At 38.1% G+C, this 171,893-nt stretch carries 162 protein-coding genes and 1 tRNA gene (1 of these 163 only partly in view); 82 read left to right on the top strand and 81 right to left on the bottom strand.

All coding sequences use genetic code 11. From position 1 onward, the window contains the following. Positions 1 to 206 precede the first annotated feature (206 nt). Positions 207 to 341: a hypothetical protein gene (locus ACWICE_RS17005; RefSeq protein WP_262890970.1), complete on the bottom strand. Its 135-nt coding sequence runs from the start codon at positions 339 to 341 to the stop codon at positions 207 to 209. Between the two features lie 550 nt (positions 342 to 891). On the opposite strand from ACWICE_RS17005, the gene ACWICE_RS17000 reads away from it, so the two are divergent. Beyond that, a complete protein-coding gene (locus ACWICE_RS17000) occupies positions 892 to 1,785 on the top strand; it encodes an OmpA family protein (protein WP_185212183.1) in 894 nt (297 codons plus the stop codon). A gap of 199 nt (positions 1,786 to 1,984) precedes the next feature. Here ACWICE_RS17000 and ACWICE_RS16995 read toward each other — a convergent pair whose 3' ends face one another. The 5 genes from ACWICE_RS16995 to mazG all read right to left on the bottom strand — a co-directional run bounded on the left by ACWICE_RS16995 (position 1,985) and on the right by mazG (position 6,088). Then, positions 1,985 to 2,116 (bottom strand): hypothetical protein, encoded by a 132-nt coding sequence (locus ACWICE_RS16995; RefSeq protein WP_454298848.1) that lies wholly within the window; start codon positions 2,114 to 2,116, stop codon positions 1,985 to 1,987. A 458-nt stretch (positions 2,117 to 2,574) separates the two neighbouring features. Continuing rightward, positions 2,575 to 3,348 (bottom strand): sulfite exporter TauE/SafE family protein, encoded by a 774-nt coding sequence (locus tag ACWICE_RS16990; RefSeq protein ID WP_185216356.1) that lies wholly within the window; start codon positions 3,346 to 3,348, stop codon positions 2,575 to 2,577. Next, positions 3,338 to 4,006 (bottom strand): HAD family hydrolase, encoded by a 669-nt coding sequence (locus ACWICE_RS16985; RefSeq protein WP_254527213.1) that lies wholly within the window; start codon positions 4,004 to 4,006, stop codon positions 3,338 to 3,340. The genes ACWICE_RS16990 and ACWICE_RS16985 overlap by 11 nt, the downstream gene beginning before the upstream one ends. A gap of 59 nt (positions 4,007 to 4,065) precedes the next feature. Further along, positions 4,066 to 5,232, bottom strand: a complete 1,167-nt coding sequence (locus ACWICE_RS16980) for a serine hydrolase domain-containing protein (RefSeq protein ID WP_454298847.1) — start codon at positions 5,230 to 5,232, stop codon at positions 4,066 to 4,068. A 52-nt stretch (positions 5,233 to 5,284) separates the two neighbouring features. After that, positions 5,285 to 6,088 (bottom strand): nucleoside triphosphate pyrophosphohydrolase, encoded by an 804-nt coding sequence (mazG, locus tag ACWICE_RS16975; RefSeq protein WP_454298846.1) that lies wholly within the window; start codon positions 6,086 to 6,088, stop codon positions 5,285 to 5,287. Positions 6,089 to 6,198: 110 nt separating this feature from the next. Here mazG and ACWICE_RS16970 point away from each other — a divergent pair, with 110 nt between their 5' ends. Further along, positions 6,199 to 6,480: a hypothetical protein gene (locus ACWICE_RS16970; RefSeq protein WP_237235784.1), complete on the top strand. Its 282-nt coding sequence runs from the start codon at positions 6,199 to 6,201 to the stop codon at positions 6,478 to 6,480. A gap of 124 nt (positions 6,481 to 6,604) precedes the next feature. Next, positions 6,605 to 7,546: a hydrogen peroxide-inducible genes activator gene (locus ACWICE_RS16965; RefSeq protein WP_454291207.1), complete on the top strand. Its 942-nt coding sequence runs from the start codon at positions 6,605 to 6,607 to the stop codon at positions 7,544 to 7,546. Between the two features lie 14 nt (positions 7,547 to 7,560). Here ACWICE_RS16965 and ACWICE_RS16960 read toward each other — a convergent pair whose 3' ends face one another. From ACWICE_RS16960 to ACWICE_RS16945, 4 genes are all read right to left on the bottom strand, one after another. Then, positions 7,561 to 8,151, bottom strand: a complete 591-nt coding sequence (locus ACWICE_RS16960) for a riboflavin synthase (RefSeq protein WP_454298845.1) — start codon at positions 8,149 to 8,151, stop codon at positions 7,561 to 7,563. A gap of 547 nt (positions 8,152 to 8,698) precedes the next feature. Beyond that, on the bottom strand, positions 8,699 to 9,883 hold the full coding sequence (gene nhaA / locus ACWICE_RS16955) for a Na+/H+ antiporter NhaA (protein ID WP_185216353.1): 1,185 nt from the start codon (positions 9,881 to 9,883) through the stop codon (positions 8,699 to 8,701). Positions 9,884 to 9,992: 109 nt separating this feature from the next. Next, complete coding sequence (locus ACWICE_RS16950) at positions 9,993 to 11,309, bottom strand: ABC transporter permease (protein ID WP_454298844.1); 1,317 nt, start codon at positions 11,307 to 11,309, stop codon at positions 9,993 to 9,995. 14 nt (positions 11,310 to 11,323) lie between these two features. After that, a complete protein-coding gene (locus ACWICE_RS16945; RefSeq protein WP_454298843.1) occupies positions 11,324 to 12,229 on the bottom strand; it encodes an ABC transporter ATP-binding protein in 906 nt (301 codons plus the stop codon). A 104-nt stretch (positions 12,230 to 12,333) separates the two neighbouring features. Between ACWICE_RS16945 and yihA the strand changes: the two genes are divergently transcribed. The 5 genes from yihA to cmk all read left to right on the top strand — a co-directional run bounded on the left by yihA (position 12,334) and on the right by cmk (position 17,398). Beyond that, positions 12,334 to 12,945, top strand: a complete 612-nt coding sequence (yihA, locus tag ACWICE_RS16940; RefSeq protein ID WP_454298842.1) for a ribosome biogenesis GTP-binding protein YihA/YsxC — start codon at positions 12,334 to 12,336, stop codon at positions 12,943 to 12,945. 3 nt (positions 12,946 to 12,948) lie between these two features. Beyond that, positions 12,949 to 13,800 (top strand): UbiA-like polyprenyltransferase, encoded by an 852-nt coding sequence (locus tag ACWICE_RS16935; protein ID WP_313259289.1) that lies wholly within the window; start codon positions 12,949 to 12,951, stop codon positions 13,798 to 13,800. 95 nt (positions 13,801 to 13,895) lie between these two features. Further along, positions 13,896 to 16,289 carry a type I DNA topoisomerase gene (gene topA, locus ACWICE_RS16930; RefSeq protein WP_185212171.1) on the top strand — a complete coding sequence of 798 codons (2,394 nt, stop codon included), beginning with the start codon at positions 13,896 to 13,898 and terminating at the stop codon, positions 16,287 to 16,289. Positions 16,290 to 16,295: 6 nt separating this feature from the next. Further along, positions 16,296 to 16,709 (top strand): hypothetical protein, encoded by a 414-nt coding sequence (locus ACWICE_RS16925; protein ID WP_185216352.1) that lies wholly within the window; start codon positions 16,296 to 16,298, stop codon positions 16,707 to 16,709. After that, entirely contained in the window at positions 16,709 to 17,398 is a 690-nt protein-coding gene (gene cmk / locus ACWICE_RS16920; protein WP_185212169.1) for a (d)CMP kinase, read from the top strand. The genes ACWICE_RS16925 and cmk overlap by 1 nt, the downstream gene beginning before the upstream one ends. A gap of 47 nt (positions 17,399 to 17,445) precedes the next feature. Here the strand turns inward: cmk and ACWICE_RS16915 are convergent, their stop codons facing one another. From ACWICE_RS16915 to ACWICE_RS16900, 4 genes are all read right to left on the bottom strand, one after another. Then, positions 17,446 to 17,739: a hypothetical protein gene (locus ACWICE_RS16915; RefSeq protein ID WP_093096576.1), complete on the bottom strand. Its 294-nt coding sequence runs from the start codon at positions 17,737 to 17,739 to the stop codon at positions 17,446 to 17,448. A 189-nt stretch (positions 17,740 to 17,928) separates the two neighbouring features. After that, on the bottom strand, positions 17,929 to 19,128 hold the full coding sequence (locus ACWICE_RS16910; RefSeq protein ID WP_185212168.1) for a pyridoxal phosphate-dependent aminotransferase: 1,200 nt from the start codon (positions 19,126 to 19,128) through the stop codon (positions 17,929 to 17,931). 145 nt (positions 19,129 to 19,273) lie between these two features. Continuing rightward, on the bottom strand, positions 19,274 to 19,648 hold the full coding sequence (locus tag ACWICE_RS16905; RefSeq protein ID WP_093096571.1) for a DUF1573 domain-containing protein: 375 nt from the start codon (positions 19,646 to 19,648) through the stop codon (positions 19,274 to 19,276). Between the two features lie 112 nt (positions 19,649 to 19,760). Next, positions 19,761 to 20,726: a KpsF/GutQ family sugar-phosphate isomerase gene (locus ACWICE_RS16900; protein WP_185216350.1), complete on the bottom strand. Its 966-nt coding sequence runs from the start codon at positions 20,724 to 20,726 to the stop codon at positions 19,761 to 19,763. A 109-nt stretch (positions 20,727 to 20,835) separates the two neighbouring features. Between ACWICE_RS16900 and recQ the strand changes: the two genes are divergently transcribed. After that, positions 20,836 to 23,025: a DNA helicase RecQ gene (recQ, locus tag ACWICE_RS16895; protein WP_185212166.1), complete on the top strand. Its 2,190-nt coding sequence runs from the start codon at positions 20,836 to 20,838 to the stop codon at positions 23,023 to 23,025. 6 nt (positions 23,026 to 23,031) lie between these two features. Continuing rightward, a complete protein-coding gene (gene kdsA / locus ACWICE_RS16890; RefSeq protein ID WP_185212165.1) occupies positions 23,032 to 23,847 on the top strand; it encodes a 3-deoxy-8-phosphooctulonate synthase in 816 nt (271 codons plus the stop codon). A 135-nt stretch (positions 23,848 to 23,982) separates the two neighbouring features. Here kdsA and dnaJ read toward each other — a convergent pair whose 3' ends face one another. From dnaJ to ACWICE_RS16865, 5 genes are all read right to left on the bottom strand, one after another. After that, the gene (gene dnaJ, locus ACWICE_RS16885; protein ID WP_093096560.1) at positions 23,983 to 25,134 is read right to left on the bottom strand and encodes a molecular chaperone DnaJ; all 1,152 of its coding nucleotides are present in this window, start codon (positions 25,132 to 25,134) and stop codon (positions 23,983 to 23,985) included. A gap of 9 nt (positions 25,135 to 25,143) precedes the next feature. Further along, positions 25,144 to 25,665: a nucleotide exchange factor GrpE gene (locus ACWICE_RS16880; RefSeq protein WP_185212164.1), complete on the bottom strand. Its 522-nt coding sequence runs from the start codon at positions 25,663 to 25,665 to the stop codon at positions 25,144 to 25,146. A 134-nt stretch (positions 25,666 to 25,799) separates the two neighbouring features. Then, the gene (locus ACWICE_RS16875) at positions 25,800 to 26,483 is read right to left on the bottom strand and encodes a cell division ATP-binding protein FtsE (protein ID WP_185212163.1); all 684 of its coding nucleotides are present in this window, start codon (positions 26,481 to 26,483) and stop codon (positions 25,800 to 25,802) included. Between the two features lie 6 nt (positions 26,484 to 26,489). Continuing rightward, positions 26,490 to 26,693: a fructose-6-phosphate aldolase gene (locus tag ACWICE_RS16870; protein ID WP_185212162.1), complete on the bottom strand. Its 204-nt coding sequence runs from the start codon at positions 26,691 to 26,693 to the stop codon at positions 26,490 to 26,492. 60 nt (positions 26,694 to 26,753) lie between these two features. After that, a complete protein-coding gene (locus tag ACWICE_RS16865) occupies positions 26,754 to 27,770 on the bottom strand; it encodes an acyl-CoA reductase (protein ID WP_454298841.1) in 1,017 nt (338 codons plus the stop codon). A 160-nt stretch (positions 27,771 to 27,930) separates the two neighbouring features. On the opposite strand from ACWICE_RS16865, the gene ACWICE_RS16860 reads away from it, so the two are divergent. Further along, positions 27,931 to 28,281: a 4Fe-4S dicluster domain-containing protein gene (locus tag ACWICE_RS16860; RefSeq protein ID WP_093096554.1), complete on the top strand. Its 351-nt coding sequence runs from the start codon at positions 27,931 to 27,933 to the stop codon at positions 28,279 to 28,281. Positions 28,282 to 28,589: 308 nt separating this feature from the next. Then, entirely contained in the window at positions 28,590 to 30,086 is a 1,497-nt protein-coding gene (locus ACWICE_RS16855; RefSeq protein WP_254527198.1) for a dicarboxylate/amino acid:cation symporter, read from the top strand. 69 nt (positions 30,087 to 30,155) lie between these two features. Here the strand turns inward: ACWICE_RS16855 and ACWICE_RS16850 are convergent, their stop codons facing one another. Genes ACWICE_RS16850 through ACWICE_RS16835 form a run of 4 tightly spaced genes read right to left on the bottom strand, consistent with a single transcriptional unit; the run spans position 30,156 to position 33,649 of the window. Further along, positions 30,156 to 30,965, bottom strand: a complete 810-nt coding sequence (locus ACWICE_RS16850) for a phosphate ABC transporter ATP-binding protein (protein ID WP_454298840.1) — start codon at positions 30,963 to 30,965, stop codon at positions 30,156 to 30,158. After that, positions 30,920 to 31,774 (bottom strand): PstA family ABC transporter permease, encoded by an 855-nt coding sequence (locus ACWICE_RS16845; protein WP_454298839.1) that lies wholly within the window; start codon positions 31,772 to 31,774, stop codon positions 30,920 to 30,922. The genes ACWICE_RS16850 and ACWICE_RS16845 overlap by 46 nt, the downstream gene beginning before the upstream one ends. Continuing rightward, complete coding sequence (gene pstC / locus ACWICE_RS16840) at positions 31,771 to 32,661, bottom strand: phosphate ABC transporter permease subunit PstC (RefSeq protein WP_313259269.1); 891 nt, start codon at positions 32,659 to 32,661, stop codon at positions 31,771 to 31,773. Before pstC ends, ACWICE_RS16845 begins: the two co-directional genes overlap by 4 nt. Further along, positions 32,636 to 33,649: a PstS family phosphate ABC transporter substrate-binding protein gene (locus ACWICE_RS16835; protein ID WP_254527192.1), complete on the bottom strand. Its 1,014-nt coding sequence runs from the start codon at positions 33,647 to 33,649 to the stop codon at positions 32,636 to 32,638. The genes pstC and ACWICE_RS16835 overlap by 26 nt, the downstream gene beginning before the upstream one ends. Before the next feature lie 146 nt (positions 33,650 to 33,795). On the opposite strand from ACWICE_RS16835, the gene ACWICE_RS16830 reads away from it, so the two are divergent. From ACWICE_RS16830 to ACWICE_RS16805, 6 genes are read left to right on the top strand one after another with little or no spacing between them, the layout of a single operon-like run. Then, the gene (locus tag ACWICE_RS16830; RefSeq protein WP_454298838.1) at positions 33,796 to 35,901 is read left to right on the top strand and encodes a HEPN domain-containing protein; all 2,106 of its coding nucleotides are present in this window, start codon (positions 33,796 to 33,798) and stop codon (positions 35,899 to 35,901) included. Between the two features lie 13 nt (positions 35,902 to 35,914). Beyond that, positions 35,915 to 36,682, top strand: a complete 768-nt coding sequence (gene cobA / locus ACWICE_RS16825) for a uroporphyrinogen-III C-methyltransferase (protein ID WP_454298837.1) — start codon at positions 35,915 to 35,917, stop codon at positions 36,680 to 36,682. Then, positions 36,682 to 37,275 carry a precorrin-2 dehydrogenase/sirohydrochlorin ferrochelatase family protein gene (locus ACWICE_RS16820; RefSeq protein WP_254527186.1) on the top strand — a complete coding sequence of 198 codons (594 nt, stop codon included), beginning with the start codon at positions 36,682 to 36,684 and terminating at the stop codon, positions 37,273 to 37,275. The genes cobA and ACWICE_RS16820 overlap by 1 nt, the downstream gene beginning before the upstream one ends. Next, positions 37,253 to 37,957 (top strand): phosphoadenylyl-sulfate reductase, encoded by a 705-nt coding sequence (locus ACWICE_RS16815; protein WP_313259262.1) that lies wholly within the window; start codon positions 37,253 to 37,255, stop codon positions 37,955 to 37,957. Before ACWICE_RS16820 ends, ACWICE_RS16815 begins: the two co-directional genes overlap by 23 nt. 12 nt (positions 37,958 to 37,969) lie before the next feature. Continuing rightward, entirely contained in the window at positions 37,970 to 38,860 is an 891-nt protein-coding gene (cysD, locus tag ACWICE_RS16810) for a sulfate adenylyltransferase subunit CysD (RefSeq protein WP_454298836.1), read from the top strand. Positions 38,861 to 38,879: 19 nt separating this feature from the next. Next, positions 38,880 to 40,115 (top strand): sulfate adenylyltransferase subunit 1, encoded by a 1,236-nt coding sequence (locus tag ACWICE_RS16805; RefSeq protein WP_454298835.1) that lies wholly within the window; start codon positions 38,880 to 38,882, stop codon positions 40,113 to 40,115. A gap of 409 nt (positions 40,116 to 40,524) precedes the next feature. Here the strand turns inward: ACWICE_RS16805 and ACWICE_RS16800 are convergent, their stop codons facing one another. Together ACWICE_RS16800 and ACWICE_RS16795 are read right to left on the bottom strand one after the other, a co-directional pair. Continuing rightward, positions 40,525 to 41,292: a methyltransferase domain-containing protein gene (locus ACWICE_RS16800; RefSeq protein ID WP_454298834.1), complete on the bottom strand. Its 768-nt coding sequence runs from the start codon at positions 41,290 to 41,292 to the stop codon at positions 40,525 to 40,527. Positions 41,293 to 41,301: 9 nt separating this feature from the next. After that, complete coding sequence (locus tag ACWICE_RS16795) at positions 41,302 to 41,937, bottom strand: LysE family translocator (RefSeq protein WP_454298833.1); 636 nt, start codon at positions 41,935 to 41,937, stop codon at positions 41,302 to 41,304. Positions 41,938 to 42,072: 135 nt separating this feature from the next. Between ACWICE_RS16795 and ACWICE_RS16790 the strand changes: the two genes are divergently transcribed. Both ACWICE_RS16790 and ACWICE_RS16785 read left to right on the top strand, forming a co-directional pair. After that, the gene (locus tag ACWICE_RS16790; RefSeq protein ID WP_185216334.1) at positions 42,073 to 42,786 is read left to right on the top strand and encodes a DUF2711 family protein; all 714 of its coding nucleotides are present in this window, start codon (positions 42,073 to 42,075) and stop codon (positions 42,784 to 42,786) included. An 80-nt stretch (positions 42,787 to 42,866) separates the two neighbouring features. Then, positions 42,867 to 44,402, top strand: coding sequence for a SulP family inorganic anion transporter (locus ACWICE_RS16785; RefSeq protein WP_454298832.1), 1,536 nt, complete (start codon positions 42,867 to 42,869; stop codon positions 44,400 to 44,402). A gap of 68 nt (positions 44,403 to 44,470) precedes the next feature. On the opposite strand, the gene ACWICE_RS16780 is transcribed toward ACWICE_RS16785, so the two are convergent. After that, the gene (locus ACWICE_RS16780) at positions 44,471 to 46,075 is read right to left on the bottom strand and encodes a M60 family metallopeptidase (RefSeq protein WP_454298831.1); all 1,605 of its coding nucleotides are present in this window, start codon (positions 46,073 to 46,075) and stop codon (positions 44,471 to 44,473) included. A gap of 200 nt (positions 46,076 to 46,275) precedes the next feature. On the opposite strand from ACWICE_RS16780, the gene bla reads away from it, so the two are divergent. From bla to ACWICE_RS16765, 3 genes are all read left to right on the top strand, one after another. Next, entirely contained in the window at positions 46,276 to 47,175 is a 900-nt protein-coding gene (bla, locus tag ACWICE_RS16775) for a class A beta-lactamase, subclass A2 (protein WP_454298830.1), read from the top strand. Positions 47,176 to 47,457: 282 nt separating this feature from the next. Beyond that, positions 47,458 to 48,018 (top strand): DUF4256 domain-containing protein, encoded by a 561-nt coding sequence (locus ACWICE_RS16770; RefSeq protein ID WP_454298829.1) that lies wholly within the window; start codon positions 47,458 to 47,460, stop codon positions 48,016 to 48,018. A 293-nt stretch (positions 48,019 to 48,311) separates the two neighbouring features. Next, positions 48,312 to 48,806: a YfbM family protein gene (locus ACWICE_RS16765; protein ID WP_185212142.1), complete on the top strand. Its 495-nt coding sequence runs from the start codon at positions 48,312 to 48,314 to the stop codon at positions 48,804 to 48,806. Between the two features lie 27 nt (positions 48,807 to 48,833). Here the strand turns inward: ACWICE_RS16765 and ACWICE_RS16760 are convergent, their stop codons facing one another. Then, positions 48,834 to 49,736 (bottom strand): sugar phosphate isomerase/epimerase family protein, encoded by a 903-nt coding sequence (locus ACWICE_RS16760; RefSeq protein WP_454298828.1) that lies wholly within the window; start codon positions 49,734 to 49,736, stop codon positions 48,834 to 48,836. A 46-nt stretch (positions 49,737 to 49,782) separates the two neighbouring features. Next, a complete protein-coding gene (locus tag ACWICE_RS16755) occupies positions 49,783 to 50,802 on the bottom strand; it encodes a D-cysteine desulfhydrase family protein (RefSeq protein ID WP_454298827.1) in 1,020 nt (339 codons plus the stop codon). Positions 50,803 to 50,909: 107 nt separating this feature from the next. On the opposite strand from ACWICE_RS16755, the gene gdhA reads away from it, so the two are divergent. Both gdhA and ACWICE_RS16745 read left to right on the top strand, forming a co-directional pair. Then, a complete protein-coding gene (gene gdhA, locus ACWICE_RS16750; protein WP_185212139.1) occupies positions 50,910 to 52,244 on the top strand; it encodes an NADP-specific glutamate dehydrogenase in 1,335 nt (444 codons plus the stop codon). A gap of 78 nt (positions 52,245 to 52,322) precedes the next feature. Then, positions 52,323 to 52,568, top strand: coding sequence for a hypothetical protein (locus ACWICE_RS16745; RefSeq protein ID WP_185212138.1), 246 nt, complete (start codon positions 52,323 to 52,325; stop codon positions 52,566 to 52,568). 186 nt (positions 52,569 to 52,754) lie between these two features. On the opposite strand, the gene ACWICE_RS16740 is transcribed toward ACWICE_RS16745, so the two are convergent. Further along, positions 52,755 to 53,438, bottom strand: a complete 684-nt coding sequence (locus ACWICE_RS16740; RefSeq protein ID WP_185212137.1) for an SIR2 family NAD-dependent protein deacylase — start codon at positions 53,436 to 53,438, stop codon at positions 52,755 to 52,757. A 67-nt stretch (positions 53,439 to 53,505) separates the two neighbouring features. After that, positions 53,506 to 53,799, bottom strand: a complete 294-nt coding sequence (locus tag ACWICE_RS16735; RefSeq protein ID WP_185212136.1) for a YgaP family membrane protein — start codon at positions 53,797 to 53,799, stop codon at positions 53,506 to 53,508. A 118-nt stretch (positions 53,800 to 53,917) separates the two neighbouring features. On the opposite strand from ACWICE_RS16735, the gene ACWICE_RS16730 reads away from it, so the two are divergent. Further along, complete coding sequence (locus ACWICE_RS16730) at positions 53,918 to 54,760, top strand: ATP cone domain-containing protein (protein WP_185212135.1); 843 nt, start codon at positions 53,918 to 53,920, stop codon at positions 54,758 to 54,760. Next, the gene (locus tag ACWICE_RS16725; protein ID WP_254527152.1) at positions 54,753 to 55,487 is read left to right on the top strand and encodes an LOG family protein; all 735 of its coding nucleotides are present in this window, start codon (positions 54,753 to 54,755) and stop codon (positions 55,485 to 55,487) included. The genes ACWICE_RS16730 and ACWICE_RS16725 overlap by 8 nt, the downstream gene beginning before the upstream one ends. Positions 55,488 to 55,603: 116 nt before the next feature. Here the strand turns inward: ACWICE_RS16725 and ispE are convergent, their stop codons facing one another. Next, entirely contained in the window at positions 55,604 to 56,410 is an 807-nt protein-coding gene (gene ispE, locus ACWICE_RS16720) for a 4-(cytidine 5'-diphospho)-2-C-methyl-D-erythritol kinase (RefSeq protein ID WP_454298826.1), read from the bottom strand. Positions 56,411 to 56,496: 86 nt separating this feature from the next. Between ispE and ACWICE_RS16715 the strand changes: the two genes are divergently transcribed. From ACWICE_RS16715 to bglX, 6 genes are all read left to right on the top strand, one after another. Then, on the top strand, positions 56,497 to 59,355 hold the full coding sequence (locus tag ACWICE_RS16715; protein ID WP_454298825.1) for a triple tyrosine motif-containing protein: 2,859 nt from the start codon (positions 56,497 to 56,499) through the stop codon (positions 59,353 to 59,355). 406 nt (positions 59,356 to 59,761) lie between these two features. Beyond that, complete coding sequence (locus tag ACWICE_RS16710; protein ID WP_254527144.1) at positions 59,762 to 62,863, top strand: SusC/RagA family TonB-linked outer membrane protein; 3,102 nt, start codon at positions 59,762 to 59,764, stop codon at positions 62,861 to 62,863. Positions 62,864 to 62,881: 18 nt separating this feature from the next. Further along, complete coding sequence (locus tag ACWICE_RS16705) at positions 62,882 to 64,306, top strand: RagB/SusD family nutrient uptake outer membrane protein (protein ID WP_454298824.1); 1,425 nt, start codon at positions 62,882 to 62,884, stop codon at positions 64,304 to 64,306. A gap of 59 nt (positions 64,307 to 64,365) precedes the next feature. Beyond that, positions 64,366 to 66,003, top strand: coding sequence for a glucoamylase family protein (locus tag ACWICE_RS16700; RefSeq protein WP_454298823.1), 1,638 nt, complete (start codon positions 64,366 to 64,368; stop codon positions 66,001 to 66,003). Between the two features lie 6 nt (positions 66,004 to 66,009). Next, complete coding sequence (locus ACWICE_RS16695) at positions 66,010 to 67,383, top strand: glucoamylase family protein (protein ID WP_185212128.1); 1,374 nt, start codon at positions 66,010 to 66,012, stop codon at positions 67,381 to 67,383. Positions 67,384 to 67,444: 61 nt separating this feature from the next. Beyond that, a complete protein-coding gene (bglX, locus tag ACWICE_RS16690; RefSeq protein WP_454298822.1) occupies positions 67,445 to 69,727 on the top strand; it encodes a beta-glucosidase BglX in 2,283 nt (760 codons plus the stop codon). 62 nt (positions 69,728 to 69,789) lie between these two features. Here bglX and ACWICE_RS16685 read toward each other — a convergent pair whose 3' ends face one another. From ACWICE_RS16685 to ACWICE_RS16675, 3 genes are all read right to left on the bottom strand, one after another. Beyond that, positions 69,790 to 70,407: a hypothetical protein gene (locus ACWICE_RS16685; protein WP_185216319.1), complete on the bottom strand. Its 618-nt coding sequence runs from the start codon at positions 70,405 to 70,407 to the stop codon at positions 69,790 to 69,792. A gap of 71 nt (positions 70,408 to 70,478) precedes the next feature. After that, positions 70,479 to 71,009, bottom strand: coding sequence for a YfiT family bacillithiol transferase (locus ACWICE_RS16680; RefSeq protein ID WP_454291172.1), 531 nt, complete (start codon positions 71,007 to 71,009; stop codon positions 70,479 to 70,481). 24 nt (positions 71,010 to 71,033) lie between these two features. Beyond that, complete coding sequence (locus tag ACWICE_RS16675; protein ID WP_454298821.1) at positions 71,034 to 71,888, bottom strand: tetratricopeptide repeat protein; 855 nt, start codon at positions 71,886 to 71,888, stop codon at positions 71,034 to 71,036. 192 nt (positions 71,889 to 72,080) lie between these two features. Between ACWICE_RS16675 and ACWICE_RS16670 the strand changes: the two genes are divergently transcribed. Further along, positions 72,081 to 72,165 (top strand) — tRNA-Ser (locus ACWICE_RS16670). A 230-nt stretch (positions 72,166 to 72,395) separates the two neighbouring features. Then, positions 72,396 to 73,169: an alpha/beta fold hydrolase gene (locus ACWICE_RS16665; protein WP_454298820.1), complete on the top strand. Its 774-nt coding sequence runs from the start codon at positions 72,396 to 72,398 to the stop codon at positions 73,167 to 73,169. Positions 73,170 to 73,219: 50 nt separating this feature from the next. Here ACWICE_RS16665 and ACWICE_RS16660 read toward each other — a convergent pair whose 3' ends face one another. Next, on the bottom strand, positions 73,220 to 73,576 hold the full coding sequence (locus ACWICE_RS16660) for a hypothetical protein (protein WP_454298819.1): 357 nt from the start codon (positions 73,574 to 73,576) through the stop codon (positions 73,220 to 73,222). A gap of 161 nt (positions 73,577 to 73,737) precedes the next feature. On the opposite strand from ACWICE_RS16660, the gene ACWICE_RS16655 reads away from it, so the two are divergent. The 5 genes from ACWICE_RS16655 (at position 73,738) to ACWICE_RS16635 (ending at position 78,741) form a co-directional block, all read left to right on the top strand. Beyond that, positions 73,738 to 74,082, top strand: coding sequence for a DUF3129 domain-containing protein (locus ACWICE_RS16655; RefSeq protein WP_214648406.1), 345 nt, complete (start codon positions 73,738 to 73,740; stop codon positions 74,080 to 74,082). Between the two features lie 84 nt (positions 74,083 to 74,166). Next, entirely contained in the window at positions 74,167 to 74,928 is a 762-nt protein-coding gene (locus ACWICE_RS16650; protein WP_454298818.1) for a histidine kinase, read from the top strand. Then, positions 74,894 to 75,616 carry a LytR/AlgR family response regulator transcription factor gene (locus ACWICE_RS16645; protein WP_454298817.1) on the top strand — a complete coding sequence of 241 codons (723 nt, stop codon included), beginning with the start codon at positions 74,894 to 74,896 and terminating at the stop codon, positions 75,614 to 75,616. The genes ACWICE_RS16650 and ACWICE_RS16645 overlap by 35 nt, the downstream gene beginning before the upstream one ends. Positions 75,617 to 75,763: 147 nt before the next feature. Further along, positions 75,764 to 78,034 (top strand): cation:proton antiporter, encoded by a 2,271-nt coding sequence (locus ACWICE_RS16640; protein ID WP_454298816.1) that lies wholly within the window; start codon positions 75,764 to 75,766, stop codon positions 78,032 to 78,034. A gap of 89 nt (positions 78,035 to 78,123) precedes the next feature. Beyond that, positions 78,124 to 78,741 carry a hypothetical protein gene (locus ACWICE_RS16635; RefSeq protein WP_454298815.1) on the top strand — a complete coding sequence of 206 codons (618 nt, stop codon included), beginning with the start codon at positions 78,124 to 78,126 and terminating at the stop codon, positions 78,739 to 78,741. Positions 78,742 to 78,793: 52 nt separating this feature from the next. On the opposite strand, the gene ACWICE_RS16630 is transcribed toward ACWICE_RS16635, so the two are convergent. The 4 genes from ACWICE_RS16630 to ACWICE_RS16615 all read right to left on the bottom strand — a co-directional run bounded on the left by ACWICE_RS16630 (position 78,794) and on the right by ACWICE_RS16615 (position 84,461). Next, positions 78,794 to 80,083 (bottom strand): sugar porter family MFS transporter, encoded by a 1,290-nt coding sequence (locus ACWICE_RS16630; protein WP_254527126.1) that lies wholly within the window; start codon positions 80,081 to 80,083, stop codon positions 78,794 to 78,796. A 21-nt stretch (positions 80,084 to 80,104) separates the two neighbouring features. Then, entirely contained in the window at positions 80,105 to 81,268 is a 1,164-nt protein-coding gene (locus ACWICE_RS16625; RefSeq protein WP_454291166.1) for a glycoside hydrolase family 130 protein, read from the bottom strand. A gap of 105 nt (positions 81,269 to 81,373) precedes the next feature. After that, positions 81,374 to 82,024 carry a ligase-associated DNA damage response endonuclease PdeM gene (pdeM, locus tag ACWICE_RS16620; RefSeq protein ID WP_454298814.1) on the bottom strand — a complete coding sequence of 217 codons (651 nt, stop codon included), beginning with the start codon at positions 82,022 to 82,024 and terminating at the stop codon, positions 81,374 to 81,376. After that, positions 82,017 to 84,461 carry a ligase-associated DNA damage response DEXH box helicase gene (locus ACWICE_RS16615; RefSeq protein ID WP_454298813.1) on the bottom strand — a complete coding sequence of 815 codons (2,445 nt, stop codon included), beginning with the start codon at positions 84,459 to 84,461 and terminating at the stop codon, positions 82,017 to 82,019. The genes pdeM and ACWICE_RS16615 overlap by 8 nt, the downstream gene beginning before the upstream one ends. A gap of 83 nt (positions 84,462 to 84,544) precedes the next feature. On the opposite strand from ACWICE_RS16615, the gene ACWICE_RS16610 reads away from it, so the two are divergent. Next, the gene (locus ACWICE_RS16610) at positions 84,545 to 85,102 is read left to right on the top strand and encodes an NADPH-dependent FMN reductase (RefSeq protein ID WP_185216270.1); all 558 of its coding nucleotides are present in this window, start codon (positions 84,545 to 84,547) and stop codon (positions 85,100 to 85,102) included. 75 nt (positions 85,103 to 85,177) lie between these two features. Here ACWICE_RS16610 and ACWICE_RS16605 read toward each other — a convergent pair whose 3' ends face one another. Both ACWICE_RS16605 and ACWICE_RS16600 read right to left on the bottom strand, forming a co-directional pair. After that, on the bottom strand, positions 85,178 to 85,816 hold the full coding sequence (locus ACWICE_RS16605; RefSeq protein ID WP_185216269.1) for a carbohydrate-binding family 9-like protein: 639 nt from the start codon (positions 85,814 to 85,816) through the stop codon (positions 85,178 to 85,180). Between the two features lies 1 nt (position 85,817). Continuing rightward, positions 85,818 to 86,933, bottom strand: coding sequence for a phosphotransferase enzyme family protein (locus tag ACWICE_RS16600; RefSeq protein WP_313259196.1), 1,116 nt, complete (start codon positions 86,931 to 86,933; stop codon positions 85,818 to 85,820). 221 nt (positions 86,934 to 87,154) lie between these two features. Between ACWICE_RS16600 and ACWICE_RS16595 the strand changes: the two genes are divergently transcribed. Next, the gene (locus tag ACWICE_RS16595) at positions 87,155 to 88,474 is read left to right on the top strand and encodes a hemolysin family protein (RefSeq protein WP_185216267.1); all 1,320 of its coding nucleotides are present in this window, start codon (positions 87,155 to 87,157) and stop codon (positions 88,472 to 88,474) included. Between the two features lie 373 nt (positions 88,475 to 88,847). On the opposite strand, the gene trxA (ACWICE_RS16590) is transcribed toward ACWICE_RS16595, so the two are convergent. Then, positions 88,848 to 89,144 carry a thioredoxin gene (gene trxA / locus ACWICE_RS16590; RefSeq protein WP_093096417.1) on the bottom strand — a complete coding sequence of 99 codons (297 nt, stop codon included), beginning with the start codon at positions 89,142 to 89,144 and terminating at the stop codon, positions 88,848 to 88,850. Positions 89,145 to 89,243: 99 nt separating this feature from the next. After that, a complete protein-coding gene (locus ACWICE_RS16585) occupies positions 89,244 to 90,089 on the bottom strand; it encodes a glycoside hydrolase family 25 protein (protein WP_454298812.1) in 846 nt (281 codons plus the stop codon). 49 nt (positions 90,090 to 90,138) lie between these two features. On the opposite strand from ACWICE_RS16585, the gene ACWICE_RS16580 reads away from it, so the two are divergent. Beyond that, the gene (locus ACWICE_RS16580) at positions 90,139 to 91,023 is read left to right on the top strand and encodes a bestrophin family protein (RefSeq protein ID WP_454298811.1); all 885 of its coding nucleotides are present in this window, start codon (positions 90,139 to 90,141) and stop codon (positions 91,021 to 91,023) included. Positions 91,024 to 91,378: 355 nt separating this feature from the next. Here the strand turns inward: ACWICE_RS16580 and leuS are convergent, their stop codons facing one another. Beyond that, positions 91,379 to 94,162 (bottom strand): leucine--tRNA ligase, encoded by a 2,784-nt coding sequence (leuS, locus tag ACWICE_RS16575; RefSeq protein WP_454298810.1) that lies wholly within the window; start codon positions 94,160 to 94,162, stop codon positions 91,379 to 91,381. Positions 94,163 to 94,333: 171 nt separating this feature from the next. Between leuS and ACWICE_RS16570 the strand changes: the two genes are divergently transcribed. The 5 genes from ACWICE_RS16570 to ACWICE_RS16550 all read left to right on the top strand — a co-directional run bounded on the left by ACWICE_RS16570 (position 94,334) and on the right by ACWICE_RS16550 (position 98,275). Beyond that, the gene (locus ACWICE_RS16570) at positions 94,334 to 95,212 is read left to right on the top strand and encodes a cell division protein FtsX (RefSeq protein ID WP_093096407.1); all 879 of its coding nucleotides are present in this window, start codon (positions 94,334 to 94,336) and stop codon (positions 95,210 to 95,212) included. A 29-nt stretch (positions 95,213 to 95,241) separates the two neighbouring features. Beyond that, positions 95,242 to 95,496, top strand: coding sequence for a DUF3098 domain-containing protein (locus ACWICE_RS16565; protein ID WP_185214437.1), 255 nt, complete (start codon positions 95,242 to 95,244; stop codon positions 95,494 to 95,496). After that, complete coding sequence (locus tag ACWICE_RS16560; protein ID WP_185214436.1) at positions 95,496 to 96,314, top strand: undecaprenyl-diphosphate phosphatase; 819 nt, start codon at positions 95,496 to 95,498, stop codon at positions 96,312 to 96,314. The genes ACWICE_RS16565 and ACWICE_RS16560 overlap by 1 nt, the downstream gene beginning before the upstream one ends. A 231-nt stretch (positions 96,315 to 96,545) precedes the next feature. After that, a complete protein-coding gene (gene truB, locus ACWICE_RS16555; RefSeq protein WP_254527111.1) occupies positions 96,546 to 97,268 on the top strand; it encodes a tRNA pseudouridine(55) synthase TruB in 723 nt (240 codons plus the stop codon). 26 nt (positions 97,269 to 97,294) lie between these two features. After that, a complete protein-coding gene (locus tag ACWICE_RS16550) occupies positions 97,295 to 98,275 on the top strand; it encodes a bifunctional riboflavin kinase/FAD synthetase (RefSeq protein WP_185214434.1) in 981 nt (326 codons plus the stop codon). Positions 98,276 to 98,429: 154 nt separating this feature from the next. On the opposite strand, the gene bshB1 is transcribed toward ACWICE_RS16550, so the two are convergent. Genes bshB1 through ACWICE_RS16535 form a run of 3 tightly spaced genes read right to left on the bottom strand, consistent with a single transcriptional unit; the run spans position 98,430 to position 100,353 of the window. After that, positions 98,430 to 99,149 carry a bacillithiol biosynthesis deacetylase BshB1 gene (bshB1, locus tag ACWICE_RS16545; protein WP_254527109.1) on the bottom strand — a complete coding sequence of 240 codons (720 nt, stop codon included), beginning with the start codon at positions 99,147 to 99,149 and terminating at the stop codon, positions 98,430 to 98,432. 49 nt (positions 99,150 to 99,198) lie between these two features. Then, positions 99,199 to 99,696: a glutathione peroxidase gene (locus ACWICE_RS16540; protein WP_185214432.1), complete on the bottom strand. Its 498-nt coding sequence runs from the start codon at positions 99,694 to 99,696 to the stop codon at positions 99,199 to 99,201. 12 nt (positions 99,697 to 99,708) lie between these two features. Then, the gene (locus ACWICE_RS16535) at positions 99,709 to 100,353 is read right to left on the bottom strand and encodes a DUF4294 domain-containing protein (protein ID WP_237219462.1); all 645 of its coding nucleotides are present in this window, start codon (positions 100,351 to 100,353) and stop codon (positions 99,709 to 99,711) included. 137 nt (positions 100,354 to 100,490) lie between these two features. On the opposite strand from ACWICE_RS16535, the gene ACWICE_RS16530 reads away from it, so the two are divergent. The 6 genes from ACWICE_RS16530 (at position 100,491) to ACWICE_RS16505 (ending at position 108,565) form a co-directional block, all read left to right on the top strand. Then, a complete protein-coding gene (locus tag ACWICE_RS16530; RefSeq protein ID WP_185214431.1) occupies positions 100,491 to 102,695 on the top strand; it encodes a RelA/SpoT family protein in 2,205 nt (734 codons plus the stop codon). Positions 102,696 to 102,776: 81 nt separating this feature from the next. Continuing rightward, positions 102,777 to 103,271, top strand: a complete 495-nt coding sequence (locus ACWICE_RS16525) for a Fur family transcriptional regulator (protein WP_454298809.1) — start codon at positions 102,777 to 102,779, stop codon at positions 103,269 to 103,271. 126 nt (positions 103,272 to 103,397) lie between these two features. After that, positions 103,398 to 104,669 carry an adenylosuccinate synthase gene (locus ACWICE_RS16520; protein ID WP_185214429.1) on the top strand — a complete coding sequence of 424 codons (1,272 nt, stop codon included), beginning with the start codon at positions 103,398 to 103,400 and terminating at the stop codon, positions 104,667 to 104,669. 5 nt (positions 104,670 to 104,674) lie between these two features. Continuing rightward, positions 104,675 to 105,955, top strand: a complete 1,281-nt coding sequence (locus ACWICE_RS16515; RefSeq protein WP_454298808.1) for an anthranilate synthase component I family protein — start codon at positions 104,675 to 104,677, stop codon at positions 105,953 to 105,955. 143 nt (positions 105,956 to 106,098) lie between these two features. After that, positions 106,099 to 107,103: an aspartate--ammonia ligase gene (gene asnA / locus ACWICE_RS16510; protein WP_185214427.1), complete on the top strand. Its 1,005-nt coding sequence runs from the start codon at positions 106,099 to 106,101 to the stop codon at positions 107,101 to 107,103. A gap of 70 nt (positions 107,104 to 107,173) precedes the next feature. Beyond that, positions 107,174 to 108,565 (top strand): exonuclease domain-containing protein, encoded by a 1,392-nt coding sequence (locus ACWICE_RS16505; RefSeq protein WP_313259184.1) that lies wholly within the window; start codon positions 107,174 to 107,176, stop codon positions 108,563 to 108,565. Here the strand turns inward: ACWICE_RS16505 and dinB are convergent. Further along, on the bottom strand, positions 108,557 to 109,624 hold the full coding sequence (dinB, locus tag ACWICE_RS16500; RefSeq protein WP_313259183.1) for a DNA polymerase IV: 1,068 nt from the start codon (positions 109,622 to 109,624) through the stop codon (positions 108,557 to 108,559). The genes ACWICE_RS16505 and dinB overlap by 9 nt on opposite strands. 109 nt (positions 109,625 to 109,733) lie before the next feature. Between dinB and ACWICE_RS16495 the strand changes: the two genes are divergently transcribed. The 5 genes from ACWICE_RS16495 (at position 109,734) to ACWICE_RS16475 (ending at position 114,880) form a co-directional block, all read left to right on the top strand. After that, positions 109,734 to 110,609: a carbon-nitrogen hydrolase gene (locus ACWICE_RS16495; protein ID WP_313259180.1), complete on the top strand. Its 876-nt coding sequence runs from the start codon at positions 109,734 to 109,736 to the stop codon at positions 110,607 to 110,609. A 73-nt stretch (positions 110,610 to 110,682) separates the two neighbouring features. Then, positions 110,683 to 111,756: an agmatine deiminase family protein gene (locus ACWICE_RS16490; protein ID WP_454291157.1), complete on the top strand. Its 1,074-nt coding sequence runs from the start codon at positions 110,683 to 110,685 to the stop codon at positions 111,754 to 111,756. 1 nt (position 111,757) lies between these two features. Then, the gene (locus ACWICE_RS16485; RefSeq protein WP_254527103.1) at positions 111,758 to 112,960 is read left to right on the top strand and encodes a porin; all 1,203 of its coding nucleotides are present in this window, start codon (positions 111,758 to 111,760) and stop codon (positions 112,958 to 112,960) included. Positions 112,961 to 113,089: 129 nt separating this feature from the next. Continuing rightward, positions 113,090 to 114,208 (top strand): lipid-A-disaccharide synthase, encoded by a 1,119-nt coding sequence (gene lpxB, locus ACWICE_RS16480; RefSeq protein WP_313259176.1) that lies wholly within the window; start codon positions 113,090 to 113,092, stop codon positions 114,206 to 114,208. A gap of 45 nt (positions 114,209 to 114,253) precedes the next feature. Beyond that, the gene (locus tag ACWICE_RS16475; protein WP_185214420.1) at positions 114,254 to 114,880 is read left to right on the top strand and encodes a hypothetical protein; all 627 of its coding nucleotides are present in this window, start codon (positions 114,254 to 114,256) and stop codon (positions 114,878 to 114,880) included. Positions 114,881 to 115,119: 239 nt separating this feature from the next. On the opposite strand, the gene ACWICE_RS16470 is transcribed toward ACWICE_RS16475, so the two are convergent. From ACWICE_RS16470 to ACWICE_RS16455, 4 genes are all read right to left on the bottom strand, one after another. Next, positions 115,120 to 116,310, bottom strand: coding sequence for an ABC transporter permease (locus tag ACWICE_RS16470; RefSeq protein WP_454298807.1), 1,191 nt, complete (start codon positions 116,308 to 116,310; stop codon positions 115,120 to 115,122). A 5-nt stretch (positions 116,311 to 116,315) separates the two neighbouring features. Next, positions 116,316 to 117,281, bottom strand: a complete 966-nt coding sequence (locus ACWICE_RS16465) for an HlyD family secretion protein (RefSeq protein WP_185214418.1) — start codon at positions 117,279 to 117,281, stop codon at positions 116,316 to 116,318. A 2-nt stretch (positions 117,282 to 117,283) separates the two neighbouring features. After that, positions 117,284 to 118,675: a TolC family protein gene (locus ACWICE_RS16460; RefSeq protein WP_454298806.1), complete on the bottom strand. Its 1,392-nt coding sequence runs from the start codon at positions 118,673 to 118,675 to the stop codon at positions 117,284 to 117,286. Between the two features lie 179 nt (positions 118,676 to 118,854). Continuing rightward, entirely contained in the window at positions 118,855 to 119,415 is a 561-nt protein-coding gene (locus ACWICE_RS16455) for a Crp/Fnr family transcriptional regulator (protein ID WP_454291152.1), read from the bottom strand. A 179-nt stretch (positions 119,416 to 119,594) separates the two neighbouring features. On the opposite strand from ACWICE_RS16455, the gene ACWICE_RS16450 reads away from it, so the two are divergent. The 3 genes from ACWICE_RS16450 (at position 119,595) to ACWICE_RS16440 (ending at position 122,276) form a co-directional block, all read left to right on the top strand. After that, a complete protein-coding gene (locus ACWICE_RS16450) occupies positions 119,595 to 120,341 on the top strand; it encodes a head GIN domain-containing protein (protein WP_454291151.1) in 747 nt (248 codons plus the stop codon). A 1,058-nt stretch (positions 120,342 to 121,399) separates the two neighbouring features. Then, positions 121,400 to 121,738: a DMT family transporter gene (locus tag ACWICE_RS16445; protein WP_093096357.1), complete on the top strand. Its 339-nt coding sequence runs from the start codon at positions 121,400 to 121,402 to the stop codon at positions 121,736 to 121,738. Between the two features lie 10 nt (positions 121,739 to 121,748). Further along, entirely contained in the window at positions 121,749 to 122,276 is a 528-nt protein-coding gene (locus ACWICE_RS16440; RefSeq protein ID WP_454298805.1) for a DinB family protein, read from the top strand. Positions 122,277 to 122,344: 68 nt separating this feature from the next. Here the strand turns inward: ACWICE_RS16440 and ACWICE_RS16435 are convergent, their stop codons facing one another. The 5 genes from ACWICE_RS16435 to ACWICE_RS16415 all read right to left on the bottom strand — a co-directional run bounded on the left by ACWICE_RS16435 (position 122,345) and on the right by ACWICE_RS16415 (position 128,162). After that, positions 122,345 to 122,746 carry a helix-turn-helix domain-containing protein gene (locus ACWICE_RS16435; RefSeq protein WP_185214414.1) on the bottom strand — a complete coding sequence of 134 codons (402 nt, stop codon included), beginning with the start codon at positions 122,744 to 122,746 and terminating at the stop codon, positions 122,345 to 122,347. A gap of 60 nt (positions 122,747 to 122,806) precedes the next feature. Beyond that, complete coding sequence (locus ACWICE_RS16430) at positions 122,807 to 123,739, bottom strand: HEAT repeat domain-containing protein (RefSeq protein WP_454298804.1); 933 nt, start codon at positions 123,737 to 123,739, stop codon at positions 122,807 to 122,809. 855 nt (positions 123,740 to 124,594) lie between these two features. Beyond that, complete coding sequence (locus ACWICE_RS16425) at positions 124,595 to 126,127, bottom strand: hypothetical protein (protein ID WP_454298803.1); 1,533 nt, start codon at positions 126,125 to 126,127, stop codon at positions 124,595 to 124,597. Between the two features lies 1 nt (position 126,128). After that, positions 126,129 to 127,220, bottom strand: coding sequence for a helix-turn-helix domain-containing protein (locus ACWICE_RS16420; protein WP_454298802.1), 1,092 nt, complete (start codon positions 127,218 to 127,220; stop codon positions 126,129 to 126,131). A gap of 3 nt (positions 127,221 to 127,223) precedes the next feature. Beyond that, the gene (locus tag ACWICE_RS16415) at positions 127,224 to 128,162 is read right to left on the bottom strand and encodes a helix-turn-helix domain-containing protein (RefSeq protein WP_454298801.1); all 939 of its coding nucleotides are present in this window, start codon (positions 128,160 to 128,162) and stop codon (positions 127,224 to 127,226) included. A gap of 619 nt (positions 128,163 to 128,781) precedes the next feature. Between ACWICE_RS16415 and ACWICE_RS16410 the strand changes: the two genes are divergently transcribed. The 3 genes from ACWICE_RS16410 (at position 128,782) to ACWICE_RS16400 (ending at position 133,639) form a co-directional block, all read left to right on the top strand. Beyond that, the gene (locus ACWICE_RS16410; RefSeq protein WP_454298800.1) at positions 128,782 to 130,980 is read left to right on the top strand and encodes a bifunctional alpha,alpha-trehalose-phosphate synthase (UDP-forming)/trehalose-phosphatase; all 2,199 of its coding nucleotides are present in this window, start codon (positions 128,782 to 128,784) and stop codon (positions 130,978 to 130,980) included. 13 nt (positions 130,981 to 130,993) lie between these two features. Continuing rightward, on the top strand, positions 130,994 to 132,790 hold the full coding sequence (locus ACWICE_RS16405) for a glycoside hydrolase family 15 protein (RefSeq protein WP_454298799.1): 1,797 nt from the start codon (positions 130,994 to 130,996) through the stop codon (positions 132,788 to 132,790). A gap of 75 nt (positions 132,791 to 132,865) precedes the next feature. After that, a complete protein-coding gene (locus ACWICE_RS16400) occupies positions 132,866 to 133,639 on the top strand; it encodes a DUF4382 domain-containing protein (RefSeq protein WP_254527073.1) in 774 nt (257 codons plus the stop codon). A gap of 53 nt (positions 133,640 to 133,692) precedes the next feature. On the opposite strand, the gene ACWICE_RS16395 is transcribed toward ACWICE_RS16400, so the two are convergent. Beyond that, positions 133,693 to 134,460 carry a DUF3050 domain-containing protein gene (locus ACWICE_RS16395; protein ID WP_254527072.1) on the bottom strand — a complete coding sequence of 256 codons (768 nt, stop codon included), beginning with the start codon at positions 134,458 to 134,460 and terminating at the stop codon, positions 133,693 to 133,695. Between the two features lie 122 nt (positions 134,461 to 134,582). Between ACWICE_RS16395 and ACWICE_RS16390 the strand changes: the two genes are divergently transcribed. The 4 genes from ACWICE_RS16390 (at position 134,583) to ACWICE_RS16375 (ending at position 138,604) form a co-directional block, all read left to right on the top strand. Further along, positions 134,583 to 135,020 carry a MarR family winged helix-turn-helix transcriptional regulator gene (locus ACWICE_RS16390; protein ID WP_185214405.1) on the top strand — a complete coding sequence of 146 codons (438 nt, stop codon included), beginning with the start codon at positions 134,583 to 134,585 and terminating at the stop codon, positions 135,018 to 135,020. A 59-nt stretch (positions 135,021 to 135,079) separates the two neighbouring features. After that, positions 135,080 to 136,150, top strand: a complete 1,071-nt coding sequence (locus tag ACWICE_RS16385) for an HlyD family secretion protein (RefSeq protein ID WP_454298798.1) — start codon at positions 135,080 to 135,082, stop codon at positions 136,148 to 136,150. Beyond that, positions 136,151 to 137,686 (top strand): hypothetical protein, encoded by a 1,536-nt coding sequence (locus tag ACWICE_RS16380; protein WP_454298797.1) that lies wholly within the window; start codon positions 136,151 to 136,153, stop codon positions 137,684 to 137,686. A 105-nt stretch (positions 137,687 to 137,791) separates the two neighbouring features. After that, positions 137,792 to 138,604, top strand: coding sequence for a hypothetical protein (locus ACWICE_RS16375; protein ID WP_185216242.1), 813 nt, complete (start codon positions 137,792 to 137,794; stop codon positions 138,602 to 138,604). Between the two features lie 55 nt (positions 138,605 to 138,659). On the opposite strand, the gene ACWICE_RS16370 is transcribed toward ACWICE_RS16375, so the two are convergent. Next, positions 138,660 to 140,753: a heavy metal translocating P-type ATPase gene (locus tag ACWICE_RS16370; RefSeq protein WP_454298796.1), complete on the bottom strand. Its 2,094-nt coding sequence runs from the start codon at positions 140,751 to 140,753 to the stop codon at positions 138,660 to 138,662. Positions 140,754 to 140,938: 185 nt separating this feature from the next. Here ACWICE_RS16370 and ACWICE_RS16365 point away from each other — a divergent pair, with 185 nt between their 5' ends. Continuing rightward, on the top strand, positions 140,939 to 141,652 hold the full coding sequence (locus ACWICE_RS16365; protein WP_313259144.1) for a hypothetical protein: 714 nt from the start codon (positions 140,939 to 140,941) through the stop codon (positions 141,650 to 141,652). Positions 141,653 to 141,717: 65 nt separating this feature from the next. On the opposite strand, the gene ACWICE_RS16360 is transcribed toward ACWICE_RS16365, so the two are convergent. Further along, positions 141,718 to 142,152 (bottom strand): hypothetical protein, encoded by a 435-nt coding sequence (locus ACWICE_RS16360; protein ID WP_313259141.1) that lies wholly within the window; start codon positions 142,150 to 142,152, stop codon positions 141,718 to 141,720. A 390-nt stretch (positions 142,153 to 142,542) separates the two neighbouring features. On the opposite strand from ACWICE_RS16360, the gene ACWICE_RS16355 reads away from it, so the two are divergent. Next, positions 142,543 to 143,718, top strand: coding sequence for a basic secretory protein-like protein (locus tag ACWICE_RS16355; protein WP_454291139.1), 1,176 nt, complete (start codon positions 142,543 to 142,545; stop codon positions 143,716 to 143,718). 62 nt (positions 143,719 to 143,780) lie between these two features. Here the strand turns inward: ACWICE_RS16355 and ACWICE_RS16350 are convergent, their stop codons facing one another. Further along, complete coding sequence (locus ACWICE_RS16350; RefSeq protein ID WP_313259137.1) at positions 143,781 to 144,224, bottom strand: hypothetical protein; 444 nt, start codon at positions 144,222 to 144,224, stop codon at positions 143,781 to 143,783. A 139-nt stretch (positions 144,225 to 144,363) separates the two neighbouring features. Here ACWICE_RS16350 and ACWICE_RS16345 point away from each other — a divergent pair, with 139 nt between their 5' ends. From ACWICE_RS16345 to ACWICE_RS16330, 4 genes are all read left to right on the top strand, one after another. Further along, positions 144,364 to 145,038, top strand: a complete 675-nt coding sequence (locus ACWICE_RS16345; protein WP_454291138.1) for an Ig-like domain-containing protein — start codon at positions 144,364 to 144,366, stop codon at positions 145,036 to 145,038. A gap of 348 nt (positions 145,039 to 145,386) precedes the next feature. Beyond that, entirely contained in the window at positions 145,387 to 145,632 is a 246-nt protein-coding gene (locus tag ACWICE_RS16340) for a hypothetical protein (RefSeq protein ID WP_185214395.1), read from the top strand. A gap of 175 nt (positions 145,633 to 145,807) precedes the next feature. Beyond that, a complete protein-coding gene (locus ACWICE_RS16335) occupies positions 145,808 to 146,470 on the top strand; it encodes a YceH family protein (protein WP_454298795.1) in 663 nt (220 codons plus the stop codon). 1 nt (position 146,471) lies between these two features. Then, positions 146,472 to 147,479 (top strand): WD40/YVTN/BNR-like repeat-containing protein, encoded by a 1,008-nt coding sequence (locus tag ACWICE_RS16330; protein ID WP_313259129.1) that lies wholly within the window; start codon positions 146,472 to 146,474, stop codon positions 147,477 to 147,479. A 64-nt stretch (positions 147,480 to 147,543) separates the two neighbouring features. Here ACWICE_RS16330 and ACWICE_RS16325 read toward each other — a convergent pair whose 3' ends face one another. The 12 genes from ACWICE_RS16325 to ACWICE_RS16270 all read right to left on the bottom strand — a co-directional run bounded on the left by ACWICE_RS16325 (position 147,544) and on the right by ACWICE_RS16270 (position 159,946). Beyond that, positions 147,544 to 147,966: an SH3 domain-containing protein gene (locus tag ACWICE_RS16325; protein WP_185214392.1), complete on the bottom strand. Its 423-nt coding sequence runs from the start codon at positions 147,964 to 147,966 to the stop codon at positions 147,544 to 147,546. Positions 147,967 to 147,974: 8 nt separating this feature from the next. Then, positions 147,975 to 148,466, bottom strand: a complete 492-nt coding sequence (locus ACWICE_RS16320; protein ID WP_185214391.1) for a BON domain-containing protein — start codon at positions 148,464 to 148,466, stop codon at positions 147,975 to 147,977. A gap of 247 nt (positions 148,467 to 148,713) precedes the next feature. After that, positions 148,714 to 149,163 carry a GreA/GreB family elongation factor gene (locus tag ACWICE_RS16315; protein WP_313259127.1) on the bottom strand — a complete coding sequence of 150 codons (450 nt, stop codon included), beginning with the start codon at positions 149,161 to 149,163 and terminating at the stop codon, positions 148,714 to 148,716. A 137-nt stretch (positions 149,164 to 149,300) separates the two neighbouring features. Continuing rightward, a complete protein-coding gene (locus tag ACWICE_RS16310) occupies positions 149,301 to 149,807 on the bottom strand; it encodes a hypothetical protein (protein WP_185214389.1) in 507 nt (168 codons plus the stop codon). Between the two features lie 105 nt (positions 149,808 to 149,912). Next, complete coding sequence (locus tag ACWICE_RS16305) at positions 149,913 to 150,506, bottom strand: DUF1003 domain-containing protein (RefSeq protein ID WP_185214388.1); 594 nt, start codon at positions 150,504 to 150,506, stop codon at positions 149,913 to 149,915. 125 nt (positions 150,507 to 150,631) lie between these two features. After that, positions 150,632 to 151,519 (bottom strand): bifunctional 5,10-methylenetetrahydrofolate dehydrogenase/5,10-methenyltetrahydrofolate cyclohydrolase, encoded by an 888-nt coding sequence (locus tag ACWICE_RS16300; protein WP_185216231.1) that lies wholly within the window; start codon positions 151,517 to 151,519, stop codon positions 150,632 to 150,634. A gap of 24 nt (positions 151,520 to 151,543) precedes the next feature. Next, on the bottom strand, positions 151,544 to 153,334 hold the full coding sequence (gene lepA / locus ACWICE_RS16295) for a translation elongation factor 4 (protein ID WP_185214386.1): 1,791 nt from the start codon (positions 153,332 to 153,334) through the stop codon (positions 151,544 to 151,546). 153 nt (positions 153,335 to 153,487) lie between these two features. Next, entirely contained in the window at positions 153,488 to 155,707 is a 2,220-nt protein-coding gene (locus ACWICE_RS16290; protein WP_454298794.1) for an ATP-binding protein, read from the bottom strand. Between the two features lie 400 nt (positions 155,708 to 156,107). Further along, positions 156,108 to 157,307 carry an enoyl-ACP reductase FabV gene (gene fabV / locus ACWICE_RS16285; RefSeq protein WP_185214384.1) on the bottom strand — a complete coding sequence of 400 codons (1,200 nt, stop codon included), beginning with the start codon at positions 157,305 to 157,307 and terminating at the stop codon, positions 156,108 to 156,110. Positions 157,308 to 157,437: 130 nt separating this feature from the next. Then, complete coding sequence (locus ACWICE_RS16280) at positions 157,438 to 158,592, bottom strand: serine hydrolase domain-containing protein (protein ID WP_313259120.1); 1,155 nt, start codon at positions 158,590 to 158,592, stop codon at positions 157,438 to 157,440. Positions 158,593 to 158,598: 6 nt separating this feature from the next. Continuing rightward, positions 158,599 to 159,309 carry a DUF3307 domain-containing protein gene (locus ACWICE_RS16275; RefSeq protein WP_237219460.1) on the bottom strand — a complete coding sequence of 237 codons (711 nt, stop codon included), beginning with the start codon at positions 159,307 to 159,309 and terminating at the stop codon, positions 158,599 to 158,601. A gap of 10 nt (positions 159,310 to 159,319) precedes the next feature. After that, positions 159,320 to 159,946 (bottom strand): hypothetical protein, encoded by a 627-nt coding sequence (locus ACWICE_RS16270; RefSeq protein WP_185214382.1) that lies wholly within the window; start codon positions 159,944 to 159,946, stop codon positions 159,320 to 159,322. 197 nt (positions 159,947 to 160,143) lie between these two features. Between ACWICE_RS16270 and ACWICE_RS16265 the strand changes: the two genes are divergently transcribed. Further along, positions 160,144 to 161,019 (top strand): PPK2 family polyphosphate kinase, encoded by an 876-nt coding sequence (locus ACWICE_RS16265; RefSeq protein WP_185216226.1) that lies wholly within the window; start codon positions 160,144 to 160,146, stop codon positions 161,017 to 161,019. A gap of 15 nt (positions 161,020 to 161,034) precedes the next feature. Here the strand turns inward: ACWICE_RS16265 and ACWICE_RS16260 are convergent, their stop codons facing one another. Together ACWICE_RS16260 and ACWICE_RS16255 are read right to left on the bottom strand one after the other, a co-directional pair. After that, positions 161,035 to 161,823 carry an SDR family oxidoreductase gene (locus ACWICE_RS16260; protein WP_185216225.1) on the bottom strand — a complete coding sequence of 263 codons (789 nt, stop codon included), beginning with the start codon at positions 161,821 to 161,823 and terminating at the stop codon, positions 161,035 to 161,037. A 64-nt stretch (positions 161,824 to 161,887) separates the two neighbouring features. Next, positions 161,888 to 162,283 carry a hypothetical protein gene (locus tag ACWICE_RS16255; RefSeq protein ID WP_454298793.1) on the bottom strand — a complete coding sequence of 132 codons (396 nt, stop codon included), beginning with the start codon at positions 162,281 to 162,283 and terminating at the stop codon, positions 161,888 to 161,890. Between the two features lie 146 nt (positions 162,284 to 162,429). Between ACWICE_RS16255 and ACWICE_RS16250 the strand changes: the two genes are divergently transcribed. From ACWICE_RS16250 to kdsB, 4 genes are all read left to right on the top strand, one after another. Continuing rightward, positions 162,430 to 162,810, top strand: a complete 381-nt coding sequence (locus ACWICE_RS16250) for a hypothetical protein (protein ID WP_185214378.1) — start codon at positions 162,430 to 162,432, stop codon at positions 162,808 to 162,810. A gap of 102 nt (positions 162,811 to 162,912) precedes the next feature. After that, positions 162,913 to 163,911 carry a tryptophan--tRNA ligase gene (gene trpS / locus ACWICE_RS16245; RefSeq protein WP_454298792.1) on the top strand — a complete coding sequence of 333 codons (999 nt, stop codon included), beginning with the start codon at positions 162,913 to 162,915 and terminating at the stop codon, positions 163,909 to 163,911. Between the two features lie 3 nt (positions 163,912 to 163,914). Beyond that, positions 163,915 to 164,529, top strand: a complete 615-nt coding sequence (locus tag ACWICE_RS16240) for a deoxynucleoside kinase (RefSeq protein ID WP_094256336.1) — start codon at positions 163,915 to 163,917, stop codon at positions 164,527 to 164,529. A gap of 44 nt (positions 164,530 to 164,573) precedes the next feature. Further along, on the top strand, positions 164,574 to 165,317 hold the full coding sequence (gene kdsB, locus ACWICE_RS16235) for a 3-deoxy-manno-octulosonate cytidylyltransferase (protein WP_454298791.1): 744 nt from the start codon (positions 164,574 to 164,576) through the stop codon (positions 165,315 to 165,317). 90 nt (positions 165,318 to 165,407) lie between these two features. Here the strand turns inward: kdsB and ACWICE_RS16230 are convergent, their stop codons facing one another. Genes ACWICE_RS16230 through ACWICE_RS16220 form a run of 3 tightly spaced genes read right to left on the bottom strand, consistent with a single transcriptional unit; the run spans position 165,408 to position 167,951 of the window. Continuing rightward, a complete protein-coding gene (locus ACWICE_RS16230) occupies positions 165,408 to 166,304 on the bottom strand; it encodes an aldo/keto reductase (RefSeq protein WP_454291127.1) in 897 nt (298 codons plus the stop codon). Next, entirely contained in the window at positions 166,288 to 166,962 is a 675-nt protein-coding gene (locus ACWICE_RS16225; protein ID WP_454298790.1) for an FKBP-type peptidyl-prolyl cis-trans isomerase, read from the bottom strand. The genes ACWICE_RS16230 and ACWICE_RS16225 overlap by 17 nt, the downstream gene beginning before the upstream one ends. Continuing rightward, positions 166,962 to 167,951: a glycosyltransferase family protein gene (locus ACWICE_RS16220; protein WP_454298789.1), complete on the bottom strand. Its 990-nt coding sequence runs from the start codon at positions 167,949 to 167,951 to the stop codon at positions 166,962 to 166,964. The genes ACWICE_RS16225 and ACWICE_RS16220 overlap by 1 nt, the downstream gene beginning before the upstream one ends. Before the next feature lie 194 nt (positions 167,952 to 168,145). On the opposite strand from ACWICE_RS16220, the gene ACWICE_RS16215 reads away from it, so the two are divergent. After that, entirely contained in the window at positions 168,146 to 169,003 is an 858-nt protein-coding gene (locus tag ACWICE_RS16215) for a zinc dependent phospholipase C family protein (protein WP_313259844.1), read from the top strand. A gap of 52 nt (positions 169,004 to 169,055) precedes the next feature. Then, positions 169,056 to 170,924 carry a TonB-dependent receptor plug domain-containing protein gene (locus tag ACWICE_RS16210; RefSeq protein ID WP_454298788.1) on the top strand — a complete coding sequence of 623 codons (1,869 nt, stop codon included), beginning with the start codon at positions 169,056 to 169,058 and terminating at the stop codon, positions 170,922 to 170,924. Here ACWICE_RS16210 and ACWICE_RS16205 read toward each other — a convergent pair. The 3 genes from ACWICE_RS16205 to dnaE all read right to left on the bottom strand — a co-directional run. Continuing rightward, on the bottom strand, positions 170,919 to 171,092 hold the full coding sequence (locus tag ACWICE_RS16205; RefSeq protein ID WP_454298787.1) for a hypothetical protein: 174 nt from the start codon (positions 171,090 to 171,092) through the stop codon (positions 170,919 to 170,921). The two genes, ACWICE_RS16210 and ACWICE_RS16205, sit on opposite strands and share 6 nt — an antisense overlap. A gap of 167 nt (positions 171,093 to 171,259) precedes the next feature. Then, the gene (trxA, locus tag ACWICE_RS16200; RefSeq protein WP_093096263.1) at positions 171,260 to 171,577 is read right to left on the bottom strand and encodes a thioredoxin; all 318 of its coding nucleotides are present in this window, start codon (positions 171,575 to 171,577) and stop codon (positions 171,260 to 171,262) included. Positions 171,578 to 171,678: 101 nt separating this feature from the next. Beyond that, a protein-coding gene (gene dnaE, locus ACWICE_RS16195) for a DNA polymerase III subunit alpha (protein ID WP_454298786.1) crosses the window boundary here: on the bottom strand, positions 171,679 to 171,893 show its 3' end. Its footprint extends 4,207 nt past the window's final position; only the last 215 of its 4,422 coding nucleotides appear in the window; the start codon falls outside the window, past its right edge; the stop codon is at positions 171,679 to 171,681.

Genomic DNA, 171,893 nt, shown 5'->3' with positions numbered 1-171,893 from the left:
CAAAGTCTGGTGAGGTATACCGATTGGAAAAAGTCTTAGCAGAATAAAATTTGGAAAAAATTTAAAATAAATTTGGAATTAGACACAGTTCATCGTGAGTAGAGCGAACGAACTATTTTTCTTTCTTCGGGAAGATATTTGGAACAACATTTCGTTGAACAATCCGATTTTCTACAAAGATGTCACCCCTTCCAGGGGTTCTCAATTTATACAAACAACAATCCTTCCGCAGGAAGTCCTTTAGCAACCGGCTCATTTCCAGTGGCGGAGAGATGGAAAGAATGCCGATGCCCCGTGCGATGGGATTGGCCTTGGGATGCTTTCAAAAAATTCTCCATCAAAAGGGAGAATTTTGAAGGAAGATATCCCCGACAACAAGGCATTCTTGTCCATGTGCGGATGACCGTGCGAAAAGCCACCTTAAATGGGCCGAAGCGTTTTGGTTACTTTTGGGCTTCAAAAGTAACGGAGAATAAGTATTTTTTTCCTTAACTTAATGACATTGCCCGATGGGGTTCCTATCTCTAAATTTTCAATACCCATTTTCTTATTACTTACCTGCCTATGTCATCACATTCTAATAAAAATTACATGCCTTTGTTACTTGTCCATTACCAAAAAACAAATTGCTTTACAGCTTACCCTTGATGGAATTGAATAGGATGTAGTTTTTATTGTTTTGTAATAAAACTATAAGATTTTCTATTGGTTTATTTAAAGGAAAGAGCTTAAATTTAAAATAAAATATTTTTAAATATTCGCTGCTTATAGGGGTAAAACAGGGGATTATTTAGAAAATCTGTTTTGGCGGAATGCTAATTTTGCATAAAAGGCATTCCTTTTGCTTAACAGTAGCGTAACATTATAAGAATACAAATAAAATCAAGCGTTATGATTAAAAGAATTAGCGTACCATTACTGTTGATGTCAGCCTTGTTTATTACCTCATGTGGTGTAAGTAAGAAGACTCACCGAGCTTTGGAAGCTCAATATAAGGAACTGGGTGATAAATATAATCAGAGTCAGTTAGACCTTGCAGAAAGTAAAACCAGAGTGAAGAGCTTGGAGGAACAACTTGAGCAAGAACGCAAGAACAATGCGGGCTTAAGAGAGGCCTTAGCTAAACTTCAGGGAACATTGGATAACAGTATCAATCAAAATACCCAAGGAAATGTCAATATTTCCAAATTGGTCGATGAAATCAATGCTTCCAATAAATACATTCAGCACTTAGTAAACACCAAACAAAAAAGTGATTCACTTAATATGGTGTTGACAAACAACTTGACACGTTCATTAAGTCGTGAAGAAATGAACGATGTGGATGTTCAAGTATTAAAAGGTGTGGTTTATATTTCATTGTCTGATAATATGTTATATAAGTCAGGTAGTTATGAGATTTCAGACCGTGCAGGAGAGACCTTGTCGAAAATTGCCAAGATCATCCAAGATTACAAAGATTACGATGTGCTGATCGAAGGTAATACCGATACGGATCCGATCTCAAAGCCTAATATCCGCAACAACTGGGATTTAAGTACATTGAGAGCCTCATCAGTCGTTCAAGCATTGCAGAACACCTATGGAGTTGATCCTAAGCGTTTGACAGCCGGTGGACGTGGTGAATATAACCCTGTCGCCAGCAACGCCAGCGCAGATGGTAAATCTAAAAACCGTAGAACACAGATTATCATTACCCCTAAACTGGATCAGTTTATGGAGTTGATCGATAAAGCTCCTGAAACCGAAAATTCAGAAGTTCCGGTGGATACAACATCATTTTAATAAAAACCAAAAAGGGAGTCGTAGAAGACTCCCTTTTGGTTTTTAGACATAAGACAATAGACACAAGAAATTAGAACTTTCTTGTGTTTTTTTTTTGTTTGAACCAGGATGGAATGGATGAGAGGATGGACCAAGATCTGGATTTGAACCAGGATGGAAAGGATGAGAGGATGGGCCAAGATCTGGATTTGAACCAGGATTAAAGGATTAGAGGATAGACCAAGATCTGGATTTGAACCAGGATGGAAAGGATGAGAGGATGGACCAAGATCTGGATTTGAACCAGGATGGAAAGGATGTGAGGATAGACCAAGATCTGGATTTGAACCACAAATAAAGGGATTAGGGAAGTGTTTTTTGTTTACTCTTATTCTGAACGATCAGTGAGGAATCTGTACGGTTCTCCACCAAAATGTCCTGTCATTCTGGACCGAAGGTCCAGGACCTGTACGCCAATACAAACTATATTTTAGATTCAAATTAACTATAGTTCCGAGATGTTTTGTGCCTAAACATGACAGGCATGGAGACAATAAAAGGCATGGTTCCGAGATGTTTCGTACCTCAACATGACAGGCATGGAGACAATAAAAGGCATGGTTCCGAGATGTTTCGTACCTCAACATGACAGGTATGGGGACAATAAAAGGCATAGTTCCGAGATGTTTCGTGCCTCAACATGACTGGCGCAGGGAAAATAATAGGCATAGTTCCGAGATGTTTCGTGCCTCAATATTTCTGATGGTGAAAATGCTCTAATGTCTTATGTCTTGTGTCTTATGTCTAAAATCACCCAAACATCAACATCAGCGATGATATAATCACCAATGCCAGAATGACGATCTTAAATTCTTTTTCAGGAATAATCTTGACCAGTTTTATGCCGATGTAGCCTCCTAGCAGGATAAAAGGAATGGCGAGGCAATTTAGGATGATGCCTTCCCAGGTCAGGTTTTTCCAGACAAAAAGCTGGAGGGGTATCTTGGAGAAGTTGAGGATCATGATAAACCAAGCTCCGGTTGCGACCAAGGTTACTTTGTTGAGCTTGCGGGTCAGCAGGTAAATGGTGAGGGCTGGACCTGCGGCATTTCCGATCATCGTTGAGAACCCGACCAAGAGACCGAAGGAAGGAGAATACCACCAATTGTCGGTGAAATCCCTAGCGTCATGGTTTTTCTTGGCTTTGTTGGTTCCCCAGATCATCAACAGGACGGAGATGAAGATACAGGCCCCCATGATAAACTTAAAAGTGCCATCGTCAATATATTCTCCGACAAAGAGACCTATAAAAAGTCCGATCATTGAAAAGGGGAGCATGGATTTAATTTCGGACCAAATAAATTGTTTCCTATAATAGATCACCGCAAGGAGATCTGCCATGCAGAGGAGAATCAGAACGATCCCTGTAGAAAATTTGGCTCCAAAAAGAAGGGCAAACATTGGGATCGTAAAAGTTCCTACGTTCTGGATGCCGGTTTTAGAAACGCCAATGAGCATGGCACAGAAAAAGTAGAGTATCCATGCAGCTGGAGATGGGATCAGTTCTAATGCATTATCCCACATTCTCTTTGTAAAGTGATTTTAGCCTGTCGACATTCATGTATTTATAGTCGTCGATATATTCGAGACAAACAGGCAGATCTTCTTTCTTATGGGAACTTAGGACCCCAATGACATTCATATTGGCATTTAGACCAGCAGTAACACCGGAAAAAGAATCTTCAAACACAAAACAGTTTTGCGGATCCATATTCAGGTTATTTGCTGATTTCAGATAAACTTCAGGATGAGGTTTGTGCAGTTCCACATTTTCGGATCCGAGGGTTGACTTAAAGAAACTACGGATGTCCAGGGCGTCCAATATCAAGTCCATATTAGCACGTGGAGCAGAGGTCGCAACTCCCAGTTTAATATCGTTGTCTTTTAAGTTGCTCAGGAAATCTGGTAGGAAGGGGATTGGTTTCGCTTCCACTTTATATATTTCCCTGAACAGGCCTTCTTTTTCCATTTCAAGGTTTAAAAGTTCCTGTCCAGCAATGGGTCTTTTAAAGAAGTGGGTAAATATATAGCTGTTATGTTTGCCATACATATGTTTTTCAAATTCCTCATCGGAATAAGGGATTTGGTACTTGTCAAAAAATGCTTCAAAGGCTTTGGCGTGGTATGGATTAGTGTGGGCAATTACACCATCCATATCGAAGATGACGGCTAATTCTTTCATTGGGGCAAAAATACAAATATTATCTTTAAAACTGCTTTAATTCAGTAGTTTGGGTAATTTTATTTGATTCTGTCGCCAAGCATGATATAGGCTTGGTCAATGAAATTATAAAATGCGGAACCTGGATTGGATCTTGGCTTGCCACCGATGCCATGACCTAAACGAACAATGATCAAGTCATCCTGCGGGATCGAAATAACATATTGGCCAAGGTGGCCATCCATATAGAAATAATCTTTGTCCTTGTATTTACCAATCCACCAGCCATATCCATATTCCGGAGAGTCTGCAAAGGTATTGGTGACAGATTGTTTGATATAGGCAGAGTCCAAAAGCTGCTGACCATTCCAGTTTCCGTGGTCCATGTACAATTTGCCGAATCGGGCAAAGTCGCGGGCATTGGAGGCTACACAGCAATAGGCTTTTTCAATTCCGTATTTTTTGCTGTCAACCTGCCAAAGTGCAGTATGCTCAGCTCCCATTGGCTTCCAGAAATATTGGGAAAGCAATTCCGATAAGCTCTTTTTTGTAGCTCGTTGTAACGCTATTCCAAGTAATTGGGTATCTCCGCTTTTATAGATGAACTTTTGTCCCGGTTGGTTGTTGATGGGAAGCTGGTCTAAAGTTCCAACGATATCTTTATCAAAGTACAATCTTGTGATGGAAAAAGGGTCGTAATAGCTTTCGTCCCATTTCATGCCTGAGCTCATGGAAACGAGGTCAACCATTTTAAGGGAGTCTGCATAGGGACCGATCAGTTCTGGAACAAAATCCTTGACATTCTGTTGCAGGCTCTTTACCTGTCCGCTTTCAATTGTTTTTCCCAAGAGGGCGGCGACCATGCTTTTGGCCATGGAGAAAGAGTTGGATCGGGAGGAATCAGAATATCCTCCATAATACTCTTCAAACCAGATACTGTCTTTATGGATGATCATATAGGCCACAGATTTCCATCTGTCATGAATGCTCCTCAAGCTATCGGTTATTTTAACGCTATTATATTCTTTGGAGATGTTCCAGGGCTGCGGGGTTCCGGTTTCAATTTCATGGTTGTCGAAAAAGCGGTAATCATCGAGATAGGCCGTTTTATGGCCATGTAGGTAAGTGACATAGACCCCTTTGAGCAGGAAGTCTTTTCCGGTGGCATATAAATACACAACGGCGATGAGGAGAACCGACACAATGACGATTCCCAACCATTTAAGGAGCTTCAAAATAATTTGCATACGACAGGTTTTGTACCGTATTAAAGTTATCAAGAAAAAAACACAAGTACAATTATTTCAGCTTTTTAGCTTTGTTCCAGTACACATCCATTTCTTCCAGGGTCATGTCCTTTAATACCTGTCCGTTCTTGGCCGCTTGGGTTTCTAGATAGGTAAAACGATGGATAAATTTTTTATTGGTTTTTTCCAATGCATTTTCCGGATTGATACCGATATGTCGAGCATAATTGATCAAGGAGAATAGAAGGTCACCAAATTCCTCTTCCGCTTTTTCTGCATTGATAGTTCCGTTTTTAAGGTCAAATTCAGCTTTGAATTCCGCTAATTCTTCCTCGACTTTATTCCAGACTTCGGTTTTATCTTCCCAATCAAATCCTACACCACGAACCTTATCTTGTATCCGGTAAGCTTTAACCAGAGCTGGAAGGCTTTGCGGTACTCCCTGAAGGACGGATTTGTTTCCTTCTTTAAGTTTGATGGCTTCCCAGTTCTGCTTTACATCTTCATCATCCTTTACTTCCGTATCCGAATAGATGTGTGGATGTCGTATGATCAGTTTGTCACATACCGCGTTTAGGACATCTACGATGTTGAACCTGTTATCTTCCGCTGCAATTCGAGCATAGAATACCAAGTGCATCATTATATCACCCAACTCTTTTTTTATTTCTTCATAGTCTTTTTCAAGGATTGCATCCGTAAGTTCGTACAGCTCCTCAATGGTTAGGTGCCTTAAAGATTCCATAGTCTGTTTTTTGTCCCAGGGACATTCAATCCTTAATGTATTCAGGACTTCGAGTAATCTTTCAAAGGCTTCTGAAGCTGTATTTTTTGCTGGAGGAGGTGTGTGAGCCATAGTGAGGTAATAAATTATATGATCATTTTGAAACAATAGCCAAAGTTATGTGTTTTTAAAGAAACGTACATGAAGAATATAAAATGGATAAAACATTTAAATATGCAACAATGACAGAAGCTTTAGATAATCTGTCGAAGAATGGGTATTCAATTGATTATAATGTTGAGTTTGATAAACTTTCGGATGAGGCTGCAGTTTATGAAATTGATGTGCTTTATCGCTATGAAGGCGAGTCAGATCCGGCAGATGAATCATCGGTCTATGGTATCCGGAATACCAAGACAGGGGAGAAGGGCGTATTTGTTGCCGGAAACCTATCGTTGATCGAAGGTAAAAAGAGGGATATAATTTTAGATTTAGAAATGAAATACAAGCAGCATCATCATTAAAATGAGCTGTTGATTAACACAAAGCCTGGGGATTCCCGGGCTTTGTTTGTTTTATGTCCTTTTTAAGTTAGGATTCTAAATGGCATAATAACTTCATTACATTTGTATAGTTAAAATTTATAACATGACCCTAGTCCAATTAGAATACATAATTGCCGTCGATACCTATAGAAGCTTTGTGGCTGCTGCTGAGAAATGTTTTGTAACCCAACCCACTTTGAGCATGCAGATCCAAAAATTAGAAGAATCATTGGGTGTAAAGATTTTCGATAGAAGTCGGCAGCCCGTGGTACCCACTGAAATTGGGGAAAAGATCATCGATCAAGCGCGTACAGTCTTAACGGAGAGCAAAAAGATCTCTGAGATACTGCAAGCTGAAAGGGGCGAGTTAGCTGGAGATCTAAAGATAGGGGTAATCCCGACTGTTGCTCCTTATTTATTGCCGAACGTGATTTCGAATTTCATGAAGAAATACAACAAGTTGAAATTGCAGATCTGGGAATATACAACGGAGCAGATCATTCAGGAATTAAAGATAGGTACACTGGACTGTGGTATCCTTTCCACACCATTACATGATCCGGGTATCCAAGAAATCCCGTTGTTTTATGAAACTTTTGTAGCCTATGTATCGGATCGCAGTTCTGTTTATGAAAAGAAAATGATCAATGTGGAGGATATTTCCAGTGAAAAGCTATGGTTATTGAATGAAGGACATTGTATGCGGGGTCAGGTCTTGAATATCTGTAATTTCAAGCACAACCAATCCAAAGAAGGTACCTTTGATTATAATACGGGCAGTGTAGAAACGTTGAAGCGGATGGTAGATCTCAATGGCGGTCTGACGATCCTTCCAGAGATGAGTATTTCCAACTATGATGAAGACCAATTGGCGCATGTTCGCTATTTCCGGAATCCGGAGCCAGTGCGGGAGATCAGCTTGGTGACACCGCAGAATTACGTCAAGAAACATGCGATAAACATGTTGAAGAATGAAATCCTGAATATTGTACCGGAGAAATTTAAGACAAAACGCAAAAAAGAAGTAATGGGCTTTTCAATATAAAAGCCCATTTTTTTTTATTGTCTCATAGCGAGCAGTTTGCTTACATACTTACCAAGGATATCAAATTCCAGATTGACGGTGGAACCAATCTCGATGGTTTTGAGGTTGGTGTTATCCAGTGTATAGGGGATAATTGCTACGGAAAAGCTATTCTTGCCAGAATTCACTACTGTTAAGCTGATGCCATTTACGGTAATGGATCCTTTTTCTACAGTCAGGTTATTCAAAGCGGCATCATATTCAAAAGTATATACGACACTTCCTTCCTGAGGCTCAACGGCGGTACAGATGGCGGTTTGGTCCACGTGGCCTTGAACAATATGTCCATCCAATCGTCCATCCACTTTGACACATCTTTCAAGATTCACTATATCGCCAACTTTGAGTTTTCCTAGATTACTTTTTTCAAGTGTTTCATTAATTGCCGTAACCTGATGGGTATTTTCTTCAATACCGACCACTGTTAAACATACGCCGTTGTGGGAAACACTCTGGTCGATTTTAAGGTCAGGGGATATGGGCGATTCGATGAAGTAATGAATGTTGCTTTGTTCCAACTCAATTTTCTTAACCGTTCCTAAAGTTTCTATAATGCCTGTAAACATATTTCTGAATGTTTTTTTCAAATATAATATAAACAATTTTCTTCCTAAACGGGCAGGGTTGAAAAAATATTTTAAAAAAGATTTGCATATGTGTAAAATGTACACTATCTTTGTGGTATCATAATTTAGGTTTATAATTGGTTATTAAAGGTTTTCATTCTCCCCGTTTGAAAACCTTTATTTTTTTAATTTTATTCTCCTGATTTCCAACAAGTTAAATATTTTATATACAAGAATACGGTTTAAATCCTTCAATAAATTTGGAATTTATATAAGTAAATCTCTATCTTTGTCTTAGGTTTAGGTTGATTACCTCATAAAAGAGGTTATTTTTTAAAGCTTGAGCAGTCGCCCGATTGACTCAAGCTTTATTTTTTTTATGGCCTTTTTTCCTTATAAATTTCCAGATATCTGTAGCTTAATATTTCCCATAACGATAATCCGATTGAATATAATATTTATTAAAAGTAGAATGCGCGCATATTATTTTATATAAGCGCGCATTCTTTTAATATATATGCAAAAAGGACGTTGTAACGTCTATTTTTTAATCAACTTTAAATTTATCTTTTTTTGCCACAAAGGATAGGTATAAATACCCGCAAGTACCTGATATTAATGAACCTATGAGAACTGCGAATTTTGCTTCTTCTATAAATACAGGGTCTTTGAAGGAAAGCATGGAGATGAAGATAGACATGGTAAATCCAATACCACCCAACATACCTACGCCGATCATGTGTTTCCATCCGGCCATATCTGGGAGATTGGCCAATTTGGTTTTTACACAGATCCAGGTGGTCAGGTAGATTCCAATGGTCTTTCCGAAGAAGAGGCCTAGGATAATTCCTAACCCAAGTGGTGTATTGAGGCCGTGGACCATTTCACTATGGATGGTAATATTGGTGTTGACCAGGGCAAAAAGAGGAATAATGATAAAATTTACTGGATTTGCCAACGCATGTTCCAGTTTTTCCAATGGGGATTCTGTTGCATCCGGTGTTGTTGGCAAGGTCATGGCAACCAATACACCGGCAATGGTAGCGTGGATTCCAGAGTGATGGATAAAGTACCAAATGAAGAGTCCTGGGATAATATAGGCCCAAACGCTTTTTACACCGGTACGATTGAAAACTACCAATAATCCGGTAATACCTGCGGCGTATAGCAAATAGGTGTAATGCAGTTCCGTAGAATAAAAGATGGCAATGACCAAGATTGCCAAGAGGTCATCGACAATGGCCAAGGCAGCCAGGAATATTTTCAGGCTTGGTGGAACTCGTTTATCGAGTAGGGATATAATGGCCAGAGCAAAGGCAATATCAGTTGCCATTGGAATACCCCAACCGTGATGTGAAGCTTGGTCATGATTAAAAATGGTATAGATTACGGCCGGAACAATGGCACCACCAACAGCAGCCAAAATAGGCAATATTGCATTTTTAGGGGAGGAAAGTTCGCCTTCCACCAGTTCACGTTTTATTTCCAGGCCTACCAAAAGAAAGAAAATGGCCATCAAACCATCATCAATCCATTGCTTAAGACTGTAGCGTAGTTGGATGGTTTCGTTTTCGAAACCTAATTTAACTTGTAAAAGCTCATTGAATGCGGTTGAGGAGGAGGTGTTTGCAATGATCAGGGAGATCACAACACATAAAAAAAGTAGAATACCGCCGGATGTATTCGAGGAGAAGAACTTCTTGAATACCGACAGATTAATTTTATCAGTCATTTGAATTCTGTTTGTATTTAATTACAGCGATGGTAAAGGTATAAAAAATTTAAAAGCCCTTCCTAAAATTAACTTTCAGAAGGGCTTTTAAAATGTATCTTTTTGGTTGCTAACTTTTGTATCGGAACCATTTAATAAGTTCCTTAAAGCTGGCTTTCTTGCCGTACATCAGAATACCGATACGGTATATCCTTGCCGCAACCCAAGTCGTGAAAATAAATCCGGCGACGAGGAGGATAAAGGATACGATGATTTGCCAAGTTGGCACGCCAAAAGGAATCCTAACCAGCATAGCAATAGGGGAGGTCAGCGGGATAAAGCTCAACCAAGTCGCAATTGGACCATGCGGATTATTCACCAGTACGCCGAAAGATAGGATGTAGGCCAATAATAAAGGTGTTGTAATGGGCATCGTGAACTGATTGGCCTCTGTTTCATTATCTACAGCTGAACCCACTGCTGCAAACAGTGCGCTATAAAGCATATATCCTCCAATAAAGAACAGGAAGAACGTTATCAAAAGTTCTGGGATATTTACAGCGTCCATTGCAGTACTGATTTCAGTAATGATGGAATTATTGTCCATTTGGATTTCAGCACCTTGTGGCGCATTCTGCATCATTTCTTTTTGAAAGTCAGATTTATCGATCAAGGTATTGGAAGCAATGCTGATCAATCCAAAACTTAGGATAATCCAAAGGGCGAATTGGGTGATGCCTACCAAGCCGATCCCGATTATCTTTCCCATCATCAATTGGAAGGGCTTGACAGAAGAAATAATGACTTCAATGATCCGGTTTGATTTTTCTTCAATAATTCCCCGCATCACCTGGGCTCCATAAAGGAAAAGGGATAAATAGATCAATACGGAGAGCGCCATGGCAATTCCCATTGCAATCCTTGTATCACTGTCTTTGGCTTCACCTGAGGCTGTGATTTCTTTAGCAGCAGTCTTGATCTTGGTGTCGATGCTTTTGATCTTGGAGGCGTCTATATTGAGTTCCTTGTACTGATAATTTAGCAAGATATCCTCCAGTTGTGATTCTACTGCGGATTTGGTGCCAATATTCGGTTTTCCGGAAGAAAGGAATTCAATATGGTGGGTTTGATAAAAGTCATCAGGGATCATGAGGATATTGGTATTTCCATCAAGGTCCTTGATTTCCTGGATCTGCTGATTGAGTTCTTGGGTGGATTGGGTAAATGTAATCTGATCTGTATTCTTGAGTTGTTGACCGACTTCTTTAGTGTTGTCGACTACATATATCAATGCTTTGGAGTCTTCAAAACTCTTTTTGGTCAAAAAGAATACACCAACATACATCCCTATGAAAAATAGAGGCACCAGAAAAGTAGTGAGCAGGAAGGATTTTTTCTTGACCCTACTTAAATATTCTCTTTGTATGATTAATAATATCTTGTTCATATACTTTTCGGCTGTTATTTAGTTACTTTATCAATAAAGATATCGTGCATGGAAGGGATGATTTCAAAGATCTGTTGGATTTCGATCTGAGGAATCAAATGGGTCAATACATCATTTAAGGATTTGTCTTCAGGAACCTGGATAGTGAGGGCATTGCTGCCGTTGGATTCGTTTTCCATGATTTGCCATAAAGTTGGGTCGAGCTGAATGCGCTCGGTTTCTGGTTTCAAGCTGTATTCGATCTTATAGGTTTGATTTCTATAATTATTCTTGATTTCCTTAACGGAACCTTCTAGTATAACCTTTGATTTATTTAGGAGTGCTATGTTATCACATAGGGCTTCCACAGACTCCATGCGGTGGGTGGAATAAATAATGGTGGCTCCCTTTTTATTGAGTTCAAGGATTTCATCTTGTATAACCTGGGCATTTACGGGGTCAAATCCGGAGAAAGGTTCGTCTAGGATAATGAGATCAGGTTCATGCAGGACAGTTGCAACGAATTGTACTTTCTGCTGCATCCCTTTACTCAAATCCTCTACTTTTTTGTCCCACCAGCTTTCTATTTTCAATTTTTCAAACCAGTATTTGATCTTTTCTTTCGCTTCGTTTTTGCTAAGGCCTTTCAATTGGGCAAGATAGATCATTTGGTCACCGATGAGCATTTTTTTATAGAGACCACGTTCTTCCGGTAGGTAGCCGATTCTACCGATATGGGAAGAGTTCAATGGCTGGCCATCGAAGAGGATCTGTCCTGCATCGGGCGCTGTAATTTGATTGATTATTCGGATCAGCGATGTTTTTCCTGCGCCATTGGGGCCTAATAGGCCAAATATTTTTCCGGAAGGTACATGTATGGAAACATCGTCTAATGCTTTATGATTGGCATATTGCTTAACAATATTCTTAATTTCGAGCATATATATGGATTTGTTGATGAAATTATGAATTTTTCTTGAATTGAATGCGGTCTAGGTATTATTCTGATAAGAAATAAAAGCGTTTTTAATCGTACCTTTGCCTTATGAATATCAATCGAGCAGAATTCTTAACCAGTAATACAGATGTCAATAAGCTTCCTGAGGCGGATAAAGCGGAGTACGCCTTTATTGGTCGGTCGAATGTAGGGAAGTCTTCTTTGATCAATGCAATCACCCGTAGGAAGGGCTTGGCTAAAACTTCACAGAAACCTGGTAAGACCCAATTGATCAATCATTTTATCATTAATGATGAGTGGTATTTGGTCGATCTACCGGGTTATGGATTTGCTCAGACTTCCAAAAAGAACCGTGCGACCTGGGAGAAATTCATCCGTGAATATTTGACGAAGCGTGAAAATTTGCAATGTGTATTTGTTTTGATTGACAGTAGACATGAGCCACAGAAGATAGATTTGGATTTTTGTTATTGGTTAGGGGAGCAGGGGATACCATTCTTTTTGTTGTTCACGAAAGCCGATAAGCATTCGGGTGTCAAAGCGGATCAAAATATCGCCAAATTCAGAAAGGCATTGAAGGTTTGGTTTGAGGAAGTGCCTCCACATATCTTGACTTCTGCAGAGACAAAATTGGGTTGTGAGGATGTATTACAGACCATAGGTGAAATCAACAATAACTTTGTTTCTCCACTTAGCTAGTTTATGAAAAAATATATGTCCTTGGTGCTCTTTGCACATAGTATATTTGCTCTTCCTTTTGCTATCATCGGTTTTTTCTTGGCTATCCATACGACGGATTATCAATTTGAATGGAAATTGTTCCTTTTGATGTTGGTCTGTATGGTGACGGCAAGGAATGCGGCCATGGCATTTAATAGGTATTTGGATCGGGATATTGATGCTTTGAATCCACGAACGGCTGTTCGAGATATTCCCGCGGGGCGGATCAGTCCCAAGCAGGCCTTATTATTTACGGTAATAAACTGTATTGTTTTTATGGTTGCATGTTATTTCATCAATTTCATGTGCTTAGTGCTGTCACCAATAGCTTTGTTCGTGATTTTGTTCTACTCCTATATGAAAAGAATATCTCCTTTATGTCATATTGTTCTAGGGGTAGGATTAGGTTTGGCGCCGGTTGGTGCATATTTAGCCGTTACAGGGGAGTTTAATATCGTACCGATTTTTTATGGATTGGCCGTATTGACATGGGTCAGTGGCTTTGACATAATTTATGCTTTGCAGGATGAAGAATTTGACAAGGCGAATGGGTTGAATTCGATTCCGGCAAATTTTGGAGGAAAGACGGCATTAAGGATCTCTGAAGTGCTTCATGTCCTGTCCTTTATATTTGTGCTTTTACCTGTTTTATATATGCCGGTCGGCACCTTATATTATATAGGTGTTGCCTTTTATGCGGCATTATTAATTTATCAGCATCGAATCGTAAGTCCGACAGATTTAAGTAAGGTAGACCGAGCATTTATGACCACCAATGGCATTGCTTCCGTGGTTTTTGCAGTGTTTTATTTACTGGATATTTGGATTAAATGATAAATGATTGTACTCACTTTTTTGCCATTGGGGATAAAAAAGAATTTGCATTCCATTTTGAAATCGTTTTCTTTGCATCAAATCAAAGAATTTAAATGGCAAAAAATTTATTGATAGTCGAGTCACCCGCAAAGGCTAAAACAATAGAAGGATATTTAGGCAAAGATTTTTTAGTAAAATCCAGTTATGGTCACATCCGTGATTTGGTGAAAACCGATGACGCGATTGACACGGAAGATAATTTCAAACAGAAATATGAGGTTCCGTCGGATAAAAAAGCTTTGGTCAGTGAGTTAAAGAAGTTAGCGAAATCTGCAGAGACAGTATGGTTAGCGTCCGATGAGGACCGTGAGGGGGAAGCTATTTCCTGGCACTTATTTGAGACCTTGGGATTAAAGGATGATAAAACCAAACGTATCGTTTTCCATGAGATTACCAAGCCAGCCATTTTAAAAGCGATAGAATCACCAAGAAAGATAGATTTTAACTTAGTCAATGCACAGCAAGCACGCCGTGTATTGGATAGGTTAGTTGGTTTTGAGCTATCTCCGGTTTTATGGAGAAAGGTTAAGCCTTCACTTTCTGCGGGAAGGGTTCAATCCGTAGCGGTTCGATTGATTGTTGAGCGCGAAAGGGATATCAATAAATTTAATGCAGAAGCTGCATTCAAGATCGTTGCCATATTTAATACTGGCAATGCCAAGGATCGTTTCAAAGCAGAATTGCCACAAAGGTTTGCCACAGTAGAGGAAGCTAATCAGTTTCTGAACGATTGTGCCAATGCTGTGTTCCAGATCAAGAGTTTAGAGACAAAACCATCAAAGCGTACTCCATCTGCACCTTTTACCACTTCGACCTTACAACAAGAGGCGAGCAGGAAATTAGGATTTTCAGTTGCTAGAACCATGCAGGTCGCTCAGCGTTTATATGAGGCTGGACGTATTACCTATATGCGTACTGACTCGGTAAACTTATCTGACACGGCATTACAGGGCGCACAAGCTGAGATTATCAATGCCTATGGGGAAAAGTACCATAAGTTACGTCAATACCGTACGAAGAGTGCAGGGGCCCAAGAGGCTCACGAAGCAATTCGTCCGACTTACTTCAACGATCATACGATTGATGGGGATAATTCGGAGAAGCGATTATATGAACTGATCTGGAAGCGTTCGATTGCTTCGCAGATGAGTGAAGCAGAGTTTGAAAAAACGACTGCTAAGATTTCTATTTCCAGCAGAACTGAAGATCTAGTAGCAACAGGAGAAGTCATGAAATTTGATGGTTTCCTGAAGGTTTACTTTGAATCTTCCGATGATGATAACGATGAAATTGATTTGGACAATTCAGATAATGCCATCCTTCCACCGTTAAGTAAGGGACAGGATCTGAAATTAGAGATCATGCATGCCACTGAAAGGTTCTCTAGACCTCCGGCAAGATTTACGGAAGCTTCATTGGTTAAGAAATTGGAAGAATTAGGTATTGGTCGTCCTTCGACTTATGCACCTACCATTTCGACGATTCAAAACCGAGGCTATGTGGTAAAGGAAGACCGTGATGGGAAGGAAAGAGCCTACAGGATCCTTACCTTAAATGGCGGCCAGGTAAGTTCACAGACCAAAACTGAAATTACCGGGGCTGAGCGTAATAAGATGTTCCCAACGGATATTGGTGTTTTGGTGAACGATTTCTTGGTTCAACATTTCAAAGGAATCGTTGATTACCATTTTACGGCGAAAGTAGAGAAGGAATTTGATGAGATTGCACAAGGATTCAAGGAGTGGACCGATATGCTGTCCAATTTCTATGGTCCATTCCATTCGGAAGTACAGAATACATTAGATAATGCCGATCGTGCTACCCATGAACGTGAACTTGGTGTTGATCCCGTATCGGGCAAACCGATTTCGGTTCGTGTAGGACGTTTTGGACCATTGGTTCAGATTGGAACGGCGGACGATGAAGAAAAACCAGTTTTTGCTTCATTACGTAAAGGTCAAATGATCGAAACCATTACTTTAGAAGAAGCCTTGGAATTGTTCAAGCTTCCTAAAAAAGTGGGGGAATTTGAAGGGAAAGAAATGACAGTTGCTATTGGTCGTTTTGGGCCATATATCCGTCACAACAGCAGTTTCTATTCCTTGCCAAAAGGGTTGGACCCATTGGATGTAGAGCAAGATCAGGCAATCCAGATCATCGAGGAAAAACGTCAGAAAGATAAGGATAAAGTCATCAAGATTTTTGATGAAAACCCAGAGGCTAAGATAGAAAATGGACGCTGGGGACCATTCGTTCGTTTTGGTAAGCAGAACCTAAAAATCCCTAAAGGTACAGAAGTTGAGAAGATCACTTATGCGGACGTACTGAAATGGGCTGAGGAAGACAGTAAATCGCCATCGGCGAGAAAAGCTGCCAAAGCAACGAAAGCGACTAAAACAACAGCAAAAAAGACAACGACTAAGAAAGCTACTGCTAAAAAGAAATAGGATAAAATGAAGAAGGATCTACCTTTAAATAAAGTTGAAGATATCTCGGTTGCCGTTGTTCTGGAAACTGAGTCTCCGACTACAAAGGTTTGGAATGTTTATTTGATCAATGAAAAAAAAGCTGCCATCCAGAATGTACTTGTTTCCTCAAAAGGGTATGGTATAAAGGATGGAAAGGAAGTGAAAACGACCATTTTGAGACATTTCATTGGTGATATGGAAGCCAAGACTTCTCAAAAAATTGAAGCGATCGATCCTCAGGTTTTCGGTTTGACCAATGAATATTGGTTGAGTTATTATATAAACGGTACTATTTATGACAAGAAATATGTTTTCTTACCAGAAAGTATCGTTGATGAGAATCTGATCAAGATTCCTTTGGTAAATAAACCCGGTGTAATGATTGGAGGAACCAACTAATGGTTATGAAGAATTTTGTAATTGCTATTGATGGTTTCTCATCATGCGGAAAGAGTACAGTTGCAAAAGCATTGGCGAAAGAATTGAACTTTGTTTTTATCGACAGTGGTGCAATGTACAGGGCAGTAACCCTATATATTCAACAGAACCAAATCGATATCAATGATGAGGAGGCTGTGTCTACAGCTTTGGAAAACATCCATATAGATTTTATTCCGAATCCTGAAAAGACCCAAATCTTACTGAACGGTAATGACGTTTCAGACGCAATCAGAACGATGGAAGTTTCTGAATATGTTTCTGAAGTGAGTGCATTGAAGGCTGTTCGTAAGGCTATGGTCAAACAACAGCAGGATTTGGGAAAGAAAAGGAATATCGTGATGGACGGTAGGGATATCGGGACTACGGTATTTCCGCAGGCAGACCTAAAGATCTTTATGACGGCAAGCCCACAGGTTCGCGCGGAAAGAAGATTTGCGGAACTGTCAGCAAAAGGGGAGGTTTTGACGATGGAGGAGGTGAAAGAAAACCTTTCACATCGCGATCATATTGACAGTACCAGGGAAGAAAGTCCGTTAAGACAGGCTGAAGATGCCATCGTACTGGATAATTCGGAACTGAACCAGGTTGAGCAGTTGAATTTTGTGATTCAATTGGTAAAGGATAAAATAGAATTGCCCCAATCCTAGGGAAAAGATATATAAAGAAAAAGGCCTCAAATTGAGGCCTTTTTCTATTATTTCATATTATCGATTTCCTGTTGTTGTTTCAACTGATCGATATTATTTTTACTTCCAAAGTCATCTGTTTTTTCCTGGAAGGAATTGAGGATCTCCAGAATAGCTTCAGAGTTGTCTGCAGTTCGCTGATAGATATCAGGGATTTTGCTTTCGATAGTTTTATCACCTAACTCTATATTGTCAATTTCAACTTTTGCGATTTTTTCTAAAACAGCCTGCTGGCTATTTCTAATGTCCTCTAATTCTCTGGATATTTTCTCCATTAATTCGAATTTCTTTAATTTATCCATATATATTATTCATTAGTTTCTACTATTATAAACGCCAAAGATTGCAAATTGTTGTATATTTTTTATAAATAGCTGAAATGCAGTGTTTTAATAAGTGTTGTTTATGTAATTATTAAGATAAGTATGTGCGGAAAAATAAAAAGGTCGCTAGTTTAACTAGCGACCTTCGAAATTGATTTAGGTATAAACTTAAATTGTTCTACCCGGATATTCTTCTAGACCTTTTTCTAAGCAAACCAATGCTTTTTTAAGGTCATCTTGGTTTAAGACGTAAGCTAAGCGGACTTCATTCGATCCTGCTCCAGGAGTGGAGTAGAAACCAGTTGCCGGAGCCATCATTACTGTTTCATTGTTGTAAGAAAATTTCTCTAACATCCATTGACAGAATTTATCTGCATTATCGATTGGCAGTTTTGCAATGACATAGAACGCACCGCCTGGGTTAGGGCAGAAGACACCATCAATTTTATTAAGACCATTGACCAATGTATCTCTTCTTGCAGTGTATTCCTTGGATACCGCTTCAAAATAACTATCAGGAGTATCTACTGCAGCCTCTCCAGCGATCTGACCTTCCAATGAAGGACTAAGTCTAGCTTGAGCAAATTTCAATGCCGTTAAGTAAAGTTCTCTGTTTTTGGTGATGATACATCCGATCCTTGCTCCACAAGCGGAATAGCGTTTAGAAACGGTATCAAATACCACTACATTTTGTTCAAGACCTTCTAATTGCATTGGGGAAATGAATTCGCGGCCATCATAACAAAATTCCCTATAAGCTTCATCAGAGAATAGGTAAAGATCATGTTTCAGACATAATTCTTTTAATGCCTCCAGCTCTTCGCGTGAATACAGGTATCCAGTAGGGTTATTTGGATTACAGATTGCAATTGCTTTAGTTTTTTCTGTAATTACTTTTTCAAAATCTGCAATGGAAGGTAATGCGAAACCATTGTCTATGACAGACATGATTGGTTTTACGATAATGTCTGCTGAACATGCAAAGCCATTATAGTTGGCATAGAAAGGTTCAGGGATAATAACTTCTTCACCTGGGTTCAGACAAGCTTGCATCGCAATGGTAATTGCTTCCGATCCACCGTTGGTAACCAAAATGTCGTTAGGAGTGATGTTATAATGGATCTTATTATAATACTCAGCTAATTTAGTTCTGTATGAAAGAGTCCCTTCAGATGAAGTATAAGCCCAAACTTTAAAATCAATGTTTTTTAAAGCATTTAACATGACTTCAGGAGTTTCAATATCAGGTTGGCCTATGTTCAAATGGTAAATTTTCTTTCCATCTTTTTTTGCCTGATCGGCAAAAGGAGTTAGTTTTCTAATAGGCGATGCAGGCATATTGATGCCCTTATGAGAAATAGTTGGCATTATAATTTTATTATGTTTTCAATCTTTACAAAAATACAAATAAAACTGAGCTTGTCCTAAAAAATGAAAGCCGTCCTCTTGAGGTCGGCTTTCCATGATATTTTTATTTTTTCTCAGAATTGTTTCATTCTGAACGTCATTTTCCTTATTCTACGATACCTTTGATAGTAAGCGTTTTAACAGGTGTTTTGGTATTTGATTTTACAATAAATGATTTTGTAAAAGGACCTTTAGCAGCTGCATTGAAAGTTACTTTAATGGTTCCCGCTTCTCCTGGTTTAACAGGAGTTTTGGTAAATTCTGCTACAGAACATCCACAAGTTGGTTGTACATCTGAAATAATGATTGGTTCATCTCCCGAGTTGCTGAATTTATATTCATGAGAAACCGGTTTATTCAGAGGAATCTTTCCGAAGTCATGGGTTTCTTTGTCAAATTTAAACTCTGCAGCAAACATTCCCATCGCAGTCAAACTAATAAATGCAATCAATACTGCACATATACTTGTAATCTTTTTCATCGTTTCAATTTTTTCGTTGCTTTATTCAATCAAATCTAAGACCATTTTTATAAGAATACGATTCTTTAGTGAGATTTTGAAATAAACACACAAGAATTTTACAATCTTGATATTAGATAATACCTTCTTTTAAAATGTCTTGCAGGTGAATAATGCCTGCATATTTTCCTTCGTCAGTAACCACCAATTGGGAGATACTATTCTGGCGCATGAGGTGAAGAGCATTTGCTGCCAGTTCAGTTTTGTCTATGGTTTTAGGATTTAAAGACATGATATCCTTTGCCTGAAGGCCAGAAACATCCTCATATTTGCCTAACATCCGACGAATATCGCCATCGGTAATGATTCCAAGGATATTTTCGTTTTCAATGACCACGGTTGCTCCAAGTCTATATTCGGTAATACTGATCAATACGGAACGGATATTTGCATCTGCAGCTACCATTGGGACACCGTTATGATCAGAAAGGTCACTAACTTTTAGATATAGTTGTTTTCCCAAAGCGCCACCTGGATGGTATTTAGCGAAATCTTGATCGGTGAACTGTCTTTTGGTCTGCAGACAGACAGCAATGGCATCACCCATAGCAAGTTGAACTGTAGTACTGGTGGTTGGGGCTAAATTATTAGGGCAAGCTTCTCTCGTAATGCTGGTGTCCAGAATATAATCCGCTTGTTCAGCAAGGAAGGATTCATGGTTTCCAACCATGGCTACTAAGATGTTCCCTGTTTGTTTAAGATATGGGACCAGAACTTTGATTTCCGGTGTATTGCCACTTTTTGAAATCGCGATGATAAGGTCATCTTTTTGGATGATTCCAAGGTCACCGTGAATGGCATCTGCGGCATGCATAAAAATGGCAGGAGTGCCAGTGGAATTTAGGGTTGCGACAATTTTTTGAGCGATGATTGCGCTTTTTCCGATTCCGGTTAATATTACCCTACCTTTCAGCGTCAAAATCTTCTCAATTACCTCTACAAAATCGCTGTCGATTTTTTCAGATAGAGCCAATACGTTAGCCGCTTCAAGTTCAAATGTGCTCTGTGCCAACGATTTGATATCTATATTGTTTTTCACGTAATATTTCCTTAATTTTATATATAAATATGATGTGTTCGCTACAAAAATACATTATTTAACACGTATTATTCATACCGTTATTACATCTATTTATTTTGCATAGTCAATGGAAATAGAAAAATCACTTTTCGACAATCTTCAAGATTTTTTTGGGTTCGACACTTTTAAAGGCGATCAGGAAGCAATTATTACGAACGTTCTGAACAGGAAGGATACATTCGTCATAATGCCTACAGGTGGCGGGAAATCAATCTGTTATCAGTTGCCGGCTCTGATGAGCGAAGGGACTGCAATTGTAATCTCACCGCTTATTGCTTTGATGAAGAATCAGGTCGACCAGGTACGCGCTTTTGGAGGTAGAGATAGCATCGCGCACTTTTTGAATTCCTCCCTTACCAAAAATGAAATTCAACGCGTAAAACAGGACGTGCAAGAAGGGAAAACCAAGCTCTTGTATGTAGCACCTGAATCTTTGGCCAAAGAGGAAAATGTTAACTTTTTAAGGAGCATAACAGTTTCATTTGTGGCCGTTGATGAGGCGCACTGTATTTCAGAATGGGGACATGATTTCAGACCGGAATATCGTAAGATCCGTCAAGTCATCAATGAAATTGGTGAGGATATTCCAATTATCGCATTGACGGCCACCGCTACTCCAAAGGTTCAGTCTGATATCCGTAAGAACCTACAGATGAATGATGCAGCCTTGTTTAAGTCTTCCTTTAACCGTACGAACCTGTACTATGAAGTGAGGCCTAAAGAAGATGTTATTAAGCAGATCGTTCGTTTTATTAAAAACAATGCAGGAAAGGCCGGTATTGTGTACTGTCTGAGCCGTAAGAAGGTGGAGGAGATAGCTGAGGTATTGAACATCAACGGCATTAAAGCCCTTCCATATCATGCTGGTTTGGACGCAAAAACCCGTGCTGATACACAGGATAAGTTTTTGATGGAAGATATTGAAGTGATCGTAGCGACGATTGCTTTCGGAATGGGGATCGATAAACCCGATGTCCGATATGTTATCCATCATGACATCCCAAAATCAATGGAAGGATACTATCAGGAAACTGGTCGTGCTGGACGTGATGGCGGGGAAGGCTACTGTCTGGCTTTCTACTCTGAAAAAGATGTAGAGAAGCTGACCAAGTTCATGAAAGATAAGCCCGTTTCGGAAAAGGAAATCGGCACTCAGATTTTGAAGGAAGTGATTGATTATTCTGAATCGGCTGTTTGTCGAAGGAAGCAGATCCTCCATTATTTTGGGGAGAAGTTTGACGAAACTGGATGTAATTCCATGTGTGATAATTGTCGATCGGCAAAGACCTATTTCGATGCCGAGGAGCCTTTATTGACTGTACTGAATTTTATAAAAGAGCAGGGTGATAAATTTGATGATCAGCATATAATCAATGTGTTGATTGGACAGAACAATCAGCCTATTTCGAAATATAAACATGATACCCATGCCTTATTTGGTACTGGGAAGGAGCAAGGAGTGAATTTCTGGAATTCCTTGATCCGCCAGGCAGAATTAGCTGATTTTATCAAGAAGGATATTGATCACTATGGTCTATTGCAATTGACTTCAGGTGGTAATAAGTATATCAATAATCCGTATCCATTGAAGTTTATCTTAAATAAACCGATGGAAATGTCAAAATCAGACTCTTCAGAAGAAGGTTCTGCTCAGGCAGGTGCATTGGATGCCGAGTTGCTGAAAATGTTAAAGGATCTTAGAAAGAAGATCGCTAAACAGAAGTCGCTGCCACCATTTGTTATTTTCCAAGATCCTTCATTGGATGAAATGTGCACCCATTATCCGGTAAGCATTGATGAGTTGAAACAAATCCAAGGTGTTGGATCCGGGAAAGCCATGAAGTTTGGGGCTCCATTTGTAGAACTGATCAAAAAGTATGTGGAGGATAATGATATCGATAGGCCTCAGGATTTAGTGATCAAGAGCACGGCCAATAAATCTGCCTTAAAAGTTTCTATTATCCAGAATATCGATAGAAAGATCTCTTTGGAAGATATTGCCTCGTCAAAAGGAATCAGTTATGAAGATCTTTTGCGTGAGGTGGAGTCTATCGTAAATTCAGGAACCAAACTGAATATTGGTTATTTTGTAGATGAAATGATCGATCAGGACCGTCAAGATGAGGTCTATGATTATTTCAAAACTGCAGAGAATGATGCTATCGAAACTGCATTGGATGAATTGGGGGAGGAAGATTACTCCTTTGAGGATATCCAACTGATGCGCATCAAATTTATGTCGGAACTAGGTAATTAAAATTATATGATCAATACATATTTGCCAGAAATAAAAAATGGCAACTCTTCTTCTTTCTTTTTGATGGCAGGACCTTGTGCCATTGAAGGTGAAGAGATCGCTTTGCGTATAGCGGATAAAATCGTAAATATCACTGATAAACTGAACATCCCTTATATTTTTAAGGGATCTTATCGTAAAGCAAATCGTTCGAAAGGAAATTCCTTTACTGGAATCGGGGATGAAAAAGCATTGAAGGTGTTGGAGAAAGTAGGGAAGACCTTTGGCATACCTACCGTAACAGATATTCACGAAAGTCAGGAGGCTGCAATGGCCGCTGCGTACGTGGATGTGTTGCAGATTCCTGCATTTCTATGTAGACAGACTGACCTTTTGGTTGCTGCAGCAGAAACTGGAAAAGTCGTTAATATTAAGAAAGGACAGTTTTTATCAGCAGAATCGATGAAATTCGCTGTAGAAAAGGTTCAAGATGCTGGAAACCCTAAAGTTGTTCTTACCGACCGTGGGAATACTTTTGGTTATCAGGACTTGATCGTAGACTATAGAGGATTACCAGTTATGAAATCTTTTAATGTTCCTACGGTTATGGACTGCACGCATTCCTTGCAACAGCCAAACCAGAGTTCAGGAGTGACAGGCGGTAAACCGGAATTGATTGAGACAATTGCTAAAGCTGCCATTGCAGTCGGTGCTGATGGTCTATTTATTGAAACTCACCCTGATCCTGCAAATGCCAAATCTGATGGTGCAAATATGCTCCACCTGGATCTGTTAGAAGATCTGCTGGTGAAATTGCAAAGGATAAGGGAAGCGATTCTTTAAGACATAAAAAAAGCTGGTTTATTAAAACCAGCTTTTTTTATGTCTTAAATTTTAGATAGGAGATTTGAGTATAGCGATAGTAGAAATTCTATTCAAATTAATATCTCATGTCTCAGATCTCAAATCTCACATCTACTATTCAAAATACTCTTTAATTCTCTCAAAGAATGATTTTTCGCTTTTACCAGGTTGTGGTTTGAAGTTAGCAGAGTTCTTAAGTTTTTCTAGAAGTTCTTTTTCTTCTTTTGAAACTGTTTTTGGAGTCCACACATTCACATAAACCAATTGGTCACCTTTGTGGTAGGAATTTACTTCTGGAAGACCTTTGCCTTTTAGACGGAGGATCTTACCACCTTGAGTACCTGGTTCGATCTTGATCTTTGCCTTGCCATCAATGGTCGGAATTTCTACGCTCGTGCCTAAAGCAGCATCAGCAAAATTGATATAAAGATCATAGATGACATTGATGCCATCGCGTTTAAGCGTTTCGTGAGGGACTTCTTCAACCAGGATGATCAAATCACCAGGGATCCCACCACGTGGTGCAGCATTACCTTTTCCACTCATGGACAGTTGCATGCCTTCGCTTACACCTGCAGGAATATTGATTGAAATGGTCTCTTCACCACGAACTAAACCTTCGCCTTTACAAGAAGTACATTTGGCAGTGATTTCGACACCTTCACCATTACAGGTAGGACAGGTGCTTGTGGTTTGCATCTGACCAAGGATAGTATTGGTTACACGTCTTACAGAACCAGAACCACCACAGGTGTTACAGGTATGGTACGAGTTTTTGTCTTTGGCACCAGTACCATCACAGGTATTACATTTTACCTGTTTGTTTACTTTTACCTTTTTCTCAACTCCTTTTGCAATTTCTTCAAGGGTAAGTTTTACTTTGATCCGCAGGTTTGTTCCGCGTTGTACACGGCGTCCGCCACGAGTACCTCCGCCGCCGCCTCCGAAAAAGCTTTCAAACGGGTTGCCACCACCAAAGATATCTCCAAATTGACTGAAGATATCATCCATGTTCATGCCGCCACCACCATATCCAGAAGCAGAGTTGCCTGCATGTCCGAATTGGTCATAACGTCTTCTTTTTTCAGGGTTGCTCAGGACTTCATATGCCTCAGCAGCCTCTTTGAACTTGTCTTCAGCCTCTTTGTCTCCAGGGTTCTTATCTGGATGGTATTTGATGGCTAGCTTACGATATGATGTTTTTATTTCTGTTACTTCTGCCGTTCTGGTTACACCAAGGACATCGTAATAATCTCTTTTTGACATCTTTTATATTTATTGGCCTACTACTACTTTCGCAAATCTGATTACGTTGTCATTCAAAGTATAACCTTTTTCAATAACATCGATAACCTTATCTTTTAAATCTGGGGTAGGTGCAGGGATGAGGGTTATGGCTTCTTGGAATTCAGGATCAAAAGGTTGACCAATAACATCGATTTCCTTTACACCTAATTGTTCCATGGTTTTCTTAAGCTTATGATAAACCAAGTCAATGCCTTGTTTCATTGGGTCATCAGCAGGCACGTCTTTCATAAAGCTTAGGGAGCGATCGAAATCATCAACTACAGGTAATAATTTTAAGATTACATCCTTACCAGCTGATTGCATTAAATCAATCTTTTCTTTTGCAGTTCTCTTTTTGTAATTGTCAAACTCAGCAAACAATCTTGCATATTTATCGTTGGATTCGTTTAACTTATTGGTAAGTTCTTCGGTAGCTGCAGAACCTTGCTCTACATTTTCCTCCGAATTGTTCATTTCTGGGTCTTGAATATTCTCGTTCTCGTTTATCATCTCCTAATATCTAGTTTAAGTAACCTTAACATGGCATCCATCAATTTTTTTGCCAACAAAAAAAATCCGACATGCTGTCAGTGTTTACTGGTTTCGTTAGCAAAATTGTCGGATTTAAATGGTATTGTCAGCTATTAGATGCTGACATTGTCATGCAACGCACCATCTGCTGTTTTCAGGATGCGTGCAGGCATATTTCTAATAATTTGGTAATCGTGCGTTGCCATCAGGACAGCAGTTCCAGAGGAAGCGATGTCACGTAATAACAATACAATTTCTTCGGATGTAGCGGGGTCTAAATTCCCTGTTGGCTCATCGGCAAGGATGATTTCAGGGTTGTTCAGTAATGCACGGGCAATTACGACACGTTGCTGCTCACCACCAGAAAGTTCATGAGGCATTTTCTTCAGTTTCGAACGAAGTCCAACTTTTTCCAACACATCGATGATTCTGTTCTCGATCTGAGCCTTTTCCTTCCAACCTGTAGCTTTAAGGGCAAACTCTAGGTTTTTTTCAACTGTACGGTCGTTCAATAAATGGAAATCTTGAAAAACGATTCCCAATTTACGTCTTAGGTATGGGACATCATTTTCATGAAGTTTTTTCAGGTCGAATCCAGCAATCATCCCTTCGCCATTCGCGATGTACAGGTCTCCATAGATTATTTTCAATAAACTACTTTTTCCTGAACCAGATTGTCCAATAAGGTATAAAAATTCTCCTTGGGCAATGTCTAAGTTAACATCTGAAAGTACAAGGTGTTTTTGTTGATAGATATCTACATGTTTAAGTTTGATAACCGTATTTGTCTCTCTCATGGTAATTTATAAGTCGATTTTCTTTATTTGGCCAAATGGTAATTCACGAACAACATCCATAATGTATTCGGATTTATCAGCAAGACCGATTTTTTCCAATGATTTGTCGGGTCTATCCACGCGGAAATAAGCCAAAAGCGTAAATGCATCGTCCCTTAATTGAACATAATCTGGAATTTTTGCTACACCTTTAACCTTAATAACATACATAGTCAAACAAAATTATAATTTTTTACGAATTCACACTCATATAACGACAATAAAAGCTAATTATTGGTTTGCCAATAAAAAGTCTAATGTATTTACATTGTCTGCATAATCATCTAATGCCGGGTATTGGCTTGCACCAAATGGGAATACAGGAACGTCAGCTACCTGGAGATCCATATCGCTAGTTACACATTGAATGTCCTCTTTGTGGGCTAGGATGTATTTTTCTACATCTTCCTTAGCCTTATAGTATTCAAAATGAACGACAGCAAGGGGAGAGGCTAGGCTTTCATCTTCCTTTAACAATAGAAAACCATTGTCAAAATGTTTGTTCTTGTTGATCAAATAGATTGACTTATTGAAATCGTAATTGTTGTTGTATTTTGAATGATCTTTTATGGAATGAAAAGATTCTAGGTTGTCCAAAAGCTTTGCAATGTCATAACCTTCTGGGATGAATATTTTTGAAACAGACCTGCATCCCAAACCGAAATAATCAAAGATGTCATGTCCTAGGGCCTGTAGTTGTTCTTTAGTCTCATTTCCAGAAAGCACAGAAAGTGAGTTTCTGTTTTTTCGGATAATATTCGGTTTTTTACCGAAATAATATTCAAAATAACGCGCTGAATTATTGCTTCCTGTAGCAATGACAAGATCAAAATTCTCTAGCTTATCCAGTAATTGGATCTTCTTGGCAAATTGAGGTTCAATTTCAATTAATTGATCCAGTATAAATTTTGTTAAGCCGGCATCATCTGATGAAACTTTGATTTTGGCCGTAAACCCAGCCAATAGCACACACATGATATCATGAAATCCGACTAAGGGAAGATTTCCGGCCAATACCAAGCCTACAGATTTATCAATATCCTGATTAGGAACATCCTTAAGCCATTTCTCCAATTGATCATGGGTCAGATTTTGCGCAATGGCATGGATCTGTTGCAAAATATTTGGTTTGGTATACCAAGCATTTTTATGAACTGCTGAATCAATGATGGGAGAGTTCTTCAACTCATCAGATTGAAGGAATTGTCCGAGTTTTACGAAGGCGTTTATTCTTTGTTCTCTTGTCAAAATCTTACTATTTATAATTAATCTGTGTTTTTTTTGCCGTATATTTGCCATATCAAAGTAAATAACTACTAATTTTGTATACTTTTATTTTTGAGTATATAGCTTTAGTATTACCTTTGAAAGTGCAAAATTAGTTTATTATTTTATTGTAAGGACATAAATGGCAATTAAAATTACTGACGAATGTATAAATTGTGGGGCATGTGAACCAGAATGCCCAAATAATGCAATCTATGATGCTGGTGTAAGTTGGAAGTTTTCAGATGGTACAGCATTGGATGGTGTGATTGATTTTGGTGATGGAGTAACTCTTGACGCGAACGAATCACAGGATGCTATTTCCAATGAAGTTTATTACATCGTTTCAGATAAATGTACGGAGTGTGTGGGATTCCATGATGAACCTCAGTGTGCTGCTGTATGTCCAGTTGATTGTTGTGTTGAGGATGAAGACGTCCGTGAAACTGAAGAAGAACTATTAGCGAAGAAAGCTTGGCTTCACGCTGAATAATCTTAAAGATATTCTATAGATAAACCACCTTGAAAGAGGTGGTTTTTTTATTTTTCAAGATCCCTGAAATGGAAAATCAGTTGGTTTCTAAGTTCTATTAATCCTTTGTACCTCTTATTTTACAATCTTCCCCGATATTTTTAACCTTAACCCATCTCTCTGATTCAATATTTTACGATTGAAAAAGCCGAAACTCAGCACATTTTAGGAAATACTATAACGCAAAAGATTTGGTTTGCAGAGCTATTTTTTTATTTTTGTTCGTCTAAAAAGTAAAAAAAAGAAATAAATAACCTTATTAAATCTACATGTCAAAAAAAACTACAGGATATGTTCTACTTGCGACCATTGCGATAGCATCTATCCTGACCCTCCTTTATGAATTTAATCTTGCGCCAATTCCTGCATCCTTGATGATGGTTGTCCGTTGGGTTACTGCCATTGTTTTGGTATGGAACGCAATTGTACGGAAAGGATTGACAACATGGATCCTAACCTGTATGGTATTGGGTATTTTTGTTGGGCTTGATTTTCCAGATGTAGCTAAGGCATTGCAGCCCTTAAGCCAAGGGTTTATCAAGTTAGTGAAAACCATAGTGGGGCCAATTTTATTCTCCACCTTGGTATTTGGTATTGCTGGCCATTCAGATCTTAAGCAAGTTGGTCGTATGGCTTGGAAATCCATGTTGTATTTCTTCTGTGCTACTACATGTGCCATATTTATCGGTCTAGGTGCTATTAACTTAACCCGTGCTGGAGTAGGAATCGATATCGAGCACATGCCGCACGAAGAGTTACCGCAGACATCCGCAGTGTCAGATGCAGATAAGATCGCACTTGAACATATTGATGAAAGCGCACATTGGATCTATAAATTCACCTCATTCTTTAGGGATACATTTCCTGAAAATATTGTAAAATCAGTATACGAGAATAAAGTTTTGCAGATCGTTGTATTTGCCGTGATCTTTGGTATCGGTCTGGCCATGGTGGATGAGAAGAAGCGAAAGCCCTTTGTGGACTTCGCAGAATCACTCTCCGAAGCCATGTTCAAATTTACCAATCTGGTCATGCTCTTTGCGCCAATTGGTGTTGGGGCAGCAATGGCCTATACCGTTGGGCATTTGGGGATCGATATCCTCAAAAACCTGTTCATGTTATTGGCAACACTGTACCTAGCATTGATTTTCTTCCTTGCTGGAGTGTTATTGCCGGTAGCCCTTTATCTGAAAATTCCGGTAAAGCAATTTATCAATGCCATTAAAGAACCGGTTTCTATTGCATTTGCAACTACAAGTTCTGATGCAGCTCTTCCAAAAGCGATGAGTGCAATGGAGAAGTTTGGTGTGCCAAGGAAAATCGTTTCGTTTGTAATTCCTACTGGATATAGCTTTAACTTGGATGGTACTTCACTTTACCTTTCATTAGCTTCCATCTTCGTAGCTCAAGCTGCTGGTATCCACTTGTCCTTTGGTCAACAATTGATGATCGCCTTTACTTTGATGATCACTTCAAAAGGAGTGGCAGCAGTTCCTAGGGCATCCTTGATTATTTTGATCGCAACTGCTGATCAATTTGGACTACCTGTATTTGTTATTGCAGCGATTCTAGGTATTGATGAATTGATGGATATGGCTAGGACATCCGTGAATGTCATTGGAAACTGTTTAGCTACGGTTGTAGTCGCCAAGTGGGAGGGGGAATTTGATGAAACCGCCCCATTTAGGCAGGATTCTGATGAAGACGGCATTGAAGAGATCGCCGAAGTCATTGAAGAAGGTCCTGAAGGGGAAACCAGGTCTTAGACCATAAAGATATTTAAATAAGGGAGCTTTTCATACGAATTGCTCCCTTTTTCTATCTATTAATTGTGATTATGAAATAAATCCTTTGACATACTGTTTCGTAATTTCATGCTTAGGTTCCAAGAGAATCTGCTCTGAGGGTCCAAATTCAATAACCTCACCATTGTATAAGAATAATATATAATCTGATACCCTTCTGGCTTGGCGTAGGATATGTGTGACCAAAACAATGGTATAATCTTGTTTTAATTGGACCAATAAGTTCTCAATGACCTGAGTTGAAATTGGATCCAAAGCAGAAGTAGACTCATCTCCCAATATGATTTCTGGCTCTACAGCGAGGCCTCTTGCTAAACAGAGCCGTTGTTGTTGTCCGATCGATAATTTACTTGCGGAACCATCTAACCGATCCTTAACCTCTTCCCATAAACCTACATTGCGCAATTGTCTTTCAACTATAGACTTTAAAGACTTTTTATCTTTATTTCCATGAATTTTAGGGCCATAGGCAATGTTGTCGAATATAGACATCGGCAGAGGAAATGGTTTTTGGGACAGTAAGCCCATCTTTTTCCGGATATGGGTCACCTCAGCATCCGGACCATAAATATCTTCACCATTGACAAGTACCGATCCCGTGACCTTGACTTCAGCGGAATCATCCAATAGCCTATTAAGCGTCTTGAGCAAGGTGGTTTTGCCACATCCTGAGGGACCAATGATAGAGGTAATGCAGTTATTTGGGATCTCGAGATTGATGTCCTTTAAAATATGTTGGTCTTCAACAAAAACATTCAAGCCCTTAATCTCAATATGTGGATTTACCTGATGGATTATACCCGGTGTTTTTTCTGTCTCGATGCTAGGTATTGCGTACATATAACAATAAGTAAGATGATTATAGTTAAAATTAATGCGGAAGCATAGGCTCTACCCTGAACTTCAGGAATAGGGCTGCTCAACTGAAAGAAAATCGCCAATGGAAGGGTTGCAGTAGGTTCATCCAGATAAATCGGAATATTGTCGCTGAACCCGGTTGTCAATAATACGCCTGCAACATCTCCAATTGCCCTTCCGAATGCAAGTAAAATCGCGGTGAACAGACCTGGTTTAATATAGGTTATCATGACTTTGGCTGATTCCCAGCGAGTTGCTCCTAATGATGTCGTAATATGGCCTAAATCCGTTGGAATGGTCTGAATTAACTCATCTAAGGTCCTGACAACGATTGGAATAGTTAAAAGGGTAATCGTGATCACACCACCGATCAGCGATGCTCGGACACCTAGCCACACCATGATGCTGAAAGCTATTGCTCCATATACTATAGATGGCACTCCAAATAAAACATCAAATACTAATTTGGAAAATCGACTGATCCTTGATCCTTTCTTAGAATAGATGTTTAAATAAATACAGATAGGTATCCCAATGATAGTGGCTAAGAACGTTGATAAACCTGCAAGGTAAAGCGATCCAAGTATCGCATTGAGGATTCCACCGCCTTTACCTACATAAAATCCTCCTTCAGGAGTCTTGGTGATCATATCTAAGCTCAAATATGGCAATCCTTTGTAAAGGATCGTCCCTATGATAAAGAATAAGGAGCCTGTGATGATGATCCCAGAACCTTGCATAAGGAGTTTGGCAAACTTTTCTTTTCTCAGCCTTCTATTGATGTTGCTCATATATTTTTTGCCTCCATTTTCTTTAATATCCCTCTTGAAATCAGGTTAAATCCTAAAATGATAACAAACAATAGCAATGCTGCGAACATCAATGCGGAATCATATAGAGGAATGGACATCATTTCCCCAAAGTTATTGGCAATTAGAGCGGGTAATGGATATCCCGCATCAAATATGGATTGAGGGATCTTTGGAATATTTCCACAGACCATAAGCACGGCAATGGTTTCCCCAAATGCCCTGGAAACAGCTAGAACTATTGCAGCCATTATTCCGGGCCTTGCTTTCTTTAATATCACTTGCTGAATGGTTTCAAGTTTAGTAGCGCCTAAGGATAAGGAAACTGATCTCAGCTCCTTAGGAATGGTCTGCAAGACCTCGACCATAATGCTCACCATGATTGGAAAAATCATGACGGCCAATACAATACCTCCAGAAAAGACAGAGTAACCGGTACTGCTGATTCCGAAAATAGGAGCGATGTACCCTCCAATTAATGGAACTACGAATAGAACTCCCCATACACCATAAAGTACAGGTGGGATAGCTGCTAATATGTTTACTAATGGCAGTACAAAATTCCGCAATCTGTTTCCAGCATACTCGACCAAGTAAACGGATGCAGCCAAACATAAGGGTACAGCAATGATTAATGCGATTAATGTAACCCATACAGTCCCCATGATAAACGGTAAAAAACCGAAGTTTCCTTTCATAGGCGACCAAATGCTACTGCTCAGGATAGTCCACAAGGATTCTGTGGCAATTAAAGGTTCTGCCTTAATACTTAACCCAATGAGGATTGCCAATATCACCAAGAGGCATATTCCCAATAAAATCCCAGAGAGGTTTTTGATTATTTTATCTTTTATCAGTCTGTAATTCACTTGCAAGCAATTTTTCGTTCTCTTTCTTGTTCAATTCCTTATTGATCGGCACAAATCCATTGTCCAGTAAATATGCCTGTTGTTTGTCGGTCATTACAAAACGGACAAACTCTTCCAGTAACTTTGATTGATGTTCCTTATTGAGGACAAACATAAGTTCCCTTGAAGGTGGTGATGGGTATTTTCCGGTTGCCACTGCATTTGTGAGGCTATCCAGTTCTGTGTAGAAGTTTTCCTGAGCATCAATCTTATGGTTTGAATTAATATCAAGTGGCAGGGCTATAATATTTGCTGTTGTTCTTTTTGTTTCTAAATCAAAAACATAGTTGATGTTATTAAAACCAATAGCAAGCGGATTGTCTTTGATGGCTTGAGCTAATCCTGGATCACCAAATATTCCGATTCCTTTTAATTCCTCTTGAGTTGCTCCAAGATACTTCGCCCAGGTTTCTGCTGCTCCAGCAGCATCCGAACGTATATATACTTCAATATTCTTGTTTACAAAGCTTGGATCTAAATCACTCCACTTTTTGATTTTGCCTGTTACAAAGATTCCTTTTAGTTCATCTTGACTCAATCCTCTTGTTAGGAGAGCGGCGATATTAGGATGTTTGCTATTTAAGGTTCCTATAACGGCATCGTTTGCTACAATAACTGGTAAAGCACCTTTTTCTATTTCTATCGGGTGTAGGTCTCGGGATACCAATCCGATATCTACCATATTAGAAAGCACATCAGATATCCCTTTTCCAGCTCCTCCCGCTGAAATATTGAATCTTACATGAGGGTGTAATTTCTTGAAATCTTCACTCCATAAAACAGCAATTGGGTAGAGCGCAAAGGCCCCAGAAATTGATATTGTGCCTACAAATCCCTTGTCCTTATCATAGCCTTGGTCAACTTTCGGTGCACAAGAAAATGTTACAATCTGGATTAAGGAGCTAAATATCAGTAGTTTAATTGTTTTTATTTGCTGTTTTTTATACATCCTTTAAAATTAATTACACAAATATATAGTAATTTGGTAGACTTTGTATAGTTCTTTTATAATTATTTTATACATTTGTCGAATAAACGTTATCAATAACCTAACTAAAGAGGTGAAATATTACCTTTTTAATAATTGAAGATAGTATGCAGAGCTTTAGGACAGAATTAGAGAATCCTGTAGTAGCACAGGAAATCATAGAATTAGAGAAAAAGATTAGAGCTTATCGGAAAGGTGATCTACCAGAAGAAAAGTTCAGATCCTTGCGTTTAGCTAGGGGAGTGTATGGGCAGAGGCAGTCTGGCGTTCAAATGGTGAGGATAAAACTCCCATTTGGGAAAGTTACTTTTCAGCAGATATTAAAAATTGCGGATATCTCTGATGAGTACGCAAGCAAAAACCTTCACCTAACTACCAGACAAGATATTCAAATCCATTTCGTAAGCCTTGACAAGACCCCAGAACTTTGGGCTAAGCTTGCCGAGGACGATATGACCTTAAGGGAAGCCTGTGGGAACACCGTTAGAAATGTAACGGCTTCAGCAACTGCCGGTATTGATCCGGAGGAACCATTCGACGTATCTCCTTATGCTCATCAAACTTTTAAATATTTTGTCCGTAATCCTATCTGTGCTGAAATGGGAAGGAAATTCAAGATTTCATTTTCAGCCTCTGATAAGGATAGCGCATTTTCCTATATCCACGATTTCGGTTTTATTCCTAAAATCAGAATAGTTGATGGTAAAGAACAAAGAGGTTTTAAGGTCATGTTAGGTGGTGGATTAGGTGCCCAGCCAATTCTAGCGCATGAAGTCTATGATTTCCTTCCTGAGGATGAAATCCTTCCTTATGCGGAAGCTACAATTCGGGTTTTTGACCGTTATGGAGAGCGGAATAACCGAAATAAAGCAAGATTTAAGTTCTTGGTACAAAAACTTGGTCTTGAAACGGTCTTGGATCTGATAGAAGAAGAGAAGATCGCGGTAAAACATAAGCGTGTTCCCTTTGACATCGATGCAATCCCTCAACCTGAGCCGCCATCAAATAAAGTTGAAGAAGAAATAGCAGATGACCTGCTTGGTTTTGAGCTTTGGAAAGCAACAAATAGCTTTGAACAAAAGCAAAAAGGCTATTATGGCGTTTATGCAAATATCCAAACAGGAGATATTTCCACGGAAAAAGCACGGATACTGATCGCTGGAATCAGGGACCATGTCGCTGACGATATTCGTATCACCCAAGACCAGAATCTATTGTTTAAATACGTGCGTGCCGAATCATTAGCAAGTATTTATAATGTACTCTTGAAATTAGGTTTTGCAAAACCGGGTTATAATAGCACAGCTGATATTACCACTTGTCCAGGAACGGATACCTGTAATTTAGGGATTTCGAATTCAACAGAAATGGCAAGGGTACTGGAGAATTATATCCATGAATTCCACCAGGATTTTATACAGGAAAAGGAATTAAAGATTAAGATCTCTGGTTGCATGAATTCTTGTGGCCAACATGGTCTTGCTCATATTGGCTTCCACGGTAGTTCGGTAAAAGTCAATGGCAATGTGGTCCCTGCAGCTCAAGTCATGCTTGGAGGCGGAACCCTTGGTGACGGAAAAGGTAGGGTGGCAGATCGAGTGATCAAAGTTCCTACTAAAAGAGTTCTTCAGGTAGTTGATGTTATATTAGCTGATTTTAAGTCGAATAAGGATAGCGAACAAAACTTCATTTCTTATTACGAACAGCAAGGGAAAGATCATTTCTATAGATTATTGAAACCATTGGCAGAGCTTGGAAACCTCAGTGCTGATGAGCATATCGATTGGGGTCATGAAGAAAGTTTTGAAACTGCCATTGGTGTCGGCGAATGTGCTGGAGTGGTAATTGATCTCGTGGCCACCTTATTATTAGAGGCCGAAGAAAAACTGGAGCTAGCAGAACTTGCATTGGAACAAAAGCAATTTGCTGATGCAATCTATCATTCTTATAGCTCATTCGTATGGACAGCTAAAGCCTTATTGTTAGATAAAGGCATAAATGCTTCGACACAAACCGCAGTTATTCAAGAGTTTGATGACAACTATGTAAATGAAGACTACTTCCAGTTTCCAGCTTCATTTTCAGATAGAGTTTTACAGATCAACAAATACGAGCCTTCTGAGGAATTTGCAAGAACCTATTTGCTGCAAGCCAAGGCCTTTTGCTTTGAGGCAAAAGAACGTAGAGAAGAATGGCGTGTAGTAAACCAATAAGAGAGGAGAGAACATGAAGGAAATTAAACCATTTGTAACATTAGTAGGCGCTGGTCCAGGTGACCCAGACCTAATTACCTTAAAAGGCATTAAAGCAATCCAACAAGCCGACGTAATTCTTTATGATGCCTTAGTAAATGAGGAATTACTAGAACTTGCAACAGCTGATTGTACAAAAATATACGTTGGGAAACGAGCTGAACAGCTATCTACCTCACAAGATCAGATCAATCAACTTTTGGTTGATTACGCTTTGACCCATGGTCATGTTGTTAGGCTCAAAGGTGGAGACCCATTTGTCTTCGGACGTGGTGGTGAAGAAATTGATTTTGTAAGAAAATTCAATATTCCTACCGCAGTAGTGCCTGGGCTTTCTTCTTCGATCAGTCTTACTGGATTGCAACAGATCCCATTGACATACCGAGGGATTTCTGAATCTTTTTGGGTCATTACTGGAGCAACGAAAGCGGGTTTCCTTTCTGAAGATTTATATACTGCAGTCAATACTAATGCTACAGTCGTAGTTTTGATGGGTTATGCTAAACTTCATAAAATCATTGAATTATATAAAGAAAATGGAAAGGCTGATCTACCAATCGCTTTGATCCAAAATGGATCTCTTCCTAATGAAAAGATTGTGTTGGGTAGGGTTGATAATATCCTTGACCAAGCTGAAGCATCAGCCATTGGAGTACCTGCCATCATAGTACTTGGAGAAGTCGTTGCTAAACATCTGGAATTTGAAAAGGTTAAAGAACAATTACAATTTATAGAAGGATAATGAACGAGCTTTTTCCAATATATGTCAAGTTAGATCAGGTAGAAACCTTGTTGGTTGGTGCTGGTCCCGTTGGATTGGAAAAGATACAGGCTATTATTTCCAATTCACCAAATGCCAAGGTTACCGTGGTGGCAGAGGAAATTTGTCATGATTTCTATGAATTTGTATTGGGTAAAGAAAATATAGTGCTACATAAGCGTTCGTTTTCAGCCGTCGATCTTTATTCCAAACAGGTGGTAGTTCTGGCGACCAATAATCCCAAATTAAACAGCTATGTAAGGGAGCTTTGCTCAGATCATCATATCCTTTTGAATGTGGCAGACAAACCATCCCTATGTGATTTCTATCTGGGTTCGGTGGTTCAAAAAGGAAATTTGAAAATCGGGATTTCAACAAATGGGAAATCTCCAACGATTGCCAAAAGACTGAAAGAGTTCTTGAATGACCTTTTACCAGAAGAAATTGATGAAACACTCAATCTCATGGCAGATCTTAGAAACCAGCTTTCCGGTGACCTTAAGGAGAAAATAACAGTGCTGAATGCACATACGGAGCAATTAATTAAACAAAATGAATATGATCGAGCAAATTAAAGCAGACTTAATTGGAGCAGATGCACGGTCTATCATCCAATATATTGAGGAGAAATATGCCGAAAAAGCTGTCTTTTCTACCTCATTTGGAATAGAGGATCAAGTGTTGACCCACATTTTGGCTCAAGAAAAATCAAGGACGTCTATTTTCACCTTAGATACTGGACGACTTTTTCCGGAAACCTATTATGTGTGGAATCGGACATTAGACCTCTATAAGCTAAAAATCAAAGCCTATTATCCAGAAACAAAGGCCGTAGAAGAACTTTTGGAACAGAAGGGGCCATCTAGTTTTTATAATTCCGTAGAGGATCGAAAGGAATGTTGCTATATCAGAAAAATTGAGCCTCTAAAGCGAGCAATTGCTGGTTATCAGGTCTGGATTACTGGAATCAGAGCTGAACAATCTCAAAATAGAGACCAAATGGAATTTGTGGAATGGGATGATGTCAATCAGATCATTAAAATCCATCCCTTATACAACTGGACCTTGGCCGACGTAGAAAAATACTTAAAAGACAATTTCGTTCCTTATAACCCACTACATGATAAAGGATTTATCAGTATAGGTTGCCAACCTTGTACGAGAGCTGTACAAGAAGGAGAGGACTTCCGCGCCGGCAGATGGTGGTGGGAAGATAAATCAAAGAAGGAGTGTGGATTACATGTAACACATAAATAATTAGTTTATACAATGGATTACTTAGATCATTTAGAGGCAGAAGCCATTTACATACTGAGAGAAGTAGCTGGACAGTTCGAAAATCCTGCACTTTTATTCTCCGGAGGAAAAGATTCGATTACATTAGTTCACCTAGCTAAGAAGGCGTTTCGACCAGGTAAATTTCCATTTCCATTAGTTCATATCGATACAGGCCACAATTTCCCCGAAACCATTGAGTTTCGTGATTGGCTAATAGATCAAATTGGAGAAAAACTAATTGTGGGTTATGTGCAGGAAAGCATAGATGCTGGTAAGGTCGTTGAACAGAAAGGCAAAAATGCCAGTAGAAATGCCCTGCAAACGGTTACTTTACTCGATACGATCGAAAAAAATGGTTTTGATGCCTGTATTGGTGGAGCCCGCCGTGATGAAGAGAAAGCTAGGGCCAAGGAAAGGATATTTTCTGTAAGGGACGATTTTGGACAATGGGATCCTAAGAGACAGAGACCAGAGCTTTGGAATATTTTCAATGGCAAAATCCAAAAAGGCGAAAATGTCCGCGTTTTCCCTATCTCCAATTGGACTGAACTCGATGTTTGGAATTATATAAAAAGAGAAAAGATCGCCTTGCCATCCATATATTTCTCCCACAAAAGGGACGTGGTTTTTAGAAATGGTCAATGGATGGCAGCTGATCCTGTCCTTCAGATTGATGACAACGATCTTGTAGAACATAAATCTGTGCGTTTCAGAACAGTAGGAGATATGACATGTACTGCCGCTGTAGATTCGATTGCTACTGAATTAGATGATATCATCAACGAAATTAAAGCATCCACAGTTAGCGAGCGTGGCGCCAGAATGGATGATAAGGTCTCGGAAGCTGCAATGGAAGATCGCAAAAAGCAAGGCTATTTTTAATTTAAGGGAGGAAAAGAACATGAACATTTTGAAATTTTTAACGGCCGGATCTGTAGATGACGGAAAGAGCACACTGATTGGGCGATTATTATATGATACCAATTCTATTTTAGATGATCAATTGGAAGCCATCCAAAAAGCAAACCGCAAGAATGATGATGGAACCATTGATTTAGCAATCCTGACAGATGGTCTAAAAGCAGAAAGGGAGCAAGGTATCACTATAGATGTCGCCTATAAATACTTCCAAACGGAAAATAGAAAATTTATCATAGCTGATGCACCCGGACATATACAATATACCAGGAACATGGTTACCGGAGCTTCAAATTCTGATCTGATCATTATTCTCGTTGATGCCAGAAAAGGCGTAATTGAGCAGACTAAGCGTCATTCATTTATTGCTAAAATATTGGGAATCAAAAAGGTATTGGTTTGTGTCAATAAAATGGATATGGTAGATTATGAATTGGCAGTTTTTGAGAATATCAAAACAGAATATCTTAACCTAGCCAATAAATTGGGCTTAGAAGATGTTGATTTTATTCCTGTATCTGCTCTTAAAGGTGATAATATAGTACAAAAGTCCCAAAGAATGCCTTGGTATCATGGCGCACCATTACTCACATATTTGGAAGAAGTTGAATTTGAGGAACTTGCAATCCAAGGTTGGCGTTTTCCAGTTCAATGGGTAGTTCGCCCGCAAAGTACTGATTTACACGATTATAGAGGTTATGCCGGTAGGGTGTTGGGAGAGGGCTTGAAAGTAGGGGAAGAGGTCCTGGTTTTACCAAGTGGCTCCAAATCTAAGGTAAAATCTATAGAATTTGATAGTCAGGAATTGCCTGAAGCACACAATGGATCATCTGTCATCATCCATTTAGAAGATGAAATTGATATTTCTAGAGGAGATTTCATTGTCAGTGCCAACCATCCAGCAAAAACTGACAAATCTTTTGAAGCTAATATCTCTTGGTTTGAAAACAAAGAACTTGACTTGGGGCAGATTTATTTGTTGCAGACTCATTCTAAAGTAAGTAAAATAAAAATTCCAGAAATCCTTTATAAATACGACGTCCATACTCAAGAACAATTATATGAGCAAGCGATTGGTCTTAATGATATTGGTCGAGTATTAATAAAATCTGCAGATGAAATTGTTTATGATCAACAAAAGGATTTCCCAGAAAACTCTAGAGCAATTATCATCGATCCCAGAACGAATATTACAGTAGCTGCTGCAATAATTCAATAAGAAAACTATACAGAATCCTATAGGAGCTAATAAATTTAGAAACTATAGGATTTTAGTATTTAACACAAATATACAAGAGAAGGGTATATTCAATAATTACTATTTAACATAATATAAATTATTTGACTTATTTATTATATGAGACAATAAGGCAAATCCCTTAACTATCGATTCTCATAACAAAATTTAAAGTCTAAGTAATAACCAAACTATCCGCAATAATTACTCACTTAAAAACCAAATCCAAATTTGGTGTCCGAATGATTCCTTTGACTTAGATTCTAAAATGCTGTGAATAATCCTTTAAATAATTAAATGGCTTTAAATAAATTGGGATCCAATCCTAGATGGAATTCTGAAACACTTATTGCTTATGGAATATTTTATAGGATTATATATTTCTCAAGCATTAGCCTTTTCTACCATAAATCAACAGCCGTTTAAATGCATAAATTGCTGGAAAACTTTTATAGGCATCCACTATCCTTTTTTTAAATTCCTGGATGAATCCTTCCTTATTCTCTTCATCCAAAATCTCTAAATAAGGCACCATTGCCGAACCTGAGATGAAATCATACAGATCATCCACATTTTCAGCAATCTGAGGATATACCTTTTGATAGATTTCAATATCCTTTATTCCATTGTCAAACAGCATCTGTGTATACTCATCCATGGATAGAACTGGGGAATTTCGCGTGAAATGACCTAATTGAGAGGCAAAGGGTTCCTCCTGTACCAATTTTAATAGGATCTGATTTAATTTATTATCATTCTGAACGGGCATCTGAATGGCTAATTGACCTCCCGCCTTTAATTTGGAAATAACTTTAGGAAAAAGAACGGTATGCTTATCCAACCATTGTAAGGCTGCATTGCTAAAAATTAAATCCCAATGCCTGTTGTCAGCTATTGCATCCTCTATGTTTTCCAGTTTAAACTTAAGCCGATCATTTTCGTAAGGCTTCGACTTTTCAAGCATTTCTGCTGAATTGTCTACGCCCAAGATTTTAGCTTCCTTAAAGCGGTTTGCAAGCGTTGCAGTCTGTTCTCCAGTACCACAGCCTAAATCAATACATTCCATTGGCCCTAAATCTTCTACCAAATTTAGCAGGTCATAAAATGGCTTATAGCGAATATCTTTATATCGGTTGTATACTTCTGGATCCCAAGGCATAGTTGTAAATTATTTTAGTTTAGAAAATGCTACCTTAATTCCCATCAAAATAAATACCATACCTGAAAATTTATCCATAAATCCCTTGATTTTATTGTTGCCCTTGATCTTGCTTGAAAAAAGGTTCATGGAAAGCGCCAATATGCAATAATACAGCAATCCTAAGGCCGCATAGGTAAAACCTAATACGATAAAGGGAATTGAAGAACCTACAGCGTCTTTCTGGACAAACTGAGGGAAAAAGGAAAGAAAAAACAAAGCCACTTTAGGATTCAAAACGTTGGTAATCAATCCAGATTTAAAGTTTTTCCAGCCACTTTCTGACTCAGTCGTGATCTCTTCCAGGTTAAAGCCCTTTTCCTTAGAAAGAATGGATTTGATCCCTAAATAGATTAAATAGGCTGCTCCTAAATATTTTATGATGGAAAAAGCTATTGCTGACTGGGCAATCAACACCGAAAGACCCAAAGCTGCAAACATGGTATGCACTAATATGCCTGCATTGACCCCGATCGCAGAATATATACCTGCAGACCTCCCCTGGCTAATGGATTTATTCAGCACAAAAATGGTATCCATTCCCGGTGTAATTATAAAAACTAAGGTCGCAAGCAAAAAGAGCTCAAAATTGAAGATGCCAAACATGTTTCGGAATTTGTTTTCCCAAATCTAAAAATTTAAGTGAGGAAATCAATTGAAAAATTAACCTGACTTCCAAAATGTTTTTGATAAATTAGAAAGGAAGAAATGCCTGGTTTTAACCCGCTTAAATAAAGACCATTGAGAGAGTTACCAAAAATGGATAGGAATACCATTGGCCCTTTTGCTGATGTCTCACTGTTAGATTTCTATAGCGGTGTCTTCAACTGTGTGTTTGTTTCCTTAAATCCTTTCCTACAACTGCTGGACTCTTCCACTTTGAAACTTTCTAATTTCTGGGAAATAGACGATAGAACTTCTATTGATATTAAACAAAGGATCCTTCTCCATACTAAACCCATTCGATGGGAAGAGATATTAATGATTTCAGGATTTCAGGGGATTAACCAAATAGATATCGCATTGAGGACTTCTATCGGTGGATTGGTCAAGCTGAAACAAGATTGGGTCCTTGAGGAAATATTAGATAATGCAATGGAGAATAACCAAATCCTAGCACCAACTGAAGGCCGCATTCCTGAAAACCAAATCAACTCTATTCTAAAAGCGATTAAAAAACAGGGATATGAATGGATATGTTTAGGCGCTGAATTTGGTGATGCCATGGAATTGGTCTGGATTGATGACCTGATCCAGGATCAAATAGATTATGCTACACACCAAAATCTATATACATATGATCGCAAGATATTGATCAGCTGCCATTGGGATAGCTTCCAAATCTATATCTGTTCTAATCCAGCGACCGTGAAAAGTATCGTGAAGGATGCTTTATTGGAAGGTTTTTACGCCAATGAGAAAACAGAAGTTTATTGGAGTGTAAAAGCTGATTGATCTTAACTTGTTCAAAATATAAATATTGGCAGCATTTTTTCAACAATATTCCTCAAATTTGCCATTCTATTGAATGATACATGAAGCTTCAAGCCATCAATCTTATTTCCAAGGAAAAGATCAATTTAAAGAATGAAATTCTCGCTGGATTAACGGTTTCTATGACCATGATCCCAGAGTCGCTTTCATTCGCCATACTGGCGGGACTTTGCCCACTCACTGGTCTATATGCCGCTTTCTTGATGGGTATTGTAACTGCTTTTTTAGGAGGTAGACCTGGAATGGTATCCGGTGGCGCCGGTGCTACAATTGTTGTCCTGATTGCATTGGCTTCCTCACATGGGGTCGAATACCTATTTGCTGCTGTGGCCCTTGCCGGCCTTATGCAGATCCTAGTTGGCGCTTTTAAATTAGGGAAATTTGTTCGTCTGATTCCACAGCCTGTTATGTACGGATTCTTAAATGGTCTGGCCATTATTATCTTTATGGCCCAATTAAAACAGTTTAAAACGTTCAACAATGGCATAGAAACCTGGATGACAGGCTCTCCCCTCTTAATAATGGCTGGTTTGACATTGCTGACCGTATTGATCGTGTTGATCTTTCCAAAAATTACCAAAGCTGTTCCGGCATCATTGGTTGCTATCATCGTCACCTTTGCCTTGGTTTACTTCTTTGATATCCATACGAAGAAAGTTATTGATATAGCATCGGTGAGTGGTGCTTTTCCCTCTTTCCACATACCCAATGTCCCTTTTTCCATCGAAACCTTGAAAATCATCTTTCCTTATGCTTCGGTTATGGCTGCAGTTGGATTGATTGAATCCTTGTTAACCTTAAATATGGTTGATGAAATCACAAATACTAAGGGAAGTTCAAATCAGGAAGCCGTAGCGCAAGGTACTGCGAATATGGTCAATGGTTTTTTCGCAGGTATGGGAGGTTGTGCCATGGTGGCTCAGACCTTGGTGAATATCAATGCTGGTGCGCGGACCAAGATTTCAGCCATTGTTGGTGCATTGGGAATCTTGTTTGTGATCTTGGTTGGTGGAAAGGTAATTGAACAGATTCCTATGGCTGCTTTGGTTGGAGTAATGATGATGGTGGCAATTTCTACTTTTCAATGGGGCTTTTTACGTCTCTTAACAAAAATGCCAAAATCTGATGTGCTGGTTGGTATCCTGGTAGCAGCCATTACGGTCATCTTGCACAACCTGGCTTTAGCGGTATTTGTAGGGGTAATCATATCAGCATTGGTGTTTTCTTGGGATAATGCCAAAAGGATTCGCGCCAGGAAATCCATAGCAGAAAATGGCGAAAAGGTATATGAAATATACGGACCTCTGTTCTTTGGTTCCACAAGTAATTTCATGGATAAATTTGATATGAATGAGGATCCCGAACATATCATCATAGATTTTCAAGAATCGAGGGTAGTCGATATGTCCGCCATAGAAACCTTGAAAAAACTGATCCAAAAATATCAGGATTTAAATAAGAAAGTTACCTTAAGACATCTCAGTCCAGATTGTGTCCGATTATTGGATAACGCCAAAGGATTTATAGAAGTCGATATCGAAGAAGATCCAACTTATAAGGTTATGCCTAAAGGTTAATCAGTAACCATAAAAAAACTAATTGGGTTTAACTGAATAAACCCAATTCGTCTATTTATAGTCAGTGATTAAATCTTATCTGTCAGGCTGCTGATATCTATCGTTGGTTTTTCCAGATTCATGGCTTTGATCGTATTCTTGCATTCATCTACCATTTGTTGGGTCATTTTGTATTCATAATTTCCATAATCATCATATTTCATTTCCCCTACATAAAAGAAACCATATTGATCAAAGAAATCAGTTAAATCTGTCCTTGATACCTCGCAGGCAGTCTTGATGAAATTCAATTGATGAACTGCTGGGTTTCGTTCCACAACAACAGGCTCCCTGCCCCATCGTTCCCGGATTTTTTGCCTAGAAGGACTATTGTTCTTATTTTGTTTTCTCAAAGTCTCAAATAAGTCTGGATAGAAATCTGGGTTCTTCCCCTCCCCTTCAAAGTATAATTGCAATTGCCAAAATGGAACTAACCTGTTGAACACATCAGGGTCTTGCAAATAGGAAATCTTTTTGTCAATGATCGATTCTTTAGCTAACTGGAAATTGTTTTGGGCCAAGATTCTTGATTTGTTTCCAAATGACCTCATGACATAAAGCGAATAAATATTATTACTCACCTCTCCTAATCCTCCCCAACTCAGCATTGGCGAGGTTTGGTGCACATGGCCAACTTCATGGCTAAATCCCCAACAAGGGTCACCATTGATGACTGAACTTGGATCTAAGACCATCTTCATGGCATAACCCTGCTTGTCTCCCATATAGGCCACTCCATCACCATCACGGAACATATAGTAGTTATAGTTTACTCTTGCTAATATCTTATTATCGGGAACCCTATCGTATTTGATCAAGCCCATTAATCGATGCTGCCTATAGACGAGGGAATCGTAATTGCTGATCAACTCCTTCCCTTTTCCGTATGCATATTTCTTTAGATCCTCTACGGGATAAGCCGTTTGTATATGCTTGCCCTTGGCATCCATGATCGGATAGACAGCATGGTCCAAAAATGTATTCCAATCTTGGTCAGAATGCTTCTGTATATCAAAATAACCATTTACCTGTCCAGATAGAAAATGTATTTTGATCGGTTTTTCGTCCTTGGGCTGATCAGAGAAGTAATTGACATAAGCCAAACTGCCAAAATCCTTTAATTCAATGATATTGACCCCATTCTTTAATTTGAATTCCTTCTTCTCGATTCCCCAACCCTTCGGGTCTTTGGTCGGCTCTTCTGGGTTTGGCGCTTTACGCATCCAATTTGGAATAACGAGCTTGATATCTTGATCATCTTCAATACCATCAGCAATAAGGATGTGTTTGCCAATAGGTAGATAAACGCCGGTTACATTTTCATATTTGCTATATCCATCGCCAATACTCAGTTCTTGACCCAATGTTTTCGGTGATAATAGTGCAGGATAGCTGGCATATTTATAAGGGTCAACATTTTTGCCAGACAATAATCCTTGTGCTAAGGCACGGATATCCTCATTTGCAATAGTCGCTATCTGTTTCTTGTTTACTCCCTTTTTAAGTTGGGTAGCTAGCCCGTCTTGGAAGACCGTTAAATCAGCATATACTTGATGCAGATCTTGGGCACTCTGGGCACAACTAAGGTTACTGATTAATAAGGCTGCTGAAAGTGTAATTAGTGTTTTTTTCATAATAAAGAATTGATCCAGTACTGACTAAAATACATTTAATTTTTTATCTCAATAACGTGAGAATTTGCCAAAACAGGCTAATTACGCTTTATTTGCAGTTTCAATCGGTTGACTAAAATTTTATTTATTTCTGGTCTCTTGATTAACAATAAATAATTCTAAGCTCCGTTTAAAATTTGAACCCTAAAATTTATTTTTCAATGCACTTTAAAACTTACTCTTTAACGCTAGTTTCAAGCCTCATTTCCTGTTCTGTTTTCTCTCAAAATCTGCAAGGCTTAAAACCGCAGATTGACAAAATATTAGCTAATTACCAAGCTAAAGTTGGGATTGCCATTCACAATAATGATTTTACCGATAGCTTGATAATGAATGGAGATCATCAATATCCCTTACAGAGCACGTATAAGTTCCATCTTGCCATTGCCATCCTTGATCAGGTGGATAAAGGGAAGTTAAGTTTGGACCAACCTGTGGATATCAGTAAGGCGACAGTTACCACTGATCTATACAGTCCAATCAAGGATAAGTTCCCCAATGGTACAACGCTGCCATTAAGTGAGATATTAAGGTATACCGTAGCGGAAAGCGACAATGTAGGTTGTGATATTATGTTTGGATTGCTTGGAGGGACTGAGCCTGTACAAAAATATTTTGAAGATAGAGGCTATACGGAGCAATCGATCAAAACTACCGAGGAAGAACAGCAGAGTAACTGGGATATTCAATTCCAGAATTGGACGAAGGTGGCACAAGCCAATAGAATCCTCTTTGATTATTACACAAACACGAAAAAATTGCTGTCAGACAGTTCCCATAAATTTCTTTGGGATACCATGCGCTCCACAAGTACTGGTAAAAACAGGTTAAAGGGTCTATTGCCACAGGGCACCGTTGTAGCCCACAAGACCGGTTATTCCGGAGTCAATAAAACAACAGGCATCATAGCTGCAGTCAATGATATTGGCGCAGTCAGGTTGCCAGATGGCCAGGTTTTCTATATTTCAGTCTATGTTACCGACTCCAAAGAAACCGAACCGAACAGCGCCAAAATTATTGCAGAAGTTTCAAAAGCGTCTTATGATTATTTGAGGAAGTAAGGTTGTGTATCAACAACTTATATAACATTTATTATCAGCATAGTAGGAAGTTTATATGATCTTGGTCTATCCTCTCATCCTTTGCATCCTGGTTCATTCCCAGTTCTTGGTCTATCCTCTCATCCTTTGCATCCTGGTTCAAAACTCAGTTCTTGGTCCATCCTCTCATCCTTGTTGGGTGAGCGGAGACGAACCCCATCCTGGTTCAAAACAATATTTTTAAAACAATCTCCCAAAATATTCTGTTTGAACAATTACATTTGTTTAATACGAACTAGAACAATGAAACCAAAAAAATTAGAACCACAGCGTGCCGAGGAACTATTGGAAATCCTTAAAAAGCGATTTGAAAAAAATATGCACAGGCATCCTAATATCAACTGGGAAGATGTTAAAGGAAAATTAGAGGCTTCGGCTGATAAACTTTGCAGCATTAATGAGATGGAAGAATCAGATGGTGAACCTGATGTGGTATCGATATATGACAATGAGGAAATCATCTATATCGACTGTGCTGCAGAAAGCCCAAAAGGCAGACGTAGCTTATGTTATGATGAGGAGGCATTGGAATCCCGAAAAGAACATAAGCCCAAAGATTCGGCGGTCAACTTGGCCAATCATATGGGGGTAAAAATATTGAATGAGGCAGAATATGCCGCTTTACAGGCTTTGGGCAACTTTGATGCGAAGACCTCTAGTTGGCTGGAGACCCCAACTGAGATTAGGGAAAAAGGCGGTGCTATCTTCGGAGACTATCGCTTTGGCCGGGTTTTTACCTACCATAACGGAGCAGAATCCTATTATGCAGCCCGTGGATTCCGTGGTTTGATCTCGCTTTCCTAAAAATATCAATAATCCTTTCAAGGATTATACCTAACCTAGCCGATCAAAATTCAGCTAGGTTTTTTATTTTTATATGCTGTTCTATTGGGTTTCCATTAGACCTCATTCGAGACACATTCCGAAATTTCGAATCGGATGAAATTATTATCGAATGATTTTCGAATGATTCTCGAATATGCCTCGAATATGTCTCGAATGAAACTGTCATACTCGGCTAATTTTTGAACCTGAAGAAAAGTGTTGTTTGCTAAAGAATCTCTAATTTTCCTTATATTTAATTATAAATTTAAGTTATGGGAATGTATTGCACCCTTAGAAGGGTAACTTTGGATAAATTGGAGTCTTACCTCGAAGACAGTCATAAGTTGGAGCAAGATTTCTTTTCCAATGAAGTTACACAAGCTCCTTCCTTAGATATTGATAAATCATGGGATGGCATAATTTTTTTGTTGACAGGGTCCTCCTTTGAGAACGCTGTGGAGAACAAAATGAGCCATGTCATTTTAGGGTCTGCATCGGTAGATGAAAATCAAGATCTGGGTTATGGTCCAGCAAGATACTTGCTTCCAGAAGAAGTGAAGAGCTTGAATGAAAAAATCAAAGCGATTGGAATTGAAGACCTGAAACTTAGGTTCAATCCTCAAGAGATGAAGGAACAGTCCGTATATCCTGATATTTGGGACGAACAGAATAGCTTTGACTATTTAGAGGAATATTTTGTGAAACTTCAAAGCTTTTTCCAACATGCAAGTTGGGCAAATGAAGCCATTGTAATCATCATTAATTAGTATTACCTGCACGGATGTACCGGTCAGTTAGGATTTAATGATCGTATCTAACTGTTCCGATAATTTCTTCAGAACGGTCCTGTCACCCCCGTTTACTTCCAAGGTCATATATTGACCTTTATAGTTGATGTCTTTGATGGTTTTCATGACCTGGGGCCAATTTACATCCCCCTGGGTAAGTTCTACGTTGAAGCCCTTCCCTAGCCCTTCCTCATTCATGATCTTCTTGCTGTATTCTTTGACATGGAGCTTAAAAACTTTGTCTCCAAGGACTTCCAACCAATGGTCTGGCCATCCATATCGTAGGATATTGCCTAAGTCAAAATACCAACCGACTAATGGATGATCTATTTTATCTAGAAAATCCTTGGCCTCTATTGGACTGAGGATAAAATTGTTCCATACGTTTTCCAATGCAATTTTTACCCCTGTTTTTTCAGCATGTGGAATCATTTTTCGAATAGAATCCAAGGCATTTCCATAAGCAGTTTTATAGGATACTGTATCACTGACCACTCCGGGTACTAGCAATACAGTATCTCCACCTAACTCTTTGGTCTGTTCCAAGGATTTCGCCATGGAGTCGATGGTAAACTGTCTCACAGCAGGATCAGGATCTGAAATTGGTTTGCCCCAATGATCCTTATTGACCGTACTTGGGACCTCAATACCTGTTTTATCACGCGCTTCCAATAAATCTTTCAAAGGGATGTCCAATGGACTGTTGAACTCAATGCCATCAAAACCTAGGTCCTTGACCAACTTGAACTTGTCCAGTAGAGAAAGGTCTTCCTTGATCATCCAATAGCCTAGCCCCTTTTTTATTTGGAGTGAATTAGCATTGACTTTCAGGGTACTGCCAATTACATCCGTTGATAAACTTGTAGCTGCTAGGATTCCAAGAGATTTGATGAAGTCTTTTCTTTGCATTGGATTTTATTAAAGTTAAGAAGGTTGATTCCCTAAAGATAGAAATTTAAAACCAATTGCTATATGCAAATAAGCCTGCCGTGCCTCCGGTATGGATAAATAATATAGGTTCTCCTTTGGGATATTTCCCTAATTTAATGTCGTTGACCAAACCTGTAAAGGCCTTGCCAGTGTAAACAGGATCTAGGAAAACGCCTTCTGTCTTAGCAAGATGCTTGATGGTTGCCAAAGTTTGTTCATTGGGTATGCCATATGCCTCTCCTACATAATCATTGGATAATCGGTATTCGATTTTGGATTTTGAATCGCCCAGTTCGAAAATGTCGAGAATACCTTCTGTAATATGCTTGGTTTCTGTCAAGATAGGTTCTCGGTCTGGTTGTACATTGTAGGCCTGGATAAAGACTTTCTTTCCTTGGATTTCATAGCCAGCGATTACGCCTCCATGAGTTCCTCCCGATCCACTTGCCAAAGCTATATGTTGAAAATTGATACCTAGAGCAGCAGCTTGGGTTTCGATCTCAAAGGTGGCTCTAGCATAACCTAATCCACCAACCACATTAGAGCCGCCTACGGGTATGAAATATACTTTCTCCCCTTCGGTTTCATAATGTTTGCTGAGGTTGCTGATAAAGGTATTGGCTGTTCCGTCGTTGGGTATTTCGTGGATGTTGGCGTCAACAATATTATCCAAAACAAGGTTCCCGTTGAGTTGATAACTCTCTGTATCAAGCGGGACCGAATTTTTGAGGACCAAATCGACCTCAAAGCCCTGCATTTTTGCTGAAATTGCCGTAAGCCTTGCATGGTTAGATTGTCTCGCACCGATGGTAATGACCCGGTTTGCTTGCTGGTTCTTCGCTTCTGCCAAGAGATATTCTAACTTTCTAAGTTTATTTCCACCTGTTCCGAGCTCGGTTAGATCATCCCTCTTGATAAAAATTGGGGTGTCAAGTTCTTTGCTCAGAGATTTTAGTTTTAGTAATGGACTGGCTTGGTTTAATAGGTTAATTCGGTGGAATCCGTTTGAAACCAAGTGATGGTCAAATCCGCTTAATTCTTTCATGAAATAAAATTAAGGAATTATATGCATTGATTAAAAACATAAAATATTGGCATTTTTCTGGAATTTTTGGTAATATTGCGTTGAATCAAATAATTATTTAATAATAAATGTCCCTTAATTTTAAGAATTTCATTAAACAAGTAGATCAGCGTAATCCAAATGAACCTGAATTTCTACAAGCAGTTACCGAAGTAGTTGAGGATTTAATTCCCTATATCACTGAAAACAGACAAGATTTTATTGATCTCAAGATCCTGGAGCGTATGGTCGAGCCAGAACGTGTTGTTTCCTTTCGCGTGGCATGGTTGGATGACAAGAACCAGATTCAAGTTAACCGTGGCTATCGTGTTCAGATGAATTCAGCAATCGGGCCGTATAAAGGCGGGTTGAGATTTGCACCGGATGTAAACTTGAGCATCTTGAAGTTCTTGGCTTTCGAACAGGTTTTCAAGAACAGCTTGACGGGTTTGCCAATTGGCGGTGGTAAAGGAGGTTCTGATTTTGATCCTAAAGGTAAATCGGACAATGAAATCATGCGTTTTTGCCAAAGCTTCATGACGGAATTGCAAAGACATATCGGTTCGGAAACGGATGTCCCTGCAGGCGATATCGGTGTAGGAACAAGAGAAGTTGGGTATTTATTTGGTCAATACAAAAGATTACAGAATAATTTCTCAGGCGTGTTGACCGGAAAGGGAACACAATGGGGAGGTTCATATATACGACCAGAAGCTACGGGTTATGGTCTACTCTACTTCGTGCAATGTGTATTGGACTACAATAACGAAAGCATTGAAGGAAAGACAATCAGTATTTCTGGAGCTGGAAATGTAGCCTACTATGCTGCGGAAAAAGCCATTCAATTAGGTGCAAAAGTGATTACTTTATCAAATAGCCAGGGGACAATATATGATAAAGATGGATTCACGATAGAGAAACTGGTTTATTTGGGGACTTTAGGCCGTGATCTAGGCAAGTTCAGCAAAAAATATCCTTCAGCAACCTATCATGCTAAGGAAAACCCATGGCAGTTTAAATGTGATATTGCATTACCATGTGCTACGCAAAATGAAATAAATGAATCCGATGCCAAGAAATTAGTTAAGAATGGTTGTACCATCGTTGCTGAGGGTGCCAATATGCCTTCAACAGCCGAAGCAATCCGTGTTTACCATCAGGCAAAGATCCATTTTGGTCCTGGTAAAGCCGCTAATGCGGGTGGTGTTGCGGTTTCTGGTTTAGAAATGTCGCAAAATGCAATTGGCCAACAGTGGTCTCCTGAAAAAGTAGACCATCGATTGAAATTGATCATGGAGAACATCCATAAGACCTGTGTCCGTTTTGGTAAGGAACAGACAGGTTATGTCAATTACTTAAGAGGTGCCAATATTGGAGGCTTTATAAAAGTTGCGGAAGCAATGAAAGCCCAAGGAGTCGTTTAGAATAGTAATAATTTATAATTTTGAAGTTCTGGTCTATATAAACCAGAACTTTTTTATTTAATATACATAAGAAAAGATATGCGAGTACTAGCTGAGTTGCCACATCCTGACTGTAAGATCAGCATCTTCGGGATGAACCAAAAGTTTATCATCAAGTTTGAACAAGGGACTTTGGAGCAATCCTATAAAATAGCCGAAGTAGATGTTGTTGGCGGAGTCAATGGCGTGTTTGAAATGCTTGATGAAGAGTTTATGAAGAAGGTTCTTGACCTCTTTGTTCAGATGAGAGCTGCAATTATAGAAACCTACAACAAATATCAATAATAAGTTGATATAATATACGTAAGTATCAGATTACGTAGTTGTTAAAAAACTAAAAACCTGTATACCAAATATTATTTGGTATACAGGTTTTTTTTATGTTCTAGTTTTTATTTAAGTAAAACCTAAAAATTAAATAAATACTATAAAATACTGATAAATAGCATAGTTATATGTGGTTACAAAATATTATTTGGGTAGATATTTTGCCAAATAATCCACTCCTACACTCGCTTTTTCAGCTATTTTCAGCACTACTGGTGGTACGCGATATTGCTCAGCATTTGGGTCTATAAGGATAAGTTTGCAGTCCGGTTTAGTTTCGTAGATCAGGTTTGCTGCAGGATAGACTTGCAGGGATGTTCCAATGGTTATGAAGACATCTGCCTGCCTTGCTATTTTATAAGCTTCATTCATATTTGGAACTGCTTCTCCGAACCAGACCACATGTGGGCGCAATTGAGAACCGAGCTCACATAGGTCCCCGTCCTTAATATCCGTCCCGTTGATGTCATAGATAAGATTTGGATTTATGGATGACTGTCCTTTCCTGATCTGTCCATGTAGATGCAACACTTTGCTGCTGCCCGCACGCTCATGCAAATCATCGATATTCTGGGTGATAATGGTGATATCATAATCTTTCTCCAGTTCGGCCAGCTTCCTATGGGCATGGTTAGGTTCTGCTGCCAAACAATCTGACCTTCTTTTATTATAGAAATTTTGAACTAATTCAGGGTCTTTTTCCCAGGCTTCAGGAGTAGCGACATCCTCTACGCGATGGCCTTCCCAGAGTCCATCTGAACCCCTAAATGTTGGCAGGCCACTCTCTACGGATATTCCAGCACCTGTAAATACAACTATTTTTTTCATGGAAAATGGATTAAAAAAAATCGGTTTCATTATAAAATGAAACCGATTATAAAATGAATTGTGAATATTATTTCACAAAATATCTATGCTCAATAACTGTAGCTTCGGGTTTCTTTTCTTCAATTGCTTCCTTGATTGGGCAACTACCCGTGACACCTCTCAGTACAAGTGCGCCCCCTAGTGTAATTCCAGAGAAAGCTGTAATCGGGTTTTTGAGAAGCTTTCTAGCTCCCATACCGATAATGAAACCGCCAGCAATTACTGATAATATACGTTCTGATGTTCCCACATTACCATATTCGCAGGATTCTTCTAGTTTAGTTTTTACTTTGTCAATTGCAAAATTTAAAATACCGCTCATAATTTTCGAAATTTATTCCTCTACAATATAACGATTGAAAAATTAAAATGTTTCCAGTTAGGTATAAATTTTGTGTTTAGGACATTAATATTTGTAAATTCAGACAGAAAAGAAAAACATGCGCGTAAAAAAATATTCAGGTGAGCTGGTACCTTTCGATGAAACAGCATTACGTCGCTCCTTAACCCGATCTGGAGCCAATGAACAAGAAGTCAATATGGTTTATGAATCTATCAAAGGTTCGGTATATGATGGGATTCCTACCAAAGAATTATACGAAATGGCATTTAATGCCCTTAGAGGCAAGAAGAATTCCTATGCCGCACGATATAGTCTGAAACGGGCTATTCGTGAATTGGGGCCAGAAGGCTTCTATTTTGAGAAATGGATCGCGAGGTTATTCCAAGAAGATGGCTACGAGGCTGTAACCGGTCAGACCGTTCAAGGTCATGCCGTAAGCCACGAAATTGATGTAGTTGCCTTAAAAGGCGATGAAATGTTGGCCATTGAGTGTAAGTTCAGGAATGACGCCGATGCCAAGATCTCCGTGACTACCCCCATGTACTTTAAATCTAGAAAAGAGGATATTACGGGAATATCTTATCGTTTCTTCAACCAAGACCATGAGTTTACGGATGGTTGGTTGGTGACAAACGCATACCTTACCAGCGATTCCATTGATTTCGGAAAATATTACAATGTAAACTTACTTTCATGGGATTATCCTAAAGGAAGTTGTTTGAAGACCCGTGTTGATAGCAATGCGGAATATCCGGTGACCTGCTTGACCAATGTGTCGGAACAAGATAAAGCGATGCTTTTGAAATTTCAATGTATTTTAGTTAAGGACCTGGTTAAGTCTCCCCAAATCTTGGATAAAATCCAAGTGGCAAAGGATAAACAAAAACTTATCCTGAAAGAGGCAAATGAGTTAATTAATAGCCCATTAGAACATGAGTAATAAATTTGTACGTGAGGAAATCAATTTCCTAAAAGGTGCTCGAGGTAGATGGAATGAATTGAAATATGCCATCGGTGTTGTATTTCAATTTATGAAAGGATTCCGGACCTTACATTTCGTTGGTCCATGTGTCACCGTATTTGGATCTGCGCGTTTTGGAGAAGATCATCCCTATTATGTTCAGGCTCGGGAGCTTTCCGCAAAATTAGCTGACCAAGGTTTTACCATCATGACTGGCGGCGGCCCTGGGATAATGGAAGCGGCCAATCGGGGTGCAAAGGACGTGGATGGAAATTCAGTGGGCTGCAATATTGTATTGCCCCATGAACAGAAGCACAATCCTTACATGGATAAGTTTGTAAATATTGATTATTTCTTCGTCCGAAAAGAATTGCTCCGTAAATATTCCTTTGCTTTTGTCATTATGCCAGGTGGTTTTGGAACTTTGGATGAATTCTTTGAAACCCTGACCCTTATACAGACCAAAAAGATCTCTCAATTTCCAATCGTTATTATGGGCATGGATTATCATAAAAACATCAAGGAACATGTCGATATGATGATCGAGGCAAAAACGATCAGTCCAGAGGATCAAGACTTATTATTGTTTACGGATGATATCACTGAAGCTGCCCTGCATATCATGAAGTATGCAGACACGAATAAGATCATCAAGCTTAAGGAACCAAAACCAAATTGGATATTGGGCGAGAAAAAGGCTATTTAATTGTAGTACTTAGTAGCTGGTATTTAGTATTTAGACTTTGGGGCATCTCTAAATGTTTACTTACAAACTGATTTGGAGATTGTAAAGAACTGTGTTTATGCCAGTGGATTACGATGTTATAATTCAACTGGCATAAAAACTTTTCCGTATTTATTTAATTCATTTAAGTCTACGTTTTCTTCAAATATCCCGAATACTGATGAACCTGACCCACTCATTGAAGCGTAGATAGCTCCTTTTTCATAAAGTTTTGCTTTAATATCCCCTATTAATGGGTAGCGATCAAAGAGGGAAATTTCAAAATCATTGATGATATGATATTTCCATTCTTGAATAGGAAGTTTTATCGCTTCTCGCAAGTCTACACTTGGAACCATAGGACTGACTCTGCTGTATGCCTCAGCCGTAGAGATGTGAATTTCCGGTTTGATTATTATGATCTTGTATGGACTTAGGTCGAGTTGGATCTCGCTGAGTTCGGTTCCAATCCCTTCCGCATACATGGCCTTATTATCAATAAAAAATGGACAGTCTGCTCCCAACTTTGCTGCATATTGCTTCAGGTTTTCCTTGCTTAAGTTTAACTTGAAGTAATCGTTTAAAAGCTCTAAGGTTGAGCTGGCATCTGAAGATCCACCGCCCAGACCTGCACCAATCGGGATGTTCTTCAATAGATGAATTTTTACAGGATCTATATGGTGGTCCTGTTGCAGGAAACGGAAAGCTTTAAGGCAAAGGTTTTGATCATCCGCAAGGAGATCAGAATTCCAGATCTGGATTTCCAGTTTTTCTGCCGGCAGTATTTCAAGGACATCATAGATCTGTACTGGATAGAATATGGTTTCCAGCTCATGGTATCCATCTTGCCTTTTGCTACGGATGTGTAAACCAAGGTTAATTTTAGCGTTTGCGAACTTCAGCATATACAAATTAAATGATTTTCCCTTAAGTAGCCAATGAGAATTTTAATGTTCATGAGTAGCTTTTGTTATATTTGGTCCTTAAGAATATGAAGTTGCTGAAGTATTTCCTAGTTATCTTATTTATTGTTGGTCATTTTGTCGAATCAAATGGTCAGAATATTCCGCGTGTCGGTTCTCCTTATGTGCAGCAGTACAGTAAGACTGTCTACCACGCCGGAAACCAAAACTGGGGCATAGCCGTGAGTCCGGAAGGAATGATCTATTCAGCGAATACAGAAGGTCTTCTTCAATACGATGGCCAGGAATGGGAACTTTATCGGATGAAAAACCATGCTGGTCTACGCAGCGTAAATATTGATCCCGCAGGAAGGATATTTGTTGGTGGAGCTGGAGAATTTGGCTATTGGACCCGGTCCGACTATGGGAAAATGGAATACAGCAGTTTATCCGGATTGGTCAGCGATCAACAGGCATTAAAAAATGATGAAATCTGGCGGATCATCATTGATGGTGATAAGATTTATTTCCATACCTTTTCCAAAAGTTACCTCTATCAAAACAACCAGATCAAAACCATCACCGCTGATGGCGAGCCATTTTTATTTGGCTTCCAGGTAAACGGGAAGATGTATTTTGAGCAACTCCCTTCTGGTTTGCATGAACTCAATGATAGCAAGTTAATTGCGATAAAAGATAAACATATGCTATTAGGATATAATATTTTAGCTATGCTTCCCTATAGTTCCAATGAAGTATTGATCGGGACTGATCGCAATGGCGTTTACAAGATGAATGCCGATGGTAGCATGGAGCCTTGGAAAACCGAAGCCCAGGACTTGCTGAAAAAATATCAGATCAATAATGCTGTCAAGCTTTTTGGAAACCAATATGCATTTGGTACCATCCAAAATGGAGTCATCATTGTGAATCAAGCTGGCGAAATTGTTCAGCATATCAATAAAAACAATGGTCTGCAGAACAATACGGTCCTCAGCTTAGCCGTAGATAAGCAATCCAATCTTTGGGTCGGACTAGACAATGGCATTGATCGGATTGACATCAATAGCCCATTATATTACTACTCAGACCTGACGGGTAATATCGGTACGGTCTATAGCTCGATAATCTTTGACAACAAGATCTATCTCGGCACCAATCAAGGCCTCTTTGTAAGTGATTGGCAAGGGGTCAACGATTATAAGTCTTTAAATTTTAGGATCGTGCCCAATTCCCAAGGTCAGGTATGGAAATTGGCCAATATCAAAGGTCAACTGATCTGTGGCCACAATAATGGAACATTTGTGGTTGAGGGAAATAGCATGCGTCAGGTTTCTTCGGTTACCGGTGCTTGGGATTTTGTCTCCATGCGAGATTCTAAATATTGGCTCCAGGCTAATTATACGGGTGTGAGTTTGATGCAGAGTGATCCTTATGCAAGCTTTGTAAAACAGTTTTCCTATAAAAAGGACCCAATTAGGAATATAATGCAGATTGGACCTGAAAGCTTTTGGTTGAGTAACTCACAGAATGTTTTCAGTTTTAAATTAAGTCCAAACTATCAAGATGCATTGGAATTTAAATTAGAGAATAATGGCTTGCCAAAAGGCAGCAAATTGCATGGGATCTATAATTTGGCCAATAATATTGTTTTTGCAAGTGATTCCGGTTTTTACTTATTTGACAATATCCTAAGGGCTTTCAAACCCTATGAAGAACTGAACAGCCAATTGGCTAGTTTTGCTTCCGCAAATAAAATAATCCCTATCCATAATAATGCTTATTGGTTTATCAAGAAGTCGCATTTGGCCAAAATACAGTTTCTAAGCGATGGCAAGTTAAAGATTGATTCCAGTTCATGGAATTCCCTAAAAGGCCGTATGATGAACGATTATGAGCAGGTATTAAATGTGGATGAAAACCTCTCTCTAATTGGTTTGGATAACGGCTTTGCCTTGTATTTCAATCAATATCCCGTTCAGCAAAACATCCCTAAACCTATCATTACAAGTATTTGGAACACCACATCTGATCCTTATTCAATTTATGATGAACTTGAGATCCCGAATAAGGAAAATAATATCAGGTTTTCTTTTGCGTCAGCTTGGTATTCCTCTTCAGCATTGAAGTACCAATATTATCTGGAAGGATATACCGAATCTTGGTCTACATGGGAAGAAATTGCATTTAAGGATTTCACCAATCTACCCTTTGGAAGTTATACCTTTCAGGTCAGGGCTATTACTCCTAATGGTATAAAATCTGAGATAACCTCTGTCTCATTTAAAGTATTACCGCCATGGTACCTGAGTTGGCCTGCTATTCTAGCTTATTTCATTGCATTAGCTGCTGTGATATACTTCGGTAAGAAATGGTATGAAAACAGGTTGTTGGAGCATCAGCGAAAGGTCAAGAAGAAATTATTGGAGGAACAAGAAGAACGTATGGCTCGTGAGGCTGCTGCCAATGAGAAAAAATTGATTTCCTTGAAGAACTTGCAATTGGAACAGGAATTGGAAAGTAAGAACAGGGAACTGGCCAATGCGGCTATGAACATTGTCTATAAGAATGAGATGCTCAATAATCTGCATCATGAACTGACCAATCTAAATGACTCCAGTGGGAACAAATTGAGCAACGATCAATTGCGAAAGGTAAATAAACTGATCGATGAAGCACATAGTGATGACCGGGACTGGGATCTGTTTGAGAAGAGCTTCAATGAAGCGCATGAGAACTTCTTTAAGAAGCTTAAATCTGAATACCCTAGCTTGGTTCCCAATGACCTGAAGTTATGCGCTTATTTAAGGTTAAATATGTCCAGCAAGGAAATAGCTTCTCTCTTGAACATCAGTACCCGTGGCGTCGAAATCCGCAGGTATAGACTGCGAAAGAAGTTGAATTTACCTACCAATAAGAACCTTACTGAATTCCTTTTGGAACTGTAGGGCATCCCTCCTTTTATTTCATTTTCATTAGCTAAATTTCTTAATGAGTAACCACTCATTTGCTAAAATGCTGCTCTTTTTTAGCATATGAACTGCTAAAAACACTTGAAATATTTGTTAAATATTTACTTTCCAGTACTACATCACTACATCATTACGCTAATATCAATTATGTGTTATTTATACACTAACTTAATTAACTTGTGATGAATATGATTGTTTTAAACATTTAGTTATCAAACATATAACTTTTATATAACATTTAAATGAGCAAGTAAAAATTGAATGTAGTAGTAATGTATATATGGATTATTTTAATTACAAACTTATACATCACATATTTGTTAAGTGAACAAACACTTTTTTACTTACTAAACATTATTCACTCAATTAAACCATTTGTTATATGAGGAAGTTATTTACACTGACCTTTGTTTTCCTTATCAGCTTTACATGGCTATACGGTCAAAGCAAAACCGTTACAGGTACGGTAAAGGACAGCCAAAGCATGATTGCTTTGCCTGGAGTTTCCGTTTCTATAAGTGGTAAATCAGGAGGAGCTCAGACGGATGAGGCAGGCCGTTTTAGCTTAGAGGCTAGCCCTACTGATTCATTGGTATTCTCTTTTATAGGATACGTGTCGCAAAGCATCGCAGTTGGCGACAAAGATCAAATCAATGTTTTCTTAGACGACGAGAACATGGCTTTAGAAGAGGTTGTGGTTGTCGGTTATGGTACACAGAAGAAAGTAGACTTAACGGGTTCCATTGGAAGCGTTAAGGCTGAAGAAATCGTGAAACAACCAGCCATGTCAGCTATGCAGTCTATTCAAGGTAAAGTAGCTGGTTTGAACGTAACAGCTTCAGAAGCTCCAGGTTCTACCCCACAAGTTACTATCCGCGGTCTAGGAACAGCATTAGGGGGAAGAAATCCATTGTATATCGTGGATGGTTTCCCAACTGATAACCTTAATTCAATCAACCCTGCAGACATCGAATCCATTAACGTATTGAAAGATGCTTCTTCGGCTTCCATTTATGGTGTTCGTGCTGCGAACGGTGTAATCATGGTTACTACCAAAAAAGGTAGAGTTGGTTCTGTTAAGATTGGCTACGAGGGCTATGCAGGTATGAAAAACATGTTGAACCGTGTTAAGATGGCTGATGCTTCCCAATATATCCAATATTATAACGAAAATATTCAGGGAATCGGAAGAGGTACTTTATTGGCGGCAAACCAAGCAAATAATACGGATTGGTTTGATGAAATCTTGCAAAATGGTACCGTATTCAATAACTCCATCAATATTTCTGGTGGATCTGAAATTGTAGACTATTTCTTCAGTGCAAATAATTTCACTGAACAAGGTATTATCGACGGTTCTAAATTCACTAGAAATACCATTAGAAACAACAATACCTACAAGTTTTTGGACAACAAACTTAAGTTTATCCAAACCTTAAACCTATCATTCAATAAATCTACGCCAAAACCTTTCAGTGCATTTAATGATGCCTACCGTCAGACTCCATTGGCTCCAGTTATGTTTGATAACGGTCGTTATGGTACTTCAATTTACAATTCTTCAACTGGTGTTGCTGGATACCAAACTCAACCTGGTGAAACGACTGGTAACTTGAACTCGATCGGTAACCCTGTTTATGCAATCCAAAGAGCTAATCAATTGTTGAACAATACTCGTCTTCAAGGTGGTATCGAAGCGGAATATCAAATCTTTGATTTCTTAAAGATCAATTCACGTATCGGTGGAACTAAGATCTTCAGCAATGAAAGATCTTTTACTGACATCAAAGATGCATGGTTAAATGGTAATCCACTTCGTACAGAGGCTGATTTCAATAAATTGAAAAATGACAATCCAAATGTCACTCAATATGCAAACAACAGCTTGATGTACAAAAAGAACGAAGATTTCAGATGGCAATGGGAAACCTTCTTGACATTTGACAAAAACTTCAATGGTCATCAAGTAAACGCAGTTGCCGGTTTCTCTAGGGAGAAATCTAATATTTCAAATATGCTTTCAGGAACTGGATATGACCTACCTGTTTTGGAGCAATATTGGAACATAGACATGGCTTCAGCAGATTATACCAAGGTGTTGAACCAAACTTATTATACACCAAGAGCATTAGCTTCTTATTTCGGTCGTGTTCAATATAACTACAACAGTAAATATTATGCAACAGCGACCATCAGACGTGATGGATCAAGTGTATTCAGAAACACAGGTAACTACTATGCGACCTTCCCTTCATTTGGTTTAGGTTGGACCATCTCCAATGAAGATTTCATGAAAGACAATACCGTATTGAATTTCTTGAAATTAAGAGCAAACTGGGGTGTATTAGGAAACCAAGATATTCCATTGAACGTTTCTCAATTATTGACTGCTGAAGGAAGTTCAAACTACAACTACGTATTTGGCCCTGGTCAAGACCTAGTATTGGGAGCAGCTTTTGGTAGCCCTGCATTACCATTGACTTGGGAGAAAACTCAAGAAACTGGTGTAGGTTTGGATTTTGAAATGTTCAATAGAAAACTTTCGGGTTCCGTAGATTTCTACAACAAGTTGAATACAAACGTATTGATGAATGTTCAGCCAATCTTGAACTCTCCTTTCGCCAATAACTTCTACGATCACGGTGGTAAGGTAAGAAACAAAGGTATTGAAGTGATCTTAAACTGGGCAAATTCAGTTTCTGAGGACTTTAATTACAATATCGGAGTTAACTACTCTTACAACCACAATGAGTTGACTGATGTAAAAGCAGCTTATGACGGAGCTATCGGTGGTAGTCTTGCAAATGGTCAGATCACTAAGCAGATCAAATCCGGACAGCCAATCTACGGCTGGTGGATGTGGGAGACCGATGGTGTTTGGCAAAATACCGATGAAATTGCAAACAATGCAAAATATGGTACTCCTCGTCCGGGTCACTTACGCTATAAAGATCAAAATGATGATGGTGTAATCGACAACAGGGATAAAGTATTCTTCGGATCGTATATGCCAACTTCTACTTACGGTGTGAACCTAGGTATCAACTACAAAGCGATTGATTTCTCTCTTTCAGGATATGGTGTTGCAGGTAACAAGATCTACAATGCATTGAAAGGAACTAGGATCAATGGTGGTGAAAACATTACTGAGGATACTTTCAACAACCGTTGGACAGCAGATAACAAATCTAACACCGATCCAGGAGCTGATAGAGATTCATATGCTTCTAGTTATTACTTAGAGTCTGGTAATTATTTCAGGATCAATAACATTACCCTAGGCTATACCTTCAAAAAGTTATATAACTCTACTTCAAACATGAGGTTATATTTCACAGCGCAGAATCCATTTATGTTTACCAAGTACACTGGTTTCTCACCAGAGATTGCTAGCGATGGTAACCCTGCATTGACTTCAGGTATTGAGTTATCGGCATACCCTACTACAAGAAACTTCTTGTTTGGTATCAATGTTCAGTTCTAATTAATTAATGACGACAACATGAAATTTAGAAATTTAAATATAGCATTATTGGCAGCTGCAGGTCTTTTGATGACTGGCTGTTCCAAGGATTTTTTAGACGTGCCATCCCAGGAAGTAATTGAAGCTGAAGACAGTAATGAAAATTACTCTCCCGAAGTATTAGTGAATGGTATCTATGGTATGTTCACGGACTGGAATTATGGATTCTCCTTCTTGGGGATTACAGAAATCATTTCGGATAATTCAGAAAAAGGTTCTTCACCTACAGATACTGGTGGTGACAAAGATATCTTAGATAACCTAACCTACACCTCTACTGCTGGTTCATTTGCAGCTTTATGGGAACAATGGTACAAGTCTATCGGTAGAGCGACCAATTCCATTCAATACACAGAAGAATATGGTTTGACGGATGAAACCTTGAAAAACAGGTATATCGGTGAAGCAAGGTTCTTGAGAGCTTTGAATTATTTCTGGTTAGTTCGTGGCTGGGGCGATGTTCCTATCCAGGAGAAAGACCTGATCATTAGGGCTCCTCAGGCTGAAGTATATGCATACATTGAAGCTGACCTTCAGTTTGCAATCAATAACCTTCCTGATAAGTCCAAATATGCCGCTAAAGATTTGGGTAGAGCTACTAAAGGTGCTGCTCAAGGATTATTATCCAAGGTATATCTATACCAAGGGAAATGGCAGCAAGCATTTGATTTGGCACAAGCAGTAATCAGTTCTGGAGAATATTCTTTAGAGCCTGATTACGCCAAGATCTGGAGACTTGCAGGTGAAAACGGGTCCGAATCTCTATTCGAAGTTCAGGCTAGAGGGTCTTCAATTGCCCACGGTATACAACAATACTCGCAAACTCAAGGTCCACGTGGTGGAGCTGCTGGAATTGGTTGGGGATTCAATACACCATCTCAAAACTTATTGGATGCTTTCAATGCGGAGAAAGATGATATCCGCCGCGATGCTACCATTATTTTCAGAAATGAAACCATGTTTGATGGTTTACTAATCGGAAATACCGAGAATGAAATGTACAACGAAAAGGCTTATTCATCTGCAAATGGTGGAGCAGGCGATACAGATAAAAACCTTAGGTACTTACGTTTAGGTGAAATCTACTTAATCAAAGCGGAAGCTGCCAATGAATTGGGCAATACATCCGAAGCCTTGACTGCTTTGAATGCTGTTCGCTCTCGTGTTAAGCTGGCTAATTCAACAGCTTCAGGTCAAGTAGCCATCCGTCAAGCGATCTGGAAGGAACGTCGTTTAGAGTTGGCAATGGAACATGATCGTTGGTTTGATTTGGTAAGGACCAAACAAGCCGAAGCAGCGATGAAAGCTGCCGGCAAACCGTTCGTTGCTAAACATTATCTGTTCCCTATTCCAGATAATCAATTGATTCAGACACCAGATATGGTTCAAAATACTGGCTGGTAAATTTTCATACAATTAGAGGGAAGGTCTTCGGATCTTCCCTTCTATTACCACTTTCAAGCATGAGAAATCTATACTCCACTATTTTATTGTTCAGTTCAGTTTTCATGGCTTGTTCTAAAAACGAAGCCCCTGATAAACCTCCTAGTACCAGTTTTGCACTGACTTCTGTTAGCAACGGAAATAAGGTGTTGCAAATTGCTTCCAAAGGAATTGAGCTTCAGCCTGAATTTATTCTTGAGTTTGATGAGAATGTTTCGAATCAAGATCTAAATAACTCCATTCAGATTTTGGATGCCAATAAATCCGCAATTTCAAGCACTGTAAAACTACTTGAAGCAGGTAAAAAGGTTTCCATTACTCCGACTAAAGCCTTAAACCCACTATCCAAATATGAGGTATTGGTAAAGAATTCCCTGAAAAGCAATGTTAATAATCCCTTAAACCAACAATACAACTATTCATTCAATACAGCGTTTGACCCTTCTGACAAGTTCAAGAGGATTTCACAGGATGAGTTAATGACCTTGGTTCAAAAGCAGACCTTTAACTATTTCTGGACCTTTGCACATCCTAGCTCTGGAATGATCAGGGAACGAAATAGCTCTACTGAAACAGTTACCACTGGAGGAACTGGATTTGGTTTAATGGCTATCGTAACTGGGATTCACAGAAACTTTATCAGTAAATCTGAAGGATTGGAAAGAACCAAGAAAATTGTTTCCTTTCTCAAGACAGCGGATAGATATCATGGCGCTTTTTCGCATTGGTACCAAGGTGGGACGGGAAAAACCCAGCCTTTTAGTGAGAAAGATAATGGCGCCGATATCGTTGAGACCTCCCTACTCTTTCAAGGGCTAATGGTCGCTAGGGAATATTTTCAAGACGCCAATTTAACGGCTGATATCAATGCTTTATACCAAGCGGTGGAATGGAATTTCTTTCAGAACGGGCAGAATGTTCTCTTTTGGCATTGGAGTCCTAACCATAATTGGGATATGAACCTGAAGGTTCAAGGATGGAATGAATCATTGATCACCTATGTATTGTCGGCTGGAAGCAATAAGTTCAGCATTGACAAAAAGGTTTATGATGAAGGATGGGCCAGAAATGGACAGATGAAAAATGGAAAGCGTTTCTTTGAGATGGAACTACCTTTAGGTCCAGATCAAGGTGGACCGCTTTTTACAGCACAATATAGTTTTCTTGGAATCAATCCAATGGGATTAAAAGATGCTTATGCCGATTATGAGGTACAGGTGAAAAACCAGACATTAATTAACCGAGCTTATTGTATTTCAAATCCGAAAGGATTTTATGGGTATTCTGCAAGTAGTTGGGGTCTTACAGCAGGTGATATCCCTAATGGATATTCAGCGATGTCACCCAGCAATGATCTAGGGATCATCAGTCCAACAGCTGCATTGACATCCATGGCATATACACCAAAAGAATCTATGGACGCCATGGAGTTCTTTTATTATAAGCTTGGTGACAAATTATGGGGCCAATATGGTTTCAAGGATGGCTTCTCCCTGGATGAGCCTTGGTTTGCGGAAAGTTACATCGCAATCAATCAAGGACCTATAATCATAGGGATAGAGAACCACCGCAGTAAATTAATCTGGAACTTATTGATGAAGAGTCCAGAAGTAAAAAACGGATTAAAGAAATTAGGGTTTAATTCTCCTAACATTTAATATATTATGAAGATACGAGCAATTACAATCGGGTTATTATTAGCAGCTGCAGGGATTCAATCTTGTCAAAACGTACAGAAAACGGATAACAAGAAAGAAACGAGCCAGTCTGTAGATAGTGTTGCCCATTCAAACGATTCCCTGATGAACAAGATTCAGCAGCAAACTTTCCAATATTTCTGGGAAGGTGCTGAACCTAATTCAGGAATGGCTAGAGAAAGAATCCATATCGATGGGGTCTATCCTGAGAACGATGAAAATGTCGTTACCATCGGTGGAAGTGGATTTGGCATTATGGGGTTGATCGTTGGAATGGAGCGTGGCTATATTTCCAAGAAAGAAGGAGAAGATCGCTTAAACCATATCATGGATTACTTGGGGAAAATCCCAAGATTCAAGGGAGCTTGGTCACATTGGTACCATGGAGATACCGGAAAAGTTAAAGCTTTCAGTGAAAAGGATAATGGTGGTGATTTGGTGGAAACGGCATTTCTAGCTCAATCACTGATCGTAGTGAGAGAATATTTGAAGAATGGATCTGATACCCAGAAAACCATTGCCAACAAAGCTGATGAGCTATGGAAAGAAATCGACTGGAATCATTATACCAATGGTAAGAATGTCTTGTTATGGCATTGGAGTCCGACCCACGATTTCGGAATGAATCATCCTATTCAAGGATATGATGAATGTCTGGTAACCTATGTATTGGCGGCTTCCTCTCCTACACATGCCATTGATACCGCGGTGTACAACCAAGGTTGGGCAAGAGATGGAAAAATTAAGTCGGATCTTAAAAAATTTGATATTCCAATAGGCATCAAGCATAATGCAAAAGAAGGTCAGGTTGGACCATTATTCTGGGCCCATTACTCCTTTTTAGGATTAAATCCAACGGGGTTAAAGGATCAGTATGTTGATTATGGTGAAGTAGTCGTGAACCATGCTAAGATCAATATCGCCTATGCTGAAGAGAATCCTAATCATTATAAAGGATATGGTGCTGATAAAGGTTGGGGATGGACCGCTTCATACTCCATCAAAGGATATGATGCCCATCATCCTGACAACGATAAGTCAGTAATCAGTCCGACTGCCGCCTTGTCCTCTACCCCTTATACCCCAAAAGAAAGTTTAGCATTTGCGAGGTACCTGTTCAATAATTTAGGTGATAAGGTATGGGGAAAATATGGTTTTTATGATGCTTATAGTGAAACTGAAAATTGGTTTCCGCAGCGATACTTAGCCATCGACCAAGGTCCTATCGTGGTCATGATGGAAAATTACCGTTCTGGTCTGATCTGGAATCTGTTTATGCAAGCTCCAGAGATTCAGTCAGGATTGAAAAAGTTAGGATTTCAAAGTCCAAATTTGAAATAATAAGTGGTTAGTAATGAATGCTCAGCCCTTAATGGGCTGAGTTTTTATGAATCAATTTGCAATGAAATTTTTTAAGAATATACTCTGTTGCGGACTAATCCTTAGTTCCAATATGTTATTTGCCCAACAGGATCAAAAGATGGATTCTTTCATCGATGGCCTGATGAACAAAATGACCATAGAAGAGAAAATTGGGCAATTGAACCTGGTTACCGCCGGTGAGGCGACGACTGGTTCTGTAGTATCTACGGATGTGGAATCTAAGATTAAAGCTGGAAATATCGGGGGAATATTTAGTATGACCTCTCCTGCTCGAATCCGTAAAGCCCAGGAATTGGCAGTAAATCAATCTCGTTTAAAGATTCCCATAATATTCGGAATGGATGTTATCCATGGTTACAAAACCATTTTCCCGATTCCATTGGGATTAGCGGCAACCTGGGATATGCCATTAATCCAAAAAACGGCGCGTGTAGCTGCTGTTGAGGCTTCAGCCGATGGGTTGAACTGGACCTTCTCTCCTATGGTCGATATTTCGAGAGATGCCCGTTGGGGAAGAATCTCCGAAGGAAGCGGAGAAGACACCTACTTAAGCTCTCGGATTGCCAGAGAGATGGTCGTTGGCTATCAAGGTGAAGATCTGAGCAAGAACAATACACTAATGGCTTGCGTAAAGCATTTTGCGCTCTATGGAGCTGCTGAATCTGGTAGAGATTATAATACCACAGATATGAGCTTGAATAGGATGTACAATGAATATCTACCTCCTTATAAGGCGGCTTTGGATGCAGGTGCGATGTCCGTAATGACTTCATTTAACGATATCAACGGAGTGCCGGCAAGTGCAAACCATTGGTTGTTGACCGATCTTTTGCGTAAAGACTGGAAATTTAATGGGCTTGTTGTAACGGATTATACGGCAGTCAATGAATTGATCGACCATGGCTTAGGGGATCTTCAGAAAGTTTCCGAATTATCCTTGAAAGCTGGAGTGGATATGGATATGGTCGGTGAAGGATTTTTGACAACCCTAAAAAAATCATTGGATGAAGGTAAAGTTTCAGAGGATGATATCAATAGGGCCTGTCGTTTTGTTTTGGAGGCAAAATATAGATTAGGATTATTTGAAGATCCGTTTAAATATTGTAGTGAAGACCGTGCGAAGAAAGAAATCCTGACTCCTGAGCACTTGAAACTGGCTAGAGAAGCAGCAGGTAAATCCTTCGTGCTCCTGAAAAATGAAAGCAATACTTTGCCTTTGAAAAAACAGGGAACGGTTGCTGTCATTGGACCATTGGCTAATACTGGAGCAAATATGCCAGGAACATGGAGCGTCAGTGCTGATCTGAAAAACACGCAGTCTTTAGTGGAAGGCATGCAATCTGTTTTGGGTGATAAAGTGAAAATTGTAACTCATTTAGGTGCCAATCTTACCGATGATGCTGCCTTACAAGAGCGTTCTACAATGTTTGGTCGTACCATTCCGAGAGATGACCGTAATCCAGAGGAAATCATTGCTTCAGCCATCCAGGTTTCTCAGGAAGCTGATGTAATCGTTGCTGCTTTGGGTGAAAGTTCAGAAATGAGCGGTGAAAGCTCAAGCCGTACTGACCTCAATATTCCTGAAAGCCAAAAGCGCTTGTTAGAAGCTTTAGTGAAAACTGGAAAGCCAGTGGTATTGGTGTTATTCGCAGGAAGACCTATGACGCTTTCCTGGGAAAGTAAAAATGTCCCAGCAATCTTAAATGTATGGTTTGGTGGTACTGAAACCGGAAAAGCAGTAGCTGATGTACTTTTTGGAGATGTAAATCCTTCAGGAAAACTTCCTGCAACCTTTCCTCAGAACGTTGGTCAAGTGCCTATGTACTACAGTCAAAAGAATACTGGAAGGCCTTTGGCTAAAGATGCCTGGTTTCAGAAGTTTAGGTCTAATTACCTAGATGTGAGCAATGAACCTTTATATCCTTTTGGATACGGATTGAGCTATACGAAATTTGAATATGCTGCTGTAAAACTGGATAAATCAAGCATCCATAAAGCAGATAAACTAAAAGTTTCGGTTACAGTGAAGAATAACGGTAATTTTGATGGCGAGGAAGTCGTTCAGTTGTACCTTCAAGACTTAGTAGGCTCCCAAACAAGACCTGTTAAGGAATTAAAAGGCTTCCAAAAAATCTTTATAGAAAAAGGCAAATCAAAAGAAGTTGAATTCATTATTGAAGAAGAAGATCTTCGATTCTATAATCAACAGTTAGAATTTGTATCAGAGCCTGGAAAATTCAAGGTCTATGTGGGCACCAATTCAAGAGATGTTCAGGAAGCTGAATTTGAATTAATGGACTAGAAGAACTTGCATAATAATAGTTAAAACAATGAGTAAGAGCGACCATAATTGGTCGCTCTTCTTTATTTTGCTTCGCTGTAAAAGTCTACTTCAATAAATTTCTGGAATTCGCTTTCGTCATCCTGGGCCAATTGAAATTGTTTGATTACTCCAGCAATATTCAATTTTGCTTCTGCCAATAGTCCTGCATCCTTATCATGTGCTACCAGAACCGATTGACCAGAAAGCTCATCTTTTATTTCATAGACGATATAGGTTTCACTGATTGGTATCAGGGTAAATACATCAATTACTGGAATCGAGATATAACCAGAAATAACTCCTTCTCCTTCGATTTTTCTCGGTACTCCAGTTATAATAACAGCAGTCCCAGCATCCAAGGATTCCAATTCCCCATGTGAGTTTATTACTTGAGGAGTATACTTCTGGAAACTATCAGAAAGATTATCATCAAACCTACCTTCAATTTCCTGTTGTTCCCTAGGGGAAAGGTTTTTCATTGCTAAATTCAGGAACAGGACTGCCTTTTGTTTTTGAAGCACCGCCCCAGCAACCTTGGAAACCTCTGACTGTGAGATGAGATCATCATCTGCTTTTGTGAAAATATTATAAAATTGACCACCATTGTCCAAGGCATCGATGGCTTGACTGGCACTATTGAAAGGTGTTATTTGTTCCATGTGTGAATTTATTATTGATATACTTAAATCTAAGGATTTTATTGTTCTAATAATAGCGATTTACCGGTTATCTAGGGTTTTTTAGCATTTATGACATGGGTAAGATGATGATTACAGTGCCAAGCATAGATTCCGATGGCAGTTTCAATACTGATTGTCTTCTTGCTTTCAGGATTAATAAATTGCTTTTTCAAATCCTCTTCCGAAAGACTTTCCAGTAGTGTCGCCCAGCGTTGATGTAGACCCTCCAATATCTTTATTGAACTTTCAATTTGTTGCAAACTATCTGCAAGGCAAGCCCATCTGTCTTCTTTATAAGGTTTTATTATCGGTGTATCTTCCGTGAGTGCCAGTTTAAAACGAATAAAACTATTCATATGGCTATCGGCGCAATGATGAACCAATTGTCTGATAGTCCAACCTCCTTCCCTATACGTCAATTCTAAATCTTTTTCCTGAAGCTTCTGTACTTCATTTTTTAGGTATTCAGGAAACTTAGCTATGGTATTGATCCAGCTTTCAATGGTTTCTTTACTAATATTTTCAGGTTGACTGAACTTACCGATTGGGTACCTCAGCTTTTCAAGTTGATCTTTTAGCATTTCATTAGGCTTTTATTCCTCAATTTAATTGGATTTATGCCAATTTTCCTCGAAGTAATTAATGTATTGACGATATTGCGATTCAGGTTCAGCATTCTGTACTACAATGCTTTTCCACTCATCAAATTTAGCTTTATCCTTGGCATGAAAGTAACTCTGAGCCATATTAATGGCCATTTCAGCGACTTGGTTTTTATCAGAAGCGAGTTCTATTCCTTTTCTATAAACCTTTTCGGCTTCAGGTAAGTTATTGAGATGCTTTAGGGAAAATCCAAGTTCACGGTAATACCAAAAGTTACTTGGATCATTTTCAATTGCCTTATTTAAGACGATTACAGCCTTATAAAAGCTTCCAGTAGCATTATAGGCATATCCAAGTTCAAATTCTAATCCCGGATAATGTGGATTCTCCTGATAGGCTTTTTGCAGGATTGGCAAAGCTTTGATACTCGCACCAGCACCATTCATCATGGATGCTCTATGGACGCGTGTCTCAATAAAATCAGCATTCTGTTTATAATTTTGGAGCCATTCTGGAGGGTTTGCTAATCCTAGCTTTTTAACTTGTTCATCTGTCAGGACCTTCACATTAAAAGTATTGCGATCTAGCCTCATTAATATATTGCTGCTAGTGTCCAATCTAGGGACTTTATGGAATTCACTGTTTTTATATTCCAGTTCGCTTTGATAGTTAAAAGTATAACCAGCCTCAGAGTCCAGATAGACAAATCCTAATGCATAAGTATTCTGTTTTTCCTTTTTATCAAAGATCACCCATTTATCTTCAGCATCATAAAACTTGGTTTCAAAGGTCAGAGTGGACTTTTGAGCATAAGCGATTTGAATCAAAGAAATAATAAGGAAAAATGTTTTTTTCATGCCGAATTACTTTACGCTAAAGTCGGGAATTAAACGGTAAAATCTAAAAGTTGAGAAAGATTTTAAGGGTTTTTAACTGATTATTGGTCATAAATTATTGTTTTTTATAGGGTGTAAAAAATAATATAGCTCATTTTCAGGCTAATAATAATTAAGTTTTGGAGAGCGTACAAAAATTTCTACTTTTGTCGCGGAGAGTTGGCAGAGTGGTCGAATGCGGCGGTCTTGAAAACCGTTAACTGTCACAGGTTCGGGGGTTCGAATCCCTCACTCTCCGCACAAAAAGCCTTCATCGTAAGATGAAGGCTTTTTTGCGTGAGTGAGGGATCGAACCTTGTGATGGCTGGGGTTCGACCCGAAGGGGGTTCAGGGTTTGAGTCTGGGGTATTTGGGGCTGAACCAATCCCTCACGGTTGCTGTGATTAGATATACCAAATTTCTTGTCCCAGGACAATTCAATTCCCCCTCCCATTCCTTAAATTTATCCTATCACAAATCCTCTTCAACATGCAACCCTCAATATCCAACAACGCCCTAATAAACGACATCCAAATCTACTACGAGATTTACGGCAATGGTTTCCCATTAATTATGCTACATGGTGGTGGATCTACCATCCAAAGCAGTTTTGAACGAATCATTCCCTTATTATCAAAAAATCACCAGATCATCGCCATAGAATCTCAAGCCCATGGCAGAACAGCAGATAGGAATTCACCGTCTTCCTTTACTCAAGATGCCGAGGATGTCGCCCAACTCATGAACTATCTAGACATCAAGAAAGCAGATATTCTAGGCTTCAGCAATGGTGCAACTACAGCACTGCAACTAGCCATCAACCATACTCAGAAAGTAAACAAGCTTATCTTAGGATCTCCATTGGCGAAGCGCAATGGCGTAGCAGATGGCTTTTGGGAATTTATGAAGAATGCCAGCTTAGATAATATGCCAACACTTTTAAAAGAGGCATTTCTAAAGGTTAATCCATCAGAGGATGCTTTAAAAAACATGCATGATAAGGATGCGGCAAGAATGATAAATTTTAAGGATATATCTGATCAAGATCTTCAATCTATCCAAGCTCCGACAATAATAATTATAGCAGAGCAAGATGTAATCCTTCCAGAACATGGAAAGGAACTTGAAAGATTAATTCCAAATGGCCAGTTGGCCATTGTTCCAGGCGTACATGGCGAGTATTACGGAGAAATCACTACTGTAGGTCCAGATTTCATGGATGAAGACCTTCCAGTTGCCATGATAGAAAAGTTTCTGAAATAAATAAAAATGCTGATTTAATCCTTAAATCAGCTTTTAGCATTTTATAGATATTACTTAATCTTTTGCAATCGGATAGTATCACCCTTTAAACTGAAGAACTTAAGCGTATCTACCTTTATATTAAATGGGATTTGCCTGTCAGCAGTGTCAATGATAATACCTTCATTCGATTCCAAATTAAAATTATAGGTTCCCTCCCACTTTGTTGTATCATAAACTGCATGGAGCATCCCATCTTTAAAGAAGCTTAATTCGAGATCTATAGAATCGGAATCTGCATCCAATTTTCCTTTTCCTTTCCATATCGAACCAACAATGGAAACTTCGTCATCTACATTAAATTCATCTTTCACACAGGCTGTAAATCCAATAGAAACCATTAATAAACCAATAAGCAGTTTTCTCATCTTAACCTAAATTTCTTGATAAGCCATCAAATTATCAAGATTAATGCCAATATCAGGTAATGGAAACAAAAATGCAGAACTATCTTTTTCATTTTTTTTCTTTGAAAGAACTATGATTTTAAAGATGAATGAAATAAATTTATTAAAAAATTATTCCTATTATGTTAATGGTAAACTATCATAACAAATCATTCCGCACGGTAAGTAATTCCGAAAACGGAGAAACTTCCTCAGAAACCATCTTTCATTATAAACAAATTGGCAATATTGTTTTTGCTGACTATCAGGGTGGCAATATTAAATACGGACATCTATTAGGCATAGTCAGTGAATATGGAACGATTGAAATGACATATCATCAGGTAAATAGCTCAGGCGCATTGATGACAGGAAAATGTGAATCAATACCTGAAATATTGGACAATGGAAAAATCAGGCTTCACGAAAATTGGGAATGGACTTCCGGAGATTTTTCAAAGGGAAAATCTATGGTAGATGAGCAATAATTTGCTTTAAAAGCATAAATCATTCATAAGCAATCTATTCAATATTTTTGGATACCATTTGAAATCCAGTATATTTAATCCCATATGTTACTGGTACAAATTCAATTCAATACCTATTCAGTCATCCTATTGGCGGCGCTACTGCTTGTCATAATCCTGCTATTGATTTATTTATTAAAGAGCCAAAAAGAGGTGAAATCATTGGCAAACAAACTTAATAAGATCGAAGGTGAACTGCATAGCCATCAATTGAAAGATATAGATTACAAGCTCAATCCCCATTTGTTCAAGAATGTATTAAATTCAATTCAATCCCATGCCTACCAGACTTTCCATTCCTTAGATTCGCTTTCCAATGTACTGGATTATATATTATACGAAAGCAGCAAGAAGTTTGTCACGCCTCAACAGGAGATTTCCTTTGCGATGAGCTTGATTGAAATCAATAAGATAAAACTGAGCCCATTATTCGATCTAAAGGTTAAACAGAAGGTAAGAGAAAATGAACCACTATTGAACCAAAAACTGATGGTTCCCATGTTGAGTACAGACCTGATCGAAAACGCTTTCAAACATGCCGATATCCAAAGTCCAAATGCTTTCATTTCGGTTACATTTGAATTCAAGGACAATATATTCTCATTGACTGTAGCCAATAAAATATCAAAGAAAGAGCCTATTCAAAAAGATAATACCGGCTATGGATCCAAAATGTTGGAGCAAAGATTGAACATTGTCTATAAAGACAATTACAAACTTGATAAATTCATTGAAGGTGATGTTTACATCGCCCATTTAAAAATCAATTTACTTGACTACAAAGCTAAGGTGCTTGCTGCTCGATGATGAGCTGCCAAGCCTACAATATCTGAAACTACTATGTCAGCAGATTCCAGATCTGGAAATCGTTAAATCCTTTAATTCTCCGAAAGATTTATTGGCGGAACTTCCTATGCTGGAATATGACCTTTTGATCTCGGATATTGAAATGCCGGACTTAAACGGACTCGAATTAGCTGAACAGTTAAAAGGCAAGCCCATTATCTTTATTACGGCCTATGCTGAGTATGCAGCTGATGCATTCGACTTGCAAGCTGTAGATTATATCCGGAAGCCACTAAAGATAGATCGCTTAAAGCAAGCCATCCAAAAGCTATTAAGTATTAGAGGCAGAAAACCGATTGAAGAAAAAAACTTCGTGCAATTAAATACCGATCAAGGAAAATACCTGCTTTATTTTGATCAGATTGCCTATATTCAAACTTCCTCCCTAGATAGCCGTGACAAAATCGTTCGCCTCTTTGACCAGAAGGAAGTAACATTGAAAAATATATCCTTTGATAAATTGCTAGAGATTCTTCCCGAAATGCAGTTTTGCAGAATCAATAAAAAAGAAATCATATCCATGAACATCATCCGTTCCTTTTCACATGATGAAATCAAAACAAACCTTAGCATTGGAACCGATGTTCCCCTCTCCTTTAATCTGAGTGAAATCTATAAAACCTCTTTTATCCAAAAGGTCAGTTTATAGTTTCGCTACATAATAGCTCCCTTTCATTACATTTTTTGCCCTATCAGAGCACTGAGCAGGTTATTTAAGTTTATTATTTTCTATTTTCAACCCGTCAGACTGCGCAGAAACTGACACCAAAACAAAAATAGAAAGAGGAATTATTGTATGAAGAACTTAAAAAGCAGCTTCTTTTATATAGTAATCATTGGAGGGTTTTCCTTATTGATTTATTGGATTATCAACCATGGTTCATTTATGGAAGAAGGAAGGCATGTTGAAAATATGGGCTCTAATCTTTCCAATTGGGAAGAGTTTCTGAGTTCCATGTTGCACAACTTACAGCATCCATTAGCTATTTTATTGGTACAGATCATTGTTATCATATTAGTCGCAAGGCTTTTTGGATGGCTCTTCAAAAAGATTGGCCAACCATCCGTTATCGGTGAAATCATTGCAGGTATAGTCTTGGGTCCTTCCTTTTTGGGCATGTATTTTCCAGACTTTTCCGCTGCCCTATTTCCAGAGGCTTCTTTTGGAAACCTTCAGTTTTTGAGCCAGATTGGACTGATCCTATTTATGTTTGTGATCGGCATGGAGTTGGATTTAAAGGTCCTTCAGAAAAAAGCCCATGATGCAATAGTCATCAGCCATGCCAGTATTATCCTTCCGTTTGCTCTAGGAGTAGGATTGGCCTATTTTATCTATCAAAGCTTTGCTCCCGAGGGAATCGCATTCTCTTCCTTTGCCTTGTTTATTGGTATTTCCATGAGTATTACGGCCTTTCCAGTGTTAGCAAGAATTGTTCAGGAACGTCACATGCAGAAAACAAGGGTTGGAACCATTGCTATCACCTGTGCCGCTGCTGATGACATCACAGCTTGGTGTCTTCTAGCTGCTGTTATTGCTATCGTGAAGGCAGGTTCTTTTGTTAGCTCATTATATGTGATTGCATTGGCAATTGCATATGTTTTATTGATGATCAAGGTAGTCAAACCTTTCCTTAAAAGGATTGGTGATATTCATTCTACTCGGGAAAACCTCAACAAATCCATTGTTGCCATCTTCTTTTTGACTTTACTGGTATCTTCCTACCTTACAGAGGTCATCGGTATTCATGCGCTGTTCGGAGCATTTATGGCCGGTGCTATCATGCCTGAAAACTCCAGATTTAGGAATATATTTATCGAAAAGGTAGAAGATGTAGCCTTAGTTCTTCTCTTGCCATTATTCTTTGTTTTTACAGGATTAAGGACAGAAATAGGCCTGTTAAACGAACCCTATTTATGGAAAGTAACTGGCTGGATTATTTTAGTTGCTGTTGTCGGTAAATTTGTAGGGAGTTCCCTAGCTGCCAAGTTTATGGGGCAAAATTGGAAAGATAGTCTGACCATAGGTGCATTGATGAACACCCGTGGCTTGATGGAATTGATCGTACTGAATATTGGATTTGATCTAGGGGTATTGAATGCTGAAATATTCGCCATGATGGTTATTATGGCTCTGGTCACCACCTTTATGACCGGACCAGCAATCGATCTATTCAATAAGATTTTTAAATCTACGGAGGATGTCGTTCCAGAAGAAATCAGTCGTCAAGGCAAGTATAACATACTAATATCCTTCGGGAATCCAGAAACAAGTCCTTCTCTTCTGAGGCTTGCCAACGCTATGGTAAAGCAATTGGACCAAAGTTCATCCATTACCGCTATGCACCTCACACCTACGAGTGACTTGACCTATCTAAATTCAGATTTATATGAATTTGAAACTTTTGAACCTATCGTACAAGAATCAAAGTTCTTGGAGCAAAAGATCAGTACACTATTCAAGGCATCCAGTAATCTGGAAGCAGATGTAGCAGAAATTGCCAATGATGGTGATTTTGATCTACTTTTAATTGGAATAGGACAATCAATTTATGATGGAACATTCTTGGGTAAAATCCTTGGTGTTACCACTAGGATCATCAATCCGGAAACTTTGATCTATAGAGCTAAGGAAAAGGAAAGTCCTTTTAATAATTCTTCATTTTCTGATAGTACCATACAGATCATGCATAAAACTAAGGTGCCTGTAGGGATTTTCATGGACAAAGGATTAAAGAATTTGGATAAAATCCTACTACCTATTTATGGAAAGGAAGATTTGGATTTATTACTCTATATCCAAAAATTCATCCATAATTCCCAATCTCAGGTCACTATAATCGATTTCCATCATATTCTGCAGGATGATAAAAAGGCATCAGAAATGGTTCGCGCCATCGCTTTAAAGGCACCTAATCACATTAGCAAATTTGAAGCAATAGATCTGGATGCACAATTATTCAAGGATCATGATCTATTATTGATCAGTGCTGAAAGCTGGCGGGAATTGATCGAAAGTAATAAGGTATGGCAAACCGAAATGACCTCCGTATTAGTCTTAAAGAAATAATAGAACATGAATTAGCATTTACATTCAGCTTAATTTGAATTGATTATTATCATCAGATTTTATTTTTTAATCAATTTTTAATATTTTAAATGAAATCACGCTATATCAATATGGAAGAACAAGATCAAGAATTAAGAGCAATTATAGAAGAATTCAGGGTTAATCCAGATCCATCAAAACTAGATCGCTTTAAACTGGATACACATCCTACTCCAGACAACAAATGGTCCTATGATCGAAATGCTTGGGATCGGGCCATGTTGATTCTGGAACTGTTCAATGAAAACAATGCCGCCGATAAACCCTTGATTAAATGGATTCTTGACGAAGAGATCAAAGGTCAAGAACTTGAAATACCATATTATGCTTTAGATGTAATTGCCTATCTATTGTATAAGCATATGGACAATGAAGACATCTATCAACTTTTTATGTCCAAATTTGCCTATGGAAATGTATTCCATTTGGATGTTGAATTAATCTTCGGTCATGACAGGGAAGAAATGAAAGCATACTTGAAAGATTCCCAAAAATCCAATCCATTGAGCAAGGATATATTGTCAACTATTTCTTCATACGAGCAAAATCCTGATGCAAAATTCAAGAGTCGTGAGGAGTATGTCAATTATTATGAAAACAGGAAAATAAGACATATCCGCAATGATATTGAAGCAAGCAAAAAATATATGCAAACTGGAGATTATTGATAATACATGCTCCAAACTTAAATGGGCTACAATTTCTTGTAGCCCATTATATTTATTTTAATTCTTCTTGAATCTGTTCTAGAGACTTTCCTTTGGTCTCCGGCATGCGCATCACAAAGAAGAAGGATACTACCACCATGATGGCATAGAACAAAAAGATATAGAAACCGCCAGAAGCAAAATTTTCGACCACGATCGGGAAAACCCAAGAAATTAACGCAGCCATCACCCAATGCGTGGTACTCCCTAAGGATGTGCCTTGAGCTCGAACGGCATTCGGGAAAATTTCAGAAATAAAGACCCAAATAACGGCTCCCTGAGATAGTGCAAATGATGCAATAAAACCTATGATATAGAATAACAGGAACTCCGATGCTCCACCTTTCAAGCCAAATGCAGTCAATACCAAAAAGATAAACATCCCCACTGCCCCACTTAACAATAGTTTCTTTCGCCCATATTTATCGATAATGCTCATCCCGATCAGGGTAAACAACAGGTTGGTACCACCTATGAAAATTGGTTGTAGAAAGGCCAGATCCCTACTGAATCCTGCCATTTCAAATATTCGTGGCGCATAGTACAGAATGGCATTGATCCCAGTGAATTGATTAAAAACCGCCAATAGGACCGCGTAAATGATCGGTTTCCTATATTTCGCCTGGAACAATGGAACTTTTTCTGAACTTGCATTTTCTGTATTGAGCGTTTCCTCATAGGTTTGGCCTAAGTCATCAAATACTTTCTTGGCCTCTTCTTTTCTGTTATTCAATGCTAGCCAACGTGGAGAAAACGGAATGGTATTGAGCAATAATAGAAAAGCTAATGAAGGTATGGCCATGATTCCTAACATGTATCGCCAAGCATCGTCTCCGAAATTTGCAAATAAATAATTCGTCAGGAAAGCGATAAAGATACCGCTGACAATCATAATCTGGAACATTCCAGTCATTCTTCCCCTTAGTTTGGCTGGTGCTATTTCTGATATATACAGAGGACCTACCACGGAACTAACCCCAACAGATAATCCGCCCAAGAACCTGAAGAATAAAAACATATACCAGTTAAAAGATAGTCCACAGCCTATTGCCGAAAATAGGTACATTACGGCAACCACCTGTAGCACTCTTTTCCTACCATATTTTTGGGCAGGTTTTGCAGCAGCGATGGCTCCAAAGATGGTTCCGATCAAGGATATCGAAACTGTAAATCCATGCCAGAATGAATTAAGATGCCACAATTCCTGTATGATCTTTTCGGCTCCCGAAATGACAGCAGTCTCAAAACCGAATAGGAATCCTCCTAAAGAGGCTATAAATACGTATTTCCAAATTTTACTCATAGGTTTAGGTGTTTTCAGTGGTTATTTACTTTCGGGTACTGGATCAAAATCAGTTAATTTTGTGGGATCATAGACGGCAACTGCCACTCTAGAATCCGCACAGCCATAATAGAGATACCATTTATTCTTAAAATAGGTCAATCCTTGAATAAATACTGTCCCATCCTTATACTGACCTGATTTCTCAAATTCTTCCATAGGTCTCAGGAAAGGGACATCCATACGTTGGATGACATGTGTAGGATCGGTATTGGAAAATAACACCTGCCCTGCACTGTAAGTACCAATATTAAATCTTGGATCTGCTAATTCTTTTTTATCATGGTTCTTACCATTGTACAATAGTAAAATACCCTTATCGGTTAGGACAGCTGGAGGCCCGCATTCGGTCAGGGCTGAATCAAAATACCCTTCGCGAGGAGAAATAAATTTCGCTAGGTGTCCCTCTTCATCCAATACCGGTTCCCAATTGATCAGGTCTGTGGAAGTTGCTCCAGATACGCCATGTTCACCCCAATACATAAAATATTTGCCATTTACTTTACTTATGACCAATCTGTCATTCTTTAGGGTGGTCACAATCGAGGCCGATTTATGAGGCTCCTGATAGACCTTTTGGTATTTGGCATTCTTGAATATTGGTCCATGCTTTTGCCAAGTGATCAAATCTTTGGAAGTTGCAACTCCTAAGCGCGGCATTTTCCTGTTCCATTGTGTATAGAACACGACATAAGTGCCATCTTCTGTAACGGCCAATCGTGGATCTTCCAAACCTCCTGGCCATTCATATTCGCGTTGGCTGTCCTTATCCGGAAATAAGACAGGTTCTTTGCGCCTCTTAAAGTGGATGCCATCATTACTCTCCGCCAAACCCAATCTGGAAGTCCTGAAACCTATCCCAATACCAAATTTATCCTCAGCACGGTACAGAACATATACTTTACCATCTTTCACGACAGCGCCGGGGTTAAAAGTGTCATTTTCCTCCCAACGGACCAAGGAGTCACTCATCGGATCCATAAAAGTAGAAGTGGAATCAGGAAGGATAATGGGATTGACAGCATTGGGCCGTTCAAATCCGCCTAAGGTCCAGACAATATCCTTAGTTATCGCCGCATCTGGTTTGGTCGATATGCAGCTGACAAAAAGAAACAATAGAGCAATGGAAAACAATCTATTGGACATGCTTTTCAGATTAATTAGGTTAATAAATCAAATCAGTAAACCGCTTTAGCAATTTGATATATCTAATATAAGACTAAAAATTATTTCTACAATAGCAATTGTTTATTAAAGCTCAAGTACAGAATCGTTTACAATGACGAAAATCTTGTTGTTTCTATCTTTCTTCACCAGGTGCAAACCTGTGTATTTTCCAAATGCCGGCATCGTGAGCACTTTATCCTGAATAAAAAAGCATGGCAGTCGAAAAGATTGCCTTCCTCCTGCTTCGATGAGACAGCCTGGATGAATATGCCCTACTATATTGAACATGTAATCTGGTAAGCCAATTATGGGCTCATGGGAGAGAATCACTCCTTCAGCTAATAATACTTCATCCTTGATCTTCATGTTCATATCTTGAAAATGCTTTTCCTTCAAGATATCATGGTTCCCTTTGGTCAGGGTAAATTGGATCGAGTATTTACTGATGCTGTTTATATGGGATTTTAATTTTTCCCAATCGGAATTCCATTCGGAATGGAAAAGATCCCCTAAGAAAACGATTTCCTTGATATCAAGGTCATCAATCAAAAGGTTCATCCTTTCCAGCTCTTCATCAATGTTTGGTGCTGGAATAAAAAGACCTTCCTTGCGAAAATGGGCTAATTTACCGAGATGCCAATCGGAGATGATCAACATAAAATATTTGGGAATATACATCACCTTTTGGGGTAACAGATACATTTCCAATCCATTTAACTCTAAGCGTTTAGCCATCTAATAGTTGATTTTTCAGCTTTTCCAATCGACTTTGCCAATCTTCATTGGAATAGCGCTCTCGAAAAGATTCTGCAAATATAGGGAACGCAAAGGGAGTTAATTTAGAAGGTCTACTAAAAATAATCTTATGTTTCGAGATTCGTTCAAAGGCAAGCTGCATTCTCCCTTTTTCCAATTGAAAATCAAAAACTTCATCATAAGCCTCCCGTAACAGAAGATTGGAGGGCTCATATTCAGAAAAAACAGAAAAAAACAGCCCGGCATTCGCCTGCAAATGCTTGCTTTTCATCTGCTTTCCTGGAAACCCCTGAAATATCAGTCCTGCAATACCAGCTATGTCCCGAAACCTCCTTCTTGCCATTTCCTGAACATTGATTCCAGAATTGATGTCCTTGTGCAGGTCCTGTGGACTGAAAATTTGCTTTAACAGTTGAGTGTCTATTTCATAATCTGTTTCGGAAAGAAGCTCAATCCCATATTCATTTGTCGCAATGGAGAAAGTTGCAGGTTTTAACAGACTCAATCGATAGGCCACAACCTGAGCCATTCCTTCATGGACGAGCTTTCCTTCAAATGGATAGAAAAAGAGATGGAAGCCATACTTGGTCTGTATATATTCGACCAAGAGCTCATCTTCTTTCGGAAGGGCCGAGAGTTGCTCCTGCTCTTTAAATAATGGTTTCAAGAATTTTATTTCTGGACTTATCCCTACAGTTTTATGGATACTCTTAAAACTATGTCGAATAGCAATCCCAAGGTCTGGAGAAATGGCAAATCGCCCACCCATCCATGAGGGTACCACACCTTTTTTCTTTTCAGATGCCTTCACGATAGCATCATTTGCAATAATCTGAACCAGCTCCAGCTGCCGACCGGAAAACCAAAAAACATCGCCGATATTCAATTTTGAGATAAAGGACTCTTCTATGGATCCCAAATATTTTCCAGAAAGGAATTTCACCCGCATCATCAGATCTGATACAATGGCACCTATAGACAATCGATGTCGCATCGCCAACTTTCTTGAAGTCACCTTGTATACCCCTTCTTCCAAAACCAAGCGATGGAAATCATCATACGCTTGAAGGGTTGATCCCCCATGGATCAATAAGGACATGCATTGGTCAAATTCCTCTTGGGTTATCGATTCAAAACAGTGGGTTTGAGCTACTTCTTGCAGGATTTCATCTGCATAAAATCCATCTCCTACAGCCAAGGTCATAAGATATTGGATCAAAACATCAAAAGATCTTAAATAGGGAATCCGACTTTCCACGATTTTCTCCTTCACGGCAAATTTCAAGGAATCTCCCTCAATGATCTCTAAGGAATTGGTAGGCACGTAATAGATGATAGAGGTAGCATCAGGCCTATGGCCCGAGCGTCCTGCCCTTTGCAGGAACCTGGCAATACCTTTTGGCGATCCAACTTGGACTACGCAGTCCACGGGCCTAAAATCAACCCCTAGGTCCAAGCTGCTCGTACAGACTACCGCCTTTAATTTTCCTTCATGCAGGGACTCCTCTACCCAATTGCGGACCTCGTCACTTAATGAGCCATGGTGGATGGCCAGCAGTCCGGCAAATTCTGGATAATAGGTAATGATCTGCTGGTACCAGATTTCGGCCTGCGACCTTGTATTGGTGAAAATTAATGTTGTTTGGTAATTATTGATAATATCGACGACCTTGTCCAATAGTTTAATCCCTAAATGGCCAGCCCAAGGAAATTTCTCCAGATTATCCGGAAAGACCGTCTGAATGTCCATTTTTTTATGGATATCAGCCTTAATGAGAGTTCCAAGGGTTCCTGGACCTAATAGTATATCTTTTGCTTCCTCTAGGTTACCGATCGTTGCCGATATACCCCAAATCTTCAGGTTAGGATTTATGGCCTTTAAGCGACTTAGCGCAAGCTCAATTAACACACCTCGCTTGGATCCCAACAGTTCATGCCATTCATCAACTACAATGAACTCCAGATTCTTAAAATATTCCTGTCCTCCTTTTGTTGCAAGGATCAGATGCACACTCTCCGGCGTCGTAATTAAAGCTTGCGGTGGGTTTTTTCGCTGTTTCTGGCGAATGCTGGTGGAAGTATCTCCTGTCCGCAATTCAATCTGATAATCAAGGTCCAAGTCAGTTGAAACTTGATTGGTCGCTTTATGGATTTCCTTGGAAAGCGCTCGCAACGGGGTAATCCAAAGGGCATGCAGGTGTTTTTTCTTGCTTGCTTTGGGATTTGCCATTTTAGCATAGTATTGAGCAATGATCCCAAACCAGATCGCAAAGGTCTTTCCATAGCCAGTCGGCGCATTCAGGATTCCAGATTCTCCATTGGAAATTGCCTTCCAACACTGCTCCTGAAAGGCATGCGCCTTCCATCCCTGGTTAAAGAACCATACTTCCGCAAATTCATTTTTCACTGTAGACATCCAAAGAATGAAAATAAGAATTAATAATATCTTAATAACTTTTTATGAAGTAATTTGTTATAACCAATAACAAAGTAAATATTATGACAAATAAAAAAATAGGTGTTTTTGTAGGAAGTTTGAGAAAAGAGTCTTTCAATAAGAAAATCGCTAACTATCTGGTTTCTAATCCACCGGCAGGTTTGGAATTAGAGATTCTAGAAATTGGCCAACTTCCATATTATAACGAAGATTTAGATCAAGGAAATCCTCCTAAGGAATATGTTGATTTCAGGAAAGCCGTGTCCGAATTAGATGCAGTGCTTTTTGTCACTCCAGAATATAACCGTGGGGTATCTGCAGTGCTGAAGAATGCCATAGATGTTGCTTCAAGACCATATGGTAAAAATGTTTGGAATGGTAAACCAGGCGGCGTGATCAGCTCCTCTATTGGAGCAATCGGTGGATTTGGTGCCAATCATCATTTAAGGCAATCATTGGTCTTTATCAATGTGCCAACCATGGCTCAACCGGAAGCCTATATAGGTAATGTTGCAGCAAATTTCGATGAACAAGGAAAATTGGTTAACAAAGATTGTCAGAAATTCTTGGACTCCTTTATGGTAGCCTATAAAGAATGGATTGAAAAATTCTTAAAATAGCCGAATAGTATTGGCTAAATGAATGCAATGTCGGCAAGTTGAAAACTCAATCCACTTGCCGATGTTTTTTTTTGTTTATTGAAACTTGATTTCACCAAAGAATGCTGGTAAATGAAAATTAGGTTTTGGAAAATCGATGTCATTCCAAGCTACAAAATGAGGATTTGGTAAACTGTCCCCACATTTATAGAAATTTGCTTGAACTGTTGTTCCCCCTAATTCATCCGCTTTTTTTCCAAATAAAGAAATCGGAATGACCAAGATCATATCCCAAGTCTTATCACCTTGAAGATTCTTTACTTGGGTGAAGGTACTCACACTTAATATCTCCTCTGCAGTCAATCTATTTCTGGATGTCTTATCCGAGGTTCCATAACCGATCAGACCTGCGCCTAATACATTAAATTCAAAATTATAATAGGTCTTGCGATCATCAAATGAAATAAAGAACTCAACACAGCTATCTTCCCAAATATTTTCATTCGGACGGATATATTGAGCTTTTACAAATTCCTCCTGAACATGATAATGGACATAAATCGACTCCTGATCATAGGCAATCTGAAATCTTACTTCAGGGTTTACCGGAAACTCAGTTTGCCAAGGTGCTTGGTCTATTTGGTTCCAATCTAATCCAAACAGTCCCTTTGAAAGGCTGGCGTAATCTAATTCAACGCCTGTAAGATCGATTTTTTTAACAATAAGTTCCTTCATATTAGTTAGACATTAGATTCTCCGCTAATATACTTGTTAATTTATCATTGTTTTCTTCAAGTTCATGAACAAGCTTCAATTGAGCTTTTGTCCTTACCAGGTTATGCTCTGGGTAAGCGATTTTATAATAGGTGTCCCCATTGATATAATCGGTCAAGAACCTGACAGCTTGCATATAGGGCAATAAATGAACAGCAGGAATAAGAGAATCCACTTCTGTTTCGGTCAAAAACTCCTTAGCTTCTGATAGATATCCAGCCGTAAATGATTGGAACAATGGAATATTTAAGACAATTTTTGATACATCAGCTTCATCTTCTGCTGCTGAATTGATAATGGTACGGATGGCGTCTCCAAAATCATAGGCTACATAACCTGGCATTACCGTATCCAAATCAATGACACATTGCACGTTATCGTCCTTATCCAACAAAACATTGTTGAATTTTGTGTCATTATGGGTAATTCTCAAAGGCAATTGATTGGAACGGCCTAATTCTAGGATCGTCCTCATCTTTTCCTCGCGCTCAAAGATATAATCCAATAGATCCTGGATTTTCTCCACACGCTTTGCCGGATTTTTCTCAATTGCTTCGCGAAGGTTATTCAATCTAAATTCGATGTTGTGGAAATTGGGAAGTATTTCAACTATGGTTTTAGGATCAAGGTCACTCAATTGTTTCTGGAATTGTCCAAATGCCATTCCACCAGAATAAGCCTGCTCTTGGGTCTCCAAGATATCATAACTCCTAGTATCAGGAATCAAATGGAATACGCGCCAATAATCACCATTTTCATCTTGATAGTAGTTTTTTTCATCTATGGTAGGAACAATAGTCATTGTTCTCTTCAAGACTTCCTTTTCCCCTAAGTGTGCTAATTTTTTCTTGAGGTGCTCACAGACACTTTCAATATTATTCATCAGGCCTTCCACGTCTTGGAAAATATGATGGTTAATGCGCTGCAATAAATAAAGGTTATTTTGTTGGCTATTGGTTGTTATCTTAAAGGTATCATTGATATGACCAGACCCAAAAGGTACAGAATCAATGATTTCACCTTCTAATTTAAATTTCTCCGCCGATCTAATGCTATTTTCAGTTTTTTTGGTTGACATTACTCTTAATTCATTCAACATGCTATGTAATGAATGCAATATCTATAAACAGAATCAATAAATAAAATATTTTTTATAATCAAACGGTTGCATAATAAAATTGCATGCAGTCAATTTAAAGTATTAATTATAGGTTGTTTCCTTGCTTTAAAATCAATTTTAATCAAGTATTGAAAAGAAAATTTCGTATTTTGCTACATGATTAGCGAGTTATATCCCATATGGTCACGGAAATAGTAATTATTCTTATATTAATAGTTTTAAATGGTATCCTATCTGCTTCTGAAATAGCGATAGTATCCAGCAGAAAAGCAAGATTGCAAGCTGCAAGTTCTAAAAATCAAGGTGCCAAAACCGCCCTTGAATTAAAAGAAAACCCAAACAACTTCTTATCGACCGTACAGATCGGTATTACCTTAATCGGTATCTTGACTGGTTTTTTCTCCGGAGGTTCAATCTCAGTCTACATTGCAGAACAACTCAATAAAATAGAAGCCTTAGCGCCTTACAGTAATCAAGTTTCTGTTTTGGTCGTGGTATTGATTATCACCTACCTTTCCTTAATTATCGGTGAATTGGTTCCAAAACGAATCGGTATGGCTATTCCTGAAAAGTATGCTTCCTTTATTGCAGTTCCTATGAATGTACTGAGTAAGATCGTAAAACCATTTGTGTGGTTGCTGAGCATCTCTACTGAGTTTATCGTGAAGTTATTCAATATCAAGGTAAATCAGAATGCAGTGACCGAGGAAGAAATCAAGGCCTTGGTCGATGAAGGTGTGGATAGTGGAGCCATTGAAGGAATTGAACATGATATGGTGGATCGCGTACTGAGCCTAGGTGATAAAAAGGCAATAAACCTGATGGTACACCGAAGCAAGATCACTTATTTGGATATCCAAGATAGTTTTGAAGAAAACAAAGCTTGCATTATCGCTGATGAACATACGGAATATCCTGTCTGTGACGGTAATTTTGACCATGTCATTGGAGTGGTGCATGTCAAAACCCTATTAAAGGAATACTTAACCTCCAAGGAAATGGACCTTGCGAAACTGGTCACTCCTATACCCTTTGTCAACGAGAACACATACGCCTATAATGTCCTGAAAACCTTGAAAATTGGCAAGGTTCTACAGGCTGTAGTTGTTGATGAATACGGTAGTCCTCAAGGGATTATTACCATGACTGATATTGTAGCCTCTTTGGTAGGTGGTTTCGATTCTCCTGAAACAGAAGAGAAGAAAACTATCAGACAGCGTGAAGATGGATCTTTTGTTATCGATGGTAGTTTCCAGCTGGATGATTTTATCGAAATGTTCAACTTGGATCTTACGGAGGAAGATGAAGATGAGATCGGTAATTTAACCACTGTGGCTGGATTGGTATTCTTATTATTGGATCATATACCTGAAGAAGGCGAAAAAGTGATGTACAAGAACCTAGAATTTGAAGTCTTGGACATGGATGGTCATAGGATCGATAAACTTAGTCTTATCGTCAAAGATCCTGCATCTGACGAAACAGCAAATATTGACTGATAATACTCATATAAAGACATCCGAAAAGCCGTCAAATTTGGTGGCTTTTTTTATGCATATTAAGGAGCATATATTCTGAATTCTTCTTCATTTTTGACCGAAAAATTTTAACAGATATTCTACACCTCTCAGTTTACCCTTATTCGAGACATGTTCGGAAAATTCGGAATGTGTCTCGAATAAGGTCCATATAAAACCTAAGTATTTTTATCAATTTTCGGATTGAATTTCTATTCTTGGAATAGCAAATTTGGAAGGGAGACTTTAACCTAAAAAAGGCATAGTTAAAAGTCGAAATAATCGATTGAAAACCGAAAGATAATATTCAAAAAAATAAGAGGAAATCAGTTTTTGACTTCCTCTTATATATTCCTTAAGAAAAGGAATTAATAATTTTCAGAAGTTCATGTTTCGGCTGTAATCCACTTTGACGCCATACCTGATTTCCATCTTTATATAGGATTAAGGTTGGAACACCTTGAACATGGAATTTGCTCGCTACTGCTTGGTTCTTGTCGATGTCTATCTTAATGATCGAGAGCTTCTCTCCCATTTCATCTTTAACTTCTTTTAAGATTGGTGCCAACATTTGACAAGGTCCACACCAAGCTGCTGAGAAGTCAATCAAGACCAAAGAATTTTTTTGAAGTATATCGTTAAATGATGCCATTGTATTATAATTTATGAAATTTAGCATTTAAGCCAATGGATTAAATGCTTCGTTAATTCACTTGTTTCTATTAATAAGACAAAATTAAGCCTATTTCGTTTATTCTAAGCTCAATTTTTCTAGATCTTCAATATCGCCACTAAATAGATTGAGGTCCACTGGTCCTTTAATTCCCTTGACGGTGCCTTTCTCTGAGAATTGCCAGAAATTCCAATGTTTCTTGGGCTTCTCTACCCAAAAGTTATAGTTAGCAATCCAAAGGGTATAGTCTGCAAATTCTTTTTCCAGGAAGTCAGCAAAATATTTATCTCCTGAGTATAAAACGGGTTTTATTTTATAATGTTTTTCAACTTGGACCAGCCATCTCTTTAAGCCAGTCTTTAAACTGTCCATGGACTGGTTCCTAGGCATTTCTTCGATATCCAATACCGGAGGTAAGTCTCCAGGTTCAAGCTCTACAGTTTTGATAAAGTTATTAGCCTGCTTAACAGAATTTTCGTTTGGTCGGAAATAATGGTAAGCCCCCCTGAGTTTATTTCTTTTCTTGACCGCTTTCCAATTGGATCTGAATTTGCTGTCCTTTGCTTTTTCCCCCATGGTAGCTCGGATATATATGAAATCTACCGGGAATTCCTCATTGATCGTTAAGACCTCGTCCCAGGAAATATCACCTTGATACTGCGAAATATCGATTCCGAAGATTTTATCATCGTGCCTACGCATCAATTCGACATTTCGGATATCATATTTGCTATTATCCTCAGCGATCATCTTGTCCTTTTCAAACCATTTGACCATCAGGTAAGATAGACCCGCGCGGTGCTGCCAAGCAAAAATACCTATGACGATCAGGCAAGGTATGGCAATGCTCCAAAAAAGTAGATTACGGTTAATTTCTCTTTCGGAGACAACTTTTTTCTTGACCGTTTTGCGCTTTTTTGTCATATTGCGTGAAATTAGGCTATTTATAGATTATAGCCAAAAAAATTATTCAATGATTGTTTACAACCCCAAAGACTGGTTTAAAACCATTTCCTACCTTCATAACAGTAAAATTTTCAAGAGACTTCTTCCCTATCTTATTATTTCGGTTTTGGTGTCCTGGGCTCTAGCTTTTTGGGAGTTGGAATACCTGAAATTGTCCGATAGGACTTGGATGAAGAACATTACCACGGTCCATAATCTATTGGGCTTTGTCCTTTCCTTATTATTGGTTTTTAGAACAAATACTGCCTATGACCGTTGGTGGGAAGCCAGGAAACAATGGGGCGCCCTAACCAACACTAGCAGAACGCTTGCCATCAAGCTGAATGCCTTTTTAGCACCGGATGACAAGGTAAACCGAAGTTTCTATAAAAAGTCGATTGCCCTTTTTGCAGAGACGCTCTTTAGCTATTTAAGGTCTGACTACACCAAATTTATGCTGGATGAGAATGAGCATCCTGAATTACAGGATCTGGATGAAAAGAAACATGGTCCCAACCAGGTTGCTGCCCTCATCTATAAAAAGACCAACAAGATCTATAAGGAAGGAATCCTTACAGGAGATCAACTTATTGTGCTGAATAAGGAATTGACATCTTTGACAGATGTGACCGGAGCCTGTGAAAGAATCAAGAACACACCTATCCCATTGGGTTATAGTGCTTTCATAAAAACTTTTATTGTGTTGTATACAGCCACATTGCCCATTGGCCTGGTCTTTTCAATGGGTTATTTTGTAGTAGCAGCTGTTCCATTTATATTTTATGTATTAGCTACGCTAGAAATGATTGGCGAATCTATCGAAGACCCATTTGGCGCAGATTCTGATGATCTACCGATCGATAAGATCGCAGCAAATATCAAAAAGCATTGCAATGAGATATTGTTGGGTTAATCTGGAAAGTTCCTAAATCTATCTAACTAACTGTCGTGTTGAAGAACGAAACATCTCGGAGTAAAACAAGGATTGCACTGGCTTACAGTTCCTGAACCTTCGGTTCAGAATTACAGACCTTTTTTTATAAGAACCGTACAGATCCTTCACTAATCGTTCAGAATTGGAAATGTGCTAAAGAAACATTGGCCAATTAATAGTTTGATAGAATTAAATCTTGGTTCAAACCCAGATCTTGGTCCATCCTCTAATCTCTTTAATCCTGGTTCAAATAACCCAAACCCAATCATCAATCCCCAAAAAAAGGGATAGCTTTCGCCATCCCTTTCATATTCATGTTTTGCAATGCTATTCCTTACACCACAATATTGATAATCTTTCCTTTTACAAAAATCACCTTTTTCACAGCTTTGCCATCCAATAATTTTTGGACATCTGCATTTTCTTTCAATATTCCCTCTACTGCTTGTTGATCAAGATCTAAAGCAAGAGGAAGGTTCATTTTCATTTTTCCGTTAATGGAAACAGGGTATGCAAATTCACTTTCTACCAAATATTCAGGATTGAAGACTGGGTAATTTGCATAAGAAATGCTGCCGGCTTCATTTCCTAGTTTAGACCATAGCTCTTCGGTAATATGTGGAGCATATGGTTCTAGGACGATCAAAAGATCTTGAAGGATCTTACGCTTGTTGGTTTTAAGATCGGTCAATTCATTTACACAGATCATAAAGGCCGATACGGAAGTATTGAAAGAGAAACGCTCAATATCTTCTTCAACTTTCTTGATGATCTTATGTAATGCTTTGTATTCCGCTTTTGTTGGCTCTTCATCTGATACGTTGAAGTTTCCTTCAGCGTCATGGAATAAGCGCCATACCTTACGTAAGAATTTATATACACCTTCAATACCATTTGTGTTCCAAGGCTTTGCCTGTTCCAAAGGACCTAAGAACATTTCATATAGGCGAAGGGTATCGGCGCCATATTGTCCGATGATATCATCAGGGTTGACAACGTTGAATTTAGATTTTGACATCTTTTCAACTTCTGTTCCGCAGATATATTTTCCGTTTTCTAAAATGAATTCAGCATCATTATAATCAGGTCTAGACTGTTTGAATTTCTCCAGGTCTAGAACATCGTTATGTACAATATTTACATCCACATGTAATGGATTCACAGTATATTGATCTTTCAATCCTAAGGAAACAAATTGATTGGTTCCTTTTCCATCAGCATCCAATACACGATAAACAAAATTGGATCTTCCTTGGATCATACCTTGGTTGATCAATTTCTTGAACGGTTCTTCTTCATTGTGATAACCGATATCTTTCAGGAACTTGTTCCAGAAGCGTGAGTATAGCAAATGACCTGTAGCATGCTCAGAACCACCAATGTATAGATCCACAGCTTTCCAGTAATCCACTGCTTCTTTGGAAGCAAACTCCTGTTCGTTTTTAGGGTCCATATAGCGGAACCAATACCATGAAGAGCCTGCCCATCCTGGCATGGTACTCAATTCATACTCGTATTGGTCTTGGTATTTCCAACCTTCTGCACGACCCAAAGGCGGCTCACCGGTTTCAGTTGGAAGGTATTTATCTACCTCAGGAAGTAATAAAGGTAATTCCTCTTCTTTGATCAAATAAGGTAATCCATCCTTGAAATAGACAGGAACTGGTTCTCCCCAGTATCTTTGTCTGCCGAAGATTGCATCGCGCATACGGAAGTTGATTTTTGCCTTGCCTAATTTGATGGCCTCCAATTTTTCGATCAATGCTGGAACAGCTTCCTGATAGCTCATTCCATTGATGAAATCCGAATTGATATATTTTCCATCCTTATTGGGATCTGCTGCTTCAGAGATATCCTGTGAATCAGAGATCGGAATGATAGGAAGGTTAAAATGCTTAGCGAATAGATAATCACGTTGATCACCAGAAGGTACTGCCATAACGGCTCCCGTCCCATATCCAGCCAATACATAATCAGCAATCCAGATCTGTACATCTTCTCCAGTCAACGGATGTTTGGCATATGAGCCTGTAAACGCTCCGGAAACGGTCTTGGTATCCGCCAGACGATCCAATTCGGATTTCTTGGAAGTCTTATCGATATAAGATTCGATTTCAGCTTTTTGAGCCTCCGTAGTTAAAGCAGAAACTAATTCATGTTCTGGAGCTAAAACTACAAAGCTAACACCGAAAATAGTATCAACTCGTGTGGTAAATACTTCGATATTATCATTTAATTGAGGAACAGGAAATTTGACACTTGCACCTACTGATTTACCGATCCAGTTGCGCTGCATCTCTACCAAAGGTTCTGGCCAATCGATGGTATCCAACCCTCTTAATAGACGGTCTGCATAAGCAGTGATACGCATTGACCATTGCATCATTTTCTTTTGTTCCACTGGGAATCCACCACGTTCTGACAAACCGTTGATTACCTCATCGTTTGCCAATACCGTTCCTAACGCAGGACACCAGTTCACTGTACTCTCTCTCAAGAAAGCCAGTCTATATTTTAATAGTTCAGTTTGTTTTTCTGTTTCGGAGAATGCCTTCCATTCATCCGCTGTGAAGGTCAATACATCTTCGTCAGATTCGGCTTTGATACCTTCGGAACCTGATGTCTCAAATTTTTGGATTAAGGTAGAGATCGACTCAGCCTTATCGGACTCCTTATTATACCATGCATCGAATAGCTGCATAAAGATCCATTGGGTCCAACGGTAATAATCGGGCTCAGAGGTACGGACCTCACGAGACCAGTCATAGGAGAAACCAATGTTATCTAACTGCTCTCTATAGCGGTTGATATTCGCTTCAGTGGTGATTGCTGGATGCTGTCCAGTTTGGATGGCATATTGTTCAGCTGGCAGACCAAAAGAGTCATAACCCATGGGGTGCAATACATTGAAGCCTTTTAATCTCTTGTAGCGTGAAAAGATGTCGGAAGCAATATAGCCGAGCGGGTGACCAACATGCAGCCCAGCACCAGAAGGATAAGGAAACATGTCCAAAACATAGTATTTTGGTTTTTCAGTAGATTCAGAAGTCTTGAAGGTCTGGTTATCAGCCCAAAACTTTTGCCATTTTTGCTCGATAGATTGATGGTTATACTCCATTATTAATTATAAAAGTATGGTACAAAGAATTGCGAAATTAGCGAATTTAGGGTAAATTCGGTATAAAAGTTTTTTATTCTATACAATAAATTCTGATATTCGCTGTTAGAAAATTAGTATTGGGAAAAAATAAATCCTTACTTTCGCAAGGATAAACGCAGAATCAAATATATGTCAGTGATCGAACAGGGTTCACCAAGGAAAAAAACTAAATCAGTATACGTATCTACAGTAATCAGTATTGCACTGGTTTTATTGATGACAGGTCTTTTGGGACTAATTCTAGTCCATGCTAAAAACTTATCTCGCTATGTAAAAGAGAACATCGTCTTGAACGTCATCGTCAATGATAATGTCAATGAAGGTGATGTGCTGTCGCTACAAAAGGATCTTGAAAAAGACCCTTATGTTTTACGTTCGGAATATGTGAGCAAGGAACTCGCTGCAAAGAACCTTAGAGAGGATTTGGGTGAAGACTTTGTTGAATACTTAGGTAGAAACCCTTTGCTGCCATCTATTGATGTGTACATGAAGGAACAATACGCGAATAGCGATTCGATCCAGACCTTCATCAATAAGATTGGAAAAAACAGCCGCATTAAAGAGGTGGTTTACCAAGAGTCATTGATTGATATGGTCAACAAAAACATCCGTGTGATCAGTATCGTGATTCTTGCCTTTACCGTGATTCTTTTGATCATAGCCGTAGCTTTGATCAACAATACCATTCGTCTAGCAATCTACTCTCAGCGTTTCTTGATCAAGAGTATGCAGTTGATCGGTGCTACGAAAGGGTTCATCCGCAAACCATATATATTATACGGGATTGCCCATGGATTGATCGGTGCCTTGATTGCTATCTTACTATTGATTCTAACCTTACAATTTGCTCAAAAACAAGTACCTGAATTGGTATTCTTACGCGATTGGTTTGAATTTGCAATGATTTTTGCCATCGTTTTAGGATTAGGTATCTTGATCTCTGGAGCAAGTACATACTTTGCCGTTACCAAATATTTACGTGCTAAATCAGCAAGTTTATATAGATAAAATCGATCAATTGTTAATCCGTTCAGAAAATGAGTCAAACTAAGAATGTAAAAGGAACTCCAGCAAATGCTTCAAATGCGGGGTTTGTATTTAAGAAAATAAACTATCAATTATTCGTTTTGAGTATCGTTGTTGTGGCCATTGGCTTCATCTTGATGATGGGTACAGAGGATATCTACAGCTTTACCAAAATCACTTTGGCACCTATTGTTGTGGTTGCTGGTTTTGCATTAGGATTTGTAGCAATTTTGTATAAACCTAAGAACAAAACAAACCAGGAATAATGAGTTATTTAGAAGCAATTATCCTCGCTATCGTCGAGGGTTTAACAGAGTACCTTCCTATTTCTTCTACTGCTCACATGGGCTTTACGGCCGCATTGATGGGTATGGAAGAAAGCGAATATCTAAAGATGTTCCAAGTTTCTATTCAGTTTGGAGCTATCCTTTCCATTGTTGTCCTTTATTGGAAAAGATTCTTTGATTTCAAAAACCTTAAATTTTACTACAAATTAGCCATTGCCGTTATTCCAGCCCTAGTATTGGGTAAATTATTGGATGATAAGATTGAGGCGGTGTTAGGAAACCAGATTGCCATTTCGACCGTATTGGTTTTAGGTGGTGTGGTCCTATTGTTTGTGGACAAATGGTTTAAAAATCCAAAGATTACCGATGAGAAGGAAATTCCGGTAAAGAAAGCCTTTATTATTGGTATTTGGCAATGTTTGGCGATGATGCCAGGAACTTCACGTTCTGCAGCATCCATCATCGGTGGTTTGACCCAAGGTCTGGACCGTAAAGCAGCTGCTGAATTTTCATTCTTTTTGGCCGTACCTACGATGCTTGCCGTAACTGTCTACTCCATTTTCGTAAAAACATGGGCTGAAGGAACAGAACATGCGGCAAAAGGTTATGAGATGATCATGGCCAGCAATGAAAACATCATGATTTTTATCATCGGGAATATCGTTGCGTTTATCGTTGCCATGATTGCCGTAAAAACCTTCATCAGCGTCCTGACAAAATATGGCTTCAAATTCTGGGGCTGGTATAGAATTGTTATCGGTATAGCCCTGTTGGTTTTTTTTTATACGCAAGGATAGGTAAGACAATAGACCTGATACTTAAGACACAAGAAAATTCTAGCTGTATATGTTAGATAATATATTTAAGGACCTTTTTAGGTCCTTTTTTATTTCAAGTCTTTTGTCGGTTGTCTGATATCTGATGTCTTGTTTCAAAATAAAATTCCTATTTTTGCAGAAAATTAGCCAGAGGAGACATTCTGAACTGATGCACAGATTGGAATGAATTCCATGAAACTTTAAGATTAAATGAGCGAAAATATAGAAGGACAAGCTAAGCCAAAATTTGCTTTTGCGGAGGGTGAAGTGTTATTAATCGATAAGCCATTAACGTGGACTAGTTTTGATGTCGTTGGTAAATTGCGGAACAGCATTAAACCGATGAAGGTTAAAGTTGGACACGCTGGTACCTTAGACCCATTAGCAACCGGACTGCTGATCGTTTGCACTGGTAAGATGACCAAGCAAATCGATGGGTTCCAAGCTGAAGACAAAGAATATACTGGAAGCATAACCTTAGGAGCTACCACTCCTTCATATGACCTAGAAACTGAAATTGACCAAACTTTTGACTATTCTTTCTTGAAGGATGAAGATATCTTGAATACAGCAGCTTCTTTTGTTGGTGTCCAAGATCAGTTCCCTCCTGCCCACTCTGCTATTAAAATTGGTGGAGAGCGAGTGTATGAGAAAGCAAGACGTGGTGAAGAGGTCGAGTTAAAGGCCAGACGGGTTGAAATCATGGAATTTGATGTTGAAAAGATCGAATTGCCAAAGGTTTACTTCCGGATTAAATGCAGTAAAGGAACTTATATCCGATCCATCGCACATGACTTCGGCAAAAAACTGAATTGTGGCGGACATCTATCTTCTCTGAGAAGAACAAAATCGGGCGACTTTGATGTAAAAGACGCCTGGGAATTAACTGAATTAATTAATCAAGTAAGGGAGTTAAAGAACCAAACGGTTTAATAGTTCTAAGCTTAGAAAATCATATAATGAAAATATACAGAAATCTGGATGAATTCAAAGCGTTGGATTATGCTATCGTCACGATAGGGACATTTGACGGCGTGCATGTTGGTCATCAGAAGATTCTAAATAAGTTGACCGAATTGGCAAAGGATAATACTGGCGAGACAGTTTTGTTAACCTTTTTTCCGCATCCAAGATTAATTATCAATCCAGATGACGATAGCTTAAGGCTGATCAATGATATTGAAGAAAAGGTGGAGCGATTGGCACTGGCAGGTATCGACCACTTGATCATCACTCCTTTCACCAGAGACTTTTCCAATCAAAACCCAGAAGAATATATTTCAGATGTTCTGGTCAATAAAATTGGATGTAAGAAAATTGTAATCGGTTATGACCACCATTTTGGTAAGGACCGAAAAGGTACCATCAAGGATTTAATTCATTTTTCTGAGATCTTTGACTATACCGTAGATCAAATCCCTGAACAGGACATCGAAGATGTAGCGGTTTCTTCCACCAGAGTGCGAGAATCGTTGATCAAAGGTGATATTATCACGGCTAACAAATACTTAGGTTATCCCTTTGAATTGACGGGAACAGTGATTAAAGGAGATCAGATTGGACGTGAGATTGGTTTCCCGACCGCAAACTTACACGTGCATGAATCCCATAAATTAATTCCTGCTTATGGTATCTATGCCGTGGATGTGGAAATCTTCCCTAAAACCACTGAAGTAGTAACAGGCGATTATTTTGAACCGGTACCAGAACGTGTTGCAAAAGGGATGTGCTATATTGGAACCCGTCCTACCGTGGATGGCATGAACAGGAAAATTGAGGTCAACCTATTGGACTTCAACGATGATCTTTATACAAAAACCATCCGTGTAAAATTCCTTGAATTTATCCGCCATGATCAATGGTTCGAAAGCCTTGAACTCATGCAGGAACAGATCAAAAAAGACGAAGCTGATATCAGGAAATATTTCGAAGGGAAGTAGTTTTAGAAGATGTGAGATGTGAGATCTGAGTATTGAGATTTGAGATAGTAAATTAATTAAATATCAAGATTATAGAAAAGGACCAATTTGGTCCTTTTTTATTTCTCATATCTCACATCTCATATCTCATATCTCACATTTCCATCTAATAAAGCTAATAGAGATCAAATAGGTCATTCACACCTAAGATCTTTCTACTGGTAAATCCTTCGGCATATTTTACCTGGATGGATCTTCCGAACTCATGTGCCCTTGCTTTTGTGGAATCCATGAAGTCAGGGTTTGAGATATAGGTCTGCGGTTCGTCATCTTGGTTCTCGACATTGAATTGAGAGGTGTAAGCCAATATTGAACGCTCTTTGATGTCCCAATACTTCGTAATGTCTATTAAGATGTCTGGTTGAATATATTTGTCTTGGATCAATTGAAGCTGTAGCCTAGGACGAAAGGGTTCTTGAGACTGACCTTCCAATTCAGTTTCTATCCTTCTCAGACCAGCAAGGAACAATGCGTCATTAACAAGCTTGCTAGCACGGCCATGGTCTGGATGACGGTCCTCCCAAGCATTGGTGATGACGATTTCAGGTTGAAACTTTCGAATTGCCTTAATCACTTCCTTCTGACCTTCTTCGTTGTTCTGGAAGAATCCATCCCGTAACCTAAGGTTCTCACGAACGGCTACACCAAGTATTTTTGCAGCATCTTGAGCTTCCTGTGCACGGATTTCTGGAGTACCACGTGTACCCAATTCGCCTAAAGTAAGGTCTACAATCCCTACAGTTTTACCTTCAGCTACATATTTGGCAATAACACCACCGGCTCCCAATTCTGCATCATCAGGATGTACGGTCATGACAAGTAAATCTAATTTCATCAAATTGTGTATTAAGTACAATACACAAAACTACTAAAATTTAAAGCGATTACTTATCTCCTAGAAGCTCTTCAATGCGATTGTGGACTTTTTTTGACATTGGGCTTGTCAATGAGTAGAAATGATCGACTACTTCACCTTTTTTATTAATTAAATATTTATGGAAATTCCACTTCGGGATAGTGCCAATCTTTCCGTTTTCCTCAATGTTGGTTAGATACCTGTAAAGTGGGTCAGTAAACTCCCCTTTCACATGGATTCGCTTAAAAACAGGAAATGTAACTTGCCTATTGATCCGGCAGTAAGTCTCCAAGGTCCTTCCGGTCAAAGGTTCCTGGTTCCTGAAATCATTGGAGGGAAAGGCCAACACCTCAAAACCCAACTCTTTATATTTCTTATACAGATTTTCAAGGGTCCTGAACTGTCTGCTGAAAAAGCAATTGCTTGCGGTATTGACAATGAGTAAAACTTTGCCTTCAAAATCTCGAAGTGATCTCTTCTGTCCACTAAACTCTAATGCATCATAATCATATACGGTCTTACTCATAATAATAGGTTTTTAACGTTTTACCATCGGCCGCGAACGTTCGTACTCGCGAATAATATTCTCTATCTCATAATCTTCCTGAGGATCATATGTACTCTTTAAATTATGGCCAAATATCTTGGCCACACCTTGATATACAAATGCGGAGATACCGCCTTTCATGTCTTTTACAAGGTCATAACTGGTGTTTCCAGTCTGTCTTTCTATCAATTTGATCAAGATCTTTCCTTGAGAAACGCTGAGGTTCTTGACTTCCGAAGTGATCTTATCCTTGATTTCCCGCTCACACTCCTTGATCAATCTTTTCTCTTCACGCCTTGAATTGGCCAAGGCTAAGTCCCGGTCTAATTGCTCATATCTTTTTTGGGCATAGATAGCATAAGGAAGAACCCGAATCACATTCCTTCTTAACCTTAAATATTTCTGCCTGTCTTCTTCTGTTTTAAATGTTCGCCTAGCGTATATGACAACTTCCTCAATTGGGAACCAAGGAACAACTTCACCATTATCAAGGGTTGTAGTTGCATAATGTTCTACCACCTCAGGTTTACCCGGTCCATACTGAGGTTTTATCAATGTTTGAGCAAAGCCAATCCCTGGCAATACAAACAAGATCGCTGCGATAAAAACCCACTTTATGTTACTTCCACACATCATCAATATAATAAGCCCTATGCGATAAAATTCATTTTTTTTCTGTATATTTATACTTTACAATTTAGTATAAAATCTTTAATTATTTGTTCAATAAATATAGCAAATTATTTTATTTTTTTTGATAGCAATGCAATTTTATGGAAGAATATGTGATTGATATTGAGGCTGAAAATAAGGAAATCCGTAAAAGATACCGCGCACTTTTAAGGGCTTGTAAGCCCACTCTTCAAAAAGGAGATAAGCAACAGATCAGAAAGGCCTTCGATTTAGCACTGGAAAGCCATAAAGATATGCGCCGGAAATCTGGCGAACCTTATATTTACCATCCTATCGCTGTAGCACAGATCGCTGCAGAAGAAATCGGACTTGGAACTACTTCTATTGTTTGTGCATTGCTACATGATGTTGTTGAGGATACTAGTGTTACCCTTCAAGATATCGAAGAACAGTTCGGAAAAAAAGTGGTCCGTATTATCGACGGCCTGACCAAGATCTCTGGGATCTTTGACCCGAACAGTTCCATGCAAGCCGAGAACTTTAGAAAAATGCTTTTGACCCTAGCGGATGATGTTAGGGTAATCTTAATTAAACTGGCTGACCGCCTTCATAATATGAGGACCATGGAATTCATGGCCCGCCATAAGCAATTGAAGATCGCTTCGGAAACCAGCTACCTTTATGCTCCCCTAGCCCATCGACTGGGATTGTATGCCATAAAATCTGAGCTGGAAGACCTCTCGATGAAATATACGGATCCCGATACGTATAAGTTTATCGCCAAGAAACTGAATGAAAAGAAGGCTGAACGTGAAAAGTTTATCGCTGACTTCATTTCTCCTATTCAGGAGATTCTTGCTGAAGAAGGTATCAATGCTTCTGTTTTTGGAAGACCTAAGTCCATCCACTCCATCTGGAACAAGATGCGCAAGAAGTCCATTCCTTTTGAAGAGGTTTATGACCTATTCGCCATCAGGATCATCATTGATACGGATGATGAAAAGGAAAAAACAGAATGTTGGAAGGTATATTCAATCGTAACTGACCTTTATCGTCCGAATCCAGACCGCTTGCGCGACTGGGTGTCTTCTCCGAAGGCAAATGGCTATGAGTCTTTGCACACTACCGTTATGGGCCCGAGAGGTCAATGGGTAGAAGTGCAGATCAGGACGAGAAGGATGAATGAGATTGCCGAAAAGGGTTTTGCTGCCCATTGGAAATATAAAGAGTCGAACTCTGACAATGGTTTGGATCAATGGATCCAAAAGGTACGAGATATTTTGAACAATCCGGAACCTAACGCCCTGGACTTTGTGGATGATTTTAAAATGAACTTGTTCTCGGACGAGATCTTTATCTTCACGCCTAAAGGTACCTTGGTGCAGCTTCCGAACGGTGCTACGGCCCTTGACTTTGCCTTTGAAATCCATACCGATATTGGGGCAACCTGTATTGGTGCCAAGGTAAACCATAAATTGGTGCCCCTGAGCCATGAACTTCTAAATGGCGATCAGGTAGAGATTATCACCTCCAGCAAACAGACTCCAAAAGAAGATTGGCTAAACTTTGTTGTAACGGCAAAGGCGAAGTCAAAAATCAAATCTTCCTTGAAGGAAGAGAAACGTCGTGTAGCTGAGGACGGTAAGGAGATCTTGGAAAGAAAACTGAAATCTCTAAAGATTACCTACAACACGGAAAACATCAATAAAATCGCTAATTTCTTTAAATTCCCTAGTTCTCAGGAGCTATTCTATAATGTAGCCAAGGGAGCTATCGATATTAAGAACCTTAGAAATTTTGTTGCCAATGAGCGTTCTGAAGACGCAAATCAAAATCAATTCCAATCCCATATCAATGGGTTGGTTGAGAAGATCAACAAAAAGGATGATACCATCCTGATCGGCGATGATTATCAGAAAGTCGATTATACATTGGCACCATGCTGTAACCCAATCCCTGGTGATGATATTTTTGGTTTCTTGACAGTCAATGATGGCATTAAGATCCACCGCACCAGCTGTCCGAATGCTTCGAAGTTGATGGCTAATTATGGTTATAGAATATTAAAAGCTAAATGGGCATCATTGCACAATAATGTTGCCTTTTTAACCGGATTGAAGATTGTCGGTATTGATGATGTGGGCTTAGTAAATAAGATCACAACCGTCATTTCGCAGGACTTCAAGGTAAACATCCGCTCTCTTTCCATTTCCAGTAACGAAGGGATATTTGAAGGGGATATCATGGTCTTTGTAAACGACACCAATCAATTAGATAGTTTAATCAAGCATTTGAAACAGATTCCAGGCATTACTGGAGTAACACGATATGAGTCAGAAAACTAAAGACTTACAAGGTCTTGACATTTTCACATGGATATTACCATCCTATTTTGGTAAATTTGGAACTTATAAAGGAAATACCTTATGAAACAAGGGGAAAATTACGAAACCGTAAAGAAGATTTTTGAAGCCTATTTAGAAAACAAAAATCTCAGAAAAACACCTGAGCGTTATGCAATCTTAGAAGAAATCTACTCGAGATCAGACCATTTCGATGTAGAATCTCTATATGTCCACATGAAAAACAAAAAATACCGTGTAAGTAGAGCGACGGTATATAATACCCTAGAATTATTGGTATCATGTGACTTGGTGACCAAACATCAGTTTGGCCGCAATATGGCTCAGTTTGAAAAATCGTATGGTTACAAACAACATGACCACGTTATATGCATCGAGTGCAATAAAGTAGTGGAGTTTTGTGACCCTAGGGTTTACCAGATCCAATCCATGATTGGCGACCTATTGAATTTTGATATCAAGCACCATTCCCTAAACCTATATGGAATCTGTGCTGACTGCAGAAAAAGTAAACTCAACCAAGAGGCACCCGTAAAAGAAGCAGTAATTTCAAATTAATTTAACATTCGAGGAATTAATATATACCTTTGTTCGGAAAAAGGCACATGAGCACCTTTTTCCGAATTTTTTTTTGATTCGTGAATAAACAAAATAAATTTTAACTAATAAATTTCAAGTAATACTATGCAAGTTGATGTGCTATTGGGATTGCAGTGGGGAGACGAGGGAAAAGGAAAAATCGTTGATGTTTTTTGTCCAAAATATGATTTGATCGCTCGCTTCCAAGGCGGACCAAACGCGGGACACACTTTAGAGTTTGACAACAAGAAATTTGTATTGAACACTATTCCTTCAGGAATCTTCAATGAAGGAACCCTAAACCTAATCGGTAACGGCGTTGTAATCGACCCTATCATCCTAAAAAGAGAATTGGACAACCTTAAAGCCGCTGGATTCGATCCAGTTGGTAAAGGAAACTTGGTAATTGCGCGTAAAGCACACTTAATTTTACCAACCCATCAACTATTGGATGCAGCATCTGAATCTAATATGGGCGCTGGTAAGATCGGTTCTACACTTAAAGGTATCGGTCCTACTTATATGGACAAAACTGGCCGTAATGGCTTAAGAGTCGGAGATACAACTCTTCCCGACTTTATGGAGCGTTACGAAAAACTTAAGCAAAAGCACCTTTCCATGTTAGCTCACTATGGTGAGATTCCTGATTTTTCTGAAAAGGAAAAAGCGTTCATGGATGCTATTGAATTCTTGAAATCTATCCCTCATGTAGATTCTGAACACTTAGTAAACCAATACCTAAAAGACGGTAAGCGTGTGTTGGCAGAAGGTGCACAGGGAACTCTTCTGGATGTTGACTTCGGTTCTTATCCATTCGTAACTTCTTCAAATACCACTACTGCTGGTGCTTGTACAGGTTTAGGAATTGCTCCAAACAAAATTGGTGAAGTATTCGGAATCTTTAAAGCTTATGCAACCCGTGTAGGTGGCGGTCCATTCCCGACAGAACTTGAAAATGAAACTGGCGAGAAATTACGCCAATTAGGTCATGAGTTTGGCGCGACTACAGGTAGAGCTCGTCGTACCGGATGGATTGATCTTCCTGCATTGAAATATGCCATTATGATCAACGGTGTTACTGAATTGATCATGATGAAAGCGGATGTATTGGATACTTTTGACAAGATCTACGTTTGTACACACTATAAATACCAAGGTGAAACTATCGATTACATGCCATATGAAATCATAACTCACCAACCTGAGCCTATCCTGAAAGAAGTTGAAGGATGGAATACAGATTTAACTGGTATCCGTAGTAAAGATGAAATTCCAGCTGCATTGAACAATTACATTGCTTTCTTAGAACAAGAATTAAATGTGCCAATTAAGTATTTGTCAGTAGGTCCAGATCGTACGCAAACTATTGTTTTATAAGAAATATGGCAAAAGCCATTTTTGAAACGGACTCTTCTACATTTTTACTTCAGGCACTTAATTGGTCTAAAGGATTTGATACGGTATGTCTTTTTCAATCAAATGGTTTCCAAAATCAATATTCAAAGATTGGGAATCTATTAGCCATTGGTGCTAAGGAAGAATTCTCAGCCAATGTAGGATCAGTCTTTACTGATCTAGAAAACTTTAAATCCCGGTATCCAAACACTTTGATACCGGGATTTCTTAGTTATGACCTCAAAAACGAGGTCGAAGATCTTCAAACTAACCACCCTAACCCACTTGGTTTTCCCGACGCGTACTTCTTTATTCCTCAGATATTAATTGAATTCGACAAGGATTCAATCAGTATAACTGCGGAGGATCCTCAAAAAACATTTGAAGAGATCAGTATGTACCCAAGTCTGGATCTGCATTACCAATTTAAGGGCAAGATACAGCCTAGAATGGATCAAACGGCATATTTTGATGCTTTCAATAATATCCAGAGGCATATTTATCAGGGTGATATATATGAAGCCAACCTCTGTCAGGAGTTTTATGATGACCAGGCAGAGATTGATAATCCTGTGGCCCTGTACCTACGTTTGAATAGCCTTTCCCCTACTCCATTCTCATCTTTCATCAAGGTCAGGGACAAGTACGTCATCAGCGCTTCTCCCGAACGCTTTCTTGCAAAAAGAGGAAAAACTTTGGTTTCCCAACCGATCAAAGGAACTGCAGCTCGAGGAAAGAATGCAAAAGAAGATGAAGAATTGAGGAACAATCTTGCAAGCAATCCCAAAGAGATTTCGGAGAACGTCATGATTGTGGATCTCGTTCGAAATGACCTGACGAGAAGTGCCATTCCGGGAACAGTTGAGGTGACGGAGAAACTCGGAATCTATACCTTTGAGCATGTCCACCAAATGATTTCCACGGTATCATGTGAAATGGATGAAAGCCTAACTGAAACTGAAGTTATTCGAAACACCTTTCCGGCTGGTTCAATGACAGGTGCACCAAAGATTTCAGCCATGAAATTATGTGATAAATACGAAACATCACGTCGCGGAGTGTATTCAGGAGCTATTGGATACTTTTCTGCTGACGGTGATTTCGACTTTAACGTGGTCATCCGTACCATTCTCTTCAATAAAACCCAACAATACCTATCCTTCCATACCGGCAGTGCCATCACTGTAGATGCCAATGCAGCGCATGAATTCGCCGAATGTTATACCAAAGCAAGTGCGATTTTGAAAGCTTTAGAACAAAAGCTTTAAATAAATTCATCAGATACCCAATATATTGTAGTTATTTTTTCAATAAAATCTGCAAATCATTAACATTTTGTTATTTTTGTTTCGATTATGAAAATTAGTGGACAGATGTCTTACTAAGCTATGTTTATATTGTAAAATTTTTAATGGGACGTCATATTTTAAAAAGAGAGCAAGCGATCACGTTTGTTAAGGAAACATTTGCATCTCGATTGAAGGAAGTATTAAACCTCACACCTGTTTCTTCACCAATAGTGGTTTTGGATGGGACAGGAATTAACGATGATTTAAATGGAATCGAGAGACCTGTGTCTTTTCCGATCAAATCATTATCAGACCAAAGAGCCGTTGTAGTGCACTCATTGGCAAAATGGAAAAGAATCAGATTGAAAGAATTGGAAATGGAACCTGGAGAAGGTATCCTAACTGATATGCGAGCATTACGCCCCGATGAAGATTACTCCCCGATCCATTCTATATATGTGGATCAATGGGATTGGGAAAAATGCATCCGCTATGATGACCGTAATCTAGATTTCCTGAAAGAAACTGTAGAAAAGATCTACGGAGTAATCTATTCTACCGAACAAGCAGTTGCCGAAAAATATCCACACGTTGAGACTATCCTTCCAAAAGAAATCAAGTTCATTTCTTCCGAAGAATTGTTATTAGCTTATCCGCACCTATCTCCTAAAGAGCGTGAAAACGCTATCTCAAAAGAATATGGTGCCGTATTCCTATATGGTATCGGAGGCGCTCTTTCCAACGGGCTTGCCCATGATGGCCGTGCAGCAGATTATGATGATTGGAGCACAGACAATAGCCTTGGATACAGAGGATTAAACGGTGATATCTTGGTATGGAACCCTATCCTTGGTTCTGCCTTTGAACTATCATCTATGGGAATCCGTGTCGATAAAAAAGCACTGATGACCCAATTGGAAATCAGAAACAGCCTAGACCGTCAAAAACTGACCTTCCACCAGATGTTATTGAATGATCTATTGCCAGAATCCATTGGTGGTGGTATCGGTCAATCCAGAATCTGTATGTTTATGTTGAAACTAAAACATATTGGAGAGGTTCAAGTAAGTATCTGGGATCCAAAGAAAAAAGAAGAACTCCTAGACCAAGGAGTTGAATTACTATAATCTTTAAAGATTAATCGAAAATAATACTAATAATTTTAGTAAATAAAATTATTAGTATTATTTTTGTTTAATGGAGTCTTCACACTTTGCTATAGTCGATATCGAAACCACTGGTGGTTATGCCTCTGCCAGTCAAATTACTGAAATAGCGATTTTCATTTATGATGGCGATCGGGTAATAAACGAATACAGCACCTTAATCAATCCTGAACAACCTATTCCATTCCATATCCAAGCCCTTACGGGCATTACGGATGAAATGGTCAAGGACTCCCCTGTTTTTGCTGATGTGGCAGAAATGGTCTTTAATCTCTTGGAGAACAAGATTTTTGTTGCCCATAACGTACATTTCGATTATTCCTTCATCCAATCTTCACTGAAGAATTCAGGTTACGACTGGAAAGCATCCAGGCTCTGTACCGTCAGGTTATCAAAAAAGATCTTTCCAAACCTTAATTCATATAGTCTTGGGCGTCTTTGCCAATCCTTAGGCATTGACATACAGGATAGGCACCGAGCGAAGGGAGATGCCGAAGCTACGGTTACCCTATTCCAGCAACTTCAGGAAGCCGATAGCCATCAAATTATTGAAAATTCCATCAAACATAAGGCTAAGGAGCAGCGAATCCCGACCCATATTTCTTCAGAGCAGGTCAATAACCTTCCCATGAGTACCGGAGTGTATATTTTTAAGAATTCCAGTTCCAAGGTCATCTATGTCGGTAAAGCAAACAATATTAAGAAAAGAGTGATTTCCCATTTTACGGGAAATAATACAGGACAAAGGAGACAAAGCTTTATCAATGAAATCTGCTATATTGAATTCCAGGAAACTGGAACTGAATTAATGGCATTTCTATTGGAGTGCCACCTGATCAAGAAGAACTGGCCGATCTACAACCGAGCTCTAAAGAAGTTTGAACCCAAATACGGCTTGTTGGACTATGAAGATCAAAATGGATATATCAGGCTATCCATTTGCCAGGTCCGCAAAAATGTAAAACCCATTTACTATTTCAATAGCGTTCATGAATCCACACAGCTTTTGCTCAAATTAGTTCAAGAATTCGAGTTAGATTTACGATTATGTTCTTTCTTTTCTAATCCTAATGCACCGAAGGAATCTAAGGATGTTCCCTCGAACAAAACATTACCCGAATTGGAGGAGTACAATCTCAAGGTAACCCAAGCTATTGAGTCCTTGACCGATCAGAAACGTAGTTTTGTTATTTTGGACAAAGGAAGGCACATGAACGAGAAAAGCTATGTATATTATAAGGACAATAAGGTATATGCTATTGGATTCGTTGAGAATGATGATGAAAACATAGATATTGAAAACATTGTCGGCCAAGATGATTTGGTGATCAATAACTTTTACATGAACCACTTGGCAGAAAGCTATGCAACATTATACCCCAATAAAGTCCTGCAATTAAAAGGTGTTCCTTCTCTAGAATAGAGTCAATTGATATCCCTCTTCCACAGCTTCTAAATCATGAAAATTCGATATCGTTACTCCCAGTAACCTGACCCGACTTTCTTGCAGATCCAGTTTATCCAAAAGGTCCAGGGCCTGATTCTCGATATCCTCAAGCTGTTCCATGGGCGTGAAAAAGGTCCGGCTTCTTGTAATCTGCGTAAAATCTCCAAACTTCACCTTTAAGGTAATGGTCTTACCAAACTTCTCTGCTTTTTTGAGGCGCTTGAATAATTTACTTGAAATCCTTTTTATTTCTTCCACCATATCCTCCCGTTCCCTTAGGTCCGTCTCAAAAGTATCTTCCACCCCGATAGACTTACTGATCCTATTAGGTTTAACAGGCCGGTTATCCTCCCCACGGACAATTTGATAGAAGAACTTTCCCGACTTTCCGAAATGCTGGATCATCTCTATTTCCGAAAACCTCTTCAGGTCATGTCCATTGAATATCCCCATTTGGTTCATCTTTTTGGCCGTTACTTTTCCGACACCAAAGAACTTCTCGATAGGCAATTTTTCCAGAAATGAAACTATCTTCGAAGGCCCAATAAAAGTCAAGCCATCAGGTTTCTGGAAATCAGAGGCGATTTTAGCTACAAACTTATTGACCGAAACCCCAGCAGAGGCAGTTAAATCCAGTTCATCAGAAATGGCATCTTTAATTTGCTTCGCGATTTCAATTGCTGATCCAATCCCCTGCTTATCCTCTGTTACATCCAAATAGGCCTCATCTAGGGACAATGGCTCGATCAAATCCGTATAGCGGCTGAATATGGAACGTATATGATTGGAAACTTCCTTATAGACATCAAATCTCGGATAGGTAAAAAGTAAATGTGGGCACAGTTGTAGGGCCATCCGCGATGACATTGCTGATTTCACCCCAAATTTTCGGGCTTCATAGCTAGCCGTGGCCACAACTCCCCTGCCATCTGGCGAACCACCAACGGCAAGAGGCTTTCCCCTAAATTCAGGGAAATCGCGCTGTTCCACAGAAGCATAAAATGCATCCATGTCGATATGAATGATCTTTCGCATTATCCAAAAGTAAAAAAATGGTATTAATACTACATATCCAAAGCCCAAATTTGACTTTAAGCCATGAAATTATAGTATCTTTGCGCTAAGTCCAATATATTATTAAAAAATGAGTAAAGTTAAAGTTGGTATGGTTCAAATGTCTTGTGTAAAAGACAAACAAACGAACCTAAACAAAGCTATTGAGAAAGTTCGTGAAGCTGCTGCCAAAGGTGCACAAATTGTATGTTTGCAAGAGTTATTTACTTCTTTGTATTTCTGCGATGTGGAAGATTACGATAATTTTGATTTAGCAGAAGCAATCCCTGGACCTTCTACAGATGCCCTTTCTGCCGTGGCTAAAGAGTTAGGAGTAGTAATCATTGCTTCTCTATTCGAAAAAAGAGCGCAAGGATTATATCATAATACCACAGCTATCTTAGATGCAGACGGTTCTTACCTTGGTAAATACCGCAAGATGCATATCCCTGATGATCCCGCATTCTACGAAAAATTCTATTTCACACCAGGTGATTTAGGTTATAAAGTATTCAATACAAAATTTGGTAAGATTGGGGTATTGATCTGTTGGGATCAATGGTATCCAGAGGCTTCTAGGATTACTGCTCTTATGGGTGCTGAAATCATGTTCTACCCTACTGCTATCGGATGGGCGACTGATCAAGACGAGGAAACCAATCAAGACCAATACAATGCTTGGCAAACTATCCAACGTTCGCACGCCGTTGCAAATGGAGTTCCGGTAGTATCGGTAAACCGCGTTGGTTTTGAACAAGATGGTGCCATGAAATTCTGGGGCGGTAGTTTTGCTACCAATGCACAGGGTAAATTATTGTACTTAGCTTCTCACGATAAAGAAGAAGTGGAAGTCGTGGAAATCGATTTAAATCAATCCGATTATTTCCGCAAACACTGGCCTTTCCTACGTGATCGACGTATTGAAACCTATAGCCCAATTACCAAAAGGTTTATTGACGAAGATTAATAAGCTTTAATTTAAAATATAATAAGAACTATGTTTTGTACCACGAAACATAGTTTTTTTACGCTAATTTATTATGACAGCGCATATCAACTCAGATTTATATTCATTTCAAGATACTCCCAAAGCTCAAGGCTTTGTTTTTCCAGCAGAATGGGAAAAACAGGATGCACTTTGGTTAAGTTGGCCGCACAAGGAAGAATCATGGCCAGGAAAAATAGAAACCATTTACGAACCATATTGCCAGTTTATTAAACTGGTTGCCGAGGATCAACTTGTCCGCATCAATGTTGCTGATGAAGAAATGAAAGCATTTGCTCTCGGCCATATTGAAAAATCGGGTGCTAAAATGGAAAACATCAGTTTCTATTTCAACCCGACCAATGATGCCTGGTGCCGTGACCATGGCCCTGCCTTTGTAATCAATCGCGAAACGGGCGAAAAAGCTATCGTAGATTGGGGATACAATGCTTGGGGCGGAAAATACCCACCATTTGATCTAGATGATGTAGTTCCTACAAAGATCGCAAAAGAATTCAACCTTAAACTATTTACTCCACCAATCGTAATGGAAGGTGGATCTGTAGAATTTAATGGGAAAGGAACTATCTTGACCACTACCGCTTGCCTATTGAACGAAAACAGGAACCCGCATCTCAATAAAGAGCAAATTGAAACTTATTTGAAGGATTACTATGGCCAAGACCAAGTCCTTTGGTTAGGTGACGGAATTGTTGGCGATGATACGGATGGGCATATCGACGATATTACGAGATTTGTTTCAGAGGACACCGTTCTAACGGTCGTTGAGGAGGATAAATCGGACGAAAACTATGCTTTATTACAGGAGAACCTAGACAACTTAAAAGGCATGAAGCTTTTGGATGGTCGCTCTCTAAATGTAATTGAGTTGCCGATGCCAAGACCGGTAGAATACGATGAGCAAAGGCTACCTGCTTCATACGCAAACTTTTACATTGCAAACAAAGTGGTTATTGTACCTGTTTTTAATGATAAAAATGATCAAAAAGCCTTAGAAATTATTCAAAGTGTCTTCCCTGATAGAAAAGTAATCGGAATCGATTCTGTAGATATTATTTGGGGATTGGGAAGTTTTCACTGTTTAAGTCAACAAGAACCTTCAATATAATATGAAAAACCTAAAACAGCTCTTATTAACCTCAGCATTCATCTTTTTAGGCCTATGTATGGCTCAGGCTCAAGAAAGAGATGACCGTGCAACGATATTGAATTTCAAAGGTATTCAGTATAAATCGAATGATTCTTTGTTTTATATCAACTTTCGTTTTAGAATGCAAAACCGATTAGGTTTCAAACAGGAACTGAATGATATTGACGATGGTAAATTTGATGCCAGGATCAGAAGACTGCGTATGCGTATGGATGGATACATCTATACCCCAAAGATTTCCTATTCGGTACAATTAGCCTTTACCCGCAGTGACCAAGATTACGATGATACCAAGGTAGCAAATATCGTAAGGGACGCGGTGATGTTCTATAACTTTTCAGATGACTTCTATATCTCTTTTGGACAGAATAAATTACCGGGTAACCGCCAACGTGTAAATTCCTCAGGGCAATTGCAGTTCGCCGATCGTTCCTTGGTAAATGACAACTTTACCTTAGACCGTGACTTTGGTATTTCCCTGAATTTGAGTAAGAAAATCGGGAATATGCCATTCAACGCAAAAGCCGCTATCTCAACAGGTGAAGGTCGTGCTGCAGCTTCAACCGATCCAGGATTAGCATATACCGGTCGTGTTGAATTCCTACCTTTGGGTAAATTTACCAATGAAAATGATTACCAAGAAGGTGACTTAGAACGAGAAGAAACACCAAAAGTATCTATTGGTGCTGGATACAGTTATAACGATAGAACCAAAAGAGAAGGTGGTCAGTTAGGTAGGTTCGTACAAAATCCTTTTACTTTCAAAACCACATTTGCAGATGCGATGTTTAAATACAGTGGTTTTGCATACCAAGCTGAATACATGCGTCGTGATGTAGATAATCCATTTAACATCACAGATGAAGAAAAGCCGCAGGAAACTGTCGCGTATAAAGGATGGGGTATAAACCAACAAATGTCCTATCTTATGAACCATGGCTATGAAATAGCTGGTAGATACACCTTAGTTCAGCCGGATAGTGAAATCAAGGCATTTGAAAGACAAACCGAAGTGGTGGAGTTAGGCCTTACCAAATATATGAAAGCCCACCGCTTGAAATTCCAATTGAATGGTAATTATACCTTCAAAGATGGCCATTTCAACAACAGTAATGACAAAAGCTCTTGGGGCGCCATGTTCCAAGTTGAATTGGGAATCTAATACTTTCCAACACCTCATATCCAAAGGCTGCAAGTAATTTTGCGGCCTTTGTCATTTAATCCTATGGATTTTCCCCTTTTATTGCATCATGGTTATAAGAATCCTTATCTTTAAAGATTAATTGTTGCAATGAAATATTACTTAATAGCCGGTGAAACATCAGGCGATCTGCATGGTGCAAACCTGATCAAAGCATTAAAAAAAGAAGACCCCGAAGCTGAATTCCATATTGTTGGTGGCGATCAGATGCAAGAGGCTGCTGAAGTCCCTGTCCTGATCCATACCTCTGAAATGGCATTTATGGGTTTCGTGGAGGTTTTGATGAACCTTCGTAGCATTTCCAGGAACCTTAAAAAAGTAAAGGAAGATATACAAAAGGTCCAACCTGATTGCCTGATCTTGATTGATTTCCCTGGCTTCAATATGAAAATAGCGGAATTCGCCAAGAAGCTCGGAATTCCCGTAAACTATTATATTTCGCCTAAAATTTGGGCCTGGAATCAGAAACGCGTTTACAAGATCAAAAAAGTAGTGGACCATATGTTCTGTATCCTTCCTTTTGAGGTCAAGTTCTATAAAGAATTCAGATATGATGTGGACTATGTAGGCAATCCCCTATTGGATGCAATTTCTGCCTATAAGTTCCAACCTGATTTCCGAGAAAAAAATGGCTTGGACAAAAGTCCGATCATTGCCTTATTGCCTGGAAGCAGGAAAATGGAAATCGAGCATCTCCTTCCTGAAATGGTAGATCTGTACAATCGATTTCCTGCGCATCAATTGGTCATAGCCGGTGCCCCTAACATTGACCTGAGCCTCTATCAAAGGTATATTGGCGATTACCCTATCCCAGTCATTTTTGATCAAACCTATGACCTTCTAAAGCATGCTGAAGCAGCAGTGGTGACCAGTGGTACTGCAACGTTGGAAACCGCACTCCTAAGGGTGCCCCAGGTAGTCGTCTATAAAGCAAATCCTATCTCGGTCATGATTGCTAGGCAGGTCATTAAAGTTCGGTTTATCTCATTGGTAAATCTGATCAACGATTATCTTTCCGTAATCGAATTGATCCAGAAAGATTGTACCACATCTAATATTTCGGATGAACTTGGTTTATTGATATCAAATCCTGAGCATCGGGCCAGTGTATTAGAAAATTATGATGTCCTTATGGAGAAAATGGGAACTCCAGGTGCCTCCGAAAAAACCGCTAAATTGATAGTGGAATATATGAAGGCTGAAAATTAAACTTTTTTCCAATAATATTGTCCTAATATACAGGAGGATAATGAAATGAAATATATATTAAGTTTAGCGTTTATTTTAGGTAGCTTCTTTACATATGCGCAAGAAGTTCAACATATTCCACGCCTAGAGCTTGGAAAAAAAGACAAAAAAGTTTTCAGCAGAGGAGACTCTTCCATGATCTTGAAAATAGATACCTTGATCATGAAAGATAAATCCAAAATAGAGTTCTATGCCAAAAAGGATGTAAAACTCGAAATTGGATATGCTGAAATCGGTAAAAATGTGGTGATTACCGGGCAAGACAGCAAGAACAATGCAACCAATATTGATATGGACGTCAATTTTAAAAAATTGGGATCCCTATTCATAATTGCTAGAGGTCTAGATGCTTTCAACGGTACCAAGACATTCCCGAATGGCAACGGTGGAAAAGTTAGTATTACCTATGATCCAACAGGAGTCAATCCACAAACCAAGGATAAAAAAGGAAACAACTACCTATTTGTTGATATTAAGGAAGGTGGTCTAAGGGTTAATCCAACCAGTGAGATTGGCCAGATATACAGCCGTATCTCTATGTCCTACCCTGGGTTAAGAGGAATGCCGCAAGGACAGATTTACTCTGGTTCTCCTGGTAGAGAAGGATCAGTGGAAATAAAAGCAAAGGAATAATAACAGAATAAAATGTTAGTCCGCGCTATTTTCGGAGCATAAAAAAAACGATCAGGTGTAAGCATCTGACCGTTTTTTTATATCCCTTTATTATTGATATTGGGTTCGAATCATTCGAACCATGTTTTGACCTTATTCGAGACATATTCGGAAATTTCGGAATGTGTCTCGAATAAGGTCAGAAGGAGCTGTACAATTTTATTAGTTGTTATTCTTAAAAGAATGAAATTGAATGGGCTCTACCCTAATGCATGTTGCGAATTTTCTTTTGTTTTATTTTCTTTTTTAGCCTTATTGATCTTCAATTGCAAGAGAATTATTGAAGCTATAAAGGTAACTACCGCAATTATGGCTAATCCTAAAATCGGGCCATGCAGATAAGCAGATGTACCTTTTTCGATCATTAAGGTACGGAAAATCTGTAAATAATGGGTCAATGGAATCATTTTCGCAATGCCTACCACCCAATCAGGCATTTGGCTCAATGGCCATGTAAAACCACTCAAGATAAAACTTGGGGTCGCAATGACCATCAGGATCTCGGTAGCCTTCAACTGACTTGGAATAACAATACTGACCAGCACACCGATGAAGCTTACTGCCAAGAGGAATAACATGGTTGAACCAAAGAAAGTCCAGCCATCGAGTTCTAATGGCATCCTATACCAAATCGAATAAGCATAGTACAGTCCAAAGATCAGGAAGGACATTAAGATGTAAGGCAAAATTTTCACCAGGATCAGTACAAATACGTTTTTAGATCTGTTGACCAATTCGTTGAACGTGCCTTTTTCAAATTCTGAGGCAAAGCTCAGTGCCAGTCCAAGCATCATGACCTGTTGCAAAACCGTTAACAGCACTCCTGGCAACATAAAATACAAGTAGTTACCACTGCGGATATTTTGCTTGATCATGGTAATCTTAAAGGGTTCAAACTGTTTGCTGGCAACAAATTCAGGTACACCTTTCTTCTGCTGTGCTTTGATCTGTATACCAGCTTTTAAGGTTGATGCAGCAACATTCACGGCCATCATGGCGTAATTGGAAGTCAAGGTGTTGGAGGCATTGACAAACAAGGTCAGTTCCGTACTTCGATTATAATTAATGTCGGACGAAAAATTACGAGGGATCTGAACGACTACGGTTGATTCCGTTTTCATGGCTTCATCTTTAGCCTTGAAAGGATCGTTGAGAACCTTTGCCACATAAATGACCTCATTTTCCTCAAACATATCGATCAACTGTCTACTCAATGGGCTTCTGTCTTCATCCACCACTATGATGGGTAAGTTTGTCACTTTACCCTTCTTATATACTCCGCCTACCAAAACACCATATAGCACAGGAGCACCAAGGAAAAGCACAAGCAATACTTTATTCTGAAAGAAAAGCTTGAATTCTCTTATTATTAAACTCCAAAAATTCTTCATGATAATTAGTTTTGTTTGACTAAGAAAGTCGCTTTAGTTAATAGATCCTTAGATTCCTGTTTGTCCACTGGTTTTAAATGGATTTCAAACAAGGTCTCCTGTTCTTCAAAATCAGGGTATGCCGTGGAGATATTTGCATAAGAACTCAATGGTTTTATGGTTTCCACTTTTGCCTTGATTTCCTTATTGTCCAAATATGGAACGGTCAGGATTTTCTCTTGTCCTTTTGTAAAGTCTTTCACTTTGCTTTCAGGAATGGTTACCCTAAAAAAAGTGGCATCATTGATGTATCCCGAAACCAAGCTGTATCCTGCTAAGGCAAGTTCACCTACCTGCAAATTGATGTTTTCTACAGTCATATCCTGAGGTGCTAGAATATACCTTTCCTTGCCGGCAACTTTCACTTCGTCCACAGCACCTAGGGCACGCTCTTTCTGACCTAAGGCCATTCTTTGTTGCTCTATACGGGCACCATGCTGTACATCTGCTAATTCAGCCTGAGCAGCAAGGTATTGATTCTTTGCACCTTGATATTTTGCATAGACTTCATCATATTTCTGTTGGGCGATCAATGAATCCTTGAGGAGGTTGTTCATGCGGTCCAGGGATTTCTGAGCAAAATCAAATTGTTCCTTGAGGCCATCTACCTTGGCATGCAGTTGCTTCAACTGTCCATCAGTTGCACCCTTCACAGCCATTTCGTATTGAGCCTGAGCGGCAGCTAATGCCCCTTCAGCTTGAATTGATTTCGCATCTACTTCAGGTAACTCCAGTACGATCAAGGTATCCCCTTTGTGGACGGACTCTCCTACCTCCACTAAAATCTTCTGGATCTTTCCCGGGATTTTTGTGGTCACCGCGATCTGATCACGCTCAATTTTTCCTTCTAATTTTGGTTCCTTTTTAGCATTGTCCCCAGAACAACTTTGTAAAAGAATAATGCCTGCTATTGTGTATATAATGTTTTTCATGATTATCTAGTGATGGTTTGGTATAAGTTTCCGTTTGCTTTTAATAACTCCGATGCTGCCAAGCGCTGATTTAAGACTTGGTTGTAAAAGCCCAATGACTGTTTGTAAAATTCATTTTCTGCTTCCAACCTTTCTGTCACATCCGCCAAGCCTTCTTCAAACTGTCTAGAAGCTAAGTGTAGATTGTTCTTGGCAATTTCAACCTGCTGGTTGCTTACGCTTATTTTTTTCATGGCCAAATTATAATCTACTTCAGTTTTTCGCTGCAATAGGGAAAGCTTCTCCTTGGTGTCAGCAAGTTTGTTTTTATTGATCTGAATATCCAATCTAGCCTTATCTATGGCAGTTTTATGGGCCTTTCCTTCAAATATGGTCCATTTGACCCCTACCCCCAAAGCAAAATTGGGTGCCATCCTTAAATGATTGGCCTCTAATTTTAAATCACCCAAATGAGGTAGATCTTTCAACGTAGCATTTGTACCAAAAGCATTGAAATAGGAGACATTTCCAAATGCAAATACCTGCGGAAGCTTTGCGCCTTTTTCTTTTTTCAACACAAATTCATAGGCTTTCTGGGAGGCTTCCAGTGCTTGAAGCTCCTTTCTGTTCATCTGTTTAGCCGATTCCATTTCCAGATTGATTTCTTGAAGCTGGTAATTAACAGCTTCCAACTCATTGATATCCATCCCTGTCAGTTCCTGTAGCTTGAAGTACAGGAGCTCCCTATTACTTTGCACCTCTGCTTTTTTACTTTCCAATTCCAACATCGCCAATTTAATCTTATCGCGATCATATGGGATTGCAAAGCCGTTTTCAATTCCTTTCACCACTTTGACATGCTCCTTATTCAATCTTTTTTCAGAGTCGATAATCAAAAGGTCGACTTCTTTCAGTAGCATTAATTGGTCAAAACTGTGCAACACTTCTTGAGCCAATTCATCATAACCAGCTTCAGTCATCAATTGTTGTGCTTTAAACTTCTGTTCCAATGCCTTTTGTCCGTTTGTGATCTGCAGACCACTGAAAATTACCTGAGTAGCTGTTACACCAGCCATTCCAATTTGAGTAGATAAGTTCATGCGTTGAGAACCATCAAAAATGCTGGTACCTAGCAAAGGCAAGGTTTTGGCAGGAAGATCCACATCTATGTTGCTGTTCAGATAACCATACATTGCGTTTGCAGAAACGGTTGGCAACAACTTTCCTTTTACGTTTTCACGGTCCAATGCTACCTTTTGATTTTCAAGGTTGGCATTGATCAGTGATTTATTATAATTAACCGCCTTCTCAACAGGTGCTTTGAAAGCTTCCAGCCCCTCTTGCCCATAAGCAGTCATGGTTGTAAGCAACACGAAAGCTAAGCTTGATAAGGTTTTATTAATTTTAAAATCCATTTTGAATCAGTTTGACTTAATCTTTTAACAAGACAAAGATGCAAGTGTTTTAGATGAATAAATTTCAGATATCTTAAAAAAGAACATTAATCTAAAATTCAATCCATAATAAATACCATTAAAATGATCTTATTGAGTAAGGAAGATAAAATTAGCTGCAGGCTTATATAGAAAAATTACTATTTGATCCCTCGTATTACCGATAGTGTCTGTTGGGAAATGCCAAGGTATGATGCGATGTGACCTAAAGACGCATTTTGGAACAACTCCGGGTTTTCTTCAATCAGTGCATTATAACGCTCATGCGCAGTTTCAAACTGCGTTTTGTAGAACCTATTGGAAAAGTTTATCAGGGAGTCTAAAAGGACTTTCTGAATAATCTTATTGACGGTAATATCTGTATTAGAAAGTTCTTCAATTGCAGCAAACGGAATCAAACAGACCTTGGAAGGAGCCAATGCCTGAAAGCCAAAAAGAGATGGCTTTTTATAAAAGACACTTTCAATACCGGTTCCAAAGGTATTTGGACCAAAGAAATAATGTGTTATTTCTCTTTTGTTTTTATAATAGTAAATCCTGGTAAATCCAGATTCGATAAAATAAATATATCTTAAGTAAGTATCAGGCTCAAAGATTACATCCCCTTTAGCATATTCCTTAATTTCAATAATAGAATCAAAGAATTGTTCGAGGTCATCATTGATATGGTAAAGTTCCTTAAAATATTTTAATAGGGTCATCGGAAATTTCTGCTGATAAACATTGAAAATATTGTTTTTAATTGGCCTAAACAAATGAATTATGCATTATTTTTTTGGTTGAAGGGGTCCATTCAAAAAGATATTTTCTAAAAAATTAATTACATTTATGGCTAGAAAGCTGTTGGATATTGCAGCTTTAAACTAATCAATTATAAAAAATGAAAATTACACTAACAGTCATCATGTTAGCCTTTATGACAATGGCGCATGCGCAGCATCATGAAACTAGAAAAATCGGTAATATTTCAGGGATTTCGGTTGCTTCAGGTATTCAAGCTAAGTTTATCAAGTCCTCTAAAAATGAAGTGGTAGTCGATGTTTCAAGACAAGATCTATTAAATAAAATTGTAACTGAGGTCAAGGGTGGCAATTTAAAGATCCAGGTAAAAAGAGGCAGCAATATCAGAAATGCTAATTCATTGAAAGTTACTGTGTATAGCAATTCTACCATTAATTCGATAGCAATCAGTTCAGCAGGATCATTAGAGATTTTAGATCCAATAAGTGTCAATAATTTCAATGCAGACCTTTCCTCAGCGGGAAAATTGAAAACTGGAAAGGTTGAAGCTACCTCATCGGAAATAAACCTAAGTTCTGCCGGTAAAATGTCAGGGGAATTAAAGACCGAGAAATTGGCAATCAATGCTTCCAGTTCTGGAGAATTGACCTTATCTGGTTTGGCCAAACAGACCACTGTAAATATGTCCTCAAATGGTAAAGCATTTTTACAGAACTTGAAAACCACAAATTTAACAGTTAATGGTAGTTCAGGTGCCGGATTGAAAATCAATGTATCGAATGAATTAAACGCAAATGTTTCATCTGGTGCAAAAGTCGAATATTCTGGTAATCCAAAGTCTAAATCAGTCAATCATTCATCAGGTGGTTCGGTTAGCCAGCTATAAAGTATTTTAAGAATGAATCAAAGGAGCTAAATTAAAACTTAGCTCCTTTTTTGTTAAAATCCATGTCTTTGGTAGCAGAGCGAACGAACTGTTTCCTTTCTATAGGAAAGTTAACATTTAACTCTCTTACTGCCGTCCTGAGAATGGAAGTGTCTCTGGATATTTCAGAATCAAAATATTAAAAACTAAGATGCGTATTGCTGTACAGTTCCTTGCCCTTCACCCTCCCCACCTGTCGTCCTGAGAAGTAAAAATTTACGCAAAATTTATTGGAAGGTTATGACAGCAAGTTGGCAATGAAAATAAATTAGCTCTTTTATTTTTTTAAGTATAGAACCCCTTTTGGGGTTCCATTATTTTAGCAAACATGGCACGTTAGTCTGGAAGTCGCGCAAAAACGATGTTCGATTAATCGAACATCGTTTTTGCATTAGCCCTATATTGTTTACCATCCATGCTAAAATAATTCTGCCCTTCTAGGGCAGTTTGTCGCAAAGAAGAGATTTTTTTGGAAAACAAATATGTTCCTTAATGGCTAGAAACACATTTCTATTAAACTTGTCATTGGTGCAAAGGAAGGATCTCGGAATTTTACAAATAAGATTGTATTAGCGTACAGGTCCTCAATCTTCGATTGAGAATTACAAGGTCATGGGCGGCAGAACCATACAGATTCCTCACTGATCGTTCAGAATTAAGATTGCTCTTTTGCGAGATTGTTTTTTTTCGGATAGCGTCCCTAATTTTTCCTTTTACGTTATAAAATTATTTTGAACTGTCCTGAGGAAGGGTTAAGTTTGTAGTGTTATTTATAATCATTCTAAATAATTATCGATAGGCATGATTTGATTTTACAAAAGTCCACAAAGAATCTCCATAATCTCTTTACTACTATTTCTATTGAGCTCCTGTATCCTTTCCACCGATACGGGAGCCATAGAAATAATGTAGCCCTGTCTTAGCCCCTTTTCCCAGATTTAAAAAATTGAGTTTCAATTCTATTCTAAGCTTTAATTTTCATAAAATATATTCTAAATTCAAGTTGTAAAATTACCCTTATGAAAGCTCTCTTCTTTATTGGATTTTGGCTCTGCCAGATCAGTTCAAGTATTATTTTCAAATATGGAGGTATTCAACCGAAATATCAGTGGATGGCATTGATCGGTGGGAACATCATCTTACTTTCTGCTTCCTGGTTTTTGGTCCAATTATTCAAAACCGTTCCACAGCCTATAGTAATAGCTCTTTGTTCAGGCGGAACCTTTTTAACCGTGCAATTGGCCATGGCGTTATGGTTCAAGCAACCATTGAGTTGGATGCAGATATTGGGGTCATTGATCATCATTGTGGGCATGGTAATGGTCACTTTTGGTGATAAATCAATCAGTCAAAACTAATTTAATTAAGATGGACGCAGAAGAAAAACAACCAGAAGTATGGATGCGAGGTCCAATCCCTCAAGTTCCAGCTTTGCTTCAACCTGTCGCACATGCCATATTGCAGGTCAATGAAGATATCCAAAAAATTGACTCAGACAAATATGAAAAACAATTATGGATCAAGCCTTATGGCATGGCATCAATTGCATTTCATTTACAGCATATAGCCGGAGTAATAGATCGATTGATGACCTATTCGCGGGGGGAATCCTTAAATGAAGAGCAATTTGATTCCCTCAGTCAAGAGGGGCAACGAAATGACAACCTATGTTTGGAAGACTTAAAGGGTAATTTGGAAAGGACTGTTGAAGTTTTTATAGCGGCATTAAAGCACATCAATCCCGACAGTCTAACCGAAGAGCGGTTCTTGGGTAGAAAAAAGATACCTACAACGCAAATCGGTCTCCTGTTCCATGCTGCAGAGCATGCACAAAGACATTATGGACAACTATTGGTCACCCTGAATTTATTACATCATATGGACCACACTGCATAGGCATAAGCCATTCTCGTAAAGGAAATCCTAAAGCCAATGATCTTGACTTTAGGATTAACTTTTGCTAATTAAGCGATCTTTTCATCAAAGAAAACGATAAACTGGGTTGGATTGAATCCAGTTCGATCTTTAATGCTCTTAGCAAATTTTCCATAGGATGAGAAGCCTGAGAGTGCAGCTAAATACGTTAATTTAAAATTTCTAGCCTCTTCCACTGTTCTTAAATAATTGTTCAAGAAATCCAGTCTTAAATTATTTACATAATTTGGGAAATCAATTTTCTTGTTTTTATTTACTACGAAGGAAAGATATTTAGAATTACATCCTATCTCTTTGGACGCAGTGGTTATAGAACAAGAAGGATTTAAATATGATTCCTGTGCTTCCCATTGAGTAAGTGCTGCCAGAATCTTATTCTCCGTGTCTGGGTTCATATACTCCTTTTTGATAGTTGGAACGTTGTCAATCATAATAGAATAGATAGTGTTAATTAATTTGATAGTTATTCGGTTTGTTATTAATATGGTGATTTACCCTATTTGGTAGTTTATTTGTTTCGTTAGAGCTTCTTCAAAGAATGTGTCCGTTGTTGTTTTTTCCTGAGTTTCTGTATCACGGTGATTTCTAATGATTTTCATGGCTTGGATTAACTCTTCCTTTAGCGCACTGTCTTTGGATTCAAAGAAAATTTCATTCAGGAACTCCAGTCCAAATTTTGTTTTAAACTCAGTAACGGCCCTAATAATGGCTTTTTTCACCTTTTTGTTGCTGGAATGGTAACAGGCGATGATATGTGATTCACTCTGCTTATGCTTTAAACAGATCAATGTTTCAATAATGGCCAAGCGGATATCATTACAGGGTTCATTATGCAGCAAACTGGCTAATATAGCTCCACAGCCACGTTGATTAAAAAATGAAATTTCTTTAATCATAAAAATCCTGAAAGCTGTATTCGTCGAGTTCCTCACCCATCTGCTCAAGAGCGGTAAACGGCCTACATCAGCTTTCACCATTAAAAATTGGTGAACGAGAATTTCATCCAGCGGATTAAATTCATTGATAAAACTTTCGTCCAAGAACTTATAGGGTTCGTGATTCTCAGTTTTCGAAATCTTTTGCGGCCCTTTATTATTTAACCTGTTCGGGAGGTTATGCGCTGAAATATGAAGGATCTGTTGTTGATAATTGCTCTTCAGGTCATCCAGATTCTTTTTTGCCTTAAAAATTCTATTCAGATTATTAGATACAAGTTCTAATTCCCAGAAATTAATGAGTCCGTAGGTGTTCAAAATGATATTATAGTTATTATCATTAAAAGCGACCTTTCCAATTTTAGATTTTAGGTTGGCTTGGATCAATAACTTGGATAGGAACTTTAAGCCTCTTCTGGATCCTTTTATATTATAGATCGATTCAAATTCATTTAAGACATTCTGTTCCGAGAGATTATTTCTATTCATGAGGATATCATTGATAGAACTCTCCAGTCTCTCTTTAAAGGGTCTAAATGTTTGATCATCCTGATTATATTTTGCCTCGAAAAACAGGTTTCTCAATTGATTAATAATCAGAACTAAGATTAAGGATACGAAGATTACAATTGTTAACCTTGTTAAGGAAGGATAACTCCATAATTTTGCCTGTACATATAACAGATAAAATTGAAGGTAATAACCTAGATACATATTCTTTAATATTTGTTATTAATAGTTAGTTGGCGTATTAATAGCGGAATTAGCCTGCATTTTTCATGTTAGTTAATTCCTCGTTTGTGATTAATCAAAATTACATCTAGTCCCCAAAAAAGTATGTCCCATAAAACATTTTAATTGTCTAATTGCAATAATAAGACATGTCTTAAAACTATATAACAATCTGTTTGTCAATTTATTATAAGCCTCTATTTGATTTGATTATATTAATTGTTGATTTTCAGGAAATTGAAAATTTGCACAATATTTCCAGCAAATTATTAGACTTAAATGGAGGTGGACATACGCCCTTTTGGACAATTTATGATCATTATCAAGGAATATTTAACCATGTATCCTTGATTTATCTGTTATAAACAGCTATAATTAGTTGATTTTAGCAAAAATTTAGTCTAAAGAGCTGCAATAATTTGGTTGATTTTTAGATTGGAAGAGATCTGTAGAAGAAATTGGGTGAAAATGGTAGATGAATACCTGTTAAAATCAAGTAATGTCCACCCCCCTAACCCCTTTTATTTGATAATATTAACCTATAAATTAAATGTGAAGTTATTCATTCACCTGCTTGCACAAGCTGTTTTAAGAAAATAACAATGAACTATTTTAGTGCTTCTGTTTTAACTCCTCAATAAATAAGGATGGTGTAGTATCCATTACGGATTTAAAGGCTAGTGTGAATTTACTATGTGATGTAAACCCAGCCATATCCGCAAGGTAAGACAGTTTATAGTCCAATAGAGCCTTGTTGGACTCTAATTGCTGAACTATATATTGGATCCTCAAATTCAATATATAATCATTGAAATGTTGATTCTTATATTTTCGTATTACATAGGATATATACTTCTGATTGCTGTTCAGTTTATTGCTCAACCAGCCTAAAGTAATATTCTTGTTCAAGAAAAAATGGTCATCTTCCAAATCATTAAGCTTCTTGACCAATCTCGTTTCGGTTTCCAGGGATATCTGAACCTCTAAATTAGTATGCAGATCCTTCGTATGAGGTTTGCTCGGGTTGGAAATTTCAGCCAAAGGAGCCAAATCTGCATAAATATTTTCATTTTTATTTGATTTAGGTTTTACCTTGATCATATAAAAGAGAATAAATACACATATACTGATAACAATCGACCAAACCAGAATGACATTATTTCTTTTTAGGGATTTAATTTCCTGTAAGTTTTCCTTAATCAGGTTATTGCTAATGATCTCCGCGCTATTTCTTTTTTGTTCTTCGATTTGGTTGAATTTGTCAACAAATTGTATAGCTAGATCATTCCTGTCGATATTTCTTTGATATTTTGCTTCTAAAAAGTAGTATTCTTTCTTAAGGTAGAGGTTATTAGACCCATTTACATAAGGAATTACGAGATCTAAATACTTCCTGGCGTTTTCCAGTTGACCCAAATGAAAATAGCTGTCAGCCAGGAATTGATAGGTAAAAGCCTTAATGATATGTTCGAAGCCATAAACTTCATCCATGACCATTTTAAGGTACGTTAGGCTTTCCTCATAATTACCCATCTCCTTGTAACATTGCGCAATTATTAAATAGTTTTTGGATCTAATTAATAAGGATCGAGGGTTGTTAAAGTCAATATAACCTTTTTTGTTAACGGCTAAATTCATACATTCTAAGGCATCAACATACCTTTTCTGATTTATGTATTGATAGGCTTCTTCTTGAAGCACCCAAATATCGAGCTGGTTCCTGACCAGGCTATCATTAACAGATTTAATATTGGCCTTGGCTCTATGGATATATCGGCTGACTTCTTCATGTATACCAATATCTCTGTATATTGATGCAAGAACTAATGCGCTGCTGGCTTCAAAATCCGAAAGACCTATAAGGTCAGAAAGTCGATCTGCTTGTTTAGCATAATTAATTGCTATAGAATAGGTTCCAACGCTTTGATGAACTAAAGCTAAAAGAGATTTTGATCGGATTTTAGAAGTTTCCGAGGTTGAAATTTGTTCCAATGAATCCGCAACGCGAAGGGCTTCTTCATAATTATTGGCAAGAAATTCGGAACGAACTGCAGCATACCTTTTCTCAAACACCGTCCTTTGGGAATAAACCTGAAAAGGAAGTAACCACAGCAATAAATAGCTCAAAATCCTAATGCATCCCATATTAATTCAAATTTGGAATAACCATTTCTCTATATTCAATAGGTGTACATTTCTTTTCTAGGTTAAAATTCCTATAGAATGAAGCCCTTGAACTAAACCCGCAGCGTAATGCCAGTTCATCTATATTCATATCAAAATCTACTTTGCTCAACTCTTTACACACTTCCTCGACACGGAGGGCATTAATAGTTTTCAAAGCATTTTGATTAAAATAATCTTTAAAAAATTGGGAAATCAAAGGTCGAGAGATTTTCAAATCTCTGGCCATAACATCAATATTAAATTCTGGACTTAAATATCTTTTCTCTTCAAGGTATTGTAGGATCTTCTCTTTATATGGTGATTCTTTTACATTTTGATTGACCTTTAGTGAATACTCCGTTGTTTCATTTTTCTTGAAACTGTGATTTGACAATGGAAATCCTTGAGGCCGAACCTGAGAAACCAAGGTTCGGAATAAATAATTGTAAATCATACTAACCCCTATCATCATGATCAAATACACGGTAACTCCTGAAACTGGTTTGCCCACATCAAATTTATCAATGAAGCTTGACATGATGGTGGGGATAATAAATGCCGCTAATACCAAAAGAAGTATGATAAAGTAATAGTAAAGCCTTTTGGTGTCAAGTTGTAAGAAATCAGATATATTACCTTTCAACAATACTGAAATTGGATATAAGATCCAGGATAATCCGAACATGCTGTAAAGAACAACATAATACAATTTACCGTATTGGAATCGAATAAATTCACTGGATAAAAAAATGATAAAAATGACGGACATTATCAAAAAAGGAAAACCATGGATTAGGATAGTTTTTCCAGTTACCCTTTTATATTTAAATGCCAGATATCCAAAATATAGGAAAGGTCCATAAAGCAACCCAAATGGTGCTCCTAAATCTACATATTTATAACCTGGAATGATATCACGGAAAAGGGCGGCAAAAACAGTATGGATCAGAAGGGTAATGATCAGCAAAGACAGGATTTTCTCAAACAGACCTTTTTGGGGAAGGTTGCTGTATATCTGATAGCTGAGGAGGCATATGACGATAATTGCTGAGTAGATGAAAAAAATCAACATATGCTATTTAATTAGTTTATTCCTATAATTAGATGGAGATTCTCCAACATATAATTTGAAATATTTATTAAAAGTAGTTCTGGAATCGAAACCACTTAAATCCGCCAAGAATTCAAGTTTTAAATTTCCAGAATCTGCATGGATTAAGTTGACAGCATGTTGGACTCGATAAGACGCCAACCAATCTTCAAAATTGGAATCCAGGATCATCTCTAAATAATATTCAATCTTTTCCTTATCAATAGAAGTTTGTTTGCTTAATCGGTCCAAGGTTAAATGGGCATCAAGATATAAATGTTCCAGTTCCATGCTCTGGGCAATCTTGTTTTTGATCAGATGTAATTCTTGGTCCTTAATATTAAAATCATATACAGATGCTAGTGATAATGCTTGTTGGTTTTCTTGATTACTGCTCAGAAATCTATTGCTGACAAGAAACCAAGTCAAAACGGCCACATTTACCAATAAGATGGCAACAATAACTAATTGCGCATGTCTGTTGGAGAAGTTGTTAGATAAATGGTTGATGTAGATAATATTGATAAAGAAAAATATGGCAAAGCCCAGTAAGGCTAGTATCTCAAGTAGAATCAAATTCCTTTCATTTAAAAACAGACTTTCTTTTTTCTTGGAAAAGATAACTATGGAAGGATATGTAAACATCGAAATCAATGTCGAAATGAAATAAACATGTTGATAGATAGATGGAATGGAAGGTTTTACCATAAAGAAAATGGCAGCAACAATGGTAAATGGAATAAAATGAGGCAGTGCTCTGCTTAAGGTTATATTTACATCAAGTTGATCTAAATAGGCTAAATATAGAAGAGGCCCAAATATTAAGGATATTGGAAATTCAATACTTTCCATCATCATTAGGATTTGGATTATTAAACCAATACAGAACATGGTTAATAAAATCTCAAATAGGTTCTTCTTCATATACTATTTACTAAATAATACCAGATTATTCAGCTGTAAGAAATTAAATGGTAGACTTAGCCTCTACCTCTTAGATAACACTGTTAATAATTGAACAATTCACATAGCAACAGATTCAATATCAGGTACGGTTGCTTCTATTTCAGCAAATATATCTAAATATTCATACATCTATAAAATGAACCCAGAGGCCTTTTTTTAAAGAAATAGTCTATTTTCTGTACTTAGAATTTAGTTAATGTTTTTGAGTGATTTAAATAATTAGAAATAGTTAAAATATATAAATTGGCTTCGCTTAAAAACGACCTTTATTTATGTAAAGGAAAAATAAAATAATTATCAGCGTTTAAACATCTATATGTTATCTGATATCAATCTTGTTCATTGGTTAACTTAAGTGGCAAATGACAATTAAATAAATCACAGGCCCTTTTACTTAATTTTTTTTCTATTTCAAAGATATTCAATACAATATATAATAATTTGTTGAGATTTATGAAATTATTATTACCAAATTTTAAAGTTAAATTAAATTGGCAGGAATGGTTTAGTGAGCTGTTTATCAATGTTTAAACATTAATTCAAACTATTTAGGCTTTAGATTGTATTACAAGTACATATGTTACAAAATCTAGATATACCCGATTCGGGCACTCTCATTATATCGAATCGCCTGCCAGTAAAAATTGAACGAAAAAAATCAAAACTCAAGTTCACTCCCAGCGAAGGAGGATTAGCTACTGGCCTGGGATCCTTTTATAAAGAAAATGGATCTTGGTGGATAGGCTGGCCTGGGATTATCCCCAAAAATGAAAAAGAAGAAGAATTGATCAGGCAGGAGCTTAAAAAGCTGAACCTCATCCCTATATTTCTCACAGAAAAAGAGATCAAAGGTTACTATGAAGGTTTTTCGAATGCCATTCTTTGGCCATTGTGCCATTATCGACCCAGCTATGTGGAATTGAAGCAAGAGTTTTGGCTGAGTTATGTGGAAGTAAATAAAAAATTTGCTGAAGCAGCATTGCCCTTTATTGAACAAAATACGCGTGTTTGGGTCCATGATTATCAATTAATGCTAGTACCTAATTATATTAGGGAACTTAAGGAAACCTGCAGTATTGGGTATTTTCACCATATCCCTTTTCCTCCTATCGAATTATTTAAGATGTTGCCATGGCGAGATGAACTATTGGAAGGGCTTTTGGGTGCAGACCTGATAGGTTTTCATACCTATGAAAACGTAGATAATTTCTTGGACTCCTGTTCTGGTGTATTAAACCTCCAAAACAATATCAACTCCCTGAAAATAAACGGTAGGAAGGTATTGGTCGATGTATTTCCAATGGGCATTGATTATGAAAAGTATAAAAGCCAAGCCCTAGATACAGAGACGAAACAATATAGCAAACATCTCAAAGAGCTGTACCATAATCAAAAACTCATTCTATCTGTAGATCGACTGGATTACAGTAAAGGAATCTTACAACGACTGACAGCCTTCGAAATCCTGTTAAATAACCATCCAGAGTTACATGGACAAATTTTATTATATATGCTCATTGTTCCTTCTCGGGACCAGGTGAATCAATATAAAAAATTAAGGAATGAAATCGACAGAAAGGTTGGTAACATCAATGCGGTATATGGGAAGCCTGGTTGGCAACCAATAGCCTATTTTTATAATTCCTTACCTTTTCATGTTCTTTCAGCATTATATGTAGCGGCAGATGTATGCTGGGTAACCTCTCTTTACGATGGCATGAACCTAGTTGCGAAAGAATATATCGCAAGTAAGCAGGAAACAAAAGGGGTTTTGGTGATCAGTGAATTCGCTGGTGCCTCCAAAGAGCTATCGGATGCATTAGTCATTAATCCATATGCCGTGCATCGGACCAGCAGAACACTTTATGATGCCATTAGCATGGAAGATGAAGAAAAAGATGAAAGGATGCATGCTAGCCAAGCCATTGTTTCAAAATTCACGGTTCATCACTGGGTCAACCTCTTTATGCAGCGTTTAGAAGAAATCAAGAATGAGCAAAGGCATGAATTAGCCAGGAAAGTTCGTGAAAAAGTTGAAAATAATATTAAATCAAGTTATAACGCAAGTAAAAAACGATTAATCCTTCTTGATTACGATGGCACTTTGGTTGGATTCAACAAGAATGCAGATAAAGCGGTTCCAACTACGGAGGTCTATGCAGTATTGGACAAATTAAGCAATGACCCACGGAACTTGGTCACCATAATTTCGGGTCGGAAATATAGCAATTTAGAAAGTTGGTTTGGAGGCCGACCATATTACTTAATTGCAGAACATGGGATCTGGAGTAATTATCCCAACCATGAATGGCATTTAGTTCCAGGGCTGAGCAATAGTTGGAAAACAGAAGTCAATCAAATCTTGCAAAGGTTTACAGACAGGACCCCTGGATCTTCAATTGAAGAAAAATCCCATTCCTTGGCATGGCATTACAGGAAGGTAGAACGGGCCTTTGGACTAAGACAGGCACAGGAGCTTTTACAGGAATTGAGGCATTTGAACCAAGTTTTGGACCTTCAGCTAATCAACGGTGATCGTGTCATTGAAATCAAAAATAAACTTGTGAACAAAGGAAAAGCGGCCATAAACCTTGCAAATGAAATTGACCCTGACTTTATTTTATGTATCGGTGATGATGCTACCGATGAGGATATGTTTATTGCCTTACCTGAGCATAGCATTACAATAAAAGTGGGTGACAAACAATCTCACGCGAAGTATTACGTTGAAAATAATAAAGAAGTCTTACAGTTATTGGCTTCTTTAGAAAAATAAAAAGATAAAATCTATGAATAAAAGACACCTTTATAATAGTGGTATTATTGGGAACTGTAATTTTATTGCCCATGTGCACAAAAGCACAAACATCAACTGGCTATGTTGGCCAACATTTGAAGATAGTTTCATTTTTGGATGTTTACTGGATACCGAAAAAGGTGGAGAATTTAACATAAAGCTTGACGACAGCCATATTACCTCCAATCAATATTATTTAGAGAATACCAATATTTTAGTTACTGAAGTCAATGGAGAACATTCTGGTTTCCGAGTTATTGACTTTGCCCCAAGGTTTGTACAATATGATCGTTATTACAAACCACTGATGTTGATCCGAATAGTTGAGCCACTTTATGGAAATCCATCAGTAAGAGTAAACTGTAATCCAAAAGCGAATTACGGGAAAGATGATTTTAAAAAAAACAGAGGAAGCAATCACATTCATTTTCAGCATGCAGAAGAACATATGAGATTGACAACCAACATTCCCATCAGTCATTTTTTCGATCAGGAAGAGAGCAATATTATCCTTTCCGAGAAGAAATACATGATCCTATCGTATGGAAACAGTTTTGAAGCACCATTGATACAAACAGCGGAAGAGTTTTTGATCAAGACCAAAATATATTGGAGGCGCTGGACAAAAAAAGCAAACATTCCGAACTTCTATCAGGACCATATCATTCGATCGGCTTTAGTTTTAAAATTGCACCAATACGAAGATACCGGAGCCATCATTGCTTCGAGTACCACAAGTTTACCGGAGTCACCTGGTTCGGGAAGAAATTGGGATTATCGTTATTGCTGGGTCAGGGATAGTTATTACGTATTAACAGCCCTGAGCCATATCGGAAAATTTGATGAACTCGAAGAGTTTGCCAACTACATTACCAATATCACCCAATCGGATTCTGGGAGGTTGCAACCTCTCTATGGGATATTAGGTCGTAAAGTTTTGACAGAAACGACGCTTGACTATTTGGAAGGCTATAGAGGCAATAAGCCCGTTAGGATTGGAAACCAAGCTTATGAACATATACAAAATGATGTATATGGGCAAGCCATGATCGCCATGTTACCTCTATATACGGATTATCGCTTTCCTCAAGATGAAAGAAAAGATGCAAAAAGCTGGTTGAAATATATCTTGGAGAAGATACAGATGACGATAGATGAAAAGGATGCCGGTATTTGGGAATTCAGGAACATTGCGAACCATCATGCCTATTCCAATCTATTTCAATGGGCTGGTGCCTCAGCTGCCTTAAAAATTGCGAAGCAGAACAATTACAAAGATATTGAAGATCAGGCCAAGATTTTAATGGATAAAGCCGCGGATTATATTGAAAAATGTTATGATCCAGAAATGCAGGTTTACAGGAATTCAGATGAAGGTTCAAATTTGGATGCGAGTACTTTACAGTTAATTTTAATGAATTACCTGGATCCAAGTTCAGACCGAGCTAAAAAACATTTGGAAGCTGTGGAGAAAGAGTTAAAGGGCAAGAACGGACTGTTTTACAGGTACCTGCACCAAGATGATTTTGGAAAACCTAAAACAACCTTTTTAGTGTGTGCATTTTGGTATGTGGAAGCATTGGCATGTGTAGGTCGTCTGAAAGAAGCTCAGGAAACCTTTGAGCAACTCCTCTCCTATGGAAATTCCTTAAAGCTATTTTCTGAGGATGTTAACGAGGAAGATGGTAGTCAATGGGGCAATTTTCCACAAGCCTATAGTCATGTAGGGTTAATGAATGCAGCTTATCGAATCGCGGTAAAACTCGATAAGCCAATATTTCTAATATAATTAATTAACATTAAATTCATAAGTAGCTGAAATGGTACATGTTTTGCTAAAAATAGACAAATAACGAAAATTACTATGAAAGCATTACTTGGATTATCGGTAGCTATGGTTGCCTTAAGTTTATCGAGTTGCAGTACTGATGACTCGAAAACAACAGATGGAACAACACCAGTAACCATTAAAATTACTGATGCACCTGCGTACTATGATCAGATTATCTTAGATATCGATCATATTGAAGTTATTACAGAAGGTGGTCGTCAGGTTATTGATGTTGATATTGAGCCTTTTGACATCTTACATTATCGTGAAGGAGATTACTTGATCCTTGCCGAACATGATGTCCCTTCAGGGCGATTACAAGAAGTAAGATTGGTTTTGGATGATGATAATTATATTGTGGTAGATGGTGTAAGGCAAGATTTGAAGACACCTAGTGGTCAAACTTCAGGTGTCAAAATCAAAGTTCAAGATGATTTGATTCCCCATGTAGCCTATACCCTAGCCTTGGATTTTGATGCATCAAAGTCTATACATCAGACTGGAAATGGTAAATATATGATGAAACCTGTGATCCGCGCCATTCCGGTTGCAGTATCAGGAGCTTTAACTGGTGAGATTTCGCCTATTTCTGCAATGCCTCATGTCTTTGCCATTCAAGGAACTGATACCTTAGGTACATTGGCCGGCCCAACGGGTAAATTCTATTTTCCTGGTGTTATGCAAGGAACTTATAAGCTTGTAATTGAACCGACAAATGATAATTTTAAATCAGCAATCGTCAATGATGTTGTGGTAACTACGGGGCAAACAAAAAATTTAGGGGTCATTCAATTAGAAGAAAAGTAATTGAAATAGCTCTATTAAAAAGGGATAACGTTTATGTTATCCCTTTTTTGGTTTTATAAGGAATCCGCAATGGCATCCCAAAGACCAATTCTATATTGCAAAGCTAATTTGGCAACATCAGCCATCTCTTTCCATTTCACTTCGTTGTTATCTGCCAATTCGTGGATCATCTTCATGGCTAATGGCCCATGTTCATCCCCATCCAATTCGATATGACGCTGAAAATAATATTCAATCTTCTTTAAATCCGATTCGGGGAACTGTTCCTTTAAAGAAGATAGAATTGACGTGAACATATCTGGAATCAAATCCTCTCTACCAAATGTGAATGCAGAGGCAATCTTATGGGTCTCTCCTGCTTCAATGGTATCAAAGGAAAAGTTTAGGAAATCTTTAATTCTGTTGTCCAATGTACTATTATCTAAAGCATCTTTAATCTTTATTCCCGCTTGAAGGTTTTGGATCAGGTCCAATATAGGATTCACATCCGCACCTATCCCTTTCATGGCATCGATATACATTTCAAAATGGCTTAATCGTTGACCATCAATATATTCATCTGATTCTTCAGCAAGAACAATTTCATTGATCAAATATCTGGTTATGGGTGACGGGCTTGCAAACCAAGGAATCGTGGTACAGGTTAATTTGATCTGCAATGCTTTCAACAGAGACATGAAGTCCCACACTGCATAGACATGCCCTTCGGTAAATTTCTGTAAATCGGTAACCTTTTGAATTTTATGATATAATTCGTGGTTTAGTAGATGATTTCTTTCAGCTTGAATATACTCGTTTATTGCTTGAACATTATTTTTCATGGCCCAAAGGTAGGAATAGCACCTATTTTTTAGTCCATTAAAGGAATAAATTGCAAAAAGCTTACAATAATTAGTTTGATGTTTAACTATCTTATATTTAACTTTGTGCAAAATATTAGAAAATGGCAAAGGATCATAAAGTAGTTCAAGGTTTAATCAGAGATATTATTTCGTTAAGGGTTGCGATAAAACAGTTTTACTTTCAGAAAGTTAAGGAGTTGGAATTAGATGTCACCTATGAAATGGTCCAAGTTTTAGCTGTTCTATGGCGAGAAAAAGAGCTTAATCAACAGGATATTGCAGAAGAGGTACAAAAGAGTAAGGCAAGCGTGACACCATTAATTGACAATCTCTGCAAAAGGGATCTTGTTCAAAGGGTACCTGATGCCAATGATAGGAGAAATAATAAAATTGTCCTGACAGAGAAAGGTTGGGAATACCAGTCGCATTTAGAGCCAGTTCAAAAAGAGCTCTATGAAAAAATCATGAAGAACTCACAAATCAAAGATATTTCAGAAATCAGTAATCAATTAAGATTGATCAAAAGCGCTATTGAATAGTGTTTTTTGGAATAATAGTTTAATATCAAACTAATTTTAATAATATTTTACATTAATAGATGAGCACAGAAACAAATAAAGCAATCAATCAAAAAGAAAGAAACCGAAGGATCAAGATCTATGGTATCAATATCCTTTCCGTACTGATTGTTTTGGCAGCTATAGGTTGGGGCTTACTTAGCTATTTACAGTTAAATAACAGTGTTTTCACAGAGGATGCTCAAATCGATGGACACATCAATCCTGTAAGCACAAAAGTAACCAGCTATATTAAGGAAATCCGATTTCAGGAACATCAGACAGTGCATAAAGGAGATACATTAGTGGTCTTAGAAAATGATGAATTTAAAATTCAGGTGGAAAACGCCTTGGCTGCTCTTGCTGATGCCAAGGCAGGCAAATCGGTAGTAAGAACCGAGGTCGAAATAGCAAGAAATAGCCAAAACATCGCGGATGCGAACATAGAGGAACTCAAGGCCCGCTTGGAAAATGCTGAAGTCAATTATAAGCGGTTCAAGGAACTCATGGATAAGGATGCCATAGCAGTGTATCAATTTGAACAGGTAAAAACCGAATATGAATCCCTAAAAGCAAAATATAAAGCATTGTCTGCGCAAAAGGTAAGCTCCCATTTAACTACGCAGGAAACCAGTAGGAAAACAGAGATCAATGAAGCTGCGATCTTAAGGGCCAAGGCTTCGCTTGATCTGGCCAAACTTAATTTATCCTATACCGTGATTGTAGCCCCTTATGATGGAATTTTGGGCAGGGTTAGTTTAGAAGAAGGCCAATTGGTCCAATCAGGACAGCAACTATTCAATATCGTTAGGGACCAACAAAAGTGGGTAACAGCAAATTACACCGAAAGTCAGATGAAACAAATTGCCCTTGGAAAGAAAGTAAGGCTATCTGTGGATGCTATTCCCCATGTTGTTTTTGTGGGTGAGATAAAGGCTATTTCCGAAGCTACGGGTTCAAAATATTCCAGTATCCCAGTGGACAACAGTACCGGTAATTTTGTAAAAGTTCAACAACGGATACCAGTAAGGATAGAATTTTCAAAGGACAACAATGTTGAGGATTTAAAAAAACTGATGGTAGGGCTAAATGTGGTGGTTAATTCGATATAGATGAGCAATAGTTTATTTAGAGATTGGGTCCCTCAAAAGTATAAACTAAGCATACTGCTATCAATAGCGGTTTCCTTATCCTTTTGTAGTGGAATTCCAAACAGCATCTACATCTATATCATTTCAGATCAAGCGGCAAGTTCAGCTGATCTATCCATGGCTATGTACGCGTATTGTGCCGGCATGGTCTGTTCAATTTCCTTGATCTTTAGACTGACCATCTATATGCCGAAGAAAAGGTTAATAATATTCTGTTTGATCTTATTAATGGTCATTAACATAGGCTTGGCATTAAATCAAGCGCCATTGATCAATGTGATGTTGATGTTTGTGTTCGGCTGTGTGAAAATCATATTAACCATGGCTTTGATATCAGAGCTAATGCCATTCTTGATGCCCACTGGGGAAAGGTATCAAATGTATGCCATCTATTATCCGATGAACCTGATCTTTCCCATATTAGGAGGTTTGATTGCGGCTTATCTTGCCAAGCAACATTGGGAACTTGGCTATTATTTCCAGACCTTGATGCTTCTTATATCCTTCCTGACCGTCATTATCTGCTTTAAAACACAACATATCAAGAAGGTGCCATTGTTTCAATACGATTGGTTGGGAACCATCTTATTAGCATCCAGTTTGCTCTGTTTTTCGTTTGTTGCAAGCTATGGTTTACAAAACAATTGGTTGACCAGCAAGAGTATCATATTGGCAATTGTGTTGACCATTGTATTTTTTATCTTATTCTTTAATCGGAATTTCAAGAAAAAGAGAAAGATTATCAGCTTTTCAGTTATTAGGAACAAAGCCACATTCTTAACTCTATTTACTGTGTTTATTTTGGGAATATTTTATATCAATACAAGTTTGCTGAGCAATCTAATGAATGTACTTTTACCCTCAAATCCTACTAAACAAGCAGAAATCAATGCCTATGTAATTGTTGGATATTTCTTGGGGAGTTTATTGGTGTATGTATATTTCAAGCAGACCAAAAAATGTAAAGCTATCTTTTTAATTTCTGCCTCTTTCTATTTAATCTCCAATATCTTATTGTACAATCTGATCAATATCAATACCCCTTTACATTATTTAATTCTACCAATCATACTGAGAGGAATGGCTGTAATAATCTCATTTATTTCGACAGCTGTTTATCTAGCAGGTAATGTGAATGGAAAAGCCTTTTTACAGAGCATTGTTATTTTCCTTTTGATCAGGACATTTTTTGTAACTGTTTTCTGGTCCAGTGTAATCAGTAATTGGTTTAATAAATTACAATTTATCCATCAGACAAGATTGGCGGAAGTTTTTGAGTCTGGAGAAAAAGTAGATCGAACGGTATTAATAAAATTCCAAAAACAAGCAAACCTATTGGGTCTACATGACCTATATCTTTATCTATGTATCATTAACATACTGGTTATTATCATTATAGCAGTAATCCCCTATCACTCTTCCACTGTGAGACATATTTTTAACTGGGGAACAAAGAAAAATGCAAAAGAATTGATTCAGGCTACCCCGATGTCTTAATTTTATTTTCAGTTAAACTTTAGATCGCTGGGGCAGTCCATACTGAAACAAGGTTATTTATTGAATAATAATATAAGTCGTATACCAAATCAATTCTATCGTATTATGAAAAATTCCATATTCATCAGCCTCTTTTTTCTAATGTTTTCTTTAACTTCTATGGGTCAGGAAATTGAAAACCATCAATTGCCTGATTCCTCTGTATTTCATCGGAACAACCTTATCTTTGATCGCATCGTACAGCAGAAATTAATGAATTTTCCATTTACCAGGGTATATCCTAGCAGTGATTATGGCATCCTAGGTTTAATGATGGTTTTATCTGATGATGGGTATTTTGGATTTTCAGATAGTAAATACCTGAAGATATTCAATCGCTTTTATAATGTAATGGGCTTGAGAGATCTTGATGGGAATGAGGCTGAAATTGAAATTGAAAGAGATGGCACCTCTTTTTTCCGGGGTTTTAATGGAAATACCATGTCAAGTTTCAAAGAGGCTTATAATCAAATGGTGATTCGTGATGAAGCTGGTGAGGTTTATCATCTGACCTTTGATTGGATGTCCAATTTAGCAGAAATACATTCTGAATCAGGTTATCAATTAACGATAAATAAAATAAAATCGGGTTTCGAGGTAAAGGATAACCAAAATAATGTGGCAGAGATAAAAAAACAAAAGTCTTCAGTTTGGGTAGCTACCTATTCTAATGGAAGAGTCTTATCGACAAAGAGAGGAATCTGGAATACCTATAATTTTATTTCAGAAGATGGCAAATCTACATTGAACATTGATATTGACCAATATACCAATAACATCAAAATAAGAAACAATGTGGGTATGTATTTAGTGATTAGCAACTCCTATAATCCTAACCTCGTAAGGGATCATCATCACGATCATTTAAGTGGTAATTAAGGATATTAAATTAACATAGAAAGGGAACGAACTCAGATGCTTGTTTCCTTTTCTATTATTTTTTGTTAAAATCTTTGCTAAAATCTGTCCTTTGGATCCGTACGGCATTCAAAATGGCCAATAATGCCACACCTACATCGGCGAAAACAGCTTCCCACATGGTTGCTACACCTCCAGCTCCCAAAATCAGTACAATAGCTTTAACAGCAAATGCCAAACCTATATTCTGCCATACAATTTTCTTCGTTTTTCTTCCGATTTTAATGGACATAGGGATCTTAATTGGTCTATCATCTTGAATAACCACATCTGCAGTTTCGATGGTGGCATCCGAGCCTAAACCTCCCATGGCGATTCCAACATCACTTAACGCAACAACAGGGGCATCATTTACACCGTCACCTACAAAGGCAACGATTCGATCTCTTGCTTTGACCTCCTTCAGTTTTTCAACCTTATCTTCTGGCAGAAGATCACCATAGGCAGAATCGATCTTCAGGTTCTTTGCAACCTCATTTACAACAGTGGATTTATCACCACTTAACATGGTCACTTTGATTCCTTCGCTATGCAGCGCATTTATGGTGTCCTGTGCACCATCCTTTATTTTATCAGCTATGCTTATATAGCCTATATACTTCCGATCGACTGCAATAGCAATGGTGGTATAAACAATTTCTTTGTCTGCATTAGGATAGGAAACCTGATGCTGGTCAAGCAACTTAAAATTACCTACCAATACTTCTTTGCCATCAATTTTTGCTTTCAGTCCGTGGCCAGCAATTTCTTCAACATGATCGAGGTTGAGATGACCCTTCACCTCTCCTACATATTCATGGATTGCCGTTGCTACGGGATGTGTACTTTTGCTCTCGATTTCATTGACATACTCCAATATCTGCTCCTGATTGGCGGATGGATCGAACTTGACCTCATTGACCTTAAAAACACCTTCGGTCATGGTTCCTGTTTTATCCATTACAACATGCTTCACAGCTGCCAAGGTATCCAGGAAGTTTCCTCCTTTGACTAAAATCCCATGTCTGCTGGCGGCACCTATTCCACCAAAATAGCCCAATGGAATCGAAATAACCAAGGCACAAGGGCATGAAACGACCAAGAATATCAATGCCCTATATAGCCAATCTTGAAAGACATAGTCTGCTACAAAGAAATATGGGATCAATGCTATTCCAATTGCCAGGAACACCACTATAGGGGTATAGATTTTGGCGAATTTTGAAATAAACAGTTCTGTAGGTGCTTTTTGGGTACTGGCATGCTGAACCATTTCCAGGATCTTGCTCAGTTTACTGTCCTCATATACTGTTGTAATTTCAACTTCAGAAACGGTTTGCAGGTTTATCATTCCGGCAAGCACGGAATCGCCTTTAGCTTTAGAGTCTGGTTTGCTCTCTCCTGTCAATGCTGCGGTATTAAAAGTGCCGGATGCTGTAATTAACTTACCATCTAAGGCTAATTTTTCACCGGGTTTTAATTGGACAATATCTCCCACTTTCACCAATTCAGCTTTGATCAGTTCAGTTTTTCCATTCCTAAGAACGGTCGCTTCATCGGGTCTTTGATCCAATAAAGATTTAATATTGGCTTTTGCCCTGGAAACCGCCATGGTTTGGAAAGCTTCACCAACCGAATAAAAAAGCATTACAGCCACCCCTTCCGGATATTCACCAATGGCAAAAGCTCCAATTGTTGCAATCCCCATCAAGAAGAATTCTGAGAAAAAATTACCTTTTGAAATACTTTTAAAAGCGTCTTTTAAGACAGGAAGCCCAACAGGCATATAAGCCGCTAAATACCAGGCCAAACGCAGCCAACCTTGAAACCAAGGGAAATGGAAAACATAATCGAATAGAATTCCGGAAATCAAAAAGGCAAAACTGATTATAGCAGGTCTGAAAAGTTCAAATATACTGGCATTAGTGTCATGAGAATGCTCATGCTCATGATCGTGGCCATCATCTTCAGCATGTTGATGATCGAACTTATGACTATTATTTCCTTGATGGCTCCTATGGTTTTGGGTCTGTTTTAGTAAGTCATCAGCATTGGCATTTTTATAAACCTTCACCGTCTGACTACAGATTTCGCAATTGCCATTTTTATCAAAAATATGTTTGTGATCCATAAAGTATTATCCTCTCCTAAATTTAACCTATTTAAATCTAAAAGCTTAGCTTATCAACCAAATAAACCTTGAATTTGTTTTAATAGTGCATTTTTAAAGATGTAAACAAAATGTATATAGGTTTTATTTAGGACCTATTTCCAATAATTATAAATTGCATAAGCAAAAAAACACAAAAGAAAATCATGAAATATCATCAATTATATTATTGGATTACACTATTGTTGCTATCAATATTTAATCCGTTAGATTCCTGGGCACAACCATATCTTATTCAGAGTAAGGAGGGGTATTCGAATGTAAGGGAATCAGCAGATTCAAAAGGGAAAATTCAAAACCAATTGAAGAACAATACAGTTGTGTTGATAGATCAGGTTGAAGAACAAGATCTAGCAAAAGATCAATGGATCAAGATTCTATATTATGAAAACCTGCCTTTTTCCATCGTTGAAATAAAGGATGAAAAACCGCTTAAGGCAGGATTTATCCATAATTCCCAACTATTGGCACTAAACAAACTGGAGAAGCCAAGGAAAGCAGATTTTTCCATGCAATATTTAATAAAGCCAGCAAACCTGAAGGGGAAAAAGATAGCATACTATGATGAGAACTCCACTGCCATCAAGTCAATAAATGGAATCTATTATTATCTGGCGGATTGTGGAATTCCAAATGAATTAATTGAAAAGGCGGATGCAACTATCAAAGGAACCAAAGTTTCAATACCAACAGAACTATTGTTGGGAATTGGCTCAGCTAGGCAATCTTTTGACTATTATAAACTGGGAAATGTCTATCTGGCTGTGCAAGAGATTGGAGATGGGGCTTGCACAAATCATGTCGTTTGGGTGTTTGAGAGGAATAAGTTAACCCAGCGATTTGTAGGATGGGAATATTAAGAAAAAATAAATGCCCGATTATAATTTAATCGGGCATCAATATGTTGTTCAGTAAGTATTTATAATTATTTCATTAAGCTAACGCTATAGCTTTTACCCGCATCCGTAAGGAGCACAGTAGCATTGGAATAATCTCTACTTAATAAAATGTAAAATTCTTGAAAGTTAGATTTCATTGCTAGAGTAAAGATATCAGGCAATTCAGTGCTGCCTCTGTTCGCATTATTGATCTCAAAACCGTATCTAGATTTTGTTCCATTAGCACTGGTCATCTCAATCACAGTACCTACAAACTCCATTTTAGTAAAGTAACCTTGATTCGGCTCCAACATTACTGGACCTGTACTCTCGGAAGACATTTGAGCTTCATAAGCTGTAAACACTTTACCTTTAAGATCTGATAATACTTCCTCTTTTAATTTTTCAGGAACAACTCCATTGTCCTTTTCACAAGAGATAAATAATACAGCAAACAACAATAATATACTTAACTTTTTCATACCTTATTAATATAATAATGCTCAAAAGTAGAACAAAAATTAATAACAATTTAATATTCGGACCTGCTCTACCCTACTTAAAAATAATTTGTAGCTATATGCTTGCAAAAGTTCGATTTCAAGGAATTTGGCCTAAAAAGCCACTTTTAATCTAAATTTCAATTGCTAAACTAGCTTTAGCATATTTGCTATCTCCAGCTATGGGGGTTCAATTTTTTTAAGTAAAAAAAGCCTAAGAATTAATAGAAACGAAGAATTCAGGAAAAACCTTTTCAGGCTAACGCGATTTAGCTCATGACAGGCATAAGATTTTACTAGATTTAGCGTTAATTTAACATAACAGCAATAACTAGCGGGATTATAAACTAAACTTAAAATTATATGCTAAAAATGAAAACCAAACTACAAAGCTTGACTTTTGCCCTATTTTGTGCAGTTATCTACAGCAGTTGTAGCAAAGACAGTTTCCTGGACCAACCTGACCCTGAATTGGAAAAAATTGAAATTAAGGACATTACCACTGATGCTAGAGTGACCGTAAGCATAGAAAATCCAGATGGGGCTAATGGGCAGGAAGGCTCAACCAAATTAACTGACGGTGACAGCACGACGAAGTTCCTCGCAAAAAACTTTAAGACATTAGATATCAAATTCCAATTTGATACGGCGAAGCTTGTTGCGGGCTATGATTTTACCACAGGAAATGATTTTGACGGCCGTGATCCGATGGATTGGAAGTTTTATGGGTCCAATGATGGTCAGACCTGGAAAGAACTGGATAGCCATATGGGCATGCAATTCAGAAAAAGAAGGAATACCTACAGTTTCTTTTTCAAGAATGAGGAGAAATTCACCCATTACAAATGGTCTATCTCCAAGCTTTACAATGACAATATGTTCCAAGCTTCAGAGTTCAGGCTGATCCAGATGCCACCTTCAAGTCAAAAACAGGAACCTATCCAAAAGATTGATAGCTTGACCAAAAACAATGTCTCCTTGGTTTTTATCAATCATTCCAATAAATCACAATTGGAATATCAGGAAAGATTGATGAACACTTATTTTACGGTCTATCCAAAGCTTCTCAATGATTTTAATCCGAATGCGAAAAAGAAAATGTACTTCATCATTGATCCTACTTATGATGGTGCTGCTTATGCCTGGGGTGAGGTCGTGGTTTTTGGCTTCAAATACATGGAAGGAAATCCGAAAGACGGTGATGTCGTTGTCCATGAGACCATGCACCATATACAACAGGATTATAAAGGTTCGGTACCTGGATGGCTGGTTGAAGGCATTGCAGACAATGTAAGGTATCATTATGGTATAGATGAACCTGATCCATGGACATTACAAGATTACAAACCAGAACATAACTATGATGGTAGCTATGGAATTACCGGTCGATTCCTGTTATGGATTGAGACACATAAGAACAAGAATTTTGTAAAAGAATTGAACAATGCCTTGATCAATGGCACTAACTACAATGATTTCTTTGTGCAATCGCTTGGAAAGAACATTCAAGATGTCTGGAAAGAATATGCTCAGAATCCAGCAATCTAAATTCATCACATAAAAAATGGGCTATAATTTATAGCCCATTTTTTATGCTTCTAAAGTTGTTTTTATTTGCTCAAGGAATTTATTTCTGCAATTAAATCATCAATGCTTTGGTTCAACTTTTCATGACTTACATGCTGGAGATGGTTTGCCTGGTATTTTTTCAACTGCTCAAAAAATTGTACCAAGTTGTTTTTAAACTCTTCGTATGTCAAATCTGTAGGTATGTATTTAGTTGAGGCTTCAATACGTTCTACCCGAGGGTTCTCAATTGCAGGATATTGAATCCATTTTCCTGTATGATCCAGCTTAGGGATGTACTCCTCTTGCATCCATAAAATTATTTCATCTTTTGGTTGGGATAATCTCAAAAAATAATGTCTTGAATCTGATATTTTTAAACCAAACAAATTCACTGAGTAATCATATTCCTTTAAGAAATCAGACAACATTTGGTTGTTCATCAACACCTGAATAAGATTGAGTATCTTTTCATTTTCTTTCATCATACTATCAAAATATTATGTTTTTCACTTTCCTAAATATTTCTAAAATAAGGAATCCATTAGAGAAAGCATTAATTATTATTATTTTAACTATTGATTAATTTAATTGAACTACCTTATAGACAAATAAATATATAAGGCTATGGCAAGACAACACTATTTTAAGACCATTATTATTATCCTTTTCCCTATTTTTTTGAGTTCATGTGTTAAAGAAGGTATCCTCGATGAAGATATAGAACCAAAAAATCAAGCCTCAAAATTATATGTGGGGGAAACGCTTCAATTAAAGTCGAATGATAAAAACACGAAATGGAAAAGTTCAAATAAGTATGTTGGGACCATCGACGAAGAAGGTCTCTTTACTGCCCATCATATTGGAAAAGTAAAGATAAATGCAACAAATGAAGGTAAAAAGAACAGCACTGAAATAACCGTTATCCCTAAGATAACGGATATCCCAGAGCCTGTGATTAAATTTGGTGGCTCTAAGGAACAAATCAAAGATTTAGAAAAAAGGAATTTACTGAATGACTCAGGCCCGGCTCTTTCATTTGAAACTGATTCACCTTATGTGGAATCCTTGTATTATGTCTTTCAAGGAGGAAAATGCGCTTATGCAATTGTGCGGTTTAAAAATGATCCGAGTATCGACATTGATTATATTCTGGCCTTTTTTCAAGAGCGATATGAGGCAATAGGTACGGATAAAGATGATTATTACTTCACGGACCAAAAGCGGAAAATAGTGATAGCGGTATCTACTAAGGATCAGTTTAATGGCAGGTATGCCGTATATGAGAAAAAGAAAAGTTAACAATTGCAGAATTCATGCAATATTTCTTTTCAAAATCTGTTATTAATAAGATACAATTTATCGTCAATTATTAGGACTGTACATTTTATTGGATTTCACACTAATAAAAAATTAAACACGATTCAAAAGAAAATTCATTAAAGTTAATTTATCAAGCTTCTTGTTAGCGCTATGTTAACCTCGGATTATTTGTAAATTTTTTAATAACCTTTCTACATAATTGGCACAATATTTTCATAAGCGTATCCGTAGTTGTTGAACATTTGATAATTGTTTGAATCAAGGAGCACAATTCCAAAAGGTACTTTCCTTTTTCCAATAATAATCAACTTAAAAGGATTTTTCAATATGGTAAAGAACCAAAACTTTAATAGCGAAGCAATAATTAAAGAATTAAAGAAATTAGATGAAAAACACCGGGACTATCTTGAAAAAGATGGAAAATGGTTAATTGGGGGGTTTGAATCTATTATTAGCTATGATGGCAAAATCTCAACTATTCAGGGAGAACAAGTCACTTTGAAAAAAGAAATCTATATGATGTTACCGTCTGAAATTAGAGAAGAAATCGCTCAATTTATGGACGTAGAATAAGGCATTAGCCATTCTAAAAAAACATCTGTACTTAAGAGGAAGAACAGGCTATTAAAATTATAGCCTGTTCTTTCTTTTTCTGTATTAAATGCCCATTATTTAGTGGGAATTTATCCAATCCTCTCCCCTTTCTCCTATTAATCTGTATATTTATTAACACAGATGAATTTAATATATGGAAGAAACTAAATCATTACCAATTTTAAGCCCTGAAGAAATTAGAGTATTGGGATCATTATTAGAAAAATCTAAGACTACTCCAGAATATTATCCAATGACCCTTAATGGTCTGTTGACTGCCTGTAATCAAAAAAGTTCAAGAAAGCCCGTAGTTCAATATGATGAAAATCTGGTTATCCAAGTTTTGGACGGATTGAAGAAAAAAGGATTGATTTCAACTGTTGTTGGTGGTGGTAGTCGAGTTACAAAATATAAACACAACTTGGCGATTCAATTTCCCTTATTACCCCAAGAATTAGCAATAATCTGTCTATTATTTCTTCGAGGACCTTTAACAGCTGGTGAAATCAATAGCAATTCTGGTCGTTTATATGAATTTGAAAATCTTGATGAAGTACAGGAACTCCTTCATAAACTAAGTAACTCTGAACCTTTGTACATCAAACAATTATCAAAACGTCCAGGCCAAAAAGAAGTAAGATATATCCATCTCTTTGCAGACTTTGATGAGGATTCTTATGAGGAAGAGGCTCCCTCAAGTCCATCAACAACCAATAATACGGCAATTGCACAGCTTGAAGAAAAAGTCGCCCAACTAGAAGAGCAACTTAATACCCTTCGGGCTGAATTTGATGAATTAATGAAGCAACTATCATAGTATGAAAAGATATTTTCTATTTTCTGCAGTTTGTCTTTTCGCCTTTCAAGCTTATTCCCAATCCTTTCAAACCCTAACTTCTGGTAACAAGGCTAGTTTTAGGGGGTTGGAAACCTATAAAAATAAGGTTGTATGGGTAAGTGGAAGCAATGGAATGGTTGGAAGATCTATTGATTCCGGCAAAAACTGGGAATGGATTTCGCCGAAAGGATATGAAAAATTTGATTTCAGGGATATTGAGGTTTTCAGTGCCAAAGAAGCAGTTATTGTCAGCGCAGGAGCACCTGCAGTAGTACTACATACGAAAGATGCTGGGAAAACTTGGACAGAAACATATAAGAATGAGGATCCTGCTATCTTTTTAGATGGAATGGACTTCAAGGGAAAAACAGGTTATATATTAGGAGATCCCATCAATGGACAATTTCAATTGCTGAAGAGTGACAATAAAGGCAAGACTTGGACAGATGTGACTGAAGAAATTCATTTGTTTGCGGAGCCCGGGGAAGCGGCATTTGCAGCAAGTGGGTCTTCTCTTCAGGTCATCAATGATTGGTTATATATTGGTACTGGAGGCACCTATTCAAGTTTGATGAAAAGAAGTGAAAAGGAAAGAAAGTTGGACGTTCAGGATGTTCCTATCTGGTCTGGTTCTGCCAGTACTGGAATATTTTCCATTGATTTCCTCAATGAGCGTGTTGGTGTTGTTGTAGGTGGAAACTATACCTCAGATAAGGACAACAGCAATAACATTCTTCTGACCCATAATGCTGGATTATCATGGGATAAACCTGAAATTCCAGTTCATGGATATCGATCGTCCGTAAAATACATTAGTCCTGAAATATTGGTTGCTACAGGAACATCGGGAACTGATATTTCCAAAGATGGAGGAAAGACATGGGAAAATATTTCGACTGAAAGTTTTAATGTCATTGCCGTTTCTTTCAATAAAAAGCTTATTTATTTAGCAGGAAGTAGTGGAAATGTTGTCGGATTGACTTTATAGAAAGATTATTAAAAATCAAAGCCCGATAAATGATATCGGGCTTTTTATATGTTCAATTTTCCTTTTAGCTTACGGGCTCCAAATATTGCGCATAGCAATATCCTTCTTCACCATCTTTGGTTCTTACCAACCACCATTGATCATTGGCACGGCTAATTAAAGTAATGATTTCATCCTTCGCAGCTTTACCTACGATTGGTTGATCCGTTCCTGGACCTTTACGGATATTCAAATTGCTACTTTCCGTAATTACACGTACTTGAGAACCTGCTACAGCAGATGATACATCAACATTCATGACCACATCACCACTTAGGAAATTAGGGTCAATTTGATTGTAGATATCCCACAATTTATTTTTTACATCTGCATTTGGTGCAGTACCTTGAACATGCAAAACACCATCTTGTTCTGCGATAGCCAAATCTGTCATTCCTGAAGCCTTTGCAGTATCAATTAAAACTTGATATTTCGATTGTAAACTCATATTATTTTCTATTTAACAGTTAAACCACTCATGTCTACTTTCTTCGGATTCAATGCATCCAGACCCATTTTCAGAGCTTGTACACGTGCTTGTTCCAATTCACCAGTTACCGTAATAACTCCGTCAGATACAGCGGTTTTTACCGAAGGAAAGTCTTTGGTAAAATCGGCTACTTTTGAAGTTAAGTCAGCATCATTGGTATTGATTTCAACAGGAGGCATCGTATTCACTACGATATTGTTTTGTACAGACTTTACAGCTTTGCTATCAGCAGCTTTTGCAGCATTTTCGATCTGCACTTTCTCATCTTCTGAATTTGCCGTTCCGTTTAGAGTAACCACTCCATCTTTCACATCAACGGTAATTCCAGGATTAGCCTGTACAGCTGTTTCTACTTTTGCTTTCAAGTCGGCGTCCGATATTTTGGACTTACAAGCGATTGTTCCGGTCATCAGGGTTCCGGAAACCAATGCAATAGTTAAGATTTTTTTAAGATTCATAAATCACCTTGTTTTTATTGGTAAATAATACTTAAATCTAAACAAAAATTACTCCTAAAAAGTTTTGACAATTATTTTTTTCATTTATTGTAAATCAATCTATACAAATTCTTCAACTTTCTGTTTCTCATTACTGAAAACTGCATTTACAATCACCTCTCCATTTAAAACCATTGTAACATAACCACTTATTTTACAAACAAAAAAAAACGAGCCATAAGCTCGTTAGATCTTCGTTATATATATCCTAATAAATTTTATTGATGATAATTGTTTTATTATTGAACTGAATTGATTCATTTACCTTTTTCCCAAACAAGATGCTCCCAATAGGTGACTCTTTAGAAATGACCATAAGGGTCTTCTCCTTAATTTTAACTGCGCCAATAGAGATCGCAATAAAGTAATCAAATTGGTCTGTTTGAACAATGCTACCCATTCTCACCAATTCCGAGGGATTTAAGTCTAATCCATTGATTTTATCCAGGTCAATTTCAGCCTGTTTCAGCTGATTTTGCAAGCGACTTATTTCCTGTTGGGCCATTTCCCTGGATGTTTCATATTTATCCCCCATACTACTTTTAGTATCATTCAGGATAGCATCTTGCGCTGAATCCATGGCTGATTTTATCTCTTCTACCCTATTTTTGCATTTATCAAAGCAGTATGCGACAACTTCTTCTTTATTCCAATTCATTTTTTATTGTTAAACCAACAATATACAGCAATAAATAGAATTTCTAGGAGGCTCTCGTAAAATCAAAATAAAAAAAGCGCCAATACTATTGGCGCTTTCAATTAAAAACTTAATAACCATTCTATAAATGGATTTTATTAGTTTTCTAAAGCTTTTTTAACGTTTTCTGCTTTTCTTTTGGCGTCGTCAGATAATTCTTTTGTTTTATCACCTACTTTTTCTGCGGTGTTATCGATAGCTTCGCCAGTTTTTTGACCAGCTTCTTTTGTAGCATCTACTGCATTGTTTACACCTTCTTCAATTTTATCACCAGCTTTTTTCGCTGCTTCTTTTGTTTTTTCCCATGCTGATTTTGCATCATCTAATGCTTTTTGAGCAGCTTCTTCAGCCTTTTTATCGCCACTTTTTACTGCTGCATCTAAATCAGCTTGTGCTTTTTTTACATTTTCTTCAGCTTTTGCCAATTCAGCATCTGCATTTGCTTTCATTTCATCAATTGATTCATTTGTAGTTTCAATTGAATGATCTAATTTCTCACCGATTGAAGTATCTCCATCATTGTTTTTATCCATAGATGAATTATTGTTACATGCTGACAAGGAAAGTGCACATGCAACTGCTGCTAATACTGCGATTTTTTTCATGTTTCTAATTTGTTTGTGTAATAATAGTTTATTGTTATAATTATATACTGATTGCACTTTGCAATATTTATACCAATTTTTTGAAAAATATGGCAGCCATTCACACTATGGCTGGACATTTTTGTTTTTCAACTCCTTTTCCAAGCGGTCAACATGATCCGAGAGTTGTTTCAGCAATTTTAAATGGTTCACCTGCGAATCAAATAGCTGTTTAACCTCTTCCTCTAATAGTACATCTATTTTCTTATGCAAACTCCTGATTTCTAATTCAGCCTTTAGGTTTACCAGATAGTCATTCTCAGCCCGTTTTCTATCCTTTTCCTCCTGTCGGTTTTGGCTCATCATAATGATTGGAGCCTGTAGGGCAGCCAAACAGGACAAGACTAAATTCATCAAAATAAAAGGATAAGGGTCAAATCGGTCTTGCTTGATCATGAGCGTATTGAACAATATCCAAACGATCAAAATCCCTGTAAATATTAAAATAAAAGACCAGCTGCCTCCAAATCGTGCTACCTTATCAGAAATAAGTTGCCCCCTATTTAGGTATTCATCTGTAGGATTAATTAGGTTATCAACGATTAATTTTTCTTCCTCAAATGATTTTCGAACGATTTCATGAAGCTTTTTTAGGTTTTCATCATTTTGGTTGATCATTTCCAAAATATCCTTATTCTTTACTTGATCAAGTTTAGCCATGGTTAATAAAATAAGTAATCAAATATATGGACTAAAACCATGGAGAATTCAAATAGTTGGAAATTAATCAAAAAAAGCCCCCAAAATTGGGAGCTTTAAATAAACATATTTCAATTCAATATTTTTTAAGCTTTGGGATACACTGTTCCTTTTGCAGCCTCTAGGGTGTTCTTTAATAAACCAATAATGGTCATTAATCCGACACCTCCCGGTACTGGCGTTATCCAAGAAGATTTCGGAGCAACATGCTCAAAATCCACATCACCATAAAGTTTAAATCCTGATTTTGTTTCGGTCGAATTCTCCCTATTGATTCCCACATCGATAACAATAGCACCTTCTTTTACCATATCCGCAGTTACAAAATTCTTTTTGCCAATGGCTGCAACCACGATGTCACCTTGCAAAACCTCAGCTTTCAAGTCTTTTGTCCTACTATGTGTCAGGGTAACTGTACAATTTCCTGGATTAGAATTTCTTGCCAAAAGGATACTCATAGGGGAGCCAACGATATTGCTCCTTCCAACAATGACTGCCTTTTTACCAGCTGTATCAATTCCGTAATGTTCCAACATCAACATGATGCCATAAGGAGTAGCAGGAATAAAACAAGGTAGATTACGTTGCATTCTACCTAGATTGATTGGATGGAACCCATCAACATCTTTGCGGTAATCGATAGCTTCAGTAACTTTTTCAGGATCAATATGTTTAGGTAAAGGCAATTGAACGATCAATCCATCAATCGATTCATCTGCATTGATCTCATTGATCTTTTCCAACAATTCTTTTTCAGTGATATCCGTATCATAACGAAGATTGGTCGAGTCGAAACCAACTTGCTCACAATTTCTCATCTTGCTCGCAACATAGGTTTCACTACCACCATCGTTTCCAACTAAAATAGCTACCAAATGAGGTTTGCGGCCTAACTTCGCAGTAAGCTCTGCAGCCTCTCTTTTGATGTCTTCTTTAACTTTGGTTGATACTTCCTTACCGTCCAGTAAATTCATGATATATTTTATAGGTTGATTTTCTTAATCTAATTTCAGAACCGCCATAAATGCTGATTGTGGAATCTCTACGTTTCCAACCTGACGCATACGTTTTTTACCTTTCTTCTGTTTTTCCAACAACTTACGCTTACGCGAAATATCACCACCATAACATTTTGCAGTTACATCCTTACGCAATGCAGAAATGGTTTCCCTCGCAATGATCTTTGCTCCAATAGAAGCTTGAATACGGATTTCAAACTGCTGTCTCGGTAAAAGTTCCTTCAATTTCTCACAGATCTTCTTACCAAAATCATAAGCATTGCTTCTGTGTATCAATGAAGATAATGCATCCACGGGTTCATCATTCAAACGGATATCCAATTTCACCAAGTCCGATTGTCTATAACCGATTTGATGATAATCGAATGATGCATATCCTTTAGAGATAGTCTTTAACTTATCATAGAAATCAAAAACGATCTCTCCCATTGGCATTTCAAACACCAATTCTACACGATCAGATGTCAAATAAGATTGGTTCACAATCGTACCGCGTTTCTGAATACAAAGGGACATTACAGGACCAACAAACTCAGCCTTTGTAATGATATTTGCTTTAATATAGGGTTCCTCGATACTGTCCAATTTACTTGGATCAGGAAGATCCGAAGGATTGTGGACTACGATCTCCTCATGATTTTTTGACAGGTAAGCTAGGTAAGATACGTTCGGCACAGTAGTAATAACTGTCATATCGAACTCACGTTCCAAGCGTTCTTGGATGATTTCCATGTGCAGCATTCCTAAGAAACCACAACGGAAACCAAAACCTAATGCAGCTGAAGATTCAGGTTCAAACACCAACGAAGCGTCATTTAACTGCAAACGGTGCATTGACTCCCTTAGCTCTTCATAATCTTCCGTATCTACAGGATAGATACCCGCAAATACCATGGGCTTAACTTCCTCAAACCCTTGGATAGCTTGGGCACAAGGACGATCCTTCTTCGTGATGGTATCCCCTACTTTTACCTCTCTAGCTTCTTTGATCCCAGAAATAATATAACCTACATCTCCGGTCTTAATTACTTCCTTAGGCACCTGGTTTAGCTTCAAGGTACCAACCTCATCAGCGATATATTCTTTGCCCGTAGCAACAAACTTTACACGGTCTCCTTTTCTGATCTCACCATTTTCAACTTTGAAATAGGCCATAATCCCTCTGAAAGAGTTGAATACGGAGTCAAAGATCAAGGCTTGTAATGGAGCTTCAGGATCGCCAACCGGCGCAGGGATACGCTCAATGATAGCAGTTAGGATATCAGGAATACCCATTCCGGTTTTACCGGAGGCAGGGATAATTTCTTCTCTCTTTCCACCGATCAATTCAACGATCTGATCTTTTACTTCCTCCGGCATAGCTCCTGGTAAATCCATCTTGTTCAAGATGGGGATAATTTCAAGATCATGCTCTAAGGCTAAGTATAGGTTGGAAATAGTCTGTGCCTGTATACCTTGAGAAGCATCTACGATCAACAAAGCACCTTCACAGGCAGCAATCGATCTAGAAACTTCATATGAAAAATCGACGTGACCCGGGGTGTCAATCAGATTTAACACATACGTTTGTCCATCTTTGGTATACTCCATTTGGATTGCATGGCTCTTAATCGTAATCCCTCTTTCACGTTCCAAGTCCATATTGTCCAACAATTGTGCTTGCGCCTCACGTTGGGTGATGGTATTGGTATACTCTAATAATCTATCGGCCAAAGTACTTTTCCCGTGGTCGATATGTGCGATAATACAAAAATTGCGTATATGCTTCATATAGGTTATTATGCCTTCAATTTAATTCGCAAATATAATTTTTTTAAGTGAGCTTTTTAGCTATTAAAATCATCTATTTCCGAATAATTGAAACATTTACCCCATATTTTTAGCAATACCGGAATTTACTGGGATTAAAGAATTTGCTTTTGACTAGGATTGAGAAGGAAGTATGAAAACCTCTTTCGGGAACAACAGATGGAAACATGTTCCTTTTCCTATTTCACTTTCCACCTCGATTGTAATATGGAGTCGGTCGGCAATCCGCTTTACAATGGTCAGGCCTAAGCCTGTTCCCTCATAACTATTGGCATTGGACATCCGCTTAAAGGAATCATAAATGGTACTCAACTCCTCCTTCGCGATCCCTATACCGTTATCTTGGATGGTATAACGGACAAATTCATGCTTGAGGCTAGAAGAAATGGTTACAACGGGCTTTTCTACTTTTGCACTATATTTAATGGCATTCCCTATTAAATTCTGGAACAATTGGTATACAATACTTCTTTCACCATAAACTGGAAGAATATTACCATATATCACTTCAGTTCCAAGGGCATTATAGCGCAATTGACTGAAGTTCACAATTTGCTTCAGGAATTCTTCCACATACACTGGTTCCATACTGTACTGATAGTCTTTCACCTTAGAAAAATCATGAATACTCTTCAGCAGTTCAGAAATGACTTCCACGGCCTCTTTCGTGTTCTTCAGCATCTTCAGTTTCAGGTCATTTGTCATTTCCGGTCGTTGAAGGAGCATCTGGGTAGAGAGGTTAATTGCTGATAAAGGGTTTTTAAGATCATGGCTCACCGTATGGGCATAGTTATCCAGTGCCCTATTCAGGTCGATCACCTCTTTGTTCAGCTTTACGATTTCTTGAGAAAAATTCTTATTGCTCTGGATGATCAGATTCCTTAACCGCTTAATAAAATAAATCTCATTATCGCGCCAAGGGTCGCAGATCCCAACGGTAGTTTGATGCCAAATATCGAGGACAGGATGTTCTTCCCTTTCAAATGAATCATTCGGTAGGTTCATTTTGATCCTAGATTCGGGTTTGGCTACCCACTTCCTCTTGAACACTTTCTCCTTCCTAAACCAAAGCACACTGCAATTCTCCTCCAACTCAACTTTAAGCGCAGCTAAGCCGACAAATCGTTCTGAATCCAACCCTAACTCTTCACCATGATTTAATATAAACTCAGCATCAAAGAAGATTGAATCCTTTGATACTCTGGAAATAAGTCCTTTAATATCTAATACTTTATCAAAACCAATGGAGATATTGTAGGTATAAAGCTTACCATTAATCAAAATAAGCATAGCATCTGCTTTGGCATAATAGCAGAGCTCTTTATCCAAACTCATTAAAGCTTCAGCAAGGTTATTTTTCAGGATTAACTTTTCCTTCAGCTGAAGCTCAAAATTCCTAATATCATCCTGAAAGTCCTTGATCTTATTCTTTTGTTCCTCTTCATAACGGTAAATAGCCATTTGAATAAAGTACACCATGGCCTCCCGTTTTAAGAGGTTTATTTTCTTTCCCTTTTTACTTTGACAAAAAATATATCCCCAAATCTTTCCATCAATCTGCAAGGATACACTAAGGTTTGAATTGACTCCATCGCGAATGAGATAATTTGCATGGATCGGAGAAATCATCCTGATATTTGTCTGTGATAGATTGGGCTTAAAATTATCTTTAGTTACGATCTTTATGGTTTTACCATTGACCTGAGCGGTATAGCGGTGGAAATTGACCGAATGAATGTTTTTAGCATGCTTAAAAATATCCATATCAGGATAATAACAGCCTAATATTTTTTCCAAGTCTGAATTCTCAATACTTTCCGCCAATACATAGCCATCTCCATCACCGACATATTGAAAAACCCTTACCCGATCAAATCCAGAAATCTTCGAAATATAAGAACTGACTACCTTCCAGATCTTTCCTTTGCTTTCACTTAATAGCTTATCTACAATTTCAAACTTTGGAAAAAAAACATTCGAGTCCTCAAATTTCTTTTCAAACTCTAAATAGATGTTGTTATTGAATAAATAGATATTTAGATAATATGGTTCTCCTTGGATGACCAATTCCAATAAAACCCGTTCATTGGTTTCATTAATAACTTGATCAACCGCAATTTTTATACTGACTACGTATTTCGAAAAATATGCAGTTAATATCTCCCATAAATTAATTCCAAGATAAGTGGAAACAGGATTGCTTAACCAAACATCACAGTTCTCACTACCTGCAATGAGGTTATAGTCTAAATCAACAATCAATAAATAACCGAACTCCTGAATCCCTTCACTGAGATTCAATTGTTCTTCCTCAAGAATAATCCGATTATCCATTTAATTAATTCATAGTTAGTTTGTACTTTTTTCCTGGTTTGGCCAGATGTTTTTCAAACAGCAGTTAAAATTAGAAAAAAGAAATCAAGTTTAAATATATTCAAACTATATTTTTATTGATATTGAGTATCAATAAATAACAACCTTTCAATTCAAACTCCTTAATTGTTTATTTCCAACAGGTTATCGGAAGTATGGAATGAATATGAATTCATTAAATAAAACACTCAAGTTCAAAAGTTCTCATTCCATAAACAATGCTGAAAATCTACCTAATTATTGAATTACTAAATGAATACTCAAAAGAATTCATAGCATTGAATTCTTTGCAGGAGACTATTGCATAATAAAAAAGGAGTTGCCAAAAGACAACTCCCGAATATTTCTAAATGAGGTTGGATTATTCTGCCAAACTAGGCACTTGTACCAATTCACTAGTATCTTTATCGTAATCGATATTATCAAAGTTGAAACCAAATAGTTGGAAGAAATCATTACGGTAACCAACGATATCAGAGATCTCTTCTAAGTTTTCCGTTGTTGCCTGTTCCCAAAGTTTTGCTACCTCTTCTTGAACATCTGCTCTCATTTCAAGATCGTCAACACGGATCCTGCCTTTTTCATCCAAAGGAGTTTCTACATTATTGTATAATCTTTCAGCAAACAATCTTTGCATCTGCTCGATTGTTCCCTCATGGATTCCTTTTTCCTTCATCACTTTATACAATAATGAAATATACAAAGGAACCACTGGAATTGCAGAACTAGATTGTGTAACCAATGCTTTGTTTACAGAAACATATGAGATACCGTGCAAATCTTTCAAAATTTCATTGATGGTTGGAACAGTTCCTTCCAAATCATCTTTAGCACGACCGATTGTACCATTTCTATAGATAGGATAAGTCAATTCAGGGCCGATATAAGAATATGCAACGGTTTTTACGCCTTCTGCTAAGACTCCTGCAGCTTTAAGGTCTTCAATCCAGAATTTCCAATCTTCACCACCCATTACAGCAACAGTATTTTTGATATCATCATCTGAATCAACTGGTTGAATACTGATATCTGAAACAACACCAGAATGGAAATCAACTGTTTTATTGGTAAATGCCTGATCGATTGGCTTTAATACTGAAGCATGTTGAACTCCAGTTTTTGGATGTGTACGACGTGGGGATGCCAGAGAATAGACAACCAAGTCAACCTGTCCAAGATCTTTTTTGATTAATTCAATGGTTTGCGCTTTGATCTCATCCGAGAAAGCATCGCCATTGATACTTTTTGCATATAAGCCAGCAGCATGAGCTTCTTTCTCAAAAGCAGCGCTATTGTACCAACCTGCAGTACCTAATTTGCCTTCAGATGCTGGTTTTTCAAAAAACACTCCGATAGTTGCTGCTCCTGAACCGAATGCAGCACTGATGCGTGAAGCAATCCCAAATCCGGTAGATGCACCGATTACCAATACCTTTTTAGGCCCGTTTTTAATCTCGCCTTTAGATTTTACGTAATCGATTTGGTTTTTGATATTCTCTGCCGCTCCTTCTGGATGCGCTGTCAAGCAGATAAAACCTCTAGTTCTTGGTTGAATAATCATATTGCTAAATTCTCAATTTGAATAATTTTTACAAAAGTAGTTAATTTTTCAAGTAAACTGCCCCAAAATATCCCCCTTTAATCCTTTTGTGGACCTTGCAACCTAATGCTCAGAAGGTTAATGGCACTCGTTACTGTTTTTTTATGAAATCTTGATAGAGTAAGTTAATAACTTCTTTCGACATTACAATATCTTCATTTCGATCAATCGTTGGAATGCAACCATTGGTTATCACAACAAAACCGAACTTTTTCTTAGGCTCAAAAAACATGTTGCTATAAAGGCCATAGGCCGATCCTGTATGTCCGATCATATGTTCCCCAGGAATTAATTGATAGGTTTCCAATAATGCTAAGCCATAATTTTCCTTTGGAGATAAGCCCTTTTGCATTTTTTGCGAACTTGCTTTGCTGATGATTCGCTTCTTACCTAATTTCCCATAGTTCATATGCATCTGCATATATTTCCCTAGATCATGTGCCGAGATCTTCATTCCCCCAGTTGGTGAAAAAACAGGTGTACTCACTCCCATCTTATAATTCCTGATCTCCTCAGATCTTGGATAGTAAGCAGCACTTTGTTCATCATATTCACCATCTATTTTATCATACAATTTTGCAAATCGACTTTGGTCCAATGAGTCTACGCAATATCCCGCATCCAATTTTAATGGATTCAGTATTTGTTGTTTGATATAGTTATCAAATCGAATTTCAGTTAATCTCTCCAATACCGCCCCAATGATATTGAAGTTCAAGTTACAGTATTCATAATCGGTTCCTGGTTCATAACTGTTATAGGATTTCTCCCATTCTTTGTTCTTTGTGGTATCTAGAACATCAAAAGTAAAATAACCATTATAATCATTTAAACTGGAACGATGTGATAGCATCATTTCCAATGTTATTTTGGTGTCCGGAAATTTAGGATTTCTTATTTTAAATCCAGCCAGATCACTGATATCATCATCTAACGAAACCTTTCCTTGTTCTACAAGTTGCATAATTGCCGTAGAACTGAACGATTTGGAAATAGATGCAATCCTGAATAGATCATTTGTGGTTAATGGAGCTTTTGTTTCTAGGTCCTTATAGCCAAAAGCCTTTTCATAAACAGGTTTTCCATTTTTTACAACCACAATGGCCAAGCCTACGGCATCATATTTATCCGTTATTTTTTTAAGGTCAGATTCAAATGAAGCACTTTGCGCCATGGCGCCAGTGCTCATAGAGACCGCAGCAAATAGACAAAATAGGCTCTTGAACCTTTTTAGATTTATTTTCATAGTAGATTATATTATTGTTAGTAGATATTTTAAGCCAAATGCGACCAACATACCAAGTCCAAAACTTAACAAAGTTCCGATCAGTACATACTCCGTAAATTTTGTATCCTTCGCATTCGTTAGGTCCCCGAACCTAAATATTGATTTAGCTGCCAGCAAAAACCCAATCCCCTCATTCAAGCCAAGCAGCACAAAGCCCAATATCATTGCTCTTTCCAAGATTCCAATAATGGTCCCGGCATCAAATAAGGTTTCTTTTCGCTTACTGTTGAACTCAACTTCCTTATTCCACTTGCTGAAAAACACACGGATCACAATTGGTATTACAAATACGATCAACAATATGGCTATGGTATAGAGCAGCACATGGTTCCAGTTCATATTTGTTAAAATATCCTGGAAGGCAGCCATATTATTAAAATAATAGACAGCAAAAATACTCGCTATATGCAAGGCTTGGTCTACCAGGAAAATTCGGACAGGATTCGAGGGCCATTTTTGTTCCCAACCTATTTTTAGGCTGTCGATAGCTAAATGTGCCGCAACCAGGAAAAGGATACTTTGCCATTTATTGCCCAGATCATTGATAAAAAATAATATCAATAGACCTGCATGCACCGCAACATGATAAAACAAATATTGAATATGTGTCCTACGTTTATCAACCCACGATTTCGGCTGAAAAACAAAATCCCCTAAAATGTGGGATATCAACATTTTAAGCAGATCAATTAACATAGGCCTTTAAATCTTTTGTGCAATAATCGATTACTTGGTTCATCTTGGAATAATTCGCTTTACTAAGTTCTGTACTCACTTGGCTCTGGTGCTTTCTCCCGATGATCTTCGTCAATTCAGTCTGGTTGGCATTGGGATAGTCCATTGCTGCCTGAACTGTTTCAGCCATATTGGGAGTCCATTGGTCCGTTAAGCGGGTTGTCAAAGTTAATATTAAATTCAAGCGCTCATCCAGATCCTTCCATTGCGATTTGAATTCCAAACTTTCCTTAGTCAGGCTATCCAAGGATTGACCTGAAAAAACAAAAGCCTCTCCGCTCGACTTCTTTATATCTTTATCAATGAAATCAACCTTCCCCACTCCTATTCCTATTCGGATATCCATTCCTTCCAATTGCCTCATTTCTGACTTTAAATAAAATATCGCTTGAAAGCAGGCCTCAATAGGCACTTCGGCCTGAAAACTATCCCCACGAAAAATATCATAGGTCAGTGCATGTTTCTTGATGCCCCGCTCTAACCTCGGAAGCCATTCTTTCGCATCATGCGACCTTGAATGCACTACATCTCCTGTTAATATGACATGGTAACTCATGGCTGTCTTTTTATTAATCATCCAATATAATGATATTTCTTATTATCATCAAAATAAATGATAAACAAATTTATCATTAAAAATGATGATATTTTTAATTATCACTGAAATAAATGATAATTTTATTTATCAGCTCATTGGATAATAAATTATTGACCCTAGGGCAAAACGTAGATTAAACAATTATTTATTAAATTGTGTTCAACAAAATAAAGCTTATGGGAAACTATGCAAAAAGGCTAACGGCAAAAAGCAATTTCAAACTAAATGAACATCCCACCAGTATAAAAGATGAGATAACAAAGGATGACGCAAAGCTTGAATTAAAGGAATTAAGAAAGAAAATAGCTGCTCTTCAGGACAAAATGTATGCAGATGACCGATATTCAGTTTTAATTTGTCTGCAAGGGATGGATACTTCTGGTAAAGATTCCTTGATTCGAGAAGTCTTCAAGGAAATGAATGTACGCGGGGTAGTTGTTGAAAGCTTCAAAACACCAACAGAAATCGAACTACAACATGATTATTTATGGCGACACGAAATCAAGTTGCCAGAAAAAGGGAAATTCACGGTATTCAATCGGACCCATTACGAAAATGTATTGGTAACAAGGGTACACCCTGAATACCTTCTGAACGAAAGGATTCCTCATATCACTGATCCTCAAAATTTACCAGATGATTTTTGGGAAATGCGCTTCCAGCAAATCAACAACTTTGAAGAACGATTGACACAAAATGGTATGATTGTCTTCAAGTTCTTTTTGAATGTCAGCAAGGAGGAACAACGTGACAGACTTCTGAGCCGATTGGAGGAAGAAGAAAAAAACTGGAAATTCTCTCCTGGAGACTTAAAGGAAAGAGCACTGTGGAGTAAATATATGGAATGCTATGAGGATGCCATCAAGAATACCAGCAAAAAACATGCACCTTGGTATGTTATTCCTTCAGATTCTAAACCAATCAGTAGATTCTTGGTCGCAAAGATTATTTACGAAGTACTTTCAACATATAAGGATATCAAATATCCTGATATGCCAGAAGAGATCGAAGAACACAAGAAAAAATATAAAGAACAGTTGGAAGCCGAATAGCTTCCAACCGTTTATCTAAAAGACGACATTGGAAAGACCGCCATCCAATGGAATGGAGGCCCCAGTCAAGAAGTTGGCATAAGGAGAAGCTAAGAAAGCTGCTAAATAACCATATTCTTCCGGTTTACCCAATCGTTTGATGGGCATACTTTCAATCCGTCGCTTTTCAATCGTCTCTAAGGAAACTCCCTCATTTTTTGCCTGATTATTCATCAGGTCATAAAGTCTATCCGTTGCAAAATAACCTGTCAAAATGGAATTGACTGTAATTCCATCTGCAGCAACCGCTTTTGAAAGTGATTTACTCCAACTGACTAAGGCGACCCGCATCGTATTGGAAAGCACTAGGCTATCCTGAGGTTCTTTCACGGTCAGGGAGGAAACATTGATAATACGTCCAAAACCTGAAGAACGCATACCTTTCAAGGCTAATTCAGAGGTATAAACAGCGTTTTTGAACAACAGATCAAAGGCCTGCTGATAATCTCCGATATTTTTATGGGAGACATCTCCTGCTGCTGGTCCATTGGTATTGTTCACCAGGATATCTACCTGATGCGCATTAAAATAAGCCGATAAATTGGCTTGGTGCTGCTCAAAGTCCATAAAGTCGGTTTGCAGATAACCATGTTTCTGGCCATTTACCGCCGAAAGTTCCATCAAAACTTCCTTTAACTTATCCTCATTCCTGGACATCAGGGTGACTTCAGCTCCACATGCCGCCAATTCCATGGCAATTGCTTTCCCGATTCCCGAAGTAGCACCACCAACTAAGGCCTTTTTACCTGTTAAATCAATTTGCATATCAAAATTTTTGAAAGCCTAAATATAGCCATTCAATAAGAAAAACCGACCCAGTGAATAGGAATTAATCGCCTTCATATTTAGGATAGCCTTCTTCATCCAAATCATCGCGCTCATCTTCAGCATCTCTCGACAGCTCTTCATCTTCTCTGGATACTCGTACAATGCTCTCCCCTTCGACATGCATATTGTTATCCTCTAGATTTTCCTCCTGAAGTTCATCTAATGGGGCATATTCTTCACCTACATAGGGATTCGAAGAGTCATAAGTAGAGTCATCATCCGCAGCGCCTTCGCTGATGCTATCATAGTCCGAAGGGTGGTCCCAATCTGGATCATTATCATTGACATCAAATTCGTAGGAGGCATCTTCTTTATTATAGGCCAAGTCCTTTGGATCTTTAGGTCCTTGGTCATCATCATTCACCTTATTTTGTTTTTTGTTTTCTTCTGAATTCATAATAAATATTTATTTAAAACCTATCCTTAAAACCAACCAAACTTCCCAATTGTTTGCATAAACATCATAAGATTAACGACTTTGTGACGTTGTATTAAAAGAGATAATTAGTTATATTTACCTTTAACAATTTATAAACTTCTATTATGCAAACTAAAACTGAGTACCTAATTTGGGACAAAATCGTCTCAAGTGCGAAAAGTCGTTTTGATGCTGATTTATATGCCAATAAATTCAGAAATATGAATCCAGAATTGTTTGATAAACTGATCCTACATATCATTGTTGGATTTGCTTCTGGAGAAGATCATGATAGTATTTCAACCAACCTACACAACGAACTGGAACATTTAGGGATTGATGTCCGTGAGGGCGTCATCGACACCATTGTATCGGATAAACATGTCACCTTTTCGTGTGAAATCTATGCGGCTTACCTTACTTTTTCCATGCTGGAAGATGGAGCCTTGGAAGTTGAAGTATTGGGTTATGTTACCGACCTGCTGGAAAACCCTCATATTTATTAGGATAGCAATTTTCAATGCCTTCGGTTGAATTCCGATAAACCCCGTTTATCATCCGTACTAGCTGTATCAATTTTCCTGTTTTTTATGTAACTTCGCAGTTATATGGAAACCGTTGTTAGTGGTATTAGAAGTACCGGAAAATTACACCTTGGAAATTATTATGGGGCATTGAAAAATTTCGTCAAAATGCAAGACGAATACAATTGCTTCTTTTTTATTGCAGATTTACACTCTTTAACGACTCATCCTACTCCACATGGCCTCAAAGAAACTGTACGCAATGTGGTGGTAGAATACCTTGCCGCTGGATTAGACCCCGAAAAATCAACTATATACGTTCAATCTGATGTACCTGAAGTTGCTGAACTCTATCTATACATGAATATGAACGCCTATTTAGGTGAACTGGAAAGATCTACAGCATTTAAGGATAAGGTTAGAGCAAACCCTAATAATGTCAATGCAGGTCTATTGACATATCCTGTCCTTATGGCCTGTGATATCTTGATCCACCACGGAACTAAAGTGCCTGTAGGAAAAGATCAAGAACAACATCTGGAAATGACCAGGACCTTTTCAAACAGGTTCAACCGTCTGTATGAGGTAGATTATTTCAAAGAAGCATTTGCATTCAGTTATGCAGACAAGCTCATCAAGATCCCAGGACTATCTGGCCAAGGTAAAATGGGAAAATCAAACGGTGAAGCCGATTGTATCTATCTTTCCGACGCCGAGGAAGTAATCCGTAAAAAGATTATGCGTGCGGTAACCGATGCTGGTCCTACGGAACAGAACCAAGTAAAACCTGAAGCTGTACAAAACCTCTTCGATTTGATGAATGTCGTATCTACTGCTGATACCGTTCAACACTTCGATGGATTATATAATAAAGCCGAAATCCGCTACGGTGATTTCAAAAAACAACTTGCTGAAGATATGGTAAATGCCACCAGTGAAGTGAGAGCACGAATCCAAGAAATCAGTGAGGATGATGCTTACATTGCCAAAGTCATAAAAATGGGCGCTGAAAAAGCCCAGGCAAGTGCCCAAAAAACAATGAAAGAAGTTCGTGAAATTATCGGTTTAAAAAAATTGTATTAGAATATGCATATAGCAATTGTTGGAAATATTGGAGCTGGTAAAACAACCTTAACAGAATTACTTGCCAAACACCTTAACTTTGAGCCTCAATTTGAAGCCGTAGAGAATAACCCTTACCTAGAGGATTTCTATAGCGATATGAAACGATGGGCCTTTAACCTGCAGATTTTCTTCCTAAATTCTAGATTCCGCCATATTGTGGATCTACAGAATAGAGAGATCAACATGATCCAAGATAGGACCATCTATGAGGATGCTTACATCTTTGCAGAAAACTTATATGATATGGGCTTGATGAGTGCCCGCGATTTTGAAAACTATTCCGATATTTTTCAAAGCATTGTTAACTACATCAAACCACCAGATCTTTTGATCTACCTTCGTGCATCCGTACCTACTTTGGTAAACAATATCCAAAAAAGAGGCCGTGACTACGAATCTGGAATACGTTTGGATTATCTTTCTAAGCTGAACGAGAAATACGAAAAATGGATCAATAATTATTCTGAAGGAAAACTATTGATTCTAGATAAGGATAATCTGGATTTTGCCAATAATCAGGAAGATCTCGGAAAAATTATCCAAAAAATAGAAGCCGAACTCTTCGGTTTATTTTAAGAACTAAAAAGCCGATATTCTTCGGCTTTTCTTATTTTTAATCTATGAAAGTAATTGGAATAATACCTGCTCGATACGATTCAACAAGATTTCCCGGAAAACCGCTGGTGGATATCGCCGGAATGACCATGATCCAGCGTGTTTACAACCAAGTAAAACATGCCGCCTCACTCAGCGAAGTTGTTGTCGCTACGGATGACCAAAGGATATTCGACCATGTGAAAAGTTTTGCGGGCAATGTCGTCATGACTAAAAAAGAACACCAATCTGGTACTGATCGTTGTGCTGAGGTCATCAATAACATCTCGGGTTTTGATATCGCCATCAATATTCAAGGTGATGAACCTTTTATTGATCCTCAACAGATTGATTTACTGGTTTCCTGCTTCCAAAGACCTGAAGTAGAAATTGCAACCCTTGTCCGTCCGATTCAAGAACTTACGGATCTGGAAAATGTAAATAAGCCGAAGGTGGTATTAAACCAAAAAAGCGAAGCATTGTATTTCTCTAGGCAGGCAATCCCCTATATGAGAGGTGCTGACATCAAAGAATGGCTCTCCAAAGAAACCTATTACAATCATATTGGCATCTATGGTTTTAAGGTTGAAACTTTAAAGGAATTAGCCAGGTTACCTATATCTAAACTTGAAACGACAGAATCTTTGGAACAGCTCCGCTGGTTAGATAATGGCTACAGGATCCAAACTGCGGTATCTACCCATATTAACGATGCCATCGATAGCCCCGAAGATCTACAGGATATCCTCAAAAAATATTTCAGCAAATAATAAAAAATAAGGTCAAGATTTATTCTTGACCTTTATCCTAAATCTCTATTCCTCCTGCCCTTTCTATTAGATCAGAAGTATAAAATTCCTTTAATAACTAACTTCGGGCATATTAGCCAACAATTCCTGATAGTCCTGTAATTTAATCTTATTCATTTCGTCAACAACCAGGTCCAACGAATTAATTTGCTCCCTAGTCCTTATCCCGAGTACACTGCAGGCTACAGGATGATGTAATAATGGATATTTTAAAGCAAGTGCCAAATTATTCACACCTAATTTATTTGCTATCTCTGATATTTCACGTTGGATCTCCAGAACTTCATGAACGGAATAGCTCAAGTATTTCTGGGCAGCTTTTTTTAACAATAACCCTTGGGCAACAGTACCACGAGCTAATACAGAAATTCCACTATCCGCAAGTTCCTGAAAATACGCCTCTGGCCTCCGATCAAAGATACTGTACTGCATCATATCGGAAACAATATGGCTATTCTTGGCATAATTTAGGAACACCTTTGGTCTAATGGATGAAATACCGTAATAGCGGATCTTTCCCTGCTGAACCAATAATTCGAAGGCTTCAACTATTTCATCAAATGGATCCTCAATGGTACCTCCATGTAATTGATAAAGATCGAGGTAATCAGTCCTTAGACGACTTAAAGATTCATCAACAGATTTTAAGATATAGGCCTTACTTGGCGCCCAATCCCAGCCACTTCCATCCTCTTTCCACTTATTCCCGACTTTAGATGCTAAAATCCATTTATCACGATTTCCTTCAAGCAACCTGCCTATCAATTCCTCATTCTTCCCTTTGTCATAAAGGTCCGATGTATCGAGGTAATTGATACCAAGCTCTTGCGCATGCTTGATAATATAAGAATTCGTTCCATCATGACCTTGCACCAACGACATCGCGCCAAGTCCAATTTCAGATATCTTTAATTCCGATTTACCTAAGTTATTATATTGCATTCTCATTTGGGGATTTTATATCCAATAGTTCCACATCAAAGATCAAGGTACTGTATGGAGGAATTGGACCACTGCCACGTTCTCCATAGCCTAAATTATAAGGAATGAAAAATCTATATTTTGCTCCTTTTTTCATCAAGGGGATACCGATTTTCCATCCTTCGATTACATTATCCAATTCAAGGTCCAATGGCTCACCACGTTCATAGGAATTATCAAAGGTTTCTCCAGTATGGACCTTTCCAATATAATGAACCTTTACCGTATCGGTCAATGAAGGGTTCAATCCTGTTCCCTCTTTTAGGACTTCATATTGCACTCCCTCAGGAGTCACCTTTACTCCAACTTTGCTTTTATTTTTTGTCAAGAATTCTTCCGCAGATTTCTTTAATCCTGCACTCTTTTCGTCCTGGATCTTCTGTAATCCATCACGGATTATCTGCTCTCGGTCTTCATCCTTAAATAATGGATCCTTACCTTCCAGCACATTTCCTATTGCTTGTAACAATTTCGCCTTATTGATAGGCAGATCCATCCTTTTGATATATGATCCTAAGTCTTGGCCTAAAGCATAAGACAAAGAATCATTGGCATTTGATAAGGCCTGTGCCTGACTTTGCGAACTTATTGCTAAACAAAAAAAGATTCCTAAAATGTACTTCATTATGGTTTATGGTTTTTTATTATTTTATCGATTATCTCTGCCGTACAGTCTTGGTAATCCACGTTTACCTTAGATTTTGCATTTAACCAAGATTCAATGTCCAACTCAGATTTCTTCTTTAGACTTTTGATCACAGGTACGCCAATTTCCTCCAGAGATGCTGCATTTAAATGTTGCTCATATTGGTTCTTCATTGGAATTACCAATAATTTCTTCCCTAAATATAGGGCTTCCGCAGGAGTTTCAAATCCTGCACCACATAAAACGCCTGAAGATTCTGCCATACTCTGTACAAAAGCATCCGAATTGATAGGATTGATGGACACATTCTTTAGTCTAAATGGCTTCTTGTTATGTTTCGAAAAAACCTCCCATTTTACATCCGTAAAACGTGATAGGTGCTTTAATAAATGGGAATCATCATAAGAAGGTAAATATACCGTATAATGCCCAAGATCCTTAGGTTCCAATTCTCTTACTGACTGCCTGATTACTGGAGTGAAGATATGGGATGCATAGGACTTAAAGTGAAAACCATAGGAAATATTCGATGGAGCATAATTCTTCATGATGAATTTCCCCAACATGTCCGATTCCTCAGGTTTAGGACTTGAAGGATCAAAAGCACCAATCTGATGACTTAGTCCAATACAGTTCTTATCCTTAAAATAACATCCCCAAGCAGAAATGGGTTCAAAATCATTGATTACCAAATCATAGTCTTCCACTGGAACAGAATTCACTTCCTTGACAAATTTCCGGACCGTTGAACTCATAAAGGTCTTCCAAAGGTCTACACCACCAGACTTGCCAAAAATAAAGCTCAATCCATGGTATCGATATTTGACTTCAAATGGCAAATCGATATCGGCTTGTATGCCACTGATTAGAACATCGACCTGACCGTATTCCCGAAGACATGGAATAATATCGATAGCTCGACATAAATGCCCATTTCCAGTCCCTTGAACAGCATATAATATTTTCATCGAATCAGTATTTGACTTCAGCAAAGTAACAAATTTCAGTTAACATGTTTCGACAAAATCTTATATATCTTAACTTAAAATTATTATATTTCGATAAATCTCTACTAACCAACATGAAACAATGTTGTATTTTGTTCATCTCAGGAATTATTATCCTTATCCTATCTGCATGGGGTTTTAAACCGCATAAATTGATGAATCAAAATGCCATTTTCACCCTCCCTGCTGATCTCAGTGTCTTTTATAAGAAACATCACTATCAAATCCGTGAGTATGCCATCAATGCCGATAAAAGGGTTTACATTGACCCAGCGGAGTCACCACGTCACTTTATTGATCTGGATCGTTGGGATCAGCACGATTCTATCCAGATCCCATGGAATAAAGCAAAGGAAAAATATCAGGAAAAATATTTGATCAGCCGTGGAATTGTTCCTTGGCAAATCGAGAAGTCATATCGTCAATTAAAAAAAGCCTTCTTCGAAAAGGATATTGACCGAATTATTAAGATCTCTGCTGATTTAGGTCATTATGTAGCTGATGCCCATGTTCCATTACATACCAGCAGTAATTATAACGGACAGTTAACAGACCAGATTGGAATCCATGCCCTATGGGAAACCCGATTGCCTGAAAGATATAGCAACAAGTATAGTTTATATGTCGGACCGGCGGTCTATATTGATGATGTTCTGGGTTTTGCGTGGCAGGCAGTCCTTGAAAGTCATTCCCTCCTCGATTCCGTATTAAAAGTTGAAAAGGATTTGTCAAATAAACTTCCAAAAGTCCTACATCGATCCTTTATCCAGCGAGGTCAACAATTACAAACAAACTACTCCGACTTCTATGTCACAAATTATCATAATCAGTTAAATGGTATGGTCATGCGACGAATGAAAAAATCAATCCATGCCATCGGCTCAATATGGTTTACAGCTTGGGTGGATGCAGGACAGCCTGACCTTGCCAACACTCAAATCCTAGAAAACAAAATTGATAGTATAGACCTTAAGATCAATCATATCCCTAAAGGTCGAGAAGAATGGCATTAGAATATTCGTTCAACTAAACATTTTAACTAATTTTGGCAAAAATTTAATTAAAATGTCAACCAAAAAGTTATTATTCCTTTTTTGTTCTATACCTACATTCGCCTTTACACAAAGTTTGAATGATACGACCAAAATCTCAGAGGTCATCATTCAGGAAAACAGATTTCAGATTCCTTTCAATCAACATAGCCGCAATATCCAGGTCTTGACGCAAAAGGACCTTAAGAAATTACCAAGTACAAGTATCAATGAGGTCTTAAGGTACGTGTCTGGCGTAGATATCCGTCAGCGTGGTCCTTTCGGAACCCAAGCTGATATCGGCATCGATGGTGGTAGTTTCGACCAAACGCTGGTATTGATCAATGGTGTTAAATTATCTGATCCACAGACAGGTCACCACATGCTCAATATCCCTATTCCATTAGAAGCAATCGAAAGAATTGAAATCCTCCGTGGGCCTGCCTCCAGGATGTATGGAATCAATGCCCTTACCGGAGCTGTCAATATTGTAACCAAACAAGTGGAACATAATTCAGTATATACCCATCTATATGCAGGGACTTCTTTTGACAAAGTGGAAGAAACGGATAAGGATGGCATCTACTATGGAACAGGTATTCAGGTTGGAGGAACTTTTTATAATAAAAGCAACCAACATCAATTATATGCCAGTAAAGAGCATAGCAATGGACAGCGATATAATACTGGTTCTGATAACGAAAAAATCTATTATCAAAACAACCTAGTCATAAATTCGGACAACAGAATCCAAATGATGGCTGGCTATATGAATAACAGATTTGGTGCAAATGGTTATTATGCAGCACCTGGGGATAAAAATTCAGAAGAGTTGGTAGAGACATTTTTATCAAGTATTTCCTCTCAACACCAGCTGAACGAAAACTGGTACCTGAATCCTAGGATCAATTACCGCTATAATGATGATGATTATAGATACTTTAAAGATGATTTGAGCAAAGGAAGAAGCCATCACTACACACATAGCCTCTCAGGTGAATTAAATGCATACAGACAATTTAAATACGGTGATTTGGGATTAGGGATTGAATCAAGACATGAAAAGATCAATAGCTCCAACATTGGAAATCATAGTCGCAATAACCTTGGATTTTTCACTGAATTCCGTTCAACCTATTTTAGGAAGTTTATTTTCAACCTAGGAGCCTATATCAATTACAATTCTGATTACGATTGGCAGGTATTCCCTGGACTAGATATCAGTTACCTGATCAATGACAACTGGAAGATTTCGGCAAGCAGTGGGACCAGCCAAAGGATCCCAACCTTTACAGACCTGTATCTAAACCAAAGACCCGGAAATATTGGAAATCCAGATCTAAAAAGTGAAAATGCTTGGCAAAACGAAATCGGAACTTCCTATTCTAAAGGGGACCTCAGTATAAGGGCGGGCTACTTCTATCGTGATATCGATAACTTTATTGATTGGATGCGTGAAAGTACGGATGTACCTTACCAAGCAAATAATTTAGGGAACAATAAAACCCACGGAATCTTTTCCAATCTATTATACAATTACCAGATTGCCGAAAGAAAAAGCTTGAACTTCAACTTTTCCTACAGCTATTTAAACCCTTCTATTGTAAACAATTACAAGAACAGCATAATCAAATACGGAATCGAAAGCTTAAAACATCAGGCTATCGCAACCATTAGCTTCCATACCGGAAATTGGAATTTTATTACTGCAAATCGTTGGCTAGAAAGGACTTCAAACAACTCATATTTTGTGTCCGATGCCCGCATCGCATTCCAAAAATCTAAGTATACCATCTACGGCGATATCCAGAATATATTTGATGCACAATACATCGAAGTTGGAGCAGTCCCAATGCCAAGCCGCTGGGCTACATTGGGATTTAAGTATAACATTAAATTATAGATATGAGATGTGAGATATGAGATGTGAGAAATTTGGAATGAAGGCATGCTCATCGACCAGCACCTCGGCTTGGCTAGATAACCGCCGAGATGCTACCATGCCATCGGAATAATCTTGGCCCATCCTCTCTTCCTTTCCATCTTGGTTCAGACCCAGATCTTGGCCCATCCTCTTATCCTTTTCCTCCTGGTTCAAACCCAGATCTTGGCCTATCCTCCCATCCTTTCCATCCTGGTTTTAATCCAAATCTTGGCCCATCCTCTTATCCCATTAATCCTGGTTCAAAAAACAGGGCGATTATTTCTAATCGCCCTACCTTATTTTGTTTTCTAGTCTTAAAGTTGTTTCTCTAATTTATCAGTCAATACTGATTTTGGAACAGCACCGATTTGTTTGTCAACAATCTCACCATTCTTAAAGAACAACAAAGCCGGGATATTACGGATTCCATAACGAACAGAAATATCTGGATTGTTATCAACATTAACTTTACCTACCACTGCTTTACCTTCGTACTCCGTTGCAATCTCATCCACCAATGGACCTACCATACGACATGGGCCACACCATTCTGCCCAAAAGTCAATTAGTACTGGTTTATCTGATTTTAATACAACTTCATCAAAGTTGCCATCTGTAATTTCTAATGCCATTTTGATTATGTTTTTATGATTTTACAATTTAAATGAACACAAATATAAGCAATCGCTTATACATGCTATTTACTTACAACTATTATTTTTTTTATATGCTATCAATTTAATTTATATCGCACACTCTCTAAAGCTTCCAATCCATCCAAAAATTCATTGGTGATAAAAATCTTCTTCCGCTTTACAGGCATTTCAATGGACAATTCATCCTGAAGATCCATGATCATAAACTTTAATTGACAGTTTGCCTCTTGCCCTTCTAATTGAGTATAACTCACTAACTCTTCTAATGTTTTGACAAATTCCTGATTTAAGA

The sequence above is a fragment of the Sphingobacterium sp. NPDC055346 genome (assembly GCF_053645235.1).
Note: the sequence above shows the minus strand (reverse complement) of the source record. Positions and strands in the feature narration are given on the sequence as shown.

Bases quoted from the DNA above. Each gene is read 5' to 3' on its own strand.
- ACWICE_RS16740 (WP_185212137.1), bottom strand. From the start codon at position 53,438: ATGAAAAAAATAGTTGTATTTACAGGTGCTGGAATATCCGTAGAGAGT.
- ACWICE_RS16985 (WP_254527213.1), bottom strand. From the start codon at position 4,006: ATGAAAGAATTAGCCGTCATCTTCGATATGGATGGTGTAATTGCCCAC.
- ACWICE_RS16240 (WP_094256336.1), top strand. From the start codon at position 163,915: ATGCATATAGCAATTGTTGGAAATATTGGAGCTGGTAAAACAACCTTA.
- ACWICE_RS16540 (WP_185214432.1), bottom strand. From the start codon at position 99,696: ATGAGTAAGACCGTATATGATTATGATGCATTAGAGTTTAGTGGACAG.
- ACWICE_RS16745 (WP_185212138.1), top strand. From the start codon at position 52,323: ATGCGAGTACTAGCTGAGTTGCCACATCCTGACTGTAAGATCAGCATC.
- ACWICE_RS16655 (WP_214648406.1), top strand. From the start codon at position 73,738: ATGTTAATGGTAAACTATCATAACAAATCATTCCGCACGGTAAGTAAT.
- ACWICE_RS16625 (WP_454291166.1), bottom strand. From the start codon at position 81,268: ATGTCCAATAGATTGTTTTCCATTGCTCTATTGTTTCTTTTTGTCAGC.
- ACWICE_RS16780 (WP_454298831.1), bottom strand. From the start codon at position 46,075: ATGAAAAAAACACTAATTACACTTTCAGCAGCCTTATTAATCAGTAAC.
- cysD (WP_454298836.1), top strand. From the start codon at position 37,970: ATGGATTACTTAGATCATTTAGAGGCAGAAGCCATTTACATACTGAGA.
- ACWICE_RS16255 (WP_454298793.1), bottom strand. From the start codon at position 162,283: ATGAATTCAGAAGAAAACAAAAAACAAAATAAGGTGAATGATGATGAC.
- ACWICE_RS16470 (WP_454298807.1), bottom strand. From the start codon at position 116,310: ATGAAGAATTTTTGGAGTTTAATAATAAGAGAATTCAAGCTTTTCTTT.
- ACWICE_RS16905 (WP_093096571.1), bottom strand. From the start codon at position 19,648: ATGAAAAAGATTACAAGTATATGTGCAGTATTGATTGCATTTATTAGT.
- ACWICE_RS16365 (WP_313259144.1), top strand. From the start codon at position 140,939: ATGAAATATCATCAATTATATTATTGGATTACACTATTGTTGCTATCA.
- kdsA (WP_185212165.1), top strand. From the start codon at position 23,032: ATGATCAATACATATTTGCCAGAAATAAAAAATGGCAACTCTTCTTCT.
- fabV (WP_185214384.1), bottom strand. From the start codon at position 157,307: ATGATTATTCAACCAAGAACTAGAGGTTTTATCTGCTTGACAGCGCAT.
- ACWICE_RS16735 (WP_185212136.1), bottom strand. From the start codon at position 53,799: ATGAGCGGTATTTTAAATTTTGCAATTGACAAAGTAAAAACTAAACTA.
- ACWICE_RS16685 (WP_185216319.1), bottom strand. From the start codon at position 70,407: ATGGAACAAATAACACCTTTCAATAGTGCCAGTCAAGCCATCGATGCC.
- trpS (WP_454298792.1), top strand. From the start codon at position 162,913: ATGGAAACCGTTGTTAGTGGTATTAGAAGTACCGGAAAATTACACCTT.
- ACWICE_RS16755 (WP_454298827.1), bottom strand. From the start codon at position 50,802: ATGAAAGAATTAAGCGGATTTGACCATCACTTGGTTTCAAACGGATTC.
- ACWICE_RS16300 (WP_185216231.1), bottom strand. From the start codon at position 151,519: ATGAATTTACTGGACGGTAAGGAAGTATCAACCAAAGTTAAAGAAGAC.
- ACWICE_RS16220 (WP_454298789.1), bottom strand. From the start codon at position 167,951: ATGAAAATATTATATGCTGTTCAAGGGACTGGAAATGGGCATTTATGT.
- ACWICE_RS16710 (WP_254527144.1), top strand. From the start codon at position 59,762: ATGAGGAAGTTATTTACACTGACCTTTGTTTTCCTTATCAGCTTTACA.
- ACWICE_RS16535 (WP_237219462.1), bottom strand. From the start codon at position 100,353: ATGATGTGTGGAAGTAACATAAAGTGGGTTTTTATCGCAGCGATCTTG.
- ACWICE_RS16760 (WP_454298828.1), bottom strand. From the start codon at position 49,736: ATGCAAAGAAAAGACTTCATCAAATCTCTTGGAATCCTAGCAGCTACA.
- ACWICE_RS16570 (WP_093096407.1), top strand. From the start codon at position 94,334: ATGTCAGTGATCGAACAGGGTTCACCAAGGAAAAAAACTAAATCAGTA.
- ACWICE_RS16875 (WP_185212163.1), bottom strand. From the start codon at position 26,483: ATGAGAGAGACAAATACGGTTATCAAACTTAAACATGTAGATATCTAT.
- ACWICE_RS16705 (WP_454298824.1), top strand. From the start codon at position 62,882: ATGAAATTTAGAAATTTAAATATAGCATTATTGGCAGCTGCAGGTCTT.
- trxA (WP_093096263.1), bottom strand. From the start codon at position 171,577: ATGGCATTAGAAATTACAGATGGCAACTTTGATGAAGTTGTATTAAAA.
- ACWICE_RS16600 (WP_313259196.1), bottom strand. From the start codon at position 86,933: ATGTCAACCAAAAAAACTGAAAATAGCATTAGATCGGCGGAGAAATTT.
- ACWICE_RS16430 (WP_454298804.1), bottom strand. From the start codon at position 123,739: ATGAATAGAAATAATCTCTCGGAACAGAATGTCTTAAATGAATTTGAA.
- ACWICE_RS16990 (WP_185216356.1), bottom strand. From the start codon at position 3,348: ATGTGGGATAATGCATTAGAACTGATCCCATCTCCAGCTGCATGGATA.
- nhaA (WP_185216353.1), bottom strand. From the start codon at position 9,883: ATGACTGATAAAATTAATCTGTCGGTATTCAAGAAGTTCTTCTCCTCG.
- ACWICE_RS16765 (WP_185212142.1), top strand. From the start codon at position 48,312: ATGGGAATGTATTGCACCCTTAGAAGGGTAACTTTGGATAAATTGGAG.
- ACWICE_RS16460 (WP_454298806.1), bottom strand. From the start codon at position 118,675: ATGGATTTTAAAATTAATAAAACCTTATCAAGCTTAGCTTTCGTGTTG.
- ispE (WP_454298826.1), bottom strand. From the start codon at position 56,410: ATGCTGAAGTTCGCAAACGCTAAAATTAACCTTGGTTTACACATCCGT.
- ACWICE_RS16805 (WP_454298835.1), top strand. From the start codon at position 38,880: ATGAACATTTTGAAATTTTTAACGGCCGGATCTGTAGATGACGGAAAG.
- ACWICE_RS16305 (WP_185214388.1), bottom strand. From the start codon at position 150,506: ATGGCTAAACTTGATCAAGTAAAGAATAAGGATATTTTGGAAATGATC.
- ACWICE_RS16695 (WP_185212128.1), top strand. From the start codon at position 66,010: ATGAAGATACGAGCAATTACAATCGGGTTATTATTAGCAGCTGCAGGG.
- ACWICE_RS16325 (WP_185214392.1), bottom strand. From the start codon at position 147,966: ATGAGTTTACAATCGAAATATCAAGTTTTAATTGATACTGCAAAGGCT.
- ACWICE_RS16675 (WP_454298821.1), bottom strand. From the start codon at position 71,888: ATGAAAAAAACATTTTTCCTTATTATTTCTTTGATTCAAATCGCTTAT.
- ACWICE_RS16400 (WP_254527073.1), top strand. From the start codon at position 132,866: ATGAAAGCATTACTTGGATTATCGGTAGCTATGGTTGCCTTAAGTTTA.
- ACWICE_RS16605 (WP_185216269.1), bottom strand. From the start codon at position 85,816: ATGAAGGAACTTATTGTTAAAAAAATCGATCTTACAGGCGTTGAATTA.
- ACWICE_RS16960 (WP_454298845.1), bottom strand. From the start codon at position 8,151: ATGTTTACAGGCATTATAGAAACTTTAGGAACGGTTAAGAAAATTGAG.
- ACWICE_RS16785 (WP_454298832.1), top strand. From the start codon at position 42,867: ATGAAGCTTCAAGCCATCAATCTTATTTCCAAGGAAAAGATCAATTTA.
- ACWICE_RS16385 (WP_454298798.1), top strand. From the start codon at position 135,080: ATGAGCACAGAAACAAATAAAGCAATCAATCAAAAAGAAAGAAACCGA.
- cmk (WP_185212169.1), top strand. From the start codon at position 16,709: ATGGTTATGAAGAATTTTGTAATTGCTATTGATGGTTTCTCATCATGC.
- ACWICE_RS16250 (WP_185214378.1), top strand. From the start codon at position 162,430: ATGCAAACTAAAACTGAGTACCTAATTTGGGACAAAATCGTCTCAAGT.
- ACWICE_RS16550 (WP_185214434.1), top strand. From the start codon at position 97,295: ATGAAAATATACAGAAATCTGGATGAATTCAAAGCGTTGGATTATGCT.
- ACWICE_RS16320 (WP_185214391.1), bottom strand. From the start codon at position 148,466: ATGAATCTTAAAAAAATCTTAACTATTGCATTGGTTTCCGGAACCCTG.
- ACWICE_RS16650 (WP_454298818.1), top strand. From the start codon at position 74,167: ATGTTACTGGTACAAATTCAATTCAATACCTATTCAGTCATCCTATTG.
- truB (WP_254527111.1), top strand. From the start codon at position 96,546: ATGAGCGAAAATATAGAAGGACAAGCTAAGCCAAAATTTGCTTTTGCG.
- ACWICE_RS16270 (WP_185214382.1), bottom strand. From the start codon at position 159,946: ATGATTAATAAAAAGACAGCCATGAGTTACCATGTCATATTAACAGGA.
- ACWICE_RS16585 (WP_454298812.1), bottom strand. From the start codon at position 90,089: ATGACAAAAAAGCGCAAAACGGTCAAGAAAAAAGTTGTCTCCGAAAGA.
- ACWICE_RS16595 (WP_185216267.1), top strand. From the start codon at position 87,155: ATGGTCACGGAAATAGTAATTATTCTTATATTAATAGTTTTAAATGGT.
- ACWICE_RS16390 (WP_185214405.1), top strand. From the start codon at position 134,583: ATGGCAAAGGATCATAAAGTAGTTCAAGGTTTAATCAGAGATATTATT.
- ACWICE_RS16310 (WP_185214389.1), bottom strand. From the start codon at position 149,807: ATGAAAAAAATCGCAGTATTAGCAGCAGTTGCATGTGCACTTTCCTTG.
- ACWICE_RS17000 (WP_185212183.1), top strand. From the start codon at position 892: ATGATTAAAAGAATTAGCGTACCATTACTGTTGATGTCAGCCTTGTTT.
- leuS (WP_454298810.1), bottom strand. From the start codon at position 94,162: ATGGAGTATAACCATCAATCTATCGAGCAAAAATGGCAAAAGTTTTGG.
- ACWICE_RS16635 (WP_454298815.1), top strand. From the start codon at position 78,124: ATGAAATCACGCTATATCAATATGGAAGAACAAGATCAAGAATTAAGA.
- yihA (WP_454298842.1), top strand. From the start codon at position 12,334: ATGAATATCAATCGAGCAGAATTCTTAACCAGTAATACAGATGTCAAT.
- ACWICE_RS16375 (WP_185216242.1), top strand. From the start codon at position 137,792: ATGAAAAATTCCATATTCATCAGCCTCTTTTTTCTAATGTTTTCTTTA.
- bla (WP_454298830.1), top strand. From the start codon at position 46,276: ATGCACTTTAAAACTTACTCTTTAACGCTAGTTTCAAGCCTCATTTCC.
- ACWICE_RS16275 (WP_237219460.1), bottom strand. From the start codon at position 159,309: ATGTTGATATCCCACATTTTAGGGGATTTTGTTTTTCAGCCGAAATCG.
- ACWICE_RS16870 (WP_185212162.1), bottom strand. From the start codon at position 26,693: ATGTATGTTATTAAGGTTAAAGGTGTAGCAAAAATTCCAGATTATGTT.
- ACWICE_RS16880 (WP_185212164.1), bottom strand. From the start codon at position 25,665: ATGATAAACGAGAACGAGAATATTCAAGACCCAGAAATGAACAATTCG.
- ACWICE_RS16485 (WP_254527103.1), top strand. From the start codon at position 111,758: ATGAAAAACCTAAAACAGCTCTTATTAACCTCAGCATTCATCTTTTTA.
- ACWICE_RS16330 (WP_313259129.1), top strand. From the start codon at position 146,472: ATGAAAAGATATTTTCTATTTTCTGCAGTTTGTCTTTTCGCCTTTCAA.
- ACWICE_RS16215 (WP_313259844.1), top strand. From the start codon at position 168,146: ATGAATCAAAATGCCATTTTCACCCTCCCTGCTGATCTCAGTGTCTTT.
- recQ (WP_185212166.1), top strand. From the start codon at position 20,836: ATGGAAATAGAAAAATCACTTTTCGACAATCTTCAAGATTTTTTTGGG.
- ACWICE_RS16230 (WP_454291127.1), bottom strand. From the start codon at position 166,304: ATGAGAATGCAATATAATAACTTAGGTAAATCGGAATTAAAGATATCT.
- ACWICE_RS16770 (WP_454298829.1), top strand. From the start codon at position 47,458: ATGAAACCAAAAAAATTAGAACCACAGCGTGCCGAGGAACTATTGGAA.
- ACWICE_RS16630 (WP_254527126.1), bottom strand. From the start codon at position 80,083: ATGAGTAAAATTTGGAAATACGTATTTATAGCCTCTTTAGGAGGATTC.
- topA (WP_185212171.1), top strand. From the start codon at position 13,896: ATGGCAAAAAATTTATTGATAGTCGAGTCACCCGCAAAGGCTAAAACA.
- ACWICE_RS16730 (WP_185212135.1), top strand. From the start codon at position 53,918: ATGCGCGTAAAAAAATATTCAGGTGAGCTGGTACCTTTCGATGAAACA.
- trxA (WP_093096417.1), bottom strand. From the start codon at position 89,144: ATGGCATCATTTAACGATATACTTCAAAAAAATTCTTTGGTCTTGATT.
- ACWICE_RS16830 (WP_454298838.1), top strand. From the start codon at position 33,796: ATGCAGAGCTTTAGGACAGAATTAGAGAATCCTGTAGTAGCACAGGAA.
- ACWICE_RS16360 (WP_313259141.1), bottom strand. From the start codon at position 142,152: ATGAAAAAGTTAAGTATATTATTGTTGTTTGCTGTATTATTTATCTCT.
- ACWICE_RS16465 (WP_185214418.1), bottom strand. From the start codon at position 117,281: ATGAAAAACATTATATACACAATAGCAGGCATTATTCTTTTACAAAGT.
- ACWICE_RS16515 (WP_454298808.1), top strand. From the start codon at position 104,675: ATGGCAAAAGCCATTTTTGAAACGGACTCTTCTACATTTTTACTTCAG.
- ACWICE_RS16725 (WP_254527152.1), top strand. From the start codon at position 54,753: ATGAGTAATAAATTTGTACGTGAGGAAATCAATTTCCTAAAAGGTGCT.
- ACWICE_RS16610 (WP_185216270.1), top strand. From the start codon at position 84,545: ATGACAAATAAAAAAATAGGTGTTTTTGTAGGAAGTTTGAGAAAAGAG.
- ACWICE_RS16355 (WP_454291139.1), top strand. From the start codon at position 142,543: ATGAAAACCAAACTACAAAGCTTGACTTTTGCCCTATTTTGTGCAGTT.
- ACWICE_RS16935 (WP_313259289.1), top strand. From the start codon at position 12,949: ATGAAAAAATATATGTCCTTGGTGCTCTTTGCACATAGTATATTTGCT.
- ACWICE_RS16665 (WP_454298820.1), top strand. From the start codon at position 72,396: ATGCAACCCTCAATATCCAACAACGCCCTAATAAACGACATCCAAATC.
- ACWICE_RS16525 (WP_454298809.1), top strand. From the start codon at position 102,777: ATGAAACAAGGGGAAAATTACGAAACCGTAAAGAAGATTTTTGAAGCC.
- bglX (WP_454298822.1), top strand. From the start codon at position 67,445: ATGAAATTTTTTAAGAATATACTCTGTTGCGGACTAATCCTTAGTTCC.
- ACWICE_RS16315 (WP_313259127.1), bottom strand. From the start codon at position 149,163: ATGAATTGGAATAAAGAAGAAGTTGTCGCATACTGCTTTGATAAATGC.
- ACWICE_RS16405 (WP_454298799.1), top strand. From the start codon at position 130,994: ATGAATAAAAGACACCTTTATAATAGTGGTATTATTGGGAACTGTAAT.
- ACWICE_RS16615 (WP_454298813.1), bottom strand. From the start codon at position 84,461: ATGTCTACAGTGAAAAATGAATTTGCGGAAGTATGGTTCTTTAACCAG.
- ACWICE_RS16425 (WP_454298803.1), bottom strand. From the start codon at position 126,127: ATGGGATGCATTAGGATTTTGAGCTATTTATTGCTGTGGTTACTTCCT.
- ACWICE_RS16335 (WP_454298795.1), top strand. From the start codon at position 145,808: ATGGAAGAAACTAAATCATTACCAATTTTAAGCCCTGAAGAAATTAGA.
- ACWICE_RS16450 (WP_454291151.1), top strand. From the start codon at position 119,595: ATGAAAATTACACTAACAGTCATCATGTTAGCCTTTATGACAATGGCG.
- ACWICE_RS16395 (WP_254527072.1), bottom strand. From the start codon at position 134,460: ATGAAAAATAATGTTCAAGCAATAAACGAGTATATTCAAGCTGAAAGA.
- asnA (WP_185214427.1), top strand. From the start codon at position 106,099: ATGGGACGTCATATTTTAAAAAGAGAGCAAGCGATCACGTTTGTTAAG.
- pdeM (WP_454298814.1), bottom strand. From the start codon at position 82,024: ATGGCTAAACGCTTAGAGTTAAATGGATTGGAAATGTATCTGTTACCC.
- ACWICE_RS16210 (WP_454298788.1), top strand. From the start codon at position 169,056: ATGTCAACCAAAAAGTTATTATTCCTTTTTTGTTCTATACCTACATTC.
- ACWICE_RS16945 (WP_454298843.1), bottom strand. From the start codon at position 12,229: ATGCTCGAAATTAAGAATATTGTTAAGCAATATGCCAATCATAAAGCA.
- ACWICE_RS16495 (WP_313259180.1), top strand. From the start codon at position 109,734: ATGAGTAAAGTTAAAGTTGGTATGGTTCAAATGTCTTGTGTAAAAGAC.
- ACWICE_RS16520 (WP_185214429.1), top strand. From the start codon at position 103,398: ATGCAAGTTGATGTGCTATTGGGATTGCAGTGGGGAGACGAGGGAAAA.
- ACWICE_RS16290 (WP_454298794.1), bottom strand. From the start codon at position 155,707: ATGGATAATCGGATTATTCTTGAGGAAGAACAATTGAATCTCAGTGAA.
- ACWICE_RS16950 (WP_454298844.1), bottom strand. From the start codon at position 11,309: ATGAACAAGATATTATTAATCATACAAAGAGAATATTTAAGTAGGGTC.
- ACWICE_RS16835 (WP_254527192.1), bottom strand. From the start codon at position 33,649: ATGTATAAAAAACAGCAAATAAAAACAATTAAACTACTGATATTTAGC.
- ACWICE_RS16640 (WP_454298816.1), top strand. From the start codon at position 75,764: ATGAAGAACTTAAAAAGCAGCTTCTTTTATATAGTAATCATTGGAGGG.
- ACWICE_RS16715 (WP_454298825.1), top strand. From the start codon at position 56,497: ATGAAGTTGCTGAAGTATTTCCTAGTTATCTTATTTATTGTTGGTCAT.
- dnaJ (WP_093096560.1), bottom strand. From the start codon at position 25,134: ATGTCAAAAAGAGATTATTACGATGTCCTTGGTGTAACCAGAACGGCA.
- ACWICE_RS16925 (WP_185216352.1), top strand. From the start codon at position 16,296: ATGAAGAAGGATCTACCTTTAAATAAAGTTGAAGATATCTCGGTTGCC.
- kdsB (WP_454298791.1), top strand. From the start codon at position 164,574: ATGAAAGTAATTGGAATAATACCTGCTCGATACGATTCAACAAGATTT.
- ACWICE_RS16350 (WP_313259137.1), bottom strand. From the start codon at position 144,224: ATGATGAAAGAAAATGAAAAGATACTCAATCTTATTCAGGTGTTGATG.
- cobA (WP_454298837.1), top strand. From the start codon at position 35,915: ATGAAGGAAATTAAACCATTTGTAACATTAGTAGGCGCTGGTCCAGGT.
- ACWICE_RS16435 (WP_185214414.1), bottom strand. From the start codon at position 122,746: ATGATTGACAACGTTCCAACTATCAAAAAGGAGTATATGAACCCAGAC.
- ACWICE_RS16680 (WP_454291172.1), bottom strand. From the start codon at position 71,009: ATGCTAAAAGATCAACTTGAAAAGCTGAGGTACCCAATCGGTAAGTTC.
- ACWICE_RS16845 (WP_454298839.1), bottom strand. From the start codon at position 31,774: ATGAGCAACATCAATAGAAGGCTGAGAAAAGAAAAGTTTGCCAAACTC.
- ACWICE_RS16225 (WP_454298790.1), bottom strand. From the start codon at position 166,962: ATGAAGTACATTTTAGGAATCTTTTTTTGTTTAGCAATAAGTTCGCAA.
- ACWICE_RS16475 (WP_185214420.1), top strand. From the start codon at position 114,254: ATGAAATATATATTAAGTTTAGCGTTTATTTTAGGTAGCTTCTTTACA.
- ACWICE_RS16345 (WP_454291138.1), top strand. From the start codon at position 144,364: ATGGCAAGACAACACTATTTTAAGACCATTATTATTATCCTTTTCCCT.
- ACWICE_RS16855 (WP_254527198.1), top strand. From the start codon at position 28,590: ATGTCAAAAAAAACTACAGGATATGTTCTACTTGCGACCATTGCGATA.
- ACWICE_RS16915 (WP_093096576.1), bottom strand. From the start codon at position 17,739: ATGGATAAATTAAAGAAATTCGAATTAATGGAGAAAATATCCAGAGAA.
- ACWICE_RS16980 (WP_454298847.1), bottom strand. From the start codon at position 5,232: ATGCAAATTATTTTGAAGCTCCTTAAATGGTTGGGAATCGTCATTGTG.
- dinB (WP_313259183.1), bottom strand. From the start codon at position 109,624: ATGCGAAAGATCATTCATATCGACATGGATGCATTTTATGCTTCTGTG.
- ACWICE_RS16560 (WP_185214436.1), top strand. From the start codon at position 95,496: ATGAGTTATTTAGAAGCAATTATCCTCGCTATCGTCGAGGGTTTAACA.
- ACWICE_RS16260 (WP_185216225.1), bottom strand. From the start codon at position 161,823: ATGCAAATTGATTTAACAGGTAAAAAGGCCTTAGTTGGTGGTGCTACT.
- ACWICE_RS16850 (WP_454298840.1), bottom strand. From the start codon at position 30,965: ATGTACGCAATACCTAGCATCGAGACAGAAAAAACACCGGGTATAATC.
- ACWICE_RS16490 (WP_454291157.1), top strand. From the start codon at position 110,683: ATGACAGCGCATATCAACTCAGATTTATATTCATTTCAAGATACTCCC.
- ACWICE_RS16700 (WP_454298823.1), top strand. From the start codon at position 64,366: ATGAGAAATCTATACTCCACTATTTTATTGTTCAGTTCAGTTTTCATG.
- ACWICE_RS16815 (WP_313259262.1), top strand. From the start codon at position 37,253: ATGAATATGATCGAGCAAATTAAAGCAGACTTAATTGGAGCAGATGCA.
- ACWICE_RS16440 (WP_454298805.1), top strand. From the start codon at position 121,749: ATGGACGCAGAAGAAAAACAACCAGAAGTATGGATGCGAGGTCCAATC.
- lpxB (WP_313259176.1), top strand. From the start codon at position 113,090: ATGAAATATTACTTAATAGCCGGTGAAACATCAGGCGATCTGCATGGT.
- ACWICE_RS16265 (WP_185216226.1), top strand. From the start codon at position 160,144: ATGGGAAACTATGCAAAAAGGCTAACGGCAAAAAGCAATTTCAAACTA.
- ACWICE_RS16970 (WP_237235784.1), top strand. From the start codon at position 6,199: ATGACAGAAGCTTTAGATAATCTGTCGAAGAATGGGTATTCAATTGAT.
- ACWICE_RS16860 (WP_093096554.1), top strand. From the start codon at position 27,931: ATGGCAATTAAAATTACTGACGAATGTATAAATTGTGGGGCATGTGAA.
- ACWICE_RS16280 (WP_313259120.1), bottom strand. From the start codon at position 158,592: ATGAAAATAAATCTAAAAAGGTTCAAGAGCCTATTTTGTCTATTTGCT.
- ACWICE_RS16820 (WP_254527186.1), top strand. From the start codon at position 36,682: ATGAACGAGCTTTTTCCAATATATGTCAAGTTAGATCAGGTAGAAACC.
- ACWICE_RS16965 (WP_454291207.1), top strand. From the start codon at position 6,605: ATGACCCTAGTCCAATTAGAATACATAATTGCCGTCGATACCTATAGA.
- ACWICE_RS16420 (WP_454298802.1), bottom strand. From the start codon at position 127,220: ATGTTGATTTTTTTCATCTACTCAGCAATTATCGTCATATGCCTCCTC.
- bshB1 (WP_254527109.1), bottom strand. From the start codon at position 99,149: ATGAAATTAGATTTACTTGTCATGACCGTACATCCTGATGATGCAGAA.
- ACWICE_RS16660 (WP_454298819.1), bottom strand. From the start codon at position 73,576: ATGAGAAAACTGCTTATTGGTTTATTAATGGTTTCTATTGGATTTACA.
- ACWICE_RS16565 (WP_185214437.1), top strand. From the start codon at position 95,242: ATGAGTCAAACTAAGAATGTAAAAGGAACTCCAGCAAATGCTTCAAAT.
- ACWICE_RS16340 (WP_185214395.1), top strand. From the start codon at position 145,387: ATGGTAAAGAACCAAAACTTTAATAGCGAAGCAATAATTAAAGAATTA.
- ACWICE_RS16410 (WP_454298800.1), top strand. From the start codon at position 128,782: ATGTTACAAAATCTAGATATACCCGATTCGGGCACTCTCATTATATCG.
- ACWICE_RS16455 (WP_454291152.1), bottom strand. From the start codon at position 119,415: ATGACCCTATTAAAATATTTTAAGGAACTTTACCATATCAATGATGAC.
- ACWICE_RS16445 (WP_093096357.1), top strand. From the start codon at position 121,400: ATGAAAGCTCTCTTCTTTATTGGATTTTGGCTCTGCCAGATCAGTTCA.
- ACWICE_RS16795 (WP_454298833.1), bottom strand. From the start codon at position 41,937: ATGTTTGGCATCTTCAATTTTGAGCTCTTTTTGCTTGCGACCTTAGTT.
- ACWICE_RS16800 (WP_454298834.1), bottom strand. From the start codon at position 41,292: ATGCCTTGGGATCCAGAAGTATACAACCGATATAAAGATATTCGCTAT.
- ACWICE_RS16530 (WP_185214431.1), top strand. From the start codon at position 100,491: ATGGAAGAATATGTGATTGATATTGAGGCTGAAAATAAGGAAATCCGT.
- lepA (WP_185214386.1), bottom strand. From the start codon at position 153,334: ATGAAGCATATACGCAATTTTTGTATTATCGCACATATCGACCACGGG.
- ACWICE_RS16580 (WP_454298811.1), top strand. From the start codon at position 90,139: ATGATTGTTTACAACCCCAAAGACTGGTTTAAAACCATTTCCTACCTT.
- ACWICE_RS16910 (WP_185212168.1), bottom strand. From the start codon at position 19,128: ATGCCAACTATTTCTCATAAGGGCATCAATATGCCTGCATCGCCTATT.
- ACWICE_RS16205 (WP_454298787.1), bottom strand. From the start codon at position 171,092: ATGGGCCAAGATCTGGGTCTGAACCAAGATGGAAAGGAAGAGAGGATG.
- ACWICE_RS16380 (WP_454298797.1), top strand. From the start codon at position 136,151: ATGAGCAATAGTTTATTTAGAGATTGGGTCCCTCAAAAGTATAAACTA.
- ACWICE_RS16415 (WP_454298801.1), bottom strand. From the start codon at position 128,162: ATGAAGAAGAACCTATTTGAGATTTTATTAACCATGTTCTGTATTGGT.
- gdhA (WP_185212139.1), top strand. From the start codon at position 50,910: ATGTCCCTTAATTTTAAGAATTTCATTAAACAAGTAGATCAGCGTAAT.
- ACWICE_RS16505 (WP_313259184.1), top strand. From the start codon at position 107,174: ATGGAGTCTTCACACTTTGCTATAGTCGATATCGAAACCACTGGTGGT.
- ACWICE_RS16370 (WP_454298796.1), bottom strand. From the start codon at position 140,753: ATGGATCACAAACATATTTTTGATAAAAATGGCAATTGCGAAATCTGT.
- mazG (WP_454298846.1), bottom strand. From the start codon at position 6,088: ATGGCTCACACACCTCCTCCAGCAAAAAATACAGCTTCAGAAGCCTTT.